Source organism: Achromobacter insolitus (genome assembly GCF_002209555.1).
Lineage (GTDB): Bacteria > Pseudomonadota > Gammaproteobacteria > Burkholderiales > Burkholderiaceae_B > Achromobacter > Achromobacter insolitus.
In genome coordinates this window covers 570,398-793,868 of record NZ_NJIF01000003.1, presented here as the reverse complement: position 1 = coordinate 793,868, position 223,471 = coordinate 570,398, and the positions used below count along the sequence as shown (strand labels likewise).

211 protein-coding genes (2 of these 211 cut by a window edge) are annotated in these 223,471 nt (G+C 65.5%); 129 read left to right on the top strand and 82 right to left on the bottom strand.

Translation table 11 applies throughout. The annotated features are described in order from the left end of the window. The 3 genes in view from CEY08_RS13850 to purF are tightly spaced (at most 30 nt apart) and all read left to right on the top strand, a layout consistent with a single transcriptional unit that may run on beyond the window. Positions 1 to 394: the final stretch of an SPOR domain-containing protein gene (locus tag CEY08_RS13850; protein ID WP_063640838.1), read on the top strand. It extends 425 nt beyond the left edge of the window; the window shows 394 of its 819 coding nt (coding positions 426-819); the start codon falls outside the window, past its left edge; it ends in the stop codon at positions 392 to 394. After that, on the top strand, positions 394 to 882 hold the full coding sequence (locus CEY08_RS13845; protein ID WP_042793315.1) for a CvpA family protein: 489 nt from the start codon (positions 394 to 396) through the stop codon (positions 880 to 882). The genes CEY08_RS13850 and CEY08_RS13845 overlap by 1 nt, the downstream gene beginning before the upstream one ends. 30 nt (positions 883 to 912) lie before the next feature. Beyond that, positions 913 to 2,433, top strand: coding sequence for an amidophosphoribosyltransferase (purF, locus tag CEY08_RS13840; RefSeq protein WP_042793316.1), 1,521 nt, complete (start codon positions 913 to 915; stop codon positions 2,431 to 2,433). Between the two features lie 76 nt (positions 2,434 to 2,509). Here purF and CEY08_RS13835 read toward each other — a convergent pair whose 3' ends face one another. The 5 genes from CEY08_RS13835 to map all read right to left on the bottom strand — a co-directional run bounded on the left by CEY08_RS13835 (position 2,510) and on the right by map (position 7,925). Next, complete coding sequence (locus tag CEY08_RS13835) at positions 2,510 to 3,031, bottom strand: M48 metallopeptidase family protein (RefSeq protein ID WP_076817631.1); 522 nt, start codon at positions 3,029 to 3,031, stop codon at positions 2,510 to 2,512. 121 nt (positions 3,032 to 3,152) lie between these two features. After that, positions 3,153 to 3,638 carry a disulfide bond formation protein B gene (locus tag CEY08_RS13830; RefSeq protein ID WP_063640836.1) on the bottom strand — a complete coding sequence of 162 codons (486 nt, stop codon included), beginning with the start codon at positions 3,636 to 3,638 and terminating at the stop codon, positions 3,153 to 3,155. Between the two features lie 51 nt (positions 3,639 to 3,689). Next, positions 3,690 to 4,403: a MarC family protein gene (locus CEY08_RS13825; RefSeq protein ID WP_059380355.1), complete on the bottom strand. Its 714-nt coding sequence runs from the start codon at positions 4,401 to 4,403 to the stop codon at positions 3,690 to 3,692. Positions 4,404 to 4,478: 75 nt separating this feature from the next. Next, positions 4,479 to 7,085, bottom strand: a complete 2,607-nt coding sequence (locus CEY08_RS13820) for a [protein-PII] uridylyltransferase (RefSeq protein WP_063640835.1) — start codon at positions 7,083 to 7,085, stop codon at positions 4,479 to 4,481. 18 nt (positions 7,086 to 7,103) lie between these two features. Beyond that, entirely contained in the window at positions 7,104 to 7,925 is an 822-nt protein-coding gene (gene map, locus CEY08_RS13815) for a type I methionyl aminopeptidase (protein WP_076813087.1), read from the bottom strand. A gap of 840 nt (positions 7,926 to 8,765) precedes the next feature. On the opposite strand from map, the gene rpsB reads away from it, so the two are divergent. From rpsB to CEY08_RS13730, 17 genes are all read left to right on the top strand, one after another. Then, positions 8,766 to 9,515 carry a 30S ribosomal protein S2 gene (rpsB, locus tag CEY08_RS13810; RefSeq protein ID WP_042793320.1) on the top strand — a complete coding sequence of 250 codons (750 nt, stop codon included), beginning with the start codon at positions 8,766 to 8,768 and terminating at the stop codon, positions 9,513 to 9,515. A gap of 179 nt (positions 9,516 to 9,694) precedes the next feature. Further along, on the top strand, positions 9,695 to 10,573 hold the full coding sequence (tsf, locus tag CEY08_RS13805) for a translation elongation factor Ts (RefSeq protein ID WP_042793321.1): 879 nt from the start codon (positions 9,695 to 9,697) through the stop codon (positions 10,571 to 10,573). Between the two features lie 98 nt (positions 10,574 to 10,671). Beyond that, positions 10,672 to 11,388, top strand: coding sequence for a UMP kinase (pyrH, locus tag CEY08_RS13800; protein WP_008167708.1), 717 nt, complete (start codon positions 10,672 to 10,674; stop codon positions 11,386 to 11,388). A 15-nt stretch (positions 11,389 to 11,403) separates the two neighbouring features. Beyond that, on the top strand, positions 11,404 to 11,964 hold the full coding sequence (frr, locus tag CEY08_RS13795) for a ribosome recycling factor (RefSeq protein WP_063640834.1): 561 nt from the start codon (positions 11,404 to 11,406) through the stop codon (positions 11,962 to 11,964). A 178-nt stretch (positions 11,965 to 12,142) separates the two neighbouring features. Next, positions 12,143 to 12,907 (top strand): polyprenyl diphosphate synthase, encoded by a 765-nt coding sequence (gene uppS, locus CEY08_RS13790; RefSeq protein ID WP_063640833.1) that lies wholly within the window; start codon positions 12,143 to 12,145, stop codon positions 12,905 to 12,907. A gap of 52 nt (positions 12,908 to 12,959) precedes the next feature. After that, positions 12,960 to 13,817: a phosphatidate cytidylyltransferase gene (locus CEY08_RS13785; RefSeq protein WP_076813090.1), complete on the top strand. Its 858-nt coding sequence runs from the start codon at positions 12,960 to 12,962 to the stop codon at positions 13,815 to 13,817. Continuing rightward, positions 13,814 to 15,013 carry a 1-deoxy-D-xylulose-5-phosphate reductoisomerase gene (locus tag CEY08_RS13780; RefSeq protein ID WP_088607694.1) on the top strand — a complete coding sequence of 400 codons (1,200 nt, stop codon included), beginning with the start codon at positions 13,814 to 13,816 and terminating at the stop codon, positions 15,011 to 15,013. The genes CEY08_RS13785 and CEY08_RS13780 overlap by 4 nt, the downstream gene beginning before the upstream one ends. Positions 15,014 to 15,071: 58 nt before the next feature. Continuing rightward, positions 15,072 to 16,403 carry an RIP metalloprotease RseP gene (gene rseP / locus CEY08_RS13775; protein WP_076813094.1) on the top strand — a complete coding sequence of 444 codons (1,332 nt, stop codon included), beginning with the start codon at positions 15,072 to 15,074 and terminating at the stop codon, positions 16,401 to 16,403. A gap of 53 nt (positions 16,404 to 16,456) precedes the next feature. After that, on the top strand, positions 16,457 to 18,790 hold the full coding sequence (bamA, locus tag CEY08_RS13770; RefSeq protein WP_042793324.1) for an outer membrane protein assembly factor BamA: 2,334 nt from the start codon (positions 16,457 to 16,459) through the stop codon (positions 18,788 to 18,790). A gap of 109 nt (positions 18,791 to 18,899) precedes the next feature. Further along, entirely contained in the window at positions 18,900 to 19,460 is a 561-nt protein-coding gene (locus CEY08_RS13765; RefSeq protein WP_042793325.1) for an OmpH/Skp family outer membrane protein, read from the top strand. A 17-nt stretch (positions 19,461 to 19,477) separates the two neighbouring features. Beyond that, positions 19,478 to 20,575, top strand: coding sequence for a UDP-3-O-(3-hydroxymyristoyl)glucosamine N-acyltransferase (lpxD, locus tag CEY08_RS13760; protein ID WP_063640830.1), 1,098 nt, complete (start codon positions 19,478 to 19,480; stop codon positions 20,573 to 20,575). 67 nt (positions 20,576 to 20,642) lie between these two features. Then, on the top strand, positions 20,643 to 21,098 hold the full coding sequence (gene fabZ, locus CEY08_RS13755) for a 3-hydroxyacyl-ACP dehydratase FabZ (RefSeq protein WP_008167730.1): 456 nt from the start codon (positions 20,643 to 20,645) through the stop codon (positions 21,096 to 21,098). Then, positions 21,099 to 21,893 (top strand): acyl-ACP--UDP-N-acetylglucosamine O-acyltransferase, encoded by a 795-nt coding sequence (gene lpxA, locus CEY08_RS13750; protein ID WP_063960976.1) that lies wholly within the window; start codon positions 21,099 to 21,101, stop codon positions 21,891 to 21,893. It abuts the gene before it with no gap. Next, a complete protein-coding gene (lpxB, locus tag CEY08_RS13745) occupies positions 21,890 to 23,086 on the top strand; it encodes a lipid-A-disaccharide synthase (RefSeq protein WP_063960978.1) in 1,197 nt (398 codons plus the stop codon). The genes lpxA and lpxB overlap by 4 nt, the downstream gene beginning before the upstream one ends. Continuing rightward, a complete protein-coding gene (gene rnhB / locus CEY08_RS13740) occupies positions 23,073 to 23,681 on the top strand; it encodes a ribonuclease HII (protein ID WP_042793327.1) in 609 nt (202 codons plus the stop codon). The genes lpxB and rnhB overlap by 14 nt, the downstream gene beginning before the upstream one ends. Continuing rightward, on the top strand, positions 23,678 to 24,466 hold the full coding sequence (locus tag CEY08_RS13735) for a TrmH family RNA methyltransferase (protein ID WP_076813097.1): 789 nt from the start codon (positions 23,678 to 23,680) through the stop codon (positions 24,464 to 24,466). Before rnhB ends, CEY08_RS13735 begins: the two co-directional genes overlap by 4 nt. A gap of 82 nt (positions 24,467 to 24,548) precedes the next feature. Next, positions 24,549 to 24,953 carry a hypothetical protein gene (locus CEY08_RS13730; RefSeq protein WP_223306461.1) on the top strand — a complete coding sequence of 135 codons (405 nt, stop codon included), beginning with the start codon at positions 24,549 to 24,551 and terminating at the stop codon, positions 24,951 to 24,953. 16 nt (positions 24,954 to 24,969) lie between these two features. Here the strand turns inward: CEY08_RS13730 and ppsR are convergent, their stop codons facing one another. Beyond that, complete coding sequence (gene ppsR, locus CEY08_RS13725) at positions 24,970 to 25,797, bottom strand: posphoenolpyruvate synthetase regulatory kinase/phosphorylase PpsR (protein WP_042793329.1); 828 nt, start codon at positions 25,795 to 25,797, stop codon at positions 24,970 to 24,972. A gap of 192 nt (positions 25,798 to 25,989) precedes the next feature. On the opposite strand from ppsR, the gene ppsA reads away from it, so the two are divergent. Continuing rightward, a complete protein-coding gene (gene ppsA / locus CEY08_RS13720) occupies positions 25,990 to 28,356 on the top strand; it encodes a phosphoenolpyruvate synthase (protein ID WP_042793330.1) in 2,367 nt (788 codons plus the stop codon). A gap of 72 nt (positions 28,357 to 28,428) precedes the next feature. Here ppsA and CEY08_RS13715 read toward each other — a convergent pair whose 3' ends face one another. Both CEY08_RS13715 and CEY08_RS13710 read right to left on the bottom strand, forming a co-directional pair. Next, positions 28,429 to 29,271 carry a bifunctional transcriptional activator/DNA repair enzyme AdaA gene (locus CEY08_RS13715; protein WP_063640826.1) on the bottom strand — a complete coding sequence of 281 codons (843 nt, stop codon included), beginning with the start codon at positions 29,269 to 29,271 and terminating at the stop codon, positions 28,429 to 28,431. A 110-nt stretch (positions 29,272 to 29,381) separates the two neighbouring features. Next, positions 29,382 to 30,119 (bottom strand): glutamine amidotransferase, encoded by a 738-nt coding sequence (locus CEY08_RS13710; RefSeq protein ID WP_042793331.1) that lies wholly within the window; start codon positions 30,117 to 30,119, stop codon positions 29,382 to 29,384. Between the two features lie 170 nt (positions 30,120 to 30,289). Here CEY08_RS13710 and CEY08_RS13705 point away from each other — a divergent pair, with 170 nt between their 5' ends. The 3 genes from CEY08_RS13705 (at position 30,290) to CEY08_RS13695 (ending at position 32,960) form a co-directional block, all read left to right on the top strand. Beyond that, on the top strand, positions 30,290 to 30,724 hold the full coding sequence (locus tag CEY08_RS13705; RefSeq protein WP_076813100.1) for an NfeD family protein: 435 nt from the start codon (positions 30,290 to 30,292) through the stop codon (positions 30,722 to 30,724). A gap of 96 nt (positions 30,725 to 30,820) precedes the next feature. Continuing rightward, positions 30,821 to 31,747 carry an SPFH domain-containing protein gene (locus CEY08_RS13700; RefSeq protein ID WP_042796984.1) on the top strand — a complete coding sequence of 309 codons (927 nt, stop codon included), beginning with the start codon at positions 30,821 to 30,823 and terminating at the stop codon, positions 31,745 to 31,747. Between the two features lie 25 nt (positions 31,748 to 31,772). Beyond that, complete coding sequence (locus tag CEY08_RS13695; RefSeq protein ID WP_042793333.1) at positions 31,773 to 32,960, top strand: GGDEF domain-containing protein; 1,188 nt, start codon at positions 31,773 to 31,775, stop codon at positions 32,958 to 32,960. Position 32,961: 1 nt separating this feature from the next. Here CEY08_RS13695 and smpB read toward each other — a convergent pair whose 3' ends face one another. Continuing rightward, on the bottom strand, positions 32,962 to 33,435 hold the full coding sequence (gene smpB, locus CEY08_RS13690; RefSeq protein WP_042793334.1) for an SsrA-binding protein SmpB: 474 nt from the start codon (positions 33,433 to 33,435) through the stop codon (positions 32,962 to 32,964). Between the two features lie 128 nt (positions 33,436 to 33,563). Here smpB and CEY08_RS13685 point away from each other — a divergent pair, with 128 nt between their 5' ends. The 7 genes from CEY08_RS13685 (at position 33,564) to CEY08_RS13655 (ending at position 39,047) form a co-directional block, all read left to right on the top strand. Further along, the gene (locus CEY08_RS13685) at positions 33,564 to 33,998 is read left to right on the top strand and encodes a type II toxin-antitoxin system RatA family toxin (RefSeq protein WP_042793335.1); all 435 of its coding nucleotides are present in this window, start codon (positions 33,564 to 33,566) and stop codon (positions 33,996 to 33,998) included. Next, positions 33,988 to 34,335 (top strand): RnfH family protein, encoded by a 348-nt coding sequence (locus tag CEY08_RS13680; RefSeq protein ID WP_063640825.1) that lies wholly within the window; start codon positions 33,988 to 33,990, stop codon positions 34,333 to 34,335. Before CEY08_RS13685 ends, CEY08_RS13680 begins: the two co-directional genes overlap by 11 nt. A 193-nt stretch (positions 34,336 to 34,528) precedes the next feature. After that, on the top strand, positions 34,529 to 35,683 hold the full coding sequence (locus CEY08_RS13675; protein ID WP_076813103.1) for an acyl-CoA dehydrogenase family protein: 1,155 nt from the start codon (positions 34,529 to 34,531) through the stop codon (positions 35,681 to 35,683). Continuing rightward, the gene (locus CEY08_RS13670) at positions 35,680 to 36,855 is read left to right on the top strand and encodes an enoyl-CoA hydratase/isomerase family protein (protein ID WP_063640823.1); all 1,176 of its coding nucleotides are present in this window, start codon (positions 35,680 to 35,682) and stop codon (positions 36,853 to 36,855) included. Before CEY08_RS13675 ends, CEY08_RS13670 begins: the two co-directional genes overlap by 4 nt. A gap of 95 nt (positions 36,856 to 36,950) precedes the next feature. Beyond that, positions 36,951 to 37,841 (top strand): 3-hydroxyisobutyrate dehydrogenase, encoded by an 891-nt coding sequence (gene mmsB, locus CEY08_RS13665; protein WP_042793338.1) that lies wholly within the window; start codon positions 36,951 to 36,953, stop codon positions 37,839 to 37,841. A 1-nt stretch (position 37,842) separates the two neighbouring features. After that, positions 37,843 to 38,280 carry a PaaI family thioesterase gene (locus CEY08_RS13660; RefSeq protein WP_042793339.1) on the top strand — a complete coding sequence of 146 codons (438 nt, stop codon included), beginning with the start codon at positions 37,843 to 37,845 and terminating at the stop codon, positions 38,278 to 38,280. Positions 38,281 to 38,357: 77 nt separating this feature from the next. Next, positions 38,358 to 39,047: a VIT1/CCC1 transporter family protein gene (locus tag CEY08_RS13655; RefSeq protein WP_063640822.1), complete on the top strand. Its 690-nt coding sequence runs from the start codon at positions 38,358 to 38,360 to the stop codon at positions 39,045 to 39,047. A gap of 74 nt (positions 39,048 to 39,121) precedes the next feature. Here the strand turns inward: CEY08_RS13655 and ygfZ are convergent, their stop codons facing one another. Then, positions 39,122 to 40,123 (bottom strand): CAF17-like 4Fe-4S cluster assembly/insertion protein YgfZ, encoded by a 1,002-nt coding sequence (ygfZ, locus tag CEY08_RS13650; RefSeq protein ID WP_076813105.1) that lies wholly within the window; start codon positions 40,121 to 40,123, stop codon positions 39,122 to 39,124. Between the two features lie 152 nt (positions 40,124 to 40,275). Here ygfZ and mltG point away from each other — a divergent pair, with 152 nt between their 5' ends. From mltG to CEY08_RS13625, 5 genes are all read left to right on the top strand, one after another. Continuing rightward, entirely contained in the window at positions 40,276 to 41,433 is a 1,158-nt protein-coding gene (gene mltG / locus CEY08_RS13645) for an endolytic transglycosylase MltG (RefSeq protein ID WP_076813108.1), read from the top strand. Further along, positions 41,430 to 42,053 carry a dTMP kinase gene (tmk, locus tag CEY08_RS13640; RefSeq protein WP_042793340.1) on the top strand — a complete coding sequence of 208 codons (624 nt, stop codon included), beginning with the start codon at positions 41,430 to 41,432 and terminating at the stop codon, positions 42,051 to 42,053. Before mltG ends, tmk begins: the two co-directional genes overlap by 4 nt. After that, positions 42,050 to 43,141: a DNA polymerase III subunit delta' gene (gene holB, locus CEY08_RS13635; RefSeq protein ID WP_076813111.1), complete on the top strand. Its 1,092-nt coding sequence runs from the start codon at positions 42,050 to 42,052 to the stop codon at positions 43,139 to 43,141. Before tmk ends, holB begins: the two co-directional genes overlap by 4 nt. 67 nt (positions 43,142 to 43,208) lie before the next feature. Next, complete coding sequence (locus tag CEY08_RS13630) at positions 43,209 to 43,979, top strand: TatD family hydrolase (protein WP_042793341.1); 771 nt, start codon at positions 43,209 to 43,211, stop codon at positions 43,977 to 43,979. A gap of 38 nt (positions 43,980 to 44,017) precedes the next feature. After that, positions 44,018 to 44,905: an ankyrin repeat domain-containing protein gene (locus CEY08_RS13625; RefSeq protein ID WP_076813113.1), complete on the top strand. Its 888-nt coding sequence runs from the start codon at positions 44,018 to 44,020 to the stop codon at positions 44,903 to 44,905. Between the two features lie 43 nt (positions 44,906 to 44,948). Here CEY08_RS13625 and CEY08_RS13620 read toward each other — a convergent pair whose 3' ends face one another. Next, the gene (locus CEY08_RS13620; RefSeq protein ID WP_063640817.1) at positions 44,949 to 45,647 is read right to left on the bottom strand and encodes a GntR family transcriptional regulator; all 699 of its coding nucleotides are present in this window, start codon (positions 45,645 to 45,647) and stop codon (positions 44,949 to 44,951) included. Positions 45,648 to 45,813: 166 nt separating this feature from the next. Between CEY08_RS13620 and gabT the strand changes: the two genes are divergently transcribed. The 18 genes from gabT (at position 45,814) to CEY08_RS13535 (ending at position 63,525) form a co-directional block, all read left to right on the top strand. Continuing rightward, positions 45,814 to 47,172, top strand: coding sequence for a 4-aminobutyrate--2-oxoglutarate transaminase (gabT, locus tag CEY08_RS13615; RefSeq protein ID WP_063961806.1), 1,359 nt, complete (start codon positions 45,814 to 45,816; stop codon positions 47,170 to 47,172). A 10-nt stretch (positions 47,173 to 47,182) separates the two neighbouring features. Further along, positions 47,183 to 48,163, top strand: a complete 981-nt coding sequence (locus CEY08_RS13610; RefSeq protein WP_076813116.1) for an aminopeptidase — start codon at positions 47,183 to 47,185, stop codon at positions 48,161 to 48,163. Continuing rightward, the gene (locus tag CEY08_RS13605) at positions 48,160 to 48,933 is read left to right on the top strand and encodes an enoyl-CoA hydratase/isomerase family protein (RefSeq protein WP_042793344.1); all 774 of its coding nucleotides are present in this window, start codon (positions 48,160 to 48,162) and stop codon (positions 48,931 to 48,933) included. Before CEY08_RS13610 ends, CEY08_RS13605 begins: the two co-directional genes overlap by 4 nt. A 28-nt stretch (positions 48,934 to 48,961) precedes the next feature. Beyond that, a complete protein-coding gene (locus CEY08_RS13600; RefSeq protein ID WP_076813119.1) occupies positions 48,962 to 50,161 on the top strand; it encodes a CaiB/BaiF CoA transferase family protein in 1,200 nt (399 codons plus the stop codon). A 119-nt stretch (positions 50,162 to 50,280) separates the two neighbouring features. After that, positions 50,281 to 51,516, top strand: a complete 1,236-nt coding sequence (locus tag CEY08_RS13595) for an ABC transporter substrate-binding protein (protein WP_223306462.1) — start codon at positions 50,281 to 50,283, stop codon at positions 51,514 to 51,516. A gap of 27 nt (positions 51,517 to 51,543) precedes the next feature. Next, complete coding sequence (locus CEY08_RS13590; RefSeq protein ID WP_042793347.1) at positions 51,544 to 52,419, top strand: branched-chain amino acid ABC transporter permease; 876 nt, start codon at positions 51,544 to 51,546, stop codon at positions 52,417 to 52,419. A gap of 4 nt (positions 52,420 to 52,423) precedes the next feature. Then, positions 52,424 to 53,320 carry a branched-chain amino acid ABC transporter permease gene (locus tag CEY08_RS13585; RefSeq protein WP_063640813.1) on the top strand — a complete coding sequence of 299 codons (897 nt, stop codon included), beginning with the start codon at positions 52,424 to 52,426 and terminating at the stop codon, positions 53,318 to 53,320. Positions 53,321 to 53,323: 3 nt separating this feature from the next. Next, positions 53,324 to 54,085, top strand: coding sequence for an ABC transporter ATP-binding protein (locus CEY08_RS13580; RefSeq protein WP_042793348.1), 762 nt, complete (start codon positions 53,324 to 53,326; stop codon positions 54,083 to 54,085). Further along, positions 54,082 to 54,825, top strand: a complete 744-nt coding sequence (locus CEY08_RS13575; RefSeq protein ID WP_042793349.1) for an ABC transporter ATP-binding protein — start codon at positions 54,082 to 54,084, stop codon at positions 54,823 to 54,825. The genes CEY08_RS13580 and CEY08_RS13575 overlap by 4 nt, the downstream gene beginning before the upstream one ends. Before the next feature lie 46 nt (positions 54,826 to 54,871). Further along, positions 54,872 to 56,224, top strand: a complete 1,353-nt coding sequence (locus tag CEY08_RS13570) for an amidase (protein ID WP_084738530.1) — start codon at positions 54,872 to 54,874, stop codon at positions 56,222 to 56,224. 200 nt (positions 56,225 to 56,424) lie between these two features. Next, entirely contained in the window at positions 56,425 to 57,171 is a 747-nt protein-coding gene (locus CEY08_RS13565) for an IclR family transcriptional regulator (protein WP_042793351.1), read from the top strand. A gap of 74 nt (positions 57,172 to 57,245) precedes the next feature. Beyond that, on the top strand, positions 57,246 to 57,989 hold the full coding sequence (locus tag CEY08_RS13560) for a transporter substrate-binding domain-containing protein (RefSeq protein ID WP_042793352.1): 744 nt from the start codon (positions 57,246 to 57,248) through the stop codon (positions 57,987 to 57,989). Beyond that, on the top strand, positions 57,986 to 58,654 hold the full coding sequence (locus CEY08_RS13555; protein WP_063640812.1) for an amino acid ABC transporter permease: 669 nt from the start codon (positions 57,986 to 57,988) through the stop codon (positions 58,652 to 58,654). The genes CEY08_RS13560 and CEY08_RS13555 overlap by 4 nt, the downstream gene beginning before the upstream one ends. Before the next feature lie 47 nt (positions 58,655 to 58,701). Next, the gene (locus tag CEY08_RS13550) at positions 58,702 to 59,460 is read left to right on the top strand and encodes an amino acid ABC transporter ATP-binding protein (RefSeq protein WP_165609294.1); all 759 of its coding nucleotides are present in this window, start codon (positions 58,702 to 58,704) and stop codon (positions 59,458 to 59,460) included. Next, entirely contained in the window at positions 59,457 to 60,404 is a 948-nt protein-coding gene (gene hutG, locus CEY08_RS13545) for a formimidoylglutamase (protein ID WP_076813122.1), read from the top strand. The genes CEY08_RS13550 and hutG overlap by 4 nt, the downstream gene beginning before the upstream one ends. Before the next feature lie 312 nt (positions 60,405 to 60,716). Beyond that, positions 60,717 to 62,006 (top strand): Glu/Leu/Phe/Val family dehydrogenase, encoded by a 1,290-nt coding sequence (locus CEY08_RS13540; RefSeq protein ID WP_042793354.1) that lies wholly within the window; start codon positions 60,717 to 60,719, stop codon positions 62,004 to 62,006. A 177-nt stretch (positions 62,007 to 62,183) separates the two neighbouring features. Next, positions 62,184 to 62,312 (top strand): hypothetical protein, encoded by a 129-nt coding sequence (locus CEY08_RS30270; RefSeq protein ID WP_269471920.1) that lies wholly within the window; start codon positions 62,184 to 62,186, stop codon positions 62,310 to 62,312. A 103-nt stretch (positions 62,313 to 62,415) separates the two neighbouring features. Further along, on the top strand, positions 62,416 to 63,525 hold the full coding sequence (locus CEY08_RS13535) for a porin (RefSeq protein WP_063640809.1): 1,110 nt from the start codon (positions 62,416 to 62,418) through the stop codon (positions 63,523 to 63,525). 197 nt (positions 63,526 to 63,722) lie between these two features. Here CEY08_RS13535 and CEY08_RS13530 read toward each other — a convergent pair whose 3' ends face one another. From CEY08_RS13530 to CEY08_RS13505, 6 genes are all read right to left on the bottom strand, one after another. After that, positions 63,723 to 64,541 carry an RsiV family protein gene (locus tag CEY08_RS13530; RefSeq protein ID WP_042793356.1) on the bottom strand — a complete coding sequence of 273 codons (819 nt, stop codon included), beginning with the start codon at positions 64,539 to 64,541 and terminating at the stop codon, positions 63,723 to 63,725. Positions 64,542 to 64,575: 34 nt separating this feature from the next. Next, positions 64,576 to 65,352, bottom strand: a complete 777-nt coding sequence (locus tag CEY08_RS13525; RefSeq protein ID WP_042793357.1) for a lipoate--protein ligase family protein — start codon at positions 65,350 to 65,352, stop codon at positions 64,576 to 64,578. After that, positions 65,349 to 65,624: a lipoate-protein ligase small subunit gene (gene lplB / locus CEY08_RS13520; protein ID WP_063640807.1), complete on the bottom strand. Its 276-nt coding sequence runs from the start codon at positions 65,622 to 65,624 to the stop codon at positions 65,349 to 65,351. The genes CEY08_RS13525 and lplB overlap by 4 nt, the downstream gene beginning before the upstream one ends. Positions 65,625 to 65,654: 30 nt before the next feature. Further along, positions 65,655 to 66,119 (bottom strand): GNAT family N-acetyltransferase, encoded by a 465-nt coding sequence (locus CEY08_RS13515; protein ID WP_076813124.1) that lies wholly within the window; start codon positions 66,117 to 66,119, stop codon positions 65,655 to 65,657. A gap of 10 nt (positions 66,120 to 66,129) precedes the next feature. Next, on the bottom strand, positions 66,130 to 66,831 hold the full coding sequence (locus tag CEY08_RS13510; RefSeq protein ID WP_076813126.1) for a glutathione S-transferase N-terminal domain-containing protein: 702 nt from the start codon (positions 66,829 to 66,831) through the stop codon (positions 66,130 to 66,132). 144 nt (positions 66,832 to 66,975) lie between these two features. Next, complete coding sequence (locus CEY08_RS13505) at positions 66,976 to 67,881, bottom strand: DMT family transporter (RefSeq protein WP_063640806.1); 906 nt, start codon at positions 67,879 to 67,881, stop codon at positions 66,976 to 66,978. Positions 67,882 to 68,003: 122 nt separating this feature from the next. On the opposite strand from CEY08_RS13505, the gene CEY08_RS13500 reads away from it, so the two are divergent. Next, the gene (locus tag CEY08_RS13500; protein ID WP_042793362.1) at positions 68,004 to 68,471 is read left to right on the top strand and encodes an Lrp/AsnC family transcriptional regulator; all 468 of its coding nucleotides are present in this window, start codon (positions 68,004 to 68,006) and stop codon (positions 68,469 to 68,471) included. Between the two features lie 19 nt (positions 68,472 to 68,490). On the opposite strand, the gene CEY08_RS13495 is transcribed toward CEY08_RS13500, so the two are convergent. The 4 genes from CEY08_RS13495 to CEY08_RS13480 form a co-directional block, all read right to left on the bottom strand. After that, the gene (locus CEY08_RS13495) at positions 68,491 to 68,982 is read right to left on the bottom strand and encodes a glutathione peroxidase (protein WP_076813128.1); all 492 of its coding nucleotides are present in this window, start codon (positions 68,980 to 68,982) and stop codon (positions 68,491 to 68,493) included. A gap of 31 nt (positions 68,983 to 69,013) precedes the next feature. Then, a complete protein-coding gene (locus tag CEY08_RS13490) occupies positions 69,014 to 70,216 on the bottom strand; it encodes an MFS transporter (protein WP_063640805.1) in 1,203 nt (400 codons plus the stop codon). A 146-nt stretch (positions 70,217 to 70,362) separates the two neighbouring features. Next, the gene (locus CEY08_RS13485) at positions 70,363 to 71,559 is read right to left on the bottom strand and encodes a DUF1501 domain-containing protein (protein WP_076813131.1); all 1,197 of its coding nucleotides are present in this window, start codon (positions 71,557 to 71,559) and stop codon (positions 70,363 to 70,365) included. A 35-nt stretch (positions 71,560 to 71,594) separates the two neighbouring features. After that, a complete protein-coding gene (locus CEY08_RS13480; protein WP_076817636.1) occupies positions 71,595 to 73,127 on the bottom strand; it encodes a DUF1800 domain-containing protein in 1,533 nt (510 codons plus the stop codon). 211 nt (positions 73,128 to 73,338) lie between these two features. Between CEY08_RS13480 and CEY08_RS13475 the strand changes: the two genes are divergently transcribed. Further along, positions 73,339 to 73,671 (top strand): hypothetical protein, encoded by a 333-nt coding sequence (locus CEY08_RS13475; RefSeq protein WP_076813134.1) that lies wholly within the window; start codon positions 73,339 to 73,341, stop codon positions 73,669 to 73,671. On the opposite strand, the gene CEY08_RS13470 is transcribed toward CEY08_RS13475, so the two are convergent. Continuing rightward, entirely contained in the window at positions 73,634 to 74,593 is a 960-nt protein-coding gene (locus CEY08_RS13470) for a methyl-accepting chemotaxis protein (protein WP_076813136.1), read from the bottom strand. The genes CEY08_RS13475 and CEY08_RS13470 overlap by 38 nt on opposite strands. 131 nt (positions 74,594 to 74,724) lie before the next feature. Then, entirely contained in the window at positions 74,725 to 76,143 is a 1,419-nt protein-coding gene (gene phrB / locus CEY08_RS13465; RefSeq protein ID WP_063961799.1) for a deoxyribodipyrimidine photo-lyase, read from the bottom strand. A gap of 304 nt (positions 76,144 to 76,447) precedes the next feature. On the opposite strand from phrB, the gene CEY08_RS13460 reads away from it, so the two are divergent. After that, a complete protein-coding gene (locus CEY08_RS13460) occupies positions 76,448 to 77,896 on the top strand; it encodes a CoA transferase (protein ID WP_063961798.1) in 1,449 nt (482 codons plus the stop codon). Positions 77,897 to 77,923: 27 nt separating this feature from the next. On the opposite strand, the gene CEY08_RS13455 is transcribed toward CEY08_RS13460, so the two are convergent. From CEY08_RS13455 to CEY08_RS13435, 6 genes are all read right to left on the bottom strand, one after another. Continuing rightward, complete coding sequence (locus CEY08_RS13455; protein WP_042793367.1) at positions 77,924 to 78,460, bottom strand: peroxiredoxin; 537 nt, start codon at positions 78,458 to 78,460, stop codon at positions 77,924 to 77,926. Positions 78,461 to 78,558: 98 nt separating this feature from the next. Next, complete coding sequence (locus CEY08_RS13450; protein WP_088607692.1) at positions 78,559 to 80,112, bottom strand: BcpO-related WXXGXW repeat protein; 1,554 nt, start codon at positions 80,110 to 80,112, stop codon at positions 78,559 to 78,561. A gap of 30 nt (positions 80,113 to 80,142) precedes the next feature. Then, complete coding sequence (locus tag CEY08_RS29970) at positions 80,143 to 80,307, bottom strand: hypothetical protein (RefSeq protein WP_164794580.1); 165 nt, start codon at positions 80,305 to 80,307, stop codon at positions 80,143 to 80,145. A 231-nt stretch (positions 80,308 to 80,538) separates the two neighbouring features. After that, complete coding sequence (locus tag CEY08_RS13445) at positions 80,539 to 80,946, bottom strand: DoxX family protein (RefSeq protein WP_042793369.1); 408 nt, start codon at positions 80,944 to 80,946, stop codon at positions 80,539 to 80,541. 166 nt (positions 80,947 to 81,112) lie between these two features. Further along, positions 81,113 to 82,501 (bottom strand): ATP-dependent RNA helicase DbpA, encoded by a 1,389-nt coding sequence (dbpA, locus tag CEY08_RS13440; protein ID WP_063640799.1) that lies wholly within the window; start codon positions 82,499 to 82,501, stop codon positions 81,113 to 81,115. Between the two features lie 150 nt (positions 82,502 to 82,651). After that, complete coding sequence (locus tag CEY08_RS13435; RefSeq protein ID WP_042793370.1) at positions 82,652 to 83,410, bottom strand: IclR family transcriptional regulator; 759 nt, start codon at positions 83,408 to 83,410, stop codon at positions 82,652 to 82,654. 160 nt (positions 83,411 to 83,570) lie between these two features. Here CEY08_RS13435 and xsc point away from each other — a divergent pair, with 160 nt between their 5' ends. The 11 genes from xsc (at position 83,571) to CEY08_RS13380 (ending at position 96,600) form a co-directional block, all read left to right on the top strand. Further along, a complete protein-coding gene (gene xsc, locus CEY08_RS13430; protein WP_042793371.1) occupies positions 83,571 to 85,382 on the top strand; it encodes a sulfoacetaldehyde acetyltransferase in 1,812 nt (603 codons plus the stop codon). After that, positions 85,319 to 86,386, top strand: coding sequence for a bifunctional enoyl-CoA hydratase/phosphate acetyltransferase (locus CEY08_RS13425; protein ID WP_313378285.1), 1,068 nt, complete (start codon positions 85,319 to 85,321; stop codon positions 86,384 to 86,386). Before xsc ends, CEY08_RS13425 begins: the two co-directional genes overlap by 64 nt. A gap of 115 nt (positions 86,387 to 86,501) precedes the next feature. Beyond that, positions 86,502 to 88,079 (top strand): ABC transporter substrate-binding protein, encoded by a 1,578-nt coding sequence (locus CEY08_RS13420; protein ID WP_076813141.1) that lies wholly within the window; start codon positions 86,502 to 86,504, stop codon positions 88,077 to 88,079. Between the two features lie 12 nt (positions 88,080 to 88,091). Then, entirely contained in the window at positions 88,092 to 89,060 is a 969-nt protein-coding gene (locus tag CEY08_RS13415; RefSeq protein WP_063640797.1) for an ABC transporter permease, read from the top strand. Beyond that, entirely contained in the window at positions 89,057 to 89,959 is a 903-nt protein-coding gene (locus CEY08_RS13410; RefSeq protein WP_076813143.1) for an ABC transporter permease, read from the top strand. Before CEY08_RS13415 ends, CEY08_RS13410 begins: the two co-directional genes overlap by 4 nt. Continuing rightward, positions 89,956 to 90,957, top strand: coding sequence for an ABC transporter ATP-binding protein (locus CEY08_RS13405; RefSeq protein WP_076813145.1), 1,002 nt, complete (start codon positions 89,956 to 89,958; stop codon positions 90,955 to 90,957). The genes CEY08_RS13410 and CEY08_RS13405 overlap by 4 nt, the downstream gene beginning before the upstream one ends. Further along, entirely contained in the window at positions 90,954 to 91,976 is a 1,023-nt protein-coding gene (locus tag CEY08_RS13400) for an ABC transporter ATP-binding protein (RefSeq protein ID WP_042793376.1), read from the top strand. The genes CEY08_RS13405 and CEY08_RS13400 overlap by 4 nt, the downstream gene beginning before the upstream one ends. Before the next feature lie 28 nt (positions 91,977 to 92,004). Then, positions 92,005 to 93,660 carry an amidohydrolase gene (locus CEY08_RS13395; protein WP_076813147.1) on the top strand — a complete coding sequence of 552 codons (1,656 nt, stop codon included), beginning with the start codon at positions 92,005 to 92,007 and terminating at the stop codon, positions 93,658 to 93,660. 1 nt (position 93,661) lies between these two features. Beyond that, the gene (locus CEY08_RS13390) at positions 93,662 to 94,633 is read left to right on the top strand and encodes a CobW family GTP-binding protein (RefSeq protein ID WP_076813149.1); all 972 of its coding nucleotides are present in this window, start codon (positions 93,662 to 93,664) and stop codon (positions 94,631 to 94,633) included. A 124-nt stretch (positions 94,634 to 94,757) separates the two neighbouring features. Beyond that, the gene (locus tag CEY08_RS13385; RefSeq protein ID WP_076813152.1) at positions 94,758 to 95,150 is read left to right on the top strand and encodes a nuclear transport factor 2 family protein; all 393 of its coding nucleotides are present in this window, start codon (positions 94,758 to 94,760) and stop codon (positions 95,148 to 95,150) included. Between the two features lie 34 nt (positions 95,151 to 95,184). Then, positions 95,185 to 96,600 (top strand): NAD(P)/FAD-dependent oxidoreductase, encoded by a 1,416-nt coding sequence (locus CEY08_RS13380; RefSeq protein ID WP_063640791.1) that lies wholly within the window; start codon positions 95,185 to 95,187, stop codon positions 96,598 to 96,600. Here CEY08_RS13380 and pdxR read toward each other — a convergent pair. The 7 genes from pdxR to CEY08_RS13345 all read right to left on the bottom strand — a co-directional run bounded on the left by pdxR (position 96,580) and on the right by CEY08_RS13345 (position 104,096). After that, complete coding sequence (gene pdxR, locus CEY08_RS13375) at positions 96,580 to 98,160, bottom strand: MocR-like pyridoxine biosynthesis transcription factor PdxR (RefSeq protein WP_063959673.1); 1,581 nt, start codon at positions 98,158 to 98,160, stop codon at positions 96,580 to 96,582. The two genes, CEY08_RS13380 and pdxR, sit on opposite strands and share 21 nt — an antisense overlap. Positions 98,161 to 98,267: 107 nt before the next feature. Continuing rightward, the gene (locus tag CEY08_RS13370) at positions 98,268 to 99,095 is read right to left on the bottom strand and encodes an ABC transporter permease subunit (protein ID WP_063640789.1); all 828 of its coding nucleotides are present in this window, start codon (positions 99,093 to 99,095) and stop codon (positions 98,268 to 98,270) included. Next, positions 99,088 to 99,921 (bottom strand): taurine ABC transporter ATP-binding protein, encoded by an 834-nt coding sequence (locus CEY08_RS13365; RefSeq protein WP_063640788.1) that lies wholly within the window; start codon positions 99,919 to 99,921, stop codon positions 99,088 to 99,090. Before CEY08_RS13365 ends, CEY08_RS13370 begins: the two co-directional genes overlap by 8 nt. Before the next feature lie 90 nt (positions 99,922 to 100,011). After that, a complete protein-coding gene (gene tauA, locus CEY08_RS13360; RefSeq protein WP_042793380.1) occupies positions 100,012 to 101,040 on the bottom strand; it encodes a taurine ABC transporter substrate-binding protein in 1,029 nt (342 codons plus the stop codon). A gap of 332 nt (positions 101,041 to 101,372) precedes the next feature. Continuing rightward, positions 101,373 to 101,918, bottom strand: coding sequence for a GTP cyclohydrolase I FolE (gene folE / locus CEY08_RS13355; protein WP_042793382.1), 546 nt, complete (start codon positions 101,916 to 101,918; stop codon positions 101,373 to 101,375). 106 nt (positions 101,919 to 102,024) lie between these two features. After that, complete coding sequence (locus CEY08_RS13350) at positions 102,025 to 102,681, bottom strand: response regulator (protein WP_042793383.1); 657 nt, start codon at positions 102,679 to 102,681, stop codon at positions 102,025 to 102,027. After that, on the bottom strand, positions 102,678 to 104,096 hold the full coding sequence (locus CEY08_RS13345) for a cache domain-containing protein (protein WP_063640786.1): 1,419 nt from the start codon (positions 104,094 to 104,096) through the stop codon (positions 102,678 to 102,680). Before CEY08_RS13345 ends, CEY08_RS13350 begins: the two co-directional genes overlap by 4 nt. Before the next feature lie 315 nt (positions 104,097 to 104,411). On the opposite strand from CEY08_RS13345, the gene CEY08_RS13340 reads away from it, so the two are divergent. Together CEY08_RS13340 and CEY08_RS13335 are read left to right on the top strand one after the other, a co-directional pair. After that, positions 104,412 to 106,493, top strand: coding sequence for a carbon starvation CstA family protein (locus CEY08_RS13340; RefSeq protein ID WP_042793385.1), 2,082 nt, complete (start codon positions 104,412 to 104,414; stop codon positions 106,491 to 106,493). Positions 106,494 to 106,512: 19 nt separating this feature from the next. Then, the gene (locus CEY08_RS13335; protein WP_088155544.1) at positions 106,513 to 106,725 is read left to right on the top strand and encodes a YbdD/YjiX family protein; all 213 of its coding nucleotides are present in this window, start codon (positions 106,513 to 106,515) and stop codon (positions 106,723 to 106,725) included. 57 nt (positions 106,726 to 106,782) lie between these two features. Here the strand turns inward: CEY08_RS13335 and CEY08_RS13330 are convergent, their stop codons facing one another. Then, on the bottom strand, positions 106,783 to 107,958 hold the full coding sequence (locus CEY08_RS13330) for an MFS transporter (protein WP_076813154.1): 1,176 nt from the start codon (positions 107,956 to 107,958) through the stop codon (positions 106,783 to 106,785). 191 nt (positions 107,959 to 108,149) lie between these two features. On the opposite strand from CEY08_RS13330, the gene CEY08_RS13325 reads away from it, so the two are divergent. Then, the gene (locus CEY08_RS13325) at positions 108,150 to 108,701 is read left to right on the top strand and encodes a Dps family protein (RefSeq protein ID WP_042793386.1); all 552 of its coding nucleotides are present in this window, start codon (positions 108,150 to 108,152) and stop codon (positions 108,699 to 108,701) included. Between the two features lie 75 nt (positions 108,702 to 108,776). Here the strand turns inward: CEY08_RS13325 and CEY08_RS13320 are convergent, their stop codons facing one another. The 3 genes from CEY08_RS13320 to CEY08_RS13310 all read right to left on the bottom strand — a co-directional run bounded on the left by CEY08_RS13320 (position 108,777) and on the right by CEY08_RS13310 (position 110,997). Further along, complete coding sequence (locus tag CEY08_RS13320) at positions 108,777 to 109,277, bottom strand: hypothetical protein (RefSeq protein WP_076813156.1); 501 nt, start codon at positions 109,275 to 109,277, stop codon at positions 108,777 to 108,779. 7 nt (positions 109,278 to 109,284) lie between these two features. Beyond that, a complete protein-coding gene (locus CEY08_RS13315; RefSeq protein ID WP_076813159.1) occupies positions 109,285 to 110,193 on the bottom strand; it encodes a LysR family transcriptional regulator in 909 nt (302 codons plus the stop codon). A gap of 66 nt (positions 110,194 to 110,259) precedes the next feature. Next, positions 110,260 to 110,997: a TrmB family transcriptional regulator gene (locus tag CEY08_RS13310; RefSeq protein WP_076813161.1), complete on the bottom strand. Its 738-nt coding sequence runs from the start codon at positions 110,995 to 110,997 to the stop codon at positions 110,260 to 110,262. Positions 110,998 to 111,367: 370 nt separating this feature from the next. Here CEY08_RS13310 and CEY08_RS13305 point away from each other — a divergent pair, with 370 nt between their 5' ends. The 6 genes from CEY08_RS13305 to CEY08_RS13280 are packed head-to-tail and all read left to right on the top strand — an operon-like array spanning position 111,368 to position 116,852. After that, positions 111,368 to 112,645, top strand: coding sequence for an ABC transporter substrate-binding protein (locus tag CEY08_RS13305; RefSeq protein WP_167380335.1), 1,278 nt, complete (start codon positions 111,368 to 111,370; stop codon positions 112,643 to 112,645). A gap of 11 nt (positions 112,646 to 112,656) precedes the next feature. Continuing rightward, the gene (locus CEY08_RS13300) at positions 112,657 to 113,556 is read left to right on the top strand and encodes a branched-chain amino acid ABC transporter permease (RefSeq protein WP_042793391.1); all 900 of its coding nucleotides are present in this window, start codon (positions 112,657 to 112,659) and stop codon (positions 113,554 to 113,556) included. A 2-nt stretch (positions 113,557 to 113,558) separates the two neighbouring features. Then, positions 113,559 to 114,509 carry a branched-chain amino acid ABC transporter permease gene (locus tag CEY08_RS13295; RefSeq protein ID WP_076813167.1) on the top strand — a complete coding sequence of 317 codons (951 nt, stop codon included), beginning with the start codon at positions 113,559 to 113,561 and terminating at the stop codon, positions 114,507 to 114,509. Continuing rightward, positions 114,506 to 115,255 carry an ABC transporter ATP-binding protein gene (locus tag CEY08_RS13290; RefSeq protein ID WP_076813170.1) on the top strand — a complete coding sequence of 250 codons (750 nt, stop codon included), beginning with the start codon at positions 114,506 to 114,508 and terminating at the stop codon, positions 115,253 to 115,255. Before CEY08_RS13295 ends, CEY08_RS13290 begins: the two co-directional genes overlap by 4 nt. After that, the gene (locus CEY08_RS13285; RefSeq protein WP_223306464.1) at positions 115,252 to 115,923 is read left to right on the top strand and encodes an ABC transporter ATP-binding protein; all 672 of its coding nucleotides are present in this window, start codon (positions 115,252 to 115,254) and stop codon (positions 115,921 to 115,923) included. Before CEY08_RS13290 ends, CEY08_RS13285 begins: the two co-directional genes overlap by 4 nt. Then, a complete protein-coding gene (locus tag CEY08_RS13280; RefSeq protein WP_042793393.1) occupies positions 115,920 to 116,852 on the top strand; it encodes a carbon-nitrogen hydrolase family protein in 933 nt (310 codons plus the stop codon). The genes CEY08_RS13285 and CEY08_RS13280 overlap by 4 nt, the downstream gene beginning before the upstream one ends. A 51-nt stretch (positions 116,853 to 116,903) precedes the next feature. On the opposite strand, the gene glaH is transcribed toward CEY08_RS13280, so the two are convergent. From glaH to CEY08_RS13250, 6 genes are all read right to left on the bottom strand, one after another. Continuing rightward, complete coding sequence (glaH, locus tag CEY08_RS13275; protein ID WP_076813172.1) at positions 116,904 to 117,827, bottom strand: glutarate dioxygenase GlaH; 924 nt, start codon at positions 117,825 to 117,827, stop codon at positions 116,904 to 116,906. Positions 117,828 to 118,038: 211 nt separating this feature from the next. Further along, positions 118,039 to 118,740 (bottom strand): peptide-methionine (S)-S-oxide reductase MsrA, encoded by a 702-nt coding sequence (gene msrA, locus CEY08_RS13270; protein ID WP_076813175.1) that lies wholly within the window; start codon positions 118,738 to 118,740, stop codon positions 118,039 to 118,041. Positions 118,741 to 118,770: 30 nt separating this feature from the next. Next, a complete protein-coding gene (gene msrB, locus CEY08_RS13265; RefSeq protein WP_076813177.1) occupies positions 118,771 to 119,271 on the bottom strand; it encodes a peptide-methionine (R)-S-oxide reductase MsrB in 501 nt (166 codons plus the stop codon). A gap of 33 nt (positions 119,272 to 119,304) precedes the next feature. Next, complete coding sequence (locus CEY08_RS13260) at positions 119,305 to 119,664, bottom strand: pentapeptide MXKDX repeat protein (RefSeq protein WP_076813180.1); 360 nt, start codon at positions 119,662 to 119,664, stop codon at positions 119,305 to 119,307. 40 nt (positions 119,665 to 119,704) lie between these two features. Further along, positions 119,705 to 120,496 (bottom strand): molybdopterin-binding protein, encoded by a 792-nt coding sequence (locus CEY08_RS13255; RefSeq protein ID WP_076813183.1) that lies wholly within the window; start codon positions 120,494 to 120,496, stop codon positions 119,705 to 119,707. Between the two features lie 10 nt (positions 120,497 to 120,506). Next, the gene (locus tag CEY08_RS13250; RefSeq protein ID WP_076813186.1) at positions 120,507 to 121,139 is read right to left on the bottom strand and encodes a cytochrome b/b6 domain-containing protein; all 633 of its coding nucleotides are present in this window, start codon (positions 121,137 to 121,139) and stop codon (positions 120,507 to 120,509) included. A gap of 148 nt (positions 121,140 to 121,287) precedes the next feature. On the opposite strand from CEY08_RS13250, the gene CEY08_RS13245 reads away from it, so the two are divergent. Further along, positions 121,288 to 122,016 (top strand): response regulator transcription factor, encoded by a 729-nt coding sequence (locus tag CEY08_RS13245; protein WP_063640780.1) that lies wholly within the window; start codon positions 121,288 to 121,290, stop codon positions 122,014 to 122,016. Then, positions 122,013 to 123,485 carry a sensor histidine kinase gene (locus tag CEY08_RS13240; RefSeq protein WP_076813189.1) on the top strand — a complete coding sequence of 491 codons (1,473 nt, stop codon included), beginning with the start codon at positions 122,013 to 122,015 and terminating at the stop codon, positions 123,483 to 123,485. The genes CEY08_RS13245 and CEY08_RS13240 overlap by 4 nt, the downstream gene beginning before the upstream one ends. Here the strand turns inward: CEY08_RS13240 and CEY08_RS13235 are convergent. From CEY08_RS13235 to CEY08_RS13200, 8 genes are all read right to left on the bottom strand, one after another. Further along, positions 123,482 to 126,040 (bottom strand): PEP/pyruvate-binding domain-containing protein, encoded by a 2,559-nt coding sequence (locus CEY08_RS13235; RefSeq protein ID WP_076813191.1) that lies wholly within the window; start codon positions 126,038 to 126,040, stop codon positions 123,482 to 123,484. The genes CEY08_RS13240 and CEY08_RS13235 overlap by 4 nt on opposite strands. Beyond that, the gene (locus CEY08_RS13230; RefSeq protein WP_076817640.1) at positions 126,037 to 126,687 is read right to left on the bottom strand and encodes a TetR/AcrR family transcriptional regulator; all 651 of its coding nucleotides are present in this window, start codon (positions 126,685 to 126,687) and stop codon (positions 126,037 to 126,039) included. The genes CEY08_RS13235 and CEY08_RS13230 overlap by 4 nt, the downstream gene beginning before the upstream one ends. 90 nt (positions 126,688 to 126,777) lie before the next feature. Then, entirely contained in the window at positions 126,778 to 127,935 is a 1,158-nt protein-coding gene (locus CEY08_RS13225) for an NAD(P)H-dependent flavin oxidoreductase (protein WP_076813193.1), read from the bottom strand. 103 nt (positions 127,936 to 128,038) lie between these two features. Then, positions 128,039 to 128,851 carry an anaerobic ribonucleoside-triphosphate reductase activating protein gene (locus tag CEY08_RS13220; protein ID WP_170946322.1) on the bottom strand — a complete coding sequence of 271 codons (813 nt, stop codon included), beginning with the start codon at positions 128,849 to 128,851 and terminating at the stop codon, positions 128,039 to 128,041. Beyond that, positions 128,817 to 128,999, bottom strand: a complete 183-nt coding sequence (gene nrdD / locus CEY08_RS13215) for an anaerobic ribonucleoside-triphosphate reductase (protein WP_042793405.1) — start codon at positions 128,997 to 128,999, stop codon at positions 128,817 to 128,819. The genes CEY08_RS13220 and nrdD overlap by 35 nt, the downstream gene beginning before the upstream one ends. A gap of 69 nt (positions 129,000 to 129,068) precedes the next feature. Further along, positions 129,069 to 131,063: a ribonucleoside triphosphate reductase gene (locus tag CEY08_RS13210; protein ID WP_063640777.1), complete on the bottom strand. Its 1,995-nt coding sequence runs from the start codon at positions 131,061 to 131,063 to the stop codon at positions 129,069 to 129,071. A gap of 111 nt (positions 131,064 to 131,174) precedes the next feature. Further along, entirely contained in the window at positions 131,175 to 131,525 is a 351-nt protein-coding gene (locus CEY08_RS13205) for a DUF3325 domain-containing protein (protein ID WP_042793406.1), read from the bottom strand. Continuing rightward, positions 131,522 to 133,129, bottom strand: a complete 1,608-nt coding sequence (locus CEY08_RS13200) for a PepSY-associated TM helix domain-containing protein (RefSeq protein ID WP_084738532.1) — start codon at positions 133,127 to 133,129, stop codon at positions 131,522 to 131,524. The genes CEY08_RS13205 and CEY08_RS13200 overlap by 4 nt, the downstream gene beginning before the upstream one ends. Positions 133,130 to 133,412: 283 nt before the next feature. Here CEY08_RS13200 and CEY08_RS13195 point away from each other — a divergent pair, with 283 nt between their 5' ends. From CEY08_RS13195 to CEY08_RS13185, 3 genes are all read left to right on the top strand, one after another. Then, complete coding sequence (locus tag CEY08_RS13195) at positions 133,413 to 134,027, top strand: ferritin-like domain-containing protein (protein ID WP_042793408.1); 615 nt, start codon at positions 133,413 to 133,415, stop codon at positions 134,025 to 134,027. A gap of 9 nt (positions 134,028 to 134,036) precedes the next feature. After that, positions 134,037 to 136,430, top strand: a complete 2,394-nt coding sequence (locus CEY08_RS13190) for a catalase (protein WP_088607691.1) — start codon at positions 134,037 to 134,039, stop codon at positions 136,428 to 136,430. A 152-nt stretch (positions 136,431 to 136,582) separates the two neighbouring features. Next, positions 136,583 to 137,137, top strand: coding sequence for a lipid-binding SYLF domain-containing protein (locus tag CEY08_RS13185; RefSeq protein WP_232033731.1), 555 nt, complete (start codon positions 136,583 to 136,585; stop codon positions 137,135 to 137,137). 23 nt (positions 137,138 to 137,160) lie between these two features. Here the strand turns inward: CEY08_RS13185 and CEY08_RS13180 are convergent, their stop codons facing one another. After that, positions 137,161 to 138,141: a Bug family tripartite tricarboxylate transporter substrate binding protein gene (locus tag CEY08_RS13180; protein WP_063640772.1), complete on the bottom strand. Its 981-nt coding sequence runs from the start codon at positions 138,139 to 138,141 to the stop codon at positions 137,161 to 137,163. After that, entirely contained in the window at positions 138,138 to 139,577 is a 1,440-nt protein-coding gene (locus CEY08_RS13175; RefSeq protein WP_076813199.1) for a M20 family metallopeptidase, read from the bottom strand. Before CEY08_RS13175 ends, CEY08_RS13180 begins: the two co-directional genes overlap by 4 nt. Before the next feature lie 113 nt (positions 139,578 to 139,690). Between CEY08_RS13175 and CEY08_RS13170 the strand changes: the two genes are divergently transcribed. Then, a complete protein-coding gene (locus CEY08_RS13170) occupies positions 139,691 to 140,608 on the top strand; it encodes a LysR family transcriptional regulator (protein WP_076813202.1) in 918 nt (305 codons plus the stop codon). Positions 140,609 to 140,641: 33 nt separating this feature from the next. On the opposite strand, the gene CEY08_RS13165 is transcribed toward CEY08_RS13170, so the two are convergent. The 6 genes from CEY08_RS13165 to CEY08_RS13140 all read right to left on the bottom strand — a co-directional run bounded on the left by CEY08_RS13165 (position 140,642) and on the right by CEY08_RS13140 (position 147,237). Further along, complete coding sequence (locus tag CEY08_RS13165) at positions 140,642 to 141,616, bottom strand: tripartite tricarboxylate transporter substrate binding protein (RefSeq protein ID WP_042793412.1); 975 nt, start codon at positions 141,614 to 141,616, stop codon at positions 140,642 to 140,644. A gap of 119 nt (positions 141,617 to 141,735) precedes the next feature. Next, complete coding sequence (locus tag CEY08_RS13160) at positions 141,736 to 142,884, bottom strand: FAD-dependent monooxygenase (protein WP_063640769.1); 1,149 nt, start codon at positions 142,882 to 142,884, stop codon at positions 141,736 to 141,738. Then, a complete protein-coding gene (locus CEY08_RS13155) occupies positions 142,881 to 143,357 on the bottom strand; it encodes an acyl-CoA thioesterase (RefSeq protein ID WP_042793413.1) in 477 nt (158 codons plus the stop codon). Before CEY08_RS13155 ends, CEY08_RS13160 begins: the two co-directional genes overlap by 4 nt. Further along, positions 143,354 to 145,033 carry an AMP-binding protein gene (locus CEY08_RS13150; RefSeq protein WP_076813206.1) on the bottom strand — a complete coding sequence of 560 codons (1,680 nt, stop codon included), beginning with the start codon at positions 145,031 to 145,033 and terminating at the stop codon, positions 143,354 to 143,356. Before CEY08_RS13150 ends, CEY08_RS13155 begins: the two co-directional genes overlap by 4 nt. Positions 145,034 to 145,057: 24 nt before the next feature. Then, positions 145,058 to 145,957, bottom strand: a complete 900-nt coding sequence (locus CEY08_RS13145; protein WP_076813208.1) for a VOC family protein — start codon at positions 145,955 to 145,957, stop codon at positions 145,058 to 145,060. Positions 145,958 to 145,980: 23 nt separating this feature from the next. Further along, a complete protein-coding gene (locus CEY08_RS13140; protein WP_088607690.1) occupies positions 145,981 to 147,237 on the bottom strand; it encodes an alpha/beta fold hydrolase in 1,257 nt (418 codons plus the stop codon). A 220-nt stretch (positions 147,238 to 147,457) separates the two neighbouring features. On the opposite strand from CEY08_RS13140, the gene CEY08_RS13135 reads away from it, so the two are divergent. Then, the gene (locus CEY08_RS13135; RefSeq protein WP_042793417.1) at positions 147,458 to 148,168 is read left to right on the top strand and encodes a TetR/AcrR family transcriptional regulator; all 711 of its coding nucleotides are present in this window, start codon (positions 147,458 to 147,460) and stop codon (positions 148,166 to 148,168) included. A gap of 505 nt (positions 148,169 to 148,673) precedes the next feature. Here CEY08_RS13135 and CEY08_RS13130 read toward each other — a convergent pair. Beyond that, entirely contained in the window at positions 148,674 to 149,402 is a 729-nt protein-coding gene (locus CEY08_RS13130; protein WP_076817647.1) for an IclR family transcriptional regulator, read from the bottom strand. Positions 149,403 to 149,603: 201 nt separating this feature from the next. On the opposite strand from CEY08_RS13130, the gene CEY08_RS13125 reads away from it, so the two are divergent. From CEY08_RS13125 to CEY08_RS13115, 3 genes are all read left to right on the top strand, one after another. Then, the gene (locus CEY08_RS13125; protein ID WP_076813210.1) at positions 149,604 to 150,542 is read left to right on the top strand and encodes a hydroxymethylglutaryl-CoA lyase; all 939 of its coding nucleotides are present in this window, start codon (positions 149,604 to 149,606) and stop codon (positions 150,540 to 150,542) included. A gap of 119 nt (positions 150,543 to 150,661) precedes the next feature. Further along, positions 150,662 to 151,849: a CaiB/BaiF CoA transferase family protein gene (locus tag CEY08_RS13120; protein ID WP_063640762.1), complete on the top strand. Its 1,188-nt coding sequence runs from the start codon at positions 150,662 to 150,664 to the stop codon at positions 151,847 to 151,849. Between the two features lie 2 nt (positions 151,850 to 151,851). Then, on the top strand, positions 151,852 to 152,838 hold the full coding sequence (locus CEY08_RS13115; protein ID WP_076813212.1) for a Bug family tripartite tricarboxylate transporter substrate binding protein: 987 nt from the start codon (positions 151,852 to 151,854) through the stop codon (positions 152,836 to 152,838). Positions 152,839 to 152,847: 9 nt separating this feature from the next. Here CEY08_RS13115 and CEY08_RS13110 read toward each other — a convergent pair whose 3' ends face one another. From CEY08_RS13110 to CEY08_RS13090, 5 genes are all read right to left on the bottom strand, one after another. After that, a complete protein-coding gene (locus CEY08_RS13110; RefSeq protein ID WP_076813214.1) occupies positions 152,848 to 155,943 on the bottom strand; it encodes an efflux RND transporter permease subunit in 3,096 nt (1,031 codons plus the stop codon). Then, positions 155,940 to 159,017 carry a multidrug efflux RND transporter permease subunit gene (locus CEY08_RS13105; RefSeq protein WP_076813216.1) on the bottom strand — a complete coding sequence of 1,026 codons (3,078 nt, stop codon included), beginning with the start codon at positions 159,015 to 159,017 and terminating at the stop codon, positions 155,940 to 155,942. Before CEY08_RS13105 ends, CEY08_RS13110 begins: the two co-directional genes overlap by 4 nt. After that, positions 159,014 to 160,186, bottom strand: coding sequence for an efflux RND transporter periplasmic adaptor subunit (locus tag CEY08_RS13100; RefSeq protein ID WP_042793422.1), 1,173 nt, complete (start codon positions 160,184 to 160,186; stop codon positions 159,014 to 159,016). The genes CEY08_RS13105 and CEY08_RS13100 overlap by 4 nt, the downstream gene beginning before the upstream one ends. 104 nt (positions 160,187 to 160,290) lie before the next feature. Beyond that, the gene (locus CEY08_RS13095; RefSeq protein ID WP_063640758.1) at positions 160,291 to 160,968 is read right to left on the bottom strand and encodes an N-acetylmuramoyl-L-alanine amidase; all 678 of its coding nucleotides are present in this window, start codon (positions 160,966 to 160,968) and stop codon (positions 160,291 to 160,293) included. A gap of 197 nt (positions 160,969 to 161,165) precedes the next feature. Further along, positions 161,166 to 161,729: a hypothetical protein gene (locus CEY08_RS13090; RefSeq protein WP_042793423.1), complete on the bottom strand. Its 564-nt coding sequence runs from the start codon at positions 161,727 to 161,729 to the stop codon at positions 161,166 to 161,168. 371 nt (positions 161,730 to 162,100) lie between these two features. Here CEY08_RS13090 and CEY08_RS13085 point away from each other — a divergent pair, with 371 nt between their 5' ends. Next, positions 162,101 to 162,949, top strand: a complete 849-nt coding sequence (locus tag CEY08_RS13085; RefSeq protein ID WP_042793424.1) for a DUF4189 domain-containing protein — start codon at positions 162,101 to 162,103, stop codon at positions 162,947 to 162,949. A gap of 8 nt (positions 162,950 to 162,957) precedes the next feature. Here the strand turns inward: CEY08_RS13085 and CEY08_RS13080 are convergent, their stop codons facing one another. Then, complete coding sequence (locus tag CEY08_RS13080; RefSeq protein WP_223306465.1) at positions 162,958 to 163,641, bottom strand: hemerythrin domain-containing protein; 684 nt, start codon at positions 163,639 to 163,641, stop codon at positions 162,958 to 162,960. Between the two features lie 290 nt (positions 163,642 to 163,931). On the opposite strand from CEY08_RS13080, the gene CEY08_RS13075 reads away from it, so the two are divergent. The 7 genes from CEY08_RS13075 (at position 163,932) to CEY08_RS13045 (ending at position 172,748) form a co-directional block, all read left to right on the top strand. Continuing rightward, complete coding sequence (locus CEY08_RS13075) at positions 163,932 to 164,423, top strand: pyridoxamine 5'-phosphate oxidase family protein (protein ID WP_126389631.1); 492 nt, start codon at positions 163,932 to 163,934, stop codon at positions 164,421 to 164,423. Next, positions 164,420 to 165,784, top strand: coding sequence for a GAF domain-containing protein (locus CEY08_RS13070; protein ID WP_076813221.1), 1,365 nt, complete (start codon positions 164,420 to 164,422; stop codon positions 165,782 to 165,784). The genes CEY08_RS13075 and CEY08_RS13070 overlap by 4 nt, the downstream gene beginning before the upstream one ends. Positions 165,785 to 165,893: 109 nt before the next feature. After that, complete coding sequence (locus CEY08_RS13065; protein WP_082884607.1) at positions 165,894 to 166,361, top strand: YMGG-like glycine zipper-containing protein; 468 nt, start codon at positions 165,894 to 165,896, stop codon at positions 166,359 to 166,361. Between the two features lie 111 nt (positions 166,362 to 166,472). Further along, positions 166,473 to 167,141: an RNA polymerase sigma factor gene (locus CEY08_RS13060; RefSeq protein ID WP_082884606.1), complete on the top strand. Its 669-nt coding sequence runs from the start codon at positions 166,473 to 166,475 to the stop codon at positions 167,139 to 167,141. Further along, positions 167,138 to 168,202, top strand: coding sequence for a FecR family protein (locus tag CEY08_RS13055; protein WP_076813224.1), 1,065 nt, complete (start codon positions 167,138 to 167,140; stop codon positions 168,200 to 168,202). The genes CEY08_RS13060 and CEY08_RS13055 overlap by 4 nt, the downstream gene beginning before the upstream one ends. A gap of 120 nt (positions 168,203 to 168,322) precedes the next feature. After that, positions 168,323 to 170,797, top strand: a complete 2,475-nt coding sequence (locus CEY08_RS13050; RefSeq protein WP_076813226.1) for a TonB-dependent siderophore receptor — start codon at positions 168,323 to 168,325, stop codon at positions 170,795 to 170,797. Between the two features lie 73 nt (positions 170,798 to 170,870). Then, entirely contained in the window at positions 170,871 to 172,748 is a 1,878-nt protein-coding gene (locus tag CEY08_RS13045) for a PepSY-associated TM helix domain-containing protein (protein ID WP_076813228.1), read from the top strand. Between the two features lie 59 nt (positions 172,749 to 172,807). Here CEY08_RS13045 and CEY08_RS13040 read toward each other — a convergent pair whose 3' ends face one another. After that, positions 172,808 to 173,725: a LysR family transcriptional regulator gene (locus tag CEY08_RS13040; protein ID WP_076817650.1), complete on the bottom strand. Its 918-nt coding sequence runs from the start codon at positions 173,723 to 173,725 to the stop codon at positions 172,808 to 172,810. 138 nt (positions 173,726 to 173,863) lie between these two features. Between CEY08_RS13040 and CEY08_RS13035 the strand changes: the two genes are divergently transcribed. Beyond that, the gene (locus tag CEY08_RS13035; RefSeq protein WP_076813230.1) at positions 173,864 to 175,087 is read left to right on the top strand and encodes an FAD-dependent monooxygenase; all 1,224 of its coding nucleotides are present in this window, start codon (positions 173,864 to 173,866) and stop codon (positions 175,085 to 175,087) included. 56 nt (positions 175,088 to 175,143) lie between these two features. Here the strand turns inward: CEY08_RS13035 and CEY08_RS13030 are convergent, their stop codons facing one another. Beyond that, positions 175,144 to 176,229 carry a calcium:cation antiporter gene (locus tag CEY08_RS13030; RefSeq protein ID WP_076813233.1) on the bottom strand — a complete coding sequence of 362 codons (1,086 nt, stop codon included), beginning with the start codon at positions 176,227 to 176,229 and terminating at the stop codon, positions 175,144 to 175,146. Between the two features lie 116 nt (positions 176,230 to 176,345). Here CEY08_RS13030 and CEY08_RS13025 point away from each other — a divergent pair, with 116 nt between their 5' ends. From CEY08_RS13025 to CEY08_RS13005, 5 genes are all read left to right on the top strand, one after another. Continuing rightward, positions 176,346 to 176,819: a low affinity iron permease family protein gene (locus tag CEY08_RS13025; RefSeq protein WP_076817653.1), complete on the top strand. Its 474-nt coding sequence runs from the start codon at positions 176,346 to 176,348 to the stop codon at positions 176,817 to 176,819. Then, positions 176,816 to 177,898, top strand: coding sequence for a flavodoxin family protein (locus tag CEY08_RS13020; protein ID WP_076813236.1), 1,083 nt, complete (start codon positions 176,816 to 176,818; stop codon positions 177,896 to 177,898). The genes CEY08_RS13025 and CEY08_RS13020 overlap by 4 nt, the downstream gene beginning before the upstream one ends. 39 nt (positions 177,899 to 177,937) lie before the next feature. Beyond that, on the top strand, positions 177,938 to 178,204 hold the full coding sequence (locus CEY08_RS13015) for a hypothetical protein (protein ID WP_042793432.1): 267 nt from the start codon (positions 177,938 to 177,940) through the stop codon (positions 178,202 to 178,204). Positions 178,205 to 178,284: 80 nt separating this feature from the next. Next, positions 178,285 to 178,491, top strand: coding sequence for a hypothetical protein (locus CEY08_RS13010; RefSeq protein ID WP_126389629.1), 207 nt, complete (start codon positions 178,285 to 178,287; stop codon positions 178,489 to 178,491). Positions 178,492 to 178,654: 163 nt separating this feature from the next. Further along, positions 178,655 to 179,395, top strand: a complete 741-nt coding sequence (locus CEY08_RS13005) for a hypothetical protein (RefSeq protein WP_232033730.1) — start codon at positions 178,655 to 178,657, stop codon at positions 179,393 to 179,395. A 93-nt stretch (positions 179,396 to 179,488) separates the two neighbouring features. On the opposite strand, the gene CEY08_RS13000 is transcribed toward CEY08_RS13005, so the two are convergent. Beyond that, positions 179,489 to 180,739, bottom strand: coding sequence for an NnrS family protein (locus CEY08_RS13000; RefSeq protein WP_076813238.1), 1,251 nt, complete (start codon positions 180,737 to 180,739; stop codon positions 179,489 to 179,491). A gap of 234 nt (positions 180,740 to 180,973) precedes the next feature. Between CEY08_RS13000 and CEY08_RS12995 the strand changes: the two genes are divergently transcribed. The 16 genes from CEY08_RS12995 to CEY08_RS12920 all read left to right on the top strand — a co-directional run bounded on the left by CEY08_RS12995 (position 180,974) and on the right by CEY08_RS12920 (position 199,353). Next, positions 180,974 to 182,251, top strand: coding sequence for an MFS transporter (locus CEY08_RS12995; protein WP_076813241.1), 1,278 nt, complete (start codon positions 180,974 to 180,976; stop codon positions 182,249 to 182,251). 9 nt (positions 182,252 to 182,260) lie between these two features. After that, a complete protein-coding gene (locus tag CEY08_RS12990; RefSeq protein WP_076813243.1) occupies positions 182,261 to 183,646 on the top strand; it encodes a NarK family nitrate/nitrite MFS transporter in 1,386 nt (461 codons plus the stop codon). A 154-nt stretch (positions 183,647 to 183,800) separates the two neighbouring features. Continuing rightward, positions 183,801 to 187,544, top strand: coding sequence for a nitrate reductase subunit alpha (locus CEY08_RS12985; protein WP_076813246.1), 3,744 nt, complete (start codon positions 183,801 to 183,803; stop codon positions 187,542 to 187,544). Then, a complete protein-coding gene (gene narH, locus CEY08_RS12980; RefSeq protein ID WP_076813248.1) occupies positions 187,541 to 189,106 on the top strand; it encodes a nitrate reductase subunit beta in 1,566 nt (521 codons plus the stop codon). The genes CEY08_RS12985 and narH overlap by 4 nt, the downstream gene beginning before the upstream one ends. Before the next feature lie 14 nt (positions 189,107 to 189,120). Then, positions 189,121 to 189,768: a nitrate reductase molybdenum cofactor assembly chaperone gene (gene narJ / locus CEY08_RS12975; RefSeq protein ID WP_076813250.1), complete on the top strand. Its 648-nt coding sequence runs from the start codon at positions 189,121 to 189,123 to the stop codon at positions 189,766 to 189,768. Between the two features lie 18 nt (positions 189,769 to 189,786). Beyond that, positions 189,787 to 190,470, top strand: a complete 684-nt coding sequence (gene narI / locus CEY08_RS12970) for a respiratory nitrate reductase subunit gamma (protein WP_076813252.1) — start codon at positions 189,787 to 189,789, stop codon at positions 190,468 to 190,470. A gap of 21 nt (positions 190,471 to 190,491) precedes the next feature. Then, positions 190,492 to 191,253 (top strand): peptidylprolyl isomerase, encoded by a 762-nt coding sequence (locus tag CEY08_RS12965; RefSeq protein WP_076813254.1) that lies wholly within the window; start codon positions 190,492 to 190,494, stop codon positions 191,251 to 191,253. Further along, a complete protein-coding gene (moaA, locus tag CEY08_RS12960) occupies positions 191,250 to 192,248 on the top strand; it encodes a GTP 3',8-cyclase MoaA (RefSeq protein WP_076813257.1) in 999 nt (332 codons plus the stop codon). Before CEY08_RS12965 ends, moaA begins: the two co-directional genes overlap by 4 nt. 1 nt (position 192,249) lies before the next feature. Beyond that, positions 192,250 to 192,909 (top strand): carbonic anhydrase, encoded by a 660-nt coding sequence (locus CEY08_RS12955; RefSeq protein WP_076813260.1) that lies wholly within the window; start codon positions 192,250 to 192,252, stop codon positions 192,907 to 192,909. Further along, complete coding sequence (gene mobB, locus CEY08_RS12950; protein ID WP_076813263.1) at positions 192,906 to 193,403, top strand: molybdopterin-guanine dinucleotide biosynthesis protein B; 498 nt, start codon at positions 192,906 to 192,908, stop codon at positions 193,401 to 193,403. The genes CEY08_RS12955 and mobB overlap by 4 nt, the downstream gene beginning before the upstream one ends. 78 nt (positions 193,404 to 193,481) lie before the next feature. Continuing rightward, entirely contained in the window at positions 193,482 to 195,419 is a 1,938-nt protein-coding gene (locus CEY08_RS12945; RefSeq protein ID WP_063640744.1) for a type IV pili methyl-accepting chemotaxis transducer N-terminal domain-containing protein, read from the top strand. Positions 195,420 to 195,430: 11 nt separating this feature from the next. Then, positions 195,431 to 196,102 (top strand): response regulator, encoded by a 672-nt coding sequence (locus CEY08_RS12940; RefSeq protein ID WP_076817655.1) that lies wholly within the window; start codon positions 195,431 to 195,433, stop codon positions 196,100 to 196,102. A 78-nt stretch (positions 196,103 to 196,180) separates the two neighbouring features. Then, on the top strand, positions 196,181 to 197,197 hold the full coding sequence (gene ubiU, locus CEY08_RS12935; RefSeq protein WP_076813265.1) for a ubiquinone anaerobic biosynthesis protein UbiU: 1,017 nt from the start codon (positions 196,181 to 196,183) through the stop codon (positions 197,195 to 197,197). After that, the gene (locus CEY08_RS12930; protein WP_076817658.1) at positions 197,194 to 198,087 is read left to right on the top strand and encodes a U32 family peptidase; all 894 of its coding nucleotides are present in this window, start codon (positions 197,194 to 197,196) and stop codon (positions 198,085 to 198,087) included. Before ubiU ends, CEY08_RS12930 begins: the two co-directional genes overlap by 4 nt. Next, a complete protein-coding gene (ubiT, locus tag CEY08_RS12925) occupies positions 198,084 to 198,512 on the top strand; it encodes a ubiquinone anaerobic biosynthesis accessory factor UbiT (protein ID WP_076813267.1) in 429 nt (142 codons plus the stop codon). The genes CEY08_RS12930 and ubiT overlap by 4 nt, the downstream gene beginning before the upstream one ends. A gap of 124 nt (positions 198,513 to 198,636) precedes the next feature. After that, positions 198,637 to 199,353 carry an SDR family NAD(P)-dependent oxidoreductase gene (locus CEY08_RS12920; RefSeq protein ID WP_076813269.1) on the top strand — a complete coding sequence of 239 codons (717 nt, stop codon included), beginning with the start codon at positions 198,637 to 198,639 and terminating at the stop codon, positions 199,351 to 199,353. Between the two features lie 54 nt (positions 199,354 to 199,407). On the opposite strand, the gene CEY08_RS12915 is transcribed toward CEY08_RS12920, so the two are convergent. Together CEY08_RS12915 and CEY08_RS12910 are read right to left on the bottom strand one after the other, a co-directional pair. Continuing rightward, entirely contained in the window at positions 199,408 to 201,570 is a 2,163-nt protein-coding gene (locus tag CEY08_RS12915) for an ABC transporter permease subunit (RefSeq protein WP_076813271.1), read from the bottom strand. Between the two features lie 70 nt (positions 201,571 to 201,640). Next, complete coding sequence (locus CEY08_RS12910; protein WP_076813274.1) at positions 201,641 to 202,663, bottom strand: amino acid ABC transporter substrate-binding protein; 1,023 nt, start codon at positions 202,661 to 202,663, stop codon at positions 201,641 to 201,643. Between the two features lie 170 nt (positions 202,664 to 202,833). On the opposite strand from CEY08_RS12910, the gene CEY08_RS12905 reads away from it, so the two are divergent. From CEY08_RS12905 to CEY08_RS12890, 4 genes are all read left to right on the top strand, one after another. Further along, positions 202,834 to 203,973 (top strand): aminotransferase class V-fold PLP-dependent enzyme, encoded by a 1,140-nt coding sequence (locus CEY08_RS12905; RefSeq protein ID WP_076813278.1) that lies wholly within the window; start codon positions 202,834 to 202,836, stop codon positions 203,971 to 203,973. A gap of 37 nt (positions 203,974 to 204,010) precedes the next feature. Then, positions 204,011 to 205,306 (top strand): O-acetylhomoserine aminocarboxypropyltransferase/cysteine synthase family protein, encoded by a 1,296-nt coding sequence (locus CEY08_RS12900; RefSeq protein WP_042793451.1) that lies wholly within the window; start codon positions 204,011 to 204,013, stop codon positions 205,304 to 205,306. A 5-nt stretch (positions 205,307 to 205,311) separates the two neighbouring features. After that, positions 205,312 to 206,139, top strand: coding sequence for an alpha/beta fold hydrolase (locus CEY08_RS12895; RefSeq protein ID WP_232033729.1), 828 nt, complete (start codon positions 205,312 to 205,314; stop codon positions 206,137 to 206,139). 123 nt (positions 206,140 to 206,262) lie between these two features. Beyond that, positions 206,263 to 207,375: an acyl-CoA dehydrogenase family protein gene (locus CEY08_RS12890; protein ID WP_076813281.1), complete on the top strand. Its 1,113-nt coding sequence runs from the start codon at positions 206,263 to 206,265 to the stop codon at positions 207,373 to 207,375. 28 nt (positions 207,376 to 207,403) lie between these two features. Here the strand turns inward: CEY08_RS12890 and CEY08_RS12885 are convergent, their stop codons facing one another. Continuing rightward, positions 207,404 to 207,958 (bottom strand): surface-adhesin E family protein, encoded by a 555-nt coding sequence (locus CEY08_RS12885; protein ID WP_042793452.1) that lies wholly within the window; start codon positions 207,956 to 207,958, stop codon positions 207,404 to 207,406. A gap of 119 nt (positions 207,959 to 208,077) precedes the next feature. Next, positions 208,078 to 208,767: a GntR family transcriptional regulator gene (locus CEY08_RS12880; protein WP_076813283.1), complete on the bottom strand. Its 690-nt coding sequence runs from the start codon at positions 208,765 to 208,767 to the stop codon at positions 208,078 to 208,080. A 128-nt stretch (positions 208,768 to 208,895) separates the two neighbouring features. On the opposite strand from CEY08_RS12880, the gene araD reads away from it, so the two are divergent. Genes araD through CEY08_RS12865 form a run of 3 tightly spaced genes read left to right on the top strand, consistent with a single transcriptional unit; the run spans position 208,896 to position 212,431 of the window. Then, on the top strand, positions 208,896 to 210,626 hold the full coding sequence (araD, locus tag CEY08_RS12875) for an L-arabinonate dehydratase (protein WP_042793454.1): 1,731 nt from the start codon (positions 208,896 to 208,898) through the stop codon (positions 210,624 to 210,626). A 46-nt stretch (positions 210,627 to 210,672) separates the two neighbouring features. Next, on the top strand, positions 210,673 to 211,383 hold the full coding sequence (locus CEY08_RS12870; protein WP_076813285.1) for a ribonuclease activity regulator RraA: 711 nt from the start codon (positions 210,673 to 210,675) through the stop codon (positions 211,381 to 211,383). Positions 211,384 to 211,441: 58 nt separating this feature from the next. Further along, positions 211,442 to 212,431: a Bug family tripartite tricarboxylate transporter substrate binding protein gene (locus CEY08_RS12865; RefSeq protein ID WP_076813288.1), complete on the top strand. Its 990-nt coding sequence runs from the start codon at positions 211,442 to 211,444 to the stop codon at positions 212,429 to 212,431. A 49-nt stretch (positions 212,432 to 212,480) separates the two neighbouring features. Here the strand turns inward: CEY08_RS12865 and CEY08_RS12860 are convergent, their stop codons facing one another. Together CEY08_RS12860 and CEY08_RS12855 are read right to left on the bottom strand one after the other, a co-directional pair. Next, positions 212,481 to 213,446 (bottom strand): Bug family tripartite tricarboxylate transporter substrate binding protein, encoded by a 966-nt coding sequence (locus CEY08_RS12860; protein ID WP_042793458.1) that lies wholly within the window; start codon positions 213,444 to 213,446, stop codon positions 212,481 to 212,483. Positions 213,447 to 213,461: 15 nt separating this feature from the next. After that, on the bottom strand, positions 213,462 to 214,364 hold the full coding sequence (locus CEY08_RS12855; RefSeq protein WP_076813290.1) for a dihydrodipicolinate synthase family protein: 903 nt from the start codon (positions 214,362 to 214,364) through the stop codon (positions 213,462 to 213,464). 280 nt (positions 214,365 to 214,644) lie between these two features. Here CEY08_RS12855 and CEY08_RS12850 point away from each other — a divergent pair, with 280 nt between their 5' ends. After that, complete coding sequence (locus tag CEY08_RS12850; RefSeq protein ID WP_232033728.1) at positions 214,645 to 215,373, top strand: GntR family transcriptional regulator; 729 nt, start codon at positions 214,645 to 214,647, stop codon at positions 215,371 to 215,373. A 3-nt stretch (positions 215,374 to 215,376) separates the two neighbouring features. Here the strand turns inward: CEY08_RS12850 and CEY08_RS12845 are convergent, their stop codons facing one another. From CEY08_RS12845 to CEY08_RS12835, 3 genes are read right to left on the bottom strand one after another with little or no spacing between them, the layout of a single operon-like run. Next, on the bottom strand, positions 215,377 to 216,327 hold the full coding sequence (locus tag CEY08_RS12845; RefSeq protein ID WP_076813294.1) for a PDR/VanB family oxidoreductase: 951 nt from the start codon (positions 216,325 to 216,327) through the stop codon (positions 215,377 to 215,379). A 1-nt stretch (position 216,328) separates the two neighbouring features. After that, positions 216,329 to 217,396 carry an aromatic ring-hydroxylating dioxygenase subunit alpha gene (locus tag CEY08_RS12840; protein ID WP_076813296.1) on the bottom strand — a complete coding sequence of 356 codons (1,068 nt, stop codon included), beginning with the start codon at positions 217,394 to 217,396 and terminating at the stop codon, positions 216,329 to 216,331. 16 nt (positions 217,397 to 217,412) lie between these two features. Further along, complete coding sequence (locus tag CEY08_RS12835) at positions 217,413 to 218,570, bottom strand: ABC transporter substrate-binding protein (protein ID WP_076813300.1); 1,158 nt, start codon at positions 218,568 to 218,570, stop codon at positions 217,413 to 217,415. 80 nt (positions 218,571 to 218,650) lie between these two features. Here CEY08_RS12835 and CEY08_RS12830 point away from each other — a divergent pair, with 80 nt between their 5' ends. After that, the gene (locus tag CEY08_RS12830) at positions 218,651 to 219,622 is read left to right on the top strand and encodes a LysR family transcriptional regulator (protein WP_232033727.1); all 972 of its coding nucleotides are present in this window, start codon (positions 218,651 to 218,653) and stop codon (positions 219,620 to 219,622) included. Between the two features lie 15 nt (positions 219,623 to 219,637). On the opposite strand, the gene CEY08_RS12825 is transcribed toward CEY08_RS12830, so the two are convergent. Next, positions 219,638 to 220,624 carry a Bug family tripartite tricarboxylate transporter substrate binding protein gene (locus tag CEY08_RS12825; protein WP_063640731.1) on the bottom strand — a complete coding sequence of 329 codons (987 nt, stop codon included), beginning with the start codon at positions 220,622 to 220,624 and terminating at the stop codon, positions 219,638 to 219,640. Between the two features lie 197 nt (positions 220,625 to 220,821). On the opposite strand from CEY08_RS12825, the gene CEY08_RS12820 reads away from it, so the two are divergent. The 3 genes from CEY08_RS12820 to CEY08_RS12810 all read left to right on the top strand — a co-directional run. After that, a complete protein-coding gene (locus CEY08_RS12820) occupies positions 220,822 to 221,703 on the top strand; it encodes a LysR family transcriptional regulator (RefSeq protein ID WP_042793463.1) in 882 nt (293 codons plus the stop codon). Positions 221,704 to 221,721: 18 nt separating this feature from the next. Then, positions 221,722 to 222,633 (top strand): LysR family transcriptional regulator, encoded by a 912-nt coding sequence (locus CEY08_RS12815; RefSeq protein ID WP_076813303.1) that lies wholly within the window; start codon positions 221,722 to 221,724, stop codon positions 222,631 to 222,633. Between the two features lie 96 nt (positions 222,634 to 222,729). Then, positions 222,730 to 223,471, top strand: the 5' portion of a protein-coding gene (locus tag CEY08_RS12810) for a CaiB/BaiF CoA transferase family protein (RefSeq protein WP_076813306.1). It continues 449 nt past the right edge of the window; only the first 742 of its 1,191 coding nucleotides appear in the window; the start codon lies at positions 222,730 to 222,732; its stop codon lies beyond the right edge, outside the window.

Sequence of the window (223,471 nt, the reverse complement as noted above, 5' to 3'; positions counted from 1 at the left end):
GCCCAAGCCCGAACCCAAGCCGGCCACGCCGCCCAAGCCCGAGCCCAAGCCCGCGACGCCGGCCAAGCCCGACAACCGTTCGGACGACGGCGCGCGCGCGCTGGCGCTGCTGGAAGGACGCCCCGCGCCCGCCACGCCCGCGCCCAAGCCGGCCGCCAAAGGGAACTTCGTATTGCAAATTGCTGCCTACACCACGTCCGAGGACGCCCAGTCGCGGCGCAGCAAGCTGCACCAGGCCGGCGTGACCAACGCGTTCGTCGAACAGGCCACCATCAACGGCAAACAGCAGTACCGTCTGCGGGTGGGGCCGTTCCCCTCTCGCGAGGCGGCGCAGGCGGCCCAGGCGCGGTTGCGCACCCTGGGCTATGACAATGGTTTCATTGCCGCCCAATAGTGACCGGCTTCGACTTCGTCGTGCTGGCCATCCTGGCGGTTTCGGGTGTGCTGGGCCTGGTGCGTGGCCTGCTCAAAGAGGTGCTGTCGCTGGTCGCCTATCTGCTGGCTTTCGTGGCCGCGATATGGTGGGGCCCCACAGTCTATGTCTGGCTGGAGCCCTATATTGAAACGACGCTGCTGCGCATGGGAGTTTCGTACGCTGCGGTGTTCATCATCGTGCTGCTTGGCGTGGGGTTGGTCAACATGACGCTTGCCGCCCTGATCCGCAGTACCGGACTGGGTCCCGCCGACCACGGCTTGGGCGGGATGTTCGGGCTGGCTCGTGGCCTGTTGATCGTGCTGGCGCTGGTCGCCGCCGCAGGTTACACGCCGCTGCCGGAAGAGCCGTGGTGGAAGGACGCCATGTTTTCGCATTCGGCCATCGAGGCCATCAAACATATCAAGACGTGGCTGCCGCCGTCCCTGGCGACGTGGCTGCCGTATTGATTAGCTTTACATCAACCAGGAAATCTCACCATGTGTGGAATCGTAGGGGTCATCGGGCGCGGGCCGGTCAACCAACTGCTCTATGACAGCTTGCTGCTGTTGCAGCATCGCGGGCAGGACGCCGCGGGCATCGCGACATCGCAGGGCAACCAATTCAATATGTACAAGGCGCACGGCCTGGTGCGCGACGTCTTCCGCACGCGCAACATGCGCGCGCTGCCGGGTACGTCGGGTGTGGGCCAGGTCCGCTATCCCACCGCCGGTTCCAGCGCCAGTGAGGAAGAGGCCCAGCCGTTCTACGTCAATGCGCCGTTCGGCATCATGTTCGCCCATAACGGCAACCTGACCAACTGGCGTGAACTGCGCGAATCGCTCTACCGGGTCGACCGCCGCCACATCAATACCAACTCCGATTCCGAAGTCCTGCTGAACGTGCTGGCTCACGAGCTGCAGTCGTCGGCCAATGGTGTGTCCCTGGACGACGACGCCATATTCCGCGCAGTGTCCGCCTTGCACAAGCGCGTGCGCGGCGCGTATGCCGTGGTGGCGCAGATCTCCGGCTATGGCTTGCTGGCTTTCCGCGATCCCAACGGTATCCGTCCGCTGTGCATCGGCCGCCAGGAAACCGAAGAGGGCGTCGAGTGGATGGTTGCTTCGGAATCCGTGGCGCTGGAAGGCAGCGGCTTTGCCTTCGTGCGTGACGTCGAGCCCGGCGAAGCGGTGTTCGTTGATCTGGACGGACGCTTCGTCAGCCGCCAATGCGCCGACAATCCGCAACTGGTGCCCTGCATTTTCGAATACGTGTACTTCGCGCGTCCGGATTCATTGATTGATGGCGTGTCGGTGTACGACGCCCGTTTGCGCATGGGTGAGTACCTGGCCGACAAGGTGGCGCGCAACATGCGTCTGGGCGACATCGACGTCGTCATGCCGATTCCGGACTCCTCGCGTCCCGCCGCCATGCAGCTGGCCGCGCGCCTGAACCTGGATTACCGCGAAGGCCTGATCAAGAACCGCTACGTCGGCCGTACCTTCATCATGCCGGGCCAGGCCGTGCGCCGTAAATCGGTGCGCCAGAAGCTCAATGCCATCGGCATGGAGTTCAAGGGCAAGAACGTGCTGCTGGTGGATGACTCCATCGTGCGCGGCACCACCAGCCGCGAGATCGTGGACATGGCCCGCGCCGCCGGCGCCAACAAGGTGTATTTCGCTTCGGCCGCGCCTCCGGTCCGTTTCCCGAACGTTTATGGCATCGACATGCCCACGCAGAGCGAACTGATCGCCACCGGCCGCAGCGACGAGGAAATCGCCCGCGCGATCGGCGCCGATTCGTTGGTCTACCAAGACCTGAATGACATGCAACAGGCCGTCCGCGACATCAATCCCAAGCTGTCCCGCTTCGAAGCCTCGTGCTTTGACGGCCAGTACGTCACGGGAGACATCACCCCCGAGTACCTGGCCCGCCTGGGCCAGTCCCGCGCCGAACCGGGCGAGGAAGGGGGCGCCAGCGGCTTGCAGTTCAACATGGGCTACGCCGCTAACGACGCCTGAGATGCCAGGCAGCAAGAAAAATGCCGTCCTTCGGGACGGCATTTTTTTGGGCCGGGCGTCTGTGCGTCTGGAGATTTCAGGCTGAGCTCTTCCATAACGCGACGCGCGTGGCGTCCAGATGCGTCAGGTACAAGCGCAGGTCGAACTCGTACTGATGATATTGCGGCTCCATGCGCAGGCACAGGTTATAGAAGGCCTTGTTGTGGTCCTTCTCCTTCAGATGGGCCAGTTCGTGCACCGTGATCATCTTCAGGAATTCGGCCGGCACCGTCTTGAACAACGTCGCCACCCGGATCTCATGTTTGGCCTTGAGCTTGCCACCCTGCACGCGCGAGATATAGGTGTGTTGCCCGAGGGCGTGCTGGATCACATGGATCTTGCTGTCGAAGGCCACCTTGTTAATTTGGTCCCCATTGCGCATGTAGGCGTTCTTCAGGTCTGTCACGTACTGGTACAGCGCCCGGTCGGTACGGATGTCGTGGGGGCCGGCGGGGTAGCGTGCCAGGAGCGCCGCGCCCAGCTTGCCGTGGTCAAGCAGTTGCCGGGCCTGGGCGAGCAAGGATTCGGGATATCCGGTCAGGTACTTCAAAGTGGTCATGGTCAAGAAAAGCGTGCCGGCACCACCGTCAGGCGTGGCCAGGTCATCAGCGCAGCATGCCCCAGGACCAGCTGGCGCAGGGCGGCGGCATTCCGATCCTCTGGCTGCGCCCGCACGGTGCTTACTGCGAACTGCCGCGCCGGAAGGCGACGGGCAAAGCCATGAAGAAAATGATGACGAAGAGGGCCAGGCTCCACAAGGCGTACTCGATACCCAGCACTGGCACCTTGGCGTCCATGCAGGTGGCATAGATGCCGAACAGCCATGGCACGGCGCTTTCCAGGCCGATGCCGGTCATGAAGCGGTCGGCGAAGGTCTGGTCGCAAGACAGCATGTTGGCCGCCACGCTGTATTGGTACCAGGCGGCGGCGATGCCGCTGAGGGACAGCAGCGCGGTCAGCGCACCGCACAAGCGGGTCAAAACGCGTCCGCCGCCAAATCCGCCCACTAGAGCGATGACGCCGATCACCAGGTAGATCAGGCGCTGCATGACGCACCACGCGCAGGGCGGCATGTCGAAGACGTGCTGCGAAACAAGGGCGACGCCGACGGCGCCAAAGCAAAAGAGGGCGATCAGGCGGAGCAGGCGTTCTGAGCGAGAGGGCATTGTTGTGCTGTAGAGGTTGAAAAAGGGGCCGGACGCTGCATCCGGCCAGGCTTAGGCCTTGGGAATCGGAATTGGTTGCATCACTTGCTGCAATACACCCAGCAGCAGTTCGCGCGAACCTTCCCAGAAGATCTGCACGCCCAGGCAAAGCATGATGAAGGCCGATAGCCGCATGAACACGGCCGTGCCATTGTCCCCCAGCCTATGCAGCATCTGCGCCGCAAAGCGCAGGCAGATGTACAGCGTCACGGAGACAACGATGATACCGGGGATGGAGCCGCCGAGCCGCAGCAGGCTCAGTACGTGGTTCTGGTCCCGCAGCGACACCCCGACGGTGATGGCTGCTGCGATGGAGCCGGGGCCGCAGCTGATGGGGAATGTCAGGGGATAGAAGGCGCGGGCCTTGGCCATTTCAGGCGTGAAGGATTCGGCCATGCGCGCCACGCGCTCGGTGTCGGCATCGGGCGAATTCACCAGTCGCCAGGCACTGGCGATGACGAGCATGCCGCCGCCGACCCGCACGATGGACAGCGAGATGCCGAAGAAGCTGAGCAGCACGTTGCCCGCGACCATGGCGACGATCAGCATCAGGCAGACGTTAATCGCCACGCGCTTGGCCAGCACCATGCGGGTGGATGACGAGGCGCCCTCGGTCAGTGACAGGAAGATCGGCGCGATCGCGGGCGGATTCAGGAAAGGCAATAGGGTGGCCAGCGCGAAAAAGAAGCTGGTACCGAAAACGCGCAGATAATCGTTTAGCTCCATGGGGACGGTATCGCCAGGCCGAAAACCGGGATTGTATGCGGTCCCAGCGGCGCTGGCGATGCCAGGCGCCGATGCTCAGGCGGCGCGCTGCTGGGCTTCCTCGCCCGCCAGGGCGTCCAGGATGTCGCGCTCGAACTGCATCTGGCTGCGCGGGCGGGCCAGCGCCGAGCCGTCCACGATGAACACGTCTTCGACGCGGTCGCCCAGCGTCATGATCTTGGCCATGAGCAGGTTTATTTCGTGGCGCGCGAAGACTCGCGCCAGGGCGTGCAGCAGGCCGGGACGGTCGGTTGCGGTTACCGACAAGCGCCACGAGGTGCTGCGTTCGTCAGGCTGGAGTTCGGCCTGCGGCATGACCGGAAACACCCGCGACACTCGCGATTGGCGGCCACGGCCGTAGTAGCCGCTGCGGGCCGGCTGCTGCTGGGCGGCCGCGTGCGGATCCCTCAGACGCTCCGCCAATTCATGCTCGACCAGGGTGGCCTGGGCGCGCAGGTCGCTCGCGCCTTCCGGCAGCAGCACGATAAAGCTATCCAGCGCCCAGCCGTGACGCGTGGTGTGGATGCGGGCGTCCTGGATGGAGAGCGACTTGGCGTCGAAATAGCCGCAAATAGCCACGAAGAGGTCGGGCGCATCCCGGGTGTACACCATGATCTGCAGGCCTTCCCCATGTTCGGTGGGGCGGGCCTTGACCACCGCCTGCGCAGGTTCGACCTGGTGGTACAGGTGGCGCGTGTGCCAGGCGATGTCCGAGGCGTCGTGGCGCAGGAAGTAGGCCACGTCGAGCTGGTTCCAGAAGGCCTCCCGGGCGTCGTCGCGCAAGCCGGCCAGGCGGGTGAGGCGGGCGGCCTCTTCCTTGCGTTCGGTCAGCACGGTGTGCGCGTCGGCGTGCGCGCCGCCCAGCGCGGCCAGGGTCAGCTTGTACAGGTCTTCCAGCAGCTTGCCCTTCCACGCGTTCCAGACCTTGGGGCTGGTGCCGCGAATATCGGCCACCGTCAGCAGGTACAGGGCCGTCAGATGGCGTTCGTCCTTCACGGTGGCGGCAAAATCCTGCACCACGGCCGGATCGGACAGGTCGCGCTTTTGCGCCACGGCCGACATCAGCAGGTGCTGGCGGACCAGGAACTCGACCAGCTTGGTGTCCTCGGGCTCCATTCCGTGGTCCTGGGCGAACTTGCGCACTTCGCGTGCGCCCAGCTCGGAGTGGTCGCCGCCGCGCCCCTTGGCAATGTCATGGAACAGCGCGGCCACGTACAGCAGCCAGTGCCGGTCCAGGCTGGCGATCAATTGGCTGGCCAACGGATACTCCTGCGCATGTTCCGGCATGGTAAAGCGGCGCAGGTTGCGCACGACCGCCAGCGTGTGCTGGTCCACCGTATAGGCGTGGAACAGGTCATGCTGCATCTGCCCCACGATGCGGCGGAACACCGGCAAGTAGCGCGGCAGGATGTTAAGCATGGTCATGCGCCGCAGTTCGTGCACGATGCCGCGCGGCTGCTGCAGGATCTGCAAGAACAGCTTGCGGTTGACCGGGTTGCGGCGGAACTGGGCATCGATGCGGTGGCGCGAATGCCAAATGGCCCGCAGCGTCCGCGCGGACATGCCGGTCAGCTCTGGATGCTGCTGCATTACCAGGAAGGCGCGCAGCAGCAGGGTGGGATTGCGCTCGAACCCATCGTCGCGAATGATGTCCAGGCGGTCGCGCAGATTGCGGAAATCGTCGTCGATATCGCGCGCGTCGCTGTCGGGACGCGGGAATAGCCGTTCTTCGATGTTCTGCACCAGGATGCCGTTCAACTGCGTCACCAGGCGCGCCGCCCAGTAGTAGCGCTGCATCAGTAGTTCGCTGCCGCGGCGGGTGGCGGTGGCGTGGATGCCGTAGACCTCGGCCAGCGCGGGTTGCAGGTCGAACAGCACGCGGTCTTCACGCCGGTTCGCCAGCAGGTGCAGCTCGATGCGCAGGCGTTTGAAGGCCTGTTCCGCGCGGCGCAGGTCGCGCGCCTCGGATGAGGTCAGCAGGCCGGCCTGGGCCACGGACCGCCAACTATTGCCAAAGCCCGCCGCCCTTGCCATCCACAGAATCACCTGCAGGTCGCGCAGCCCCCCGGGCGACTCCTTGCAATTGGGTTCCAGCGCGTAGGGCGTGTCGTGGTAGCGGGCGTGGCGCTGCTGCATTTCGACGCGCTTGGCGCGAAAGAAGGCGCGCGGGTCCAGGCGGGACCGTGTGGCAGCCTCGAACGCCTTCATCAACGTGCGGCTGCCGGCCAGCCAGCGGGATTCCAGCAAGGCGGTTTCCACGGTGATGTCGGCATCGGCCTCGCGCTCGCAATCTTCGATGGTGCGCACGCTATGCCCGGGCTCCAGGCCCAGGTCCCACAGCGAGGCCACCAGCTTCTCGATAGCCGCTTCTTCGTCCGGGGTGGGGGCGTGCGGCAGCAGGATGAGCAGGTCTACGTCGGAATGAGGGTAGAGTTCGCCCCGGCCATAACCGCCCACGGCGGCCAGGGTGGCTCCAGCGGGCAGCGGGCAGTGCTTGACCAGGTCCCGCAGTGCGGCGTCAACGATGCGGCGCAGCTCGGACAGCAGAGTGTCCGGCCGCAGGTGGGTGCGGAACTGCGCCACCGCGGTCCGCCGGGCTTCCTGGATGCGTTCGCGCAGGGCGCTGAGGGTTGCGGCGGTCATGGTGGCTATGCAGATGCTTCAGACGGCGGGGATGATGAGGGGGTCGGTGATGAAGGCGGGCGGTTGGGGCATGCCAGGCGACAGGGTCAGAACCTCGTAGCCGGTATCCGTGACGCAGACAGCATGCTCCCATTGCGCGGACAGGCTGTGGTCTCGGGTCACGACCGTCCAGCCGTCGGACAGTTGGCGGATTTCGCGGCGTCCGGCGTTGATCATGGGCTCGATGGTGAACAGCATGCCGGTCGTCAGCTTCACGCCCGTGCCGGGTTTGCCATAGTGCAGCACCTGCGGATCTTCATGGAAACGTTGGCCGATGCCGTGACCGCAGAATTCGCGCACCACCGAAAAACCGTTGGATTCCGCGTGCTTCTGGATGGCGTTGCCGATATCGCCGAGCGTGGCCCCATTTTTTACCTGCTGGATTCCCTTCCACATGCACTCGAAGGTGATCTCGGTCAGGCGGCGCGACAAGATGGACTGTTCACCCACGGCGTACATGCGGCTGGTGTCGCCGAACCAGCCATCCTTGATGATGGTGACGTCGATGTTCAGCGAATCCCCGTTCTTGAGCACCTTGTCGCCCGGGATGCCGTGGCACACTTGGTGGTTGACCGAGGTGCAGATGGCGCCGGGGAAGGGGGGGTAGCCCGGGGGCGCATAGCCCACGGTGGCGGACTTCACACCCAGTTCGTCGGTCAGGTATTCCAGGCAGAGGCGGTCCAGTTCCCCGGTCGTGACCCCGGGCTTGACGTGCGGGGTGATGAAATCGAGGACTTTGGCGGCGTCCTGGCAGGCGGCGCGCATCTTGGCCAGGTCGGCTTGGTTGGTAATAGTGCCCATGGAGTAGCTTGGCGATGTCTCGCTTGAATGTCTGCTTGAAAGAATAGTAGAATTATAGGCTTCCCTAAAATTTTGGGGAGCAATCGGGTTACGGCAAAGGCTGAACCCGGCGGGTGCAGGCCTTTGGCATTGATGCGTACCAGGCAAGCCCGGCAGGTAATTTGGCGGCGGATCGATTCTGATCGGCGGCAGGTTCTGAAGTCACCGCAAGCGAAGGTTGTGGAGCGAATTCGGGGCCGGCCGTGGGTTATGGAACGGGAACTTGCTGAAAAACTGGCCGTGCGGGCGTGGCAGCAACAATCCGACGGACTTGCGGAAGCTGGGGCGCGGCGTGCTTGTAAGCCCGGTCATGTTTTAGAGCGGCGATGCAGGCTCAGGGTCTGGACTCGGTGCGGATGTCGGATTAAGTTCTTGAAAATGTTCGCATTTTCTTAAGAAATGCCCCGACGGTCTGATGCGCGGTCGAACTGAAGCCGGGGTTCAATCCCCACGCTTGAACGCGAAGAACTGGATTTTCCAGAGCTGGATTTCGCTGCCAACAAAACAGGTCCGGGTGCGCTTTCGGGAAACCGCCGGAAACTTCCAGGAAATTCCTGGTGGGTCTGGATAAGCGCCTGCAGGCATGCGGTGTGAGGCTCTTGGTCGTGGCGGCCGTCTGGGTTTATCGCGGCAGCGTAGTAGAAGGCGCCAGAGGCGCTGTAGTTATTGCGGCAGTGATCGGTCGGCCCGGTTAAAATTTTGTCATCCCGCGTAGGCGGGAAATCGCGTGCAACACCACCCAGGGTGTCAGCCAGAGGCTGATGCTGGTGTGGCACAAGAAATCAACCCTTGGAGAAAGTTATGTCTTTGATGCGCGAAATGCTGGAAGCGGGTGTCCACTTCGGTCACCAGACCCGCTACTGGAACCCCAAGATGGCCCCCTATATCTTCGGCCATCGCAACAAGATTCACATCATCAACCTCGAAAAGACGGTTGATAAGTACCAGGAAGCCACCAAGTTCGTGAAGCAGCTGGCTGCTCGCGGTGGCAACATCCTGTTCGTCGGCACCAAGCGCGCTGCTCGCGAGCTGGTCGCTGCCGAAGCCGCGCGTTGCGGCATGCCTTTCGTCGACGCCCGCTGGCTCGGCGGCATGCTGACCAACTTCAAGACGGTGAAGACCTCGGTCAAGCGCCTGAAGGATATGGAAGCCGTGGTCGCCGAAGGCGGCGCCGAGCGCATGATCAAGAAGGAAGGCCTGCTGTTCCAACGCGAACTGGAAAAGCTGAACAAGTCGATCGGCGGCATCAAGGACATGAACGGTCTGCCCGACGCCATTTTCGTGATCGACGTCGGCTATCACAAGATTGCCATCGCCGAAGCCAAGACCCTGGGCATCCCCGTGGTCGCCGTGGTTGACACCAACCACTCGCCCGAAGGCATCGACTACGTGATCCCCGGCAACGACGACTCGGCCAAGGCCATCGCGCTGTACGCCAAGGGCATCGCCGACGCCGTGCTGGAAGGCCGCGAGCAGAACCTGAACGGTCTGGTCGAAGAGCTGGGCGAAGGCCAGGAAGAGTTCGTCGAAGTCCAGGACAACCAGGCCTAAGCCTATTGTCATGTCCGGCGGTTAGTGTCTGGGAGCGGTTCCGAATGCGGGTCCGCTCCCGCCTCGCCGGCAGTGCGAAGGTGGGCTCCCATCTTCCTGATCCGCGAATCGCGGATGTCCCATCGAATCAAACCACTGTCCCGGTGTGCCGGGGCATGTTCTAGCAAATTGGAGCAAACATGGCTGAAATTACCGCTGCCCTGGTCAAGGAACTGCGCGAAAAGACCGACGCCCCCATGATGGAGTGCAAGAAGGCCTTGACGGAAGCCGAGGGCGACCTGGCCCGCGCCGAGGAAATCCTGCGCGTCAAGCTGGGCAACAAGGCCAGCAAGGCTGCCGCCCGCGTCACCGCTGAAGGCCTGATCGGTCTGTTCATCTCCGCCGACGCCAAGAAAGGCGCCGTCATCGAAGTCAACTGCGAAACCGACTTCGTCGCCAAGAACGACGATTTCGTGGCTTTCGTGAACAAGCTGGCCGAACTGGTCGCCACGCAGAACCCGGCCGACGTGGCCGCTCTGTCGGCGCTGCCCTACGGCGACGGCACGGTCGAATCGACCCGTACCGCCCTGATCGGCAAGATCGGCGAAAACATGGCGATCCGCCGCTTCGAACGCATCGAGACCCCGAACGCGCTGGCCAGCTACGTGCACGGCGGCCGCATCGGCGTGCTGGTCGAGTACTCGGGCGCCGAGGAAGTGGGCAAGGACCTGGCGATGCACATCGCCGCCACCAAGCCCAAGGCCCTGAACGCTGACGGCGTGAACCCCGCTGACATCGCTGCCGAGCGCTCGGTTGCCGAGCAGAAGGCCGCTGAATCGGGCAAGCCCGCCGAAATCGTCGCCAAGATGGTCGAAGGCTCGGTGCAGAAGTTCCTGAAGGAAGTCACCCTGCTGTCGCAGCCGTTCGTCAAGGACGACAAGGCCACGGTCGAGCAGATGCTCAAGGCCAAGGGCGCTTCGATCAGCAAGTTCGTGCTGTTCGTTGTCGGCGAAGGTATCGAGAAGAAGACCAGCGATTTCGCCGCTGAGGTCGCCGCCGCCGCCGCTGGCCGCGCCTGACCCCAGGGTAGTGCTTAAAGGCCGGCGCTAGATTAAATTCTAGTCCGGCCTATTTCTTGTCTTACACTTTCGTCGGATTGTTCTTCGGGATATCACCTATGAGCAGCAGAGCATACAAACGGGTTCTTCTCAAACTTTCCGGCGAGGCGCTGATGGGCGACGATGCATTCGGCATCAATCGCTCCACCATCGTCCGCATGACCGATGAGATCGCCGAAGTCGCCGCCACTGGCGTAGAACTGGCCATCGTCATCGGCGGGGGCAATATTTTCCGTGGCGTCGCCCCGGGCGCGCAGGGCATGGACCGCGCGACCGCCGACTACATGGGCATGATGGCCACCATCATGAACGCGCTTGCACTGCAGGACGCGCTCAAGCACAAGGGTATCGACACCCGCGTGCAGTCGGCCTTGAACATCGATCAGGTCGTCGAACCCTACATCCGCCCGAAGGCCCTGCGTTACCTCGAAGAGGGCAAGGTCGTCATCTTCGCGGCTGGCACGGGCAATCCCTTCTTCACCACGGACACCGCTGCCGCGCTGCGCGGCGCCGAGATCGGTGCGGAAATCGTGCTGAAGGCCACCAAGGTCGACGGCATCTACAGCGCGGATCCCAACAAGGATCCCACCGCCACGCGTTACTCGCGCATCAGCTTCGACGAAGCGATTGTCCGCCGTCTGGAAGTCATGGACGCCACGGCCTTCGCGCTGTGCCGCGACCAGAAACTGCCGATCAAAGTGTTTTCGATCAATAAGTCCGGCGCCCTTAAGCGGGTGGTCAGCGGCGAAGACGAAGGCACTTTGGTACACGTCTAAAGAAAAGGAAATTCCATGAGCGTCGCAGAAATCCGCAAATCCGCCGAAGCCAGGATGGCCAAGTCGCTTGACACGCTCAAGACCAACCTGGCCAAGATCCGCACGGGCCGCGCCCATACCGGCATCCTGGACCACGTGCAGGTCGAGTATTACGGCTCGCCCGTGCCGATCAGCCAGGTCGGCAACGTGAACCTCGTCGACGCTCGCACCATCAGCGTGCAGCCCTACGAGAAGCACATGGCCTCCGTGATCGAAAAAGCCATCCGCGAATCGGACCTGGGCCTGAACCCCATGTCGATGGGCGACACCATCCGCGTGCCGATGCCCGCGCTGACCGAGGAGCGCCGTCGCGACCTGACCAAAGTGGTCCGCAGCGAAGGCGAGGACGCCAAGGTCGCCGTGCGCAACCTGCGCCGCGAAGCCAACGAAGCGCTGAAGAAGCTGGTCAAGGACAAGGAAATCTCCGAGGACGACGAACGCCGTTCGCAGGACGACGTCCAGAAGCTGACCGATCGCAACGTGGCCGACATCGACAAGATGGTCGCGCAGAAAGAAGCGGAAATCATGACCGTATAATTCCTGCATGCCTCGGGATGGTCGGCTGGCCGTATCATCCCGAGGACCAGGATTTCCTGCCTGAGCGCCGTCCTGTCCATTGTTCCGCAGCAACACTGCGTAGCCGTGGGCCGACGGCGCAGGCTTTTCTCCCTGTATTTTCCGTTTTCGCCGTTTCACCGCGCGCAGCTCCAGACCAATGGCAACCAGTTCGACCCAGGCGGTTCCCGCTACTCGCGACATTCCCGAGCACGTGGCCATCATCATGGATGGCAATGGCCGGTGGGCGACGAGACGGCTGCTGCCGCGTACTGCGGGGCACGCCAAGGGCGTGCAAGCGGTGCGGCGTGTCGTTGAGGCCTGCGGCCGCGCCGGCGTGCGTTATCTGACCCTGTTCGCCTTCAGTTCCGAGAACTGGCGCAGGCCAGCCGAGGAAGTATCGCTCTTGATGCGCTTGTTCGTGCAGGCGCTGGAGCGTGAGATCGGCAAGCTCGAAGAGCAGGGCGTGCGTCTGCACGTCATTGGCGACCTGTCCGCCTTCGAGCCCCGGCTGCAAGAGTTGATCTTCGCGGCGCAGGAACGCACCGCCCACAACGACCGCCTGCACCTGACGGTCGCCGCGAACTATGGCGGCCGCTGGGACATCTTGCAGGCCACTCGCGCCATGCTGGCCGCCGAGCCCGCGTTGGCCTCTCAGCCCCAGCTGGTGGACGAGGAGCGCCTTTCGCGCCACCTGTCCATGTCATGGGCACCCGAACCGGACCTGTTCATCCGCACCGGCGGCGAACAGCGTATTTCCAATTTCCTGATCTGGCAGATGGCCTACGCGGAGTTCTACTTCACGGACCGCTATTGGCCGGACTTTGGCGCTGCGGAGCTCGCAGCCGCCTTTGACTGGTATCGCACGCGCGAGCGCCGTTTTGGCCGCACCAGCGCGCAACTCAGCGAAGACGGCGCGCAATAAACGGACGGCGACTAGCGCGTCTTTCCAGGGCTGTACACGAGGAGACCGTCATATGTTGGGCCAGCGTATCGTTACCGCAGTCATTCTGTTGGCCGTTCTGGCTGCAGCGATGATCAGCGCGAACCCCTGGTGGTTTGTCGCGTTGTTGGCCCTGGCGGCCGCCTGCGCTAATTGGGAGTGGCTGCGTTTGACGCTGCCGCAACCGCCTTCCCCCTTGATTGCCGTCGGCGTTGCCGTCCTGCTGTTCGCGGGCATGCTGGCGCTGGCATCAGCCTGGTTGGCGGGCGAAAAGGCCGGAATCGCTGATCCCGCCTGGGTTTTGCGTTACGTCGTGCCGGCAGTGGCTGCCGTCTGGCTGTTTGGTGGCGTGGCAGCCGTGGTCCGCGGCCGTTCCGACGCTCCGCCCGCCAGTCTGGGGTGGTCGGTTTTTTCGGTGCCCGCGGCCTTTGCCGCCTGGGCCGTGTTGGCGCAGATGTTCGTTGCGCGCGGGGCCGGGTTTGTAGTGTCGCTCCTGGCTCTGGTCTGGGTTGCCGATATTGCGGCATATTTTGCCGGCCGGGCATTCGGCAAGCGTAAACTGGCGCCGCGGGTCAGCCCCGGCAAGACGATCGCGGGCGCGGTCGCCGGCGTCCTGGGTGCGGTGCTCTGGATAGGCCTTTCCAGCCTGTGGGAAGGTACTTTCGGCCACGCGCTGGTCGAACGCTGGACCTTCTGGCTGGCCTTGCCCATTGCCGCGTTATTGGGCGTGCTGTCGATTGTGGGAGACCTGTTCGAATCGCTGCTCAAGCGGCGTGCCGGCCGCAAGGACTCCAGCACGCTTCTGCCAGGCCATGGCGGGGTCTATGACCGCATCGACGCGATTCTCCCGGTCGCGCCGTTTGCGCTACTTTTGTCTGGAGTGTTGTTTTGACGGCTTTTCAACGCGTCGTCGTGCTGGGATCGACCGGTTCGATCGGTGAAAGCACGCTGGATGTGATTGCCCGCCACCCCGAGCGGCTGGCGGTTTATGCCTTGTCGGCCTACAGCCAGATGGCCCGCCTGGCGGAGCAGGCGCGGGCCAGCCGGGCGGCGGTAGTGGTGGTGCCCGACGCGGCGGCCCGCGAGAAATTCATTGCGGCCTGGGCGGGCTCCCAGCCCTTGCCGGAAATCCGCGTGGGCGCACAGGCATTGGCGGATACGGCGGCCGATGCTCAATGCGACTCGGTCATGGCGGCCATCGTCGGGGCTGCGGGCCTGCCCGCTGCGCTCGCCGCCGCCCGCAGTGGCAAGCGCGTGCTGCTGGCCAACAAGGAAGCGCTGGTGGCGGCGGGCTCGCTCTTCATGCAGGCAATACGCGACAACGGCGCCGAATTGTTGCCTATCGACAGCGAACACAACGCTATTTTCCAATGTCTTCCCCATGGCGGCCGAGCTGGCGCGCCGCAGCGCCCGGCGCCCGGTGTGCGTCGCCTCTTGTTGACCGCCTCCGGCGGGCCATTTCGCGGACGTGATCTCGAAGACCTGCACGAGGTGACTCCGGCCCAAGCCTGCGCTCACCCCAACTGGAGCATGGGCCGCAAGATTTCGGTGGATTCCGCCACCATGCTCAACAAGGGTCTGGAAGTAATCGAGGCGCATTGGTTGTTCGCCATGCCCCCCGATCGCATCGAGGTGGTCGTGCACCCCCAGAGCGTGGTGCACTCCATGGTGGAGTACGACGACGGCTCCGTGCTGGCGCAGCTGGGTCAGCCCGACATGCGCACGCCCATTGCCTACGGGCTGGGGTTTCCCGAGCGCCTGGACAGCGGCGTCGGCCCGCTGGACCTGACGCGTCTGGGGCGGCTGGACTTCGAAAAGCCCGATCTGGCTCGTTTTCCGTGTCTGGCCCTGTCCTTTGCGGCGCTGCGGGCGGGGCAGGGCGCCTGTGTGACCTTGAATGCCGCCAATGAGATTGCCGTGGAGGCTTTCCTGGGTGGCCGGCTGCCATACACCTGGATTTCCCGCGTCATCGAGGCTTCCCTGGAGTGGCAGGCTCGGCAAGCATCTGTTACGCTCAACAGTCTTGACGATGTGCTTGCGCTCGATGCCGAGGCGCGCACCTTTGCGGGCAACCTGGGCCTGGCCTGATGCAGGCATCGTCGCCGTCGCCCGCTGGCCTCTGATTTCCTAGATTTCGCCGATCCCGATGCTTTTCACCCTGCTGGCCTTTGCGGTTGCGCTTGGCACCCTGATCATCTTCCATGAACTGGGGCACTATTGGGTGGCCCGCCTGTGCGGAGTGAAGGTCCTGCGCTTCTCGGTGGGGTTTGGCAAGGTCATTCTGCGCCGTACCGACCGTCACGGCACCGAATGGGCGGTTTCGGCCCTGCCGCTGGGCGGCTACGTCAAGATGCAAGACGATCCTCCCGCGGGCGCGAGCGCCGCCGAGGCGGCAGGGGCATTCAACAGCAAGCCCGTCGGCCAGCGCATCGCCATTGTCGCGGCTGGCCCCATATTCAACCTCATCCTCGCGGTTTTCCTGTACGCCGGCCTGAACATGGCCGGCACCGAGGAGCCCGTGGCCGTCATCGCCCAGCCTGCCGCCGGCACGCCGGCCGCGCAGGCCGGCCTGATCTCGGGTGACCGGATCCTGGCCATCGATGGCGAAGAGGTGGCTTCGTGGTCCGACGCGCGCTGGCGCCTGATGGATGTCATGGCTACCGGCGGCAAGGCCCTGATCGAGGTAAAGACCCCGGCAGGCGCCGTCCAGCAACGCGAGCTCGTGCTGCCGTCCAACAGCATGGATCCGGCCGGCGGCGATCCGCTGGCGGCAGCCGGGGTCCGGCTGGCGCAGCCCAAGCCTGCCGTGCGGGTAGTCAATGACGGCGGCGAAGGGCAGGCCGCCGGCCTGCGCGCGGGTGATCTGATCCTTGCCGTGAATGGGGTGCCCACGCCGGATACCGGCGGACTGGTCCGGCAAATCCAGGAAAGCGCCGGCAAGACCCTGGCGCTCACGCTGGCGCGCGACGGCGCCAATGTTTCCGTGAACGTCACGCCGCGCGCCGAGACCGTCAACGGCCAAGTGATCGGCCGCCTGGGAGTCCAGCTGGGCGGCGACGTCCCGATGGTGACCGTGCGTTACGGTGTGTTCGAGAGCCTGTGGAAAGGCGCGGTCCGCACCTGGGACACCGCATGGTTCTCGCTGCGCATGATGGGGCGCATGGTCACGGGCGACGTTTCCTGGCGCAATGTCAGTGGTCCGGTGACCATTGCGGATTACGCCGGCCAGACCGCCCGAATCGGAATTGTTGCGTATATCGCTTATATCGCCTTGATCAGCATCAGTCTCGGCGTACTAAATTTGCTGCCTATTCCCATGCTGGACGGTGGACATCTGCTGTACTATCTCGTCGAAATTGTGCGGGGTAGCCCGCCGCCAGCAAGGTGGATCGATATCGGACAGCGCGCCGGCATAGGTTTATTGGCAAGCCTGATGGGGCTTGCGCTGTTCAATGATTTCACGCGTTTGTTCACTTGAACGCGATTTAGCATAAAATCCCCCGCCATTTGCACGACCGAGGATACTCAAGGATGTCTTTTCGCCGGATGTTTCATCACAAAAAGGGTGTACTGCCGGGTTTGATCGCCGCATTGCTGGTACCGGCCATCGCCCACGCCTTCGACCCTTTTGTCGTGCGGGATATCCGCGTAGAGGGTATTCAACGAACTGACGCCGGCACCGTCTTCGGCTATCTCCCCGTCAAGGTGGGTGAAAAGTTCACGGAAGAAGAGGCGACCGAGGCCATCCGCCGCTTGTACGGCACCGGTTTTTTCACCGATGTACAGATCCAGACGGACAACAACGTCGTAGTGGTGGTGGTGCAGGAGCGCCCGACGATCGCCTCGGTGAACTTCAACGGCATGCGTGAGTTCGATTCCAAGGCCATTACCACCTCGCTGGCGCAAGTGGGTTTTGCCGAAGGCCGCATTTTCGACCGCTCCATGCTCGAGCGCGCCGAATACGAACTGAAGCAGCAATACCTGTCCAAGGGCAAGTACGGCATCGAGGTGACGTCCACCGTGACGCCCCTGCCGCGCAACCGCGTGGGCGTGAGCTTCGACGTGTTCGAAGGCTCCGTTGCACGTATCCAGGAAATCCGCTTCGTTGGCAACAAGGCTTTCTCGGAAAGCGATCTGCTTGACGAGTTCAAGCTGACCACGCCCGGCTGGCTCACCTGGTACACCGATACGGACAAGTACTCGCGCGAAAAGCTCGAAGGCGACCTGGAGCGCCTGCGCTCGTTCTACCTGGACCGCGGCTATCTCGAATTCTCGGTCGAGCCCCCCCAGGTCACGATTTCGCCCGACCGCAAGGACATCCGCATCACGATTACCGTGCACGAAGGCGAACCCTACAAGGTGCGCAGCGTGAAACTGGCCGGCAATCTGCTGGGCCTGGACAAGGAAATCAACGCCCTGGTGGAAATCAAGCCGGAAGAGACCTTCTCGGCCGCCAAGGCGAACGGTTCGGCCAAGGCCATCACCGACTACCTGGGCGAACTGGGCTACGCGTTTGCCAACGTCAACCCGAACCCGCAGCTGGACCGCGCCAAGCACGAGGCCGACCTGACGTTCTACGTCGATCCCAGCCGCCGCGTTTACGTGCGCCGCATCCAGATCGGCGGCAACACCCGCACGCGCGACGAAGTCGTGCGCCGCGAAATGCGCCAGCAGGAAGCTGCCTGGTACGACGCCAAAGACATCAAGACCTCGCGCGACCGCGTCGACCGCCTGGGCTATTTCAGCGACGTCAACGTCAAGACCGACCCGGTTCCGGGCTCGCCCGACCAGGTCGACGTCAACGTGGACGTCAAGGAAAAGCCCACCGGCATGATCAACCTGGGCGTGGGCTACGGCTCGTCGGAAAAAGCCATTCTGTCGGCCGGTATCAGTGAAGACAACGTCTTCGGCAGCGGCACCAACCTGACGCTGCAACTGAACACCAGCAAGACCAACCGGGCCGTGGTTCTGTCGCATACCGACCCGTACTGGACCAAGGACGGCATCAGCCGCACCACGTCCGCGTACTATCGCGTGACCGAGCCGTGGAACAACAACGACGGCGACTACCGCGTCAAGGCCATGGGCCTGGGCATGAACTTCGGCGTGCCGATCTCGGAATACGACCGGATCATGCTGGGCGCGAACTTCGAACGTAACCAGATCGATCTGTTCAGCAATTCGCCGGCTGCCTACGACAAGTTCGTCGAGGACTACGGCGATTCGACCAACTCGGTGATCTTCACCACCGGCTGGACCAAGGACACGCGCGACAGCGCGCTGGCGCCGACCAAGGGCGGCTACACCCGCCTGAAGGCCGATCTGTCGACCATCGATCTGCAGTACACGATGTTGACGGCCCAGCAACAGTACTTCGTGCCGCTGGGCGGCTCCTATACGCTGGCCTTGAACGGCATGGTTGATTGGGGCCAGAGCTACGGCAGCAAGGATTACCCGGTCATCAAGAACGTCTATGCCGGCGGTATCGGCACCGTGCGCGGTTACGAAGGCTCGTCGCTGGGTCCGCGCGATACGAAGACGGGCGACTACCTGGGCGGCACGCGGCGCATTATCGCCAACGCGCAGCTGTACCTGCCGTTCCCGGGCGCGTCCAAGGATCGCACGCTGCGTTGGTTCATTTTCTCGGATGCGGGCCAGGTTTCGGCAGGCAGCGGCTTGAGCTGCACCAACGGCAAGCCCGGCAGCGAGGTCGAGGATCCTTGCGGCTGGAGGTTCTCGGCCGGTATCGGCCTGTCGTGGCAGTCGCCGATGGGACCGCTGCAACTGTCCTATGCCCGACCGCTGAATTCGAAGCCGGGCGACGACAAGCAAAGTTTCCAGTTCCAGATCGGAACGGGTTTCTAAGCGCGCCGTTACGCTTGAAAACAAGGGAGAAAGGCCCACAGCCGGCTCCCTTGCTGTTTAGTGGCACAATACACACTTTGGCTTTGCCTTACTGGAAGGTGAGATTTTCATGATGTCTGATTCCGCACTTAAAACTTCGAATTCGCTGCGCGCCAAGCGCCGCGGCAAGCTGGGCGGCTCCATTGCCCTGGTAGGTGCGCTCATTCTCGGTTCGGCTGCCGCGATTCCCGCGCAGGCGCAAGGCACGAAGATCGGTTTCGTCAATACCGAGCGGATCCTGCGCGAGTCGGGTCCGGCCAAGGCAGCGCAAAGCAAGATCGAAGCCGAATTCAAGAAGCGCGATGACGAGCTCCAGCGCCTGAACAACAGCCTGCGTTCGCAAGCCGAGAAGTTCGACAAGGACGCTCCCGTGCTGTCGGAGTCCGACCGCGTCAAGCGCCAGCGCGAGCTCTCCAACCTGGATACCGACCTGCAGCGCAAGCGCCGCGAGTTCCAGGAGGACTTCAACCGTCGCCGCAACGAAGAATTCTCCGGCATCGTGACGAAGGCCAATGACGCCATCAAGCGCATCGCCGAGCAGGAAAACTACGACCTGATCATTCAGGATGCCGTGACGGTCAACCCGCGCATCGACATCACCGACAAGGTGATCCAGAGCCTGGGCAAGTAAGCAGCACCTGTCACGTCATGCCGGTTTTACTGGATCTTGCCCGCGCTCCAACGCTGGAAGCACTGTTGAGCGCCGCCAACACCCAGGGAATGGACTGGCGTATCAGCGCAGTTCCCGGTGCGGACTCCATGCGAGTCTGTGGCATCGGAACCTTGTCATCGGCGGGTCGGCAGGAAATCGCTTTCCTCGCCAATCCCCGCTACCAGAGCCAGCTGGGCGCCACGCAGGCAGGGGCGGTCATCGTCTCGCCCGACGTGGCCCAGGCTCTGGAAGCCGAGGGCAACGCCCGGCCGCCGTTTGCGCTGGTTGTCTGTCAGCATCCCTATCTGCTTTACGCCCGAGTGGCGCAATGGTTCGACGCCGCGAGGCGGCCCGCGTTGCCTGCATCCACCCATCCTTCCGCGGTGGTCGCTGCTGACGCCACGATTGAAGAGGGCGTGCGTATCGGCCCGCACTGCGTTGTCGAATCCGGCGCGCGCATCGGTCGCGATGCCGTTCTCGGACCCGGTTGCGTGATCGGCGCAGGTTCGTCCGTAGGGCCGGGCAGCCGGCTGTACGCCCACGTTACGCTGTATGACGGGGTCACGGTTGGCGCACGCGCGATCATCCATAGTGGCGCCGTGCTGGGTGCGGATGGTTTCGGCTTTGCGCCGGATCCCACCCTGGGCAAGGGCGCCTGGGGCAAGATTCCGCAGCTCGGCGGTGTAACCGTCGGCGACGATGTCGAAATCGGCGCCAACACCACCGTCGACCGCGGCGCGCTGGAGGACACCGTCCTGGCCGATGGCGTCAAGCTGGACAACCAGATCATGGTTGCCCACAACTGCCGGATCGGCGCGCACACCGCCATTGCGGCTTGCGTGGGCGTGGCTGGCTCGACCACCATAGGCGAGCGCTGCACCATCGGCGGAGCGGCCATGCTGTCGGGTCACCTGACCCTGGGCGACGATGTGCACATTTCGGGCGGCACCGCGGTGACGTCCAGCATTTCGAAGCCTGGACGCTATACGGGCGTCTTCCCGTATGCGGAACATGGCGAATGGCAGCGCAACGCCGCCGTGATACAACAGTTGGCGCAATTGCGCCGGCGCGTGCGGACGCTGGAAAAAGACTGAGGCGCGCCGCCGCCTTTGGCGCGTCCGCGCCGCACGATTACTTTACTTCGCAGGAAAGCATAGAAAAATGGAACTCGACATCAAGGGGATCATGGAGAGGCTGCCGCATCGTTACCCGATGCTGCTGATTGACCGCGTCGTCGAAATGGTGCCCGGCAAGTCCATCGTGGCCATCAAGAACGTCTCGATCAATGAACCGTTTTTCAACGGCCATTTCCCGCACCACCCGGTCATGCCGGGCGTGCTCATTGTGGAAGCGATGGCTCAGGCCTCGGCCCTGTTCTCGTTCACCGACGAGAACGGTGGCTTGAAGTGCGAAGGATCCAAGACCGCGTATTACCTGGTCGGCATCGACGGCGCGCGTTTCCGCCGCCCGGTCGTGCCGGGCGACCAATTGCGCATCGAGGTGGAAGCCGAACGTCTGAGCCGCAGCATCTGTAAGTACCAAGCGCGCGCGACGGTGGACGGGCAGGAAGTCGCTTCCGCCAAGCTGATGTGCGCGATCCGCAGCCTGGAAGAGTAAATGGCAGGAAACATTCACCCCACCGCCGTCGTTGATCCGGCGGCAAAGCTCGACCCGACCGTGGTCGTGGGTCCGTTTGCGACTATCGGTCCCGATGTGACCATAGGCGCGGGGACCGAGATTGGCCCGTACTGCATGGTGGACGGGGTGACGACCATTGGGCGTGACAACCGCTTCTACCGCTATTGCTCGGTTGGCGGCATGCCGCAGGACAAGAAGTACAAGGGCGAGCCTACCCGCCTTGTCGTCGGCGATCGCAACACCTTCCGCGAATACGTGACGCTCAACACCGGCACCGTGCAGGATGGCGGCGTCACGACGCTGGGCGACGACAACTGGATCATGGCGTATGTGCACGTGGCGCACGATTGCCATATCGGCAGCAACACCATCCTGGCCAATTCGGTGCAACTGGGGGGGCACGTCCACGTCGGCGACTGGGCCATCGTGGGTGGCTTGACCGGCGTGCATCAGTTCTCGCGCATTGGCGCGCACAGCATGACGGGCGGCAACAGCTCTCTCATGCAGGACACGCCGCCTTTCGTGCTGGCGGCGGGCAATCCGTGCCGCCCCGTGGGCATCAACGTGGAAGGGCTGAAGCGCCGCGGTTTCACGCCCGCCGACATTTCAGCGTTGCGTGACGCCTACAAGATCATTTATCGCCGGGGGCTGTCCCTGGATGCGGCACGGGCCGAATTGCGGGCCCGCCAACAGGCGGAACCCGAGGTCGCCCCGCAGCTCCAGATCCTGCTCGATTTCCTGGACGTCGCAAGCCGCGGCATCATCCGCCCATGAGCGCACGGATCGGCATGGTGGCCGGCGAGCCCTCGGGCGATTTGCTGGCCGGTCGCATCATTGCCGGTCTGCAAGCGCGCGATGGCGACGTCCGCTGCGAAGGCATCGGCGGGCCTCAGATGCAGGCCCGTGGTTTCGACGCGTGGCATCCCATGCACGCCTTGACGGTGTTCGGCTACGTGGACGCGCTCAAGCGCCTGCCCAGCCTGCTCGGTACCTATCGGGACGTCAAGCGGCGCTGGCTGGCGGAGCCGCCCAAAGTCTTCGTCGGGATCGACGCGCCGGATTTCAACCTGCGCCTGGAGCATCAACTGCGCCAGGCCGGCACGCCGACCGTCCATTTCGTGGGGCCGTCGATTTGGGCCTGGCGCTACGAGCGCATCCACAAGATCCGCGAGTCGGTATCGCACATGCTGGTGCTGTTCCCGTTCGAGGAAGAGATTTACCGCAAGGAAGGCATTCCGGTCACTTACGTGGGGCATCCGCTGGCAGGGGCCATCCCCATGGAGCCCGACCGTGCCGCCGCGCGCGAACGCCTGGGTATCGATCAGGACGCGCGGGTGCTGGCGATTTTGCCGGGTAGCCGTTCTTCCGAGATTCGTCTGCTGGCTCCGCGCTTCCTGCAGGCCGCGCAGATCCTGCAAAAGAAGGATCCGGCGCTGCAATGCGTGGTTCCCATGGTCAATGACCAGCGCCGCGCGGAGTTCCAAGCCATTTTGGCGCAGTATCCCGTGCCGGGACTGCGGTGCATCACCGCGAACGATCTGCACGGCGAGGGGGGAGAGCGCCAGGCGCCCGTGGCCTGGTCCGTCATGGAGGCCGCCACCGCAGTGTTGGTGGCCAGTGGCACCGCCACGCTGGAGACGGCGCTGTATAAGCGCCCCATGGTGATCTCCTACGTTTTGTCGCCATGGATGCGCCGCATCATGGCCTGGAAGTCCGGCCAGCAGCGCCCCTATCTGCCCTGGGTTGGCCTGCCGAACGTGTTGCTGCGTGATTTCGCCGTGCCGGAGTTGCTGCAGGACGACGCCACGCCCGAAAAGCTCGCGGAAGCGACCTGGACTGCCTTGACCGATGACGCCGGCAGGGCGCGTATCGAGGCCCGTTTTACGGCCATGCACCAGGAGCTGCTGCGCGATACGCCCGCGCTGGCCGCCCAGGCGATCCTTGAGGTGGCCGGTGGAGCAGCCTGACCTGTTCGTGGCGCCGGAGCAGCCTGCCATGGTCACGGCGGGTGTGGACGAAGCCGGGCGCGGCCCGCTGGCCGGCGCGGTGTACGCGGCGGCCGTCATTTTGAACCCGGCGCGCCCGATAGCGGGCCTGGCGGATTCCAAGGTGCTCAAGGCCGCCACGCGAGAGGCGCTGGCGCTGGAGATCCAGGAGTGCGCGCTGGCATGGTGCATCGCCAGCGCCAGCGTGGCCGAGATCGACAGCTTGAACATCCTGCGTGCCACCATGCTGGCAATGCAGCGGGCGGTCCAGGGACTGGCTACCCTGCCGCAGTTGGCGCTGGTGGACGGCAATCAGGCGCCCAAGCTGGGCTGCACGGTGCAGACGGTCATCAAGGGCGATGCGCTGGTGCCCGCGATTTCGGCGGCGTCCATTCTTGCCAAGACGGCGCGCGACGCGGATCTGCTGCGCCTGCATGCGCTATATCCCCAGTATGCCTTTGACCAGCACAAGGGATATGGCACCCCGTTGCATCTGCAGATGCTGCGCGAGCACGGCCCTTGTGCCGAACACCGCCGCAGTTTCGCTCCTATCAAGGCCTTCGGCCTGACTTCATGAAGCACATCAGTTCACGCGACAACCCCGCGGTCAAGGCGCTGGCCAAGCTGGCCGGCACGGCGGGCAAACGCGGCGCGCCGGTGCTGCTGGATGGCGTGCACCTGTGTCAGGCCTGGCTGCAGCATCATGGCGCGCCCGACCAGGCGGTTTTCGATGTGGAGCGGCTGTCGCAGCCCGATATCGCCGCGCTGGCGGCGGCCGTGCCTGAGCGCGACTGCCTGGCCCTCGATGCGCGCTTGATGCAGTCCCTGGCGGCCGTCGAGAGCGGGCAGGGCGTCGCCTTCCTGGTGACCCCGCCGGCGCCGGAGCTGCCCGACACCGTGGATGAGAATTGCGTGTTGTTCGATCGCATCCAGGATCCCGGCAATGTCGGCACCCTGTTGCGTACCTGCGCCGCAGCGGGCGTGAAACGAGTCTTCCTGGCGACGGGCACGGCGGCCGCCTGGTCGCCCAAGGTGCTGCGCAGCGGACAGGGAGCCCATTTTGCGCTGGCCATTCACGAGCATGTCGATCTGCCCGCCTTGCTGCCCCGATTCAAGGTGCCGCTGGTCGCGACCGCGCTGGACGGTGCGCGGAACCTGTACGAGGGCGACTTGCCTGAACGATGTGCATGGGTATTCGGCCACGAAGGCCAGGGCGTGGCGGCGGAGCTGCTCGCGGCAGCCCGCCTCAAAGTCTGCATTCCGCATGATATGGCCGCCGTGGAATCGCTCAATGTAGGCGCCGCCGCCGCCATCTGCCTGTTCGAGCAACGGCGCCAGGTATTGCGCGGCGCCCGGCGCTGACGCTATTTTTGCGGCTGTGAGGGCATTTCCCGCCCCTAGTCATCCCGAAGGGAAAATGATGGCGTCGCTGCTGGCTTATGGATTGGGTCGAAGGTACGCGCTTGCAGGGCGCGTGCTGCTGCTGGCCGGCGCGTGCGCGCTGGCCCTGAGCGCCTGCGGTTCCAGCGGCCCCCAGACGGTTGGCATGGTCAGGGCCGACGTTTCAGAGTCGGCTTACGTGATCCAGTTGTCCCGGGCGGTGTCGGGAGCCTTGCCGGACAAGACTGCTGTCAACCTGCCGGCGTCGTCCAGGTGGGTGCGGATGGGGGCACTGCCACAGGGCGACGTTTACCGAGCGGCCGACGGCCCGTTTTCGCTTCCGGGCCGTCGAGGCGAGGCAGGCTTCGTGGCCTCGTCCGGCAAAGTGCTTGGCGTGTATCTGCCGGGAGAGCGCCTGTACCTGCCTCTGTCGCGGCCGGTGGCGCTGCCCGTGTCGATGCGTCAATAATGCCCTGGGCGGGCTCTCAGCCCCGGTCCAGGCCCACTTCCTGCAGCACCGTTGTGGCGATCTCCTCGATCGATTTGGTGGTGCTGGACAGCCAGGAAATCCCTTCGCGGCGCATCATGCGCTCGGCCTCGGCCACTTCGTAGCGGCATTGCTCCAATTGCGCATAACGGCTGTTGGGGCGGCGTTCGTTGCGGACTTCGGCCAGGCGTTCGGGCTGGATCGACAGGCCGAACAGCTTGCCGCGGTGCGGGGCGATGGTCGAGGGCAGGGTGCCACGTTCGAAATCGTCCGGCGTCAGGGGGAAATTGGCCGCCTTGATGGCGTACTGCATGGCCAGGTAAAGGCTGGTGGGCGTCTTGCCGCAGCGGGACACGCCGACCAGGATTACGTCCGCCTGGTCCAGCTGGTTGACGAATTGGCCATCGTCATGCGCCAGGCTGAAGTTGATGGCGTCGATGCGGTTGCGGTACTTTTCCGAATTGGCCTGCATGTGCGAGCGGCCGATCGAATGGCTGGATTTGAGGCCCAGCGCCTGCTCGATGTGGCTGACGAAGGTGCCGAACAGATCAAGGAACACCCCGTTCGCCTGTCGAACACGCGCCAGGATGTCCGGGTTGACCAAGGTGCTGAATACGATCGGGGGCACCCCCGCTTCCTGGGCGCTGCGGTCAATGCGCATGGCCACTTCGGCCGCCTTTTCCAGCGTGTCCACGAAAGGCAGGCGGACAGGCTTGAAATTGACCTCTTCAAACTGAGAAAGCACTGACTGGCTGAAGGTTTCTGCGGTGATGCCGGTACTGTCGGAAACGATGTATACCGTGCGTACGATCGGGGTAGATGTCATGTGTAAAAAATTCCAACCAGGCAGATGGCCGGATGCACTCCACCGAGTACAATCAGGCCCCTATAAGTCACCCCAAGGGCGGTCCAAGGCCAGTTTGGTCAGCGCGTAAATTGGGGCTGTGATCCGGCTCTGATCCAGCTTCCTGATGCATTGACCAAACTCGCTTTCATTCCATTGTAAAAGGTGACTTCAATGTCGTACGTTGTTTTGTTCGAGCAGCTCCGCATGACGGACGTGGACTCGGTAGGAGGCAAGAACGCATCACTAGGCGAAATGATCAGCCAGCTGTCTGGCGCGGGTGTCCGCGTGCCGGGCGGCTTCGCCACGACCGCTGACGCCTTCCGCGACTTCCTCAAGGCTTCCGGCCTGGACAAGCGCATCGCCGAACGCCTGACCACGCTGAACCCCGAAGACGTGCGCGAACTGGCCAACGCCGGCGCGCAGATCCGTCAATGGATCATCGACGCCCCGTTCTCGCCTGAGTTTGAATCGCAGATCCGCGAAGCCTTTGCCAAGCTGGACGCTGACGGCAAGGGCTCGTTCGCCGTGCGCTCTTCCGCCACCGCCGAAGACCTGCCCGACGCCTCGTTCGCCGGCCAGCAGGAAACCTTCCTGAACGTCGTCGGCATCGACGACGTGCTGGACAAGATCCGCCACGTGTTCGCGTCGCTGTACAACGACCGCGCCATTTCCTATCGCGTGCACAAGGGCTACGCCCATGCCGACGTCGCCTTGTCGGCCGGCATCCAGCGCATGGTGCGTTCCGACAAGGGCAGCGCCGGCGTCATGTTCACCATCGACACGGAATCCGGCTTCCAGGACGTGGTGTTCATCACCTCTTCCTACGGCCTGGGCGAAACGGTGGTGCAGGGCGCGGTCAACCCCGATGAATTCTACGTTTTCAAGCCGACGCTGGCCCAGGGCCATTACCCGATCGTCGGCCGCCGCATCGGCTCCAAGCTGATCAAGATGGAGTTCGATCCGGAGCGCCCCGAAGGCCGCGCCGTGCGCACGGTCGACGTGCCGGTGTCCGAACGCAACCGCTACTCGCTGACCGACGACGAGGTCAACGAACTGGCCCGCTACGCCGTCATCATTGAGAAGCACTATGGCCGCCCGATGGACATCGAGTGGGGCCGCGACGGCATCGACGGCAAGATCTACATCCTGCAGGCGCGTCCGGAAACCGTGAAGTCGCAGCAGGGCGCGAACGACGTGCAGCAGCGTTACCGCCTGAAGGCTACCGGCCAGGTCCTGATCACCGGCCGCGCGATCGGTCAGAAGATCGGCGCGGGCCCGGTGCGCGTGGTTGGCGATATTTCCGACATGGACAAGGTCCAGCCGGGCGACGTGCTGGTCACCGACATGACGGATCCCAACTGGGAGCCCGTGATGAAGCGTGCGTCCGCCATTGTCACCAACCGCGGCGGCCGTACTTGCCACGCGGCGATCATCGCGCGCGAACTGGGTATTCCTGCGGTCGTGGGCTGCGGCAACGCGACCGACGTCCTGAAGGAAGGCCAGGCAGTGACCGTGTCTTGCGCCGAGGGCGACGAAGGCCGCATCTATGATGGCCTGATCGAGACCGAAGTGGAAGAAGTGCGTCGCGGCGACATGCCCCCGATCGATCTGAAGATCATGATGAACGTGGGCAATCCGCAGCTGGCCTTCGATTTCGCCCAGATTCCCAACGGCGGCGTGGGCTTGGCCCGCCTGGAATTCATCATCAACAACAACATCGGTATCCACCCCAAGGCGGTGCTGGACTATCCGAACGTCGACGGCGAACTGAAGAAGGCCGTGGAATCGGCTGCCCGTGGCCATGCCAGCCCGCGCGCGTTCTTTGTCGAGAAGATGGCCGAAGGCGTGGCCACCATCGCTGCCGCGTTCTACCCCAAGCCCGTCATCGTGCGCATGTCGGACTTCAAGTCCAACGAGTACCGCAAGCTGGTCGGCGGTTCGCGCTACGAGCCCGAGGAAGAGAACCCCATGCTGGGCTTCCGCGGCGCGTCGCGCTACATCGCCGAGGACTTCGCCGAGTGCTTCCGCATGGAATGCGAAGCGCTCAAGAAGGTGCGCGATGAAATGGGTCTGACCAACGTCGAAATCATGGTTCCCTTCGTGCGTACCCTGGGCCAGGCGGCCAAGGTGGTGGACCTGCTGGCCAAGCACGGTCTGGCGCGTGGCGAGAACGGCCTGAAGCTCATCATGATGTGCGAAGTGCCGTCCAACGCCATTCTGGCTGATGAGTTCCTGCAGTATTTCGATGGCTTCTCGATCGGCTCGAACGACATGACCCAATTGACGCTGGGCCTGGACCGCGATTCGGGCATGGAACTGCTGGCCGCCGACTTCGATGAACGCGACGATGCGGTGAAGTTCATGCTGCGCCGCGCGATCAAGGCTTGCCTGGCCGCGAACAAGTACGTGGGCATTTGCGGCCAAGGCCCCAGCGACCACCCGGACTTCGCGCAATGGCTGAAGGAAGAGGGCATCCTGTCGATGTCGCTCAATCCGGACACCGTTGTCGATACCTGGCAGCGCCTGGCCAAGAACTGATCGTTCTGCCGATGTGAAAACCCCGCGCCTGCAAGGGCGCGGGGTTTTTTATTGCCCAGATTACGGCGCGGATTACGCTGCCAGCGCTTCTCGCGCGATCAACTCGCGCTTGCGGTCGATGCCCCAGCGGTAGCCGGCGAGGGAGCCGTCGGTACGGACCACGCGGTGGCAGGGGATGGCCAGCGCGATGTTGTTGGTGGCGCAGGCGCGGGCCACGGCGCGCACGGCTCGCGGCGATCCTATGCGTTCGGCGATGTCGGTGTAGGTGGCGGTCTCGCCCACGGGGATCTCGCGCAGGGCTTGCCACACCCGGCGCTGGAAGGCGGTGCCTCTTACGTCCAGCGGCAGGTCCAGGCCACGCGACGGGTCCTCCACGAAGCCGACCACCGCCGCCACCCAGTCTTCGAACTGTGCGTCGGCGCCGATCAGGCGGGCGGCCTTGAAGCGGTCTTGAAGATTGCGCACCAGTTGTTCCGGATCTTCGTGCAGGGCGATCTCGCAGATGCCCGTGTCGCTGGCCGCTACCAGCAGGGCGCCCAGGGAGCATTGCGCGACCGCGAAACGGATGTCCACGCCCTCGCCGTTCTTGCGGAAAGCGGTGGGCGTCATGCCCAGGATGGCGGGAGCGGCTTCATAGAAGCGGCCGCTGGAATTGAAGCCGGCGTCATACATGGCGTCCGTGACGCTGGCGCTCTGCTTGAGCTGCTGGCGGGCGCGGCTGGCACGCAGGGCGTCGGCATAGGCCTTGGGCGTGATGCCGGTGGCCGCCTTGAACACGCGGTGGAAGTGGAAGCGGCTCATGCCGGCCTGTTCGGCCAGGGTGGACAGATCGGGCGGCTGCTCGGCTTCCAGTGCGCGGCAGGCGCGTTCGACAGCGGCGGCGTGCTGTTTGCTCAGGGCGGCGGCTTGGTTCATGAAAAAGCTCCTGTTGCGCGCGGATTCACGCGCTTGGACCCATCGTCTCAAATGCCGGCCGCCGCCGCACTCCGGATGTTGCGCGGGGGCGCCGCGCGACCCACCGGACGCTATGCCGGCGCGTAGGCGTCGAGGAAGCGCCGCAACAGGCCGCCCGCCACCGGCGTGGCGCGCACGTTGGCCGACAAGCCGGGAACGTCCAGGTTTTCAGCGGCATAGCGGCGGCCGAAACGTTCCAGGTGGGCGCGGATGAAGTCGGGACCGAATTCGGGGTGGAACTGAGTCGAGAACACGTTGAGCCCGATGCGGATCATCTGGTGCTCATCCAGATCCGAGCGCGCCAGCACGGCGGCGCCAGGGGGCGGCTGCAGCACGGTCTGCGCATGCAGCATCTGGGCGGGGAAGGTGGAGGGCAATCCGGCCAGCAGCTTGTCGCCGGCTGCCGGGGGCAGCAGTTCCACCGTTTGTGTGCCGACCTCGCGTCCGGCGGGGTTGTAGCCGACCTTGCCGCCCAACGCATAGGCCAGCAGTTGATGGCCGTAGCACACGCCGAACATGGGCAGGCCCGCGGCAGCGGCTTCGCGCAGCCACGCGGCGGTGTCTTCGCTCCAGGGTTCCTTGTCGGTCACCATGGCGGGCGAGCCCGTGATCAGCGCGGCGCGGTAGCGGGACGGGGCCTGCGGGCGCTTGCCTTCGTGCACCGGCACGATTTCCATGGCCTCGGCCGTCAGGCCGGCGGCTTGCGCGAGTTGTTCGGCATAGCCGCCGAACTGGCTTTTGAGCGTATCGTCCGGATCGCCGGTGTGCAGGATCAGGACGGGGAGAACGGAAGGTATTGCAGCGGTCATTGGGGGGCTTGTGCCTAAAGGATACGGGCGCCGGGTTCCAGAGGGATTTCCACCGCCAGCGCACATCATAATCCAGTGCTCCGGTCCCTGAGGAAAGCGCCTTTACCGTTCCGTCCCGGAAATACGTACAATTCCGCTCAGATACTCATCCTTTCGGGCGAAGGAAAACTATGTGGATTTGGCTGGGACTGGCCGCGCTGGCCCTGATCGGGGAATTGGCGACCGGCACTTTCTACCTCCTGCTGGTGGCTCTCGGGCTGGCGGCGGGAGGGGTGGCCGCATGGTTCGGCGCCGCCCTGGAATGGCAGCTCGTGGCCTGCGGCATCGTGCTGCTGCTGGGCCTGCTGGTCCTGCGCAAGACCCGCGTGTTGAAAAAGCGCGAGGTCGATTCCGCCCGCAACGCGGACGTCAACCTGGACATCGGCCAAACGGTATCGGTCGAGGCGTGGTCCGACCAGGGCACTGCGCGGGTCTGGTACCGCGGCGCGCATTGGCAGGCGGAACTGGCCGAGGGCCAGGCGCCGGTGGCCGGCGAACAGACCATCACTGAAATGCGCGGCTCGATCCTGGTATTGACCCCCAAGGGCACGCCCGGCTCGGCCTGACCGCGCCGGCCCGCCGCAAGCGGGGCCGGCAGCGGGCATCCGCGCCGTTCGGGCGGTTCCCGCAAATGTATTCACTAGGAGAGGCTCCGAATCATGATGATCGACACATCCACCATCGTCCTGCTCGTCATCGTCGCACTGGCGATCCTGATAGTCATCAAGGCGATCGCCATCGTGCCGCAGCAGCACGCCTGGGTGGTCGAGCGCCTGGGCAAGTTCGACCGCGTCCTGTCGCCCGGCGCGGGCTTCGTCATTCCGTTCATCGAGCGCGTGTCGTACAAACACTCGCTCAAGGAAATTCCGCTGGACGTGCCCAGCCAGGTCTGCATCACGCGTGACAACACGCAGCTGCAGGTCGATGGCGTGCTGTATTTCCAGGTGACCGATCCCATGCGCGCGTCGTATGGCTCGTCGAACTATATTTCGGCCATCACGCAACTGGCGCAGACCACGCTGCGCTCGGTCATCGGCAAGATGGAACTGGACCGTACCTTCGAAGAGCGGGACTCCATCAACAGCAACATCGTGTCTTCGCTGGACGAGGCGGCGCTGAACTGGGGGGTGAAGGTCCTGCGCTACGAGATCAAGGATCTGACGCCGCCCAACGAAATCCTGCGCGCGATGCAGGCGCAGATCACCGCCGAACGTGAGAAGCGCGCCCTGATTGCGGCCTCCGAAGGTCGTCGCCAGGAACAGATCAATATCGCTACCGGCGAACGCGAAGCGGCGATCGCCCGTTCGGAAGGCGAGAAGCAGGCGCAGATCAACCAGGCGCAGGGCGAGGCCGCGGCTGTGCTGGCCATCGCCGAGGCCACGGCCAAGGCTATCACCCAGGTGGCCGATGCCGTGCGTCAGCCGGGCGGCATGGAGGCCGTGAACCTGAAGGTGGCGGAGCGCTACGTCGAGGCTTTCGGCAACGTCGCCAAGGAAGGCAATACACTGATCCTGCCGGCAAACCTGTCGGACGTGGGCGGCATGATTGCCTCCGCCATGACCATTGTGAAGTCCACCCGCAACAGTTGATAACCGCGCCCGGCGGCGCCAGACGATGATCGCTCCCGTTAACTTGCTTTTGATAGCAGCATTGGCGGGATTGCTTGCGCTGTGCGTGCTCGGGTCGCTCGCCCGCAGCGGCATGGCGGGCATCAAAGAGGCGATACGCGCCAATCTCCTGACGCTGACGGCCTTCGGGCTTTACGCGTTTCAGGTGACCGATGCGCCGTTATGGGTGTCGGTGATCGCGGCCAATGCCGCGGTCGCGCTGGCGCTGTGCGCGTATTACACGGGTTTGCGCCGCCTGGTGGGCCTGCCCGTGCCCAGGCGCCTGATGACGCTGGCCTCCGGAGCGGCGTTACTGGCGCTGGCATTCCATACCTATATCGAACCCCAGGTCGGGCCGCGCCTGGTGGTCATGTCGTGGCTGATGTTCGGCTTCATGGTGGCGATAGCCATCACGGTGAAGCGGGGCATGCCGCTGAACCGGTCGCGCTACAGCTACCATTTCGTGCGCGTGGTTGCCCTGGTGTCCGCCGTGGTGTGCGGGATGCGCGCCGTCGTCTACATGTTCGACATCGCGACGCCGCAGGCTTTGCTGCTGCCCACGGCGTGGAACATCGCGTTCATGACGCTGGGCGTGCTGACGATGCCGTGCCTGACCCTGGGCACCATCATGATCATCCACGATCGGATGCTGGCCGACCGCGAACAAGAAGCCAGCACGGATTTCCTGACAGGCCTGATGTCGCGCAAGGCATGGTGGCTGCAGGCGGAGCGCTATTGCGCCCAGGCCTTGCGCACGCGGCGGCCGCTGACGCTGCTGTTGCTGGATATCGACCATTTCAAGCGCATCAACGATACCCACGGCCATGCGGCCGGCGATGCGGTGCTGCGCCACTTCGGTTTGCTGGCCACCGCCACGCTGCGCACGGGCGATCACGTCGGGCGGGTGGGAGGCGAGGAGTTCGCGGTGCTGTTCCCGGACATGCGCAGCGACGCGGTCCTGGATGTGGCCGGCAGGCTGCTTGATTCGGTGCGGCGCACGCCCTGCGCGCATGGCGGCAGCACCATTTCCTATACGTTCAGCGCCGGCGTGGCGGACTGGATGCCCGGGGAAAGCCTGCAGGCTTTTTTCGAGCGGGCCGACCGCAAGCTGTATGCCTCCAAGACGGCGGGGCGCAACCGCATCACGGGCCCAGGGCAGGAGGCGGAACGCCAGTCGCTGCCCGAGGCCGCCTGAATCAGTCGTCCTTGCCGCGGCGCGGGGCGCGGGTGTCGTGCTTCATGATGCGTTCTTTCTCGCGCTGCCAGTCTTTTTCACGCGCGGTGTCGCGCTTGTCGAAGAGCTTCTTGCCGCGGCCCAGCGCGAAGTCCAGCTTGATACGCCCGTTCTTGTAATGCAGGTTGAGCGGCACCAGCGTGTACCCGCGCTGCTCGACCTTGCCGATGAGCTTGCTGATTTCCTCGGCCTTGAGCAGCAGCTTGCGCGTGCGCATGGCATCGGGATGGATATGCGTGGAGGCCGTGGGCAGGGGGCTGACGTGCATGCCCAAAAGGTAGAGCTCGCCGTCGCGCACGATGACGTAGCTTTCCTTGAGCTGCACGCGGCCATCGCGGATCGCCTTGACTTCCCAGCCTTGCAGCACCAGGCCGGCCTCGTAGCGGTCTTCGATGAAATAGTCGTGCGTGGCCTTGCGATTGTCGATAATGCTCATAAAGCCTTTGTGCCTGAGTGCCTGCTTCGGGTGCCTGGCTGAGTGCCGTGGCCTTGGCATGGCCGTTTTTGGCCCCAGGTCGTGTTGTGCCGGTAAAATCGTGCCATTCTAGCCATTTGCGATAGTCGATGCACAAAGTACAACGATCCGTCCTGGTGCCATACAGCGCCGCCCAGATGTTCGATCTGGTCGCCGACGTGGAGAAGTACCCCGAGTTCATGCCGTGGTGCGGCGGCGCCGAGGTGCAGACTCGCGATGAGCACGGCATGCAGGCCTCCATCCTTATCAGCTTCGCGGGCATGAAGCAGCGCTTCACTACCCGCAATACCCATGCCTATCCCGACCGGATCGATCTGGAACTGGTCGACGGGCCGTTTTCCAGCCTGGTCGGTCACTGGGAATTCCAGCCGCTGGCCGAGGATGCCTGCAAGGTCCTGTTCACCATGGAATACGCGTTTTCCAACCGGGCGCTGGAAATGGTGGTGGGGCCGGTGTTCAACCGTATCGCCACCAGCTTCATTGATTCCTTCACCAAGCGCGCGCAGGCCAAGTATGGTGAATGAGCCGCCCGCAGCGCCGCAGATCGGCGTCAGCGTCTGTTATGCCTTGCCTGGCCACGTCTGGCTGCGCGAACTGCGCCTGCCGGACGGCGCCACCGTTGCCGACGCATTGGCAGCCAGCGGTTTCGCCGAGGCATTTCCCGTGGTGCAGCCCTGGAGCAGGGGTGTGGGTATTTTCGGCCGGGTTACCGAGCCGCAGGCCAGATTGGCGGACGGGGATCGGGTAGAGATCTATCGTGGCCTGAGTTTCGATCCCAAGGAATCCCGGCGTCGACGCGCCGAGCACCGGCGAGCCAAGACGGCGAAGAACGGCAGGGTCCGTCCGGCCGGGTTGCTGTAGGAATCATTCCGCGAGCGGCGAGCCGCCCCGCACAATGTCGCGAACAAGACAAATTTTGCCGGCGCTTCCGGCGTAACATAAGCATCGTCACGCATTTACGTTTACGTCAACGTCATGTCAAAATCGACGGGCTGGCGTTCACGAGACGGCAGCAACGCCAACAGACAATACTCAGTACAACAGGAGACAGGCTGTGGACTTGGAACTGACCGACGAGCAACGCGCGTTTGCGCAGGCGGCGCGAGACTACGCTGAAGGTGAACTGGCGCCCAACGCCGCGCGCTGGGATGCCGAAGGCATTTTTCCGCGCGAGGCCTTCGCCCGGGCGGGCGAAATGGGCTTTTGCGCCATCTATGCCAGCGAGGACATCGGCGGCCTCGGCCTGCCGCGCCTGGACGCCACCCTGGTGTTCGAGGAGATGGCGGCGGTGGACCCTTCGACCACTGCCTTCCTGACCATACACAACATGGCAACCTGGATGGTCGGTAACTGGGGACAGCCTGCGTTGCGCGAGGCTTGGGGACCGTTGCTAGCCAGCGGCCAGAAACTGGCGTCCTACTGCCTGACCGAGCCGGGCGCGGGTTCGGATGCCGCGTCGTTGTCGACCCGGGCGCAGCGCCAGGGCGACAATTACATCATCAACGGCGCCAAGGCGTTCATTTCGGGCGGTGGCGACACGGACCTGCTGGTGGTCATGGCGCGCACGGGCGGCGAAGGCGCGGGCGGCATCAGCGCATTCGCGATTCCGGCTGACAGCGAGGGCATCGGCTACGGTCGCAAAGAAGAGAAGATGGGATGGAACAGCCAGTCCACACGCCCCATCACCTTCGAGAACGTGCGCGTGCCGGCGGCCAATATGCTGGGCCAGGAAGGCGAGGGCTTCAAGATCGCCATGAAGGGCCTGGACGGCGGGCGTATCAATATCGGCACGTGCTCGGTTGGCGCGGCGCAGGGCGCGCTGGACGCCGCCCGGCGGTACATGGATGAACGCCGCCAGTTCAACCGCCGGTTGGCGGAATTCCAGGCCCTGCAATTCAAGCTGGCCGACATGGCCACGCACCTGGTGGCGGCCCGCCAGATGGTGCGCCTGGCGGCCTGCAAACTGGATGCCGGGGCACCCGATGCGGCGACCTACTGCGCCATGGCCAAGCGCTTCGCGACTGACATGGGTTTCCAGATCTGCCTGGACGCCCAGCAAATCCACGGCGGCTACGGATACCTGAGAGACTATCCCTTGGAGCGTCTGGTGCGCGATACTCGCGTTCATCAGATTCTGGAGGGAACCAACGAGATCATGCGCGTGATCATCGCCCGCCAATTGTTGGAAAAAGGAGCCGACATAAGATGAACGCACCGGTGCTGTTCGAAGAGAAGACCGCTGCCAATGGAGTACGGTTCGGGATTGCGACGCTGAATTCGCCGCAAACCCTGAACGGCCTGTCACTGGAGATGGTGGACCTGCTGGCCGAGCGGCTGGATGCCTGGGCACGCGACCCGGGCGTGGCCCTGGTGGTCATGCAAGGCGCGGGCGAAAAGGCTTTCTGCGCGGGCGGAGACCTGCACGGGCTGTACCGCAGCATGACGGAGAATGCCGGCAAGCCGGGCTGGAACAACGCCTATGCGCGCCGTTTCTTCGAGCACGAATACCGGCTGGACTACCGGATCCACACCTATCCCAAGCCGGTGCTGTGCTGGGGCCATGGCATTGTCATGGGCGGCGGCATCGGCCTGATGATGGGCGCCAGCCACCGCGTCGTCAGCGAAAGTTCCCGCCTGGCGATGCCGGAGATCACGATAGGCCTGTTTCCGGACGTGGGCGGCAGCTGGCTGCTGAACCGCATGCCTGGCAGGATCGGCTTGTTCCTGGCGCTGACGGGCGCACAACTGGGGACGTCCGACGCTTTCTATGCTGGCCTGGCGGACTTCCGCCTGGATCATGCGGATTGGCCCAAGCTGCTGGCCTCGCTCGAGGAACAGCCCTGGGCCGGTCAGGCGGCGGGGGGCGCGGAAGACGCCATCGCGCCACGCTCGATCAACGACGGCCTGCTGCGACGCGCGTTGACCGCACTGGAGCCCCAGACGCCATTGGCGCCGGGCAATCTGCGCCAGCATGCGTTCCTGATCAACAATCTGTGCAATGGCAACCGCCTGGACGAGATCTACGAAGATCTGGCGAGGCTGAAAGATCACGAAGACCCGTGGCTGGCACGGGCCGCGACGACGATGTTGGCCGGCTCGCCGGGATCCGCGCGGCTATCGTTCGCGCTGCAGCAGCGCTTGCGCCTGCGTTCGCTGGACGATGTGTTCCGCGCCGAGTACATCGCAGCGCTGGCGTGCACCAGCCATGGCGATTTCGCCGAAGGCATCCGTGCCTTGCTGATCGACAAGGACAAGAAGCCGCGCTGGAATCCGGCCGTCATCGACATGGCGACCGACGCCTGGGTGCAGAAATTCTTTGATGAGCCCTGGCCGGAGGGCGAGCCCCATCCGCTGGAGGACCTGGGCAAGGAAGGACGCTAGGACCTTGGGGCGGCGCAGCCGCCTCGGCCGGCCGGCGCCGCAATGCAGGGCACGAGTTCCACACCTATAGCAATAGCAACAGGAGACAAGACATCATGAGCAGTATCGCGTTTATCGGTTTGGGCAATATGGGCGCGCCCATGGCATTGAACCTGGTCAAGGCCGGCCATAGTCTGACGGTCTTTGACCTGGTGCCGGCGGCGGTGAAGAGCTTGACGGACGCGGGCGCCAAGGCGGCCGCTTCCGCATCGGACGCCGTCAAGGGCGCGGAAGTGGTCATTTCGATGCTGCCGGCCAGCAAGCACGTCGAAGGGCTATACCTGGGCGAGGACCTGCTGGGCAAGATTCCCTCGAGCGCGCTGGTCATCGAGTGCAGCACCATCGCGCCGGATTCGGCGCGCAAGGTGGCGCAGGCCGCCGAGGTGCGCGGCATTGCCATGATCGACGCCCCGGTTTCCGGCGGCACCGGCGGCGCGGCGGCGGGCACGCTGACCTTCATCGTCGGCGGCCAGGGCGCGGCGCTGGAGCGCGCCCGTCCCGTCCTGGAGAAGATGGGCAAGAACATCTTCCACGCCGGTCCGGCAGGCGCGGGCCAGGTGGCCAAGATCTGCAACAACATGCTGTTGGGCATCCTGATGGCGGGCACTTCCGAGGCCCTGGCGCTGGGCGTGGCCAACGGACTGGACCCGAAAGTCCTGTCGGACATCATCGCCAAGAGTTCCGGCCGCAACTGGGCGACGGAACTCTACAACCCCTGGCCCGGCGTGATGGAGCACGCTCCTGCCTCCAAGGGTTACGCGGGCGGGTTTGGCGTGGACCTGATGCTGAAGGACCTGGGGCTGGCAGCCGAGGCCGCCTTGTCGGCGCGGGCATCCATTCCGCTGGGCGAGCTGGCGCGCAACCTGTATTCGCTGCATAGCGCCGGCGGGTCGGGCAAGCTGGACTTCTCCAGCATCGTCAACCTGGTCAAGCGCGAGCAGGACTGACATGGCGCAATCGCAAGCATCGCCGGACCCGGCCGCGCGGGTCCAGGCGAGTTTCGCCCAGCAAAGCATCATGACTTTGCTGGGCGCGGGGTTGGACGTCGTGGAGCCGGGAAGGGTGGACATCGTGCTGCCCTACCGCGCCGACCTCTGTCAGCAGAACGGTTTTCTGCACGCGGGCATTTCCACCACCATTGCCGACAGCGCCGGAGGCTATGCAGCCTATACCTTGTTCGCCCCGGGCGAGGACGTGCTGACTTCCGAGTTCAAAATGAACTTCCTGGCGCCCGCCAAGGGTAGCCGCTTTGTCGCCAGCGGCCGCGTGGTCAAGCCTGGCAAACGCCTGTCGGTCTGCCAGGTGGAGGTGCATGCCTACGATGGTGAGCAGGCCACGCTTTGCGTGATAGGCTTGCTTACCGCGGTGCGCGTGACGCCGCGTTGAATCCTGCGCGCGGCGGTGTCGCGGCCTGATGGGCGGATCCGCTGCGCGCTTATCGCGTGGTGCACGGGTATCTGGCAATGCCTTCAAAAGAACATCATCGGATTTTCCGCAGCAATTGGCTGCGAGCCGCCGTGCTGGGCGCAAACGACGGCATCGTGTCCACGGCCAGCCTGATTACCGGCGTGGCGGCGGCACAGGCCACTCATGGGGCTATCCTGACCTCCGGCATGGCCGGATTGGTGGCTGGGGCGCTCTCGATGGCGGCGGGCGAGTATGTGTCGGTGCGGTCGCAGGCCGACACCGAGGCCGCGGACCTGCGCATGGAGCAGCGCTCCCTCAAGCGCAATTCCGGCGAAGAACTGGCCGAACTTATCGATATCTACGTGGAGCGCGGCCTCACGCGCGACCTGGCGACGCAGGTGGCGCGCCAGTTGACCAGCCACAACGCATTGGATGCGCACGCGCGCGACGAACTGGGCATATCCATCCATAACCGCGCCCGTCCGGTGCAGGCAGCCGTGGCGTCCGCCGCTTCGTTCGCCGGCGGCGCGGCACTGCCGCTGGCCGTGGCGGCGGCGGCACCCTTGCCGCAATTGATCGTCTGGGTCATTGGAGCTTCGGTAGCCTGCCTGGCCGCCCTGGGCGCCCTGGCCGCGGGAGCGGGCGGCGCGCCCAAGGGACCGGCCGCGCTGCGGGTGACGATCCTGGGCGGCCTGGCGATGGCGGTCACGGCGGGCGTGGGCGCGCTGTTCGGCGTGGCGGTATAGCGCCACGCCCGCTTCGGACAGGGCTGGCTGCGCAGGCTTGGGAGCGGGCCCGCGCGCGATGGCGGGCCGCGGGTTTACGGCGTAATGGAATAGGGCAGCGGGGCCGCCGAAATGCGCGGACCGTCCGCGGCGCCCAGGCGCAGGTCGCCTTCAGGCAGGGCCGCGAGCGTGGTTTCGAACAGGACCGATACCACGCCTTGTTCGCCTGCGGCGTCCACCACACGGCCGGTGGGCTCACCAGGCTGGGTGGCGTCGTAGACGTCCACCCCGGCCAGTGCTGGAGCCTGGATGGCGGCGTCGGTAATGGTGCCGAAGGCCATGCGCCGCTTGACGGTGCCCCGGTAGTGGCTGCGCGCCACGACTTCCTGGCCCGGATAACAGCCCTTGGTGAAGCTGACGCCCTGGATCAGGTCCAGGTTCACCGTTTGCGGGATGAATACGTCTTGCGTCGCCGCCGTGATCCACGGTATGCCCGCGGCCAGGTCTGCGGCATGCCATTGCGCGGCGGGCGCCAGTCCCAGCGCGCCGGCCAGCGCGGCCGCCTGGTCCAGCTGTTCGTCCGATGCGATCCACCACCAGCGCAGGCGGGCGTCGGCCGACGGCGCGGCGATCCAGGTGCCGGATGGCAGATCGGCGCGTTGCCAGGGGGCGCGTGGCAGGGGGCCGGCTGCGGCTTCCAACGTAGCGGCTTCGGAGGCCGACGCCGACACGCCGGCCACGTGCAGCGGCGTGGCGGCAAGCTTGGCCTTGGCGCGCAGCACGAACATCGACAGGCGCTTGAGCAGCGCCTGCGCCAGGTCCTGGCGCACCATGCCGTAGAGCTGGGGCGCGTCGTCCGAGCCGTTCGCGGCGCCGCGCCACATCACCAGGGTAGCCAGCAGGCGACCCTTGGCCGTGCAGTAGCCGGCCAGGCGGGCGGCGTCCTGGGGCAGGCCGGTGACGTCCTGCGTGAGCTGGCCGTGCAGAAAGGTGAGGGCGTCCGCGCCAGACGCGGCGAAAACCAGGAAATCGTCCAGCGGCGCAATTTGTGCGCAACCTTCTGCGCGGGCGGGAATCGAAGAATGGAAAGCGTGCATGGAGGCGGAGTTATCGCGTCATCAAAGTGCTGATGATAGCCGTGTTCCCCTCCGGGCTGGGCCATGCCCCCGCCACGCGCATGGATGCGCATCGCGCTCCGCCCCTCTTTTGACGCGACAGGTCCGCGCGATCAATTAAACTTCCGACACTTATGAAGAAGCGACTCTTTTTTTACGTCCTGTGGTTTTTCCTGCTGATTGCGCTGGCCGCCGCCGCTGCCGTGGGAGGCGCCTGGTATTGGATGCACAAGCCCATGCAGCTGAAGGCCGACAGGATCGATTTCGTGGTGGATCCGGGCAGCAGCCCGCGCACGGTCGCGCGGGTGCTGAATGAGGCCGGCGTGCCGGTTTGGGAGCCCGGTTTCGTCTGGATGGCGCGCCTGTCCGAACTCGACAAGCAGATAAAGGCGGGCGGCTACCAGGCGATCAACGGCGATACGCCGTGGCGTCTGCTCGAACGTCTGGCGCGCGGCGACATGACGCAGCGGCAGATCACTTTCCTGGAAGGCTGGACCTACCGTCAGATCCGCCAGGCGCTGCGCGCCAATCCGGACGTCAAGCAGACGCTGGGCGAAACCAGCGACGAAGAATTGATGGAACGCCTGGGGTCGGATATCAAGCAGCCGGAAGGCCTGTTCTTCCCGGATACCTACATTTTCACGCCGGGCAGCACCGACTACGACCTGCTGCGCCGCGCCTATCAGGAAGGCCAGCGCATTCTGCAGGACACCTGGGCCAAGCGTCAGCCGGATCTGCCCGTGACCACGCCCTACGAAGCCCTGGTGCTGGCGTCCATCATCGAAAAGGAAACCGGCCACGGGCCGGACCGCCGCCGCGTCGCGGGCGTGTTTACCAACCGGCTCAAGATCGGCATGCTGCTGCAGACCGACCCGACGGTGATCTACGGCATGGGCGACGCCTACCAGGGGCGGATCCGCAAGCGCGATCTGCAAACGGATACGCCCTGGAATACCTACACGCGTCCGGGCCTGCCGCCCACGCCGATCGCGGCGCCAGGCCGTGCGGCGCTGTTGGCTGCAGTGCAGCCGGAGCAGCACAAGTTCCTCTTTTTTGTTTCCCGCGGCAACGGCACCAGCGAGTTCTCGGTCAACCTGTCCGAGCACAACCGCAACGTTTCCCGCTATATCCTGGGCCAGGGCCAGAATGCGGCGCCAAGCCCGGCGTCCAGCCGCGGCGCGGCCGCCAGCAGCCCGACCAATGGCGTTGCCGCGCCCACGCCGGCGCCTGCCGCCGGGGTGGACGCAGCGCCCGAGCCGGACCAGGCACAAGTACAAGGACAAGACCAATGACCACGCGCGGACGCTTTATCACGCTGGAGGGCGTGGACGGCGCGGGCAAGAGCACGCATACCGTCTGGATCGCCGACTTCCTGCGCGCGCAGGGCCTGGACGTAGTATCCACCCGTGAACCCGGCGGCACGCCGCTGGGCGAGAAGCTTCGCGCCTTGCTGCTAACCGACGCCATGGGGCTGGATACCGAGACCCTCTTGATGTTTGCGGCACGCTGCGAACATCTGCATCAGGTCATTGAGCCGGCATTGGCGCGGGGCGCCTGGGTGGTCTGTGACCGTTACACCGATGCCACCTATGCCTACCAGGGCGGCGGCCGCGGCCTGGGCGCGGCGCGCGTGGCCACGCTGGAAAGCTGGATGCAGGCGGGCCAGCCCGACCGCACCTGGCTTTTCGATGTGCCGCTGGAGGTGGCGCGCGCCCGGCTGGCCGATGCGCGCGAACCCGACCGCTTCGAGCGCGAGGGCGCGGCCTTCTTCGAGCGTACCCGCGAGGCCTACCATGCGCGTGCCGCGGCTGATCCGTCGCGCATCCGCATCGTCGATTCGACTCAGTCCATCGCCCAGGTCCGGGCTGGGCTCGAGGCAGGGCTACGCGAACTCCTGGGGCAGTCGGCATGAACGCGACCCGCGCTGCCAAAGACGAGGACGAGCAGCCCTCCCAAGCGCCCCAGTTCCTGCCCTGGCAGGCCGAGACGGCACGGAACTGGCTGGGCAACCGCGAGCGTTTCGCGCACGCCTGGCTGATCCACGGATTGGCTGGCATCGGCAAACTGGACTTTGCCGTCGCAGCAGCGGCCAGCCTGCTTTGCGAAACCCCCGCCAACGGGCTGGCCTGCGGCCATTGCGCCGCCTGTGCCTGGTTCGCCAGCGGCAACCATCCCGACCTGCGCCGCATCCGGCCCGAGGCCGTGGCCGTGGAGGAGGGCGCTGATGCCGCCGAGCCGGCGGAGGACGCCGAGCCCGCCACGGGGACGGCCAAGCGCGCGCCGTCCAAGGAAATACGCATCGACCAGATCCGCTCGCTGGAATCCTGGTTCAACACCGCCACGCATCGCGGCGGCTGGCGCGTGGCGCTGCTGTACCCGGCCCATGCGCTGAACGTGGTGTCGTCCAACGCCTTGCTCAAGGTGCTGGAAGAGCCGCCGCCGCACACGGTGTTCCTGCTGGTCGCGGATGCGCCGGACCGTCTTTTGCCCACTCTGGTGTCGCGCTGCCGCCGCTTGCCGCTGCCCGCGCCCGATCCGGACACCGCGCTGCAATGGCTGCGCGACCAGAATGTGGAGCCCGCCCGCGAATGGTTGGCCGCGGCGGGCGGCGCGCCCCTGGCGGCGCTGAGGCTGGCGCAATCGAGCGAGGCCGCGTGCCCCCCTTGGCTGACGCAATTGGTCGGGCCGCTGTCCAAGGGCCAGACGCCCGACGTGGGGACATTGGCCGAGGCCTTGGAAAAGGTGGCGGCCAGTGAGTGGATCGATACCTTGCAGCGTTTGTACACGGACCTGATGCTGGCCAGCGCGGGGGCGCCCGCACGCTATTTTCCGGCCCTGGCCAGCGCCGTCGCTCAGGTCGCTGCGCGCATGAACCCCGCCAAGGTGGCCGAGGCCGCGCGCTGGCTCACGCGGCAACGCGCGCTTGCCACCCATCCCCTGAACGCCAAGCTTTTCGCCCACGCGACCTTGCAGCGCGTGGTGCTATCCTGCCTGGCGTAAGCCTTAGATCCTGCGGCGCTGACCCGGCCATGGGCGCGGCGCCGCGGCACTTGTATCCAGACTCATCATGTACGTCGATTCCCACTGCCATTTGAACTTTCCCGAGCTGGCTGCCGACCTGCCGGCCATTCTCGACCGGATGGCCGCCAACCAGGTGACGCACGCGCTGGTCGTCAGCGTCAACATGCCGGAATGGCCTGGCCTTATGTCGCTGGTCGAACCGCATGCCAACCTGTGGGCCTCCGTGGGCGTGCATCCCGATTATGAAGACACCCCGGATCCCAGCCCTGAAGAGCTGGCGCGGCTGTCGGAACATCCGAAGGTGGTGGCCATAGGCGAGACCGGCTTGGACTATTACCGCCTGTCCGAGCCGCTGGATTGGCAGCGCGAGCGCTTTCGCAGCCATATTCGCGCGGCGCGCGACACGGGCCTGCCCCTGATCGTGCACACGCGCTCGTCCGCCGAGGACACCGTGCGCATGCTGCGCGAAGAACGTGCCGCCGAGGTCGGCGGCGTCATGCACTGTTTCACCGAAACCTGGGAAGTCGCCCAGGCCGCGCTGGACCAGAATTTCTATATTTCCCTGTCGGGCATCGTGACCTTCAAGAACGCGCAGATCGTGCACGAAGTTGCCGCCAAAGTGCCGCTGGACCGGCTGCTGATCGAGACCGATTCCCCCTATTTGGCGCCTGTGCCTTACCGGGGCAAGCTGAACGATCCTTCCAAGGTAATCCACGTCGCCGAGAAGATCGCGGATCTCCGAGGCATACCCGTGGCAGATGTGGCACGAGCTTCTACGGAAAATTTCTTTAATCTTTTCAATAAGATAAAGAAGTAATTTAAGCTGATTTATTTAAAGTAATTTATAGGATCGCCATGGCTTCCCGCAACGCCTCCGCCCAGAAGTTCGTCTTGTCGTGCTGCCGTGGGGCGCTGCTGGCGCTGGCCGTAGGGCTCGCCAGCCCGGCCGTCGCGCAAGCCGCCAACCCTGCCGACTGGTGGGTCTATGTCGCCAATGATTACCCGGACGACATCAAGGCGCTGCTGGCGCGCGGCGAGGACCCGAACGTGCGCTACAAGAATGGCCAGCCGGCGTTGATGCGCGCGGTGGTGGACGGCGCCTGGAAGGTGTTCGATGTGATCGCCGCGGATAAACGCACCGATGTGAATGCCGAGAATCCCGCGGGCGAGACGCCTTTGATGTACTTGGCCATTGCCGGCCAGATCGAGCGGGCCAAGAAGCTGATCGCGCGCGGCGCCCAGGTCAACCGCCTGGGCTGGACGCCGCTGCACTACGCGGCGTCGAAGGGGCAACTGGAGATGGCGCGCTTGCTGTTGGCGCACCAAGCCATGGCCAATGCGCCGGCTCCCAATGGTGAAACGCCCTTGATGATGGCGGCGCTGTCGGGCCGTAAACCCATGGTCGATCTGCTGCTGAAGGCGGGGGCGGACGTGGGCACCCGTGATACCAAGGGCCAGACCGCGGCCGATTGGGCCCGCACGGGCAAATCCACGGCGCTGGCCGGCGAATTGGACAAGCTGATCGCGCAGCAGGAAGAGTCCCGCCGCAGGCTGCGGGCCACGCGGCCCGCCGAGGAAGGCGCCGAGGCTGGAGCAGTGGCGGGGGCGGCCGCGGCGCCACAGGGCGCGTCGGCGCCAACGCCGGCTCCGGCCGGGGAGCAAAAGGCCCCGGCGGCGTCTTCCAGCGTCCAGGGCGTATCCGGCGTCAAGCTCAACAATTACGACGAACCTGCGGCGCCCTGAGGCGCGGGCGTGCCGGCGGCCGGCCCGCAAGGGGCCGGCCGGATCAGATTACATAGTTCTTGTAGCGCTCGATGTAGTCGCGGGCGCTGCCATTCAGTTCGCGCACGCAGCGTTCAGCCTCGTCGGCGTCGCCGCGGACCATTGCGTCCAGCAGGGCGCGGTATTGCTTGATTCCCATTTCTGAGCGGCCGGGCAGCAGGGCTACCCGGCGCATCGACACGCGGGTGCGGTCGTAGATGCGTTCGATCATGTCGCTCAAGACGGGATTGCGCGCCAGTTCCTTGATGTGGTTGCGGAACTGCTCGATCGTGGCGACGTGGGCTTCGATGTCGCCGCTCTTCAGGCTTTGCTCGAAAGGTTCGCCCAGCAGGGCCTGCATGGCTTCCCAATCGGCGGGCGTGGCATTGGCCATGGCCAGCCGCACCGCCAGACCGTCCAGCGCTTCGCGCACCTGATACAGGCGGTATGTCGTTTCCATGTCGACCAGGGCCACCACGGCACCCTTGTTGGGTACGCGTTCGACCAGTGCACGGTCTTCCAGCGTTGCCAGCACTTCGCGCGCCTTGGCGCGCGGGATGTCGTAGGCCTGGGCCAGGTCTTCTTCCGGCACGCGGGTGCCAGGCAGCAAGGCCTGCGAGGCAATGCGTTCCCGCATATCCAGTATGACTTCGTGGGTGGAAGCCGCTTTGCGTGTTTCGCGGGCGGCGGCGTCAGCAGAGGCAGTCGCGCGTTTATTGGGCATGTAGGCACCTGGGTTGAGTGGCGGAAAGCATATCATTTTTTTGAACGCAAAATTGTGCACAATTTAGGATGCGAGTTTGTAAATTAGCATTGACACAATAAAACGCACAAGAATATAGTGACTTCACTTCGTCGCCGTACCCCACTCATCCAAGGAGCCCAGGGCAATGAAAGACGCCGTGCAGTCCCCTCAACTTCCCGGTCCGCAGTGCCAGGCATACCTCGCCCGGCGCAACGCCGCCGTCGCCCTGGGCGTGGCCAACGGGCCTCCGGTGTTCGCGGCCAATGCCCGCGGCGCCACGCTGACCGATCTGGATGGGCATGACTATGTCGATTTCGCCGGCGGCATCGGCACCCTGAACGTGGGCCATGCGCACCCCGAGGTGGTGGCGGCGGTTCAGGCGCAGGCGGCGCGCTACCTGCACACCTGCTTCAACATCGTCATGTATCCCGAATACATCGAATTGGCCGAGGCGCTGGTTGAGCTCGTGCCTGGGTCCTGGCCGAAGAAAGCCATGCTGCAGACCACGGGAGCCGAAGCCGTGGAAAACGCGATCAAGGTGGCGCGCCGCGCGACCGGCAGGCAGGCGGTGGTGGCGTTCGAAAACGCCTTTCACGGCCGCACCTACATGGCGCTGTCCCTGACGGCCAAGGCGCCCGCGTACAAGACCGGTTTCGGGCCTTTCGCGTCCGAGGTCTACCGCGCGCCGTTTCCCGTGCGTTACCGGTCGGGGCTCAGCGAAGCCGATTGCGCCGAAGCCGCTTTCAATGAATTCCGCCGCCTGGTTGAAACCGAGATCACCCCGGAACAGGTGGCCGCGGTGATCATCGAGCCGGTGCAGGGCGAGGGCGGTTTCCATGACGCGCCGCCCGCCTTCCTGCGGGCGCTGCGGGCCTACTGCACCCGCCACGGCATCGTGCTGATCGCCGACGAGATCCAGTCGGGCTTTTGCCGCACCGGGGAATGGTTCGCCACGCAGCACGCCGGTATCGAGGCGGACCTGTACACCCTGGCCAAGTCGCTGGGCGGCGGCCTGCCGATAGCAGCGCTGGTGGGGAGGGCCGATCTGATGGACGCGCCTGCCGTGGGTGGCCTGGGCGGAACCTATGGCGGCAATCCGCTGGCTTGCGCCGCCGCGCTTGCCACCATCGGGGTTATGCGGCGCGAGGACTACGCGGCGCGGGCCCGAGACGTGGGCGGACGGGTGCGCGCGCGCTTTGATGATTGGGCCGGCCGGTTCGGCATCGTTGGCGATGTGCGCGGCCTGGGCGCCATGGTGGCGTTCGAGGTGGTCCGCGGCAATGGCGACGCCAGTCCCGCGGGCGATCTGGCGGCGCATATCGTGCAGGTCGCCTATCAGGGCGGACTGGTACTGGTGAAGGCGGGCTTTTACGGCAATGTGATCCGTTTCCTGGCGCCGCTTTCCATTACGGACGGGGAGTTGGCACGTGGCCTGGACATCCTCGAACGCGCGGTGGCGGATGCCCAGCGCGTCGCCGACGCCCGGGCCACGCAAGCAGCCTGAGGAGCGCACCATGCACACGCTGTTGAAACTGAAGAATGCGCGCAAGGTGGTCAGCCAGTTGGGCGCGGCCCGGCCCGGGATGGAAGTGCTGGTGCTGTATGACCTGCATACCCACCACAACGTCGAGCCCCTGGCCATCGCGGTGGACGAGGCGGGCGCCGGCCTGCACCTGTTGCAGATTGCCGGGTCGGCGCGTCACGGCCGGCAACTGTCGCCCGTGGTGGCCCAGGCCATGCAGGCAGCCGATCTGGTCATCGCTCTGACGCGCGCCAACGCCGCGCATACCGATGCGCGGCAGCAGGCCACGCGTGCCGGGGTTGGCGTGATCGTGCTGCCGGAATCGCATTTGCCCGACTTCTTTCTGGCGGAAGGCTGGGAGGCCGACTTCGACGCGCTGCGTCCGCAGATCCAGGGCCTGGCCGACGCGCTGACCCGCGCCGATACGGCCCGCGTCACCAGCGAGCTCGGCACGGACGTGACCATGAGCATCGCCGGCCGCCGGGGGCGGGCCCTGCACGGCTTCGCCAACACCACGGACATTTCGGCGGGCTACTGCCTGGAGTCCAGCCTGGCGCCAGTGGAGGGCACGGCGGAAGGCGTGATCGTGGTCAACGCCAGCATACCGGGCGTATCGTTGATCCGCGACGAGCCTGTGCGCATCCATATGGAGAAGGGCATGGCGGTGGCCATCGAGGGCGGAGCCGTGGCGCGCCAGTTCCGCGACCTGTTGGCCAGCTTCAACGACCCCCAGGTCTACAACCTGGGCGAACTGGGCGTGGGCATGAACCCGCGCTGCCAGCTGGACGGCACCATGCTGTCGGATGAATCCGTCTACGGATCCATCCAGCTGGCGCTGGGCACCAGCGCCTATATCGGCGGCACCGTCAAGGCAGCGGCGCATTACGACACCATCGTGACCGAGGCCACACTCGAACTGGACGGCAAGGTCGTGCTGCAAGGCACGGACTTGCGCCTGGAGGAGGCGGCATGAGCATAGACCTGAGCCGCGATACGGACGGCGTGGCCACCGTGCTGATGAACCGCCCGGAAAAGCGCAATGCGTTCACGCTGGACATGTACCGGGAATTCGGCCGCGTCATGCGGGAGCTGGACGCCGACGACGCGGTGCGTTGCGTGGTGCTGCGCGGCGCCGGCGGCGCTTTCTGCGCCGGCAGCGACATCGGCGGCTTCGAGGAAGACCGGGACGGAGCGGCGCAGGCGGCCGAGTATGCGCTCTTCACCTTGTCCATGACCGACACGCTCAAGCATTTGCGCCATCCCACGGTTGCCTGCATCGAAGGCGTGTGCGTCGGGGGCGGGCTGGAGCTGGCCGCCCTGTGCGATATCCGCATCGGCGGACGCAACAGCCGCTACGGCATTCCGGTGAACCGGATCGGGTTGACCGTGGACCACCAGGAACTGGCCGACCTGATCAGCGTGGTCGGCGCCGCGCGCGTGCTGGAGATCCTGCTGGAAGGGAATATCTTTGGCGCCGACGAGGCCATGTCCAAGGGGCTGTTGAGCCGCGTCGTGGACGATGAGCGCGTGGCCGAGCAAGCCTATGCCACCGCCCGCCGTATCGCCTCGTCGGCGCCGCTGGTGAACCGTTGGCACAAACGCTTCGTGAGCCAGCTGCGCGAAGGGCGCGCGCTGAGCCCGCAAGAGCGTGGCGAAGCCTACGCCTGCTTCGGCACCGAGGACTACCGGCGCGGCCGCGAGGCCTTCGCCGCCAAGCGCATCCCCGAATTCATCGGCCGCTGAAGCGGCCCCGACCCAAGACGGACTGCATATGACGCAAGCTGCACCCCCCCTTGCCGGCATTAAGATCCTGGACCTGTCGCAGATCATGGCCGGCCCATACTGCACCATGGTGCTGGCCGACCTGGGCGCCGAGGTCATCAAGGTCGAGAAGACCGGCGCTGGCGACGATTCCCGCGAAATGGGGCCGTACGTCAATGGCGAATCCACCTGTTTTGCGCAGATCAATCGCAACAAGCAGGGCATTGCGCTGAACCTGAAGGACCCCGAAGCCCGCGAGGTGTTGTACGACCTGGCCCGCTGGGCGGACGTCGTAGTGGAGAACTACCGCGTCGGCGTGACCAAGTCGCTTGGCGTGGACTACGAAACGCTCTCGCGGATCAACCCGCGCCTGGTGTATTGCTCGATTTCGGGCTACGGCCACTCCGGTCCCTATGCGGGCAAGGGCGGCTTCGACCTGGTGGCGCAGGGCATGAGCGGCATCATGAGCATGACCGGCGAGCCCGGCGGCCGGCCGCTGAAGTCGGGCATTGCCATCTATGACGTGGGCGCGGGGTTGACGGCGGTCTACGCGATCCTGGCCGCCTGCATCCACCAGATGAAGACGGGCGAAGGCCAGCACATCGACATCGCCTTGGCCGAATGCGGGCTGCCCTGGTTCGTGTGGGAAGCGGCGGCGTACTTCGCCGACGGCACCGTGCCGCAGGGCACTGGCAGCCGCCATCGCGTATCGGCGCCATACCAGGCTTTCGGCACGCGCCAAGGCTACATCATGATAGGCGCGGCCAATCAGCGCACCTGGGAACGTTTGTGCGCGGACGTGCTGGAACGTCCCGAGCTGATCACCGATCCGCGCTTCATTACCAACTCGGATCGGCTGGCCAACATCGCCGAGCTGGAACCGTTGCTGGAGGCGGAGTTCGCGCGCGCCGACGCGGCCGAATGGATCGAACGCTGCGAACGGGCGTCGGTGCCCTGCGGCCCGATCAACGATTTCGGCCAGGCGATGCAGGATCCGCACTACCTGGCGCGCGGCATGGTGCAAGAACTGGAGCACCCGGCGCTGGGCAGGATGAAGACCATCGGCATCCCGACCAAGTTTTCACGGACGCCGGGATCCTTGCGCTCGGCGGCGCCGCTGATGGGCCAGCACACTGACGAGGTGTTGCGGCGTTTCGGCGTGCCGGAGGACAGAATTGCAGGCATGCGCGCCCGAGGAGTGATCGCGTAGCAGGCAAATCGCAGCAGGCAGTACCGAAGTCGTATCCAAGCTCCAAGGGGACGCCGGCGTCGCGCACGCCGGCGGCTATTCGAAGTTGAACAAAGATGTTCACGCCGCAAGGAACCTTCATGACACAGCCCATCCATCTCTCCCGCCGCGGCTTTATCGCGGCCAGCGCAGCGCTGGCCGCCTGCGGCGCCGTTCCCTCCCTGGTCCGGGCGCAGTCGGCCCAGCCGTTCCGCCTGGGAGCGCTCAACTCCATCACCGGCGTCGGCGGCCCCTATGGGCCGGCCATGCTGGAAGCCATCAAGATCGCCATCGACGAGGTCAATGCCGCCGGCGGCGCGGCCGGCCGGAAGATCCAGCTATACGCCGAAGATGACCAGACCAAGCCCGACGCCGCCGTGCTGGCGGTCAAGAAGCTGATTGAAATCAATAAGGTCGAGGCGGTGGTCGGAATCTGGCCATCGTCAGTCGGCCTGGCCGCCATGCCCATCACCAACGCGGCGGGCCTCATCACCATGAACACCTGCGGCGCGCCGGAAATGCTGACCGAGAACAAGCTCGGCCTGGCCTGGATGTACCAGGCGTCCAATGCCGTGTTCGGCCGCGCCTTTGCCGAAGTGGCGCGCCAGCGCGGCTTCAAGCGGCCGGCGGTCATGGCCTTCAATAACTCGACCTTCGTCGGCCAGGCCAACTACTTCCGGGATGCCTGGCAGGAGAAGGGCGGGCAGGTCAGCGCCTTCACCATCTACGAACCCAACCAGACCACCTACCGCACCGAACTGACCAAGGTGCTGGCCTCCAAACCCGACGTGATCTCGCTGAGCGCATATCGGCCCGATGCCACCATCATCCTTAAAGAGTGGTTCCAGACAGGCCAGGACTGCAAGTTCATCATGCCCGGCTGGACTGCCAACGAGGACCTGGTGAAGGCGCTGGGCAAGGAGGCCACCGAGGGCATCATCTCGATTTCGAACGTCGCCGCGCACGAGCATCAGGCCTACAAGCATTTCGCGGCCGAATTCCGCAAGCGCATGAAGCGCGAACCGGACATCTTTGCTTCGCAGTCCTACGACATGGTGATCACGCTGGCGCTTGCCATCGAGGCGGCGGGGCCGACCGCGGACGTGGCCGCCATCAACGGCAAGATCCGCGCCGTGACCGCGCAGGGCGGCGGGGAAAAGGTCAGCGGCTTCGCGCAGGGCCAGGCGCTGCTGCGCGCCGGCAAGCCGGTGGACTATGACGGCGCGTCCTCGCGTCTGGACTTCGGCAAACACGGCGAGACCGTGCCGGATTTCGGCGTTTTTGACATCCGCGACGGCAAGCTGGTGCTGAAAGAAGTCATCGCCGGCCAGGTCTGACGATAAAAACACTAGGGGAACACAAGAATGGATGCAATCACCGTCATCAACGCCGCGATCAACGGCGTTGTGATCGGGATGCTGCTGGCCTTGCCGGCACTGGCGATCACGCTGGTGTTCGGCATCGCCCGCTTTCCCAATGCCGCCAGCGGCGACTACATGACGTTGGGCGCCTACGCGGCCGTCTTCACTCAGGCGCTGGCTGGCGGTTCGATGTTGGCGGGCGGCCTGGCCGCCGTCGCCGCGACCACCCTGGTCAGCCTGTTTTTCTATGCCTGGGTGTTCCGGCCGCTGGAGTCTCGCTCGAACGTGTCGCGCCTGATCGCGTCCATCGGCGTGGCGTTCGCCCTGCGCAGCACGATTACGTTCTTTGCCGGGCAGGACCAGTACACCTTCGATCTGCCGCTTACGCGCGCCTGGAATTTCGGCGGCGTGCGCATCCTGCCCACCGACTTGTACATCGTCGGCACGGCGGTGGCGGCGCTGGCGCTGGTATTCGGCCTGATGCACCTGACGCCGACCGGGCGGCGCATGCGGGCGGTGGCTGACAACCCCGAACTCGCCGCGGCCAGCGGCATACGCGGGCGGCGCGTGATGGTCACCCTCTGGACCATCGCCGGAGCCTACTGCGGCTTGGGGGGCGTGCTGCTGGGCATCAAGGCGGTGGTGATTCCCGAGCTGGGCTGGGAGCTACTGATGCCGATGTTCGCGGCGGTCATCCTGGGCGGCATCGGCAATCCGGTGGGCGCCATCGTCGGGATCATGGTGTTCAGCATTGCGCAGGAAGTGGCCAGCCTGGTGGTCGGGCCCGCCTACAAGATCGTGTTCGCCTTCGCGGTGCTGCTGTGCGTGCTGCTGCTGCGTCCTCAGGGTATCTTCGGCCGTCCGATGGCGGCGAGGTGAAATCATGGAAGCCTATCTGATTGCTATCGCCATCGGGATCCTGATCTACATGCTGCTGGCCTTCGGGCTGTCGCTGCATTACGGGTTCACCGGACTGATCAATTTCGGCCACGTCGGCTTTTTCGCCATCGGCGCCTATACCTCGGCCCTGTTGTCGCTCAAGGGGGTGCCCATCCCCTTGTCGATGGCAGCGGCGGCCGCGTTCGCGGCGCTGGCGGCATGGCCGCTGGGCATGATCGCCTTGCGGCTGGGCAGCGACTACCTGGCCATCGTGACCCTGGGCTTTTCCGAATCGGTCCGCATGATGCTGCAGACCGAGGAATGGCTGACGCGGGGGATGCACGGCCTGCCGGGAATCCCGCGGCTGTTCGCCGGCTGGGCCTCGCCGCAGACGGTGGACCTGTGGATCATGCTGTTGCTGCTGGCGGTCAATGCCGGCGCCTTGTTCCTCATCCATGTCGTCATACGCAGCCCGTTCGGGCGAGTGATCGAAGCGGTACGCGACAACGAGGTGGCGGTACGGGCGCTGGGCAAGGATCCCGCCCGCTTCAAGACCCGCTCGCTGATGCTGGGCGCGGGGCTGGCCGGCCTGGCGGGCGCCTTCCAGGCGCATTACCTGACCTTCATCAGTCCCGAACAGTTCGTGCCGCTGATCACCTTCTACATCTGGATCGCCATCATCCTGGGCGGGGTGGGGCGGCTGAGCGGCGTGGTGGCCGGCACGGTGCTGCTGGTCGGATTCCTGGAGGGGTCGCGCTTCGTGCGTGATTTCGTCGGGGGCATTTCCGAAGTGCAGATGGCCAGCGTGCGCATCGGCGTCATCGGCCTGGCGCTCATCTGCGTGGTGCTCTACCGGCCGCAGGGGATTTTCGGCAATGCAACCACCACCCGCAGGAGATAAGGCATGACGCTGCTTTCCATAAAAGGGCTCAGCGCCAGCTTTGGCGGCTTCAAGGCGCTGGACGACGTGTCGCTGGAGGTGCGCAAGGGCGAGCTGGTCGGCGTGATCGGCACCAACGGCGCGGGCAAAAGCACGCTGTTCTCGGTGGTGACGGGTTATATCCCGCCCACTGCCGGCTCGGTGCGCTTCGCGGACGAAGACATCACGGGCATCGCCGTGCACCAGCGTGTGCGTCGGGGCCTGGCGCGCACTTTCCAGGTGCCGCGCGAGTTCAGCCAGCTGACGGTCTTTGACAACATGATGGCCGCGGCGCCGGACCAGCGTGGTGAAAAACTGGCGGCGCTGGTGTTCGCGCGCCGCGAAGTGGCGCGGGAGGAAGCCCGCAACGCCGAGCGCGTGCATGAGCTGTTGGCGTTCCTGAATCTGGCGCGGGTGGCGGACGAGCCGGCCGGCAAGCTGTCGGGCGGGCAGAAAAAACTGCTGGAGCTGGGGCGGCTGCTGATGCTGGAGCCGCGCTGCATCCTGTTGGACGAACCGTTCGCGGGCGTCAACCCGGTGCTGATCGAAGAGCTGTCTGCGCGCATCGTGGAACTGAACCAGCGCGGCCTGACTGTCGCCATCATCGAGCACAACCTGGAAGAACTGGCGCGCATCGTGCCGCGCATGTACGTCATGGACCGCGGGCGCGTCATCGCCGAAGGGACGCCGGATGCAGTCCTGGCCAACGAACAGGTGCGCGAAGCGTACATGGGAGGAGTGATATGAGCCAGCTCGTCATGCAGGGCCTGTCCGGCGGCTATGCCGAGGTTGATATCGTGTCCGGCATCGACATGACCGTGGCGCCGCGCGAGATCGTCACCATCGCTGGCACCAATGGCGCCGGCAAGTCCACGCTGGTCAAGGCGGTGATGGGGCTGTTGCCGCGCATTGCCGGGACCATGACCTTTGACGGCCGGGACCTGCTTGCGCTGCCGGTAGAGGAGCGCGTGCGCATCGGCATTTCGTACGTGCCGCAGGTGCGCAATGTGTTCGGCGCGCTGACCGTGCTTGAGAACCTGCAGGTGGTCGAGCACGTGCAGGCGCGCGAAAAGCGTATCCGCGACATGTTCGACCTGTTTCCCGCGCTGGCCGGCCGGCGCAAGACGCATGCCGAGAACCTGTCCGGCGGCGAGCGCCAACAGCTGGCCTTTGCGCGCGCGCTGATGTCTTCGCCGCGCTTGATGGTGCTGGACGAGCCTTCGGCCGCCTTGTCGCCGGCATTGACCGAGCAGGTGTTCGCCGAAGTGAGGCGCCTGCCGCAGATTGGCGTGGGCGTGTTGATGGTGGAGCAGCGCGCGCGCCAGGCGCTGGCGTTCAGCGACCGCGGCTACATCCTCGATTCCGGCCGCATCGTGCTGACCGATACGGGACAGGCGCTGCTGGCCAACCAGCACATGAGCGATCTGTACATCGGCCGGGCCGGTCATCCAGCGGCAGATCGTCCGCAAGGCGGCTCCGCCGCCTGAGAGTCCGGGGCCCCTCAATTCCTAACGTTCTTCCAGGAGCTGCAACTTGCGTACTTCCGACACAATAGCTTCCGCGGCGTCCGCCGTAAGCCGCCCGGCACCCAGCGCCATCGCTGCCTTGACCGCCGTCCAGGGGCTGGCTGCCCTGGAGCAGGGCAAACTGACCTGCGAGGCCTGGGCGCGCGCCTGCCTGGACCGCATCGAGGAGCGCAATGGCGGCGTCAAGGCCTGGGTTCGGGTGGACGCCGAGGGCGCGCTGGCCCGCGCCCGCGAGTGGGACCGCCATGGCCGGCAGCGTCCGCTGGATGGCGTGCCGTTGGGCATCAAGGACACCATCGACACGGCGTCCATGCCTACCGAGCTGGGCGACCCGGAAATCTTTCCCGGCCGCCAGCCACAGGCCGACGCGCCCGTGGTGACTCAGGCGCACGACCTGGGCTTCAATCTGCTGGGCAAGAATACCGTGTCGCGCCACGCCATCATGCTGCCGGGACCGGCGCGCAACCCGCACGACCTGACCCGCACGCCGGCCGCGTCTTCCGCGGGTTCTGCGGCCGCGGTGGCCGACTTCATGACGCCATTGTCCATCGGCACGCAGACCGCGGGCTCGATCCTGCGCCCCTCGGCGTTCTGCGGTGCGGTGGGGTTCAAGCCCACACTGGACGCCATTCCCTACGTGGCGATCCGGCGCTATTCGCGGGTGCTGGACGTGATCGGACCGATCGCGCGGTCGGTGGACGACGCGGCCTTGTTCATGCGCGCCTTTACCGGGGACCCGCGTTACGACCCCGCCTCGGCGCTGCGCAGCGATTTCCGCGTGGGCGTATGGCGTCCGAAGGATTGGGCGGACACGGAACCCTGCATGCGCGATAGCTTCGAGGCCAACCTGCGCGGGCTGTCGGCCGCTGGCGTGAAGGTCACGGAGCTGGAAATGCCGGCGGCGTTCGACACCATGGGAGAGGCGCAGGACGTGATCATGGCCTACGACCTCGCGCGCGAGTACGCCGCGATCAAGCGTGACCACGCGGCGCGCTGCGATCCCGGGCTGATCGAGTACCTGACCATGGGCGAGGGGCTGTCCGCCGCCGACTACGCGGGGGCGCTGGATGCCGCCGACGCCTGCCGCCGGGCCTTCTACGACGCGGCGCGCGACGTGGACGCGGTAGCCATGCCTTCCACGCTGGGAGAGGCGCCGCCGGCCAGCACCACGGGGAGTTCGGCCTTCATACGCATTTGGTCGCTACTGCATAACCCGTCCATCACCCTGCCGGTTGCACGCGGACCCAACGGCTTGCCGCTGGGTTTCCAGATGGTCGGCTTCGTGAAAGAGGACGCCCGGCTGCTGTACTGGGCACGCTGCGCGGAGCGCATCCTGGGTTCCACGGCCCATCAGGTCTGACCGAGCCGCACCGGTCGCTACGAGGAATCATGGAATGATCCGACGCGTTCCGCCGGGGCGCGGCGGATCCTTCGGCGCCTTCGGGCGCCTTTTTTGTGTCCGCCTTTCGGGGTTTTCCCCAGTAATTCTCAGTATTCGGGAATAAAAAGCGATCTGAAAGCCATAAATTGATAATCTGCGCTCCGTTAGTTTGGAGCCAAATGTTGAAAGCGGATCAATCGGTGGGGGCGGGCGCGGACCGCGTGCTGTATGTGCTGGCGACCCTGGCCAGGCATGACGGCCCCCTCAGCATCGCTGCCCTGGCCGAGCAGACTGGCTTGGCGCAGAGCACCCTGTACCGCCAGGTCGCGCTGCTCAAGCGCTGGGGGTTCGTCGCCGAGCACGATGGCGAGTACGGCCCCGGCCCGCTGTGCGTGCAACTGGCTTGGGGTTTTGACCAGTCCTCGTTCCTGATCCATGAAGCCCAGCCCGACCTGGCTGCGCTGGCCGCCGCTTCCGGCGAAACCATAGGGCTGCTGGTGGCGGTCAAGGACCAGGCGGTGTGCCTGGACATGATCGAAAGCCAGCATCCGCTGCGCTGTTCCTTCACCAAGGGACGGGGCCTGCCGCTGGCGCGCGGAGCGTCCGCCAAATCGCTCCTGGCCTTTATGCCGTTGGCGCGCCTGCAGGCGGCGCTGGCGTACCTGGCGGCCGAGGCTGGCGTCGATGCCACCCGTCTCGGACACGAGCTTGAAACCATCCGCGCCCAGGGCTACGCCGTGACCGACAGCGAGGTCGACGCCGGCGTCTGGGGCGTCAGCGTGCCCATTTTTCAACGCGCCAACCAGGCCGTGGCTTCGATCACGCTGATGGCGCCGTCCACCCGGGCCGCCCAGCGGCCCGAGGCCTTGACCGAAATGACCGTGGCTGCGGCCCGGCGCATCTCGGCGAAGCTGCAAGCCCATTAAGACTGCCTTCTTCTTTTCCACGCCGTACCCCTAGACACCCGACCGCCGTATCCCAATTCCATAGAGGACCTACCATGACCACTCGTCGCACACTGCTGACCGCCGCCCTGACGCTGGGCTTCGCCTGGAGCGCCGGTCCGGCGTTCGCCCAGGAAACCATACGCGCCGTCACCGACGCGACCTTCCCGCCGATGGAGTTCGTCAAGGACGGCAAGCGCACCGGATTCGACATCGAACTGGTGGAAGCGCTGGCCGGCGCCATGGGCAAGAAAGTCGAATGGATCGACATCGATTTCAAGGGCCTGATTCCCGCCCTGCAGGCCGGCCGCGCCGACATCGCCGTGTCCGCGATCTACATCACGCCGGAACGGGCCAAGGTCGTGGACTTTACCGATCCCTACTACGCGGGCGGCCTGGTCGTCATGACCAAGAAGGACGGCCCGGTCAAGACGCTGAAGGATCTGGACGGCCGCAAGGTGTCGGTGCAGGTGGGCACGAAGTCGGTCAACTACCTGAAGGAACACTATCCGTCGGTGCAGCGCGTGGAAGTCGAGAAGAACCAGGAGATGTTCAATCTGGTGCAGATCGGACGCGCGGAAGCGGCCGTGACGGGTAAGCCCGCCGCCAAGCTGTTCGCCCAGAGCACGCCGGACCTGACCGTGCTGGCCGAGCAGATCACCACCGAGGATTACGGCATCGCCGTGCCCAAGAGCAAGCCTGAGCTGACTCGTGACCTGAACGCCGCGCTGCAAAAGCTGAAGGCCGACGGCAGCTACCAGGCCATCGTGAACAAGTGGTTCGAGGCGCCCGCGAAATGAACCTGGATTTTTCTCCCGTCTTTGCCGACTTCGGCGCGCTGATCAATGGCGCCGTGGTCACCGTCGAGGTGACCGCGGGCGCCTTGCTGCTGGCCTGCGTCATCGGCCTGCTGGTCGGCGTGGGGCGCCTGAACCCCAGGCGCTACGTCATTTACAACCTGTGCAGCGTCTACCTGCTGCTGTTCCGCGGCACGCCGTTGCTGGTGCAGTTGTTCATCTGGTTCTTCGGCCTGCCGCATTTCGGCATCACCCTGCCGGCGTTCGCCTGCGGCGTGCTGGGCCTGGGCATGTACTCGGGCGCCTACGTGTCCGAAATCGTGCGCGGCGCGATCCAGTCGGTGGACCGCGGCCAGACCGAAGCGGCGCGCTCGCTGGGCATGTCCTCGGGCCAGGCCATGCGCATCATCGTGCTGCCGCAGGCTGTCGTGCGCATGATCCCGCCGCTGGGCAACGAATTCATCGCGCTGATCAAGAACTCGGCCCTGGTGTCGCTCTTGACGATCCACGACCTGATGCACGAAGGCCAGAAGATCATCAGCGTGTCCTATCGCTCGCTGGAGACCTATCTGGTGGTGGCGCTGATTTATCTGATCCTGACCACGGCCACCATGCTGGTGCTGCGCAAGGTTGAACACCGCCTGCGCGCGGGGGGGATGGTGCAATGACTTCTGCAATGAATTCCGCTACGACCCAGGCCGCGGACCTGCAAGAAATGATCCGCATCCGCGGACTGTGCAAGTCCTACGGCGACCACGACGTGTTGCGCGGCATCGACTTCGACGTGCTGCCATCCCAGGTGGTGGTGGTGATCGGACCCAGCGGTTCGGGCAAGAGCACCTTGCTGCGCTGCTGCAACGGCCTGGAAGTCGCGCAGGCCGGCACCATCGACATCTGCGGCCAGACCCTGCTGGACCACGGCACGCTGTTGCCTGAAGCGGAGCTCAACCAACTGCGCATGCAGGTGGGCATGGTGTTCCAGGGCTTCAATCTGTTCCCGCACCTGTCGGTGCTGGACAACGTGACGGTTGGACCGCGCAAGCTGCGCGGCATGGGCCGCGAAGAGGCCAACGCGCTGGCGGCGGACTTGCTGGACAAGGTCGGCCTGGGTCAGAAGATGTCGGCGATGCCTGCCAGCCTGTCCGGCGGGCAAAAGCAGCGAGTGGCCATCGCTCGCGCCCTGGCCATGCAGCCCAAGGTCATGCTGTTCGACGAGCCGACCTCGGCGCTCGATCCGGAACTGGTGGGTGAAGTGCTGCAGGTCATGAAGCTGCTGGCCAAGGAAGGCATGACGATGATGGTGGTCACGCACGAAATGGGCTTTGCCCGGGATGTGGCGGACGTAGTGGCGGTGATGGACGGCGGCGTGATCCTGGAATCCGGTTCGCCCGACGTGATCTTTACCCAGCCCCGCGAGCCGCGCACGCGCGAGTTCCTGCAGGCGGTTCTCAGTGCCGGGCAGGGGGCTGCATGACGGCGCCGCAATTCGACAAAAGCCTGTGGAAGGCCCGCGACGATAGCGCTGAGCAGGGCGACACGCGTCGCTTGGCGCACATTGTCGAGGCGGCTGCAGGTCAGGCGCGCAAGGGCGAGGCGGTGCTGCTGGGCTTTGCTTGCGATGCGGGCGTGGCCCGCAACCAGGGTCGCATCGGCGCGGCTGAGGGCCCGCCGGCCATCCGCAAATTCCTTGCCGGTTTGCCCGCCCACGGCCTGACCCGCCTGCTGGACGCCGGCGACGTGGCCTGCGAGGGCGACCGGCTGGAAGACGCCCAGGAGCAGTTGGGCCTGCGTGTGGCGGAATTGATGGAGCAGGGGGCTCGTCCGGTGGTGCTGGGCGGCGGTCACGAAATCGCCTGGGGCAGCTTCCAGGGCCTGGCGCGCTGGCTGGACGCCCACGGCGACACGGAGCCTGTGCTGGTGTTGAACCTGGATGCGCACTTTGACCTGCGCACCGGACGCCCCGGGAGTTCCGGCACGCCGTTCGACCAGATCTCGCGTTATTGCGAGGAGCGCGGCCGGGCGCTGCAATACGCCTGCCTGGGCGTATCGCGGCTGGCCAACACGCCGGCGTTGTATGCGCGCGCGGCCGAGGTCGGGGCCATCTGGGTCGAGGACCGTGACATGCAGGAACGCCATCTGGCGGCGCGCCTGGCCAATGTCGACGCGTTGCTTGCCCGGGCGCGGCACGTGTACCTGACCATCGATCTGGACGTGTTGCCTGCGGCGGTCATGCCAGGCGTATCGGCGCCGGCTCCTTACGGGGTGCCGTTGACGGTGGTCGAGGAAATCGTCTTGCGGGTCAAGGCCAGCGGCAAGCTGCGCGTGGCCGACATGGCGGAGTTCAATCCGCGCTTCGACCAGGATGGGCACGGCGCGCGCGCGGCGGCCCGCCTGGCTTGGCAATTGCTGACGGATTGAGCGCGCGGCCGGCCTCATCCATTGGATGAGGCGAGACGGCTCATGGCAGGACCGGCGGGGCGGTTTTCATAACAGGAAACCGCCCCGTTTTTCATCCCCCGCATGACTGGCTGCAAGGCCTCCCGCTTATGACTGGCAGGCTGGACGCTGCCAGTTTCGCGGCTTAGGATGAGAGCAGCATCAGGCTCGGGTTTGTGACCCGTTCGGTGGCCACAACAGTAATATGTCCCTATTTAAAATATTTTCACTTTAAATGGGGACGTTATTACTTTCGTGGATAAAATGGCGCAACTTAGTCAGGAGAGCATGCTCATGTCTCAAACTCCCACCCACGCCTTGCCGTCTTATCTGAACGCCGAAGACCTCGGCCCCTGGGGCAACTACCTGCAACAAGTCGATCGGGTCACCCCGTATCTCGGTTCCCTGGCGCGGTGGGTTGAAACCCTGAAGCGTCCGAAGCGCTCGCTGATCGTCGACGTGCCTATCGAGCTCGATAACGGCAGCATTGCCCACTTCGAGGGCTACCGTGTCCAGCACAACACCTCGCGCGGCCCCGGCAAGGGCGGCGTGCGCTTTCACCAGGACGTCACGCTTTCCGAAGTGATGGCGCTCGCGGCCTGGATGTCGATCAAGAATGCCGCCGTGAACCTGCCCTATGGCGGCGCCAAGGGCGGCGTGCGGGTCGACCCGCGCAAGCTGTCGGCTTCCGAACTCGAGCGCATGACGCGCCGCTACACCTCGGAAATCGGCGTGATCATCGGACCGTCCAAGGACATCCCGGCTCCCGACGTGAACACCAACGCGCAGACCATGGCCTGGATGATGGACACGTACTCCATGAACGAAGGCGCGACCGCCACCGGCGTGGTCACCGGCAAGCCGATCGCGCTGGGCGGCAGCCTGGGCCGCGTCGAGGCCACCGGCCGCGGCGTGTTTGTGGTCGGCTGCGAAGCCGCCCGGGACCTGAACATCGACGTGTCCAAGGCCCGCGTGGTCGTGCAGGGCTTCGGCAACGTGGGCGGCACCGCCGCCCGCCTGTTCCATGAAGCCGGCGCCAAGGTCATCGCGGCGCAGGACCACACCGGCACCGTCCACAACGCCGAAGGGTTGGACGTGCACAAGTTGCTGTCCTATGTGTCGCAGCATGGCGGCGTGGGCGGCTTCTCCGGCGGCCAGGCCATGGACAAGGACGAGTTCTGGACGCTGGAAACCGAATTCCTGATCCCCGCCGCCCTGGAAAGCCAGATCACAGCGGCCAATGCTCCCAAAGTGCGCGCGAAGATTGTGGTGGAAGGCGCCAACGGCCCGACCACGCCGGAAGCCGACGACATTCTGGCCGAACATGGCGTCTACGTCGTGCCGGACGTGCTGGCCAATGCAGGCGGCGTGACGGTCAGCTACTTCGAATGGGTGCAGGATTTCTCCAGCTTCTTCTGGAGCGAGGACGAGATCAACCAGCGCCTGGAGCGCATCATGCGCGAAGCGTACGCAGCGGTGTCGCAAGTGGCCAAGGAACACAAGGTCACGTTGCGCACGGCGGCGTTCATCGTTGCTTGCACGCGCATTCTGCAAGCGCGCCAGGTGCGCGGCCTGTATCCCTGATACCCGATACGGCGGGGCGTCCGCGGACGTCGCGCCGAGGAGGGCAGGGAGACAAGAACCGCCACATGCCGTTGCCATAAGCAGGCTCTGCTTGTGGCAACGGCACGTCGGCAAAAACGGAAATCGCCCCGCAAGGGGCGATTTTCATTGCTGCGTCAGCCAGTCGGCGCCTCGCGCATGAATAGCACACCATCATTGCGTGCGTTGCGGCCGCTGCCGATGTGCGCGGCGGTGTCGGCCATCCGCGACACCGAGCGTCCGATTTCGCTGCCTAGGGATTTTCCCGGCTTGCGTAACAAGAACTGACACATTGCGTCCCTAGAATCCGTTCCTGCCATGCGCCGTGCGCGCCGCTCGCATTGCGTGCAAGCCTGTATGCGCATGTCTGTTCAATCAATGGGAATTTGCAATGAAAAAGACTTTGTTCGTCACCGCCATGCTGGCCGCGTTCGGCGCCACGGCGCAAGCGGAAACCTCGGTGACGCTCTACGGCCTGATCGACACGGGCATCGGCTACCAGCGCATCAAGGGCGATGGCTACCACGAGTCCAAAGTGGGCATGGTCAACGGCGTGTCCAGCGGCTCGCGCTGGGGCCTGCGCGGCGCCGAAGACCTCGGCGACGGCCTGAGCGCCGTGTTCACGCTGGAAAGCGGCTTCAACTCGGCCAACGGCACGTCGGGCCAGAGCGGCCGCCTGTTCGGTCGCCAGGCCACCATCGGCCTGAAGAGCACGTCTTGGGGCCTGCTGGAACTGGGCCGTCAGACCAACATCGCATCGAAATACTTTGCCGCGATCGATCCGTTTGGCGGCAGCTACGGGCAGGCCAACGTCGGCGTGGCGTTCAGCGCCGCGAACACCGTCCGCTACGACAACATGGTGCAGTACTCGACGCCGTCGTTCAGCGGCCTGCAGTTCGGCATCGGCTACTCGTTCAATGCTTCCGACACGACGGCCGCGCAAACCGGTTTCAAGACCGCCGACAATACGCGCGCCATCACGACCGGCCTGCGCTATGTCAACGGCCCGGTGAATGTGGCATTGACCTATGACCAACTGAACCCGGCCAACCAGTTGAACACGGACGCCACGCCCAAGTCTTGGATGGTGGGCGGTTCGTACGACTTCGAAGTGCTGAAGCTGGCGCTGGCCTATGGCCAGACGCGCGACGGCTGGTTCACCGGGCAGGGCGTCAATGCTTTCGGCAGCGGCAGCCCCGAGGCCAAAGGCTTCGGCACCAATGTGGCCGTGTCGGGCTTCAAAGCCAATTCCTACCTGGTGGGCCTGAGCGTGCCGATTGGCGGCGCCAGCAACATCCTGGCTTCGTGGCAGCGCGCCGATACCGACAGCGACAAGCTGACGGGCGACGACGCCACCATGAACGTCTACAGCCTGGGGTACACCTACAACCTGTCCAAGCGCACCAATCTGTACGCCTTGGGGTCGTATGCCACCAACTTCGCGTTCGTCGATGGCGTGAAGAGCACCGTGGCGATGGTGGGCGTGCGTCACCGCTTCTAGGACGCGCGGCGTGCAGGGACGGCGCGCCGGCGTCGTCCCGCCACCGCGGTTGCACTGAGCGGACTGGGCGTCTTACCCGGCCACAGACGCGAAAAAAGCGGCCACCTCCCTAGCTCCATCCTCAGTCCGCTCAACCGAACCCCGGCTTGGTGCCGTGCAAAACGCCCGCGATGGCCGCGGGCGTTCAGGCATCCCGCCTACGAAGCAGGCAGCAGTTCGGGCTTCAGGATCCCCCGCAGTTCCGAATAGGGAATGCTCAGTTCGGGTTCGCCATGCGAGTAAGGCGCGATGGAATAGGCGTCGTACTTCACCACGACGCCGTCCCGCGTCAACGCATAGTTGTCGCTTTCCTGGAACGGCCACATCTTGTTGTAGGCGGCCGGGTCCCGGCGCGCATCGGGATTGCCCGCCAGCCATTTGGCATGCGCCTGCCGCAGCGCCGCGACATATTGCGGATGGCGGCCCGGTATCAAGGCTTCTTCCAGGCTCATCACACGGCCGCGGCTGCGTTCCCAGTTCAGGTACTGGGTGGCGGGAATGCCGTGCGCCGCACCTGTCAGAAACTGTTCGGTATGCAGTTCCACGGCCACGATGTCGCCCACCGTGTCTTTCACGCTTGCCTTGAAATAGGTGGCGTCGCGGGCGCGCGCCACTGACCAGAAGTACTGCGTGTACTCGGACAGTGTGTCGTAGGGGCCGCGGCGGTTGGCGTCGGTGCCGGTCATGTAGGCCAGGACGTGGTCCACCAGAGCGGTGAGTTTGGGAATGCCGGGGAACGCGACGCTATCGATTTCGATGCGGGGGCAGTCGCCCTCGCAGCCCGGCTTGCTGGATGCCCACTTGATGCGCTCGGTGGACAGGTCGCCGACCTTTTCCGGCGTGGACGCGGAGGCCGGCGCCGGCGTGGCCAGGGTGATGTCGGCGGGCGGCGTGCTGCCGCAGCCCGCCAGGGCCAGGACGGCCGCGCCCAGGATGAGACCGCTTATCGCGCCTTGCGGCGTGAATGTGCGACGCATTGAAACTACCTCCAGAAAATCGGGGCGGGGCGGCTCAGGGCACCACGCCGGTCCACTCGGGCGTGGAGAACTTTTCGGCCGCCTGCGCTTGCGCGCGCGCCAGCGTCTCGCTGCCCACCTGCCCCGGGGTGAGACGATGCAGGCCGGCAAAAGTTTCCACCATGCGGTCGATGATGACTTCCCGCGCCAATCCGGTCTGGGTGCGCAAGGGGTCGACGCGCTTTTTGGCGCTGGTGGTGCCTTTGTCGGACAGCTTTTCGCGGCCGATGCGCAGGACCTCGACCATTTTATCCGCGTCGATGTCGTAGGACATCGTCACGTGGTGCAGTACGGCGCCACCGCGGCGCGCTTGCGCCGCGCCGCCGATCTTGCCGATGTCCGAGGCAATGTCGTTGAGCGGCTGGTACCAGGCCTTGATGCCCAGCCCCTGCAGGGCGGTGAGCACCCAGGCGTCCAGGAAGGCGTAGGACTCCTGGAAACTCATGCCATGCACCAGCGCCTGCGGAGCGCTGAGCGAATAGGTGATGGAGTTGCCGGGCTCGATGAACATGGCGCCGCCGCCGCTAACACGGCGCACGACCTGGATGCCGTGGCGGCGCGCGCCTTCGGGATCGACCTCGTTCTTGAGCGATTGGAAGCGGCCGATCACGACGGCGGGCGAGGACCATTCCCAGATGCGCAGGGTTGGCGGGCGCTGGCCCGCGCCGACCTCGTCGGTGATGACGGCGTCCAGCGCCATGTGCAGCGCGGGCTCTTGCGGTCCCTCATGGATCAGTTGCCAGTCGTAGTCGTTCCAGTCGGTGCGCGTCATGCCAGCGCCCTCCGCAGTACGACGGCGATGGCCTCGGCCGAAAAGCCGAACATTTCGGCATCCGCGGGCAGGGCGGATTGCACGGCCAGCGCCAGCTCCAGTTCGCCGGCGTCGGCCGGCAGGCCGTTCAGGCCGCGGTTGATGGCGTCCAGGGCCTCGGGCGGCTCCAGGAAAAAGTCGCCGCTGATGCGTACGTCGGCCAGCCGGCCATCGCGCACTTCCAGATCCGCGACGACCAATTTACCGCCGGGGACTTTATATTCGCCATGCATGGGCGCTCCTTGCTGAATCAGTACCAAAAACTACAGGCTGAGCTTCATGCCGTCGTGGCTGGCCTTAAAGCCCAGGCTTTCATAGAACCTGCGCGCGTCCGGACGGGCGCGGTCCGTGGTCAACTGCACCAGGCCGCAACCCTGGACACGGCATTGCTCGATCGCCCATTCGAACATCTTGCGTCCCAGGCCGGCGCCGCGCGACGACGAAGCGATGCGCACGCTCTCGATCTGCCCGCGCCATTGGCCCAAGCGGGACAGGCCGGGTATGAACGATAACTGCAAACAGCCGACCAGGTTCGAGTCCTGCTCGACCACGGCCAGGAACTGATTGGAGTCCTGGCCGATCGCGGCAAAGGCCGCAGCATAGCGCGGGTCCAGCGGCAAGGCGGGATTCTCGCGCGTGGCGCCGAGTTCATCGTCGGCCAGCAGGGCGACGATGGCCGGCAGGTCCCCCAGGCGCGCGCGGCGGAAAACCAGTTGCGGGTCGGGCATGGCGGCTCCTTCAGCGGGTGACGTTCTGGGCGGTCTGACCGAACAGGATGCGGCGCGATTCCTCGTCGCTGATGGAAGGCGCCGTATTGATGGTGTCGGCCAGGGCATAGGCGCGCTGGGTCGCGGGGCGCGCCGCGACGGCGTCGAACCAGCGCTTCAGGTGCGGAAATTCGTTCAAGTCCTGGCCCTGTTTGGCGTGCGGCACGATCCAGGGATAGGCGGCCATGTCCGCGATGGAATAGTCGCCAGCGACGAATTCGCGGTCCGCCAGCCGCTTGTTCAGCACACCGTACAGGCGGTTGGTTTCCTTGACGTAGCGCTCGATGGCATAAGGAATGCGTTCTTGCGCATATCCGGAGAAATGGTGATTCTGGCCAGCCATGGGACCCAGGCCTCCCATCTGCCAGAACAGCCATTGCGAGACCTCCGCGCGGCCGCGCAGGTCGGCGGGCAGGAAGCGGCCGGTCTTCTCGGCAAGATACAGGAGGATGGCGCCCGACTCGAAGAGCGAAATCGGCGCGCCGCCACCGGCCGGGGCCTGGTCGACGATGGCGGGAATGCGGTTGTTCGGGGCGATGGCGAGGAACTCGGGCTTGAACTGGTCGCCCTTGCTGATGTTCACCGGATGGATCTTGTAGGGCAGGCCGGTTTCTTCGAGGAACAGCGTGATCTTGTGGCCGTTGGGGGTGGTCCAGTAATAGAGGTCGATCATGGGATGTCCTGTTCATCGCGCCGGCGGCGGCCGGCGCAGGGAAAAGCCATGATAGCGGGGCTTGGTTTGCGCCGGCCCCAATAACCGGGGGGCGGGTACGGGTTTGCCCCCACCCGGGCTGGCCGCGGGTTCGCCGGCAGGCGTTCAGGCCGTGCCCGTTCGCGGCCGCCCCGGCAGGCGCCAGGTCCAGTTCAGGCTGACGCCTGCAGCCGCCACGAAGATCATGGCCACGCCAGCGATCTGCGTGGCGTCCATGCGATGGCCATAGACGACGAAGTCCAGCAGGATGGCCACGGCCGGATAGATGAAGCTCAGGGCGGCAGTGGACGTGGTCGGCAGCTTCTGGATGGCCGAGTACATGAGGATGTACATCAGGCAGGTGTGGATCAGTCCCAGCGCAACCAGATACCCCCACTGCAGCGGAGCGGCGGGCAGGGCGTTGAAATCCGCCATGGGCAGCAGCATGACGGCCCCCAGCGTCACTTGCACCAGCGCCAGCACCTGCGGGGGAATGTGCTTGAGCCGCTTGACGATGATCGCGGTGACGCCATAGAGCGCCGCCGCGCCCAGTCCCAGCATCAGCCCCGACAGGTAGGCGCGGCCGTCCGCGCCACCGGCGTCCGACAGGCGCAGCACCAGCATGAGGCCGCTGAACGCCAGCACCGACCAGGCCAACTTGCCCCGCGTGGGCCGTTCGCCCAAAAACAGCACGCCCAGGCCGATCAGGAAGAAGGGCTGCACGTTGTAGACCGCGGTGGCCAGGGATATGGAGGCCAGCCGATAGGCGGAAAACAGCAATACCCAGTTCAGCACCAGCGCGGCTCCGGCGGCCAGGGCCAGGGCCAGCGTCCGGGCGGTAAACAGGCCGGGCTTGAGCAGGCCGCGCGCCCAGCAGTACAGGAACAGGGACAGCGCGCCGAAGAGGCAACGGAAGAAAACCACGTTCCAGGCGCTCTGGCCCGACTCCAGCACAAACACGCCCAGGGTGCCGGACAAGGTCATCGCGGTGGCCATCTGGGCCAGGCCTACGCGTTCCGATGAGGGATTCATGAGGGTTCTCCACGGGCCAGTGGCCCTGATGTTCGATGGAGAAATTATCCCAGGCGGATCAAGGTGGTTATATGATCATGATGTGGTGAATCGATCGTGAAACCTTTGTTTAGGTGGAATTTATGCAAAACGACCTAAAAAGTGAAAACCCGGTCCTGGACGGCATCGATCGTCGCCTGGTAGAGACGCTGACAGCCAATGCGCGCACCACCACCGCTGACCTGGCGCGCCAGGTCGGGATGTCGGCGCCCAGCGTGGCGGACCGTTTGCGCAGGCTGGAAGAGTCTGGCGTGATCAGGGCCTATACCCTCGACGTGGACCCCGTGGCGCTGGGCTACACGTTGGAGGCCATCGTGCGCATCCGCCCCTTGCCGGGGCAGTTGCGTCACGTGGAGGGGCTGATCCAGGAGATTCCGGAGTTCGTGGAATGCGACAAGGTGACGGGCGACGATTGCTTCATCGCCCGCGTGGTGCTGCGGTCGATCTCGCACCTGGATGGCATCCTGGAGCGCGTGACCGAGTTCGCGGAAACCAACACCGCCATCGTCAAGTCGCACACAGTGCGCCGCCGGCTGCCGCCGCTGCGTTGAGGCGTACGTGGGCGGGAGCTCAGACGGGCGCGGACAGCGCCTTTTCGATGTCGTCCTTCAGGCCGGCAGGGGTGTCGGTGGGCGCGTAGCGCTTGATGACGCGGCCGTCGCGTCCGACCAGGAACTTGGTGAAATTCCACTTGATGCCTTCGGTGCCGAAGACACCGGGCTTTTCGCCTTTGAGCCAGCGATACAGTGGGTGCGCGTCATCGCCATTGACGTTGATCTTGGCGTAGAGCGGAAAAGTGATGTCGTATTGCGTGCTGCAGAATTTGCGTATCTCGGCTTCGTCGCCGGGTTCCTGGTGGCCGAACTGGTCGCAGGGAAAGCCCAGCACGGTGAAGCCATCGTCATGGAGCGAGCGGTATAGCTCTTCCAGGCCTGCGTACTGCGGCGTGAATCCGCATTTGGACGCCACGTTCACTATCAGCAGCACGCGGCCGCGGTACGTGTCCAGGGATTGCTCCGTGCCGTCGATGGCGCGGGCGGAGAAATCGTAGATCGTGCTCATGCGGGCTCCTTCCTATGTGAACAGGCCCTGGTCAGGTCTCGGAACGCGAGGGCGTCAGCGCGCCAGCTTGTCCTGCGAGTGTAGCCCCCTCGCTGCGGCCGTAGTAGCGCGTGCCCCACAGGGTCAACAGCAGGACGGTGGCGGTGATGCCTGCGGACATCCAGGGCAGGTCGGTCAGCGGCAGGCCATGGCCCAGCGCCACGCTGCCCAGCCATGCGCCGCCCGCGTTGCCGAGGTTGAACGCGCCCTGGTTCAGGGTGGACGCCAGGTTGGGCGCGTCGGCCGCCTGGTCCACGATCAGGGTCTGCAGGAGCGGCACCACGGCAAAACCCAGCACGCCCCAAATAAAGGTCGTGACGAGCATGGGCGCCAGTGCGTGCACGGCCTGGCTCAGGGCCAGGAACACCAGCAGCAGGCCGATGAAGATTCGGCGCAGCGATACCTCCAGGTTGCGGTCGCCTAGCTTGCCGCCCAGGGTGCTGCCTACGGTGAGCGCCACGCCGAAAAGCAGCAGCACGCCGGTGACGCCGCGCTCGGACACGCCGGTCACTTCGCGCAAGAGCGGCGCAATATAGGTCAGCACGCAGAATAAGGCGGCGGAGGCCAGCACGCTGGCGGCCAGGGGCCAGACCACGCGCGCGTCCCGCAGCACCTTGAATTCGCGCAGGATATTTCCGGGCTGCATGGGGATGCGCGAGGGCAGCCAGGCAGCGAGCGCGGCCACGGCCACGAGGCCGATTCCGCTGACCACCCAGAACGTCGAGCGCCATCCTGCCACCTGGCCCAGTGCGGTGCCCAGGGGCACGCCCAGCACATTGGCCAGCGTCAGCCCGGTGAACATCAGCGCGATGGCGCTGGCGCGCTGGTTGCGCGGCACCAGATCGGCGGCGACCACGGCGCCCAGACCGAAAAAGGCTCCGTGGCAGAACGCCGTGAATACGCGGGCGGCCATCAGCAGCCCATAGTTCGGCGCCAGCGCGCACAGCAGGTTGCCGATCACGAAAGTACTGGCCAGGCCGATGAGAGTGGCTTTGCGCGGCAACCGGGCGGTGATGATTGCCATGATGGGCGCGCCGATCACGACGCCCATGGCGTAACCGGTGATCAGCAGGCCCGCGACGTCGATGCTGACCCGCAGGTCGTCGGCGACGTTGGGCAACAGGCCCATGATGACGAACTCGCTGGTGCCGATGCCGAAAGCGGCGGCGGCCAGCGCGATGAGGTGCAGGGGCATGGGGAGGTGGGCGGGGACGAAAAGAAAAGTCCCGGCAACAAAGAATGGGCAAGGGCGGAATTCTAGGGCAGCGCGCCCCCGTCGGGCGGGGAAATCCCTGTTTACATTAAGGGTATACCCTTGGTTTTAGTGGGGTGCGATGCGGGCTAGACCAGCTTCAGGTCCACCGGCGAGATGCCGGGAAACACCTGCGCCAGACGCGCCTTGTCCAGGCCATACAGCCGCGAGAAGAGGCCGGCGAACAAGGCGCGGTACTCGTTCAGCACGGGATAGTCGCGGTCCTGGAATAGCGTTTCGCGCTTGACCGCCACTTGCCTGCCGGCAATGCGGCCGCCGCGCACATTGCCGCCCATGACCCAATACACCGTGCCATGGCCGTGGTCCGTGCCCTTGTTGCCATTTTCCCGGAAGGTGCGGCCAAACTCGCTGATGACCACCACGGTGGTCTGTTTCCAGGCCGGGCCCATGGCGTCCGCGTAGGCTGCCAAGGCGCGGCCAAGCTGGCCCAGGCGGTTCGCCAGCGGGCCGTTCGCGGCGCCCTGGCCGACGTGCGTGTCCCAGCCGCCGACGTCGACGAATCCCAGGTTGTAGCGGTCGGTCATGAAGCGCGCGATGCGCCGCACTTCCTGCTCCAGTTTGTCCGGGGACACGGCGCTGCCGCTGGCTGCCTGCATTTCGGCCTCGATCTCCTCGCGGGCGGCGCCCATGACGCGTTGCCCTTCCGAGACAGAAGCGTGCAAGTCCGTGTCCCGGTACATGGATTCAATGATGCGGTTGTCATCCGCGCTCAGGCGCGATTTGCGAGCGGCGCCCATCAGGTCGACGTTGGGCACGCGCTCGTCGCCTCGGAAGATTTGCGGCACTTCACTGGTGAATGCGGCGGGCTGGACCCGGCCGGCATTCAGCGCAGCCACCAGCCGGTTAAGAAAACCGGAGCGGTAATTGCCGCCCTTGCCGGCGCCTTGGCCGAGTTCGATGCCGTTCTGGGTTTCGAAATGGCTGCGGCTGGCGTCCTCGGTGCCGGCGAATGGCACGAATGCAAGCTCGCGCCGTTCGTAGAACGGCAACAGGCTTTCGCCCAGCGCGGGGTGCAGGCCCCAGCCGTCGCTCAGCGGCAGGGCTGAGCCCGGCCCGCCGCCAGGACGGCCAATGGCGATACTGGGCCTGGATTCATAGTAGAAGTCGCTCGTGACCGGCACGAGCAGATTGGTGGCGTCGTATGCCCCACGCATGAACACGACCAGCAGGCGGTTGCCGGAAGCGGCGGGAGCGGCGTACAGGCGGTGGCCTCCCAGCACCAACGGGGCGGCGGCCATCAATTGCAGCAGGCGGCGGCGGTCCATGAAGGTCTCCTTGATCTTGGCGGCGCCCGCTGATCTCAGCGGCGCATGAATTCCGGCGAGGACAGCAAATACAGATTGGCGTCCCTGGGCGATTTGGCTTGCGTGATGGCTTCGCGCGTGGCGGGTGACAGGTTTGCGAAAAGGCCATTGCCTTCGTTGGCTTTAAAAAGATTCGGGATGCGTGGCGGATCGGCCAGCGGCTCATCTTCTTCCTGATAGAGAGCCTTGGGCGCGCCAATCAACGAGCCGGCGACTTCGAAGCGCACGGACATCTGTCCGGACCCGGACCAATCCGATTTGCCCATTGGGTATCCATCCGGAGTGAGGCGCTGATTCAAGGGCTGGCCGAGCAGCTTCAACATGCCGAGACCCACCTTGGGATTCAGGATGGGCGGCAAGTCGCCATAGGCGAGCCGCATGGAAGAATAGACATAGTGCACCGGGTCCTTGAATACGCCGGTTTTCAGCGAGGCGGCGAACTCGGGCGACGCGAACAGCGCTTGCAGCGTGGCCGCGATATCGCCGTCCGTGGCAAGAAAAACCTTGCTCATCTTGTTGACCAGCGACGCCGGCGGATTGTCCCCCACGAAGTAGGTGGCCAGCTTGCCGCTGACGTGCTTGGCGGTGGCCGGGCTGCGGGCGAGCAGGTCGGCGGCTTCGTCCACTTCCCGAATGCCCGCGGCGGCGATGCGATGACCCAGGAAAGTCTTGTCCCCCTGATCGTGGCGCGCCGGATTGAAGAGGAACAAGCCTTCCTGAACGAGCTGCGCCTTCCATTCGGACCGGACTTTGGGAGGTTCCCGCGTGGCGGCGATGCCCATGCCGGTGAGAATGCGGGCCAGTTCCTGCACATCGGTTTGCGAGTAACCACCGCCGATCCCGAGCGTGTGCAGCTCCATCAGTTCGCGCGCGTAGTTTTCGTTGATCTTGCCCGCAACGTTCTGCGTGTTGTCCAGATAGATCAGCATGGCCGGCGAACGCATCGTGGCTTTCAGCAAGTCCCGAAACTTGCCCAAGGCGTGCGGACGAATCGCGCGGTCCTCGTACTGCGAAAGAAAAATGCCCGCGTCGTTCTTTTGCAGGTCGATATTGAAATGATTCATCCAGAACCAGGTCATCTGGTCCTGCAACTGGTTGCGCGAGTACAGCGCCCGCCAGACGGCGCGGTCGTTGACTTCCGCCGCCCGCCGCAGCGAGTACCGGCGGGCAGCTTGCAGCGCCTTGAGCTGTTCGGGTTGAGGCAGCTTTCTTGCTTCTTGCCGCAGCTGGAGTTGCTTGATGCGGGCGGCATCGTCGGAGTAGCGCGAGATCGTCAGGGCATCGATGCGTTGCTGGACCTCTGGCGGGAGCTTGCCTTCCGCGGCGGGATGCAGTTGTGCTTGCAGATAGCGCTCGGCGCCCATTTCCTGGATACGGGCCAGTTCGGCCGGCGTGGCGCCCCAGGTGATGCGATTGACCAGCGCGGCGTCGCGAACCTTGGCGTCGAGGTCCGGCTGCGCCATCACGCCGGCTGCCATGGGCAGGAGCAGCAAGGGTACGACGCGGAGAAAGCGGGAGCGCAAGAGCATGATGAAGCGGCACCTTCCGGAGACGAACTCGAGGTATGACAGGATAGCCGCCCGCGAATTCCGCAGGCTTGCGCCTTGAAACCAAGCGAAACGGATGTCTTCCAATTCCCGTTTTTCTCCAGCGCGTCGCGGGGCCTTTGCGTGGCCGGTGACGATGCCGTCCTATCATGTGGGCATTGGCAAATTGTCATGCGCCTGAAGGAGGCCGCTGATGGAAGGAATGATCGAACGCCTGGAAGCAATGCTGGCCAAGGGCACGGACAACATGCTGCTGCGTTTTTCCTTGGGCAAGGCCTATGCGGAGCAAGACTGCTTTCGCGAGGCCGAGACGCACCTGCGCGCTGCGCTGGCGTTCGATCCTGCCTATTCGGTGGCCTGGAAGTGGCTGGGCAAGGCCTGTCTTGGCCAGGGCGACAAGAACGGCGCGCGGGCGGCCTGGGAATCGGGCCTGCAGGCCGCGCAGGCCCGCGGCGACCAGCAAGTGGTGAAAGAATTGCAGGTGTTCATCAAGCGCCTGGATAAGGACGCGGCGCCCCGCGCCTGATCCGGAAGACCTCGATCGCATGGCGCAGATCGCTGGAACCGGAAGAGAGCGCGCTGTTATTCGCCGCTGTGTCCGCGATGCCGCTGTGTACGTCGCGCGCCAGGCCGACCAGGTTCCTGCGCGTGGCTTCCAACGAAAACCGTAGTGCTCCGATCTCGTCGACCAGGTTGCCCGGCGCCAGCGGCGTGCCCAGGTTGCCGGCCGCGATCTGCCGCGTGAACTCGGTGGCCGTGGCCAACAACCTTGATAGCGAGCGCGCATACGCCCAGCCCGACGCGAAGATTACGAACACTCCTGCGGCCAGGGCGGCGACCGCGACGGCCAGTTCCCCGGCATTCATTTCCGCGGCCATGCCACGCAGCGCGATGCCGCCTGCGGCCAGGAACAGCGCGGACGCCAGGCCAGCCCAGGCCAGCATGCGCGCGCGTATGCCCGCCGACCGCCAATCACGCAGGCGGGCCAACAGGCCTGCCGGCCGAATCCGCCCCGCGCTGAGCCGCAATCCATGGGTGATGCCGGTGCGCAGGCGCCGGTAGGCCCGGTCCGCGTCGTCGATCTGGGCACGCGTCGGCTTGACGCGCACGCAGGCATAGCAGACGGTCACGCCGCGCTCCACGACAGGGGTGATGCTGGCCAGCGACCAATAGTGGCCGCCATGTTTGCGCCGGTTCTTGATGACGCCCGTCCAGGACTGTCCCTGCTGTATGGTGCGCCACAGATCGTCATAGGCGGCCAGCGGCATGTCGGGATGGCGCATCGTGTCATGGCCGTTGCCGAGCAGGTCCTCACGGGTGTAGCCGCTGACCTCCAGGAACGCTGGATTGGCATAGATGATGCGTCCGCGCGCGTCGGTGCGGGTGATTAGGCACTGTTCGTCGTGCAGCGTGTATTCCGGGTCCAGGACCTGGGGATGGTCGCGCATGGTGGGTCGTCCCTGCGAGCGGCGTTTGGTGGGATTTGCAGACCGATCATCGGCGACGCTGGCGCAGGCAGCGTTGACTTACGTCAAAGGCGGGCGATACCGGTGCTGCCACGCGCGCAGGGAAGGAACGCTCAGGCGGCCGGCAGCCCTGAGAACGCTTCCAGCGCGCGCAGCCGGCTTTGCGCCAGGTCGACGATGGGATGCGGGTAGCCGGCGGCCGCGCGCTCCATGGGACTGGGATCGTGGATGGCGCGGTTGTCCAGGTGTGCCAGTTCCGGCAGCCATTCCCGCAGGAACGCGCCGTCTGGATCGAATTTGCGCGACTGCGACAGCGGATTGAAGATGCGGAAGTAGGGCACCGCGTCCGCGCCCGTGGACGCGCTCCATTGCCAGCCGCCGTTGTTGGCGGCGAGGTCGCCGTCCACCAGATGGGCCATGAACCAGGCTTCGCCCAGGCGCCAGTCGAGCAGCAGGTTCTTGGACAGGAACATGGCCGTCACCATGCGCAGGCGATTGTGCATCCAGCCCAGCGCCAGCAATTGGCGCATGGCCGCGTCCACGATCGGGATACCCGTACGGCCTTGTTGCCACGCGTGCAAGTCGTCAGGCGCATTTCGCCAGGGTACGGCGGCGGTCTCCGGCTTCATGGGCTGGTGCATGGACAGGGCCGGGTGGGCGGCCAGCAGATGCTGGTAGAACTCGCGCCAGAGGAGCTCATTGATCCACGTGGCCGCACCGCGTTTGCCGCCTTCCACCTCGCCGTGGTTCGCGGCCAGCGCGGCGCGCAGCGCCTGTCCGGGGGACAACACGCCTGCAGCCAGATAGGGCGAGAGGCAGCTGGTGGCGGGCAGAGAGGGAAAGTCGCGTTCTTCCTGGTAGGCATCGATGACGCCATCGGCAAACGCTTCCAGCCGTTCGCTGGCCGCATCTTCGCCGGCGGGCCACAGCGCGCGGATCGGCTCGGCTGGGGTGTCGAAACCCTCAAACCCCGCAGGCAGCGGGTCCGCCGGCCAAGGCGGCGGGGTTTGCGGGCGCGGGGCAGGCACGGCCCGTAGCGGTGCGGTGCGCAGCCGCTCGCGGCAGGCCCGGGCGTACGGCGTATAGACGCGATAGCAATCGCCCTTGCCGGTAAGCACCGTGCCGGGCCGCAGGAGCGAGGCGCCATGGTGCAGCGTCCAGTTCACTCCCTCGGCCTGCAGGCGGTCGGCGACGGCGCCGTCGCGACGGCGTTCGTTGACGGCCCATTCGGCGTTGGCATGCACATGGCCGATGGCGTGGGTCCGGCAGAAATCCGCCAGTGCGTCCGGCGCCTGGCTCCAGTCGCGCACGGTCAGCAGCCGCAATGGTATGCCCAGCTTGCCCAGGTTCCGCGCAAGCTCGCGCAGGTTGCGCAGCCAGAAGTCCACCTTGGCCGGGGAGTCTCCATGCAGGCGCCATTGGCCGGGCGCGGCCAGGAACAGGGCGGTTACGGTGCCGCCCTCGGCGGCTGCGGCCAGAGCCGGATTGTCATGCGCGCGCAAGTCGGTGCGCAGCCAGAGCAGCGTATTCATGGGCGATCCAGGGCGGGATGGGGCACGCGCCAGGCGCGGGCCGGTGAGGCAGGCATTCTATATTGGGCCCGCTGCGAGCGGCACGCCGGCAGGCCGGGCTTGGAAGATGATGTAAAAACTACGAGTAGATGTGTCCTTGTCGACAAGGGCTCGCCTGGCAGGCTCCACAGGGGAATCCGCGCGGCGCGGCCGGATCGCGGCGCTTTGCGGTCAAACCATGAAACACGCTGGCGCGCCGCGCATATTGACGCGGCCTGGGCCCCGCCATGTAATTCAAATAAACGACTAGAGCAAGATGAACGCTATGGGAAATCTGATGGACCTACGCCCGTCTTTTCTGAGGGGCCGCACACCTGCAGGCAAGTCGTCCCGCGACGTTTTGCAAAAGCTCTGGCGCTCGGTCGATTTGCCGGATGAATCGCTGGACCATGTGGTGTTGACTGGCGCCGATCCGGTACTCCCATCTTCCTTCGCCGTCGGCACGGCGGCGCAGGCCAGCATGGCTGCGGCCGCGCTGGCCGCGGCCGAAATCTGGCATTTGCGGGGCGGTGCCCGCCAACAGGTCGGCGTCGACATGTTGCATGCGGCCCAGGAATGCCGCAGCCACTACACCATCAACGGCGTCACGCCCAATCCCTGGGATCCCATTACCGGCTTGTACCGCTGCGGCGACGGCGGTTGGGTTCGCATACACGCCAACTTCGCCCATCATCGCGATGGGGCGTTGGCGCTGCTGGGCTGTCCCACGGGCGAAGGCACCACCCGCGCGGTGGTCGAACGCGCCTTGAGCCGCTGGAAGGCCTTGGACTTCGAGCAGGTGGCTGCCGATGCGGGCTTGCCGGTGGCCGCCATGCGCAGCTTCGATGAGTGGGACCGTCACCCGCAGGCGATGGCTGTGGCCGCGCAACCCTTGCTGACCATCGAGCGTATTGGCGAGGCGGACTCCCGGCCCTTGCCCAAGTACGGGCATGGGGCCAAGCCGCTCAAGGATATTCGGGTGCTGGATCTGACCCGCATCATTGCCGGGCCGGTCTGCGGCCGGGCGCTGGCGGCATACGGCGCCGACGTCATGCTGGTCAACTCCCCGCATCTGCCCAATATCGACAACATCATCGACACCAGCCGCGGCAAGCTGTCGGTACTGGCTGATCTGGACACGGCTGACGGCCGGATCGCGCTGGGCAACCTGCTGCGCAGCGCGCATGTGTTCGTGCAAGGCTACCGTCCGGGCGGCCTGGCCGCGCTGGGTTTTGGTCCGCAGGACGCCGCGCGCATTCGCCCTGGCATTGTGTATGTGTCATTGTCGGCTTATGGTGAGCAAGGCCCATGGGCGGGCCGCCGAGGCTTCGACTCTTTGGTGCAGACCGCCACGGGCTTCAACCATGCCGAGGCGCAGGCCGCGGGCCAGGACGACCCCAAGCCTATGCCCATGCAGATCCTGGATCACGCGTCCGGCTACCTGATGGCTTTTGGCGCCCAGGCCGCGCTGGCGCGGCAGGCAACGGAAGGTGGCAGCTGGCACGTGCGCGTGTCGCTGGCTCAGACCGCGCATTGGCTGCGCAATCTGGGCCGGGTCGAGGGCGGGCTGGCTTGTCCGATGCCTGGTTTCGCGGGTTTGCTGGAGACCGAGCCCTCGGGCTTTGGCGAATTGGTGGCCTTGCGCCACGCCGCGCAGTTCTCCGAAACACCGGCCCGCTGGACTCGTCCGTCCAGTCCGCCGGGCACGCACCCGCCGGTTTGGCCGTTCAACTAGTGTGCGGGGCAACCCGCCACTAGCTCCTTACTGCCTGGCCTTCCAGTCGCGCAGCGCGCGCATCGTGTTGGCCACGTGGGAATCCGGATTCATGTCGGTGTATTCGTACAGGATCTTGCCTTGCGGTGAGATCACATACGAGATTCGCTGCGCGTATTCGGGACGCTTGTCGTGTACGGCGTCATAGGACTTCATGATCTTGCCGTCGCCGTCGGCGGCAACCGCGAATTTGCCACGGCACTCGCTGACCGAGAACTTGTTGAGGGTGTCGATGTTGTCGGTCGATACGCCGATCACGGTGGCGCCCAGGGACTTGTACTCGTCCGTGGCCTCGGCGAAGTTGTGCGCTTCTATCGTGCAGCCCTGGGTGAATGCGGCGGGAAAGAAATACAGGACGACCGGGCCTTGCTTGAGCGCTTCGCTCAACGAGAAGGTATATACCTTGCCACCCAGTGATGCCTGAGTGCTGAAGTCAGGCGCCGGGGCGCCCACATCCAGCGCGGCCTGGGCCGAGGGGCCGGCCAGCAGGCCGCAGAGCAACAACCAAGGGGCAATGCGCTTCATCGGAATCTCCAGAAATCTCGGGGGCGTCGCGGGAACAGGCCTACTGTAGCCCCGCGGGCGGCGAGGGTCCAGCAAGCCGCCCGCGGACGATGTCGGTCCTAGTCTCGGCCTGGCCCACCTCGACCGTTTCCGTCGCCACGTGACTGATCCCGTCCACGGCCGTCGCCGCCGCCCTGTTGACGTGCTTGCTGGGCCTGCTGGTCGCGTTGCTGTTGCTGGCGGGCTTGCTGCTGGGCCTGCTGGTCGCGCTGCTGTTGCTGGCGGGCCTGTTGCTGGGCCTGCTGGTCGCGCTGCTGTTGCTGGCGGGCCTGTTGCTGGGCCTGCTGGTCGCGTTGCTGTTGCTGGCGTGCCTGCTGCTGGGCCTGCTGGTCGCGTTGCTGTTGCTGGCGTGCCTGCTGCTGGGCCTGCTGGTCGCGTTGCTGTTGCTGGCGTGCCTGCTGCTGGGCCTGCTGGTCGCGTTGCTGTTGCTGGCGTGCCTGCTGCTGGGCCTGCTGGTCGCGTTGCTGTTGCTGGCGCGCCTGCTGCTGGGCCTGCTGGTCGCGTTGCTGTTGCTGGCGCGCCTGTTGCTGGGCCTGCTGGTCGCGTTGCTGGCGGGCTTGCTGCTGGGCCTGCTGGTCGCGTTGCTGTTGCTGGCGTGCCTGCTGTTGGGCCTGCTGGTCGCGTTGCTGTTGCTGGCGGGCCTGTTGCTGGGCCTGCGGGTCACGTTGTTGATCGCGTGCCTGCTGGCCCTGCGCTTGAGGCGGGCGGCCTTGCTGTCCGGGCGGCGTATCGCGACCGCGTTGCGCGTCACCACGCTCGAAATTGTTCTGTTCGCCGCCGCGGTTGTCGCGCCCGTTGCCGCGAGGCGAATCACGGCCGTCGCGTCCATCGCCTGGACGCTGCCCCTCCGCTGGCCTGCCATGGTCGACGAATGCCTGCGGCGGACGCCCCTTGTTATGGTCGTAGAACTGCGCCCGGTTGTTGCCGGCATCGCGGACGTATCCGCGCTGGACATCCGTCTGCGGGGAATGGCGTTCCTTGCGCGCGGCGAGTTCGCGGGGGTCGGCATCGCGCCGGATACCCGACGGGCCGCCGTGGTAACTGACGCGGCGGTTGTCCACTTTGTTCACCACCACGGTGTGGTTATAGACGTTGGTTACGCGGGTGACGTTCACGTTCGTCACGGACCGGTTGTAGTAGAAGCGGTCGCGTTTCCAGTAGCCGCCCACGTAGCCCAGGCCGTTGTAGCCGAAACCGTAATTGATTCCGCCATAGAAGCCCACGTGGGGGCCCCAATAGCCAGGATTCCAGAGGTAGATGCCGTTGTTGAACCCCCAATAGCCCGGCGTCCAGAGCGCGCCAGGGTAGGGCGCGAGCACCCAAGCGCCGGGCACCCAGAAAAAGCCGTAGCGGTTCAGGCCCCAGTAGCCGGGCACCCACATGTAGCCGTCTGCGGGCGCGGGTGGCTGGACATACACGGGCAGCGGTGGCGGCGGTTGGGGACTGCGCTCCACCAGAGCCAGATTGGCGTTGGCCGGGTCGCCGTCGTCATAGACGGGGGCCGCGGGCGCGGGCGGCGGCGCGTAGGTCTGGGCGGCGGCGCCTGCACAGGCCGCCAGCATGGCTGCGGCGACCCAAGGGCGTGGGCGGAGGATCCGGGAGTAGGTATTCATGGTCTTTCCTTGGCGCAATCGGCGCGCGGATCAATAGCCACGATAGTAGTAATGAGGGGCTGGGTATGCCGGGTAGTAATAATGCGGGGTGTAGTACACGGGCGCGGGGCGGTAATAGGCCGGCCTTGCGGGCACGACCACGCATCCGGTCAAGGCGCTGGCCATGGCCAGCATCAGCAACAGACTCTTTTTCATTTGCGACTCCTGCCGAGCGCCTGGCGTGGCTCACGCCTTTGTTGCGCTCGTCAGGATTAGGCCACATGCGGGTCTCCAGGGTTCTGGACTGTAATCGTTCCGAAACAGCTTTCGGGTGACGGATGTTTGCGTCTGCGTGACCGTCGATGTCGTTCGTATCAATGTCCGCGCAAAAGCAAAGGGGGCCGCCTCGGCGACCCCCTTGTTCCGCGTATCGCCGTGTTACGGCTGTCAGTTCCAGCGGCCGCCGTTGCCGGCGAGGCTGAAGCGGCCGGCGCCCATGAAGGCGATGGCCAGGCCAGTGAACAGGAACATGCCTTGCAGTTCCAGCGCCCAGCCGCCGTTGTTGGTCAGGCTGCTGATCTGGCCCGAGTGAGCCAGCAGGATGGCCACGACCATGTTGATGGCGATCAGCAGGCCGCCCAGGCGGGTGTAGATGCCGACGATGATCAGGACAGGGGCGAGGATTTCGCCGACATAGGCGCCATAGGCGAGGAAGCCCGGCAGGCCATGCGAGGACAGCATGCCGGAGATGCCGCCGACGCCGCCGCCGGTCAGCTTGAACAGGCCATGCAGCAGAATCAGAATACCGAGGGTCAGGCGCAGGATCAGCTTGCCGGTGTCGTCGGATTTGATCATGGTGAGTTTCTCTTCTATTGGTTGAAAGGGGACCGCGGCCGTTGGAACAGGTTGTGAGCCTTTGGTTCCGCGCCCCGATGATCGCGGGCAAGACGGCCGCCAGGGCAGGCCGCGCCATTATTGCAAAACCCGAGCAAAATCATCAAGTTCTTGTCGCGGGCCGGGTTCAGAATTCCTCCAGGTAGCGCATGCGGAAGCGCCGGCCCTTGATGTTGCTGTTGGACAAGCGCGAGAAGGCCTGCTTGGCAATCTGGCGGTCCAGCGCGACGTAAGACGTGAATTCGGTAATGTTGATCTTGCCGACCTGTTCGAATGTCAGGCCGCCGTCGCCGGTCAGGGCGCCCAGAAGATCGCCGGGACGCAGCTTGTCTTTCTTGCCGCCCTGGATGCAGAGGGTGATCATGGGCGCGCGCAGGGGGCGGTCCGCCTTGGGCCGCAGCGCCTTGATGTCGCCCCACACCAGCGGCGCTCCCTGGTATTGCTCGATCAGGTTCGCCCAGCGCATTTCCTCTGGCGAGCACAGGCTGAGCGCCAGGCCTTTCTGTTCGCCGCGACCGCTGCGGCCGATGCGATGCACGTGGACCTCGGTGTCCTTGGTCACGTCCACATTGATGACTGCGCCGAGGTTCTGGATATCCAGGCCACGCGCGGCCACGTCGGTGGCTACCAGGACGGCACAGCTGCGGTTGGCGAACTGGATCAGGATTTCATCGCGCTCGCGCTGTTCCAGGTCGCCGTTGAGCGCCTGGGCGCTGATGCCTTCGGCTTGCAGGCGTTCGACCAGGTCGTGGCTGCGGATCTTGGTATTGCAGAAGGCCAGGGTGGATTCCGGGCGGAAATGCGCCAGCAGGCGGGCGACCGCGTCCAGGCGCTCGCGCTCGTCGATCTCGTAGAAGATCTGCTCGATGCGGCTCGCATCGTGCAAGGCTTCGACCTTGACCTCGGCCGGGTTGCGCAGGAAGCGGGCGCTGAGCTTGCGGATGTTGTCGGGATAGGTTGCCGAGAACAGCAAGGTCTGACGCTTGGTGGGGCAATGCGAGGCGATCGCCACGATGTCGTCATAAAAGCCCATGTCGACCATGCGGTCGGCCTCGTCCAGCACCAGCGTATTCAGGCCGGACAAGTCCAGGCTGCCGCGCGCCAGGTGATCCTGGATGCGCCCAGGGGTGCCCACCACCAGATGCGCGCCGCGCGCCAGCGATTCGGCCTGCGGACGGGCGGCGGCGCCGCCGCAAAGGGTCAGGATCTTGACGTTGGCAATCTGGCGCGCCAGCCGGCGCAGCTCTTGCGCGACCTGGTCCGCCAGTTCACGCGTGGGGCACAGCAGCAGCGCCTGCGGAGTCAAGCGCGTGGGATCGAGCTTTTGCAGCACGCCCAGGCCGAAGGCCGCAGTCTTGCCGCTGCCGGTCTTGGCCTGCGCGATGAGGTCGCGGCCTTCCAGGATGAGCGGCAGGCTCTGAGCCTGGATGGGCGTCATCTGCTCGAAACCCAGGCTCTTCAGATTATCGAGCAGGGCGGGGAGCAGGGGCAGGGAGGTAAAGGAAGTGTCGGTCACGGTAAGAGAGAGTCGCTTTCTGCCCGGCGTCGGCCTGGCGGCAAAAGAAAGGGGCGGTTGGGGAAACCGCATACGCCCAAGAGTGTAATGCCTGCAGTCCGCGCGGCCTGCAAAAGAATGGCGATGCCCGAGGAAACGGAGCCGGCCGGCCTAGGCCTGGGGTTCGTAGGTACCGGCCAGCGCCCTTGCGGCTTCCTGCATGCGAGGCAACCAGGCGCGCGCGCCTTCGATGGACAGCCGGGCTATCGGCGCGTGCAGGGCGACGGCGGCGATGGCGCGGGTGCCGTGCAGGATGGGTACCGCCATGCAGACGATGCCCAGCAGGAATTCCTCGCGGTCGAAGCTGGCGCCTTCTTTCTTGATGGTGCGCAATTCCTGCTCCAGCGCGGAGACGTCGCACAGCGTGTTCGGCGTATAGCGCGGGAGGGGCGCGGCCGCGAGGAGGCGCTGGCGCGCTTCGCGCCGCATGTGGGCCAGGAAGAGTTTGCCGCTGGCCGAGCAATGCAGGGGCACGCGCGAACCCGATTGCAGGTTCACCCTCAGCGGCCAGGCGGTCTCGACGCGGTCCAGGTAGATGACTTCGTCGCCGTCCAGCATGGTGCAGTTACAGGTTTCGCCGATTTCATCGACCAGGCTGTCCAGGATGCGGTGCCGCTCGCCGCGCAGCGGTGAGTTCAGCAGCGTGTCGCGCGCCAACGCGCTCAGGCGCGGGCCGCTGACGTAGCTCTTGCCGGCGGGTTCGCGCAGCAGCATGCCGGCGTCTACGAGGCGCGACAGGATGCGCAGCACGGAAGGTTTGGGCAGGCCAGTGGCGTCCGTCAACGCGGCCAGCGATACCGGCTGCCCGGAGCGGGCGACCTGTTCCAGCAGGGTCAGCGCGCGCAGCGCTGCGGAGGATTCGTCTTTCATCTTTCAATAATTGAAGATTCAGCGGCTTGCTGCGCATCCTCGCACGGATTTTGCAGAAAATGAAACGCTGTGGGCTGGGAAGCGCAAGGTTTCTGCTGCAGTATCGGATCATGCCGGCCCAGATGCAATCCGACACCGCCGGCCTGCCAGGAGAGAGACCATGAGCAGCAAGCAACACATGACCCCCAGCGAGGCGTTTGTCGAAACGCTGGTCGCCCAGGGCGTCAAGGACGTTTTCGGCATTGTCGGCTCGGCCTTCATGGACGCGCTGGACCTGTTTCCGGCGGCGGGTATCCGCTTCGTGCCCACGGTGCACGAACAAGGTGCCGCGCATATGGCCGACGGCTATTCACGCGTGACCGGCCGTCATGGCGTCTGCATTGCGCAGAATGGCCCGGGCATCACTAATTTCGTGACCGGCGTGGCCGCGGCGTACTGGGCGCACAGTCCGGTCGTGGCGATCACGCCCGAGACCGGTACCTCGGGGATGGGGCTGGGCGGATTCCAGGAGACCGAGCAGTTGCCGATCTTCTCGCGCATCACCAAGTACCAGGCTCACGTGAACCGGCCGGACCGCATGGCTGAATTCACCGCCAAGGCGTTCGACAATGCGCTGGCCGAACGCGGTCCCACGCAACTGAACATCCCGCGCGATTATTTCTATGGCGAGATCGACGTGGCCATTCCCGAGCCGCGCCGGATTCGTCGCGGTCCGGGTTCCGAGGAGGATCTCGAAGCGGCGGCGCAGATGCTGGCGCAGGCCAAGTTTCCCGTCATCGTGGCGGGCGGGGGCGTGCTGTTTTCGGACGGCCAGGCTGAGTGCGTGGCCTTGGCCGAACTGCTGGGCGCGCCGGTCGTCACCAGCTACCTGCACAACGACGCCTTCCCGGCCAGCCACCCTCTGTGGTGCGGTCCCCTGGGTTACCAGGGCGCCAAAGCCGGCATGAAACTGTTGGCGCAGGCCGACGTCGTGCTGGCGTTGGGCACGCGCCTGGGGCCGTTCGGCACGCTGCCGCAGCACGGGCTGGACTACTGGCCTCAAGGCGCGCGCATCATCCAGGTGGACGCCGATCACCGCATGCTCGGGCTGGTGCGCCCGGTGTCGGTAGGCATCTGCGGCGACGCCAAGCCCGCCGCGGCGGCGCTGACGGCCAAGCTCAAGGGACGCGAAGTGGCGTGCGCGGGCACCAAGGGCGGGCGCGGCGAGCAGATCGCGGCGCAAAAGGCCGAGTGGGAAAAAGAGCTGGACAGCTGGTCGCACGAACGCGACGACTGGAGCCTGGACATTATCGAACATGGAGGCGGCCGCATGCATCCGCGGCGCATGCTGCGCGAACTGGAACGCGCCATGCCCAAGCACGTGATGGTGTCCACGGACATCGGCAATATCTGCTCGGTGTCCAACAGCTACCTGCGCTTTGACGAGCCGAATTCCATGCTGGCCGCCATGAGCTTCGGCAACTGCGGCTATGCCTTGCCGGCGCTGATCGGCGCCAAGCTCGGACGGCCCGACCGGCCAGCCGTGGCCTATGTCGGCGACGGCGCCTGGTGCATGAGCTTCCAGGAACTGCTGACCTGCGTGCGGGAGAAGATTCCGGTGACGGCCGTGGTGTTCCACAACGGCCAATGGGGCGCCGAAAAGAAGAACCAGGTGGACTTCTATGGCCGCCGCTTCGTCGGCAGCAACCTGAAGAATCCGAACTTCTCCGAACTGGCGCGCGCCATGGGCGCGGAAGGCATACGGGTGGAACACGCCGACCAGGTCGGCGCCGCCTTGCAGGCCGCATGCAAGGCACAGTCCGAAGGCAAGACCACCGTGCTGGAAATGATGGTCAGCCAGGAACTGGGCGATCCGTTCCGCCGCGACGCCCTCAAGCAGCCGGTGCGTTTCCTGGATAAGTACAAGCAATACGTGAACCAGCCGTTCCATCCGGGCGAGGTACCGCTGTCGATCGATCCCGCCAAGCGCTGATCTCGACGCGTCCGGCGCGGCGGCGGCCGCGCCGGACTTCTCCCGCCAGGCGCCGCGCCCCTGCGCGGCAGGAGCAGACTGAAATGGAAAGCGATCGATTGTTCGAGCCGCTGCGCAATGCTGCGCTGTCGGCGGGGCGCTTGCGCACCGCGGTGGCGTACCCCTTGTGTCCGACCAGCCTGGGCGCGGCCGTGCAGGCGCGCGACGCGGGTTACATCGAACCCGTGCTGGTCGGCCCCGCGGACAGGCTGCGCGCCTTGATGTCGGACCTGGGACTGGGCCCGAGCGAATTGGAGGTGATCGATACGCCCGACGACGAGGTCCTGGCGGCGCGCGCCTCGGCCGCGCTGGCGCGTGATGGCGCCGTGCGCATGCTGATGAAGGGCAGCCTGCATACCGATCATTTCATGTCGGCCGTGGTGGCGCGCGATGCGGGCCTGCGTACCGACAGGCGCGTCAGCCATGCTTTCGTCATGGCGGTGGCGGCCTATCCGAAACTCTTCATCCTGACCGATGCGGCCGTCAACATCGCGCCGACCCTGCAAGAAAAGGCCGACATCGCGCAGAACGCCATCGATCTGGCGCGCGCGCTCGGTGTGGAACGGCCCAAGATCGCGGTGCTGTGCGCCACCGAATCCGTCAATCCATCCATGCCGGCCACGCTGGATGCGGCGGCCCTGTCGAAGATGGCGGACCGCCGCCAGATCCGTGGTGGCGATATCGACGGCCCCTTGGCCTTCGACAACGCCATCTCGCGCGAGGCGGCGGACCAGAAAGGCATTGTGTCGAAGGTTGCGGGCGAGGCCGACATCCTGCTGGTTCCCGATATCGAGGCCGGCAACATGCTCTACAAAGAACTGACCTGGCTGGCTGGCGCAGGCACGGCCGGGCTGGTGCTCGGCACGCGCGTGCCCGTGCTGTTGACCAGCCGCTCCGATTCCATGCAGGCCCGCGTCAACAGCTGCGCGGTGGCCTCGCTGTATGCGCGGGCGCTGGCGGGTTGAGGCGCTCGTGCAGGCGCTGGCTCCAATAAGTCTGGCGGTTTGGTACTAAGCCAGGACCCGCGGGCTCGCTACGCTACCCCCAAAGGCCATCCGATAGAACATCAAGGGGTAGAACATGCGCAGCGCAAAGAAATGCCTGACCACGATACTGACCGCGTTGGCCTTGGTGAATGGAGCCATGGCCGCGGACGCGCCCAAGCCCGGCGGCACGCTGGTGATAGGTTCGACGCAAGTGCCACGGCACCTGAACGGCGCGGTCCAGTCGGGCACGGCAACCGCCTTGCCCAGCGCGCAACTGTTCGCCAGCCTGCTGCGTTATGACGACGATTGGAAGCCGCAGCCGTATCTGGCGCAGTCCTGGGAATTGGCGTCGGACGGCAAGTCGCTGACCCTGCACCTGCGCCAAGACGCCGTGTTCCACGACGGCAAGCCAGTGACCTCGGCCGACGTGGCGTTTTCCGTCATGGCGGTCAAGAAGAACCATCCATTCCAGACCATGCTCGCGCCAGTGGAGGCGGTGGACACGCCGGACCCCTACACGGTGGTGCTGCGCATGAGCAAACCGCATCCAGCCATTCTGCTGGCGTTGTCGCCCGCCCTGATGCCAGTGCTGCCCAAGCATATCTACGACGACGGCCAGGACCTGAAGAACCATCCGCGCAACTCGGCCGACGTGGTTGGATCGGGGCCGTTCAAGTTCAAGGAATTCAAGCCGGGACAGGAGATCGTGCTGGAGAAGTTCGACAAGTTCTTCCTGCCCGGCAAGCCCTATCTGGACCGCATCGTGGTGAAGATCAATCCCGATGCCACCAATCTGCTGATCGGCCTGGAGCGCGGGGATATCGCCGCCTTGCCCTTCATGACCGAGCCCACCATCCTGAGGCGCGCCAAGGATAATCCGGCCATCGCCATGACCAGCAAGGGCTACGAAGGCATAGGCGCCTTGAGCTGGCTGGCTTTCAATACGGCGCGCAAGCCGCTCAACGATGTAAGGGTGCGGCAGGCCATCGCTTACGCCACCGACAAGGGCTTCATCACCAAGGCCTTGAATGCCGGTTTCGCCAAGCCCGCGGACGGCCCCATCATCGGCACCAGCCCGTTCGCCACGCCGGACGTGGTGAAGTATCCGCTGGACCTGAAGAAGTCCGAACAATTGCTCGAAGAGGCGGGTTTCAAAAAGGATGGCAAGGGCGAGCGCCTGTCGCTGACGGTGGACTACATGCCCGGTTCCGACGTACAGGGCAAGAACGTGGCGGAGTACCTGCGCAGCCAGCTGAAGAAGGTGGGCATCGCGGTGCAGGTGCGCGCGTCGCCGGACTTCCCGACCTGGGCCAAGCGCATCGCCAGCAAGGACTTCGACATGACCACCGACATCGTCTTCAACTGGGGCGATCCGGTCATAGGCGTGCACCGCACGTATCTGTCCAGCAATATCCGCGACATCATCTGGACCAACACGCAGTCCTATTCCAATCCCAAGGTGGATGAACTGCTGGAGCAGGCCGGCACGGAAACCGACGTGGACAAGCGTCGCGCGCTGTACGCCGAGTTCCAGCGCCTGGTCACGACCGACGTGCCCATCGATTTCCTGACGGTGATTCCGTACCACACCTTGTCGTCGAAGAAGGTGCACGGCTTGCCGGATGGAATATGGGGCGTCATGTCGCCCATGGACGATACCTATCTGCAGTAGGGCGGAGTTGCCATGACGCGCTATCTCTTGCGTCGCCTTGCCTACGCGCTGGTGCTGCTGCTGGCGGTGGTGACGCTGAACTTCCTGCTGATCCATGTCTCGCCGGGCGATCCCGTCGAGACCATTGCGGGTTCGATGGGCGGCATCAGCGAAGAGTTGCGGGCACAGTTGCGCGCGCAATACGGACTGGACAAGCCCTTCCTGACGCAGCTGGGCATCTACCTGATGCAGGTGCTGCGCGGCGACTTGGGCTATTCCTACTTTTTCAACGTCCCGGTGGCGCAATTGATCTGGGACCGCGTTCCCGCGACGCTGCTGCTGGTGGTGACCTCGGTGCTGAGCGCCTTCCTGGCCGGCACGTTGCTGGGCACGCTGGCCGCCCGCAAGCCCAACGGGCCGCTGTCGCAGGGCATCACGCTGCTGTCGGTGGTGGGCTATTCCGCGCCAGTATTCTGGACCGGCATCATCCTCATCATCCTGTTTGCCTCCGTGCTGCCGATATTTCCGGTGTCGGACATGCGGTCGGCAGGCGGTCCGCAGGACGGCTGGGCGGGAGTGCTGGACGTATTGCATCACCTGGTGCTGCCGGCTTTCACGCTGGCGTTCGTCTACCTGGCGCAGTACAGCCGGCTGGCTCGCGCCAGCGTCATGGAGGCGCTGTCGGCCGACTACATCCGCACGGCGCGCGCCAAGGGCCTGCCAGAACGGTCGGTGCTCTACAAGCACGCGCTGCGCAACGGCGTGCTGCCGGTCGTGACCATGCTGGGCCTGCAGTTTGGCAATGTGCTGGCGGGCGCGATCCTGGTCGAGACAGTCTTCAACTGGCCCGGGCTGGGCCGCCTGGCGTTCGACTCCGTGCTCAGGCGCGACTACCCGACGCTGCTGGGGATCCTGCTGTTTGCGTCGTTGCTGGTGGTCGTGATGAATCAGCTTACCGATCTGGCCTACCGCCTGATCGATCCCAGGATCAAGACCTCATGAGCCAGACTCCTCCCGCCATGCCGGTTGCCGCCCTGCCAGCCCAGGCGGCGCGCCCGCCGGCCCGTCCCTCATACGAGGCCTTGCGCGTCTTTGCGCGCAATCCCTCCGCGCTTGCCGGGGTGCTGCTGCTTGCCGTCATTCTGGCGGTGACGATCTTCGGGCCCATGATGATGGAGGCCGACCCCTTCGAGATCGCGGGCGCGCCGATGACCCCGCCGGGCGCGGACGCGGTGCTGGGCACCGACTATCTGGGCCGTGATGTGCTGACGGGCATGGTCTATGGGGGCCGCGCCACGCTGCTGGTCGGCGTGGTGGCGGCGGTGCTTTCCATGGCCATCGGCCTGACGGTGGGGGCGCTTGCAGGCTACTACGGCGGCTGGATCGACGAAACCCTGATGCGCATCACGGAGTTCTTCCAGGTGCTGCCAACCTTGCTGTTCGCCATGGTGCTGGTGACGTTGTTTTCGCCGTCGCTGGCGACGATATCGGTTGCGATCGGAGTGGTGAGCTGGCCCGGCACTGCCCGGCTGGCGCGGGGCGAATTCCTGCGTCTCAAGCGCCGCGAGTATGTATTGGCGGAGCGGGTGATAGGCGCAGGGGACGCGCGCATCATCTGGAGGGTCATCCTGCCCAATGCACTCGCGCCCCTGATTGTGTCCGCGACGCTCGCGATCGGCATGGCGATCCTGTTCGAGGCGGGGCTGTCGTTTCTCGGGCTGGGCGACCCCAACATCATGAGCTGGGGTTTGATGATAGGCAGCAACCGGCCTTACATCCTGACGGCGTGGTGGGCCGTGACCCTGCCAGGCGCCGCCATTTTTCTGACCGTGCTGGCCGTCAGCCTGATCGGCGATGGGCTGAACGATGCGTTGAATCCCAATTCGCGGGGGCGGGCATGAATGAAGCGGTGCAATCCCCGGTGCTGGAGGTCGATAGCCTGAGCCTGGAATTCCAGGCGCGCGGCCGCGTGGCCGAGGTGCTTAGCGCGGTGAGCTTCGACCTGAATCCCGGCGAGACCTTATGCCTGGTGGGCGAATCCGGCTGCGGCAAGAGCATGACCGCGCTGGCCATCATGCGGCTGATCCCGGCCCCCGGACGTATCGGCGCCGGCAGCGTGCGCCTGCGCGGCGACGATCTGGCGGGCCATGACGAAGAGGCCATGCGCCGCGTGCGCGGCAACAAGATCTCCATGATCTTCCAGGAGCCCATGACGGCGTTGAATCCGGTGTACACGGTGGGCGACCAGATTGCGGAGCCCCTGAGGCTGCATCAGGGGCTGAGCAAGAGCCAGGCCCGCGAGCGCGCGATCGAAATGCTGAAATCGGTGGGCATACCCCTGCCGCAACGACGCGTGGACGATTATCCGCACCAGATGTCGGGCGGCATGCGGCAGCGGGTGATGATCGCGATTGCGCTGGCCTGCGATCCGGACGTGTTGATTGCGGATGAGCCGACTACCGCGCTGGACGTCACGGTCCAGGCGCAGATCTTCGATCTGCTGCGCGAGCAACAGGCGCGGCGCGGCACCGCGGTGCTGCTGATTACGCACGACATGGGTGCCGTCTCGGAAATGGCCGACCGCGTGGTGGTGATGTATGGCGGACGGGTGGTCGAGCAGGGGGGCGTGCGCGAGATCCTGGCGCATCCCAGGCATCCCTATACGCAAGGATTGATCGCCTGCCTGCCCGAACTGGACCGGGAGCCCGACGACTTGCGGCCCGATCTGCCCGAAATCCCTGGCGTGGTGCCCTCGATCTGGGAGCGCGGCGCGGGCTGTCCATTCATGGAGCGTTGCGGGCAGGCCATGGCGCGCTGCCGCGACGAGTTTCCGCCACTGACCCGAGTGGGCGAGGGGCAGGAGGTTGCCTGTTGGCTTTATCCGGAGGCCGCGCGATGACGACACCGCAATCCCCCGCCTTGCTGTCCGTGCGCGATCTGGCTGTCCACTTTCCGATCGGCGGCCGTGGACGCGACGGCAAGCAGGCAGTCGTGAAGGCGGTCGATGGTGTTTCCTTCGATCTGCAGCGCGGGCGCACCCTGGCGATCGTGGGCGAGTCCGGGTCGGGCAAGACGACCACCGCCTTGTCGGTATTGCGCCTGGCCGATCCGACCGCGGGCTCGATCCACTTTGACGGCACCGATCTGACCGCGTTGAACGGCTCGGCCTTGCGCCGCATGCGGCGGCGGGTGCAACTGGTGTTCCAGGATCCGTACTCTTCGCTCAATCCGCGCCAGCGCGCGGGCGACATCGTGCGTTCGCCGCTGGATCTGATGGGCATCGATCCGCCCGGAGGGCGCGAGGCGCGGGTGGCCCGAATGTTCGAGCTGGTGGGCCTGCGCCCGGAACAGCGCCAACTGTTTCCACACCAGTTTTCCGGGGGGCAGCGACAGCGGCTGAACGTGGCCAGGGCGCTGGCCAGCGCGCCGGACCTGATCGTCTGCGACGAGCCGGTTTCGGCCCTGGACATTGCCATCCGCGCCCAGATCCTGAATCTGTTGCGACGGATCCAGCGAGAGCACGGGCAGTCGTTTCTGTTCATCTCGCACGACATGGCGGTGGTCGAACACATCTGCGACGACATCGCCGTAATGTACCTGGGCAAGATCATCGAGCAGGCCCCGCGCAATGCCTTCTTCACGCGTCCGCTGCACCCCTATAGCGTCGCCCTGATGTCGGCGGTGCCGACAGTGAAGGGCGGACGTGAACTTGCGGCGCGCCGCGTCCGGCTGGCGGGGGATCCGCCCAGCCCGGTCGATCCGCCGCCGGGCTGCCGCTTTGCCGGCCGTTGCCCAGCCGCGCAGCCTTTGTGCGCCACGCGCGAGCCGGCGTTGCATGAGATTGCCCCAGGCCACCGCGTGGCCTGCCATTTTGTCGAGTCCCGCAATGGCGTCGTGGTGGCGCCGCTGCAGGGATGAGCCCACTTCCTATCAGAAGGACAGCCAGATGAGCCACAGCAACGGCCGGACCACGATCTATGCGGCGCGCAGCATCCTGACCATGAATCCGATGCAGCCCCGCGCCACGCATGTGGCGGTGCGCGAGGGCCGCATCCTCGGCGTGGGCAGCCGGGAAGACCTGGCGGGCTGGGGCGCAGCCCACCTGGACGACCGCTACGCCGACAAAGTGCTGATGCCGGGCCTGGTGGAAGGGCATTGCCATCTGCCGGAAGGCGGCATGTGGAAGTTTGTCTACGTGGGTTACTACGACCGGCGCGGGCCCGATGGCCGGCTATGGGAGGGCTTGAAGAGTTTCGAGGCCGTCGCCGCCCGGCTGCGAGAGGCCGAGCGCGCCTTGCCGCAAGGCGAAACGCTGATAGGCTGGGGATTCGATCCGATCTTCTTCGACGGCACGCGCATGCGCGCGCAGGACCTGGACGCCGTGTCCGCCGAACGGCCGGTGGTGGTCATGCACGCGAGCATGCACTTGATGAACGTGAATACGACCATGCTGGCGCGCGCCGGCATAGATCGCGATACCGACATCGAGGGCGTTACGCGCATGGAGGACGGGCGGCCCAGCGGCGAGCTTTGCGAGTTCGCGGCGATGTTTCCGGTCATGCGCCTGATAGGCAGTCCGTTCCGCACGGTAGGCGTATCGGAAGAGGGCCTGCGCATGTTCGGCAAGGTGGCGCAATGGGCGGGTGTTACCACCGCCACGGATCTGGTCAATGAACTGGGCGACGAGGGACTGGCGACGTTGGCGCGCATCACCGCCGAGCCGGACTATCCCGTGCGCATCGTGCCGGCCGCATCCGCGCTGACATACGCGGGGGATCCGGCGCGGTGTCTGGCCAAGCTGGCGGATGCGCGGCGACTAAACAACGACAAGCTGCATCTGGGCATGGTCAAGCTGGTGGTGGACGGTTCGATCCAGGGCTTCACGGCCAGACTGCGCTGGCCGGGCTACTACAACGGCGCGCCCAATGGCATTTGGGTGATCGCGCCGTCTGAGCTGGACGCCCTGGTCCAGGCCTATCACGACGCCGGCGTGCAACTGCACATCCACACCAATGGCGACGAAGCGACCGAGCTCGCGATCGACGCAGTGGACCGCGCACTGCGCCGCAGCCCGCGGCGAGACCACCGCCATACGCTGCAGCACTGTCAGATGGCGGATGCGGCGCAGTTCCGGCGCATGGCCAGCCTGGGCATGTGCGCCAACCTGTTCACCAACCACATTTTCTATTGGGGCGATGCGCACCGCGCCTTGACGATGGGGCCGGATCGCGCCAACCGCATGGATGCCTGCGCCTCGGCCGCGCGCGCGGGCGTGCCGTTCTCGATCCATTCGGACGCGCCGATCACGCCGCTTGCACCCTTGTTCACCGCCTGGTGCGCGGTGAACCGCCAGACGTCCTCGGGCCGCGTGCTCGGTGAGTCCGAGCGCATCGGCGTGGAAGCTGCCCTGCATGCCGTGACGCTGGGCGCCGCCTACACCTTGCACCTGGACCATCTGGTCGGTTCCATCGAGATCGGCAAGCATGCCGATTTCTGCGTGCTGCAGGACGATCCCCTGGAAGCGCCGCCCGAAGCGTTGAAGGACGTGCGCGTGCTGGGCACCGTGATAGGCGGCAGGCCGCTGGCGCTGCGGGAGGCCTGACATGGCGCCGCAGGGCGGGGAGCGCATTGCGTTGACGGTGGTGGGCGGATTTCTCGGCGCGGGCAAGACCAGCTTGCTTAACCATGTGCTGGCCAAGAGCCGGCGCCGCGCCGCGGTCCTGGTCAATGATTTTGGCCCGATGGATATCGACGCGGGGCTGGTCGCGCAGCGCACCGACAAGGTGATCCGGCTGGCCAACGGCTGCGTCTGCTGCTCGATGGCCGGCGGTCTGGACGGCGCCCTGGCGCGCGTGCTGGCGCTGGATCCCTTGCCGGAATGGATCGTGATCGAGGCCAGCGGGGTGTCCGATCCGGGCCGCATCGCGCAGGTGGGCATGTCCGACCCCATGCTGCAGCTGGAGGGCGTGGTGGTGCTGGCCGATGCCGCGAACGTGCGCGCGCTGGCGGCGGATCCGTTGCTGGCCGATACGCTGGAACGCCAGCTCAAGGCAGCCGATCTGCTGGTGCTGAACAAGACCGATCTGGTCGCCGCCGAAGAGCTGTCCTCCGTGCGGCAGTGGCTGGCTGTGACGACGCAAGGGACGGCGATGGTCGACGCGCGGGAAGGCCGCGTGGATCTGCGGCAATTGTTTGGCGAGAGCGCCGGCCGCGTCGCGCCGCATGATTGCCTGGGAGGCGCTTGTCGCCATCCCGCGCATGTCCATGCGGCTGCGGGAGGAGACCCCGATCACCCGTTCCAGAGCTGGCTGTGGCGCGCGCCCGCCATCGTGGATGCCGACAAGCTGGCGAGCAGGCTGCGCGAACTGCCCAGGCAGCTGCTGCGCGCCAAGGGCTGGGTGCGCACCGACAGGCATGGCCTGGTGCTGGTCCAGTTTGCCGGGCGGCGGGTGCGTTACGACACGCAGGCCCGGCCGCCGGCCAATCTGGAGGCGCCGTCGTTGGTGATGATCGGGATGCGCGGCGCCATCGATCCCGATGACGTGGACGCGTGGTTGGCGCCGGCCGCGGCTTGAGCCATGGGCGGGTGTCTGGTGCAAGCGATTTTCCATTTCTGGTTCTAGACCCTGCTGGGGGCCTCACTTACCTTGGATCCTGAATGCTGGCGCATGCCGCGCCGGTATCTACCGGAGGTACGCAATGCAGAAGACCGTCACCGCGGACATGTTGGCCGAATTCGCGGCGGCCTGGAACCGCCACGATATCGATGCCCTGATGTCCTTCATGAGCGACGACTGTGTGTTCGAGACCGTGGCCGGACCAGAGCGTTGGGGCGCGCGGCACACCGGGCGCGATGCCGTGCGAGCCGCTTTTGCGGCAGCCTGGGCTAGCTTTCCCGACGCCCAGTGGAGCAACGGACGGCATTGGGTCGCGGGCGACAGGGGCGTGTCTGAATCCACCTTCAGCGGCACTGCCGCCGATGGCACCCGGGTAGAGGCGGACATGGTCGACGTCTTTACCTTCCATGACGGCAAGATCCGCGTGAAGAACGCCTACCGCAAGCAGCGCCCGGCCTTGCCGGCGCGCCCCTGAGGATGCCCTCCGCCCTTCGCAACCGGAACGCAGCATGGATACTCAAATGTCCTTCCAACCTGAAGGTCCGGCCGCTGTCGGCCGGTCGGCGATCAGCGCGTACAACCCGGCCTACGACCCATTGGTGTCTCCGCCGGGGCGAGGCCAGGACTACGCGCCCACCTATTGGGTCGCGACCGCGGGCGCGCCTCCCGAGGACGACGGTCCCGTCCATGGCGACATCGATGCCGATGTGGTGATCGTGGGCTCGGGCTTCACGGGCCTCTCGGCCGCCCTGACGCTGGCGCGCGATTTCGGCGTGAAGGCCGTGGTGCTGGAGGCGAATCGCGCGGTGTGGGGCTGCACCAGCCGCAACGGCGGGCAGGGACAGAACGCATCGGGGCGCTTGTACCGCTCGCAATGGATCGAGCGCTGGGGCCTTGCGACCGCAAAACGCCTGGACGCAGAGATCCGCGAAGGCTTCGAGTACTGGAAGAGTCTTGTGGCCCAGGTGGATTGCGACGCGCAGCCTGGCGGCCATCTGTACACCGCGCACCGGCAGAAGAAGATGGCGTTCCTGCAGAACGAGGCCCGTGTGATGCGCGAGGCGTTCGGGTACGACACCCGGATCCTCAGCCAGAGCGAGCTGCGCGAGCGCTACGTGAACGACCGCGAGGCGGTGGGCGCGATGCTGGAACCGGACGGTGTGGGCGTCCATCCGCTGAAGCTTGCCTACGGCTATATGCGCCAGGCTCGGGCGCTGGGCGTGCGCATACACCCGGGCAGCCCGGTGCTGGGCTGGCGCGCCGAGAACGGCGGCGTGCGGTTGCAGACCCCGGCCGGGTACGTGCGCGCACGGCGCGTGGCGTTCGCCACGGGAGGCTACACCGCGCAAGGCGTCAACCCCCTGCTGGACAACCGCATCATGCCCGTGCTGTCGAACTCGCTGGTGACCCGGGTGCTGACGCCGGCGGAACGCGATGCCGCCGGCTTGAAAAGCACTGTATTCATCACCGACACGCGGACCCTGCGCTTCTACTACCGGCTGCTGCCGGACGGCCGCATGCAAATAGGCAGCCGCAGCGCCTTGCGCGGCGCCGATGCGCAGCACCCCCGCCACCTGGCCTTGCTGCGCGAAGGGCTGGCGCGCAAATTTCCCACGCTGGCGGGAGTGGATGTCGACTATTCCTGGTGGGGCTGGGTGGACGTGAGCCATGACATGATGCCGCGCGTGACGCAGCCCGATCCGGCGCAGCCGGTCTACTACGCCTTTGGCTACGGCGGCAATGGCGTGGCATTTTCCGCGCATGCGGGCAAACGCCTGGCCCAGCGCATGATGGGCAAGGACGGCGTGGCCTGGGATCTGCCGATCTACGATTCACCTTTGCCGGGGCATATGTTCGCCCCGTTCCGCCGGCTGGGTCAGGGGTTGCTGTACCGTTGGTACTACCTACGAGACGAAGTGCTCTAGCGTGTGCAGATCCGGGCCTTGCGGGGCCTGTTTCGCGTCCGCCGCGCGGCGTTGGCGTTCGACGACCTTGGCCAGCCTGGCGATGCCCGGCTCGATGTGCTCGGGCCGGATGGACGTGAAGCCCACGCGCAGGAAGTTACGCGGAGCGTCGGCGCCGTTCATGAAGAACACGTCGCCCGGCTCGACGACCACGCCTTCAGCCAGGGCCGCTTCGGACAGATCCACGGCATTGAGCCAGGGCGGACCTTGCAGCCAGCATGACGAAGAACCCGTGATCGGGATGACCTTGAAGTCAGGCAGGTGCCGTGCCAGCGCGCGGGCCAGTTCGGTGCCGCGTTCCTGGTAGGCCTGGGATTGGCGGCGCAGCAGCGAATGGTGATGGCCCAGCGAAATGAACAAGGAAAACGCGCGCTGGATGTAGGCAGATGGGTGGCGCAGCATCAGGCGGCGCAGGGCGCGCAGCTCGGCGGTGAGCTCGCGCGGGGCCACGATGTAGCCGATGCGCAACCCCGGCGCGAAGGACTTGGCGAGGCTGCCCACGTAGATCACGCGGCCGTCGCGGTCCAGGCTCTTCAGTGCGGGGATGGCCCCTTCGCCCCAGCGGCTTTCGCTTTCGAAGTCGTCCTCGATGATCAGGCTGTCGGCCTGGCGGGCCAGCGTCAGCAGGCTCTGGCGGCGTTCCATGGACAGCGTGACCGTGGTGGGGCATTGATGGCCAGGCGTGACGAAGAGGTAATCGCAGCCCAGCAGATGGGTGCCGGTGCACAGCCCTTGTTCGTCGACGGGCAAGGGCAGGAGGTTGCGCGTGTGACTGGCGAAGATGTTGCGCGCGTCGGGGTAGCCCGGGTCTTCCATGCCCACCACGGTGTCTTCGTTGACAAGCAGGTCGGCCAACAAGTAGAGCGCATGCTGGGCGCCCACCGTGATGACGATTTCCTCGGCATCCGCCCAGACGCCGCGGCGCGGCAGGACCTGGGTCCGGATCTGTTCAATGAGCGCGGGGTCGTCGTGGGTGATGAGGTCGGGCGCCCAGCTGCGGATGTCCAGCACCGATAGCGCCTTGATGCAGCATTCGCGCCATTCCGCGGTGGGAAACAGGTCCTGGTCGAACTGCGCGTAGACAAAGGGGTAAGGCTGCTTCTGCCAGTCGCGCGGCTTGGTGATGTTGCGCTGGCGGGTCGGGCGAAAGCGCATTCTTTCATCCCAGCGCACGCCGGCCGCGCCGTCGCCGCCGTCGGGCGCCGGGGCGTCCGGTGCAGGGCCGGAATGGCCGCGCATGACCGTGTCGCTGACGAAATGGCCGCTGCGTTCGCGCGACACCAGGTAGCCTTCGCTGACCAGCTGCTGGTAGGCGAACACAACGGTGTTGCGCGCAATGCGCAGCTGATCGGCCAGGTGCCGGCTGGAGGGCACGGGCGTACCGGGCGGCAGGTGGCCGCTGAGGATGGCGGACACCAGCATCTGGCGCACGCACCCTTGCAGGCTGAGGTTGGGCGCGCTTTCCCGCTCAAACAGACGCTCCCACAACACAGGCTTTAGCATCGAGGCCTGGCTGGACATGACGGCTCCTTGTGTAGGCCGCGCAGCCGGTAGCCGCTGCGCAGGCGCCGTTCTTGAGGATAGAGGAGCCGGATAGGGGAGGAAATGAGGGATTGCCCGGGCGGTGTTCAGACCCGTCCCTTCCAGGGAATGGCGAACTTCTCCAGATAGCGGACCAGCAGGTCGAAGGCAAAGGCGAACACGCCGATCACGATAATGCCCATGATGACGGTGTCGCTGGCCAGGAATTGGGCGGCGTTCAGCACCATGAAGCCCAGGCCGCGGTCCGCGGCCACCATCTCGGCCGCCACCAGCGTGGTCCAGCCCACGCCGATGCCGATGCGCATGCCCGTGAAGATTTCCGGCATGGCGGCCTTCAGAATCACGTGCCAGACGATCTGCGCGCGCGTGCCGCCCATCGCGTAGGCCGCATGGATCTGCTCGATGGACACCGAACGCACGCCGGCGCGGGCGGCGATCGCCATGGGTGCGAAGATCGCCAGGTAGATCAGCAGCACCTTCGGGAATTCGCCGATGCCGAACCAGATGATGATCAGTGGCAGATAGGCCAGCGGGGGCAGCGGACGGTAGAACTCGATGGGAGGATCGAAGATGCCGCGCGCATAACGATTCACGCCCATCAGGATGCCCACGGGAATGGCGGTCACGCAGGCCAGGAAGAAGGCGCCGAACACTCGCGACAAGCTGGCCAGCGCATGTTCCGTGAGCGTGGAGTTGGCGACGCCATCGGTCATGGCCGAGACGAACTTGTCGTACACGGCAAAGGGCGAGGGCAGGAACAGCGGCCGCACCCAGCCGGCGCTGGTCACCAGGAACCAGAGTCCGATGAGCGCCAGGCTGGTGATCAGGCTGATGTGGCCGCTGTATCCCGCGCCAGGCGCGCCGTAGACTTTCCCCGGCTGGGCAGGTTTGTGTCCGGGGCGGCTGCTAGCCATGGAAGCCTTGGGGGGAGGAGGCTCGCTCGTCGCCATAGATGATGCCAAGGACTTGTTCGCGCATGGCGATGAAGTCGGGACTGGATTTGATGCTGCGGCCATCGCGGGTCTCCAGGTAGCGCCGGTTGAAGTCAGGCGTGAAGGTGTGCGTGATGCGGCCCGGGCGGGGCGACATGACGATCAGCCGCGAACCCAGAAACAGCGCTTCTTCCACGCTGTGCGTAATGAAGAAGAACATCTTGTTGGTCTGCCGCCAGATATCCAGCAGCAGCTCCTGGATGGTTTCGCGGGTCAGCGCGTCCAGCGCGGCCATGGGCTCGTCCATCAGCAACATGGCAGGGTTGCAGGTCAGCGCGCGCGCAATGCCCACGCGCTGCTGCATGCCGCCGGACAATTGGTAGATCATGTGGCGGTGGAAGTCCTGCAGGCCCACCAGCTCCAGGTTGCGGCGGGCGCGGGCGCGGCGCGTTTCCTTGTCGACTCCTTGCAGCTTCAGGCCGAACTCGGTGTTCTCCAGCACGTTCAGCCACGGCAGCAGGGCGTGTTTCTGGAACACGACGCCGCGGTCGGCGCCCGGTCCCACGATGGGGGCGCCGCCCAGCGTGATCTCACCCTCGGTGGGCGACAGGAAGCCCGCCAGCAGACTGAGCAGGGTCGTCTTGCCGCAGCCCGATGCGCCCAGCGCAACGACGAACTCGCCGGGCTGGATGGTCAGGTTGACGTTTTGCAGCGCAATGACCGGGCCGCTGTCATGCAGGCCAGGGTAGGTGACGCTGACTTTTTCCGCGCACAGGCTTTGCGTGGCGGACGTGGACTGCATGGTCATGCCGGCTCCCCTTGTGGTGGGACGGGCTATACGCAGCCCGGCGCGGCGCGGGGCAGGCGGCGCGGGACCGGCCGCCTGCCGAAGCGCCTGTTACTTCTCGGCGGCACGGGCATACTTGTCCGTGACGTGCGGGCTGTAGTCGGCCAGGGCGCGGTCGATCTGCTTCTGGTCCTTCAGGAACTTGGCGCTGGCGGCGAAGGCCCGCGCGGCGCCCGATTCCTTGCCGCCGCCCAGCCAGACGTTGGAAGCCTGTTCCTGCACGGTCGGGAAGACCAGCAGCTTGAGCGCCTCGACCATGTCCTCGGGTTTGCCGCCGATAAGCTTGACGATACCCTTGATTTGCGGGGAGTCTGCCGTCCATTTGGCGCTATTGGCGCGGTAGTCCGCGTAGGACTTGGCGAGCACGCTGGTGAAAGCGGCCATGAACTTGGGGTTCTTGGCGGCCCAGGCACGGTCGACCACGATGCCGTCGAAGGTCGGCACGCTGGCCGCGCCGATCTGTTCGGAGTCAGCGATGATCTTGCCCGTCTTGGCGATCTCGGTCAGCGCGGGCGGCCAGACGTAGGCGGCGTCGATGTCGCCGCGCTGCCATGCGGCCACGATTTGCGGCGGCTGCATGTTCAGGATGCGCACGTCGCGCGGACTGATTTTCCAGACCTGTTCCAGCCCTACCAGCAGGTGGAAGTGGGAGGTCGACACGAACGGGGTGGCGACCCGCTTGCCCTTCAGGTCGGCGGTGCTGTTGATGCCGGACCCGTTGCGTGCCACCAGCGCTTCGGACTTGCCGATGTTGTCCAGAATCCAGAACAATTCCATATCCACGCCGCGGGTGGCCGCGGCGGTGATGCCGGTGGAGCCCAGCACGCCGACCGGGACGTTGCCCGATGCCAGGGCCGTAGAGATGTCGCCGCCGGAAGTGAACTGGCGCCAGTCCACCTGGTAGCCGGCGTCCTTCAGGGCCTTGTCGAAACTGCCGTCGGCGATTGCCGACAGGAACGGCCCGACGATCAGCTGGTAGCCAACGACCAGCTTGGTCTGGGCATAGGCGGGAGCGGCCAGCAGCGCGGCGGCCAGGCCGGCCAGGGTGCAGCGGCGGATGAGGCGGAATATCGCGTTCATGGAGATCTCCGGGAAGGAACGGCCGCGCTCCGGCGCAACCGGCTGGAATCAGTTTGCCCGGATGGGGCCAGAACGCTAGGGCCAGATAACCGGATCAGTAGGAGCCAAGTGAGGACCCCCACGCTGCGCGCGCTTCGCGCGCTTGCTGCCCCCCGAGGGGGCTGCGCCGCCTTGGGGCGGCCCGGCGGCGGCGCGGCTATTTTTGCGTAGGGGTGCGCTGCGCGCGTTTGGGCGCCTGGTGTCTATCGGGCTGCGCCGCTATTTTTTTGCGCAGGGGGTGCGCTGCGCGGGTCCGCCAGGCTATCTACATCGAAAAAGTCGCGGGGGTCGGGCTAGCGGATGAGGCTGAGGAACTCGGCTCGGGTCGAGGGGTTGTCGTGGAATTCGCCCAGCATGACCGAGGTGACCATGGATGAGTTCTGCTTTTCCACGCCGCGCATCATCATGCACATGTGTTGGGCTTCGATGACTACGGCGACGCCGGCGGCGCCGGTCACGGATTGCACGGCTTCTGCCACCTGGCGGCTGAGGTTTTCCTGGATCTGCAGGCGGCGAGCGTACATCTCGACGATGCGGGCGACCTTGGATAGGCCCAGCACCTTGCCGTTGGGCAGGTAGGCCACGTGGGCCTTGCCGATGAAAGGCAGCATGTGGTGTTCACAGAGCGAATAGAGCTCGATATTCTTGACCAGCACGATCTCGCGGGTGTCGGAAGTAAACAGCGCGCCGTTGACGATTTCATCGAGGTTCTGGCCGTAGCCGCGGCACAGGTGGCGCATGGCTTTGGCCGCGCGAGCCGGCGTATCGGCCAATCCTTCGCGGGACGGATCTTCCCCGAGTTGTTCGAGAATGGCGGTGTAGTGCTTTTCCAATGACATCGGGGACTCCTGGGGGCGGCGCTGGTCGCGGCGCTTTACTGTGTGTAGCGTAGTGACGCAAGTCTACCGCAGCGCGGGGAACGGGTCAGACCGGGGGGGAAGCGAATCAGACTCCTCGGTTTTCCACCGCGTACTTGATCAGCTCCGCCTGGCCGTCTATGCCCAGCTTGCGTTTGATGTTGAGGCGGTGGGTTTCCACCGTGCGCACGGACAGGCCCAGCGCCTGGGCGATCTGTTTGTTGGCTTCGCCGCTGGCAATGTGGCGCAGCACGTCGCGTTCGCGTTGAGTCAGCAGCGTGGCTGGCGCGGTGGCTTGTGACAGGCGGACCGCCACGGCGGCGCTGAAATAGCTGCGGCCCGCCATCACGGCGTCGATGGCCGTCACGATTTCCTGCGCCGGTTCGTCCTTCAGCAGGTAGCCGCGCGCGCCCGCCTTGACGGCCTGCATCATGTATTCAGGGTTGTCATGCATGGACAGCACCAGCACGGCGATCTGGGGATAGCGCTCGTGCAGCAGCGCGGTCAGTTCCAGCCCGCCCACCCCGGGCATGTTCAGGTCCATCAGCACCAGGTGGGGCAGGGTGCCGCCCTGCGGGTCCTCGGCAAGACAGGCGGACAGGAAGGCCTGGGCGGCGGCGGCGTTGCCGGCCTCTCCCACGACCCGAAGCTGCGGCACGGTTTCCAGGCGCAGGCGCAGCCCGTCGCGCACCAGGGGATGGTCGTCTATCAGCAGCAGCCGGACGGCGTCGGGTTTGTCGTTCATGCTTCGGAGCTCGCGGGTAGAGGGGCGGCGGGCAGCGGCAGCCAGGCTTGCAGGACGGTGCCGCGGGAGGTGGAGTGGAAGCTCAGCGTGCCGGACAGCGCGTTCATGCGTTCGCGCATATTGCGCAAGCCGATGCCGCGGCGCGGATCCTGCTGCACTTCCGCATAGTCGAAGCCGCGGCCGTCATCGGCGATGGTCAGCCGCAAGTCGCGCGGAGAGTAGGCCAGCGTCATGTCGGCGCGCGAGGCACCCGCATGGCGGATGACGTTGGTCAGCGCTTCCTGGGTCACGCGGAACAGGGCGGTGGCGTAGGCCTCGGGCAGCTTTACCGGCTGCCCGCTGGTATGCAGGCGGACGGCTAGCGGCGGGGCGCCATCCTGGCTGGGAATGGCGAATTCACGGCCCAGATGCTCCAGGGCGGCCGGCAGGCCCAGGTCGTCCAGCAGGGTGGGCCGCAGATTGTGCGAAATGCGCCGGACTTCGCCCACGGCGGTGTTCAGGCGGTCCAGCGCGCCGCCCAGCGGCGTGTCGATATGGGCCAGCGCGCGCGGCTCGGCCGGCAGCGTTTGTCGCAGCCGTTCCCGCGCGGCTTCCAGCGATAGTTTGATCGATACCAGCACCTGGCTGATGCCGTCATGCAGTTCGCGGGACAGCCGGGCGCGCTCGTCCTCCTGGGAACGGACCAACTGGCGGGCCATCAGGCGCAGCTTGGCGTCGGACTGGCGGTGGTCGCTGATATTCAGGGCCAGGCCGCAGGCGGCCACGCCCAGGATGGATACGGCGGCGATGCCCGCCACCCAGGCGAACATGCTGCGGATATTGGCCTGCGCCGCGGCGTCGATGCGCTCCAGCGCCTGCTGCACGTCGTCCAGGTAGATCCCGGTGCCCAGCATCCAGCCCCAGCGGTCCAGCACGACTACATAGCCCAGCTTTTCCTCGGTCTGGTGGGTGGAGGGCTTTTCCCACAGGTAATGCACCGCCTCGCCATCCTGGCCGCCGCGCCGGGCGGCCGCCAGCAGGTTCTGGATGACCGGCTGGCCTTTGGTGTCACGCAGTTCCCAAAGCTCCTGGCCGACCAGTTCCGGCTGGCGCGGGTGCATCAGGTTGCGGCCCTTCAGGTCGTACACGAAAAAGTAGCCGTCGTGGCCGAATTCCATCTGTGCCAGCAGGTCCAGCGCGCGCTGGCGGGTGGCGTCGTCGTCGGCCGCCGCCTGCAGCGGCGCGATGGCGCTGTAGGCCAGGTTGACGTAATGGCGCAGTTCGCCTTCCTTGCTGGCCAGCCAGGCGCTCTCCACCACCTGCTTCTCGCGCTGAGCGAGCTGCAGGCCCTGCACGTAGACAGCCACCGTGATGGCGGCGACGGCCACCAGCAGGGGCACTGCGGCGAGCAGCAGGATTTTGAGGCGCAGCTTCATGGAGGATTTGTATCAGCGCGAACGCGAATATTGCATTGCAGCAAATGAGCTGCCGTAGTCGGAACAGGGAAATTTCAGCGCCGATTTTACGATTTCCGGCAAATCATGCTGCGGCGCATTGCGTAGTAACACGTAGTGGACTTGCGTAGTTTCGCGCTTGTTGCTGCGTGGTCAAAACGAAATACTAGCGTCCGCGTCGACACGGCGCTGCGTGGACGCGCGCGCGTCTGCCACCCCACAACAATGAGTCTGCCTTCCGCGGGACGATAAAAGCGTTTCACGCCAAAAGCATGGCGGGAGGCTAGAGGAGCACTTATGCAAACCAGCAGTAAGGGACTGGGTCAACACCTGGTCTGGCTGGCGGTTGCGGTACTGGGCGCGTTCGCGCTGGGTACCGTGGCGCTGGCCAGAGGGGAGACCATCAATGCGCTATGGGTGGTTATCGCCGCCGTATGCGTGTACTTGATCGCATACCGTTATTACAGCCGCTTCATTGCCAAGAACGTCTTCCAGCTGGATCCGACGCGCATGACGCCGGCATGGAAGCACAATGACGGCCTGGACTACGTGCCCACCAACAAACACGTGCTGTTCGGCCACCACTTCGCCGCCATTGCAGGCGCCGGCCCCCTGGTGGGCCCGGTGCTGGCCGCGCAGATGGGCTATCTGCCGGGCATGCTGTGGATCCTGGCCGGCGTGGTGTTTGCTGGCGCCGTGCAGGATTTCACCATCCTCTTCATCTCGACCCGCCGCGATGGCCGTTCGCTGGGTGATCTGGTCAAGTCCGAATTGGGCAAGATCCCTGGCGTGATCGCGCTGTTCGGCGCCTTCATGATCATGGTCATTATCCTGGCCGTGCTGGCGCTGATCGTCGTCAAGGCCCTGACGCATTCGCCCTGGGGCACGTTTACGGTTGCCGCGACCATTCCCATTGCATTGTTCATGGGCGTGTACTTGCGCTATATCCGTCCGGGCAAGATTGGCGAAGTGTCCATCATCGGCTTCGTCGGCCTGATGGCCGCCATCACGTTCGGCCAGGACGTGGCTGCGCACCCCGTGATCGGTCCCATGTTCGACTTCGACGGCAAGGGCCTGACCTGGATCCTGATCATCTACGGCTTCATTGCCTCGGTATTGCCGGTATGGCTGTTGCTGGCCCCGCGCGACTACCTGTCGACCTTCCTGAAGATCGGCACCATCGTGGGCCTGGCCATCGGTATCGTCGTGGTCGCGCCCGAGCTGAAGATGCCCGCGCTGACGCAGTTCGTCGACGGCTCCGGCCCGGTGTGGTCGGGCAATCTGTTCCCGTTCCTTTTCATCACCATTGCCTGCGGCGCGGTGTCGGGCTTCCATGCACTGATCTCCTCGGGCACGACGCCCAAGCTGATCGAGAACGAAACCCAGGCTCGCTATATCGGTTATGGCGGCATGCTGATGGAATCCTTCGTGGCCATCATGGCGCTGGTGGCGGCTTGCGTGATCGAGCCGGGCATCTACTACGCCATGAACAGCCCGGCTGCCGTGATCGGCACGACGCCCGACCAGGTTGCCCAGGTCGTATCCAGCTGGGGCTTTGTGGTGACGCCGGCCGATCTGGTCCAGACCGCCAAGGACGTGGGCGAAAGTACCATCATCTCCCGTGCGGGCGGCGCACCCACGCTGGCCGTGGGCATGGCCCACATCCTGCACCAGGCCATCGGCGGCCCGGGCATGATGGCCTTCTGGTACCACTTCGCCATCCTGTTCGAAGCGCTCTTCATCCTGACCGCTGTCGACGCCGGCACCCGGGCGGGCCGCTTCATGCTGCAAGACCTGCTGGGCACCTTCGCCCCGTCGCTCAAGCGCACGGACTCCTTGCCCGCCAACCTGATCGCCACCGGCTTGTGCGTGGCGGCATGGGGCTACTTCCTGTACCAGGGCGTGGTGGATCCGCTTGGAGGCATCAACACGCTGTGGCCGCTGTTCGGCATCGCCAACCAGATGCTGGCTGCGATCGCGCTGACCCTGGGCACGGTAGTGCTGTTCAAGATGAAGCGCGACCGCTACGCCTGGGTGACGGTGCTGCCGACCCTGTGGCTGCTGGCTTGCACGCTGACGGCCGGCTGGCAGAAGCTGTTCCACGCCGACCCCCGCGTCAGCTTCCTGGCGCATGCCGACAAGTACAACGCGGCCATCGCCGAAGGCAAGGTCCTGGCTCCGGCCAAGTCCCTGGGCGAAATGTCGCGCGTGGTGTTCAACGACTACATCAACGCCGGTCTTTGCGCGATCTTCATCTTCGTGGTGGTGAGCATCGTGGTGTTCGGCCTGCGTTCGGTGCAACGCGCGCGCAACGAAAACAAGCCCACCGCGCGCGAAATGCCGTACGAGACGCTGCCGGCCGCCGCCGGCGCGGACTGACGGGAAAGGGAGACGACGCATGCTGTTTTCCAACATGAGTTCCGCGGCCGGCGCCGCCGGCCGCTACCTGGGGCAGACGCTCCGGCTGATGGTCGGCGTGCCGGACTACGAAACATATGTGGCGCACATGCGGCGCACGCACCCTGACCAGGAGCCGATGACTTACGAAGCATTCTTCCGCGAGCGCCAGGACGCGCGCTACGGCGGAAAGAAACGGATCGGCTGCTGCTGATGGAAAGGCCTCGCTTGCGAGGCCTTTTTTTCGTCAGGCGTGCTTAGGGCGCCGCGGTCAGCCGGCCCTTTTGCGCTGCTTCTCGGCGTAGACCAGCAGGGGAACCGCCCCGATGGCGCAAAGCGACATGGCCAGGAACCCGCCCGGCGCATGGCTGCGATACAGCGCGCCACCCAGCTGGATACTGGCAAACATGAAGACCCCGCCCGACAACAAGGCGTAAAGGGCGATGGCCGATGTCTTGATCGCGGCGGGCACGTGGCGCGTGATGTACCACATGATGGCGGCGTTGTTGCCGGCCAGGGTGAAGCACTGCAACAGCTGCAGGGCGGCGATCAGGGTCGGATCGGTGGTGGCGGACAAGCCCGCCCAGCGGATCGCGGTCATGACGGCCGACGTCAGGATCAGCCACTGGGCGCCCGTGCGGGCCAGGATGCGGGGCGCCAGGAAAAAGAACAGGACTTCGCTTGCGACGCCCACGACCCAAAGCAGGGAAATCAGCGCGGTGGACAAGCCGCTGGCGGTCCAGTACAGCGTGGAATAGGAATAGAGAAAGCCATTGCTGGCCTGCACCAGCGAGGCTGCGGCGATGCACAACAGCAGCGGACGGTCGCGCAGGACTTCCAACATGGGCAGGCGCACCGCCAGCGCCGCAGCTTCACCGGCTGCGGGGCGCGCAGCCCGGGGCAAGAGCCGCACGCAGGCCAGACATGCGACGATGAGGAGAATCGACAGCCACATCACCCAGTCGGCGTCGAACGTTTTGATCAGGTAGCCGCCGGCCACGGTCACCACGGCGAATCCCAGAGATCCGCAGGCGCGCATGACGGTATAGGAGCTGCCCTGGCCGCGCCCGCTGGCGATGGCCATGCGGTCCATCAGCGGCAGCACCGCCGGGAAGACGGCGTTGAGCAGCAGGGTAATGGCCAGCAGCCAGGCGGGTGCGGTGCTGAACGGGTAGCAAACGAACAGCGCGAGCGAGGCCGCCAGCGCGCCGGCGATCAGCGCATGCGCGCGGCCGGTCTGATCGGCCAGGTGCGCGACCACCGGCGTGGACAGGATCTTGGGCAGGAAGGACGTGGCGACGATCAGGCCGATCAGGGCGGGATCCAGACCGCGGCTGGCGAACCACAGGGGAAGAAAAGGAATGCTGACTCCCTGCAGGCCGTAGTACAGGAAGTAAAACCCGTGCAGGGCGAGGGCGCCTTGCCTGGGATCGGGATTGCCGCGCATAGCGATGAATGGATCCGGCTGAATGGACGCGGCGTAGCATACTCCTAGCCGGGCGGGATTTCAGGACTGGTGTGGTCTTGATCCAGGACATTGGCAAAAACGCACGGGCGGATTTACGCTAAGGCAGTCGCGGCGCTTGCTCCCTCGCGCCGCGCGTGCGTTTTCACCATCATTCCTAGGAGTTGCGACCCATGGCCAAGAAACTGGATGAGAAGACCACCAAATCCCTGAAAGAGCGGCGCAAGCGTCCGCTGGCTACGCCGACTGACCTGGCGGCAGCAGCCACGCGGGATATCTCCGCCGCCCTGAACCAGATACTGGCCGACGTGTTCGCGCTGTATCTCAAGACCAAGAACTTCCATTGGCACGTCAGCGGGCCCCATTTCCGCGACTATCACCTGCTATTGGACGAGCAGAGCGACCAGCTTTTCGCCATGACGGACCCCATCGCCGAACGCATCCGCAAGATCGGCGGCACCACCCTGCGGTCCATCGGACATATCGCGCGCTCGCAGCGCATCTCGGACAACGATGCGGATTACGTACAGCCGCTGGACATGCTGGCCGAGCTGCGCGAAGACAACAAGGTCCTGGCGGCAGCGCTGCGCGAGGCGCACAACGTTACGGACGAGCATCGCGATATCGCCAGCTCCAGCTTGATCGAGAACTGGATAGATGAGACCGAACGGCGTACTTGGTTCCTGTTCGAAGCCAGCCGGGAAGGGGACTCGACGGGCCATTGACGAGGCGCGCCCTCGCTCCCGGCAGCGCCTCCGGGGCGCATGGCCGGGAGGGGGGCTTTCCCGGTTGCGGCAGTTTCAGCCGTGCTTGCCGAAGCCGCCCTGCGCCCACTCCGAGGCACGCTGCACGTTCAGCTTGTAGTTCGGCGCAACCTGGGTTTGGGCCAGTAGTTCGCCGGATTCGTCGTAGGCGCTCAACACGGCATACGGTTCGTCTTCATCGGGAACGATATCCAGCTTGATGGTCAGGCGGCCGGCGGCGGCGTCGATTCTTACGCTTTTATGCAGCGTTGCGTGCAATTGCTGCTCGTGACGGCGCAGGACTTCCTTGGCCGTCTTGACGAGGGTGATGAAGGCGGGCGAGTCGAGCGGCTTGGGTTTTTTTTTGTCGCGCCCCATGGTCCAGGGGCCGACCAGGGCCGGCTCGGCCTCTCCGTCCATGGTCATTTCCACGGCCCAGCCGTCGTCTTCCTCGTTCTTGATGATCCGGGCGGTCCAGCCGTCATCGCGCCAAAGCGTGGGCCGCTGCTCTTTCTGGTCTTCGGCGGCTTCAATATCCGGTGTGGGGGTGTCGTTCACTGCTGTACTACTCATGGATTCGTTTATTAACCTTTTCGATCAATGCTTCTACCGCCGGCGAGTTGCCCCGCGTACGGAAGGCCAAGGCAAGTTTTACGTCGCGGTCAAAGCGGGTAATGCGACGATACGTGATTCCAGGCGGCGACAGGCTAAGGATGGAATCCGGGGCGAGAACGACGCCGTAGCCTGCTGCTGCCAATGTGACCGCGGACATGAAGTCTTTGACGCGCTGGTAGGGCTTGTCGGGAAAGCCGCCCTGGCGGGCGAGATCCTCCAGGATTTCCGAGAAACCCTCCTGCTCGTCAAACTGCGGGATGATGAAGGATTCGCCCGCCAGATCCTGGGGCACTAGCTCATCCTTCAAACACAGAATGTGATTGTCGGCCATTGCGACGGCGAGATGTTCGACATGCATGACAATGGCGTTCACTCCCGGAGGATACTCCCGGCGGGCCCTGATCACGCCGATATCAATGACGCCATTCTTCAGGCCTTCCAGCTGCGTGGGCGTGTCCATAGGGGCAATCTCCAACTGAACGGCGGGATGCTCCGATCTGAATGCTCTTAACAGCCCGGGCAGGGCTCCACTGGTGACGGCCGAGGCAACAAAGCCCGCTTTCACCACGCCAACGAGGCCCCGCGCAGCGAGCAGACCTATCTGAACGGCCTGGTCGATGTGCTGGAGGGCGATGACCGCGTGAGCATGAAACGCTCTACCCGCGTCGGTCAGAGTGACAGGCTGTCTCTTGTTTCGATGGAGAAGCTTGATGCCCAGCTGAGACTCCAGCTTCTGGATCGCTACGCTCAGAACCGATTGGGAGACGTCCAGCCGATCTGCCGCCTTGGAGAAGTGCAGGCATTCGACCACGGCCACAAAGTACCGGAGCGTGCGGGTCTCAACGTGTTGATCGCTCATGCCAGGTAAGGGGTCGGTAGCGCGGGGGTTGTCAGCCAGGCAGGAGGGCGGGCCGATTCATCGCATTCATGCCGCAGGCAGGCACGATGCCCAGAAGGCATCGAAAAGCATGCCCTGGTGCTGCGCATATTCTTTGCTTTCGATGATGAGGCCATAGTTTTCGCGCTTGGACGAAATCATCGCGACGCAATTGCCGTAGATCAGCGTAGTCATCGCCACGCTGGTGTCGGCCGGTGCCCATCGCAATTCGCGCAGTTCGGACTCACTGGCAGGCCAGATGTCGTCGGTATCGCGGCTACGGGAACGGATCACGCGCATGCTGATGCCCTTGGCGATGCGCGCGTCGCGGTAGCGATTGATCTCTTCCAGGCCCGGTACTTCACGCAGTTCGGACATCGAGAAAGTGGCTCGCAGGGAAACAGATGCATTCAGGCTGTCCCACAGCACTGTGCGGATGCCCTCTGCGCCTTCGTAGAAGCGGGTCTTGGGCTTGCCTTTGGCCTGGTTATACATGGACCGGAGTTCCGGCATCATTTCCGTGACCATGACCCGCCTGGCAGCCACGTACTCGAGTAGTACGGAGGGATCGTGTGCCACCACGTGGCGTTTTCGGTCGGCGCCCTCGATCCTCAGCAAGCCTTCCTCCTCCAGCCTCAGCACGGCATCGTAGGTCGTCGTGCGCGCCAGGCCGGCGCTCGCAGCCAGTTCGGATACCGGCACGTCGCCCAGCTCAATGGCGGCCCTGTACACCCGGTAGAGATTGCCACTAATACCTAGCCGCCCGAGCTTCTCTTCCAGATCCATGCCTTACGCGTCTCCCTTCGTTGGGCCGACGGGTGCGCGGCCCGTTGGCGGTATGTGTGAAGCGGCTAGACAGTATCAAACGACGCCAGGAGTGTCCACGTTTTTTGATGTCGGAAATAACCGACATAAATTGCGAAATTGATGGTTTTATTGATTGGGTTGGTATGGGTATTCTATAAAAAATCCAATAAAAATATATAGATAGAATATCCATAGGGTTAACCCAAAGGGCAATTTTATTGACGGGAAAAACCGTTAAAAATACACTTCCTGCTCGCTGGGCCTGCTTGCGCCGGGAAGCAGCACCGCAAGGAGCGGGCGCGCGCCGACAGACGAAATTTGTGTATACGAACAAGGGGAAGCAATGAAATTGATAGGCAAGGGCTTGTTTTCAGCAGTTCTGGGTACGGTTTTCGCTTTGTGGCAACCGGCCCACGCTACTGAGCCCATACGTATTGGTGTGTCCACCTACCTGTCGGGGGCGGGCGCCGTATTTGGCGTGCCTGCGCAGCAGGCCGCCCGTCTGCAGGTGGAAAAGATCAATAGCGCGGGCGGCATCAAGGGCGCGCCTATTGAGCTGACTTTCATCGACGAGAACCACGGGGTGGATAACGTCGTCGTGGAATATCGCAGCCTGGTCGAATCGGGCAAGGTGGATGCGATGATCATCGGCTTGTCGAGCTCGATATGCCTGGCGGTCGCGCCGGTCGCTGAGCAACTGAAAATGCCCACAATGCTCTGGGACTGCGGCACCGAACGGATCTACACGGAGGCCAAGTACGAGTATGTGTACCGGACGTCCGACTACACGCCGTCGAACAATGTCGCGACGGCGCTGTACCTGCTCAAGCTTATGCCTGAGGTCAAGACCATCGCAGGCATCAATCAGGATTACGCGTTTGGCCGTGACAATTGGGCCGCGTTCCGGGGAGCGGTGCAGGCCTTGCGTCCGGACGTGAAAATCGTCGCCGAAATGTTCCCCAAGCTCGGCACCTCCGACTACTCAACCGAGATTTCCCGTCTGTCGGCCCTGCGTCCGGACGTGATCTTCACGACCCTGTGGGGCGGGGATATGAACACCTTTGTGAAGCAGGCGTCGTCACGGGCGCTGTTCCGCAATTCCCGCCTGGTGGCCGCCAACGGCGAGAGCTCCATGCAGCAACTGGGCAAGGCTTTTCCGGAAGGGGCGATCGTGGGCATGCGCGGTGATAGCTGGGCATTCAATCCCGCCATGGCCGGCAACGCCGAGCATCAGGCCTTCGTGACCGATTTCGAAAAGAGCACAGGCGCCTATCCGAGTTTCCCGTCGTACCACATGGCGCAAGCCGTGCGTTCCATTCAGCAGGCGCTTGAGACGTCCTGGGACGGCGATCGCAAGACGCTGCAAACCGCGCTGCTCAAGGGTTGGAGCGGACTGGAACTGAATGATTTCACGGGCCAGCTGAAAATTCGCGACGACCATCAGGCGATGGAAGGGCAGTTGCTGGGCGTCGCTACGGAGAAGGGCGGACAGAACTTCAAGACGCTCAAACAGCTGCTGGTGATTCCTCCCGAACTGACCTCTCCACCCGCGGGCGTGAAGAGCGACGAATGGTTCAAGACGCTTTCGCCGGAAATTCTGCGGAAAGTCGGCACCCCTACGGAATAAGCGGCGTCATCATGCAACAAACGCTATTACTGGCTACGCTGGATGGGTTGGCGCACGCCTCGGTGCTGTTCATGGTGGCGGTGGGGTTGAGCCTGATTTTCGGGATCATGCGTATCTTGAACGTCGCCCATGGCAGCTTCTACGCGCTTGGCGCCTACAGCGCCGTGACCCTCGGACTCTGGCTGGCAGGCCCCGATGGCGGCATCTGGACCTATCCGGCGCTGTTGTTTGCGGCGATAGCCGTCGGCGTGACCCTGGGGCCGCTCATCGAGCGCTTTCTGCTGCGGCGCATCTATGGCAAGGAGCACGCGCTCCAGCTCCTGCTCACCTTCGGAATCTTCATGATCCTGGAGGACGTGCAGAAGATGATGTTCGGCGTGGAGCCGCAGTTCAATGACGCGCCGCTCGCCATGCTGGGAATGGTCGAGGTGGGCGGCATCTACTACACCGCCTACCAGCTGTTCGTGCTGCCCCTGTCGGCGATCGTCGTGATGCTGGCCCTGACCTTCTATTTCAACAAGACGCGGCAGGGGAAGCTGATCGCGACGGTCATCGAGGACTACGAGGTGGCGCGCGTATTGGGCATCAATGCAAAGCGGGTCTACACGATCACGTTCATGCTGGGCACCGTGCTGGCCGCGCTCGGTGGGGCGTTGGCATCGCCCACGACCTCGCTGGTGCCGGGCATAGGCGCCGATTCCATCGTGATTTCCTTTGCCATCGTGGCCAGTGCCGGACTCGGCCATTTCCAGGGCACGGCGGTGACCGCGGTGATTGTCGGATTGGTGCAGGCCTTGTGCGTGCATCTGCTGCCTCCTTTGTCGTCCGTCGCGCCGTATCTCGTCATGACTGCGATTCTCCTTGTCAAGCCTTACGGTCTTTTCGGCAAGCCACAAGTTCGTCGGATCTGAAGATGAAAACCTATTTCAAAACGACGGCGCTTGCCTGCCTGCCGTTACTCTTGCTTGCGGCCTTGCCGCTGATCGCGCCCTCGCTGCGGCCGCTCACAACCATGGCCATGGCCATAACGTTCTGCGCTTTGGGGCTGTTGCTGCTGTTGCGCGCCGGCCAGGTCTCTTTTGGCCATGCGTTGTACTTCGCTTGCGGTGCCTACGCCACCGCCTTCGGCGCGCGCCATGTGAGCGCGGATGCACTGGCCGTCATCGCCATGGCGGTGCTGTCGAGCGCGGCATTGGGGGCCGTGCTGGGCCTGATCCTGTCGCGCTATCGCGACATCTTCTACGCCATGCTGAATCTGGCGTTTTCCATGGTGGGATTCACGCTGGTACTCAAACTGTATGGCCTGACCGGAGGGAGCGACGGCCTGCCGGTGCGGATACAGTCCTTGGCCGGCGTGCCTCTGGAGGTCGAGGTTTTCGGCTGGGCCTTGTTCTACACGGCCCTGGTCATGCTGGCCGTCGCGCTGCTGGTCGTGACGCGCTATCTGAATTCGCCGCCTGGCCAGGCGCTGGCAGCGCTCAAGACCAATGAGACCCGCCTGGAGTACTTGGGTATCTCGGGGCGTCAGGTGCTTTACGTCGGCCACGTCTTCTCCGCCGCGCTCGCGGGCCTGGGCGGCGCCATCGCGGCGATGGGAACAGGCCACGTCACCCCGGAAATGGCGTACTGGAGCCGTTCGGCAGAATTCGTCTTCATTGCGGTTCTGGGCGGTATAGGCAATGTGCTGGGGGCCTTGCTGGGAGCGGTGTCCTTCGAAGCGGTGCGCAGCACGGCGAGCGCCTATGCGGCCAATGCCTGGCAGTTGATCATGGGGGTGGTGCTGGTGGCGATCGTATTGTTTGCGCCGACCGGATTGTTCGGCCTGGGTCTGCGACTGTTCGGCCGCAAGGAGGCCCGGCAATGAAAGGCCAGATCATCATCAGTTCCAAGGACCTGCATGTTGAGTTCGGTGGCGTCAAGGCGGCCAATGGTGTGAACCTGGACATCTACCGCGGGCAGATCGCGTCCATCATCGGGCCCAATGGCTCGGGCAAGACTACATTCCTAAATCTGTGCACGGGCTATGTGCGGCCCACCGAAGGCAGCGTGCGATTCGGCGATACAGACCTTACCCGACTCAAGCCGCGCGCCATCACGCGTCTGGGCATTGCCCGGACTTTCCAGCTGCCACAGTTATTTTCCGAGCAGTCCGTGCTTGAAAACCTGCTGCTGGCGCTGGCGGCCCGCGACGGCTTCTGGACGCTTTCTTCCCTGTCCCGCAAGGCTGCGCGTGACGAGGCTGAAGAGCTGTTGAGCATTTTCGGCCTGTTGGGCCAGGCGGGGCGACAGATAGGCTCCCTGCCCGAAGGTGTGCGAAAACTGGTGGACATCGCCGTGGCCCTGGCCTTGTCGCCGAGCCTATTGTTGATGGACGAGCCTACCAGCGGCGTCAGCTCCCAGGAAAAGTTCGAGATCATGGACATGCTGATGCCGGTCCTGCGGCAGCGGAATATCGCGGCATTGCTGGTCGAACACGATATGGAATTGGTCGAGCGCTATATGGATCGCGTCATAGTATGGAATGCCGGGCAGGTCGCTGCCGATGGGCCTCCCGCCGAAATTCTCCAGAACGAAGAAGTCTTGCGCAACGTGATTGGAGGTGTCCAATGATGTTGCAGGCACGCAAACTGATCGCATACATCGAAGGCGCGAAGGTGTTGCGCGAGGTCGATCTCGATATCCGCGCCGGAGAAACCGTGGCCCTGATCGGGCGCAACGGGGCGGGTAAGACTTCGCTGTTGCGAGGCATCATGGGTACGCTGCCGCTTGCCCAGGGCAGTCTTCTGTTCCAGGGGCAGAGCCTGGCCGCGCGCGAGGCCCACACGCGCGCCAGCCTTGGGATCGGGTTTGCGCCGGAAGAGCGCCGACTTATCGGCAAGTTCACCGTCATCGAGAACATGATGGTGCCTGCCTGGGCCTGCAAGCTCAGCGCGCAGCAAATCCGGGAACGGCTGGATCTGATCTATTCCGTGGCGCCCGAGCTCGAACAGCTCAACCCTCGCCTGGGGGGCTTGTTGTCGGGTGGGCAGCAAAAGATGGTGGCGCTGGGCCGCGCGCTGATGGCGGGCGAGAACCTGGTTCTGCTGGATGAGCCTTTCCAGGGGCTGGCGCCAGCGCTGGCGTTGCGCTATGCCGACAGCCTGAAGACCCTGCGCGCGCGCAAGCCCGACCTCGCCGTCCTTATCACCGAATCCAATCCCAAACTGCTGCAACCGATGGCTGATCGCATCGTCACCATCGAGCGCGGCGAAATCATCTCTGAGGAGTCCTCGCAATGACATTCAAGGCGGCGGTTGTCCAGACCGCATCGATCCCGTTCAACAAGCAGGCCACGGTGGAGAAAGTCGTCGCCAAGATCCGCGAGGCGGCCGAACTGGGCGCCAAGCTGATCGTGTTTCCCGAAGCCACCATCTCTGGCTATCCGAAGGGCAGCGATTTTGGCGCGCGCGTGGGCGGCCGGCTGCCGCGAGGACGCGAGGAGTTTCTGCGCTATTTCAATGGCGCAATTGCGGTGCCCGGGCCCGAGGTGGACGAAATTGCCGCTGCCGCGCGCGAGGCTCAGGCTTACGTGGTGGTCGGCGTCATGGAGAAGGATATCGGCACGCTCTATTGCACCGCGCTGCATTTCTCGCCTGACGGCGCCATGATAGGCAAGCACCGCAAGCTGATGCCCACCGCCGTGGAGCGGCTGATCTGGGGCTACGGCGACGGCTCGACCATGCCCGTGTTCGACACGCCGCTCGGAAAAATGGGTACCGTGATCTGCTGGGAAAACTATATGCCGCTGCTGCGCATGGCGATGTACGGCAAAGGCATCCAGCTCTATTGCGCACCGACGGCGGACGACCGCGACGAGTGGATCACCAGCATGCGGCACATCGCCATGGAAGGGCGCTGTTTTGTTTTTTCGGCGTGCCAGTACATCACGCGGGGCGATTTTCCCGAGGACTACGATGCCATCCAGGGCAATTCACCCGATACCGTGCTGATGCGCGGCGGCAGCGCCATTATCGGTCCCGCCGGGCAATTGCTGGCAGGCCCGGACCACGAAGGCGAATGCATACTCACGGCCGATATCGACCTGGACGATGTCACGCGCGGCAAGTATGACTTCGACGTGGTCGGGCACTATGCCCGTCCGGACATCTTCAAGCTGGTCGTGGACGAAACGCCCAAGCCGCCGGTGGTGACGATAGGTCAGGCATGAGCTGGCGGGGCGGCTCCCCCGGGCGGGAGCCGCCGCGACGGCAAGGGGCGGTCAGCGCCCGAACAAGCCGCGGATACGCATCAGTTCGCGGTGCAGCGATTCATGCTTCTGGAACGGCGCGCGACCGTGCAGATAGAAATAGTTGTTGAGCACGACCAGCTCGCCCGGCGGCAGCATGACTTCCTGGACGCCCGGGCTGGCTTCCATCGACGCCGACAGGTCGTGGAGATACATGGCCTCTTCGAGCGTGGCCGGCTGCGCGAATTGATCGATGAAGCAGATCGCCAGGCCGTAGCGGTTCTGGAAGAATAGGGGCCTTTCCACCTGTTCCGCGACGTTCTTCGAGGCCGGGGACTTGTACAGCAGTGGCTTGGTCGCAAGCGGGTGATTCAGAAAACCGTCCAGATCCTGCCAGTCATCGAGGTGCAGGAAGCGCGATTCGCCGCCGACGGCATTGCGTTCGTCGAATTTCATCATCAGCAGCCAGTCGGTCGCCTCGGAGACGTAGGTGCCGTCGGTATGCATCGTGAACAGGCGATAGGCCTGGCGCAGATAGGAATCGCTGTCGTCCGTGTGCCGCACCAGGAAGCGCGCATAGTATTTTCCGGACATTGAGTCGTGGTTGGCCGGCCCGAGCAAATAGGCGACGGCCGTGCCGAACTTCACGAAATCCTCCGGATCGTCGGACAGTCCTTGCAGGCCGACCGTAAATCCACCATGGTCACGGGTTTCGACGATGGCATTGAGGGTGTCGCGCAGCCCGTCGCCGCAGGCCTTCACCAAAGCCTCGGCTACCTTGAAGCGCATGAAGGGCACGTATTCCAGGTTCTGGACCTCGATCTCCTTGACGGTAGCCAGGAAGCGCCGCAAGGCCTCCCGGTCGATAATCACCTGCTGGATCCGGGTATGCGTCAGATGATCCGTCACCTGGAAGGCGCCTGGGAACAGACGCCGGGCGTCACGTAGATTGTCCAAAATGGTCTCCTGTATTGAAAGCGTTTCTGGAAATCATTAGACGTGACGTCATCCCGGCGTTAAACGGGCCGCCGCCGATACTTTGTTTGGAGTCAGCGATCAAAACATCCGTGCGCGGCAAGCGCGCCTCGCAGCCAGGCTTGTTGGCGCGCCCGGTTCGAATGGGCGCGTCAAGCCTGGCTTCGGTATCCCTGCAACCGGTTCGCGACCTTCAGCTAGTCGGTTTCACCAGCACCGGCTTGTCCCGATACCGGTCGGGAAAGGTCTTGGCCAGGTTCTCGACCTTGGGCACATCGTTCACCATGATGTACATGCTGTACGGGTGACGCACCAGGTAATCCTGGTGGTAGTCCTCGGCGGGATAGAAAGCCTTCAGCGGTTCTATCGTCGTGGCCAGCGCCTTGGGATAGGCCCCGGCCTGATTGAGTTGCGCGATATAGGCTTCGGCCACCTTGCGCTGGCTGTCGTCCGCGGGGAAGACGGCGGACCGGTACTGCGGGCCGGTGTCCGGACCCTGGCGATTGAGCTGGGTCGGATCGTGGGCCACCGAGAAATAGATCTGCAGCAACTGGCCGTAGCTGACCTGGGTGGGGTCGTAGGTGATTTCCACGGCTTCGGCGTGGCCGCTGCGTCCGCCGCTGACGGTGTCGTAATTGGCGGTGGATGCCTGGCCGCCGGCATAGCCGGACACGGCCGAGGTTACGCCCTTGACGTGCTGGAACACAGCCTGCACGCCCCAGAAGCAGCCGCCGGCGATGACGGCCTTCTGCGGCGCCGCGGCAGCGGGCTGATCCAGGGCCGGGGGCGGAATGATGAAGGCCGATTCGGCGGCGCCGGCGGAGGCGGCCGCCAGGAGGCCGCAGGCGGCGGCCAACGCGACGCAGAGTTTGCGGGGTAGGCGGAAGGCGGACATGATGGTTCCTGATGATAGGGCGGCCGATGTTCAGGCCTGGGGAGTGAACGCGAGGGCCACGCCATTCATGCAATAGCGTAGTCCGGTCGGCGGCGGGCCGTCATCGAAGACATGGCCCAGGTGGCCGCCGCAGTTGGCGCAATGCACGGCGACGCGCGTCATGCCGAAACTGCGGTCCGTGGTCGTGCCCACGCCGCCATCGAGCGGCTTCCAGAAGCTGGGCCAGCCGGTGCCGCTATCGAACTTGGCGGACGACGAGAACAATGGGTGGGCGCAACCGGCGCACGCGTAGGCGCCTGTGCGGTGCTCTTTGTCCAACGGGCTGGAGTAGGGACGCTCGGTGCCTTCGCGGCGCAGCACCTCGTATTGCTCGCGCGTCAGGCGCTCTCGCCATTGCGCGTCGCTCAATGCATAGGGAAAGGCCTGCGGCGCGGCCGGCGGGCCGCCGCGCGCGGCCAGGACAGGGGCCAGGCTGGCGGCGATGGCCGCCGCGCCGCCCAGGCCCAGGAAATGCCTGCGGTCTAATCTCATGACATGCTCCGGATCAGGGCTGTTTGGCCAGGGTCAATGTTTCATGCCGTCCTTGGACATGGAGTCTTTTGACATGTTGTCCTTGGACATTCCAGTCTTGGACATGCCGTCCTTCGTCATGTTGTCCTTGGACATTCCGTCCTTGGACATGGAGTCCTTCGACATGTTGTCCTTGGACATTCCGCTCTTGGACATGCCGTCCTTCGACATGTTGTCCTTGGACATTCCCTCCTTGGACATGGAGTCCTTCGACATCCCGCCCTTGGACATTCCGTCCTTGGCCATCGAGCCGCCGCCCATGGCGTCCTTGCTCATGTTGTCGGCGGCTTGGGCTGCCGTCGCGCCGAAAACCAGGCACAGGGACAGCGCGGCGGTGGTAGCGATTTTCTTCATGATGCGTTCCTTTATGGAGTGGGGTAGGAAAAGAATCCACCTAGCTGCCGCCGAACCAGTTGTAGCCCTGGTCCTCCCAGTAACCGCCCGGGTAGGTGTTGGTGACGAAAATTGCCTGTATGTGCTTGGGATTCTTGTAGCCAAGCTTGGTAGGCATGCGCAGCTTCATGGGGAAGCCGTACTCTGGAGGCAGCGTCTGGCCGTCATAGGTCAGCGCCAGAATGGTCTGGGGATGCAGCGCGGTCGGCATGTCGATGCTGGTGTAGTAGTCGTCGGCGCACTTGAAGCCCACGTATTTGGCGCTCAAGTCCGCGCCTACGCGTTTGAGAAAGTCTGAAAACGGCACGCCGCCCCATTTACCGATGGCGCTCCAGCCTTCAACGCAAATGTGCCGCGTCACCTGGTCGACCTGCGCCATGGCGCGCAATTCTTCCAGCCGCCAGCGGCGTTTGTCGGCGACCAGGCCGCTTATCTCCAGCCGGAAGGATTCCTCGTCCACGTGCCTGACCTGGTCGATTCCGTAGTAAGCATTGAAGGGGAAGGGCCGGGTGATCATGGATTCCGGATAGGTGGGCGCCAGCTTGTTCGGGTCGAAGATCCAGCCCTGCACGCGGTCGTTGAAACGCGAGACGGACGTCAGCGCCTTTTCCACGCTTTCATCGTCCGACAGCGAGCAGCCCGACAGCATGGCCAGCCCGCCCAGGGTCAGGCTCGTGCGCAGGAAGGCGCGGCGCGAGGGTTGCTCTATCCGCTTTTCCAGAATCTTCCCGGCTTCCTTCAGGATGGCCGGGCCATCCAGGCCGGCAACAGCAGGGTGCTTATGCTTGCTCATGAGTGGCTCCTTATTTGCCGCGGATCATGGCGACCAGGCTGCGTGGCACCAGGGTCACCATCACCAGATGGATCGCCACGAATGCCGTCAGCAAGGCCATGGCGATGAAATGCACGCGGCGCGCGGCCTCATACCCGCCCATCAGTTCGCGCAACAAGTCGAACTGCACCGACTTCCAGAGCACCAATCCCGACAGCACCAGGACCGCGATATCGGCCATGACGAAGAGATAGGCCAAGCGCTGCACGTGGTTGTAGCGGCGGGGGTCGGCGTGGGACAGCCGGCCGCGCAGCGCCGCGCCCAGGTCGGCAGCCATGCCGCGGGCGCTCAGCGGAAAGAACTTGCGCCACAGGCGGCCGGTGGCGAGGTTCATCGCCATATACAGGAGGCCGTTGAAAAACAGCAACCACATGCCGGCGAAATGCCATTGCAGGGCGCCTCCCAGCCAGCCCCCAAGCGTGATCTCTTTGGGAAATACGAAATCGAACAAGGGCGAAGCGTTATAGATGCGCCAGCCGCTCATGACCATGACCACCACGGCCAGGGCATTGAGCCAGTGCATGACGCGCAGCCAGCCCGGGTGGATGGGAGTGTCCGCCGACAGGACGGGCGGCGCGTCAGGGCTTGCGGGGGTAGCCTGCATGGCGGGACTCCAGGGCTTGTTGTCGTTGGGGCCATTCTTCCCTGGGGCCCATACCGAAGTCCTCACGCAAACTTAAATTAATTGTGATAACTCCGGGGCGCGGATTGGCGACAATAGGCGCATCGCCCCTCTATAGAGTTTCCCTCCCATGGACACGCCACGACGCGTACTCATCGTCGAAGACGACGCCCACATCGCGGAATTGCTGCGTTTGCACCTGCGGGACGAAGGCTATGCCGTCGAGCATGCCGCGGACGGCAACGAAGGCATGCGGCGGCTGGAGGAAGGCAGCTGGGACGCGCTGGTGCTGGACCTGATGCTGCCGGGCGTCGACGGCCTTGAGATCTGCAAGCGCGCACGCGCCATGGCGCGCTATACGCCCATCATCATCACCAGCGCGCGATCCAGCGAGGTGCACCGCATCCTGGGGCTGGAGCTGGGCGCGGACGACTACCTGGCCAAGCCGTTCTCCATGTTGGAACTGGTGGCGCGGGTGCGGGCGCTTTTGCGCCGCAGCGAGGCGCTGGAACGCAATGCGCGGATCGACGCCGGCAGCCTGTCCCTGCACGGCGTGTCCATCGACCCGGTGGCCCGCACGGCCGAGGTCGACGGCCGCAGGTTGGACCTGACGCCGCGCGAGTTCGACCTGCTGCACTTCTTTGCCCGGCATCCGGACAAGGTTTTTTCGCGCATGGATTTGCTGAACCACGTATGGGGCTACCAGCACGAAGGCTATGAACACACGGTCAACACGCACATCAACCGCCTGCGCACCAAGATCGAGACGGACCCGTCCGATCCGCGGCGCATCCTGACGGTGTGGGGCAAAGGCTATAAATTCGCTGCAACGCCTGGCGCCCCGGGAGGCGCATCATGAAGCGGTTCACGCTTACCCAGCGGCTGTCGGCCGTGTTCGCCTTGCTGCTGCTGGCCTGCTGCGGCGCTTCGGCCTGGCTGCAGATCGCCGCCAATTCCCGCTACGAGCAGGAAGTGGTCCAGCGTCTGTCCAGCGGGCTGGCCCAGCATATCGCCGGCGCCAACGAATTGATGGACACCAAGGGCTGGAAGCCCGATGCGGTGCGTTCGCTGTTTGACATGCTGATGGCCGTGAACCCGGCGGTGGAGGTCTACCTGCTGTCCAACGACGGCCGCATCGTGGGCGACGCCGCCCCGCCTGGCCAGATCAAGCGGGACCGCGTCGACCTGGGGCCCGTCAAGCGTCTGCTGGCGGGCGAGATGCTGCCCATCACGGGCGACGATCCGCGCAGCCTGGACGCGCAAAAGGTGTTCAGCGCGGCGCCGGTACGCGTGGGCGGGCAGGAAAAGGGCTACGTCTACGTGGTTTTGCAAGGGCAGGCGCATGACGCGCTGGCGATGGCGGTGTCGCGCAGTTCCGTCTTGCGCACGACCCTGTGGTCCATCGCGCTGGTAGCGCTGCTGGGGCTGGTGGCGGGGCTGGCGGCCTTTGCGCTGATCACGCGCCCGCTGCGCGGCCTGACGCGGGCCGTGCGCGCCTTCGACGGCGACGATGGGCAGGCCCTGGCCGCGTTGGAGCGCCCCGGCGACGCCTCGGACCGCAATGGCGACGAAATCGCGGTGCTGAGGCGCAGCTTTGTGCAGATGGGCAAGCGCATATCGGATCAGTGGCGCGAACTGACCCGGCAGGACCAGCAGCGGCGCGACCTGGTCGCCAACATCTCGCACGATCTGCGCACCCCGTTGACCTCCCTGCATGGCTATCTGGAAACCCTGAGGCTGAAGGATGAAACGCTGGACGCCGGGGAGCGCCGCCGCTACCTGGACATCGCGCTGGCGCAAAGCCGCAAGGTGGGCCGCCTGGCGCAGGAACTCTTCGAACTGGCGCGGCTGGAGTCCGGCCTGGTGCGGCTGGAGCCCGAAACCTTCTCGCTGCCGGAACTGGTCCAGGACGTGATCCAGAAGTTCGAACTGGCGGCCGAGGCGCGCCAGCAGCGCTTGACCACCGACATTCCGCAGGAACTGCCGCCCGTGCGCGCGGACCTGGGCCTGATCGAGCGCGTGCTGACCAACCTGCTGGACAACGCCATACGCCACAGTCCGCCCGGCGGCCTGATCGAACTGCGTTTGGGCACCGCGCAGAATCTCGTGCAGGTGCAGGTCAGCGATACCGGGGAGGGGATACCGCAGGCGCTGCGCGCCGGTTTGTTCACGCGGGCCAGCGCCTTGAACCGGGGGCCGGGCGATGGCGGGGGCCTGGGGCTGGTGATCGTGCAGCGCATTTTGCAGCTGCACCATAGCGAGATCAGGCTGGTGGATCGCGCCGGGTCGGGCGCCGTCTTTCAGTTCGACCTGACAGCGGCGCGTTAGGCGTCGGATGCGCGCGCCAGCCGCCGCACCAGGCCGCGGGACGCCTCCACGTCCAGGACATCGCCCGTCGCGACCTGCCGCATGACGCCCTGCACATTGACGACGGCCGGAATGCCGAATTCGCGCGCCACGATGGCGCCATGCGACAGGTAGCCGCCTGCCTCCATGACCAGGGCGCCGGCGCGCAGGAACAGCGGTGTCCAGGCCGGGTCGGTGGATGCGGTGACGAGGATGCCGCCCGCCGGCATGGCCAAGCCCTCGGACGGCGTGCGGGCAACAAAGGCGCTTGCCCGTGCATGGCCACCTGCTGCGGGCGTGCCGCGCCAGGTTTCGGCGGCGCCGGCGTGGGCAGAGACTGGGGACGCCGGCGCGGCTGCGCTGCTTTCGGCGTATTCGGCGATCACGTCCTGGTCCGGGGTTGCAGCCCAGGACTCCAGCTGCGCGCGGCGCAGGGTGGCGCGCCGGCCCGCAGCGGCGGGCGCCAGCTTGCCGTCGGCCAGCGCGAAGAGTTCGGCGGCAGTCAGATGGAAGATGTCGTCGGCGGCAGCCAATCCGTCCGGCCGTGTGTAGCGCCGGCCCAGGGCCAGGGCGCTCTTGCGCGCCGCGGCCAGGTAGGCCACCAGCACGCTGCGCGCGGCCTCGCGTTGCGTGCCTTCGAGACGGGCAGCCGCGAGCAGCCGGGCGACCAGCGGGCGCTGCCAGAATGGCAATGCCTTGCGCAGGCGCCGCGCGGCCTGGCTGGCCGCGCTGTCCTGCCGGACGCGCAGCGCGGCAAGGTCGGTGTCCGTCAACTGAAGCACGGTGTCCAGCAGATAGCCGGGATCCTCGCGCCAGCGTGCATTGCGCAGATAGGTTTCATAAACGGCGCGGTGACCATAGTGGCGCAGAAAGTCCGCAAAGGCTGGCTTGAACGGACTGTCTTGTGGCAAGACGCTCTGCCAGGCGGCGCTGTCGCGTCCCGGATCGCGCAGCCAGTCCAGCACCCGCGCGTCGGCGGCGGCAAGCCCGGCCAGCGCCATCAAAGCGTAGCTTTGCGCCGCGGTTACGCTGGGCGTGCCGCCAGCCATCAGCGCTGCCGTGAGCGCATGGCCTTCGCCCGGGCAGGCTTTCTCCACCAGCTCAAGCAGCTTATGCAACGCGCCGCCGCCCGACCCTTGCAGGAAGAACAGTTCGTCCGCTGCCAGCACCGTGTGGAACTGTTCCCGCAAACGGGCGCCCAGCTCGGCGTTGGATGCGGGCGGGGTTGCGTCCAGCCAAGCCTGGGCGCGAGCGAACAGCCGCGGCAGATCGCGCTCCGCCCGCTTGCGCAACGGGGCCGCGCGCCGCAGGTAGCGCAGGATGCGCAAACCATGCCGCAGGCTTTGCGGAAACGTCTTGGGCGGCACCGCGATCTCGGGTTGGGGACCGCCCAGCAGGGCATTCATGGCGGATGGCGATACGCCCAGCGCGTCGTAGCCCACCCATTGGATGACGGAGGCATCCAGGTACACCCGGCCCTGGAACAACGCCGCCAGTTGCACGCCGGGCAGGGTGGAGTAGCCGCTGAGTTCGAAGCCTGTGGTCAGCATGCGCTGCGCCATGACGCGGCCCGTGTCCCATTCCAGCGCCGACATGGCCTGGGGCAGGACTTCGCGGGTATTGCCGCGTGACCAGTAGGCTGGCTGGGTGCGCAGCGCGGGATAGGTGTAGCGCGCCGCCATGGTGACGGGCCGGGCCTGCACGATCCAGAAGCGCCGTCCGTCCCAGACCCATTCGACGTCATGGCCGCCGCCGGCATAGTCCAGCGCTCGCGCCGCGTCGCGCACGATGTCGCCCAGGGCTTCGGCCTGGGCGCCGGTCAATACGGGCTGGGCCGCCCGCGCGGCCGGCGTGGGGGCGAGCAGCGTGCCTGAATCGCCGGCAGGCTGACTGGCGTGGCGCTTGGCGCCGATGCGCTGCTCGACCAGCGGCCATGCCTGGCGCAGGTAGTCTTCGCGCAGACGATACTCATCGCCTTGCGCTTCGCCGCCGACGAGCGATTCGCCCAGTCCCCAGTTGGCATGGATGACCATCTCGTCATGTCGTCCCGAGACGGGGTCGATGGTGAAGGCGATGCCCGATGCGACCGCATCGAGCAGAGGCATGATCACCACCGCCATGCCAGCGGCTTCCAGCCCCAGCTTTTCCCGGTAGGCGCAGGCCTGCGGCGTCCATTGAGAATCCCAGATCTGGCGGGCGGCGTCGATCGCGGCATCCGCGCCGCGCACGTTCAGGCAGGAAAGATGGATCCCCGCGAACGACGCGCCCGCGGAGTCTTCCTGGGGCGCGGATGAACGCAAGGCCAGCGGCCGTTCGAGCCAGCCGCGCGCGGCCAGTTCGTCGCGCAGGGCCTGGGCGGCGGCGGGCGGCAAGGGCTGCCCCGGTTCACGAGCGAGACTGAATTGGGCGGGCAACACGAAGCCGTTGGGCACCGGCACGCCCAGCTGCGCCATGCGGCCCAGTTGCCAGCCCTTGCCGCCCGCGGCCTGGGGACCCGCCTGGGCTGCGGCGGCCCAGTCCAGCACGGCGGCGTTCATGCCGCGGCTCCTGGGTCCACGCCGTGCACGAAGAGGCTGACGGCAGCGTCGAATTCCGCCTTGAGACTGGTGCGTGGCAGGTCCAGCCAGCGCAGCATCGCGCCCAAGTACAGGAACTGCAGCTGATGGGCCAGTTGATCGGCCGCCAGGTCCGTTCGCGCCTGGCCCGCGGCCTGCGCGTCCGCGATCAGGGCGGTGAACAGCGCTTGCATGCCGCTGCGCGGATAGCGGCCGTCGTCGTGCGCGCCGGGCTGCAGCGTGGTCAGCCGGTAGCGCAGATAGGGACCCAGATATGCGCGGTGAGATTCGGACCAATGGGCCGACGCATGCAGTATTCGCGTCAGGCGGCGCGCGAGTGTAGGCAGGCTTTGCAGCGCTGGCTGCAGATCGTGGATGCTGGCGGCCAGCTCGCCATGGAAGCGGTGGGCAAGCAGGGCTTCCTTGACGGGAAAGTGGTTGTACAGCGTCCCCTTGGATACGTCCGCCTGCGCGGCGATCTGTTCCATGGTGACGACGTCATATCCCAGGGTTTCGAACAGGCGCCAGGCGGTTTGCGCCAGGTGATCCAGGGTCTGCTGGCGTTTGCGTTCGCGGCGTCCGGTTTCGGGCGTCGCGGACTCGGATTGGAGGGAGGGCGAAGAATCCATGGCCATTAAATAATTGAACGATGTCCAATAATAGACGACGTGCAATTATTTGGAAAGGCCCTCTCCAAGGGCTAGAGCCGCCTGTCGTGCTCAGGCGGCGGCGGGCATCTTGCCGTGCAGCAGGTAGTCCATCAGTTCGCGCACCGAGCGCATGGCATTGCCAAAGGGCAGCTTCGAGGCGCCGCGGAAGAACAGGCCGCGGCTGACTTCACCGCGCATCGCGGCTGCAAGCTTCAGGTCGATGCAGAACTGTCCAAAGCGCGAGAGGCCATCGCGCAGACCGCATTGCGTCAGGCAGTCCATGCGCTGGCTGCAGCGCCGGGCGTCGCAGCGGGTGTTGGCTTGCAAGGTTTTTTCCTGGCGCAGGTAGCGGGTCAGCCAAGGCGTCTGCACGGCACGGGCGGGCAGGCCCGCCACGCTGGTGAATTCGGCCAGCTTGTCCGGATCTGCGTCGATCAGCACCCGCTTGAAGTTCTCATGGGCGTCGCCTTCGTTGGTGACCGCAAAGGCCGTGCCTACTTGCACGCCGTCGGCGCCGTTGGCCAGCCAATGGCGCACCTGCTCGTGGCTGCCCACGCCGCCGGCCACGATCAGGCGCGGCGCGTCGGCGCCCAGCGCCAGTTCCTGGAAGAGGGTGTGGCAATCGGCCAGCACGCGCTGAAAGTCGAAGCGTTCGCTGTGGATGTCGTCCAGCCGCGCCGCACCAAGGTGACCGCCGGCGTAGCCTGGATGTTCGATCACGACGGCGTCGGCCATGCGGCCCTTCTTCATCCACTTTTTCAGCACCACGGCCACGCCGCGCGCCTCGGACAGAATGGGCACCAGCGCCACCTTCGGGTAGTCGGCCGTCATCTCGGGCAGGTCCAGCGGCAGGCCCGCGCCCATGACGATGGCCTGGGCGCCGCTTTCGCAGGCCTGGCGTACCAGGGCGGGATGGTCGCGCACTGCTTTCATGACGTTCACGGCCACCAGGCCGCGGCCTTGCGCCGTTTCCAGCGCGGCGCGGACTTCGCGGTCGAGCGCGACCTGGTTGGCGCTGTCGATCAGGTCGCGGTCATGGCAGCGTTCGGTTTTTTCCAGCAGATCGGGGTGGTGGTGGCGCAAATCCACACTGGCGATGGTGCCCATGGCGTTCTGGCTGGCGACCGCGCCGGCCAGGCGATGGGCGGATACGCCGACGCCCATGCCGCCCTGGATGATGGGCAGCAATTCGCGTCCGGCGAGGGTGAGTGATTTGAACCACGTCATGATGAGTCTTTCCTCTTTTCAAGTGGACAGAGGCTAGAGCAAGGGGGAGGGGGTTGCCTTGCGCAGGATCAAGCGAGACAGAACCTCGGAGACAGAACCTCGCTCAGCGGTAGGCGAACTCTTCGAACCATTGCATCAGCAGTGCCAGGGCAGGCGCGCCCAGCGCGCGTACCGGCGGCGCGTCGGGCGAACGGCGCGCGCCCTGCACAGCAAAGCGGCGCACGCCACGGCGGGCGAGTTCGCGCGCGAGCGCCAGCAGCCGCGTTTCGTCCAGCCAGTCGGGATGCCAGGTGATGCGGCACTCGAAGTCGATGCCGGCCGACAACAGTTGCGCCAGGCAGGCATGCGCTGGGCGTTGGGAGTCGCGCCGGCCGGTGATGTCGTCATAGCCTTCGGCATCCGCCTTGATGTCCAGGCCGACCCAATCCAGATGGCGCAACACGTCGGCCAGGCGTAGCGGATAAATGCCCGCGGTATGCAGACCGACCCGGTAACCCATGCGCCTGACGTCGCGGATCATTTGCGGCAGGCGCGGTTCGCTCAATGGTTCGCCGCCCGAGAATACGATGGCATCGAGCAGGCCCTGGCGCGTTTCCAGGAAGGCGCGCGTTTCGCGCCAGTCGTAGCGGGCGGCGCGGGTCTGCAGTTCGACGTTGTGGCAGTAGTGGCAGCGCCAGGGGCAGCCCGCGATGAAAACCACCGCGGCCAGTTGGCCGGGCCAGTCCACCGTGGAAAAAGGCACCAGTCCACCGACCGCGGGTGAATGCCGCGGCAGGGCTTGGGCCACCGGTTGCGGTGGGGCAGGATAAGCCGGCCGCGCCGTCAGCCGCCGCGTGCCCGGGCCGAGGCCCGTGGCGGACGCGGCGGCCGGCGTGCCGTCTTCAGGCGCGGCGTTCGACGAAGAAACGGCGTTCATTGAATTCGCCTTGTTTGCCAGTGTTGAAGGAAGCGACGGGGCGGTGGTAGCCCATGACGCGAGTCCAGATCTCGCAGCGCACGCGCTGGCTGTCGTCCAGCCGCGGGGCGGGAGCCGTGGTGACTTCGGGAGCGATCAAGGTTTGCATAGCGGTTCCTCGTTGTGGATGCCGGGCGGCTGCCCGGCGGTTCAGTCTGAGGCCTGTCGTTGACTGGCCTCAGGCCGGGGTGCAGCACGCCGATTGCCTGGCCAGCAGTTCGGCATCGCATTTCGGGCAGAACTCGTGGTGCCCCGCCAGATAACCGTGGTTGGGGCAGATGGAGAACGTCGGCGTGACCGTGATGTAGGGCAGCCGGAAATTGGACAGAGCCCGGCGCACCAGTTGCTTGCACGCGCCGGCGGACGACACGGCTTCGTTCATGTACAAGTGCAGCACGGTGCCGCCGGTGTACTTGCCTTGCAGCGTCTCCTGCAGTTCCAGCGCATGGAAAGGATCGTCGGTATGGCCTACCGGAAGCTGGCTGGAGTTCGTGTAGTAGGGCTGCGCGTCGCTGCCAGCCTGAAGAATGGCGGGATAGCGCTTGCGGTCTTCGCGGGCGAAACGATAGGTGGTGCCTTCGGCGGGCGTGGCCTCCAGGTTGTACAGATGGCCCGTTTGCTCCTGGAATTCGGTCATGCGGACACGCACGCGGTCCAACAGGCGCACGGCCAGGGCATGGCCTGCCGCGGTGGTGATGTCCTCGGCATCGTCCGTGAAGTTGCGGATCATCTCGTTGATGCCGTTTACGCCCAGCGTGCTGAAATGATTGCGCAGGGTGCCGAGGTAGCGGCGGGTATAGGGATAGAGGCCCTGGTCAATGTAGCGCTGCACCACCTTGCGCTTGGTCTCCAGCACGTCGCGGCCCAGTTCCAGCAGATGGTCCAGCCGCCGCATCAGCTCCTCTTCGTCGCCGCGGCAGGTATAGCCCAGGCGCGCGCAGTTGACCGTGACCACGCCGACGGACCCCGTCTGCTCGGCCGACCCGAACAGGCCATTGCCGCGCTTGAGCAGTTCGCGCAGGTCCAGTTGCAAGCGGCAGCACATCGAACGCACCATGTGCGGTTCCAGGTCTGAATTCAGGAAGTTCTGGAAATAGGGCAGTCCATAGCGTGCGGTCATCTCGAACAAGCGCTCGGTGTTGGGGTGGTCCCAGTCGAAGTCGGGCGTGATGTTGTAGGTGGGGATGGGGAAGGTGAACACACGGCCCTTGGCGTCCCCGGCCATCATGACCTCGATGTAGGCGCGGTTGATCATGTCCATCTCGGCCTGCAGCTCGCCGTATGAAAACGGCATTTCCTCGCCGCCGATGTACGGAATCTGGTCCTTCAGGTCCGGCGGGCAGGTCCAGTCGAACGTAAGATTGGTGAAGGGCGTCTGCGTGCCCCAGCGGCTGGGCACGTTGAGGTTGTAGATGAGTTCCTGCATGGACTGCTTCACCTCCGCATACGTCATGGCGTCGCGGCGGATGAAGGGCGCCATGTAGGTGTCGAAGGAACTGAAGGCCTGCGCTCCTGCCCACTCGTTCTGCAGCGTGCCCAGGAAATTGACGATCTGGCCGATGGCCGCCGACATGTGGCGCGGCGGTGTGGCTTCCACCTTGCCGGGGATGCCGTTGAAGCCTTCGGTCAGCAACTGGCGCAGCGACCAGCCAGCGCAGTAACCGCTCAGCATGTCCAGGTCGTGGATGTGGATGTCGCCCTCGCGGTGGGCGCGGCCCGCCTCGGGCGCGAATACATTGGACAGCCAGTAGTTGGCGGTGACCTTGCCCGCCACGTTCAGGATCAGGCCGCCCAGACTGTAGCCCTGGTTGGCGTTGGCGTTGACGCGCCAGTCGCGCTGGTCCAGGTATTCCTCCATGGCGCTTTCCACGTCCACCAGCGTGTGGCGCAGCGAGCGCAGGCGGGCGTGTTGTTCGCGGTGCACGATATAGGCCCGCGCGGTGCGCCAATGGCCTGCCTGGACCAAGGCTTCCTCCACGCGGTTCTGGATGGTCTCGACACCGGGGCAGGGGTTTTCCGCCAGCGCGGCGATGACGCCGTCGGTCAGCGCCTGAGCACCCGCGAGATCCAGTTCCCCGGTGCTCTGGCCTGCTGCCGCCATGGCCTGGGCGATCTTCTCGCGGTCGAACGCCACGACGCGGCCGTCGCGCTTGAGGATGTGCTGGATATGCATGACTGACACCATATGTAGTAGGGTGTGAAAACTCTACCACCACATATGGTGCGGCATGTGCTCCCCACCGCTGGGATGTCAGCCTTGCTTGATGCGCGTCAAACGCGCCGTTCAGAAGCCGATGCCAACGCCGGCCAGGGATATCGCCACCGCCAGCGCGGCGGTTCTGGCTGCCGGGCGAGGCGCCCAGGACAGCATGCCGACCCAGAGCAGGGCGCCTGCCGAAAGCCAGCCCAGCCAGGCCACCACGCCCACCGTATTGCCCCACAGTCCCACGCAGGGCAGCAGGGCCAGCGCCAGCAACAGCACGCCAGCGCCGCGCAACACGCGGGTATGGCCGGCGGAGGGATCGCGTCCCCAGACCTGGTCGTAATGGCGCGGCATGGCCAGACTCAGGCAGGCCATGCCGGAATAGGTCAGCAGCAGCGCCATGGAAATCGCATACAGGTCGTTGGTGTTCATGCGGCTGCCTCTGCGTCGCTGCGGGGATTGCGCCGGATGGGCGCGGATGCGGGCCGTCGCCACAACAGCAGGGCCGCCCACCCCGATAGTACGCCGAATGCGACGGACGTCAGTTCGACGCCCGCGCTTTCCCAGTCCTCGCGCGCGATCTGCGCCACCGGATGATCGCCCAATGTGACGAGCGACAACACCGGCAGCAGCAGGCACAGCGCCGATAGCAAGGCAAGCTGCGAGATCCAGGCCTGGCGCGGCTTGCACAGCCAGGCGTGCGCCAACGCCAGCGCCCACACCAGGAAGAAGCAGCGCAGCTCCCACAGCGCGCGGTTTTCCAGGGCCACGGGCAGCAGACGGTTGGCCCAGAGATAGCTGATGCAGGCGATGGCCAGTCCCGCCAGCGCGGCCACATTCAAGCCTTCGATCAGCCGGTACATGCGCGCGGTCGCGCTGCCGAATTCGCCGCCATGCCTGGCGCGGCGCTTGACCATGAACAGCAGCGCGCCGGTGCCCATCATGGCTGCGCCGGCCATGCCGCAAATGAAGTAGAGCCAGCTGACGGCCAGCCCGCCGAACCTGGACATGTGCAGATCGCTCATGACCTGGAACGCGAGCGCGGGCGCGCCGCCATTCACGTCGCCCGCGGGGCGCAGGCGCAGCAATTCGCCGCTGGCCGAGAACTCGGCCATGCCCGTGGTGGCGCTGATGTTGCGGAAGGTGTCGGCGTCTTCGTTCCAACCGTAGACGCCGATGCGCATGGAACTGTCTTCGGGGTTGTTGATGACGATGGCGCGCGCCGTCTGTCCGATCAGCTGTTCGCCACGGGCCACGATGGGCTCCAGCGCCGGCATGGGAAGCGCTACGCCGGTGCGTGCGGGCCGTTCTTCGCCAGACAGTTCGGCCAGGTACTGGCGGGTGGCCTGCGGGCCGGCGCCGTAGGTCGCCGTGACAGGGGCAGGCATGAGCTGAGCGCTGGATATCACAATGCCGGTGTAGGCGATCATGAACTGGAAGGGCAAGGTCAGCACCGCCACCGCATTGTGCGCGTCCAGCCAGGAACGTTGGCCCTTCTTGGCGCGGAAGGTGAAAAAGTCCTTGAAGATGCGCTTGTGCGTGACCACGCCGGAAATCAGCGCGACCAGCATCGCCATGCTGGCGAAGGCCACGATCCACAGGCCCAGGCCGGCGTCGTGCAAGGTGTAATGGAAGTCGACGAAATGACTGCCGCCATGCGTGGCGCGGCCTTCCGCCTCGTGATGCTCCGCCAGTTCGGCGCCCGTTTCCGGGTCGAGGTCGGCGTCGGCGTACTGGCCGTTCTTATCGAACCAATAGGCCGTCAACCCGTTGTCGTGGAACCGGTTGACCGGCCAGATTTCCCACATGCCCGCGCCCGCGTGATTGCGCGCCATGTAATCCACCGCCAGTTCGAGCCGGCGCGCCCGGTCCACCGGGAGGCTTTCCGTTTGCGCGGCCCGGGCCTCTGCCTCGTGGTGCTCGGGCGTCATCCAGTGCGTGATGGGTTCGGAGAAGACGGCCAGCGATCCCGTCAGGAAGACGGCGAACAGCAGCCAGGAAAACCATAGGCCGACCCAGGTATGGAGCCAGGCCATGGATAGGCGGAAACCGGATTTCAGGGGGAGCCTCTTTCTTGTTGGAGTCGCCGCGGACCGGGCGCTCTGATTTTATTGAGAATAGTTCCGATTCTAATCTAATCGGGGACAAGGTTGGCGATGCCGACGCCTTTGTACTTTTTGCGCCGGCGGGGCCCGGCGCGGTCGTGCGCGCGGGTCACCCACGGCGCGTTGCAGGCGGGCACGGCGATTGCTGACAGGCGATCCGTTCTGCATGCCCGCCGCCGGCATGCGGCGATGTCATCCCACAAAGGAGCGCCCAATGAAACGAAAAGCCGGAAACACCTCGCAAATCGAGGAACTGCTTTACCAGGCCCTGGAAACCGAGATCGGTGGCCTGGCCGTGTACGAAACCGCTGTTTCGTGTGCGGTGAACGAGGACCTGAAGAAGGAATGGCTCGAGTACCTCGAAGAAACGCGGACGCATCGCCGGGTGCTGCTGACCGTGTTCGAGCAACTGGGTTTGGACGCCCAGGCCCAGCCGCCCGGCCGCCAGGTGGTGCGCCACATCGGCGAGTCGCTGGTCAAGGCCATGAAGATGGCCATCAACGCCGGCGACCCGGACGCCGCACAACTCGTAGCCACGGAATGCGTGGTGCTGGCCGAAACCAAGGACCACGCGAACTGGTCCCTGATCGGCATGATTGCCGAGCAGCACAGCGGCGATGAGGCGAAGGTGCTCAAGCAGGCCTACGACGCCGTGGCCAAGGACGAAGACCACCATCTTTATCACACGCAGGGCTGGTCACGCGAATTGTGGATCCAGTCGTTGGGATTTCCCGCGGTGCTGCCGCCGCCCGAGGAGGTCAAGCAGGTTGAGACAGCTATCGGTGCATCGCGCGCCGAGCAGGCGCGCGGCAAGATGCTGAGCCATTAGGAGATTTCGATGCCAGGCAAAAAACCAGCAGGCAAGAGCGGCGCGGGCGCGGCCGTGGACACTGCCTATATGAATACGGACAGCGGGCCGGCCTCCGGGCCCGCGGGCAAGCCCAGCCATCCGGCGCTCAAGCGGGCCGCGGCGGTGGGGGCCACGGCCGCGGCATTTCCCCATAATGCGGGCAAGCCCGCGGAATACGGCGAAGACGGGGCGCGCTGCCCCTATGCCGGCGCCCATGCGGCGGCGGCCGATCCGTCCGCGACCGCGAGTTCTTTGTCGGAACGCGAAGTATCGGACAAGACTGGCGCGGCCGCCGAGGCGGGTGTCAACGCCGCCGACGGACGGCTGGAGCGTGTGCGGGCGGATTCGAGCGGGCAGATGCTGACCACCAACCAGGGGGTGCGCGTCAGCGACAACCAGCACTCGCTGAAGGCGGGCCTGCGCGGCCCGGCGCTGCTCAAGGATTTCATCCTGCGCGAGAAGATCACGCATTTTGACCATGAGCGGATTCCGGAGCGCATTGTGCACGCGCGCGGCTCGGCCGCCCATGGCTACTTCGAATGCTACAAACCCTTGACCGACCTGACCGCCGCCGCGCCCTTCGCGCAGGCGGGCAAGCGCACGCCGGTGTTCGTGCGCTTTTCCACAGTGGCGGGCGAACGCGGTTCCAAGGACACGGCGCGGGATGTGCGCGGCTTTGCCGTGAAGTTCTACACGGACGAGGGCAATTGGGATCTGGTAGGCAACAATATGCCGGTGTTTTTCATCCAGGATGCCATGAAGTTTCCGGACCTGGTCCACGCCGTCAAGCCCGAGCCGCACCACGGCATGCCGCAGGCCGCGTCCGCGCACGACACTTTCTGGGATTTCGTGTCATTGATGCCGGAATCCACCCACATGCTGATGTGGCTGATGTCCGACCGCGCCATTCCCCGCAGCTATCGGATGATGCAGGGCTTCGGCGTGCACACGTTCCGCTTCGTCAACGCCGCAGGCGAATCGCGGCTGGTGAAGTTCCATTGGAATCCCGTGCTGGGCACGCACTCGCAGGTGTGGGATGAGGCCGTCAAGGTCTCGGGCGCGGATCCGGACTTCCATCGGCGCGATCTTTGGGAAGCCATCGACAGCGGCAATGGTCCGCAGTGGGAACTGGGCGTGCAGGTATTCACGGACGAGCAAGCTCAGGGCTTCAGCTTCGACGTGCTGGACGCGACCAAGATCGTGCCCGAGGAACTGGTGCCCGTGGTGCCGGTGGGGCGGATGGTGCTGGACCGCAATCCGGACAATTTCTTCGCGGAAACCGAGCAAGTCGCGTTCTGCGCCGCCCACATTGTGCCCGGTCTGGACTTCACGAACGATCCTTTGCTGGCCGGGCGCATCCATTCCTATGTGGACACGCAGATTTCAAGGCTGGGCGGCCCGAACTTTCACGAAATTCCGATCAACGCGCCGCTCGCGCCCGTGCATAACAATCAGCGCGACGGCATGCACCGCCAGGCCATACATCGCGGGCGGGTGGCCTACGAGCCCAATTCGTTGGCCGGCGGCTGTCCGTTTCAGGCGGGCATGGACGGCTTCGTGTCCTTTCCGGAGCCGGAGACGGGCGACGAACTGCGCGGACATCCCGAGAAATTCGCCGAGCACTACAACCAGGCGACCCTGTTCTATGACAGCCAGGCGGATTGGGAACAACGCCACATCGCCGCGGCCTTCGCCTTCGAGCTGAGCAAAGTGACGGTGCCCGCCATCCGCCAGCGCATGGTCGCGTCCTTGCGCAATGTTTCCGACGAACTGGCGCAGGCGGTAGCGGACCAACTGGGGATGGCCCTGCCGGACCCCTTGCCGCGCGCGACCGAGAATCCGCCCGCTCCCGAAATCGAAACCTCGCCCGCGTTGTCGCTCGAAGCTCGTCCCGGGGACGGCGGCATCGCGACGCGCAAGATCGCCATCCTGGTGGCCGAAGGGGCGGATGGCAAAGCCGTGTCCGCCGTGGCTGATGGGCTGATCGCGGCGGGCGCTGTCGTGCGGTTGGTGGGGCAGCGGATTGGGCCCGTCCAGGCCGAAGGGGGCGGCATGCTGGATGCCGACGCCTCGCTGGACAATCATCCGTCCGCGCTGTTCGATGGGGCGGTAGTGCCGGGAGGCGCAGCCGCCATGGAACGGCTGGCGTCGGACGGGCGCGCGCTGGAATTCCTGCGCGACGCGTTCCGACATGGCAAGACCTTGATGGGCATCGGCGACGGCGCGGAAGTGTTTACTGCCGCGGGTCTGGCGCCCGAGCTGGTCGACGGCGGGTTGCTGCGGGTGGATGCCGCGGCTGCGGCCAAGAGCGTGCCCGACTTGGTCGAAGCCTTGGCCCGGCATCGCCATCCGGAAAGGGAGACCATGCCGCCCAGGGTCTGAAGACGCGATGATGGCAGGGGGCGTATGCATCTTGACAAGGTACTTGCGCCTGCTAATACTGATCCGGCAAGTCGGGGCGAGCGCGTCGGGCGCTTGCCGTCCTTTTCCTTTCGAGATCAGGGGGCTGTATGCGTCGCGCGTCCGTTTTGCCTATGAATATCCGCGGCTGGCTTTGGGCCAGCCTTTTTTTGTGGGTAGCCTGTTTCCTCCTGGCGCCGCAGGCCAGGGCGGAGTCCGCGGCCGAGCTCAGGCGGCAAGCGCAGGGTGCGCTGGATCGCCTGTACCAGCAGGAGCCCAAGACGCGTGTAATCGGCAACAAGGCGGTGGGTGTGCTGGTGTTCCCCCGCATCCTGAAGGGGGGCCTGCTGGTCGGCGCGGAAACCGGCGACGGCGCGCTCATCCGGGGCGGCAAGGTCCAGGCCTACTACAACATATCGGCGGTATCGTTCGGTCTTCAGGCCGGCGCGCAGGAGTTCAGCTATGCGCTGTTCTTCATGAACGAGCCGGCGATGCGGTACCTCGACCAGAGCGACGGCTGGTCGCTCGGCGCAGGCCCCAGCCTGGTCGTGGTGGACGACAGCTATGCCGCCAGCATTACCACCACCACCCTGAGCCAGGACGTGTACGCCGTGCCATTCGGGGGGCAGGGGCTGATGGCGGGCATGGGCCTGGAAGGGTCCAAGATCACCCGTACCCAACCGGACTGAAGCCAGGCGCCAGCCCGCCGCGGCTAGTCCAGCGTGATGCCGGCGCGGGCGGCCACTTCGGAAAAGGTGCGCAGTTCCTTCGTGATCTGCGCCCTGAACGCCGGCCCGGGCAAATAGACGGGGTCCAGCGCCAGGTCCGCCACCGCTTTGCGCACCTGCGTATCTTCCATGATTTCCGCCACGGCGCGGCTCAGGGTGTCCACTACCGGGGCCGGCGTGCGCGCTGGCGCTACCAGCGCGTACCAGCCCACGAAGGAAACGTCCGCCATGCCGGCTTCCGCGAAGGTTGGCACGTCGGGCAGTTGCGGCATGCGGCGTTCGCCCGTCACGGCCAGCGCCCGGATCTTACCGGCGCGAACCTGTGGCGCGGCGGAAGACACCGTGTCCACGCCCAGGTCGACCTCGCCGCCTATCATGGCCGTGACCAACTGCGCGCTGCCTTTGTAGGGCACCGGCAACATCTTGGCGCCCGCGGCCTCGGCGTACATCTCGCCCGCCAGGTGCGGCGCGGATCCAGGGCCGAAGGTGCCGTACATCAGGCCGCCCTTGGCGCTTTGCTGCCGGGCCAGCGCGGCCGCTTCCTGCACGGTGCCGGCCGCAAGGCCGTTCTTGGCCAGCAACACCACGGGCGCCATGGCGACGATGGCGATGTGTTCATAGCTCTTTTGCGGGTCGTAGGGCAGGCCGGGCTTGAGCGCCGGAAGCACGGTGTAGGTCGTGCTGCCCGATAGCATCAAGGTGTAGCCGTCAGGTTGCGCGCGCGCCGCCGTTTCCGCGCCGATCACGGTGGATGCGCCAGGGCGGTTCTCCACGATGACAGGCTGGCCGAACTTGCCGGACAGCTTGTTGGCCAGCAGACGCGCCACGGCGTCGGTTGCGCCGCCAGGCGTGAAGGGGACGACGATCTTGATCGCTTGTTCGGGATAGGCGGCGTGGACGGCGCCCGAATGCGCGAGCGCGGCAAGGCTTGCGGCCGCCAGGGCGGCGCGGAATTTGACGGTCATGACGGAGATCCCGTTCGGGTGGAGTTGGAAGACGGGGTGGCGGCCGCCTGGCGCAGGGCGCCGCCCTGGTCGCCCAGGTCCCAGAACAGGCCGGCCATGATGGCCAGCCCCTCGCGTGCGACGCTGCCCAGCAGGTGTTCGTTCGGAGCGTGCTGCGCGCAGGCGGGATAGGAATGCGGCACCCACAGCGTGGGCAGGCCGAGCTGGTCGGCGAAGATGTCATTGGGAAGGGATCCGCCCAGATTCGGCAGCAACGCCGGGCGCTTGCCGGTACTGCGTTCCAGCGATGCGGCGGCCCAGCGCACCCAAGGATTGTCGGGCGAGAGGCGGGTGGCGCCGGCCTGCATGCCGATGCGTACCTGGATGTCCTCGAAGCCCGCGGCGCGCAGGTGTTCCCGCACGTGCGTCTGCAGCGCCTGCCAGTCCGTGCCGACCACGAAACGCAGCTGGCACCAGGCCACCGCCTCGGGCGGTATGGCGTTGACCGGCTTGGCCGGATCACCGGCGCCGAAGGTCAGGACGTCCAGGCTGTTCCAGCCGAACACTTTTTCCGGCGCGCTCAGGCCAGGCTCGCCCCACCAGGCGTTGATATCCGGATCGTCCTCGCCGCCGCCCACTTCCAGGTCGGCCAGCGCTGCGGCCACTGCGGCGGGGATGGGGGGCGGACGCAGGCCGGGCACGGTGATCCGGCCGCGCGCGTCGACCATCGAGGCGATCGCGTGTGCCAGCACGATGGCCGGGTTGGCGAGCAGGCCGCCCCAGTTGCCCGAGTGATAGCCTCGTTCGCGCGCCTTCAGTTTCAGTTCGAAGTTCACCGCGCCGCGCGAACCCATGAAAAGGGTCGGGCGCTGCGCGCTCAGGCGCGGACCGTCGCTGGCGATGAAGACGTCAGCCGCCAGCGCGTCGCGCTGCGCCTCGCAGAAGGCGGCCAGCCCGGGAGACCCGGCTTCCTCGCCTGTCTCGATCAGCCAGATCGTGTTGAAGCCCAGCGCGCCGCCGCGCGCGGCGATGACCTGGCGCAAGGCTTCCAGGTTGATGCTGTGCTGGCCCTTATTGTCCGCCGTGCCGCGCCCGTACCAGCGGTCGCCCTCGACCTGCAGGCGCCAGGGATCGCGGCCCGCTTCCCATTTGGGAGCATTGCCGCGCACCACGTCGCCGTGCCCATACATCAGCACAGTTGGCAGGCCAGCCTGTTCGATGCGGCGCGCAACCAGGATCGGCAGGTCGGCGCCGGAAGGGTTTGAATGCACCTCACAGGCAAAGCCCAGCTCCTTGAGCCGGGGCGCCAGTTCTTCGTTCAAATAGGCATGCTGCGCCGGGGCCTGGTCCGGCACCTCGCTTTCCGTCGCGTAGGCGACGCGGCGGGCCAGCGCGGCGCGCAAGTCGCCATTGTCATAGGCTTGAACGGCTTGGAGTAGGGCTTGTTCGCGTGTCACGTCGGCGCCTGCGATGCTGAGGGAGGCACAAAGTTATTACGCTTCACCACATGCCACAATTAGATAATTAGCATTGTTTCGTTGCTATAAAGGCATGGGTCAAGGGGGCGGTCATGATTTCATTGGGCTTGAGATACTTTCTGGAAGTTGCGCGCTGCGGTTCCATTGCCGGCGCGGCCGCAGAGCAGCATGTGGCGGCATCGGCCATCAGCCGACAGATCGCCAAGCTAGAGGACGGACTGGGCATTGCGCTGTTCGAGCGTCAGGCGCGCGGCATGGAATTGAGCGAGGCAGGCCGCCAGTTGGCTGCCTACGCCAATGCGGCGGCGCTTGAGGCCGAGCGCGTGACGACGGAGATCCGCCAGCGCAGCCACCTGGGCGACGTCACCATACGGCTGGCCTGCACCGAGGGCTTTGCGCATCGCTTCCTGCCCATGTGCATGGCCGAATTCAAGCAGGTCCGGCCTGAAGCCCGCTTCCATTTGCACGTGGAGAGGCCCGAAGAGGTCAGCCGCCAGATCCTGGAAGGGCTGTCGCAGCTGGCGCTGCGCTACACCACCGCGCAGGACGACCGTCTCAAGACCGAACTGCTGGTGCGCGCCCCGGTGTACGCGGTCATGTGCCGGCATCATCCGCTGGCCGGCCGGCGCAGCCTCAGCATGCGCGACCTGACGAAAGTGCCGCTGTCCTTGGGCGACCACGGCACTACGGTGCGGCAGTTGTTCGACGCCGCTTGCGCCAATGCGGGACTGCATATCGAGCCCGCGTATGTGTCCAACCATTCCGCGGCCTTCCTGCCCATGCTGCCGGGCAGCGACATCGTGGCGCTGTCGGGCTACCTGACGCTATTGGGGCAGCGGGACGGAGAGGCCCTGGTCGCGGTGCCGTTCAGCAATCCGGAGATGCGGCAGCGCAGTATCCAGGTCCTGACGCTGCAGGGCCGGACCCTGCCAGCGCTGGCCAGGGAGTTCCTGGAGTTCATGGCGCGCCGGCTGACGGCCACGCCCAAGGCGCCGGAGGCAGAGGCCTAGGGGGGCCGCGGCGGGCGGCCCCGGGGGCTGGCGTCAATCCAGCGAGATATTGGCCTGCTTGACCACAGCCGCAAAGCGCGCAGCGTCCGCGTCGCGGGCCTGCGCCAACGCGGCCGAGTCCTCCGGCCAGGCATCAAAGCCATAGGTGTCGAAGCGCTTGCGCACAGCAGGGGCGACCACGGCCTGGGAAATGGCGGCGTTGATGCGCTTGATCACGGCCTCCGGCGTGCCCTTCGGCGCGAACGCGGCGACCCAGGTCTTGAGCTCGAAATCCTTGGGGCCGCCGGCTTCGCTGACCGTCGGTACGTCCGAATACGAGCCCAGGCGCGATGGCGCGGCCAGCGCCAGCAGCTTGACCCGTTTGGCCTGGTACAGATTCTGGACCGTGGCGGCCGTGCCGAAGGCCCAGTCCACTTCGCCGTTCGCTACCGCGGTATAGAGCTGGGCCAGGTCCTTGAACGGGACATGCGTCATGCTGGTCTGCGTGGCGGTCTGGAACATGGACGTGCCCACGTGCGCCACGCTGCCCATGCCCCAGGTGCCGTAGGTCAGCTTGCCGGGTTGGGACTTGGCCGCTGCGATCAGATCGGTAACGCTGTTCCATGGGGAAGAGGCCGACACCACCATGAAGAAATGCGTGGTGTAGATCGGCGCCACGGGCACAAAGTCGGCAACGGGGTCGAAGGGAAGGTTGCGGTAGAGCTGCGGTTGCAGCGTCATGTGGGTGTTGTCCACGACGGCCAGCGAGTAGCCATCGGGCGTGGCGCGCTTGACCTCGCCGATTGCCAGCCAGCCATTGGCTCCCGGCTTGTTCTCCACAATGAGCGGCTGCTTCCATGCCGCGGTGAGCTGTTCGCCCAGCATGCGGGCGACCGCGTCGGGGCCGCTGCCGACCGAGTACGGCAGCACGATGCGCACCGGCCGTTCGGGGTATTTGTCGGATTGGGCCTGTGCCGCGGCGCAGGCCAGGGCGCCAGTCAGCGCCATGCTCCAGAGGGTTTTCTTCATGTCTCCTCCACTATCCATGGATGGTTGCGGCGCCTTGGGGCGTCGCTTATGTTTAGGCCGAAAGCGCGGGGAAATACGCGCCCGGGCCGGTCGTCACGGCAAGGTTTGTGCAAGTCGGGTCAGGTCAGGGCTGCGGCCTCCGGATGCAGTGCCTCGTAGGCCGCGGCGAAGCCCGGATCGCGCTGGCGCAGGTCTTCATGGCTGACCTGGCCGGTGCGGCGCATGTAGTCGTAGACGAAGGACACCGGATCCAGGTCCATCTTCGTCGCCACGTTCTCGTACCAGTCCAGGCTGCGCGCGGCAGCCGCCTGGAAGTTGGCGGAAGCAGGGCGGCGCTGCGTCTCGAAATGCGCGAAGGCGGCCTGCGCGTCGTCGGGATGCTGCGCAAGCCCTTGATGCAGCGCAATCGCATCTTGCATCGCCATGCGGGTGCCGGACCCGAGCGAAAAATGCACCGTGCGCAAGGCATCGCCCAGCAGCACGATATTGCGGTGCGACCAGCGTTCGTTGCGCACGATGTTCGCCTCGAACCATAGCGAACGGTTGCTGAGCAGTTCGTTTGCGCCCAGGTCGGCGCGGAACACGTCGGCGCAGTAGCGGCGGCTTTCGTCTTCGCTGGCGGTGTCCAGGCCTGCCCGTTGCCAGGTTTCGGGGTCGACTTCCACCAGGAAGGTGCTCAGATCCTTGCTGTACTGGTAGCTGTGCGCGATGAAGATGCCGTGGCCGGTATCGCGGAAGATCAGCGACACGGGATGGAAGCGCTGGCGCGTGCCGTACCAGGCGAACTTGTTGCGGCGGCGTTCGAAGCTGGGGCGGAAGTGTTCGGCGAATTGCTTGCGCACGGCGCTGTTGCTGCCGTCGGCGGCCACGACCATGTCCACTTCCGAGGCCAGCCGTTCCACGTCCTCGATCCGTTGTTCGTGCAGGATACGCACCCCGGCCTCCAGGCAGGCCTTTTCCAGGACTGCCAGCATGTCGATGCGGGCCGTGCGCGAGAAATGGTTGCCTTGCACCTGGACGCGGGCGCCCTGATGGATGATCTCCATGTAGTCACAGCGTTCATGGTGCGCGACGAAGGCCCGGAAGAAGTCCGGGTCGGCCTCGCGCAGGAAGGACAGGCCAATGTCCGAGAACACCACGCCCCAGCCGTAAGTGGCGCCGCGCGGGTTCTGTTCATACACGGTGATCTCGTGCTCCGGGGCATGCTTTTTTGCAAGCAGCGAAAAATACAGGCCCGCGGGGCCCGCTCCGATGACGGCGATCTTCATTTTTCCTGACTCCTGTTTGCTTCGGCCTGCAGGCAGGCTTCCTGATAGGACTGCAGCGCGCCGCGCAGGGCGGCGGGCACTTCGATGGCGCGGCGTTCGCCCCGCGCCACGCAGATCGGGGTCAGCCTGGCGTCGAAGGCGGGCTGGCCCCGCACGCTGCCGGCGACGTGCAAGGTGTAGGTGCGGGTGCGGATCTCCTCGACCCTGACGCACATGTCGAATTCCTCGTCGGGCCAGAGCGAGGCCTGGAAGTCGAATGACAGCGCGCGCGTAGGCGTGCCGAAGCCATGTTCGTCCTTGATGCGTTGCGGCGTGCCATTGAAAAGTTGACCGTAGAACAGCTCGGCGGCCGACAGCACGTATTCGCCGAAGGTCACGGTGTAGACGACGCCGGCAGGGTCGCAGTCTCCCCATTTGACGCGGCGGCGCACGATGAACGGCGTCTCGCTGACGACGTGCTCAGTGCTGGTCATTGCTGGTCTCCTCGGGCTCGGGCGGCCTCCTGGTTGAGCATTTCCGCAACCGTCTGGCGCAAGGCGGCCTTGTCGAGCTTGCCAACCTTGGTGACGGGGAAGGCGTCGATCTGTTCGATGCGTTCCGGGCATTTGTATTTGGCGAGTCCTTGGCTGGTGAGGAAATCCGCCAGTTCGGTCAGGCTGGGAGCGGTCTGGCCGGGCCTCACGATGATGAAGATGCAGCCTTTTTCGCCATAGAACGGGTCGGGCATGGCCACCAGGCGCGCCTCCGAAATTGCGGGATGGGCGCCCACCAGCGCCTCGACTTCCTCGCAGCCGATCTTCTCGCCGCCGCGATTGATGTTGTCGCGCAGGCGGCCTTCGAAGGCGTAGCAGGTGGCGCCATCCACCACGCGCGCCGTCATCATGTCGCCAGTGCGGTAAAAGCCGTCGGAGGTGTAAGCCGCCGCGTTGGCTGCCGGCGCGTCGAAGAAACCCGGCAGGGTGGCGGGTCCGCGAAAGCACAACTCTCCCATCTGGCCGTCCCCGACGGGCTCTTCCGTGCCGGGCGCCAGCAGGCGGATCTCGTCCTCCGGGCAGCCCGAGCGGCCCTGGGTGTGGTGGCGTTCGTACTCGGACGCGTCGGCGGGGGATCCCAGGAGTAAGCCTTCCGTGATGCCGAACAGGTTGGAGCACGGCACGTTCAGGTGGGCTTCGAGCCGGTCCGCCGCGCTCATGGTGATGAACAGACGCAGGCTGGACAGGTCATAGCGCGCCAGGTCGGCGAAGGCCATGATCTGCGGGGCTATGGGCCCGATGGACATGGCGCGCGTGACGCGATGGCGTTCGATCAGCTCCAGCATGCGCGGCACGTCGACCCGGGGCATCAGCACCGCGGACACGCCCATGGCTATTACCGGGATCAGCACGTAGACCTGGGCCGCGTTGTGCAGCAAGGGCAGCGCCCAGATGATGCGGTCGTCATCCTGCATCTTGTAGCGGCGGGCGCAGGCCAGCGAATGGCCCAGGTATTCGGCATGGAAGCGCGGGATGATCTTGGGCATGCCGGTCGTGCCGCCCGACAGCTGGAAGTTCAGCACGTCTTCGCAGCCCGGGCCCCGCTCCGCCAGGATGCGGCGGGCATCGGCCAGCGGCATGGCGTCCATCAGGTTGCGCAGGGATACGCCGTGCGGGGTGTCGCCGCGCGCCACGATCAGGTGTTCCAGCGTGTCGCTGGCGGCCAGCATGCCGGCGGCGAAGGCGGGCAGGTCGAACTTGCCGAAATCGGCTTGCACGAAGTATCCGCGAGCGCGGGTCTGGCGCGTGAGCTGGCCGATTTCCAGTTCTCGATGCTGCGGCAGCGAACAGACGGGGACGATCCCGGCCTTGTAGCAGGCAAGCAGCGCCAGCGCCGTTTCCAGCGTGGTTCCCATCTGGAAAATCGCTCGGTCCGAGGGCGCCAGGCCCAGCTTGAGCAAGGCGGCCGCCAGCCTGTCGGTCTGTTCGTCCAATTCCCGGAAGCTGAGGCTGCCTTCGTCGAAGATCAGCGCGGTGCGCTCAGGGCAGCGGCGGGCGGTGGCCTGCAGCGCCGCGCCCACGGTCGAGCGTTCCCAGGCGCCGCTGGCGAAGTACTGGCGGGCACGTTCGGGATGGTGGTAGATCACGCCCTCTATGGGGTGGCGTATATCTCGCATGATTGTCTCCTCCAGGCCCGTGTCTCAGTGGCGCGCGGACGAGATCCGGACGCGGTCGCGGTCCAGGACGTCGATCGTGCCGCTTACGCCGCCGGTGAACAAGCCATACCAGACGGCCGGCTTGAGCCCCAGGGTCTTGCGCTGGAATTCCACCGTGCCGTCGGCGACGATGCAGTCGAAATGTTCGCCCGGCACGACGGTGCAGTTTTCGCGTGCCGAGGCGTCCTGCACCAATGAAGAGAATTCCTCGACGCGCGGCACGAAGATCCGCACGCGGGATCCGCCGGCGTCATCCGTCAGTTCCAGCCGTTCCTCCAACAACGCCGCCTTGCGCGACCAGATGTCGTCGATGTGCTGGACCCGGCGGCCGGCCGATTCCGCGTCGGCTTCTGCCTGCATGGCCGCGCGCAGCGTCAGATCGGCGTCGATAGCGTCGACCTCGCCCAGCGGGCGCAATTTGCGCGTGAATTCGATGAAGTAGCCGTTGGGGTCGCGCACGTAGATGGATTCGATCACCTCATGGCGGGTCTCCACGGAGACTTCGAGCCCGGCATCCTGCAATTTCTGTTTCCAGGCCTTGAGCTCGTCCTCGCTTTCAACCAACCAGGCGGTATGCGTGGCGTCGAACACGTGGTCTTCCGGCAGTGGCCGCATGTTGCTGCGTCCGTGCAGCGCCTGGGGTTCGTCCGAACCGAGGTAATAGAAGAACGCGATCGTGCTGCCCTGGCCGCTGTCAAAAAAGAAGTGCAGGAAATCCGGATGTGTCGCGGGGCCCCAACCGCGCGCCGAGATCACATGGACCAGCGGCAGGCCGAGTATGTCGCGATAGAACGCGACCGTTTCGCGCAGGCGCCAGGTGGGCCGCGCCGTATGGTCCACGCCGTGCAGGCGCAGCGGGGCGGGGGTATTGGGGGTTGCAGTCATGGCTTGCTCCGTCGGCATTCGGATTACAGGAAACGCGCGCGCAGCCAGGCGGCCAGCTCGCGGCCAGCGGCGTAGCGTCCGGGCTCTTCGCTGTCAGCCAGGGCGCGGCCGTGATGGTCGCCCCGGATGCGCAGATGGGTCTTGTCGGGCGCGGGGATGGCGTCGTGGATGGCACGCACGTCGGAAGGGAAACAGGCCTGGTCTCCGGTGTATTCGATGATCAGGGTGGGTTGATTGATGCCGCTGGCGGTGCGCGCCATGCTGGCGTTGGAAGACAGGCCGGACCAGGTCGACAACCAGCTTTCGGGCGTGCAGAAACGGGCGAAGCCGACGGCGCCGTAGTTCGATGCGTAAGGGTCCTTGCCCCACAGAGAGCCCGGGTGGCGGTCGGAAGGATCCAGGCTCAGGTCCAGGCAACGCAGGTCGGCATCGGTGCGCCAGACCACCAGCACGGGCGTGTGCGCGGCCTGGCGCCGGCGCTCGGCGGACGCATCGGCGCCGCTCTTGACGTCGGCGCGGGCAGCCAGGCGGTCGGCGATGAGCTGCCGCGCGAGCGTATCCAGCCGGGCCACCCGGTCGCGCTGCGCCTGGCGGTAGCGCGTCACGAATGCCGGCGCGTAGCGCGCCTGGCCCTTGGGCCGGTAGCCGTTGTCCGGCGAGAGCGGATCGAGTTCCGGCATGACCGAGAGCGCATCGTTCTCGTCGGCGACGGACGGATCGATGCAGTTCAGCAGCAGCGAGCCTTGGCCGGGGTGGGGGCCAACCAGCACCAGGCCGTGTACCTCGGGCATGTCCAGTTCATCCAGGCCGCTGGACTTTCCGCCCGGCGTGCGGGCGACGCGTTCGGAGGCCGGCAGGCCGGCCTGCTGCGCATAGTAGGCATACAGGCCCGCGCCGCCGGAATTGCCCAGCAACACGATCTTCTTGAATCCCTGGTCGCGCAGGAAACGCAGGCCTGCGGCCACGTCCTGCAACGCCAGTTCATGTTCCAGCCTGAGGTCGTTGCCGACGGAACGGGCGCCTTGCGACCAGGCGGCAATACCGGCGCCGACGATGTCCGGAATCAGGTAATGGCAGGCCATGAATTCCCGCGGATGCATGACGCAGACCACGGTATCGGGGCGCGCGCCGGCCGGCTGATACAGCGATCCGGAGGTGGCGGCGCCGTCCGCCGTGCGCAGCACGACGTTGCGGGTCGAGGCGCCGGCGGGCAGGTCGCGGGGGTTCCAATCGGTGTTGAGAAAGCCGGCGGTGATCTGGCTGGAGGGGGCGGTAGTCACATTCGTCTCCTGGGGCGATGGTCCGTGGACCTCGGTTTTGACGTATTAGACGAATATTTGACTTGAGTGTCAATTAAATTTAAAAAATTGACAGTGGCGTCAAAAATGAGGGACCCAAGAGCGGGAAAGTGTGGACGGCCGCGGCCTGGGACCGAATGGCCCCATGCCATAATTTCGGGACGGGACCGTCCCGGACGGTCTATTCGAGGAACATCGCAACGTGAACGACGCAAGCACCAAGGGAGCGCTGAAGGGCGAAGCGCTGCGCACCGCCATACTCGACGCCGCGGCCACGCTTTTCATCAAGCGCGGCACGGGCGGCACCAGCATCCAGGATATTGCCGAGTCCCTGGGCCTGAGCCGCACCGCCGTCTATTACTATTTCAAGAGCAAGGACGCGATCTTGCGTTCGCTGACCGAAGACGTGCTGAGCGCGGCCAAGAAAATGGCCGGCGAGACCGCAACGCGCGAGGACCTGGACCCTGTCGAGGCGCTGCGCGCCCTGGTCACGCAACACGCCGACCTGATCCTGTCGCGCACCGCCGAATTCCGCGTGGCCGACCGGACCGAGGCCGACATGACGCCCAAGCAGCGCGCGGCCGTGCAGGCCTCGCGCCGCAACGTGCTGGAGAATTTCAGCCGGGTCATCGAAAACGGCATACGCGACGGCCAGTTCCGCATGGTCGATCCGCACGTTGCGGCATTCAGCCTCATCGGCATGTGCAACTGGTCGGCCTGGTGGTACAAGCCGGATGGCCGCCTGAGCCGAGCCGAAGTCGCGGCCATCATGGCCGACATGGCCGTGCAATCGTTGCTGCGCGACGCATCCCGGCGTCCTCGGTCGCCAGACGTGCGCGAGTCCTTGCGGCTGGTGCGCGAGGATCTGGACTACCTGGAAAAGCTGGTGCTGCCTGGCGGGCAGTTGCCTTGATTGCCGTGGGCGTGGCCGGCTGGCAGTCGCCCAATGCGGTGGCTTCAGTCCCCGTTCGCGGGCAGATGTCGTGAGCCGGTGGCCGGGCGGAGGGATCCGAAGCGCAGCCCCACCGGGGCGAGCATCGGAATCCCGCAGGCCGGGCGCCGGCGACTCAAGAACCCTGTCTCACAAAACTGAATCGTTAGGGCTTCGAGCTTGCGGATGCCGGAGTTCATTAGCCGCCGAGGCTGCCCTGCGCCATTCCGATGCTCGCCCCGGTGGGGCTGCGCTTCGTATGGCTCCGGGGTCCTCGGCTGGCAGTCGCCTGATGCATTGGCTTTGGATCCCGTTCATGGGCAGATGCCGTAAGCCGGTGGCCGGACGGAGGGATCCGAAGCGCAGCCCCACCGGGGCGAGCATCGGAATCCCGCAGGCCGGACGCCGGCGACTCAAGAACCCTGTCTCACAAAACGGGTGCTCTTGTACTGCCTGGCCGCAGCAGCGCCCGCCGCGCCCGGGTCCGCTAGCCCACTTTCCCGGTCAGACGCCGCGCCGCTTCCTGCACCGCGGCCAAGTGCGCGGCGACGTAGCGGTGGACGGGCGCGGTTAGCGTCACCGCAGCGGCAATGTCGCCGTTGAGCAGGAAGACGGGAACGGATATACCCGCCACTTCCGCCAGACGGTCGCCCATGGCGGCGAAGTAGCCATCGGCCCGGATGCGGGCATACAAGTCCTGTTCGGGCCCCGGTGCCCGGCCACGCACCGGGTCGTAGGCAGTCAGGACGCGTCCGCCGCTGCCGCGATCCAGCGGCAGCAGATCGCCGGCCCGGATATGGTCGCGCACGGGGTGCGGCGAATCCACGCGGTACAGGCACAGGCGCGCATCGCCCTGGCGGACGTGATAGGCCGCGCTTTCACCTGTGGCGGCGACCAGGTCACGCAACACCGGCACGACCACCTGCTCAAGTGAAAACGACGCTGCGTAAATGCCATGCAAGCGCGCGATTTCCCCACCCAGGGCATAGCGCCCGTCGTCCAGGCGCTGAATCCAGCGGGCGTGCTCCAGCGAGGCCAGCAGCCGCAAGACCGTGCTTTTGTACAGGCGAGTGCGGTCGGCCAGCTCGCTTAGCGACAGGGCCTTGTCGCCGGGCGCAAACACTGACATCAAGCTCAGCGCGCGGTCCACCGCGGCCACGCCGCCTTGCGCGGCGTCGGTGTCGGCGAGCGATTCCGTGGCGGCTTTACGCGGCATGCGCGCCTCCGGCAGGTCGATCCACAAGCAGGGCCATATTCCATCCTTTAGAACGAATCCGGGCATTGTAGGCGTTGCCCCGGCGGGGGGATCGTGGTTTTCCCTGGATGCTCGGCGCTTGACAGGCCTAAGTGCCGGATTTGATAATTCTATCTAAAGAAACATCATTCTATAAGATAGAATTTATGGAGGCACCCAACCATGACGACGCACCCCGCCCAAGCGCCTGAGGTCCTGATCAGCGAAGTCGGCCCGCGCGACGGCCTGCAATCGGTCAAGACAACGATGCCGACGGCGGACAAGCTGCGCTGGATCGATGCACTGGTCGCGGCCGGCGTGCGCGAGATCGAAGTCGCTTCTTTCGTGCCGGCCCGCCTGCTGCCCCAGATGGCGGACGCCGCCGAAGTGGTGCGCCATGCGCTGCGCCACGAAGGGCTGACGGTCATGGCCCTGGTGCCCAATCTGCGCGGCGCGGAGGCGGCGCTGCGGGCTGGCGTGCACAAACTCACCATGCCGGTCTCGGCCAGTCGCGAGCATTCGCTGGCCAATGTGCGCAAGACGCCCGAGGCGATGGTGGATGAGGTGCGCGCGATCGCCCGGCTTCGTGACGAGCTGGCTCCCGGGGTGAAGCTTGAGGCTGGCATTTCGACGGCCTTCGGCTGCACGCTGCAGGGCAAGGTGCTGGAGGACGACGTCATCCGCCTGGCCGCGCTATGCGTTGCCGCGGGCGCGGACGAATCCGGGCTGTCGGACACCGTGGGCTATGCCAACCCCGCGCAGGTGCGCCGGTTGTTCCGCCGCTTGCGGATTGAACTGGGAGAAAAGGCCGGCGCGGCCCACATGCACAACACGCGCGGCCTGGGCCTGGCCAATTGCCTGGCGGCATGGGAGGAAGGCGTGCGCACGTTCGACAGCTCGCTGGGCGGACTGGGCGGCTGCCCCTATGCGCCGGGCGCTTCGGGCAACGTCGTGACTGAAGACCTCGTGTTCATGTTCGAGGCCATGGGCGTGCGTACCGGCATAGACCTGGGTGACATCGTGGCCGCGCGCGCGCCGCTGGCCGCTGGCCTGCCAGGCGAGCCGCTGTATGGCATGACCCCGGACGCCGGCTTGCCCAAAGGATTCGTTCCGCAGCCTTGACGGCTCGTCGGCCCGCAGGCCTGGAAGCACAGGGCGTTCGCCAGGAGGGCGCCTTGCCCGAAACGCGCGGCTGTACCGGCTTCCCCGGGCCGGCCGTCACTTGCAGAAGAAGCACACTCATGTCCAAGCAACGCCTTCCCTACGAACACATCCGTGTCGTCGAATTCACCCACATGGTCATGGGTCCCACCTGCGGCATGTTGCTGGCCGACCTGGGCGCGGAAGTCATCAAGATCGAACCCGTGGGGGGCGACAGCACGCGCCGCTTGCTGGGGTCGGGAGCGGGCTTCTTCCCCATGTTCAACCGCAACAAGAAGAGCATCGCCCTGGACCTCAAGCAACCCGAAGGAATCGAAGCGGCGTTGCGCCTGATCGATTCCGCCGACATCGTCAGCGAGAACTTCAAGGCGGGCGTCATGGAGAAGCTGGGTCTGGACTATGCCAGGCTCAAGCAGCGCAATCCCCGCCTCATCTACGTGAGCCACAAGGGTTTCCTGCCCGGTCCTTACGAGCACCGGACGGCGCTGGACGAGGTCGTCCAGATGATGGGCGGCCTGGCCTACATGACGGGCCGGCCCGGCGATCCGTTGCGCGCGGGCGCCAGCGTCAACGACATCATGGGCGGCATGTTCGGGGCCATCGGCGCCATGGCGGCGCTGGCCCAGCGCGAGCAGACAGGCGTGGGCACGGAGGTGCAGGCCTCGCTGTTCGAGAACAACGTATTCCTGGTGGGCCAGCACATGATGCAGTACGCCGTCACCGGCCGCGCGGCCGCTCCCATGCCCAGCCGGATTTCAGCCTGGGCCATCTATGACGTGTTCACCGTCAAAGGCGGCGAGCAGATCTTCCTGGCAGTGGTGAGCGACAAGCAGTGGGGCATCTTCTGCCGCGCCTTCGGCCTGGCCGAGCTGCTGGCCGACCCCCGCCTGGCCAGCAACAACGACCGTGTGCAGGCGCGCGATTGGCTGATGCCGCAATTGCGTTCGCACCTCGCGGACCGCGGCGCGGACGAGCTCGCGGCGGTGTTCGAACGCGAAGGGCTGCCGTTCGCCCCGATCACGCGGCCCGAGCAGTTGTTCGAGGATCCGCATCTTGCGGCGACGGGCGGCCTGGCGCCCATCACCCTGGAAGACGGACGCCAATCCCGCGTGCCGCTCGCTCCTTTCACGCTGGGCGGCGTCCAGCCCGGAATACGCCTGCAGCCGCCTGCGGTGGGCGAACACACCGACGCGCTGCTGCGCGGCGTCGGCTATCGCGACGATGAAATCGCGGCCTTGAAAGCAAGGCAAATTACACAAGGAGACTAACCATGATCACGCTATCCCGCCGCGCCTTCCTGGGCGCCGCGCTTTGCGCCGCGGCCATGCCGCTGCGCGCCCAGACGGCGCGCGCCTATCCGGACGGCCGGCCCGTGCGCCTCATCGTTCCCTATACGCCTGGCGGCGGGACGGACTCGGTGGCGCGCGCCATTGCGGCCAAGGTCACGGCAATGGCCGGGTGGTCGGTCGTGGTGGAAAACCGACCGGGCGCGGGCGGCAACATCGGCATGGATTTCGTGGCCAAGGCCAAGCCTGACGGTTTCATGCTGGGTCTGGGGCAGACCGCCAACCTGGCCATCAATCCCGCCCTGATGCCGCAGATTCCCTTTGACGCCGAAAAGGACTTTGCCGCGGTGTCGTTGATCGCCTCGCTGCCGGTGGTGTTGGTGGTCAAGGCCGATGCGCGCTGGCAGACCCTGGCCGATCTGATCAAGGACGCGCGCGCCGAACCCGGCGCCATCAAGCAGGCCCTGGCGGGTTCCGGCACGGTGGGCCATCTGGCCGGCGAACTGCTCGCCTATCAAGGCAAGTTCCAGGTGCTGAACGTGCCTTATCGTGGCGCGGCGCCCGCGCTCAATGATCTTCTGGGCGGCAACACCGACTATATGTTCGCCACGCCGCAGGCCGCGCAGGAAATGCTCAAGGGCAAGGTCTTGCGGCCCTTGGCCGTCAGTTCCCGCGCGCGCCTGGCCATCCTTCCAGACGTGCCCACCGTGGCCGAATCGGGCTACGAGGGATTCGAGGCGCTGGACTGGAAGGCGCTGGTTGCGCCGGCAGGCACGCCGCCCGAAGTAGTCAAAGCAATCAATGCGGTCGTGGAAAAAGTGCTGGCCGATCCGGCCACCGTGGCCATGTTCACCGCCGAAGGCAGCACGGCCATGGGCGGATCGCCGGAGTCCGCGCAGCGCTACATCCTGGACGAGCAGAAAAAGTGGGCGCGCCTGATACGCGAAGCCGGGATCCAGACAGCGGCATGAGGCGGGCGCTCACGGCGGCGGATATCCTTCACGTCCGGGTTTCGCCGCCTTCCATTTCAGCCGCAGCCGTTCCAGCGCCAAATACACGATAGGCGTCGTGTACAGCGTCAGGAACTGGCTGATCATCAGGCCGCCGACAATAGCGACGCCCAGCGGCCGGCGCAGCTCCGAGCCTTCGCCCATGCCCAGCACCAAGGGCAGGGCGCCCAGCAGGCCGGCCAGATTGGTCATGACGATGGGCCGCAACCGCAGCATGGCGGCGCGGTGGATGGCCTGCTCGGGCGTCAACCCTTCGCGCCGTTCCAGGCTGAGCGCGAAGTCGATCATCAAGATGGCGTTTTTCATGACGATGCCCACCAGCAGGAACAAGCCCAGCAGCGCAATTAGCGTGAATTCGATTCCGGCCAGCCGCAGCGCCAGCAGCGCGCCGACGCCGGCGGACGGGAGGGTGGACAGGATCGTCAGCGGATGCAGCGGGCTTTCGTACAGAATGCCCAGCACCAGGTAGATCGCCACCAGCACCGCCAGGATCAGCCAGGGCTGGTCCTGCAGGCTCTGCTGGAAGTTGCGCGCGTCGCCGCCCAGGCGGGTCTGGATGTGCGATGGCACCATCAGCTTGGCCATGGTGGCGTCTATGGCGGCCAGGCCCTGTTCCAGCGATACGCCCTCGGCCAGGGAAAAGCCCACCCCCACGGCTGCAAACAGGCCGTCGTGGAAAACGCGGTCGTTCACCAACCCATAGTCGTAGGTGGCGAAGGCCGTCAGCGGCACGCGAGTGCCGTCCGCGGCCACTACCTGCACCTGCTCCAGCACTTCGGGATCCTCGGTGTAGCGCGGATCCAGTTCCAGGACCACGCGGTACTGGTTCATCGCGTCATAAAGCGTGGCAACCTGGCGCTGGCTGAAGGAGTTGCTGAGCACGCTGCTGATGGTGCCCATGTCCACGCCCAGGCGCTGCGCGGCGGCGCGGTCGATATCGATAACCACCTGCTGGGTCGCGCCATCGCCCTCCGCGTCCACGTCGCGCAGTTCCGGTATCTCCTGCATGGCCTTGGAGATCTTGCGGGACCATTGCCGCAGCGCCGGCACGTCGCTGGCCATGATGGCCAGTTCGTGGTCGCCGGAGTTGCCGAACCCGCCTGGCATGCGCAGATCCTGGTCGACATTCAGGAAGAACATGCCGCCGGGGACCGGGGGCGCGTTCGAGCGCAGCCAGTTGATGACTTGCGTCGATGATTCCTTGCGCTCGGCGGCGGGCTTCAGGCGGATGAGGAACAGCGAGTTGCTGATGCCCAGGCTGCCGCCGTTGTAGCCGATGACGTCCTGCACGGCGGGGTGCTTGAGCACCAGTTGGCGGTACATGTCGATCTTGGGCTGCATGACCTGGAACGAAAAGCCGTCGTCGCCACGCACGAATCCCATGAGCTGGCCGGTATCCTGCACCGGCAGGAATCCCTTGGGCGCCTGCGCGTACAGGTGGACCGTCAGCCCGACGACGCCCGCCAGCAGCAAGAGCGTCAACCGGGCATGGCCCAGCACGCGCCACAGCGTATCGCCGTACCAGGCATGGATGCGGCCGAAGACCGCCTGCATGCGCGAGGGACGCCGATCTGGCTCGGAAGCCGCGGGGCCCGGGGGTTTCAGCCATCGGGCGCACAGACTGGGAATAATGGCGACCGACACCACGAGGGAAATGACGGTCGCGGCGACCAAGGTGATCGAGAACTCGCGAAACAGCCGTTCGACCAGCCCGCCCATGAACAGGATGGACACGAAGACCACGCTAAGCGCTACGGTCATGGCCACCAGCGTGAACCCGACTTCGCGCACGCCGCGCAGCGCGGCCTTGCGTGGCGACAGGCCGCGCTCGATGTGGCGGGAAATATTCTCCAGCACCACGATGGCGTCATCGACCACCAGGCCGGCTGCAACAATCAGCGCCATCAAGGACAGGTTGTTCAGCGAAAAGCCCCACAGGTACATGACGGCGAACGTGGCGATCAGGCACACCGGGATGGCCACGCTGGGTATGGCCGCCGCCCGCGCATTGCCCAGGAACACCCACACCACCAGAATCACCAGCGCCGTGGCGAGGGCAAGCGTGATGTGCGCTTCGCGCAGCGTGGCGTTGATGCCGGGCGAGCGGTCCAGCGCCACCGTCAGGTCCACATTGGCCGGCATCAGCGCGCGCAGGCCGGGCAAGGCCTGGTTGATCGCGGCTATGGTCTCGATGATGTTCGAGCCGGGCTGGCGGCTGATGGTCAAGACCACAGCCGGGTTGCGATTGTGAAAGCCGCTGCTGTAGCGGTTTTCTACCGAGTCGCTCACCCGCGCCACCTGCGACAGCCTGATCACCGCGCCATCCTGGTGGCGCACGATCAGGCTTTCGTAGTCGCGCGCGGCGCGGGGTTGTTCGGGCGTGCCGACTTCCCAGCGCCGACTGGCGGAATCCAGCTGGCCCTGCGGCGACATCGGCGCGGCGTCGGCGATGGCGCGGCGCACGTCGTCCAGTGCCACGCCGTAGTGGGCCAGGGCATTGGAGTTGACCTGCACGCGCACGGCAGGCAGTGAACTGCCGCCCATGGTTACTTCGCCCACGCCATTGATCTGCGAAATCTTTTGCGCCAGCACGGTCGAACCCAGGTCGTAAAGTTCGCCCGCGGGCCGGGTAGCGGAGCTCAGCGCCAACGCCATGATGGGCGCCTGGGAGGGATTGACCTTGCGGTAGCCGGGATTGCCCGGCATGCCGGCAGGCAGTTCCGCGCGCGCGGCATTGATGGCCGCCTGCACGTCGCGGGCGGCCTCGTTGATGTCGCGGTCCAGATCGAATTGCAGCTGTACGCGGGTGGCGCCCTGGTTGCTGGACGAGGTCATCGAACTGACGCCTGCGATGCTGCCCAGCGCCCGCTCCAATGGCGCGGCCACGGTGCTGGCCATGCTTTCGGGACTGGCGCCTGGCAATTCTGCCCGCACTTCGATGGTGGGGAAGTCGACCTGGGGCAGCGGCGCCACGGGCAGCAGCCGCCATGCGACCGCGCCCAGCAACGTCAGCGCAATCGCCAGGAAGATGCAGGCGGTGGGACGGTGCAGCAGGGCACGGATCATGGCGCGGGGCCTTCAACCCCGGGCTTGGCGCAGCCTGCGCGCCGCTGGCCCAGGCGATGGAAGAACAGATATACGGCGGGCGTGGTGAAAAGCGTCAGCACCTGACTGACCAGCAACCCGCCCACCATGACCCAGCCTAGCGGCTGACGCAATTCCGCGCCCGAACCTGTGGCCAGCATCAGGGGCAGCGCGCCGAACAGCGCGGCGAGCGTAGTCATGAGTATGGGCCGCAGGCGCAGCAGGGCGGCTTCGCGAATAGCAGCCTGCGGCGCCAGGCCGCGCGAACGTTCGGCTTCCAGCGCAAAGTCCACCATCATGATGCCGTTCTTCTTCACCAGTCCGATCAGCAGGATGATGCCGATGACTGCAATCAGGTCCAGCGGCCGTCCCGTGAGCAGCAGCGCCAGCAGCGCGCCGACCGCGGCCGAGGGCAGGGTGGACAGGATGGTCACCGGGTGGATGGCGCTTTCATACAGCATGCCCAGCACCAGGTACATAGTGACCACGGCGGCCAGCATCAGCCACAGTGTGTTCGACAACGAGGCCTGGAAGGCCGCCGCGGCGCCTTGCAGCCGCAGCTCCACGCTGGCTGGCATGCCGATCTCCTGCCGTGCCGACTCGATGGCGGCGATGGCGGCGCCCAACGAACCGCCCGCGGGCAGGTTGAACGACAGGTTGACCGCGGGAAACTGCGACAGGTGGTTGACGGCCAGCGGCACCGCGCGTTCGCTGACGGTGGCCAGGGCGGACAGCGGGATCGCTTGCCCGTCTTCGGATTGCAGATGGATGCGTTCCAGGGCGTCGGGGTTCAGCGCCAGCTTGCGATCCACTTCCAGCACGACCCGGTACTGGTTGGACTGCGTGAACAGCGTGGCGACCTGGCGCTGGCCAAAGGCGTTGTAGAGCGTCTGCGCGACGTCGTCCATCGTTACGCCCAGCCGGGCCGCGGCGTCGCGCGAGACCTGCAGGTATGCCTGGCGTCCGTCGCCTTGCAGGTCCGTGGATATGCCGGCCAGTTCGGGCGCCTGGTCCAGCCGAGCGGTCAGTGCATTGCTCCAGCGCGTCAGAAGCTCGCTGTCTGGCGAGGTCAGCGTGAATTGATACTGGCCGCGGCTGACGCGGTCTTCGATGTTGAGCTCCTGCACCGGCTGCAGGAACAGCGAAATGCCCTGGACTTCGCGGGCGCGCGCATCCAGCCGCGCCATGATGTCCGCCAGCGGCGCGCTGCGCTCGGACCAGGGCTTCAGGTTGATCAGCAGCCGGCCCGTGTTCAGCGTGGTGTTCATGGCGTCAATCCCGATGAAGGACGACAGGCTCGCCACATCCGGGTCCGCCAGCAGCGTTTCGGCGATTGCCTGCTGGCGCCGCGACATGGCGTCGAACGAGGTGCTTTGGGAGGACTGCGTCACGCCTTGCAGCGTGCCGCCGTCCTGCGTCGGGAAAAAGCCTTTGGGTACGGCCACGTAAAGCAGAGCGGTCAGCGCCACGGTCGCCAGCATCACCGCCAGCGTCAGGCGCTGATGGCGCAAGGTCAGGTCCAGCCAGCCGGCATAGCGCGCCTGGACGCGGTCCAGCAGCCCGGGTCGCGACGGTTCGTGCGCGGGCAGCAGCCGGGCGCACATCATGGGCGTAAGCGTCAGCGACACCGCCAGCGATATCAGGATGGCGACCGCCAGCGTGACGGCGAATTCGCGGAACAGCCGGCCGACCACGTCCTCCATGAACAACAGCGGAATCAGCACCGCGATGAGCGACAGCGTCAGGGACACCAGGGTAAAGCCGATCTGGCCGGCGCCCTTGAGCGCCGCCGACATGGGACTGTGTCCCTGTTCGCGGTAGCGCGCGATGTTCTCCAGCATTACGATCGCATCGTCCACCACGAAGCCCGCGCCGATGGTCAGCGCCATCAGCGTCAGGTTGTTGGTGGAGAACCCCGCCAGATGCATGAAGCCGAAGGTGCCGATCAGCGACAGCGGCACGGCCAGGCTGGGAATCAGCGTGGCAGGCAGATTGCGCAAGAACAGGAACGTCACCAGCACGACCAGGCCCACGGCGAACGCCAGTTCCCATTGCACGCCCCGTACCGAGGCTCGAATGCTCTCGGTGCGGTCGGTCAGCACCCGGACCTGCGCGGCCGCGGGCAGGCTGGCGGTCAGTTGGGGCAACAGGGCCTTGACCTGGTCGGCCACCGCGATGACGTTGGCGCCGGGCTGGCGCTGGATGTTGACCAGCACGGCCGGCTGCCTGTCCACCCATGCGGCCAGGTAACGGTCCTCGGCGCCGTCCTCGACCGTGGCGATCTGGCCCAGCCGCACCGGCGCGCCATTGCGCCATGCCACGATCAGTTCGCGGTACTCCTCGGCGCTTTGCAACTGGTCGTTCGCATCCATGATGACCGAGCGCACCGGGCCGTCAAAGCTGCCCTTGGGCTGGTTTGAGTTGGCCTTGCTGATGGCTTCCTGCACGTCTGCCAGTTGCAGGCCGCGCGCGGCCAGTGCCATCGGATTGACCTGCACCCGCACCGCCGGCCGCTGGCCGCCGGCCAGGCTGACCATGCCCACGCCGGATAACTGGGACAGGCGTTGCGTCATGCGCGTGTCGACCAGGTCATAGACCTGCGGCAGGGGCAGGGAATCGGAAGTGACCGCCAGCGTCAGGATGGGCACGTCCGCGGGGTTGACTTTGCGGTACACGGGCGGCGTCGGCAGATCGTTGGGCAGCAAGGCCCCGCTGGCGCTGATGGCGGCCTGGACCTCCTGCTCGGCCACGCCCAGCGAGACGTCCAGCGAGAACTGGAGGGTGATCACCGAGATGCCGCTGCCACTGGTGGACGACATCTGCTTGAGGCCTGGTATCTGCCCAAAACGACGTTCCAGCGGGGCGGTGACGGTGCGCGCCGTGACATTGGGGCTGGCGCCGGGATATTGCGTCGTCACCTGGATGATGGGGTAGTCCACCTGCGGCAGCGCCGCCACGGGCAACATGCGCCATGCCAGAATCCCGGACAGCAACAGGGCGATCATCAGGAAGGACGTGGCGACGGGGCGCAGGATGAAGGGGCGCGACAGGCTCATGGATTTTGCTGCTCGACAATTTGCACATCGCGGCCGTCATGCAGGCGGTCCACGCCTTCGACCACCACGCGTTCGCCTTCGGCCAAGCCCGCCTGCACCACGATGCGGCCGGCGTTGGCGGGGCCCAGGGTCAGGACGCGGCGGCTGGCGCGCAGGTCTTCGCCGATCACGAACACGAATGCGCCTTCGGATCCGTACTGCACCGCGGCCGTGGGGATGGAAATGACCCTGTCCTGTTGCACGACGGCCAGGCGGATATTCACGAATTGGTTCGGAAACAGCGATTCGTCGGCATTGGCGAAGCGCGCGCGCAGGCGCACGGTGCCGCTGGCCGCCTGGATACGGTTGTCCAGCGCTTCCAGCGTGCCCTCGGCCAGCAACTGGCGATCGTCCGCGTCCCAGGCTTGCACGCGCAGAGCGGCATTCTTGGCCTGGGCCTGGCGCAGGATATCCAGGCGCGTCTCGGACAGGCTGAACAGGGCTGAAATCGGCCGGGTCTGGACCAGCGTGGTCAAGCCGTTGGCGTCGTCCGCGCGCACGTGGTTGCCGGCGTCGACTCGGCGCAGGCCAATGCGGCCGGCGTGGGGCGCAACGATGCGCGTATGCTCCAGCAGACGCCGGGCGTCGGCCACCTGGGCCTGGTTGCGTTGCCGCTGCGCGGCATACGCGCGCACTTGAGCTTCGGCGGTATCCAGTTGCTGGCCCGCCACCGCTTCCTGGCGCGCCAGTTTGCGGTAGCGCTGCAGATCGGCCTCGGCGTTCTCCAAGAGCGCCTGGGTGCGCGCGAGTTCGCCCTCGGCGGCGGCCAGCGCCGCAAGGTAGGGGCGCGCATCGATCTCCGCAAGCAACTGGCCGCGTGTGACGGCCTGGCCTTCGGTGAAATGCAGCTTGAGCAACTCGCCATCCACCTGGCTGCGCAGGATCACCTGTGCGAGCGGCGTGATGGTTCCGAGCGCATGCAGGTCGCGCTGTAGCGGACCAGCACTGGCCGCTGCGACCGCGACGGCTACCGGCATCTGCCCATACTCGGGCGGGCGCGCGGCGGGGGAACCCTTGGATCCGGCATACAAGAACGCCAGAACGATCAAGGCCGTCGATGCGAGGACGACGACGAGGACGATCAGGCGTTTGCGTGGAAAGTGAGGGCCCGTGGAAAGGGGCAGGGACATCGGGACTGCCAGGCTTTGGGGGTTGCGGACAGTCCGGATTCTATATGAATAATAACTATTCGCGTTTTTGCGTCAGCGAAATGTCAGGAAAGACAAGACCCCGATCAGGGGCCGCAGCAGTTCCCCGGGTATTCGACGCGCGGCGCTCCGGCATAGGCCGCGAACACCAGCGGATTCCGCTGGGCCACCGCGGTATGGGATAGCACCAGATCCTCCAGCTTGGACCAGGGAAAGTTGCTGCCCGGGTCGGAACGGCGATTCGGGTCCAGCTTGGCGTGCGAAATGACATGCTTCAGGTTGGGGTACTTGCTCCAGGCATAGGTAATGATCTGGGCAGTCGCCTCGACTTGCCAATCCGAATAGGGGTCCTTGTAGTTCTGGACGTCCTGGGTGTTGACGATCTCGATGCCCAGGCTGCGGTTATTGACGTTGGGACCCTGGCCCAGGTGCGGCCGGTAGTCGACGTCCCCGACGTGAAATGCCGCCTTGGCTTCGGCGACCACGGACCAGACGAAGTGGCCATGCTGAGGTTCGTCTTCATCCGGGACGATCCAATGGGCGCTCGCCTTTCTGGCCTTCCAATTATCGATGGCGTGCTGCGTGGCGTAACCCGCCGTGGCGTGAACCACGATTGTGTCGATCACCGCGAAGACGTCCGCCCCGCGCGACCGCGAGCGGTTCGCGGTCAGCCAGCCGAATTCAGGGTGCACCTCCTCGTTCAGCGGACTGAATGACGGGCGCTTTTCGGCCGGAAGGAGGAAATGGAAATTCTTGGGGTTCATGGAACACCTCCTGAGTCCTCATGGGTACTGCGGGGAGGGCGCCTGCGGCAGCTTGATCGACAGCACGGTGGCCCCGGAACCGCTGCCAGTGACTTTTGCAGCACTGGCCAGCCCGGGCAATACTCCAAATCGAGTATCCGCCTGCGTGGGATTCGGGCTAGGGATTCCATGCCTGCCCGGCAAAGCGTTTCTTTGCCTTACTTGCTGCGGTAGTTATTGGCTTCGCGTTCACCCGCCCACTTGCGCAGCGCGGCGATGAACTCGGGGCATACGTTGCCGTCCACCTGGCTATCGATGATGACGCTGTTCTGCATGCGCATCACCACGGTGCATTCGTAAACCTGGGTGCGGTTGTTGTAATAGCCATGGTTGGTGTTTTGGAACACGGGGGTGGCGGCGCTGGTCGATGTGGCCGGAATCATGCCCACCACCTGTTGCGAAGTCCCGGTAGAGACCCATTCGGTATAGGGCGCCGTCTGGTAGTCGGACCAGATCAGCTCCATGGTGTTGCCGACCCCGCGCTTTTTCGACGGTTCGCCCAGCGCCGTGATGGCGTCGGCGACCGGCCGGCCCTTCATGTTCTTGGCCACGTTTACGCTGGGCGAGAACGACAGCCCGGACGAGAAGATATTGGTCAGCGAGGGCAGCGTGGAACTGCCGCCCGTGGGCATCGGCGCGCAGCCGGCCAAGGCGGCCGTGGCCAGCGACACCGGCAAGGCACGGGCCAGCAACCAGGTCGAACGGAGTCGCGATTTATTCATGCTGAGCCCAAGCTCCCTCAAAGATCCGGCGTGCCGCAACATAATTCAGCGGCCGCAAGATTTTGTCTTGTTTTAGTTTCTGTCAGTAACGATACGTATCGTCGAACCTGGGGGCTGCCGAAGACGGCGGACCACCACTCGCCAGCGCATGGTGCCGAGCCGAGAGGCGGCAATGGTACCGAAAAAATCGTGGCGCATCAGCTTTTGGCCCGTGCGGAATTGGTTACGTAATACCTCGAAACGCTGAAAATCGGAGGGTGGAAGACAAACTGTAACGTGTTACGATCCGCGCGTTCTGCGCCCCGGGGGCGTCCCGGCGATAAGCCTTCGCGGGGGCGCACCGCGCCATAACCACTGGATATTGCACACCCATGATGCTCGCGCGATTGTTCGTCCAATTCCGTTCCACCGCAGCCGCACTGGCTGGCGCCGCTGCGCTGGCCCTGGGCATTGCCGCGGCGCCGTCGGCGCACGCCGACACGCTATACGGCGCGGTGGCTACCGACGAAGCGCACGCCAAGCTGTATTGGGCCATGCCCGAAACTTCCACCAAGGAAGCGCAGGAGGCCGCGCTCGCCAAGTGCAACAAGGCCGGAGGCAAGGGCTGCAAGAGCGTCACCAATTTCTCGGACAGCTGCGTGGCGTTTTCGCGCAATTCGCGCAGCGACTTGTTCTGGGGCAACAGCGTGTCGTCCGAAGTCGCCGCCAAGAAGGCCATCCGCACCTGCACCAACGACAGCGCCGACGGCAAGTGCAAGCTTGCCGTCATGCCTTTGTGCGTAGGCCCCGGCTACAGCGAAGCTGACCTCAAGGCGCCCAACACCGCCACGCCGGCCCAGCTTGAAGCCTTGTCGGCCAAGCTGGACACGCGCGGCTATTGGGGGTCGGTGGCTGAGAAGGATTCCGGTCAGTTGACCTATGCCGATGGCTACCCGAGCGAGAAGGAGGCGGTCGACGCCTTGCTCAAGTGGGAAGATTGCGTGGGCTGCCGCACGGTCCTCACCTATACCGATACCTGCGTGGGCATGGCCTGGGGCAAGGGCAGCAAGGGCCGGGGCACCAGTTTTACAGCGAAGAATCCCGATCCGGTGGCGGCGCGCAATGAAGCGCGCGCCACGTGCGATGCCAAGAGCGGCGGGCTGAGCTGCGTGGCCTTCGTGCGCTGCTCCGGACGGGCTTACATCAGCGGGTACAAGGGCGAGGACGAGAAGGCAAATTGATCGAGGCTTCAGGCCACGATCAGCACGGCGGCCTCGGCCGGCGTCAGTGCACGAGTCAGCTTGACCCAGTCCTCGCGAGCCAGATGGGGCCGCACCGCATCAAGCACGGCGGCGTAGACAGGCGCGGGCGCGGCCGCCTGGATGCCGGCCAGCAGTTCGGCGCGCTCGGCGGGCGTCATGGCCGGAACCATCCAGCGCATGATGCAGAGGTTCTCGGACGGCGGCAGCGATGCCACGATGGAGCCTTCCAGCGCGCGCAGTTCCTCGTCGCTGTAGCAGGACCACAACACTTGGTTGTGCAGCGTTTCCTCTACGTGCATATGGGCAAAGTTCTCGCCCACGAATAGCGCCAATTGCCGGTACAGCCGAAGCGCGGCTTTTGCCTGCATTGCGCCCCGGCCGGCGGCCAGCAGGTCGGAAGCCGCGGCGCGCAAGCGGGAGATCGCGGCGAGATGTTCGACGTGCTCCGCGGCGATGCGTGCGCTGGAGCCGGGGCGGCGTGCTTCCATCGCCGCATGCACAAAATCGTTTTCATGGCCGAGATGGCTGGCGCAGATGTCGGCCAGTTCCTGCACGCGCTCGCATGCCGTCCGCGTTTCGGCGGGATCGTCCACGTCGACGCGGCCCACGGCCTGCAGCGTGTCGAGCATCATGGCGCGCAACGCCTTGTGGATACCAACATAGATGTCCATGCGTGGCTCCATGCCGTCGCGGGACGTAGGGAAATTCTGGGCTTCGGTATTGCAGTTCATGATGCAGACCTTGAAAAGGGAAGTGGCGAGACGTTTGCCGGCGTCCTGGCAATGGCCGGATTCGGTTCGGGAGCCGGGCAAGGAAAGTGTAGGAACGCCGCAGGAATCGAGTTGCTAAGAGTTTGTTAAGCAAGCGCTAAAAAAACGCTAAACGGCATGCGATCCGGATGGAGGCCATGGGCTATGATTTCTGACACCGTCGAGCGTCAATCGCCCAGAGGTTTCCTGCCGTGCCCATACTGCCCGCCGAATGGAGCCTGTGCCTGCCCATGCTGCCCTCGCTGCGGTTGGGGAGCTGCGATCGGGAAGGCAATCCCCATGTCTGCAGGGCCCTGGCCGCCGACGCGCTGCCGGACGGCCGCGTGCTGGTGCTGTTGGCCGAAAATGCCGCGCCCCTGGTTGTGGCCGCCATCCGCGAAACCGCCCAGGTCGCCATGCTGGCCACCTCGCCGCGCACGAATCGCACGCTGCATCTCAAGGGCCGCGACGCCTGCGTCGAAGCCGCCTTGCCCCCCCATGTCCAGCTGCTGGCATTGCGGCGCAACACGCTGACCCAGGAGCTCGCCGAAGTCGACGGTTTTGCCGGAGCGCCTTTCCTGGACTATTGGTACGGCGTAGCGGTGCAGGAATTGGTGGCGCTGCGCTTTACCGTGGCGGGAGCCTGGAACCAGACGCCGGGTCCGCATGCCGGGCAGGCTGTGGAACTGGAGCCCGATTCATGAGCGCATTGAGCTTGCTGGCGGTCCGCCGCGTCCTGGACGGCGGCATTCCGCCCACCTTGTGCAGCGTCTCGGCCGACGGCATCCCCCATGTCAATCTCCTGTCGCATGTGGAGTACGTGGATGGCGGCCACGTGGCGTTGACCTTTCAGTTCTTCAATCACAGCCGGGAGAACATTCTCGCCACCGGGCGCGCCAGCCTCATGGTGGAAGACCCCTGCACCGGGGCAAGTCTGGCTCTGCAGTTGCGCTATCTGCGCACCGAGACTGAAGGCCCGGTGTTCGAGCGCCTGCGCGCCAAACTGGCCGGCATTGCCGCGCATACCGGTATGGAAGACGTGTTCCGCCTGCGCGGCGCCGACATCTACGAAGTGCGGGGCATCCAGGCCATGCACGGCGGCGCATCGCTGCCGACGCTGCAGCCGCGCTGCGATCTGGCGGCGGGCGCGCGGGCCGTGTCGACACGGCTTGCCGAATGCGACGAGCTAAGCCTATTGCCCCAGATCGCCATGGACGGCTTGCGCCGCGAGCTGGCCGTGAACCACGCCATCCTCTGGCTGCTTGATGAGCAGCGCCAGACGCTGTATGCCTTGGCCAGCATGGGTTATGCGCAGCAGGGCGTGGGCGCCGAAGTGCCGCTGGCTGAAGCCGGTCTGGCGGGCGTGGCCGCGCGCGAAGGCGTGGCGCTGCGCATAGGCCATATGGCGCGTATGTACCGGTATGGCCGGACCCTGCATCAGATGGCCAGTGACCTGAGGCCGATCGAAGGGCAGCCCATTGCGCTGCCTGGCTTGGCCACCCCTTGCAGCCAGTTGGCCGTCCCGCTGCGGGCGCGCGGGCGCACCGTGGGCGCGCTGCTCGTCGAAGCCGAGAGCGATCAGTTCTTCGGGTACGACGATGAGGATGCGTTGGCGGTGTTGTGCGCGCAGTTGGCACAGGCGCTGGTAGCGCTGCAAGGGGCCGAGCTGGATGCGGGCACGCCGCCGCCGGACGAAGCGCGGGCCGGTCCGGGGGCGCACCATGGCGCGCCTCTCAGCCTGCGCTACTTCCCGCGCGATGGCACGGTCTTTGTCGACGGACAGTACCTGATCAAGGGTGTGGCCGGAGCGATTCTGTGGAAACTTGCCTGCGACGCCCTGCGCCATGGCCGTTGGGGCTTTTCCACCCGGGAGCTGCGGCTTGCGGGCAGTTCTCTGGGGCTGCCCGATGTGCAGGACAATCTGGGCGTGCGCCTCCTTCTGTTGCAACGCCGCCTGGCGGACTGGGGCGGGCCCTTGCAGATCCGCAAGCTGCGCCGCGGCTGTTATGAGCTGGTGTCGGGCAGGGCGCTGACGCTGGAATCCGCTGGCGAGTCCGCGCCTTGATTTCGGGAACGGGAAAGACTTGTTTCTGGCTGACGAGTACGCGTATTGCGGCCGGGCAGGCAGAGCTACACTGAAATGCCGAGGGCTCCCAACATCAATGGAGTTTTTCATGAAAAAGTCCATACGCCCCTGTACCGCGACGCTACTTTCCCTGTTCTGCCTGTGCGCGGCCGCCCAGACAGTGACGCCGCTCAAAGGCCAGTCGCCCCAAACCACCCAGCAGGACATCAGCGCATGCCAGGCTCTGGCAGGCAGCGGCGCCAGCGCCAGCACGAACGATCCTAAATCCGGCGGCCGGGTCCGTGGCGCCGCCGCGGGCGCGGCAGCGGGTGCGGCGGTAGCTGGCGCGCGCGGCAATCAGCATGAGGAGGTCTACGACCGGATGAGCGACGACGCCAAGCAGCAGTACCGGCAGAACCAGGCGAAAGACGCGGCGGCCGCAGGCATGGTCGTGGGCGGTTCGCGGCAACGCCAGGACCGCCGCCAGGATCGCGCCGAAGCGTCGCAGCAGAATGCGGCTGCGGCCTCCGCGTATAGCAACTGCATGCAGCAGCGGGGGTATCAAGTGGCTCCTTGAGCCGCGCGGCTTGGGTGCTTGATTGATGAGCGGCAAGGGCGCTTTGCATTGAGATTGCGATTGAGAATGTATCTCAGTACAATCCGACCACTTTCAAACGACCCGCGCCGCATGAGCCGCAACCCTTTGCTGGTGTCCAGCACGACGCCCGCATCCGCCGACGACAAGAACGGAAACGCCAGCGCGATCGCCAAAGCCTATTCGCGCTGGCGCTTGCCGATCATGCGCGGCCTGGCCCGCTTCAAGGGCAGCATCGGCAGCGCGGAGGACGCGCTGCACGATGGCGTCGTCAAATGGGTGGCGGCCAATCCTGCGCTGGATTCTTCCGATGAACAGGGTGCGTACCTGCGCAGGACGGTGCTGAACGGCGTAGCGGACGAATTCCGCGAGCGCAAAGCGGGCCGGCGCCTGCAGACAGTGCCATTTGATGAGGCGGAAGAGGGTGGGCAGGCCTTGGTGGCGGACGATGCTTCTTGTCCCATGCACGCAGCGGCGCACCAGCAACGTTTGCAACGGCTGGGCGAGGCATTGAATGAACTTCCCGAACGCCAGCGCGTAGCCTTTGTGCTGAGCCGTTTCGACGGTCTCACACAGGACGAAGTGGCCGTCCGCATGCAGATCTCGCGGCGCATGGTGGTCAAGCATCTGGCGCGGGCGATCGCCTACTGCGAGGTCCGGGTGCACTATGCTACGGTTGCGCAGATGCAGCAATTGCATCGGCCCTGCGCTGGTGACGCCGGCCTGGACAATAACAACAATAGCGACTCTGCCTTGTCATGACCGACTCGTCTTCCTCCGCCTCCCCGGACACGCTCGCCTTGCATGAGGCCGCGGCCGAGTGGCTGGTGCGCCGCCAGGACGCCAGTTGGTCGGCCGCGGATGAGCAGGAACTGCATGCCTGGCTTGCCGCCAATCCGGGGCATCGGCAGGCCTACGCACGGGTGTCGCGGACTTGGCAGGATCTGGCACAGGCGCCCCGGCCCATCCTGGCCTCGGACCGGCTGGCCGCTGTCAGTCGCCCCGGGCCCCTCCTGAGAAACGCTTCGAGACAGGCGCCCGGCCGCCGCGCCGCACAGCCGGGATTCTGGGGCGCATTGCTGGGGCAACCCCTTTTCTCCAAGGCGTTCGCCACCGCCTGTGCCGCGCTGGTCGTGGGCGGCGGCTACGGCTGGTATCGCTGGGACAATACCCCCGGCTATGTGCTGAGCGTGAGCACGGCGCCGGGAGAGGTGCGTCAGCTGGACCTGCCCGACGGCTCCCATGTTGCGTTGAATTTCGGCAGTACGCTGGAAGTCCGCTACTATCCGCGGCGCCGCGAGCTGGTGCTGAACCAGGGCGAAGGGTTCTTCGATGTGGCGCCGGATGCCGGCCGTCCGTTCACCGTGGATGCGCGGCTGAGCCGGATCACCGTGGTGGGCACCGCCTTCAATGTGCGCAATACTCCCGATGACGTCATCGTCAAGGTGGCGCACGGCCGCGTGCGCGTGCAACCCGATCGCGACAGGTCCGCGTCGGAGCTGTCGCTGAATGCCGATCAAGGCGTGGCCGTGGATGCAAGAGATGCGACTTATCAGCCGGTGGCGGCGGCGGCGGACAGCGTGGGCGGATGGCGCAATGGACGCCTGGTGTTCCGACGCACGCCGCTGGGCGAGGTGGCGCAAGAGGTGGCTCAGTATCTGGGCAAGCCGGTGGCCTTGGGTAGCGCGGATCTGAAATCCCTGCCCGTCTCGGGCTTCGCCGCAACCAATGCGCCCGCCGCATTCCTGGAAGCCTTGCCGGATCTGCTGCCGGTGCAGGTCAGGCGTGCGCCTGACGGCGGCTATCTCATCGTGGGCCGCTGAGCGTTCAGGCATCTACCTGAAAATTATTTTTATTTGCGTGCGGGACGCGGGTTCCCAATCTCGTCCCGGAATCCGTTTACTCCCACAAGGCCGGTAGCGGCCAACAACGATGGAGTGGGAATGGGACGGGGATTGTTGAAGGACGCGCTTGCAGGCGGCGCGTTGGTGGCAGGCATGCGGGTGAAGGTCATGCCGGTGATGGTGGCATGCGCATTGGCCGCCCTGGCGTCGCCCGCTGCGGTGCGCGCGCAGCCACAGGCGGAGCAAGTGGATTTCAGCATTCCAGCTCAGCCGCTGGAACACGCCTTGAGGCTGTTTTCGGAGCAGTCCCGGCATCAGGTGCTGTTTGATGAAGCGGTGGTGGCGGGCAAGCATGCCCCGGCACTCAATGGCCGCTATACGCCGCGGGACGCGCTTGATCAATTGCTGGCCGGCACGAACGTGCGTGTGAACAGCGCCAGGCCGAACGTGTATACCTTGACGGTGGTCGGGCAATCCTCGGGCGCTGCGGTGACCCTGCAATCCGTGACGGTGACTGGCAGCGGCGTGGGCAATCCGACCACCGAAGGAACCGGCTCATACACGAGCGACGCCATCACGATCAGCAAGATGACGCAGTCCGTCAGGGAAACGCCGCAATCAGTCAGCGTGCTCACGCGCCAACTGCTCGACGACAAGAACCTGACCACATTGGACGAGGCGCTGGCGCAGACGACCGGCGTGACCAAGACGGCAAGAAACTTCGGCAACCACAAGTTCTCGATACGCGGCTTCACGGTGGACGACAACAACTACCTCGTCGACGGTGTGGCGGGCGTGGTCTATGCCCCGGTGGGCTGGCTGCCCATCGACACCGCTGTATTCGACCGGGTGGAAGTGCTGCGCGGCGCCGCCGGTCTGATGCTGGGCTCGGCGGATCCCAGCGGCGCGATCAACATGGTGCGCAAGCGTCCGCGCGCCGAAGGCCATTTCGAAGGTTCCACGACGGTGGGTTCCTGGGACAACTACCGCATGGAGCTCGACGGTGGCGGCCCGCTCAATGAATCCGGCACGGTGCGCGGCCGCCTGGTAACCGCTTACCAGGACCGCCATTACTTCTACGATGGCACGAAGTCTAAATCGCCTCTGGTCTACGGAGTGATCGACGCCGACATCGGGCGCGACACGACGCTTACCTTCGGCGCACGTCACCAAGCCACGGACACGGACGGCTACTGGCTGTTTGGGCTGCCGCGGTACACCGACGGCGGCGCGCTGGACGTCTCGCGCTCGACTTCGCTGATACAGGACTGGAACCGGCAGAAGGGCCAGGTGAACGAAGTGTTCGCCGAGGCTGAGCACCGCTTCGACAAAGACTGGAAAGCGCGCTTTTCGCTCAACCATACCGAGGTCGACCTGGATCAGCGCGTGGCCATTCCGATCGGCGGCGTGGATCGGGTGACCGGCGTGGGTTCGCGCTTCTACACCATCTATTTCAACAATGCGCGCGTCAAGAGCGACGGCATCGACCTGAACACCACGGGCAGTTTCCAGGCGCTGGGCGGCACGCATCAGATCCTGCTCGGCACTAGCTGGTCGCGCCAACGCGTCAATCAGAAGTCGGCCAGCCTGGACAGCGATACCCCCATCAACGTATACGACCCTGACCATTCCTCCATCCCCGAGCCGACGCGTCCGGCCTGGGACAGCAAGGAAACGTCGCGCCTGGAGCAGACCAGCCTGTATGGCAGCATGCGCCTGCAATTGGCGGACCCGCTGCACCTGCTGCTGGGCGGCAAGTTCAGCTGGCTGAAGTACCGGTCCGACGATGGGTTGACGGGCGCGAGAAGCCGGGACTATGAGCAGAGGCATGAATTCACGCCCTATGCCGGACTGGTCTACGACCTGGACCAGCAATGGTCGGTCTACACCAGCTATGCGGACACCTACCAGCCGCAGAGCACCTATGTCACCTCTTCGGGCAAGCCGCTGGACCCGTCCATCGGCGCCAACTACGAGGCGGGCGTGAAGGGCGAACTCTACGACGGACGCCTGAACGTGTCCGCGGCGGTGTTCGCGGTGAAAAAGACGGGCATTGCGGTGGAGGACATCGCCGCCACCGGAAGCTGCCCGGGATCGCTGGCCTCGCCCAATTGCTATCGCAATGGCGGCACGCTGCGCAGCAAGGGCTTCGAACTGGAAGCCAGCGGTGAACTGTCGCCGGGCTGGCAGGTGATGGCTGGCTACACCTATGTCACCAGCCGCGACGATGAAGGCGAGACCATCAGCGCGGAGACCCCGCGGCATCTGTTCCGCCTGTCCACGACGTATCAGCTGCCTGGCCGCTGGAATGCCTTCAGCGTCGGTGGCGGCGTGTCGGCGCAAAGCGGCTATTCCTACAAAGCCTACGACGACACGTCGGTGCGCATGGGCGCACCCGGTCGCGCGGTGTGGGATTTGCGCGCAGGCTATCGGATCAACAAGCACTGGTCCGCCAGCCTGAACGTGGCGAACGTATTCGACAAAGACTATTACGGCATGGTGAGCCAGATCCGCCGCGGCAACCATTATGGCGAACCGCGCAACGTCATGCTGACCTTGCGGGGCACGTTGTGATCGGCGGCAAAGCGGCGGCTCAGGCTCGCGGCCGCTGGCAGGCACTCGCGTGAAGGGGGGATTCCGCCAGAGCATGTCCTGGCTGCATACCTGGTGCGGCCTGACCTGCGGTTGGTTGCTGTGCGCGATTTTCCTGACGGGCACGCTCAGTGTCTTTCGGGAACCCATCACGCGCTGGATGGAAGCGGGCCCCCCGGAAGACACCGCGTCTGCGGGCGCGCACGCCGGTCAGTGGCTCGCCCGTGCAACGCAGGAACTGTCATCTCGCGCCGCGGCGGCTCCCTCCTGGGAAATCGTCTTGCCCGTCAGACCTGGATGGCCGGCGCAACTGTCCTGGCGCACGGGCGACGGGCCGCCCCAGGAAATCTGGTTGAACGCCCGCACGGGTGCCCTGCAGGCGCCACCACAAATACGCCATACCGAGGGCGGCCGTCATTTCATGTCCTTTCACTACACCTTGCATGGCGGCTTGCCGGGCTATTGGCTGGTGGGCTGGATATCCATGTGCATGTTGGTCGCACTGGTGTGCGGCGTGGTGGTGCACAAGCGCATCTTCAAGGACTTTTTCACCTTCCGTCCCGGCAAGGGGCTGCGCAGCTGGCTGGACGCGCACAACGCGACCGCCGTGCTGACGTTGCCGTTTCTGTTCATGATCGGCTACACCGGGCTGGCGTTTTTCTATACCAGTTATATGCCGTGGCCTTTGCACGCCGCATATGGCGGCGATGCGGGCGCCTATCGGCGTTACCAGGCCGAATTGGCGCCAGTGGCCCCGGACCCTCGCATCGCGGGACCGGGCCGCGGCGGATACCCGGATCTGGGCCCACTGCTGCTGAGAGCTCGCGAACTTACCGGACAGGAAGCAGCGCGGATAACGATCGATCGTCCGGGCGACGCGCGCAGCGTCGTGCTGGTGGCGGGGCGAAAGTCCTTGGCTGCCGGGGCGCCGCAGTTGCTCACCGGGGTCAGCCAGGTCGCTTTCGATGCGGAAAGCGGAGTGGTCGTGCGGCTACTGCCGGCGCATCACGGGCGGTTGGAAGCCAAGCAGGTCCACGAGACCATTGAAGCCTTGCATAAGGCGGACTTCGGCGGGTGGACGATCAAGTGGTTGTACTTGTTCAGCGGCTTGATGGGCACCGCCATGATCGCCACCGGCACGCTGCTCTTCTCCATCAAGCGGCGCAAGAAGAGCGAGTATGAATTCGGCGGTGCCACGGCGCGGGTCTATCGTTGTATCGAGGCCTTGAACGTGACGGCGCTGGCTGGCATTGTGCTGGCAAGCATTGCCTATTTCTATGGCAACAGGCTGATCCCGGTGGCCTGGCCGGAACGCAGCGCCTGGGAGATCCGCGTTTTCTTCGGCGTTTGGGCTGCTACATGGGTCCACGCCATGTGGCGTCCGCCTCGCCGGGCATGGATCGAGCAACTGGCAGCGGCGGCACTGTTGTGCCTGGGATTGCCGATATTGAACTGGGTGACGACGGGCCGGCATGCGTGGGTCTATGCCGCAAGCGGCGACGGTCAGCAAGCGGCAGTAGAGCTCACGGCGTTCGTGTTCGGCATGTTGCTGGCCTATATGGCCTGCACCCTGCGGCGGCACTGGAAGGACGCGCCGGCCGCTGTCGTACAGCCGTTACGCAAGCCACGGGATAGCAGCCTGCCCGTGGCAAGCGATCGATGGGAAGTCGCCAGCCGTGTGTTGGCGGCGGCCGTGGGCGGGTATGCGGTGTCCGCCCTGGCGATGTCGGCGTTGGCGCTGACCTTGCCGGCGGTGGCTGGCGCATCCTCGGCGGTAGGCGTACTGGCCAGCTCGTTGTTGAGCTTTGCCGTGTACACCGCGGTGGCGGTGGGGGTGTTCGCCACCCGTAGCGCGGGGAGGGCGTGGTGGCTGCTTGCCATGGCCTGTGTGGCGTCAGCTGCGGTGCTGCTGTGGTTGGGAACGTGGCGATGAGCTTGTTGGGGATGAGGCGCTGCATCCATCCCCCGCGGCGGTGTGTCGGAACGGGCTGGTCACGAACCGTCTCCTGCTTCGTTCAACCGCTGCTGCATCAACTCCAATAGTGCTCGCACGCGCGCAGTCACCGAGTGCCTGTGGTTGTAAGCCGCCAGCAGTTGCAATGGCGCCGGCCGCAGATCCAGCGGTACTTCCACCAGGCGTCCGGCGGCCAGCTCTTCCTGGCAGGAAAAGGCGGCCAATATCGCGAAGCCTATGCCTTGGCGCGCGCCCGCGCCTGCGAGTTCGCCGCTGTTTACACGGTAGCGGCTGCGGACCGGGACTTTGACGATGTCGCCGGCGGCGTCAATGAATTGCCAGGGTTGGCCATTCAGCGCGCTCAGCGTGGTGATGCAGGGCAGTGATTTGAGTTCGCGCGTATGGCGCGGCGTGCCGGTCCGGGCAAGCAAGCTGGGCGCGGCGACCACGATACTGGGCAGCGTGGCCAGTTCGCGGGTGATGAAAGCGCTGTCGTCCTGTCGCCCGCGATGGAAAATGATGGAGAGGTCGATGTCTTCTTCGCGCAGCGCTTCCAGCCCGCTCATGCGCGTATCGCATTCCAGTTCCACGCCGGGATGCAGGCTGCAGAATTCGGCCAGGATGGGCGCCAGCAATCGGGGCGCTTCGCCGGGCATGCACATTTTCAAGGGACCGCTCAGCTCGCGCTGGACGGCGCCGAGTTCTTCCTCGGTAGCGAGCAGCGCGTCCAGCAAGGGTTTGGCGCGTTCGTACAGGAGCCGGCCCGCCTCGGTCATGCGCAAGTGGCGGGTGCTGCGTTCCAGCAGCCGGACACCTAACCTGCGTTCCAACGAGGCGACGTGCCGGCTGACGTTGGACGCAGGCAGGTCCAGCGCGCGCGCCGCGCCTGCGAAGCTCTGTTCGTCGACGACGGCCGCATAGACGCGCACGGTATTCAGGTCCAGCGCAGCACGCATGATTATCCCATTCAAGATATTAAAGATGTTCATTTTTACACGCTAGTTATCTCAAATGGCGGAATCTAAGATGCCGTTATCGTCCGGCCGTCGTTATCGGCGGCGCGCCCGGGCGGCTTTTTACAGGAGAGGTACTAGGTGGAAATCGGAATACTGGGCGGCGGCATCGCGGGCCTGAGCGTGGCGCTGGCCTTGCGCGAACAGGGGCATATGCCCCGCGTGTACGAACGCCGCGCGGCGCCCGCGACCATGGGCGCCGGCGTAACGCTCTGGCCCAATGCGGGCTTCGTGCTGGACGAACTGGGGTTGTTGCGCGATATCGCGGCGGTGGGCGGACGGCCATCGGCGATGCGACGTCACGACGCCGCGGGCAATCCTTTGGGAGGACTGGATATCGGGCTGTTGGACAGGATGATGGGGTATCCGACCCACACGATACTGCGCCGCGACCTGCAGACGGTCCTGTTGGACCATGCGGCGCGGGCCGGCATTCCGGTCGAATACGGCCATCGCGCGATGGCGATCGATCTGGATGGCGACGGCCGGGCCGTGGCGCGATTCCAGAACGGCGCGCGCATCCGCCCGGACCTGATCATCGGCGCCGATGGCCGCATGGATTCGGTGGCGCGGCGGTTCGTCGCGGGAGACAGCGCGCCTGTCTATCAAGGCTTCGTGAACTGGATAGGCGTGGCCGAGGCAAGCGGGACATTGGTTGACGACATTGCCATCCAGGATTTTTGGGGGGCGGGCGAGCGCTTTGGCGCCGTGGCGGTGCGGCCGGGGTTGGTCTATTGGGCGGCGGCACAGGCGCGGCCTCTATCCGGGGCCACGCCCGCAACAGACCTGCGCAAGGAGATCGAGGCGCGGTTCGGGGCATGGCCTGAGCCTGTCGGCCGCATCATCCGCGCGACGCCGGCGCACGCCATCCATCTGATCGCCGTGCATGACCTGGAGCCATTGAGCACGTGGAGCCGGGCTAATGTGCTGTTGGTGGGCGACGCGGCGCATGCGCCTTTGCCCACGTCGGGGCAGGGGGCGTGCCAGGCTCTGGAAGACGCCTGGCATCTGGCTCGATGCCTGCGCGGCGCGGACCGGGAACTGGACACGGCCTTGTCGCGCTTTGCGGAAGTACGCGGCCCCAAGACTGCGCAATTGATCGAACAGGCGCGGGTGTTTGCGCGAGGCTTGTTCGCGACCGATGCGCAAACCTGCCGTATCCGCGACCAGCGCGCGAAGGCTGGGGACCCCGTGCGTGACGCGCAGGCCTTGGCAGCAGGGTGGGCGCAAGGCCTGCCGATGTCCTTGGCCGCGGACGAGATGGCAACGGCTGGCGCCGGATGCGGCAGCCTGTACCGGCTGTAAACGTATTGTGACGAGTACGAGCTGCCACGGACCTGGGCCCCGCTTGGCGGGCGAGGCTACAGGCCCAGGTTCAGCAGCATCAGGAAGGCGCCAAACAAAATGAAGTGCGTCATGCCTTCGATGGCATTGGTCTGGCCGTCGTTGAGGTTGATTGCCGCCACCAGCAGGGTAGCTAGCATCATCAGCGTCTGGAGGGGCGTCATGGCCATGTCGATGCGTTGCCCGGAGAGCAAGGACATGGCCTCCATGGCTGGCACGGTCAGGATCACCGTGGATAGCGACGCGCCAAGCGCGATGTTGACGACCGACTGCATGCGGTCGGCCAGCGCGGCGCGCAGGGCAGTCAGCATTTCCGGCGCGGCGGAAATGCCAGCCACGATCAGGGCGACCAGGCCGTGGGGCACCTCGATACCGTCGAGGCTGCGATTCAAAGAGTGCGACATCAGCTCTGCCAGCGCGCCCACGGCGATGATGCCGATCGCCATGACAGTTACGGACTGGCGCCTGTTCGGATAGCCGGAGGCGGGCAAGGGCCGGCGGGTTTTCTTGTCCGGATAGCTGTAGCTGAAGAAGTAGCTGTGCGGGCCGGTCTGCATGCGCAGGAATACACCGTACAGGAGCAGCATTGCCGCTATGGTGAAGCTGCTGTAGGCGCGCCAGCTGGGGTCGGGGACGAACTCCGGGAGTATCATGGATACGGTTACCGCGGTCAGGATCATCACGCTGTACGTGCGCGCGGAGTCGTCGTTGTAGGACTGCTCGCCGTGCTTGAAGCCGCCGATGAGGGCCGCCACGCCGAGGATGCCGTTGATGTCCAGCATGACGGCCGAATAAATGCTGTCGCGGACCAATGTGGGCGAGCCAGCCCTGGCGGACACGATAGCCAGCACGATGACTTCGACCAGCACCGCCGAAAGCGTCAGGATCATGCTGCCGTAGGGATCGCCCAGCTTTTGGGCAATGCGCTCGGCATGGCGGGCCACGCTGAGCGAGGCAGCCAGGATGGCCGCGATCAGGACGGCGGTCTCCAGCAGGCTGGCAAGCCGGCCGTGGATGCCGAGGCTGGCGTCGGCCAGATACCCGGCCGCGGCCAGCGCACAGGCCAACAGCAAGAGTTTCTCGGACTGCAGAATGGCTTTCATCTGGACTCCGCCGGCCGGAAAGCTGTCACCCTAGCATGCGCCGTGCCGGTTTGCTGTGGCGGACGCGGGCACGGAACTTGCTGAAGCGGATGTCCCGTTGCAGCAAAGAGACCACCATGTCCAGCACGCGTGTACCGAGGCGACGCCCGGCGCAGAAGCCATCTCCTGCGGCCGATGCTGCAGGCCACGCCAATCCGGTATCTCGCTTCTTCGACCATTTTGCGGCGCATGTGACCAAGTGGGTGGGGTCGCCCATCGCGTTCGGCTTGGCGCTCATTACGGTGCTGATATGGGGCGCATCCGGCCCGGTTTTCGACTATTCCGAAGTCTGGCAGCTGGTTATCAATACCGGCACCACCATCGTGACGTTCCTGATGGTGTTTTTGATCCAGCAAAGCCAGAACAAGGATAGCGAAGCGCTGCACCTGAAGCTGGACGAACTGCTCATTGCGCTGGAAGGCGCGGACGAAGGGCTGGTCGACGCTGAACGTTTGGACGAAGACAAGCTGCTGGCCCTGGCCGCGGCGTGCACGGCGCGCGCCAGGCAGGAACGGCGCCGGCGGCGGGTGCGTAAACGGAGACCGGCATGACAGCAATCAAACCCACGGTGCGCAAAGGCCAATACGCCGGGCCGCTCTCGCGCGAGGATTTCCGGCAGCGCTTCATGCGACGCTTTTACGACCCGGCCTTCCTGGCGGAGCGCGAGGCGCTGGAGCGCCTTGAGGCTATCGCCTGGAACGCCTATGAAGAGGGCCGCAAGGCGCCCGTCACTGTCAAGGCCGGGCCGGGCTATGCCGATCCCGATTACGACTTGTCGGTGGAATGGACAGACACGCGCGACCGCTTGGAACGTGCTGCGGCGAAGCAGCGGGATCCGCACGCCCCGTCGCGCGTCCTGGTGATCGTTGGCGCTTCGCGCAATGATGGCACCTGTCCTGGAGAGGTCTCCAAGAGCTGGCGCCTGGCGGACATCGTGCAGGATGAACTGCAGGCCGGCGCCATACAGACGGACATGCTGGACCTGAGCCGCCTTACCTCGGAGTACGAGTATCGGATCCATCCTTGCAAGGGTTGCGTGTCGACTGCGATGCCCTTGTGCCATTGGCCATGCAGTTGCTACCCGAACCATTCGCTGGGGCAGTCCAATGACGCCATGGCGGGGATCTATGAGCAATGGGTGGCGGCGCACGGCGTGATCCTGGTGGCCCCCACGTACTGGTACCAATCGCCCAGTCCCCTGAAGCTGATGATAGACAGGCTGGTTTGCGCCGATGGCGGCAATCCGGATCCCACGCTGACCGGCGGCAAGGATCCGCTGAAGGCCAAACAAGTCGAATTGGCAGGCTGGCCTTATCCCAAGCATCTGGCCGGCCGCGCCTACGGCTTGGTGGTGCATGGGGATGTGGCTGGCATCGAGGCGCAGCGGCGCGGGCTGGCCGATTGGCTGGACTGGATGGGGCTGGTGGACGCGGGCGCGGCGTCGCGGCTGGACCGTTACATCAGCTACTACCGTCCCTATGCCACCAGCCACGAAGACTTGGACCGGGACCACGCGGTACAGCAGGAAGTGCGCAACGTGGCGCGGGCCATGGTCAATTTCCTGCCTCGTCTGCGCAGCGGCGAGTTCGAGGGAATGGACCAGGGCATCCGCGATCCCAGGCCGAAGTAAACCGCAGTAGCATGAAGGCAGGAAACGACAGGAGGCCCTATGGAACACGCCAGATGGGATTTCCAGCTCGAGCGTCCGATCGAGGACCACGGCAGCTGGAGCATAGGATACGTGCTGGTGCCGCCCGTCGCGGGCGAGCCCGAGCAACGGATCGCCGTCGACGAGCGCTTTGCCTCGGCCCAGGTTGCGATCGACGAGGCGACGCGGCTGGCGCAGATCCACGTCGCGGACCTGAACGGCGATACGGCGTCGTTCGAGAAGCCCACGGATACGGAAGTGCCGTTCGGCAAGAATCCGCGCTTCTGAAGCTGTACCGGTTTGCGGGCATGGCGCTTGCTGATGCCAGGCTGCGGCGGATGTCGCCGCGCTTTCTGACAGGTGCCGCGATGCCCCAGATCCAATTTGAGTTGGCCTTGCAACCGATAGCGATGGCGTCCGCGCCGCCGTTCGGGACTGCGGCCCATCGCCCGCCGCCGCAGAATCCGGACGACGCCAGCGACAGCGCGCAGGGCGACGAGGTGCCCGACGAGGACATCGAGCCTGCCGACACGACGTCCGAGGACAATGCGGCCGAGGGGCCGGCCGACAGGTAGTCGCAATCGATACCCGGACCGCGCGCCTCTGGAGGGCCGGCGCGCAGGGGCGGACACTTGCCCGGGCAAAGGAGTGTTGGGCGGCCGGCAGGCGCCGCCGCGTCTAAAATGGCGCTCCCATCGTTTCAAGGCGCCCGTTGCGCCGCCTGTCCAGGTTCCCTCCATGCAAGAAAACACGCCATCCGCGCAGCCGGCATCCGGTACCTCGCAACGCCAGAGATTCGAGTCGCTCGCGAGCACGCTCGCGGCGCAGCGCGCGCGCCTGAGCCGCTGGCAAGCTGTGCTGCCGGAATATCAAAAGAAATACGAGGACGTGCTGGCGCCGCTGGAGACCGTCGAGCTCGAGCTCAAGGCCAAGCTGGTGGCCTGCTTCGACCACGCCTGCAAGCAGAAGGAGCTGACCAAGGCGGAGCGCGCCCTGGCGTCCGAGATCGCAGCGCAATTGGCGCAAGAGACTCTGGACGCCATCGTGCTGGACGGCACGCCGGCCGAGTGCGACACGGACAGGTTGAAGGCCCTGTATCTCAAGCATGCGGGCTCGGACTACGACGCCGGCGTGGAAGACGGACAGGACGAGGACGATGCCGAAGCGCCGCAGCCCAAACCGGCGGATGCGATATCCGCGCCGGTTGCCGAGGCGCTGGCGGAAATCGACGCCTTGGTGGCTGCCGGTCCGGACCGGCTGGCAGGCGTGGGTGAGGAACGCTACGCGCGATACAACCAGGCGCTGGAAGCGCAACTTGCCATGCTGGCTGGCGACATCGCGGCCGAGGAAGACGGCTTCAAGGCCAAATACCACTTCGACCCCGCGCAATCCATAGACCCTTCCGAGCTGATGGAAGACCTGGATGCGGAGATTGCCGATGCGGAGGAATATATCAGCGAACTTGAATTCGAACTATAGCAGTTCGTGGACATGCAGCAGGTCAAGGCCTGGCTCAAAGCCATGAAGCAGCAACTGGCAGCCACGCGCCGGCGCGAAGGGCGAGGCTGAGGCTCAGGCAGCCGGACGCCGCGCGACCGGCACAACCTTCATCACGGGCGCGGCGGCCTTGCCCGCATCGGCCCGCGGCCGGATCATCATGGGGAAGAAGCGCCACAGATAAAGTGCGAAGGCCAACGCCCACGCGCTTGCCGAGGCATGCAGAAAGCCGAGGGTGGCCGAGGTCGGGAGCAGGGCGGCCAGGCGCAGCAGCGCGGCCAGGATGATCAGCGCATAGCTCAGCACCATGCTGCGGTCGGTCCGGAGCGGCCGGCCCAGGTGGCCCAGCGCGGTGCGCGTCACCATGCCCAGGATCAGCACCGAGAATCCGGCGACGCCGATCACGTGCGCGGGCCAGGCGGGCCGCAGCACATAGCCGGCCAGGTGAGCCGCGCCCGCCAGCAGGCCTATGCCCAGGCCGCCATAACCCGCATAAAGAATCCACAGCAGCGGTACTTTGCGCACTACCCAGGGCTTCCAGGATACCCATTGCGCCAGGGCAATCAGCCCGGTCGCGGCCAGGGCCAGCGCGGCCGCGCGAGGTTCGCCCGCCACCAGGCAGGCGATGGCGACGATGCCTGCGCCCAGTTGCCAGTGGCCGCTGCGGGTATGCGCGGGGATGTCCAGGCCGGCCACCGCCCGCTTGGCGAAGAACGGAATGACGCGACGCGCGATCAGCAGCGTCAGGACCGCCATGCATAGCAGGCCGGCGTTGAAATAGCGCATGAGCGCAACGTAGTCGCCCTGGACAGACGCCCAGAGGTAAAGCGCATTGGCGACGGCCAGCCCCAACAGCAGGAAGGGGATGCCATAGTTGCGCTGGTTGCGCGTGACGGCCACGGCGCGGCCCAGCGCGCAGGCGGCCCAGAGAAAGAACAGCAAGTCCGCGGCGGCGGCCACGACGAACGCCGGTCGCCCGGGCACCAGGTAGCCTGCCCGCGCCACGATCCACACCGCGCACAGGACCGCCAGGGGAGTGCCTCGCAAGGGGTTCTTACCCGTCCAGTTGGCGCCCGCCGTCAGCAAAAACCCGACCGCGATGGTGGCTACAAACCCCCACAGCATTTCGTGCGCATGCCAGGGCATGCCGTTCAACACGCCTGTCAGGCGCGCCGGCGCATGCACCCAGAGCAGCACGGACGCCAGTGCCCAGAAGCAGCCCGCCAGATACAGCGGCCGGAAGCCCATTTCCGTGAAGGCGCTCCATTGAGGCTTCGCGCGGCGAGGGGCCGCGGCCGGTTCTTCGATGCTAAGCAGCGTGCTCATGAGGGTCAGCGCGGCGCCGTTTCGGCTTCGCGTTTAAAGGTGTATTTGAAATGCATATTAATGCGTCCCGCGCTCCGGCGCCAGCGCGACGGCTTGATCCAGCGCAAGCCCGCCCGGCAAGAAAGGGGTGACTAGTCACATCGGCAACGCGCTTCTGGTCGGCTGGCGAATGGCCGCGCTGGTCCGCTATCCCTAGGCTAGCCACATGTCTTCGTGAGTAAAGCGAGAGTAACCATGGCAGCACGTCAACCTTCCGCCGGCGCGCCGATGCGGGTCCTGATTTCAAGCACGTTCGCCTTCACCATCTGTTTCGCCGTGTGGATGATATTCGCGGTGTTGGGCATCCCGATAAAACAGCAGTTGGGCCTGTCCGAAACCCAGTTCGGCCTGTTGGCCGCCATGCCGGTGCTGACGGGGTCGCTGGTGCGGGTGCCGCTGGGCATCTGGACCGACCGATACGGCGGCCGCCCGGTGTTCTTCATCCTGATGCTGCTGGCCGTGGTGCCGATCTGGCTGCTGTCCTATGCCACCGAGTACTGGCAGTTCCTGGTGCTGGCGCTGTTTGTCGGCCTGACGGGCGGTTCGTTCTCGGTAGGCACGCCCTATGTGGCGCGCTGGTTCCCGCGTAACAAGCAAGGCCTGGCGATGGGGGTGTTCGGCGCCGGCAACTCGGGCTCGGCCATCACCAAGTTTGTGGCGCCCGCGCTGATCGCGGCGGCAGGCGGTGCCTGGGTCATCGTGCCCCAGGTCTACGCCGTGGCGCTGTTGGTCACCGCCATCCTGTTCTGGCTGTTCTCGGCCTCCGACCCTTCGCACCGCGTCAAGAGCGGCGCCAGCCTGTCCGCGCAGATGGCCATGCTGAAGGATCCGCGCGTTTGGCGCTATTGCCAGTACTACTCGGTGGTGTTCGGCGGCTACGTGGCACTGGCGCTGTGGATGACCAAGTACTACATCGGCGAATACGGCTTCGACATGAAGCTGGCCGCACTGCTGGCGGCGTGCTTTTCCCTGCCCGGCGGCGTGCTGCGCGCCGTCGGCGGCTGGATCTCGGACCGCTACGGCGCCTACAAGACCACCTGGTGGGTGATGTGGGTGTGCTGGGTGGCGTTCTTCCTGCTGAGCTATCCGCAGACGGAGTTCACCATCGTGACGGCCAATGGTCCGCGCAGCTTCGGCATTGCGCTCGGCCCGGTCACCTTCACCGTGCTGCTGTTCGTGGTCGGCATCGCCATGGCCATCGGCAAGGCCTCGGTCTTCAAGTTCATCTCGGACGAGTTCGGTGAAAACATCGGCGCCGTATCCGGCATCGTCGGCCTGGCCGGCGGGCTGGGCGGGTTCGTGCTGCCGATCATGTTCGGAATCCTGCTGGACCTGACCGGCATCCGCTCCAGCGCCTTCATGCTGCTGTACGGCACCGTCTGCGTCTCCCTCATTTTCATGCACTTCAGTTTCCGGCCGGAAAGCGCGGCCATCGCCCGGCAACAGCCCGCTACTCCGTCCATTACTTCCTGAGAGAATTCCATGTCCACTCAAGTCCTCGCGCGGTGGGAGCCGGATAATCCCGGCTTCTGGAAGCAGACCGGCGCCCGCGTCGCCAATCGCAATCTCTGGATCTCCATTCCGGCGCTGATGCTGGCCTTCAGCATCTGGATGCTGTGGAGCGTGGTGGTGGTCAACCTGGACCGCGCCGGCTTCATGCTGTCCAAGAACCAGATGTTCTGGCTGACGGCGCTGCCCGCGCTGTCGGGTGCCACCCTGCGCATCTTCTATTCCTTCCTGGTGCCGGTGTTCGGCGGACGCAAGTGGACGGCCATTTCCACTGCATCGCTGTTGATTCCCGCATTGGGCATGGGCTTCGCCCTGCGTGATCCGACCACCTCGTTTCCGACCTTGCTGATCCTGGCGCTGCTGTGCGGCCTGGGGGGCGGTAACTTCAGCTCCAGCATGGCCAATATCAGCTTCTTCTTCCCCAAGGAGAAAAAGGGCCTGGCCACGGGTTTGAACGCGGGCATCGGCAACCTGGGCGTGTCGCTCGTGCAGTTTGTGGTGCCCGTGGTGATTTCCATCGGCGTGTTCGGTGTTGCCGGCGGCGATCCGCAGGCCATTACCGTCAACGGCGCGCAGCAAAACCTGTGGCTGCAGAATGCCGGCTTCATCTGGGTAATCCCCATTGCGCTGGCCTCGATCGCCGCCTGGTTCGGCATGAACGACATCGCCGACGCCCGCGCCTCGTTCGCGGACCAGGCCGTCATCTTCAAGCGCAAGCACAACTGGCTGATGTGCTGGCTGTACGTGGGCACCTTCGGTTCCTTCATCGGCTTCTCGGCGGGCTTCGCCATGCTGACCAAGACGCTGTTCCCGCAGGTCGATCCCATGGCCTATGCCTTCCTCGGCCCGCTGGTGGGTTCGTTGACGCGGCCTTTCGGCGGCTGGGTGTCGGACAAGCTGGGCGGAGCAAAGGTCACGCTGTTCACCTTCGCGGCCATGATTGCGGCGGTGCTGGGCGTGGTGATGTTCCTGCCCGTGGCCGGACAGGCGGGCAATTTCAATGGCTTCCTGGCCATGTTCATCGTGCTGTTTGCACTGACCGGCGTGGGCAACGGTTCGACCTTCCGCATGATCCCCGTGATCTTCCTGCGCGAACGCACGCAGGCCGCCGAAGGCCGTGGCGCCGCGGCGCAGAAGCAGGCCCTGGCGGACGCTGCCAAGGAGTCCGCCGCGGTGCTGGGCTTTTCGGGCGCGATCGGCGCATACGGCGGCTTTTTCATCCCGCGCAGCTTCGGCACCTCGCTGGAAATGACCGGCAGCGTGCAGGCAGCCCTGTATTGCTTCATCGGCTTTTACGCCACCTGCATGGTCATCACCTGGTGGTATTACGCCCGCCGCAATGCCCCGGTGCCTTGCTAGAGCGAAACGGACGCGGCCGGAGTGACTAGTCATTCTGCCGCGTCCGGCCTGTGCCACCGGCGAATGGTCCGGCAGGCGGGCCGCGCCCACAATGGATTCAACAGCATTGATCGCAGTACGCGCCGGCGGGACCGGCGCACTTGGAGAATAGAGAATGAGCCATTTTCTGGACCGCTTGAAGTTCATGTCGCGGGTGCAGTCCACCTTCGCGGACGGTCACGGCGAAACGGTCAACGAGGACCGCAAGTGGGAAAACGCCTATCGCGCCCGCTGGCAGCATGACAAGGTGGTGCGCTCGACCCACGGCGTGAACTGCACGGGCTCCTGCTCCTGGAAGGTCTACGTCAAGAACGGCCTGATCACCTGGGAAACCCAGCAGACCGACTACCCGCGCACGCGGCCGGACCTGCCCAACCATGAGCCCCGCGGCTGTCCGCGAGGCGCGTCGTACAGCTGGTACGTGTATTCGGCGCAGCGCGTGAAGTACCCGATGATCCGCGGCCGCCTGATGGAAATGTGGCGCGAAGCCCGCAAGACCATGGACCCGATCGCGGCCTGGGAATGGATCAGCCAGGATCCCGCGCGCGCCAAGCGATACAAGGCGGTGCGCGGCCTGGGCGGCTTCGTGCGTGCCGACTGGGACACGGCGATGGAGATCATTGCTGCCGCCAATGCGTACACCATCAAGAAATTCGGCCCCGACCGCCTCATCGGCTTTTCGCCGATTCCGGCCATGTCCATGGTCAGCTACGCCGCAGGCGCCCGCTACCTGAGCCTGCTGGGAGGCGCCTGCCTGAGCTTTTACGACTGGTACTGCGACCTGCCGCCCGCCAGCCCGCAGATCTGGGGCGAACAGACCGACGTGCCGGAATCGGCCGACTGGTACAACTCGACCTACCTGATGGTGTGGGGCTCCAACGTGCCGCAGACCCGCACGCCTGACGCGCACTTCTACACCGAGGTCCGCTACAAGGGCACCAAGACGGTGGCCGTGTCCAGTGACTTCGGCGAAATGGTCAAGTTCGGCGATATCTGGCTGGCGCCCAAGCAAGGCACCGACGCCGCACTGGCCATGGCCATGGGCCACGTGATCCTGAAGGAATTCCACCTGTCCGGCGCCTCGGACTATTTCCGCGACTACGTGCGGCGCTACACCGACATGCCCATGCTGGTGCTGTTGAAGGAGCGCGACGGCTTCCACGCGCCGGACCACTTCCTGCGCGCCTCGCACCTGGACGGCGCCCTGGGCGAGCAGAACAACCCGGACTGGAAGACGCTGGTGCTGGACGCCAAGAGCGGCGACCTGGTTGCGCCCAACGGCAGCATCGGCTTTCGCTGGGGCGAGGGCGCGGTCAACGGCGGCGAGAAAGTCGGCCGTTGGAACCTGGAGTCCAAGGACGGCGGCAGCGGGCGCGAGATCGAACCCACGCTGAGCCTGCTGGACCAGTCGGATGCCGTGGTCGGCGTCGGCTTCCCGTATTTCGGCAGCGAGCATGGCGAGCTGCAGGTGCGCAATGTGCCGGCGCGCCGCATCCGGTTATCCGATGGCAGCGAGGCGCTTGTCGCCACGGTGTATGACCTGCAGATGGCCAACTACGGCCTGGACCGCGGCCTGGGCGGCGGCAATGTCGCCAGCTCCTACGACGACGACGTGCCTTACACGCCTGCCTGGCAGGAAAAGCACACCGGCGTGCCGCGTGCGCAAGTCATCCAGGTGGCGCGTGAGTTCGCGCAGAACGCCCACGACACCGAAGGCAAGTCCATGGTGATCGTCGGTGCCGGCCTGAACCACTGGTACCACATGGACATGATCTACCGCGGCATCATCAACATGCTGATGATGTGCGGCTGCGTGGGCAAAAGCGGCGGCGGCTGGGCGCACTACGTGGGCCAGGAAAAGCTGCGCCCGCAATTCGGTTGGGCCCCGCTGGCCTTTGCCGCGGACTGGGTCCGCCCGCCGCGCCAGATGAACGGCACCTCGTTCTTCTATGCGCACACCAGCCAGTGGCGCCATGAAAAGCTCAACGTCCAGGAGATCCTCGGCCCCACGGCGGACCGCGGCCGTTATGGCGACCTCAGCATGATCGACCTGAACGCCCGCGCCGAGCGCATGGGCTGGCTGCCGTCGGCGCCGCAATTGCGCACCAATCCGCTGGACGTGGTGGCGCAGGCCGAAAGCCAGGGCAAGGATCCAGTGGCCTACGTGGCCGAACAGCTCAAGTCGGGCGACCTGCGCATGTCCTGCGAAAACCCGGACGACCCTGCCAACTTTCCGCGCAACATGTTCGTGTGGCGCTCCAACATCCTGGGTTCCAGCGGCAAGGGCCATGAGTATTTCCTGAAGTACCTGCTGGGCACGCAGAACGCGGTGTTCGGCGACGAAGCCGACGCGATCAAGCCCACCGAGGTGACCTACCAGGACGATGCGGCCGAAGGCAAGCTGGACCTGCTGACGGTGTTGGACTTCCGCATGAGCACTACCTGCCTGTATGGCGACATCGTGCTGCCCACGGCCACCTGGTACGAAAAGGACGATCTCAACACCTCGGACATGCACCCGTTCATCCATCCGTTGAGCGAGGCGGTGCAGCCGCTGTGGGAAAGCAAGACGGACTGGGAAATCTACAAACTCCTGGCCAGGAAGTTCAGCGATATCGGCGGCCCCTACCTGGGCAAGCGCCGTGACGTGGTGCTGACCCCGCTCATGCACGACACCCCGGGAGAACTGGGCCAGGCTTTCGAGCCCAAGGACTGGAAGCTGGGCGAATGCGACCTGGTGCCCGGCAAGACCGCGCCCAACATGACCGTGGTCGAGCGCGACTACAACGACATCTACCGCAAGTTCACCTCGGTGGGCCCGCTGCTGGACAAGCTGGGCAACGGCGGCAAGGGCATCAACTGGAACACCGAGCACGAGGTGCACGAGCTGGCCGGCATCAACGAGGCCGTGACCGAGCCGGGCGTGAGCCAGGGTCGGCCGAAGCTCGACACCGCCATCGATGCGGCCGAGATGATCCTGACCTTCGCGCCTGAGACCAACGGCCACGTGTCGGTCAAGGCCTGGGAAGCATTGAGCAAGATCACCGGACGCGACCATGCGCACCTGGCCGTCGGCCGCGAACACGACAAGATCCGCTTCCGCGACATCCAGGCGCAGCCGCGCAAGATCATTTCCGCGCCCACCTGGTCGGGCCTGGAAAGCGAGGAGGTCAGCTACAACGCCGGCTATACCAACGTGCACGAGCTGATTCCATGGCGCACGCTGACCGGCCGCCAGCAGTTTTACCAGGACCACCGCTGGATGCTGGACTTCGGCGAAGGCTCCTGCGTGTACAAGCCGGCCATCGACACCAAGACGGTCGCGCCCATGCTGGGCCGCTACTCGAATGGTGAAAAGGAACTGGTGCTGAACTGGCTGACGCCGCACCAGAAGTGGGGCATCCACAGCACGTACTCGGACAACCTGCGCATGCTCACGCTGAGCCGCGGCGGTCCTCACGTGTGGATATCGGAAACCGAAGCCAGGCAGGCCGGGCTGGTCGATAACGACTGGGTTGAAGTCTTCAACGTGAACGGCACGCTGACGGCGCGGGTGGTGGTCAGCCAGCGCGTGCCCGTGGGCATGTGCCTGATGTACCACGCCCAGGAAAAGATCGTGAACGTGCCCGGCGCGGAAACCAGCGGCAAGCGCGGGGGGATCCACAACTCGGTCACGCGCACGGTGCTCAAGCCTACGCACATGATCGGCGGCTACGCCCAGCAGGCCTACGGCTTCAACTACTACGGCACCGTGGGCGCCAACCGCGATGAGTTCGTGGTGCTGCGCAAGATGAAGAAGGTGGACTGGCTGGAAGGTCCGCTGGTCGAAGCAACGCAACAAGAAGAGAAGCAATCATGAGGATACGCGCCCAAATCGGCATGGTGCTGAACCTGGACAAGTGCATCGGCTGCCACACTTGCTCGGTCACCTGCAAGAACGTCTGGACCAGCCGCGACGGCGTCGAGTACGCCTGGTTCAACAACGTGGAAACCAAGCCCGGCATTGGCTATCCCAAGGAATGGGAGAACCAGGAAAAGTGGAAGGGCGGCTGGAAGCGTACCGCCGCCGGCAAGCTGGAGCCGCGCCAGGGCGGCAAGCTGCGCATCCTGGCCAACCTCTTCGCCAACCCGAACCTGCCGCAGATCGACGACTACTACGAACCGTTCACCTTCGACTACGAGCACCTGCAGAAGGCGCCGCTGTCGCAAACACCGCCCACCGCGCGCCCGGTGTCGGTGTTGACGGGCAAGAAGATGGAAAAGATCCATTGGGGCCCGAACTGGGAAGACGACCTGGGCGGCGAATTCAGCGCGCGCAGCCGCGACGCCTTGTTCGAGGGCGTGCAGAAGGAGATGTATTCGACCTTCGAGAACACCTTCATGATGTACCTGCCTCGCCTGTGCGAACACTGCCTGAACCCGGCCTGTGTCGCCAGCTGCCCGTCCGGTTCCATCTACAAGCGCGAAGACGACGGCATCGTGCTGGTCGACCAGGACAAGTGCCGCGGCTGGCGCATGTGCATCTCGGGCTGCCCGTACAAGAAGATCTACTACAACTGGAACAGCGGCAAGGCCGAGAAGTGCACCTTCTGCTACCCGCGTATCGAAGCCGGCCAGCCCACGGTGTGCTCGGAAACCTGCGTGGGCCGCATCCGCTACCTGGGGGTGATGCTGTATGACGCCGACCAGATCGAGCAGGCGGCGTCCACCGCCAGCGAGCAGGACCTGTACCAGTCGCAGCTCGACCTGTTCCTGGATCCGCATTCTCCCGAGGTGATCGCCGCCGCGCGCGAGCAGGGCATCCCGGAATCGTGGCTGGAAGCCGCGCGTAAATCGCCGGTCTACAAGATGGCGGTGGAGTGGCGCGTCGCCTTCCCGCTGCATCCCGAATACCGCACCTTGCCCATGGTCTGGTACATCCCGCCGCTGTCGCCCATACAGACGGCGGCCGAGTCCGGCCAGATGCCCCGGCGCACGGTGGGCAAGAGCGGCATGATCCCCGACGTGTCCAGCCTGCGCATTCCGGTGCGTTACCTGGCCAACTTGCTGACGGCGGGCAAGGAGGCGCCGGTGGTGCACGCGCTGGAGCGCATGCTGGCCATGCGAGCCTACAAGCGCTCCGAGACCGTGCACGGCGAACGCGACACGGCCTTGCTGGACCAGGTGGGCTTGACGGAAGCGACCGTGCAGGACATGTACAAGATCATGGCGATTGCGGACTACGAGGACCGCTTTGTCGTGCCCAGCAGCCACAAGGAAGTGGTCGAGGACAGCTTCAACGAGAAGGGCAGCTGCGGCTTTACCTTCGGCAACGGCTGCTCGGGCGGGGTGTCGGAAGGCACCTTGTTCGGACGCAAGCCCCAGGGCAGCGAGATCTTCATCGAGATGCCGAAATCCCGCAAGAAGGCCGCTTCGGTCTAGGAAAGGAGAAAATCATGAGTCTGTATCGCCTGCTTTCCGCCTTGCTGTGCTACCCCGAACCCGAGCTGCTGGAGGCGCTGGGCGAAATCGAAACCGCCTTGGCCGATTATCCCGACGCAGAGGAAACCTTGCAGCCGCTGGTCGGCTACCTGGCCACCAACGACCTGATCGCGCTGCAGGAGAACTACGTCGCGACCTTCGATCGCAACCGCTCGCATTCGCTGCATCTGTTTGAGCACGTGCACGGCGAAAGCCGCGATCGGGGCCAGGCGATGGTGGACCTGCTGGACACCTACCGCGGGCACGGCTTTGAACCCGCGGTGTCGGAGCTTCCGGACCATGTGCCCCTGTTCCTGGAGTTCCTGGGCGTGATCGACCCGGCACAGGCGCAGGACCTGCTCGATGATGCCATCCACGTCCTGGCCGCCATCGGCGCGCGCCTGGCCAAGGGCGAAAGCCCCTACGCCGGCATCTTTGCGGTGCTGCGCTCGCAGTCCCGCGTGATTCCCCGCGAACAGACCGAGGCGCCCGTGCGCGACATGGACGAGGCGATGGAAACCTTCGGGGCCGGACCGGACGGCGTAGAACCGCTGCTGCGCCCGTTCTCGGGCGATGGCGCACAGGCCGTGCGCTTCTATCCCCGCGCGCCCGCGGCTCATTAACCTTCAGGACGACGCATCATGAACTCCCTGAATCAGTTCTTCTTCGGCATCTATCCCTACATCGCGCTCACCGTCTTCCTGCTGGGAAGCCTGGTGCGCTTCGAACGCGAGCAATACACCTGGAAGTCGGACAGTTCGCAGCTGTTGCATCGCGGGCAATTGCGCCTGGGCAATATCCTGTTCCATATCGGCATCCTCGGCCTGTTCTTCGGGCACCTGGCGGGGCTGCTGACGCCGGTCGTGGTGTGGGACACCCTGGGCGTGTCGCACAGCCTGAAGCAGACTGTGGCCATGGTGGCCGGCGGCGTCATGGGCGGCCTGTGCCTGATCGGCCTGCTCATCCTGATCCATCGCCGCCTGAGCGACCCTCGCATCCGCGCGACCACGCGGCCCGGCGACAAGTTGCTGCTGTTGTGGATCCTCGTGACCCTGTTGCTGGGCCTGTCCACCATCGCGCTGTCGGCCGGCCACATGGATGGCGAGATGATGGTGCGACTGATGACCTGGGCTCAGCACATCGTGACTTTCCAGGGCGATGCGGCCAGCCATATCGCCGACGTGCCGGCGCTGTTCAAGGCGCATCTGTTCATGGGCCTGACGCTCTTCGTGATCTTCCCGTTCACGCGCCTCGTCCATGTATGGAGCGGCTTCGCCTCGCTCGGTTACCTGGGCCGGGCCTGGCAACTGGTGCGCCCGCGCTGATCCCCGTCCCAGGAGCCGACCATGCCTGTCATCGTCAATGGCGTCGAACTGAACGACGCGGATCTCGAACGTGAACTGCCGTTGCATGCCGACGCCGACAATCCCATGCGCGAGGCGATCACCGCCCTGGTGCTGCGCCGAGTGCTGCTGGACGAGGCCGGCCGGCTGGGCCTGGACGCCTCGGACGAGGAGGGCGTCATCGGCGCCTTGCTGGCCCGCGAGGCGCCGGCGCCCGAGGCCGACGAAGCTGCCTGCCGCCGCTTCTACCAGATGCACCCGCAGCGCTTCATGGCGGGCGAACTGGTCGAGGCGGACCACATCCTGTTTCAGGTTACGCCCGGCGTGAACCTGGACATGCTGCGGGCGCACGGCAACGCTGTGCTGGCTGAACTGATGGAGGATCCCTCACGCTTTGCCGAGGTGGCGCGGCAGCAATCGAACTGCCCGTCGGCGGCGGTCGGCGGCAGCCTGGGGCAGTTGGGGCGGGGCGACACCGTGCCGGAATTCGAGCGCGCGGTGTTCGCGCTGCCCGCCGGCGGCCTGTTGCCTCAGCTTTTGGAGACCCGCCATGGCCTGCACATCGTGCGGGTGACGCGGCGCATCGAGGGCCGCATGCAGCCCTATGAGCACGTGGCGGGCCAGATCGCCGCGGCACTGTCCTCCATGAGCCGCGACACCGCGTGGCGTCAGTATGCCAGGCTACTGGTCGAACGCGCCGACATCCAGGGCATAGACCTTCAGGGCGCCGAGCCCGAGCGCGTCTATGGCGGGAGCGCCGCATGATGGACGAGCCGGCTGCGGGACCTCTGGTCGACGGCCACGGCCGTCGCATCGACTATCTGCGGGTGTCGGTCACGGACCGCTGCGATCTGCGTTGCAGCTATTGCCTGCCCAAGGACTTCAAGGGGTTTGAAACCCCCGCCAACTGGTTGCGCCACGAGGAAATGACGCGGCTGGTGCGGCTGTTCGTCGAGCTGGGCGTCAGCAAAGTCCGGCTTACTGGCGGCGAGCCGTTGCTGCGCCGCGGGCTGGCCGGATTGGCCGGGGTGATCGCTGCCATGCCCGGTTTGCGCGATCTGTCGGTGTCCACCAACGGCACGCAACTGGCGCGCCACGCGCGGGAACTGCGCGCCGCAGGGGTGGACCGCCTGAACATCAGCCTGGATACGCTGGACGCCGCCGCGTTTAGCCAGATCACCGGCCGGGATTGCCTGGATTCCGTGCTGGCGGGCCTGGCCGCGGCCCGGGACGCGGGGTTTGCGCCCATCAAGCTCAACAGCGTGGTCCACGCGCAAACGCCCGAAGCCGAGGTGCGCCGGTTGCTGGATTACGCGGTGGAGCAGGGTTTCGTGCTGCGCCTGATCGAGCCCATGCCCATGGGCAGTTGCGGCCGCGGCCATGCGCACACCGATTTGAATGCGATGGGCGCGCGGCTGGCAGCCGGCGCGGGCCTGGTGCCATCGGTGGGCGGAACGGGCGCGGGCCCCGCGCGCTACTGGACCACGGGTCGCGGCATGCCCGTGCTGGGGGTGATCACCCCGATGTCACGCCATTTCTGCGCCGCCTGCAACCGCGTCAGGCTGGGCGTGGACGGTACTCTGTACCTGTGCCTGGGACAGGAAGACCAGGTGCCGCTCGGACGCATGTTGCGCTCGGGCGCCGACGACGCCGCGCTGATCCAGGCGATCCGGGCCGGCATCGCAGCCAAGCCGGAGCGCCACGATTTCGTGGCGCGTCCGGAACGTATCGTGCGCTTCATGGCACAGACGGGAGGCTGACATGCGCGATATCGAACGCCTGGTCGACGGCTTCCAGCGGTTTCAGCAGCAGTACTACGAGGATGCGCCGACGCTCTACCGCAATCTCTGCGAGGGCCAGCACCCCAGCACGCTGCTGGTCGGGTGCTGCGATTCCCGGGTGGACCCGGCTATGCTGCTGGGTTGCGACCCGGGCGACATTTTCACGGTGCGCAATGTGGCCAACCTGGTGCCGCCGGCCAGCACCGACCGGGGCCTGCAGGGCGTGCTGGCCGCGATACAGTTTGCCGTCGAGCAGTTGCAGGTCAGCCGAATCATCGTGTTGGGCCATGCGCAATGCGGCGGCATCCGCGCGCTGATGGACCGGCGTACCCGGGGCGATGGCGAGACCGATTATCTGGAACGCTGGATGGACATCGCCGAACCCGCCCGCAGGCAGGTGCTGCTGCAGATGCCCCAGGCGACGGCCGCCGAACGCCGGCGCGCCTGCGAGCAGGCGTCCATCCTGATTTCGCTGCGCAACCTCGAGGACCTGCCTTTCGTGCGGCGCGCGGTGGACGCGGGTAGCCTGACCCTGCACGGCTGGTATTTCGATCTGGTGGCGGGAGCTTTACTGGCATACTCGGCGCGGGCGGACGCATTCCTGCCCATCGTATGTCCTTCGTTAACGGAGCTTGCATGACCCCAGTTTTCGGCATTGCCGGCCGTTCCGGCAGCGGCAAGACCACTTTGATCGAGGCGATGCTGCCCTTGCTCGCCGCGCGCGGCCTGCGGGTCAGCGTCATCAAGCACAGCCATCACGATTTCCAGATGGAGCCGCCCGGCAAGGACAGCGCGCGCTTCAGGCAGGCGGGCGCGCAGGAGGTGATGGTGGCATCGCCTTTCCGTTACGCCATCGTCCACGAGTTGCGCGGCGCGCCCGAACCCACGCTGCAAGAGCAACTGGCGCGGCTGGCGCCGGCCGACCTGGTGCTGGTCGAAGGCTTCAAGCAGGCCGCGATTCCGCGCATCGAGGTGTATCGGCCGGCGCTGGGCAAGCCGCCGCTGCATGAGGACGACGGCAGCTTCCTCGCGGTGGCCACCGACACGCCGCTCCAGACTGCCTTGCCCTGCCTGCCGGTCAATGAGCCGGCGCGGGTTGCGGACTTCATTTGCCGCACCCTCGGATTTGCCTGACGGCCAGAGGCCGGGCAGGAGCCCCAGCGGCTACACTGGAGCCCGCAGTATTCCTCGAGCACGACCGCGTTGAAAGACATGAAGCCCATCGATACCGCCGCTGAAACCGATGGCCTGCCGTCGCCCTGGCATCGCCTGTCCACGCGTATCGTCATCAGCTCCCTGGTGGCGCTGGTTGTCGTGCTGTCCATGGTCAGCTGGACGCTGTGGCTGTCCTGGCAGCTGGAAGGCGCGGGCGCGGCCATCAACGATACGGGCAGCCTGCGGATGCGGGCAAACCGCGTCGCGGTGGAGCTCATGCGTCCCCAGGCCGGGCGTGAATTCCGCACCAACGAGCAGGTCCTGCTCATGGACGACACGATTGCCCGTTTGGCGCGTGGCAATCCGGCCCGCCCGCTGTTCATTCCCAATGACGAGGCCATCCGCAGGCAATGGCATGACGTGGCGGCCTATTGGTACGACGTCATGAAACCGGCGGCCACGCGTGCGCTGCAGCAACCGGACGCCGCCACCTATCTGGAAACCTTGCCGGAATTTGTTGCCCGCGCGGATACCTTGGTGCGCATGATCGAACAGGACAACGCCGGCAAGACCACCTCGCTGCGCCTGTCCCAGGGCGTGCTGGCCGCCATTGCCAGCGCCGGCACGCTGGCAATGATCTACCTGCTGTATCTCTGGATCATTTCGCCCGTGCTGCGCCTGCGCGACGGCCTGCAGCGCATGGCCGCGCGGGAATTCAGCACGCGGCTGCCCGTTGAGAGCAAGGATGAGTTCGGCGTGCTGGCGCGCGGCTACAACCGCATGGCCGACGAACTGCAGGATCTGTACACGGGCCTGGAGCGGCGCGTCGAGGAAAAGACCGCGCAGCTGGCCGCGCAGAACCGCGACATCGGCGCGCTCTACGATATGGCCGCCTTCCTCAACCAGCCCAACGAGATCGAGGCGCTGTGCGACGGCTTTTTACGGCGCGTGATGCTGCAGTTCGATGCCGAGGGCGGCAGCATTCGCGCCCTCGATCCCAATAACGAGAAGCTCAACCTGATGGTGGCGGTGGGGCTGTCCGACGAATTGGTCGAATCCGAGCATTGCATGCAGGTCAACGATTGCTATTGCGGCGTCGCTACCCGGCAGGCCGGCGTCATCGTCATCCAGGACTTCCGCCAGTCGCCACCCTCGATGGAACTGAATTGCCAGCGCGAGGGGTTCGCCAGCGTGGCGGTGTTTCGCATCGTCACGCGGGACGAGGTGCTGGGTTCGTATTCCTTGCATTTCCGCCAGCAGCGCCGTCTGGCGCCTGCGGAATCCCAGCTGCTGGAAACGTTGGGGCAGCATCTGGGCGTGGCGCTGGACAACCGCCGCCTGAGCGCCCAGGCGCGCCAGCTCGCGGTGGAGCGCGAGCGCGGGCTGGTGGCGCAGGGGCTGCACGACAGCCTGGCCCAGGGCCTGAACTTTCTGAACCTGCAGCTGCAGATGCTGGACGCCGCGGTCAGGCGCGGCGATCAGGCTGAAATCGACGAGATCCTGCCACTGTTGCGCACGGGGGTGGACGAAAGCTACCAGGACGTGCGCGAGCTGCTGACCAACTTCCGTACCAAGCTGTCGCAGGGCGACTTGCAGGCGGCCATCGAAGACACCGTGGCGCGTTTCCGCCGCCAGACCGGTATCGAAACCGAATTGCGGTTCGGACCGGGCGTCGGCGCGCCGCTGCCGCCCGATGAGCAACTACAGGTGCTGTTCATCCTGCAAGAGGCCTTGTCCAATGTGCGCAAGCATTCCGAAGCCAGCCATGTGCGCATCGATGTCGCCAATGATCGCGACTTTACGCTGGTCATCGCGGACGACGGCCAGGGCTACGACCCCGCCGAGGTCGCCGAACGCGGCGAGTCGCACGTCGGCCTGCACATTATGCGGGAGCGCGCCGCGCGCATGCGCGCCGTGATAAAACTTGAATCGCAACCCGGCGCCGGCACGCGCGTCGCGCTGACCTTGCCCGGCAGTGAACGCCAGGCTGCCTGATGATCCCGACCATGCCCATCCGTATTCTCCTTGTAGATGACCACACCCTGTTTCGCTCGGGCGTGCGCCTGTTGCTGCAACGCCAGTCCGATTTCGAGGTAGTGGCCGAAGCGGGCGACGGCGTCGAAGGTCTGAAGCGCGCCAAGGAACTCAAGCCCGACGTGGTTCTGCTGGATCTCAACCTGCCGGGCCTGTCGGGGCTGGAAACCTTGCAGCTCCTCACGCAGGAGCTGCCGTCCTGCGCCGTCATCATCCTGACCGTGTCCGAGGAAGCCGACGAACTGGGACAGGCGCTGCGCGACGGCGCACGTGGCTATCTGGTCAAGAACATCGACGCCGATGCGCTGACCGCTGCGATCCGCCGCGCGGCGGGCGGTGAGCCGGTCATCGCCGAGAGCATGACCGCCAAGCTGGTGGAACAGTTCCGCGGGCAGGCCAGCCTGGCGGCGCAGGCGCCGCAGTCCGTTGGTGGCGCCGAGCGCCATCGGCTGACCGCGCGCGAGACGCAGATCGTGCAGTGGCTTGCGCGGGGCGCGAGCAACAAGGTCATTGCGCGTGAACTGGACGTAAGCGAAAGCACGGTCAAGATCCACGTGCAGAACGTGCTCAAGAAACTGAACCTGACCAGCCGTGTGCAGGTTGCGGTGTATGCGGTGGAGCACGGGCTGTACACGGAAGAATAGGGCGGCGCGCAGCGTTCGGCGTATGCCGTTTGATCTGCGACAAGGCCGGGGGCACGGCGGGCCCATAGACTGGCCGGCATGGAAACTCGAACCTCTCCCCTGGAGCTCGTGGCCCCCGCCGGCAGCCTGGCCGCGCTGAAAGCCGCAATCGATGCCGGCGCGGACACCGTCTACCTCGGGCTCAAGAACGCCACCAACGCCCGCAATTTTGCCGGGCTCAACTTCACCGAAAGCGATATCCGCGCGGGCGTCGACCTGGCGCACAGCCGCGGACGACAGGTGCTGTTCGCCATCAATACCTTCGTGCAGGCGGGCAGGGCGCCGGAGTGGCGCGCTGCCGTGGATGCCGCCTACGGCTTGGGCGCGGATGCTGTCATCATGGCCGACGCGGGGCTCCTGGCTTATGCCAGCGACCGCTATCCCGGGCTGCGCCTGCACCTTTCCGTGCAAGGCTCCGCCACCCACGCCGACGCCATTGAACTCATGAAGGAACAGTTTGGCATCCGCCGCGTGGTATTGCCGCGGGTACTGACGCTGGCGGAGATCGCGCGCATTTGCGCCAATGTCAGCGTTGAGGTGGAAGTCTTCGGTTTCGGCAGCCTGTGCGTCATGGCCGAAGGCCGCTGCCTGCTGTCGTCCTACGCGACAGGCGATTCTCCCAACAACAAGGGCGTCTGTTCGCCCGCGCACGCGGTGCGCTGGTCCGAAGAGAACGGCCGCATGGACGCGCGCCTGAATGGCATTCTGATCGACCGCTACGAGCCGGGCGAGCCGGCCGCCTATCCCACCCTGTGCAAGGGCCGCTTCGAAGTGGACGGGCAGGCCGACCATGCGCTGGAGGAACCCACCAGCCTGAACGCCATCGGTCTTTTGCCCCGCCTGGCGGAGATGGGCGTATCGGCCATCAAGATCGAAGGACGGCAACGCAGCCCGGCCTATGTCACGCAGGTGGTGTCGACTTTGCGCGCCGCATTGGACAGCGCGCACGCGGATGGCACCCGCTTTTCTCCCCGCCCCGAATGGAATGCCATGCTGGCGCGCCATTCCGAAGGTTCCCAAGTCACGCAAGGCGCATTCGAACGGCCATGGAAATGAAAACCAGCGCAAATCAGATATCGGTCGGGCCGCTGCAATACTATTGGCCGCGCCAGCACACGCTGGATTTCTACGCGGCGTTGGCGGACAGCGCCGCCGACATCATCTACCTGGGCGAAACCGTCTGCAGCCGCAGGCATGAGCTGCGCGCCGACGACTGGCTGGAGCTGGCGCGCGACCTGCGCGACGCGGGCAAGGCGGTGGTGCTGTCGGGTCGCACCTTGATCGAGACCGGCGCCGAGGCCAGCGCGCTGAAGAAGCTCTGCGGACAGGACGACTTCATGGTCGAAGCTGGCGAGCTGGGCGCGGTGCGGCATCTGAACGGCCGTGCCTTCGTGGCCGGGCCTCACATCAATGCCTATCACGGCGGCACCCTGGAATGGCTGGCCGAGCGCGGCGCCACGCGCTTTGTCGCGCCGCTGGAAATGGACGGCAGGACATTGGCCGTCTTGATGGCCGAGAGGCCCGCTCGCCTGGAGGCGGAAGTCATGGTCTGGGGCCGCATGGCGCTGGCGTTTTCCGCGCGCTGTTTCACGGCGCGGCATTTCCGGCTGAAGAAGGACGACTGCGGCTTTCGCTGCATTGAACATCCGGATGGGCTGGACATGCGTACGCAGGAATCGAGCGAGTTCCTCGCGATCAACGGCATCCAGGTGCAGTCGGCAGCCTGCCTGGACTTGTTGTCGCAGGCGCCGGCCTTGGCGGCAATGGGCGTGGAGGTGCTGCGAGTCAGTCCGCAATCGGCGGGCACCCTGGAAGCGATCGCCGCGCTGGATGCGATGCGCCGCGGTCTCGCGCCTAGGGACGCGCATCCGCCAGCGGGCATGGTCCGATGCAATGGCTATTTCCACAGCAAGCCCGGAATCGACTTGTTGGAGGCAGCGGCATGAGCCCGGCAATCCAGGTGCCCGGCGTCGTCGCCAAACTGGGCCGGCGTTTGCCCGCAACTTTCGTGTCGCTGCATTTCGCGGCCGGGCTGGAACTGGCGCGTCGGCTGAAATGGCTGACGCCGCCGTCGGAGCTGGAAGGGCGCAGCTTTGCCATCACAGTCGAGGACTTGGGCCTACGCAGCAGTTTCGTCCTGCGGCAAGGCACGTTTCGGCCGGTATGGAGCGGCGCGGCCGCCGACCTGGAACTGGGTGCGAAGCTGGCGGATTTATTGGCCTTGATGCGTTCGGAAACAGACGCCGATACCTTGTTCTTCCAGCGTCGGCTGCGTATCTCGGGCGACACGGAACTGGGGCTGATCGTCAAGAACTGGCTGGACGCGGCGCCGCGTCCAGCCTGGCTGCAAGGCGCGGGCGCGGTGCGTTGACGGCGCGCAATGTCCGTCGGCGCTTGTGGGCATTGCGGGCTTGCTCCACGGGCCGTGCTATACCGGGCGACTTTGCAGCGGGAAGCCTTGCCGCTTTCCCGGGCTTGATCGGACGGAGGTAACAATGCGGGTCATGGTGGTGGGCGCCAGCAAGGGGCTGGGCAGGGCATTCGTGGAGGGGCTGGGCCAGGATGCCTCGCTCATCGTGGGCGTGGCGCGCCGCGCGCCGCCGGACATCACAGTCCCTCCTGGCTGCGAATTGCGCTGGATCGCAGCCGACCTGTCGCGGCCCGAGGCTGCCGTCCAGCAGATCGCCGCGCAGGCGCCGGATGCGCTCGACGCCATTCTCTACAACCTGGGGGTGTGGGAAGAACACGCATTCAGCGAGGACTACGATTTCCTGACGGACTCGCCCGCGGAGATCGCGCGCATGGTGGACATCAACGTCACCGCTACCATCCTGTTGCTCCAGCGCTTGATCCCGCGCGTGCTGGGCGCGCGCAAGCCGCAAGTCATCCTGACTGGCTCTACCTCCGCGTTGGCCGGCAGCGGTCGCCCCGAGGTGACGTTCGGCGCTTCCAAGCATGCGCTGCGAGGCATCGCGGACGCCCTGCGCGAGAGCTTCAGGGAGCGTCGCCTGGCGGTGACTTGCCTGCAATTAGGCTACCTGAACACGCAAGATGGCCTGGACGTGCCGCGCGACGCGGCCAGCCTGCGGGGAGCGGGCGGCCTGATACCGGTGCATGACGTGGTGGCGATGACGCGCGCGCTACTGACTCTGTCCGACGCGTCGTTCGTGCGGGAAATCGTGATGCCGGCGCTGATGGATGAGCGCTTCTGAAGGCGGCCAGGCGCCTGGCGCCAGCAGCGGGTCGCGTCGTCTTCCAATGCAGCCTCAAACGCGGCCGGTCTTGCCTTCCATGGCGCGGGCGACGCGCGACAGGGCCAGGCTGGCCACAAAATACAAGGCGGCCACGGCCAGGTAGATCTCGACGTGGTAGGGCCGCCAATCCGTGCCGGCGACCACGGCCTTAGCCGCGCCGAGCACGTCGAAAACGCCGATGATGCTGACCAAAGACGTGTCCTTGACGGCGCCCACGAACACGCCCAGGGCGGCAGGTGCGGCGATGCGGCGGGCTTGCGGCCAGATCACCGAACCATAGGCCATGGCGGCAGGCATGCCCAGCGCGCGCGCCGCCATCATCTGGCCGGGCGGTATGGCCTGCAGCGCGCCGCGCAGCACCTCCGCCAGGAGGCAGGCGGTGTGTAGCGTCAGCGCGGCCAACGCCATGGCGAATTTGGATGCGCCACCGCCCAGCAGCATGGGCAGCACGAAGGACGCGAACAATAGCTGCGTCACCAGCGGTACCCCACGCACGGCTTCGATCAGGCCGGCCGCAACCCGCGAGGTGGCATAGGTGCCGTTGCGGCGCAACAGTGCAAGCACGAATGCCAGCGGCACGGCGGCCAGCAGGGCGGCGATGGCCAGGATCAATGTGACGAGCAGCCCGCCCCAGCGCTGCGGACCTATGGCGGCCCCGCCCCAAGGCCAGCCGGACAGCGCGCTGACGGCAACGCCCAGCAGAATGGCGAGCAGCACCGCGCAAGCCGTGGCGCGTATGCGGGCTGTAGTCAGCGTCAGCGCTACTCCAGCCAACAGGGCTGCGCAAGCGGCCAGCGCGGGGGCGCGGTCGGCCTGGGCCATGGTGCCGAAGAGCAACAAGGGCAGGTTTTCGCCCACAGCGGCCCAGCACGCGCCAGCCGAGGCTGAGCATGCCACCGGATCGCCACGCCACACCGCGCCGAGCAGCGCCCATTCCAGCAGGCGCCACAGGATCCAGCCCAGGGGGGCTGCCAAGGCGGCCGATAACAGCCACCCGCGCCAGCCACGGCGTTCGTCCGCGGCATTCCACGACGGCCGCTCGCCCAGGCGCGCGCCGTGCGTGTCGCCGGGACCGTGACGTGTGTTGCGCGCGTTCCATGCGGATAATCCGCCACCCAGCGCCAGCGCCAGGCCAAGATAGACCATGACGGCCAGCGCGATGCCTTCGAGCGCAAGGCCCGTCTGCGTGATTGCCGTGTTGATCACCGCCATCAGTTCCTGATAGCCGATCGCGATCGCCAGGGTGCTGTTCTTCACCAGCGCCAGGCACTGGTTGGCATAAGGGGGTAGCGCCACGCGCGCGGCATAAGGGGCGATGACCAGCCGCAACACCTGCCAGGGCTTCAGGCCCAGGGCCTGGCCCGCTTCCACCAGCCCCACCGGAACGGCGCTTACCGCAGCGCGAGCGACGTCGGCGATATAAGCCGCGTGGAAAACGACGAGCCCTATCGTCAGCGCCGCGAATTCGATGCTCGGCTGCCAGCCGCCCTGCAAACCCAGTCCGCGCCTGATCGGTATGTCGATCTGGACCGCGGGCAACAGAATCCACGCCAGCAGCGCAGCGGCCAACACCGCATATCGCGCAGGCTTGCCCCAGCGACGGCCAGCGTACCAGCCTGACGCGAGCGCTGCCGCAGCCACGGCCGCATACGGCAGCCAGCCATGCAGGGCAGGCAGGGCCAAGCCGCGATTGGACAGCAGCACGTGCGGCAGCGGCGACCATGCCTGGCGCATATCGGGCAGGCGCAACAGCAAACCGTACCAGACGAACAACTGCAGCAGCACGGGCGTATTGCGTAGAGGCGCGATGATGGCGGCGGCGCAACGCGCCGCCAACGGATTGCGCGACATGCGCAGCAGGCCCAGGCCAAGCCCCAGGGCCGTGGCCAGCGGGATCGCCAACGCCGCGACAGTCAGAGTGTTGACCAGGCCCGCGGCGATCGACATCCAGTAGGGGTCTTCCGGCGTGACGTCGAGCAGGCTTTCGGAGATCCGGAAGCCGGCAGGCTGGAACAGGAAGCCGAAGCCGCCCTGGATGCCACGTGCGGCCTGCACCGATTCGATGTGCCAAAGCAGAACGGCCGCCATGCCGCCAAGCGCCAGTGTCCAGGCCAGCGTGGATAGCCACCGCGGCCAAGGGCCGGTAGAGGGAAAGTAAAGAGAGTTCGCGGCCATGGTCAGCGGGATGTGCGCAAAAGAAAAACAGGCGGGCCTGCGCCCGCCCTTGGCATTCAGGCGGCCAGAATCATTGGAACGGCGGCGAATACAGCAGTCCGCCCTGGTTCCATTGCGCGTTCAATCCCCGGTCCAGCTTCAGCGGCGTTGCGGCGCCCAGATTGCGATTCCAGACTTCGCCGTAGTTGCCGACGGCCTTGATGGCATTCTTGGCCCAACTTTCGTCCAGGCCGAAACTCTTGCCTATGCCAGGGTCCATGCCCAGCAGGCGGCGCACTTGCGCGTCAGCGCTTTGCGTCTGGCTATCGGCGTTTTGCGCGGTGATGCCGAGTTCCTCGGCCGCTACCAGCGCATTGATGGTCCAGCGCACAATGGCCGTCCAGTTGGCATCGTCCTGCCGCACGAAGGGGCCCAGCGGCGATTTGTTGATGCGTTCTGGCAGGATGACGAAGTCGTCGGGCCGGCCGGCGCGGGCGGCCCGGCTGGCTGCCAGGGTCGACGCATCCGACAGGTAAACGTCGCAGCGTCCCGCGTAAAAGGCCTGCTCCAGTTCCACCAGGTTTTCGATAACGACCGGACGGTAGCTCAGTTTGTGCTTCTTGAAGTAGTCGACCAGGTTCTGCTCGTTGACGGTGCCGGGCTGCACGCAGACCTGCGCGCCATCGAGTTCCGTGGCGCTTTTCACGCCAAGCTTGCGCGGCACCAGAAAGCCCTGGCCGTCATAAAAAACGATGCCCGCGGAGACGATGCCCAGCCCGGCATCGCGGCTGGAAGTGATGGTGGTGTTGCGGTTCAACACGTCGATTTCACCGGACTGGAGCGCGGGAAAGCGTTGCTGCGAACTCAGCGGGACGAAACGCGTCTTCTCCGGGTCGCCTAGCACGGCCGCGGCGAGCGCGCGGCACAGGTCGGCGTCCAGGCCGGTCCAGCGGCCTTGCTTGTCGGCGATGGACAGACCCGCCGATCCTTGGCTCACGCCGCAGACAAGTTCGCCCCGCTTCTTGATGGTATCGACCGTGCCGGCGTGAGCCGCGCCGGCCAGCGCCAGCGCCGCGGCCACGCCCGCAGCCTTGAATCGTTGAGTCAAACGCATGCCATTCCCTTATTCGATGCAGTCCGGAAAGGCAGGAATTCTATGGTTGTGCGGGCGTTCAGCGAGCGACTATATGGTCATATGGATATAAAAACTAAGCCTTACTCAAATGCGCGTCATATACCTAGAATCCCCTTCATACCAAGTTGAAATCACGGAGCGGGTGGCGCATGAGCTGGCAGGACGAATTCAGGCAGTTGTTTCCCATCACGCAAGACAAGGCCTACGCCAACATCGCCTACACCAGCCCGTTGTCGCCCAAGGTGGCCGAGGCGGTCGGCGCCTTTTTCGATGACATCACCCATGCGCGCAGCGACAAGCCTCGGTGGTTGCGCGATGCAGACGTGCTGCGTCAGCGGCTGGCCCGCCTGATCGGGGGCGAAGCCAGGCGCCTGGCCTTCACCAAGAACACGACCGAAGGGCTGAACATCGTCGCCCAGGGCCTGGCCTGGCAGGACGGCGACAACCTGGTCGTGGATGACCAAGAGCATCCCACCAACGCCTTGCCCTGGCTGAACCTGCGCCGTCGCGGCGTGCAGGTGCGCGTGGCGCAGGCGAGCGCGCATCGCTATACCGTGGATGACCTTTGGCGGCATGTGGATGCGCGCACACGTCTGATCGCCGTGTCCTGGGTGCAATATGGCACCGGCCTGCGCACGGACATCGCCGAACTGGGCCGACGTTGCGCCGAGCGTGGCATCTGGCTGGTCGTCGACGGCATTCAGGGCGCAGGACTGTTGCGTGTCGAAGTCGATGCATGGGGCGTGGATGCTTTTGCCTGCGGCGCGCACAAAGGCATGCTCGGACCGTTGGGCGTGGGCTTGCTGCACGTGTCGCCCCGGCTGCTGGAGGCTCTGGATCCGCTGTATATCGGGCCGTCCGGCGTCAACACGCTGGACAAGTCCGGATTGCAATGGCAGGTGGGCATCGCCGATGCGGCCGATGCTCGCAGGCTTGAATCCGGCAACCTGAACTATCCCGGCATCGCGGGCTGGGCGGGCGCGCTGGACCTGATCGAAAGCGCCCGGCCCGAGCGTATCGAACCGTGGGTGCTGGAACTGTCGGAAGCGCTGGCCAAAGGCCTGCGCGGCTCGGGGCTGCAGGTGGTGTCACCGGCCGAGCCCGAGTTTCGCAGTACGACGACAGCGCTGCGCGTGCCGGACCCTGCCGCCGCGCTGGCGCATCTGACACAATCCGGGGTCGTGGCCAGCGTAGTGGAGTATGGTTACGTGCGCTTGTCTGTCGGCGCCTATAACAATCATGCGGACGTGGAACGCATCCTGCGCGCGGCGCGAACGCTTCCCGTCTGAAAAGAATCATTGATAAGCAACCCTCTAGGAGATACTGATGACCGAAGCGAAGAAGCCCCAGTGGCGGCTTGAAACCGTGGCCGTGCATGGCGGCTATCGCCCCGATCCGACCACGCGCGCCGTGGCCGTGCCCATCTACCAGACCGTGGCCTATGCGTTCGACGACACGCAGCACGGCGCCGACCTGTTCGACCTGAAGGTGCCGGGCAACATCTATACCCGCATCATGAACCCGACCACGGACGTACTGGAGCAACGCGTGGCGGCCCTGGAAGGCGGCATTGCGGCGCTGGCGCTGGCCTCGGGCCAGGCGGCGGTCACCTACGCCATTCTGACCATCGCCGAAGCGGGCGACAATATCGTGTCGTCCAGCACGCTGTACGGCGGCACCTACAACCTGTTCGCGCACACGTTGCCGCAATACGGCATCAGCACGCGTTTCGCCAATCCGTCCGACCTGGCGGCTTTCGAGGCGCAGATCGATGACCGCACCAAGGCCATTTTTGCCGAGTCCGTCGGTAATCCGCTGGGCAACATCACCGACATTGCTGCGCTGGCCGAACTTGCGCACCGTCACGGTCTGCCGCTGATCGTCGACAACACCGTGCCGTCGCCTTACCTGCTGCGCCCCATCGAACATGGCGCGGACATCGTGGTGCAGTCGCTGACCAAGTACCTGGGCGGACACGGCACCAGCCTGGGCGGCGCCATCATCGATTCGGGCAAGTTCCCCTGGGCAGAGCACAAGGCACGCTTCAAGCGCCTGAACGAACCGGACGTCAGCTATCACGGCGTGGTCTACACCGAAGCCTTCGGCCCGGCCGCCTACATCGGCCGCGCCCGTGTGGTGCCGCTGCGCAACACCGGCGCGGCGATTTCGCCCTTCAACTCCTTCCAGATCTTGCAAGGCATCGAGACCCTGGCGCTGCGCGTGGACCGCATTGTCGAAAACACCGTGAAGATCGCCAACTACCTGCGCGAGCATCCCAAGGTCGAATGGGTCAACTATGCCGGCTTGCCGGACCATCCCGACCACGCGCTGGCGCAGAAGTACCTGGGAGGCAAGGCGCCGGGCCTGTTCACCTTCGGCGTGAAGGGCGGCCGTGAGGCCGGCGCGCGCTTCCAGGACGCGCTGCAGCTGTTCACGCGCCTGGTCAATATCGGCGACTCCAAGTCCCTGGCTACCCACCCCGCATCCACCACGCACCGCCAGCTCAATCCGGAAGAGCTGCAAAAGGCCGGCGTGCGCGAGGAAACCGTGCGCCTGTCCATCGGCATCGAGCATATCGACGATCTGCTGGCCGATCTGGACCAGGCGCTGGCGCAGGTGTAATCGCCATGACGATGCTTCCGCGCAGAACCTTGTTGAAGCTTGCCGCGGGCCTGCCCGCGCTAGCCGCCGCGGGAGCGGCCGGGGCGGCGGCTCCGGCTGCCCCGGCCGCAAAAGCCAGGAACTATGTCCTGGCCCACGGCTCCTGGCATGGCGGCTGGTGCTGGCGTCCGGTCGCGGACCGCCTGCTGGCGGCCGGCCACCGGGTGTATGCGCCCAGCTACACCGGCATGGGCGACCGCGCCCACCTGCTCAGCAAGAACATCACCATCGATACCTTTGTCGAGGACCTGGTCCAGGTCATCGAGACCGAGGAACTCAGGGACGTGATCCTGGTGGGCCACAGCTTCGGCGGCATCCCCATTACAGGCGTGGCGGACCGGATTCCGGAGCGCCTGGGGCACCTGGTGTATTTCGATGCGATCGTGCTGCAAAGCGGCCAGAACGCGTTTTCGGTCTATCCCAAGGCGGATGCCGACGCGCGGATCGCGGCAGCATCCAAGGCCACCGACGGATTGGCTGTGCCGATTCCCGATCCGCTGCCCGCCGCCTGGGGCTTCGCTGCCGGCAGTGCGGACTACGATTGGGTCAAGCGCCGCCTGACTGCGCATCCGCTGGCTAGCTACACCACGCCGCTGAACCTGAGGCACCCCATCGGCAACGGGGTTGCGCGCACCTACATCCATTGCACGCAGCCCGAGCTGGCGGTGCTGGATGACTCGCGCAAGCTGGTGCAGTCCCAGTCGGGCTGGAACTGGGTCGACATTGCCGCGCCCCACGAAGCCCACATCACGCATCCGGCCTTGCTGGCCGACCTGCTGCTGGGCCTGGGCTGAAGCCTGGGGACGCAGGCCCGGGGCTGATATGGTCGACCGGGCATCGCAGTTTGCGGGCATCATGCGGGATTGCATCGGCCGGTCAGCGCCGGTGCGCCCCTTGATGATCCGCAGGAGACCGCCATGGCCCATTTGTCTGCCCACGCCGAGTTGCCGGCCGATCTGAATGCCTGGCTGCAGCAGCATGCCGAAGCCCTGGACGACGGCAGCCTGGACGCGGCAACGGTGCTGCCGAGGCTGGCTGCCGCCGATATGTTGCGCCATGGCGTGCCGGCTGCGCGTGGCGGCCTGCCCGGCACCGACATCGGCGATGCCATCGAAGCGGTCGCGCGGCTGGCGGAACTATCCGTTGCCGCCGCCTTCGTGGCCTGGAGCCAGCGCGTCTTTATCGAATACCTGTTGCGCAGTCCGAATACGGAGCTGGCCGATGCATGGTTGACGCCGTTGCTGAACGGCGAGCAGGCCGGCGCGACCGCGCTGTCGAATGCGATGAAATTCCTGAGCGGCATCGAGTCGCTGCAGATCGCTGCGCGCGCCGCGGGTGACGAATGGGTGCTGGACGGCCATATGCCCTGGGTCACGAATCTGCGGCCGCAGGGCTTTCTCGTCGCCGCCGCGGTTTCCGCGCCCGATGGCACGCCGGCGGTGGTGGCGCTGCCGGATAGCATTGCGGGACTGACGCGCAGTCCGGACCTGCCCTTGCTGGGCCTGCAGTCGAGCAATACCGCGGCGCTCGACGTACGCGATGTGCGCATCGGCCGGGAGTGGCTGATCCACGCCGATGCGCGGCAGTACCTGCCCCAAGCCAGGCCGGCTTTCGCTGGCATGCAGTGCGGCTTGTCGATCGGCCTGGCGCGAGGCGCCTTGCGCGCTGCGGATCAAGCTGGCCAGGGCCAGCCGGCGCGCGGCATCCTGGGCCAGCCGCTGGAGGCGCTACGCGCGCGGTTGGACGCGTTGACCGCCGGCTTGATCGAAGGCGTGCGCAACGAGAGCTTTGTGGCTGAACCCTGGCGTCTCTTCGAGATCCGCATCGCACTGGCTGAAGCCGCCCAGCAGGCGGTGCAGCTGGAACTGCAGGCCAGCGGTGGCGCGGCCTATCTGCTGCCTGCGGGCGCGGACTTTGGCCGGCGCTGGCGCGAAGCGGCTTTCCTGCCTATCGTCACGCCTAGCCTGGTGCAGTTGAAGACCGAACTGGCCAAGCGTCAGGCTCGGCTGGCGGCCCAGGCGGCGGGCTAAGTCCGGGCGAGCGGCCGGGCTGGATGGCTTATTTTCGCGGGGTCTTGCCGTGGGCCGGGCAAACGACCTCACGCAGCTTGAGCTGCACCGGGTCCTGCGCGATGGGCGCATTACGGATGCCGGGCGGGGGCAGGGAGTCGACGATGGGGCCGGTGGCATTCTCGCCTGCGTGGTGCAGGACCTCGCTTACGCTGTAGGTGCCGGCGGCGCAGTTCATGGTGACCGGCTGGGTCACGGAACGGTAGAGTTGCCCGTTGGCGGCGGAGATCCTGGGTTGGGCATAGAACCAGGCCACGTTCACGCTCATGACGGCCGGGCGTTCCGAGACTACCTTGATCGAGGCGCTGTCGTAGAACACGCCAGGCATGGCTTGCGGGTCCACGGGCAGCCAGTCAGGCGCGCCGGGCAACATGCCGCCGGGGCCGGGATCGCGCGGCACGACGGTCACCGCGCAGGCATTGACGGGGACCGGATCGCCTTCGCGGACCGTGATGGTTTCACACGAGCCGGGCGGCGCGGCCTGCGCGGGATGGGTCCAGGCCGCTGCGGCCAGGGCGATCAAGGATGCGTGCCTTGCGGTCATTGGTGTTTTCCGGTGGTGGCGCTGCGCGCCGTCGCCCGGCTTGTGGCCGAGGTGTGTCCCTGATCATACCGGGCAGGGCGCGCGCCCGCGGCGCGAATATGCCCTAGGGGCAATAGACCCTAAGCCGTCAACACATAATCCGGATAGCGCTTGCAGATCTCGGCCACCTGGCTGAGGGTGCCGGACAGGTGTTCGCGCAGCACCTGCTGGGCGCGCTGCGGGTCCTGGGCGACGATGGCGTCCAGCAGGCGCTGGTGATCGTCGAGTATGCGTTCGGCCTTGCCGGCTTCGGGCAGATGCAGGCGGCGCAGGCGGTCCAAGTGGCCGCTGTAGCGTTGCTCCAGTTCCCATAACCGGGTGACGCCGGCGGCTTCGTGCATGTCGCGGTGGAAGGCCTGGTCGGCGTCGATGAAGCGCTGGTACTGGCCGTGGGCGTGACTGACGCGCTGCAGGTCGATGCTGGCCTGCAGCCGTTGGAACAACGGCGGATCGGGGCGCTGCGCCAGCAGCTGCACGATCTCGAGCTCCAGGGAGCGGCGCAGGAAATGCGCCTCGCGGGCGGCGGCGATGTCGATGCGGCTGACCACCGTGGTGTGCTGCGGATAGATTTCGACCAGCGCCTCTTCGGCCAGCCGCATCAGGGCGTCGCGGATCGGTGTCTGGCTGAGTCCGTAGGCCTCTGCCAGTGTCACGCGTGACAACGGCGCGCCGGGCGCGAGTTCCAGGGACACGATCTGTTCGCGTAGATGTTCGAAGACCTGGGGCGCTGCATGGCGAGAACGGTCCAGTCTGAGCTTTGTGCTGTGCATCGGGGCGGGTGGAGGCTGGGCGCGAGAATCGCGAAAAGCGCAGTGTAGCGGGTTTTTACCTAGCTGACGCACTAATGTATTAGTGTTTAAATGGCCCGGTCGACGTCACGGAACACTGTCTCTTTCCTATGAAACGCTCCTACGAAAGCCTGCGCAGCGCCGCCTGGATGGCCAAGGACGATCTGCGCTCCTTCGGCCACCGTTCCCGCATGATGCAGATGGGCTACGGCCCGGACGATTGGCAGGGCCGCCCGATCATCGCCATCATCAACACCTGGTCGGACCTGAACCCCTGCCATAGCCATTTCAAGCAACGCGTCGAAGACGTGAAGCGAGGCGTGTTCCAGGCAGGCGGCTTTCCGGTGGAGTTGCCCGCGATTTCGGTGTCGGAATCCTTCGTCAAGCCGACCACCATGCTGTACCGCAATTTCCTGGCCATGGAGACCGAGGAATTGCTGCGCAGCCATCCGGTCGACGGCGCCGTGCTCATGGGCGGATGCGACAAGACCACGCCGGGCCTGCTCATGGGCGCGGTCAGCGCCGGACTGCCCTGTGTCTACGTGCCGGCCGGCCCGATGCTGCGGGGTAACTGGAAGGGCAAGATCCTGGGCTCCGGCTCCGATGCCTGGAAGCTCTGGGACGAGCGCCGTGCCGGCAAGATCACGCAGGAGCAATGGACCGAGGTCGAGGGCGGCATTGCGCGCAGCTACGGCACTTGCATGACCATGGGTACGGCCAGCACCATGACCGCCATCGCGGAAGCCATCGGCATGACGCTGCCCGGGGCATCCTCGATCCCGGCGGCGGACGTGAACCATATGCGTATGTCGGCCGAATGCGGCCGGCGCGTGGTGGAGATGGTCTGGGAAGACTTGTCTCCGCAGCGCATCCTGAGCCTGGCGTCCTTCAAGAATGCCATCAATGTGGCCATGGCCATGGGCTGCTCGACCAACGCCATCGTGCACCTGGTTGCGATGTCGCGCCGCGCCGGGTGCGCCGTGAGCCTGGACGACTTCGACGACGCCAGCCGCAAGGTGCCGGTGATCGCCAACATCCGGCCCAGCGGCGACACCTATCTGATGGAAGATTTCTTCTATGCGGGCGGCCTGCCGGCACTGATGTCTCGGCTGCGGGATCATCTCGATATGTCCGCCATGACGGTCACCGGCAGGACGCTGGGCGAGAACATCGCCGGCGCCGAGGTCTACAACGACGACGTGATCCGTCCGCTGGACCGGGCCATATACGACGAAGGCGCACTGGCTGTGTTGCGAGGCAACATAGCTCCCGACGGCTGCGTCATCAAGCCCAGCGCCTGCGCGCCGCAGTACCTGCGCCACACCGGGCCGGCCCTGGTGTTCGACGACTATCCCAGCATGAAGGCGGCCGTGGAAGACGAGAACCTGGACGTCACCCCCGACCACATCATGATTCTGCGCAATGCCGGCCCGCAAGGCGGACCCGGCATGCCCGAATGGGGCATGCTGCCTATCCCGACCAAGCTGGTGAAGCAGGGCGTGCGCGACATGCTGCGCCTGTCGGATGCCCGCATGAGCGGCACCAGCTACGGCGCCTGCATCCTGCACGTGGCGCCTGAAAGCTACATCGGCGGCCCGCTGGCCCTGGTGCGGACGGGCGATCTGATTACGGTGGACGTGCCCGCGCGCAGCATCCATCTGAACGTCAGCGACGAAGAGCTGGCTGCGCGCCGCGCGGCCTGGACGCCGCCGCCCAAACGCTACGAACGCGGCTATGGCTGGATGTATTCCAGGCACATTTTGCAGGCCAACGACGGCTGCGATTTCGATTTCCTGGAAACCAGCTTCGGCGCGCCCGTGCCTGAACCCGAGATCTTCTAGGGCCCATGCCCACAGTCTTCCTATCCCCGGAGCCATCGTGTCCACAATGAATCCCGAAACCCGCGCGCGCCTGGCCGGCGTCAGCACCGCCACCCTGTGCACCGCCTTGTTCAAGCGCGGCCTGCGCAACCAATTCATCCAGGACGTGCGTCCGCTGAACGTCACGCTGCCCAATATGGTCGGCCCGGCCTACACCCTGCGCTATATCCCCGCGCGCGAAGACCTGAACACCATCAAAGTGTTCGAAGACCGGGCGCATCCTCAGCGCGTCGCGGTGGAAACCTGCCCGGAAGGCGCAGTGCTGGTCATGGACAGCCGCAAGGACGCGCGCGCCGCGTCGGCAGGTTCCATCCTGGTCACGCGGCTGATGAAGCGCGGCGTGGCCGGCGTGGTGACGGATGGGGGCTTTCGCGATTCACCCGAAATCGCCGAACTGGGCTACGCCGCCTATCACCAGCGTCCCTCGGCACCGACCAACCTGACCCTGCACCAGGCCCTGGACATCAATGCGCCCATCGGCTGCGGCGACGTGGCCGTGTGGCCCGGCGACATCGTGGTGGGCGACCGCGAGGGCGTGGTGGTGATACCCGCCAATATCGCCGACGAGATCGCCGTCGAGGCCGTGGAAATGACCGCCTTCGAGGATTTCGTGACCAGCGAAGTGCAGCAGGGCGCATCCATACTTGGCCTGTATCCGCCCACCGACCCGGCAACCAAGGAAAAATTCGCGGCCTGGCGCAAGCAACAGGGCCGCTAAGCCTTGCCGCCGGCTGGACCGGCACCCCAACAAGCCAAACAATAGGCAGGAGACAATCATGAATATGCAACGACGCGGTGCGCTGGCCGCGCTGCTGGCGGCCGCCGCGCTGGGCTCGCTGGCATCGCCCGTGCTGGCCGCCGACTGGCCGGCCCAGAAGCCGATTTCCTATGTGGTGCCTTTCACCGTTGGCGGTTCGACCGACGTGGTGGGACGGGTGCTCGCGCAGAAGCTGGGCGACCGCCTGCACCAGAACGTCATTGTCGAGAACAAGCCCGGCGCGGCGGGCGGAATCGGCGCGACCTACGTCGCCAAAGCGCCGCCCGATGGCTACACCCTGTTCGGTGGCACCATCAGCACCCACGCCATCAACGCCAGCCTGTACAAGAACCTAAAGTACGACCCCGTCAAGGATTTCGAGCCGGTCTCGCTGATTGCCTACCTGCCCAACGTGCTGCTGGTGGATCCCAATCTGGGCGTGAATTCCGTGGCCGACCTGATCGCGTTGTTGAAGCGCGACCCCACCAAGCGCACCTTTGCGTCCTCGGGTGCGGGAACTTCCACGCACCTGGCCGGGGAACTCTTCGCCAGCATGATAGGCGTGCCGCTGACGCACGTGCCCTACAAGGGCACGCCGCCCGCCATGGTGGACGTATCCTCCGGCGCGGTGACCTTCATGTTCGATCAGATGACTGCGGCCTTGCCTTTGCTGCAGACCGGCAAACTCAAGCTTCTGGCCGTGACGACCAAGGACCGCATCGCATTGGCGCCCGAGGTGCCGACCATGCAGGAGGCCGGCGTGCCGGGCTTCCAGATGGCATCCTGGCAGGCGGTGTACGCGCCCAAGGGCACGCCCAAGCCCATCCTGGACAAGCTGGCGCGGGAGATCGCGGTGATCGTAAAGGAGCCGGACGTGCAGGAGAAACTGGGCAAGACCATGGGGATGGAACTGGTCGGCAGTACGCCCGAGCAACTGCGCGACCTGATGGCGGCTGAAATTCCGCGTTGGGCTGAAGTCGTGAAGACGTCGGGCGCGACGGTCGAGTAGCCCGCGGGCGATCTCGGGCGTGGCGTTTCGGCGCCGCGCCTGTTGCCGTTCAGGGCTTCAGATTCAGCTTGGGTACCAGCGCCTTGAACGCTTCTTCCTGGCGCGCGACGTCGGCCGCGAACTGCGGCAGGTCCGCATAGGAGGGGGTCAGGTTCTGCTTGCGCATCAACGCCTGGAAATCCTGGGATTGCGCCACCTGGCGGGCTGCCGCCCGCCATTTTTCCACCGCGTCCGCGGGTGTTGCCTTGGGCAGTCCGATGCCGCGCCAGACGCTGAATTGCAGGTCCGCGCCTTTTTCCTTCATGGTGGGTACGGCAGGCAGATTGTCCAGCCGTTTCGGCGCCATGACGGCCAGGGTGCGCAGCTTGCCGGTTTCGACATGCTGCTGCAGCTCGGCATAGGCTACCGTGGTTGCCTGCACGTCGCCCGCCAGCAAGCCCATGATGGCCGGGGCCGACCCCTGATACGGAACGTGCACGAACTTCACGCCGGCTTGCTCGCCCAGCGCCGCGGCCGCCATGTGCGGCACGGTGCCGATGCCTGCGTTGGAGACCGCGATGCGCTCGGGATTCTTCCTGGCGTCGGCGAGGAACTCCTCCACCGTTTTCCAGGGTGCGTCGGCCCGCACCGTGACCGACGACGGATCGTCGGTGAAGCGGGCGATGGGCTGGAAGTCGCCGACCGTGGTCTTGCCTATGCCCATCAGGGGCACCACCAGCATTTCGGGAGTCATCAACACGAGCCGGTAGCCGTCGGGCTGTGCATTGGCGACATAGGCCCAGCCAATCGAACCGCTCGCGCCGGGCTTGTTGATCACCACCGTGGGTTGCGCCAGCAGCGGAGGGCGCACCGCTTCGGCGATGGCGCGGGCGGTGTTGTCGCTGCCGCCGCCGGGCTGGTAGGCGACCACCAGTTCCATCGAGCGGGCAGGGTAGTCCGCGGCATGCGCGGCGGACAGGACGGAAACTGCGGACAGGGCGCTGACGGCCAGCGCGGACAGGCGGATGGGGCGCATGGAGTGGCTCCGGTATCAGTAGCCCAGGGCGGAAAGATCCGCGAGCGTCTGTTTGGTGATGGCAATGGTGCGCTCGCGTTCGGCGCCCGCCAGGTCCAGGCGCGGCGGCTTGACGGTTTCGGCGCTGCCGGTAATCAGGTTTTCGGCCAGCTTGATGTGCTGCACCAGCTTGACCACCGTGTCCAGGTGGAATAGCGGGGTCAGTGCGGCGTAGAGCTTGCGGGCGCGGACGAAGTCGCCCTCGACTGCCAGCTTCAACAGATCCACCGAAGCCTTGGGCACGGCGTTTGCCATGCCGGACACCCAGGCGGTCACGCCCAGCGCCGCGCTTTCGAGGATCAGGTCGTCCACGCCGCAGACCACGGCAAGCCGGTCGCCAAAGCGGGTGATCAGGTCGGTGACGCGGGTGGTGTCGTAGGATTCTTCCTTGATGGCGACGATGGTCGGCTCTTCCAGCAATTCCGCCACCAGGTCGGGCGTCAAGTCCACCCCGTAGCCCCGGGGGTTGTTGTAGAGCAGGATGGGCAAGGCGCTGGCGCGCGCTACGCTGCGATAGAAAGCCACGGTTTCGCGGGCGTCGGATTTGTAGGTCAGGCCCGGGAACACCATCAGGCCGTTTACCCCGATGCGGGCGGCTTCCTGCGCGAAAGCGGCGGCGCGCGCGGTGCCGGTTTCGGCGACGCCCGATATCACCGGCACGCGTCCGCGCACCGTGTCCACGGCGGTGCGCAGGACCTCCAGCTTTTCTTCGGGCGAGAGCTGCGCGTTTTCGCCCACCATGCCCATCATCACGACGCCGCCCACGCCGTTTTCGATCAGGCGTTCCAGCCCGAGGCGGATGGCTTCCAGGTCCAGCGAAAAATCGGGTTTCAGCTTCGTAGTGACGGCGGGAAATACCCCATGCCATTGAATGCTCATGCTGCGGCTCCTGTGGTGTGGTTTGTCCGGCCTGCGGCCGGGGTTAGCTGCGACTATTGGATATTGGATCCAAAAATATGGGACTTAAAAAAACGAGGCACGGGCCTCGGACCGCCGCTGGGCCAGCGGTGGCTTGAACTGGATCATGGATCCAATATACTCACATTAAAAGGGCTGCGGGTGCCGGCTGTCTCTCGGGGTTTTCCTGGGCATGGCGATTCCGGTTCCCGCATGCCCACACCGTTCGGCGGCCGCCGGACGGCACAACCAGGCAGGTCCCATGTCCCAGAATTCGTCGCTTTCCGCTGCAACCCCGCCCCGTCCCCAAGCCGGTTCGCCCGGCCGCCTCGTGCGCAAGACCGCCGTTGAGCTGGTGGTGGATGAACTGCGCGACCGCATCCTGTCTGGCGCCATTCCGCCCGGCTCGGCCTTGCGCCAGGAGTTGTTCGCAGAGGAACTGGGCGTGAGCCGGCTCCCGGTGCGCGAGGCCATACGCCAACTCAGCGCCGAAGGCTTGATCGATATGATTCCCCATCGGGGCGCCTACGTCTCCATGTTGTCGCGTGCCGAGGTGCAGGAGTTCTTCGACATCCGCCTGCGGCTGGAGCCATGGCTGCTGCGCCTGGCGGTGCAGCAGCGCAATGTCCAGGACCTGGAGCTGGCCAGCCAGGTGGTGGCGCAGATGGACACGGCGGAACCGGAGCAGTGGGGCCGCTTGAACTGGCAATTGCACGAGCTGCTGTACCGCTCGGCGCAACGGCCCGCCGCGCTTGCCATGGTGCGCGCGCTGCATGAAAAGTCCGAACGCTACTTTCGCTTTCAGATCGTCAACGCCCCGATCCGCCAACAGGCGCATGACGAACATAGCGCCCTGATCGCCCTCGCGCGGCATGGCCAGGCCGAACAGGCCGAGGTCGCGCTTGAACGGCACATCGCCGAGGCCGCCGACCAGATCCTGGCCATCGTCGACCATCTGCTGGATGCGTCGGCGTTGCAGGAACCCGCGTAGCGTCTACACATCCAGCTCCAGCGTGCCGCAGCCGCGTGACACGCAGACCATCATGCTGCGTCCCGCCGCGCGCTCGTCGTCGCTGAGCACGTAGTCGCGGTGATCGACGTCGCCGGACAGCACGGTAGCCTCGCAACTGCGGCACAGGCCTTCGCGGCATGAGTGCGGCCAGGCGACGCCGGCGGCTTCCAGCACGTCCAGCACGGACTTGTCCGCGGGAACCTCGTAGCTGCCGCCGCTGCGCACGAGCCTGATCTGGAAGGTCTCAGCCGTTTGTGCGGCGGCGTCCGCGCCTGCGGTGAAACGCTCGAAATGGACGCGGTCCGCGGCGATGCCCCGCCGTTCGCATGCGGCAGCCACCGCGTCCATAAGCGGCGCCGGCCCGCAGCAATAGACATGCAGGCCGGGGTCTTGCTGGACTTGAAGGTAGGCGTCCAGGTCGCAACGGGCGCCTTGGCGCTCGCTGTCCACGTGCAGGTCCACGCGCTCGCCATAGGCTGCAAGCTCCGACAGGTAGGCTGCCGCGTCGCGTTCGCGTACGCAGTACAGCAGCCTCCATGGTTCACCGCGTGTTTCGCACGCAAGAATCATGCTGAGGATGGGCGTGATGCCGATGCCTCCGGCGATGAAGACGTGGCCGGTGGCCTGCGCATGCAGCCCGAACAATTGCCGGGGTTCGCTGATGTGCACGCGGTCGCCTTCGCGCAGTTGTTGGTGGATGTAGCGCGAGCCGCCTCGCGATTCCGGAGCCAGGCCTACGCCCAGGCGGTAGACGCTCAGTTCCGCCGGATCGCCGCACAGGGAATACTGCCGGAGTTGGCCATTGCCGAGCGCCACGTCCACGTGCGCTCCGGCCTCGAAGGCGGGCAGCATGGCGCCGTCGGGGCTGCGCAAGTGCACGCCAACGATGCCGCGTGCTTCACGCGCGATACGGCTGACGACGAGTTGCCGCATCTCAGGCCACCGCCTGCGCGGGACGGACATCCACGCCGGTGGCCGCCGCTTCTTGTTCTTCCTCGATGCGGCGCGCCACCACCCAGCGGAATTGGGACAGCGCAGCGTCGATGGATAGCGGCACCATTTTGAAATCCGGCGCCAGCGATAAGGACCGCTGCTGCGCGGTGATGATGTCCCGGTCTTCATCGAAGGCCTCCACCACGCTTTGGTGTATTGACGCCGTAATCTCGGGCCTGTCGATGGAGAAGTTGTGGGGATGCGCGAAGAAATAGTGCGTCGATGTGGCGGTTTCGGGAGTCAGCGCCTGGCAGCCGCGAAACTCGATGGCGCCTTGGCGGTTGCCTTCCTGCGCGCCGTTCCCCGCCGGCGCCATGCCCGAGTCCATCAGCAGGATGCCGGGCAGCGTGAAGTTGTAGATGTTCCAGCGGTCGACCAGGCCTGGCCATTCCCGGACCTTCTTGGCGAAGGCTGGCGCTTCGGTGTTCAGCGTCCAGCGGGTGATGCGCACGCCATCGGGCAGCCTGTCGACCTTGGGAGAAACGGACGCGTAGTCTTCGCTGCCGCCCAGCGTGGTCGGATGCACGAAGGGCAGGTGCGAGAAGTCCAGCAGATTGTCGGCGATCAGCAGATAGTTGACGTCATAGTGGATGTAGCCGTCCTGGCTGCGCCAGTCGGGATGGTCGAGCCATTGCGTATCGGGAATGAGAGCCGGATCGGCGCGTTCCGGATCGCCCATCCAGATCCAGATCCAGCGGTGCTGCTCGACCACCGGGAAGGTCCGGACCCGGGCCTTCGGCGGAATATGTGCTTGCGCCGGCGCGTCGACACAGGCGCCGCTGGGATCGAATTTCAGGCCGTGGTACATGCAGCGCACGCAATCGCCCTCGCGCCGTCCCACGGACAGCGGCGCGCCGCGGTGACAGCAGCGGTCTTCCAACGCGACCAGCCGGCCGCCGCCGTCGCGGTACATCAGCACCGGCACGCCGGTGATGGTGCGGGAGAACAAGCCGTCGGCGCTGACTTCATGGTCCCAGGCGGCGACATACCAGGTGTTTTTGATGAACATGGGTTTGCTCCAGTGTTTACTTGACGTAGCGCCAGGCGCCGTCCTTGATCTGCACCATGACAGCGGCGCGCTCGTCATAGCCGACGTGGTCGGCGGGGGACATGGTGGACACGCCCTGCGAGGTCACGGCGTCGCGGGTGGCTTCCAGCGCATCGCGCAGGCCTGCCCTGAATTCAGGGGTGCCCGGCTTCGCTTGGGGCAACGTGGTCTTCAGCGCCTGTTGCAGCACGATGCCGGCGTCCCAGGCGTTGGCGGCGAACACCGACATGGAATCCTTGCCGTGAGCGGCTTCGTAGCGCTGGGTCAGGTCCATGGCCACCGCGCGGATGGGATTGGATTGATCCAATTGGCTGGCGACCACGACCGGGCCGACGGCAAACAGCGCGCCTTCCGCGTCTTTGCCGGCGATGCGCAGAAATTCGCGGTTGGCGATGCCGTAGGTCTGGTAGATGCGGCCGCCATAGCCGCGCTCGCGCAGCGACTTTTGCGGCAGCGCGCCCGGTGTGCCGGATGCCGCCACGATCACCGCGTCCGGTTTGGCGGCCAACAGTTTCAGGGTCTGCGCCGTGACGCTGGTGTCGGTCTTGACGTAGCGCTCGGTGGCGGTCAGCTTGATGCCGGCGCGCGCAGCCTGCGCGGAGACTTCAGCCAGCCAGCTATCGCCGTAGGCGTCGGCAAAGCCGATGTAACCCAGCGTCTTCACGCCGCTGGCTTTCATGTGCGCGACCGTGCTGGCCACCATCAGGTTCTCGTTCTGCACGACCTTGAACACCCAGTGGCGCTGCGCGTCCATGGGTTCGACCAGTTTGGCTCCGGCCGCCAGGCTCATCAAGGGCACTTTCTTCTCGTGAGCGATGGGCAGCAGGGTCAGCGTGGCGGGCGTGACCGAGGTGCCCAGCACCACGTCCACGTTGTGCTCGTCGACGAGCCTGCGGAAGGCACGGGCGGCTCCCGTGGCGTCGGAGGCGTCATCCAGGACGATGTAGCGGACCGTCTCTCCCGCGACTTCGCGCGGCAACAGGTCTATGGCATTTTTGGCCGGGCCTCCCAGCGATGCGGCAGGGCCGGTCAGGGACAGGATGACGCCGACGCCGACATCGGCCGAGGCGGTGCTACAGGACAGCAGGGCGCACGAAACCAGCACCGCGCCAAGGGGGTGTTGTAGGGCCTTCAAGATGTTGTCTCCTTGTAGAAACGCCGATCTGCGCGGCGTTTGACAACAAGATAGATAGCGGCGGAATATGCGTCAATGTCATGAGCCCGATTCTAGAAATGCACGCTATGCATAACGAGAAACTAGATCTCAACTTATTGGCGGTGTTCGATAGCCTGATGCGGGAGCGCAGTGTGACCCGGGCCGGCGAACAGCTGGGCCTGTCGCAAAGCGCCATGAGCCACGCGGTGAACCGGCTGCGCGTCTTCTTCGATGATCCGCTATTCGTAAAGACCGGGCAGGGCATGCAGCCCACCCCGAAATCCGAGAGCCTGGCGCCGACCATCCTGGCGCTGATGGCAACCATCCGCGGCCAGGTGCTGTCGCAGGCGCAGTTCGATCCGGCCTCGGCCATGCGCATGTTCACCCTGTGCATGACCGACATGGGTGAACTGGTGTTCCTGCCGCCCCTGATCAAGCGCCTGCGAGAATTGGCTCCGCATTGCACCCTGCGCACACGGCAGGTGCCGCTACCGCAGGTAGAGCCCCTGCTGGCTTCCGGCGAGGTGGATCTGGTACTGGGGTCGCTGCGCGCAGCGCCGCAAGGCCTGTTTCAGCAGCAGCTGTTCATGCACCGATTCGTGACGCTGGTCAGCGTGAAGAACAAGGACGTGGGGGACGAGCTGACGCTCGAGCAGTTCCAGCGCATGCCGCAGATTGTGGTGACGCTGGCCGGGCGCTCGTCCGAAGCCTATGACAGCGCGCTTGAAGAGCAGGGCGTCAAGCGCAACATTTTCCTGTCCACGCCACACTTCCTGGTGGTGCCGCTGTTGCTGGACCAGCATCCGGACCTGATCGCCACCGTGCCGCAGGAACTGGGCAACGTGTTCGGGGGCTATGGCCTGGTCAGGGTGCTGGAGCCGCCGCTGCCGCTGCCGTCCTTTGCGCTGCGCCAGCATTGGCACCCGCGCTTTCACCAGGATCCGGCGATCATCTGGCTGCGGGAATTGGTGAAAGACACTTTTGATGGTTATCCCTGGGACCCCGTGCCTGCCGCGCGGCGTGGCGCTTGAAGCGCAGCGCTGGGCTCAGTTGATCTTGATGTTGCGTTCCTTCACCAGCGTTTTCCACTGCGCGGTCTCGTGCGCCAGGTGGTCACGCAGTTCGTCCGGGGTGCCGCCGATGGGCTCGGCGCCGATGGAGTCCAGCGTGGCGCGCACTTTGGTGTCGTTCAGTGCGGCGCGCATCGCAGCGTTCAGCTTGGCGACCACTTCGGGCGGCGTGCCGGCGGGGGCGAAGGCCGCGAACCAGGGCATCAGCTCGTAGCCGGGCAGGCCGCTTTCGGCCACGGTAGGGACATTGGGCAGGGCGGCTGAACGCTTGCTGGTCGTTACCGCCAGCGCGCGCAGCTTGCCGGCTTCGATGTGCGGCTTGGCGGATGTGATGCTGTCGAACATGTAATCGACCTGTCCGCCAAGCAGGTCGGCGACGGCGGGGCCGCTGCCCTTGTAAGGCACGTGCAGCATGTCCACCTGGGCCATGGACAGGAACAGCTCGCCGGCCAGATGGATGGACGTGCCCACGCCGGCCGAGGCGTAGGTGTAATGGTTGGGCTGCGCCTTTGCCTTGGCGATCACATCCTGCACGCTGGTGGCGCCGGTGCGTGCGGGATTGGTGACCAGCACGTTGGGCACGACGGCCAGCAGCGAAATCGGCGCGAAATCCTTGATGGGGTCATAGTTCAGGTCGGTGTACAGCGCCGGATTGACCGCCATGCCGTTGGCGACGATCAGGATCGTGTATCCGTCCGGTTTGGCGCGGGCCACGCTGGCCGCCCCGATGTTGCCGCCGGCGCCCGCGCGGTTCTCCACGATGAATGAGGTATTGAGTTGCTTGCCCATGGATTCGCCCAGGGTGCGGGCGATGCTGTCCATGGCGCCGCCCGGCGGGAAGGGCACGATCCACTTGACCGGGTGGTCCGGGTAGGCGTCGGCCAGCGCCGTGGCCGCGCCGCCCAGCAACGTCAGGCCCACACAGGCCAGGGCGAATCGTTTGAATGCATGGCGCATGCGCATGATGGTCTCCGTAATGCTCGAATTATTGTGCCGCCGCGCGCCGAGAGTCCGGCGACCCATCAAGATGAAATCCTGCGGGGATTCATACTTTTACGATCAGGTTTGTGCGGTGGCTCAGTATGGCTTGCGTTTTCCCTGCGAGTCCAAGACTATATGGGTTCCGATTAATACCTTTCTGGTATGTATAGAGCCATGCGATGCAATTGAGGCAACTGCGTTATTTCCAGGCCGTGGCGGAAGAAGGCAGCTTCACCCGCGCGGCCGCGCGGCTGCACATGGCCCAGCCGCCGCTCAGCCGCCAGATCCGTCTGTTCGAGGAAGAACTCGGCGTGCAGCTGTTCGAGCGCACCACGCGCGCGCTGCGCCTGACGGAAGCGGGCCGCTTCCTGCTGGAGCAGTCGCGCCTGCTGACCGCGCGCCTGGAAGAGGTGCTGGAAGGCACGCGCCGGCTGGGGCAAACCCAGCGGCGCTGGTTCGGCATCGGCTTCGTGCCGTCCTCTCTTTACGGTTTCGTGCCGGAGCTGATCCGGCAGCTGCGCAACGCCGACCCGCAGGTCGAAGTGGGGCTCACGGAAATGACCACCTTGCCGCAGCTGGAGGCGCTCAAGGCCGGGCGCATCGATCTGGGCATAGGCCGCATCCTGTTCGACGATCCCGCCATCGAGCGGCGCGTGCTGATGACCGAAGCGCTGATGGCCGCGGTGCCGCTGGGCCATCCGATAGCGCGGCTGCGGCGGGTATCCGTCGAACGCCTGGCCCGCGAGCCCTTCGTGCTGTATCCGGCGCGGCCGCGGCCGAACTTCTCCGATCATGTGCTTGGGTTGTTCCGCGCGGCCGGCCACGCGCCCCAGGTCGTGCAGGAATCCAATGAACTGCAGACTGCCATCGGCCTCGTCGCGGCCGGGCTGGGCGTAACGGTGGTGCCCGCGTCGGTGCAGCGCCTGCAGCGGCAGGACGTCGCGCATGTGCCGATCGATGCGGACACCTTTGTGTCGCCGGTGATCGTCAGCTATCGCAAAGACGATGCATCGCCGTTCCTGGCGCGGGCATTGATGCTGGCGCAGGCGCTGGCGGATTGACATCGAGGAGCCATATCCATGCCGGATCAGGCAGCGAAATCCCTTTCCCTCAGGCAGCTGGAGCTGCTGCTCGCCCTGGCCTCCGCCGACAGCATCGCGGGCGCCGGCGCGCGGCTGGGGATGACGCCCTCGGCCACCAGCCACGCATTGCGCACGCTAGAGGCCACGCTGGGGGCGCCTCTGCTCGACCGCAATGCATCGGGCGTGCACTTTACCTATGCCGGGCAGCAGATCCTGCCGCACGTCAGGGACGTATTTGCCTCGTTGCAGATCGTGCGGGCAACGGCCAGCGCCAGCGCTGGGCTGCGTTCGGGCTTGCTGAACCTGGGTTCGCTGGGGGCCAGTTCCTCGTTGAACATACTGCCCCAGCTGCTGGAGATGTTCAAAGCCCGCTATCCGGGCGTCGATGTCTTCGTGACTGAAAAGCCGGATACTGAATTGGAGCGCGCGCTGATCGAACGCCGCATCGAGATCGGCGTGGTGGCCTTGCCCAAACCCGATTTCGACACCCTGGCGCTGGTGACGGACGAACTGATGGCAGTGCTACCGGCGGGCCATCCGCTGGCCGAGCGCAAGACCATCGCCGTGAAAGACCTCATCGACTATCCCCTCATCATGACGCGCGCCGGCTCGCAGCCGGTGATCACGCGGATGTTCGAACGCGCCGGCGCCAAGCCGCATATTGCGCACGACCTTTCGCAGATCATGTCCATTCTGGAGTTCGTCCGGCGCGGCCAGGGGATTTCCGTATTGGCATCGCTAGTGCTGCCGCAGGTGTACGACGGGCTGGTCTACCGGAAAATCAGTCCGGCTTCAAAACGCAGGCTGGGGCTGGCTTGCCTCAATGAACGCAAGCTGTCGCCAGCGGCACATGCCTTTTGGGCCATGGTCCGGGAGGCCGCGCCCAAACTGAAATTCCCCGTCAAGTAGGGCCGCGCGGCCCGCCTTCATATTGAAAAAAAACTCAATTGAAGGTGAAGATTGCGAAATCTAGACTGCATCGATCGACTCTGATGGAGAAGACGTATGCAGGCAGTGCAAGCTTCCGCGCTCAGTGGCGTGCGGGTCCTGGATCTCTCGCGCATCCTGGCGGGTCCGAGCGCGACGCAGCTGCTGGGCGACCTGGGCGCGGATGTGGTCAAGGTGGAAAAGCCGGGTGAGGGCGATGACACGCGGAAATGGGGGCCGCCTTACATCAAGGACAACGAAGGGCGGCCGACAGGGGAAAGCGCCTACTACCTGAGCGCCAATCGCAACAAGCGATCCATCGCGCTTGATATCGCCACCGACGCGGGACGCGAGGCGCTGCACCAGCTGCTAAGCCAGGCCGACGTCCTGGTCGAGAACTACAAGGTGGGCGGCCTTGCCCAGTACGGCCTGGACTACGCGCAACTCAAGCACCGGTATCCGCGCCTGGTCTATTGCTCCATTACCGGCTTCGGCCAGACCGGCCCGTATGCGAAGCGCGCGGGGTATGACTTCCTGATCCAGGGCATGGGCGGGATCATGAGCCTGACCGGCGAGCCCGAGGGTACGCCCATGAAAGTGGGGGTAGGCATTGCCGACGTCATGACCGGCATGTATGCCGCCGTCGGCATCCTGGCGGCGCTGCGCCACCGGGACCTGACCGGCATGGGGCAGCACATCGACATTTCGTTGCTGGACAGCCAGATCGCCTGGCTGGTGAACGCAGGGACCAACTATCTGGCCGCGCAGGAGCCGCCCGTGCGTCTGGGCAATGGCCATCCCAACATCGTGCCCTACCAAG

What these genes read in the sequence shown, in the direction of transcription:
- purF (WP_042793316.1), top strand. Translation starts at nt 913, where the DNA reads ATGTGTGGAATCGTAGGGGTCATCGGGCGCGGGCCGGTCAACCAACTG.
- CEY08_RS13835 (WP_076817631.1), bottom strand. Translation starts at nt 3,031, where the DNA reads ATGACCACTTTGAAGTACCTGACCGGATATCCCGAATCCTTGCTCGCC.
- CEY08_RS13830 (WP_063640836.1), bottom strand. Translation starts at nt 3,638, where the DNA reads ATGCCCTCTCGCTCAGAACGCCTGCTCCGCCTGATCGCCCTCTTTTGC.
- CEY08_RS13825 (WP_059380355.1), bottom strand. Translation starts at nt 4,403, where the DNA reads ATGGAGCTAAACGATTATCTGCGCGTTTTCGGTACCAGCTTCTTTTTC.
- CEY08_RS13820 (WP_063640835.1), bottom strand. Translation starts at nt 7,085, where the DNA reads ATGACCGCCGCAACCCTCAGCGCCCTGCGCGAACGCATCCAGGAAGCC.
- map (WP_076813087.1), bottom strand. Translation starts at nt 7,925, where the DNA reads ATGGGCACTATTACCAACCAAGCCGACCTGGCCAAGATGCGCGCCGCC.
- rpsB (WP_042793320.1), top strand. Translation starts at nt 8,766, where the DNA reads ATGTCTTTGATGCGCGAAATGCTGGAAGCGGGTGTCCACTTCGGTCAC.
- tsf (WP_042793321.1), top strand. Translation starts at nt 9,695, where the DNA reads ATGGCTGAAATTACCGCTGCCCTGGTCAAGGAACTGCGCGAAAAGACC.
- pyrH (WP_008167708.1), top strand. Translation starts at nt 10,672, where the DNA reads ATGAGCAGCAGAGCATACAAACGGGTTCTTCTCAAACTTTCCGGCGAG.
- frr (WP_063640834.1), top strand. Translation starts at nt 11,404, where the DNA reads ATGAGCGTCGCAGAAATCCGCAAATCCGCCGAAGCCAGGATGGCCAAG.
- uppS (WP_063640833.1), top strand. Translation starts at nt 12,143, where the DNA reads ATGGCAACCAGTTCGACCCAGGCGGTTCCCGCTACTCGCGACATTCCC.
- CEY08_RS13785 (WP_076813090.1), top strand. Translation starts at nt 12,960, where the DNA reads ATGTTGGGCCAGCGTATCGTTACCGCAGTCATTCTGTTGGCCGTTCTG.
- rseP (WP_076813094.1), top strand. Translation starts at nt 15,072, where the DNA reads ATGCTTTTCACCCTGCTGGCCTTTGCGGTTGCGCTTGGCACCCTGATC.
- bamA (WP_042793324.1), top strand. Translation starts at nt 16,457, where the DNA reads ATGTCTTTTCGCCGGATGTTTCATCACAAAAAGGGTGTACTGCCGGGT.
- CEY08_RS13765 (WP_042793325.1), top strand. Translation starts at nt 18,900, where the DNA reads ATGATGTCTGATTCCGCACTTAAAACTTCGAATTCGCTGCGCGCCAAG.
- lpxD (WP_063640830.1), top strand. Translation starts at nt 19,478, where the DNA reads ATGCCGGTTTTACTGGATCTTGCCCGCGCTCCAACGCTGGAAGCACTG.
- fabZ (WP_008167730.1), top strand. Translation starts at nt 20,643, where the DNA reads ATGGAACTCGACATCAAGGGGATCATGGAGAGGCTGCCGCATCGTTAC.
- lpxA (WP_063960976.1), top strand. Translation starts at nt 21,099, where the DNA reads ATGGCAGGAAACATTCACCCCACCGCCGTCGTTGATCCGGCGGCAAAG.
- lpxB (WP_063960978.1), top strand. Translation starts at nt 21,890, where the DNA reads ATGAGCGCACGGATCGGCATGGTGGCCGGCGAGCCCTCGGGCGATTTG.
- CEY08_RS13735 (WP_076813097.1), top strand. Translation starts at nt 23,678, where the DNA reads ATGAAGCACATCAGTTCACGCGACAACCCCGCGGTCAAGGCGCTGGCC.
- ppsR (WP_042793329.1), bottom strand. Translation starts at nt 25,797, where the DNA reads ATGACATCTACCCCGATCGTACGCACGGTATACATCGTTTCCGACAGT.
- ppsA (WP_042793330.1), top strand. Translation starts at nt 25,990, where the DNA reads ATGTCGTACGTTGTTTTGTTCGAGCAGCTCCGCATGACGGACGTGGAC.
- CEY08_RS13715 (WP_063640826.1), bottom strand. Translation starts at nt 29,271, where the DNA reads ATGAACCAAGCCGCCGCCCTGAGCAAACAGCACGCCGCCGCTGTCGAA.
- CEY08_RS13710 (WP_042793331.1), bottom strand. Translation starts at nt 30,119, where the DNA reads ATGACCGCTGCAATACCTTCCGTTCTCCCCGTCCTGATCCTGCACACC.
- CEY08_RS13705 (WP_076813100.1), top strand. Translation starts at nt 30,290, where the DNA reads ATGTGGATTTGGCTGGGACTGGCCGCGCTGGCCCTGATCGGGGAATTG.
- CEY08_RS13700 (WP_042796984.1), top strand. Translation starts at nt 30,821, where the DNA reads ATGATCGACACATCCACCATCGTCCTGCTCGTCATCGTCGCACTGGCG.
- CEY08_RS13695 (WP_042793333.1), top strand. Translation starts at nt 31,773, where the DNA reads ATGATCGCTCCCGTTAACTTGCTTTTGATAGCAGCATTGGCGGGATTG.
- smpB (WP_042793334.1), bottom strand. Translation starts at nt 33,435, where the DNA reads ATGAGCATTATCGACAATCGCAAGGCCACGCACGACTATTTCATCGAA.
- CEY08_RS13685 (WP_042793335.1), top strand. Translation starts at nt 33,564, where the DNA reads ATGCACAAAGTACAACGATCCGTCCTGGTGCCATACAGCGCCGCCCAG.
- CEY08_RS13680 (WP_063640825.1), top strand. Translation starts at nt 33,988, where the DNA reads ATGGTGAATGAGCCGCCCGCAGCGCCGCAGATCGGCGTCAGCGTCTGT.
- CEY08_RS13670 (WP_063640823.1), top strand. Translation starts at nt 35,680, where the DNA reads ATGAACGCACCGGTGCTGTTCGAAGAGAAGACCGCTGCCAATGGAGTA.
- mmsB (WP_042793338.1), top strand. Translation starts at nt 36,951, where the DNA reads ATGAGCAGTATCGCGTTTATCGGTTTGGGCAATATGGGCGCGCCCATG.
- CEY08_RS13660 (WP_042793339.1), top strand. Translation starts at nt 37,843, where the DNA reads ATGGCGCAATCGCAAGCATCGCCGGACCCGGCCGCGCGGGTCCAGGCG.
- CEY08_RS13655 (WP_063640822.1), top strand. Translation starts at nt 38,358, where the DNA reads ATGCCTTCAAAAGAACATCATCGGATTTTCCGCAGCAATTGGCTGCGA.
- ygfZ (WP_076813105.1), bottom strand. Translation starts at nt 40,123, where the DNA reads ATGCACGCTTTCCATTCTTCGATTCCCGCCCGCGCAGAAGGTTGCGCA.
- mltG (WP_076813108.1), top strand. Translation starts at nt 40,276, where the DNA reads ATGAAGAAGCGACTCTTTTTTTACGTCCTGTGGTTTTTCCTGCTGATT.
- tmk (WP_042793340.1), top strand. Translation starts at nt 41,430, where the DNA reads ATGACCACGCGCGGACGCTTTATCACGCTGGAGGGCGTGGACGGCGCG.
- holB (WP_076813111.1), top strand. Translation starts at nt 42,050, where the DNA reads ATGAACGCGACCCGCGCTGCCAAAGACGAGGACGAGCAGCCCTCCCAA.
- CEY08_RS13630 (WP_042793341.1), top strand. Translation starts at nt 43,209, where the DNA reads ATGTACGTCGATTCCCACTGCCATTTGAACTTTCCCGAGCTGGCTGCC.
- CEY08_RS13625 (WP_076813113.1), top strand. Translation starts at nt 44,018, where the DNA reads ATGGCTTCCCGCAACGCCTCCGCCCAGAAGTTCGTCTTGTCGTGCTGC.
- CEY08_RS13620 (WP_063640817.1), bottom strand. Translation starts at nt 45,647, where the DNA reads ATGCCCAATAAACGCGCGACTGCCTCTGCTGACGCCGCCGCCCGCGAA.
- gabT (WP_063961806.1), top strand. Translation starts at nt 45,814, where the DNA reads ATGAAAGACGCCGTGCAGTCCCCTCAACTTCCCGGTCCGCAGTGCCAG.
- CEY08_RS13610 (WP_076813116.1), top strand. Translation starts at nt 47,183, where the DNA reads ATGCACACGCTGTTGAAACTGAAGAATGCGCGCAAGGTGGTCAGCCAG.
- CEY08_RS13605 (WP_042793344.1), top strand. Translation starts at nt 48,160, where the DNA reads ATGAGCATAGACCTGAGCCGCGATACGGACGGCGTGGCCACCGTGCTG.
- CEY08_RS13600 (WP_076813119.1), top strand. Translation starts at nt 48,962, where the DNA reads ATGACGCAAGCTGCACCCCCCCTTGCCGGCATTAAGATCCTGGACCTG.
- CEY08_RS13595 (WP_223306462.1), top strand. Translation starts at nt 50,281, where the DNA reads ATGACACAGCCCATCCATCTCTCCCGCCGCGGCTTTATCGCGGCCAGC.
- CEY08_RS13590 (WP_042793347.1), top strand. Translation starts at nt 51,544, where the DNA reads ATGGATGCAATCACCGTCATCAACGCCGCGATCAACGGCGTTGTGATC.
- CEY08_RS13585 (WP_063640813.1), top strand. Translation starts at nt 52,424, where the DNA reads ATGGAAGCCTATCTGATTGCTATCGCCATCGGGATCCTGATCTACATG.
- CEY08_RS13580 (WP_042793348.1), top strand. Translation starts at nt 53,324, where the DNA reads ATGACGCTGCTTTCCATAAAAGGGCTCAGCGCCAGCTTTGGCGGCTTC.
- CEY08_RS13575 (WP_042793349.1), top strand. Translation starts at nt 54,082, where the DNA reads ATGAGCCAGCTCGTCATGCAGGGCCTGTCCGGCGGCTATGCCGAGGTT.
- CEY08_RS13565 (WP_042793351.1), top strand. Translation starts at nt 56,425, where the DNA reads ATGTTGAAAGCGGATCAATCGGTGGGGGCGGGCGCGGACCGCGTGCTG.
- CEY08_RS13560 (WP_042793352.1), top strand. Translation starts at nt 57,246, where the DNA reads ATGACCACTCGTCGCACACTGCTGACCGCCGCCCTGACGCTGGGCTTC.
- CEY08_RS13555 (WP_063640812.1), top strand. Translation starts at nt 57,986, where the DNA reads ATGAACCTGGATTTTTCTCCCGTCTTTGCCGACTTCGGCGCGCTGATC.
- CEY08_RS13550 (WP_165609294.1), top strand. Translation starts at nt 58,702, where the DNA reads ATGATCCGCATCCGCGGACTGTGCAAGTCCTACGGCGACCACGACGTG.
- hutG (WP_076813122.1), top strand. Translation starts at nt 59,457, where the DNA reads ATGACGGCGCCGCAATTCGACAAAAGCCTGTGGAAGGCCCGCGACGAT.
- CEY08_RS13540 (WP_042793354.1), top strand. Translation starts at nt 60,717, where the DNA reads ATGTCTCAAACTCCCACCCACGCCTTGCCGTCTTATCTGAACGCCGAA.
- CEY08_RS30270 (WP_269471920.1), top strand. Translation starts at nt 62,184, where the DNA reads ATGAATAGCACACCATCATTGCGTGCGTTGCGGCCGCTGCCGATGTGC.
- CEY08_RS13535 (WP_063640809.1), top strand. Translation starts at nt 62,416, where the DNA reads ATGAAAAAGACTTTGTTCGTCACCGCCATGCTGGCCGCGTTCGGCGCC.
- CEY08_RS13530 (WP_042793356.1), bottom strand. Translation starts at nt 64,541, where the DNA reads ATGCGTCGCACATTCACGCCGCAAGGCGCGATAAGCGGTCTCATCCTG.
- CEY08_RS13525 (WP_042793357.1), bottom strand. Translation starts at nt 65,352, where the DNA reads ATGACGCGCACCGACTGGAACGACTACGACTGGCAACTGATCCATGAG.
- lplB (WP_063640807.1), bottom strand. Translation starts at nt 65,624, where the DNA reads ATGCATGGCGAATATAAAGTCCCCGGCGGTAAATTGGTCGTCGCGGAT.
- CEY08_RS13515 (WP_076813124.1), bottom strand. Translation starts at nt 66,119, where the DNA reads ATGCCCGACCCGCAACTGGTTTTCCGCCGCGCGCGCCTGGGGGACCTG.
- CEY08_RS13510 (WP_076813126.1), bottom strand. Translation starts at nt 66,831, where the DNA reads ATGATCGACCTCTATTACTGGACCACCCCCAACGGCCACAAGATCACG.
- CEY08_RS13505 (WP_063640806.1), bottom strand. Translation starts at nt 67,881, where the DNA reads ATGAATCCCTCATCGGAACGCGTAGGCCTGGCCCAGATGGCCACCGCG.
- CEY08_RS13500 (WP_042793362.1), top strand. Translation starts at nt 68,004, where the DNA reads ATGCAAAACGACCTAAAAAGTGAAAACCCGGTCCTGGACGGCATCGAT.
- CEY08_RS13495 (WP_076813128.1), bottom strand. Translation starts at nt 68,982, where the DNA reads ATGAGCACGATCTACGATTTCTCCGCCCGCGCCATCGACGGCACGGAG.
- CEY08_RS13490 (WP_063640805.1), bottom strand. Translation starts at nt 70,216, where the DNA reads ATGCCCCTGCACCTCATCGCGCTGGCCGCCGCCGCTTTCGGCATCGGC.
- CEY08_RS13485 (WP_076813131.1), bottom strand. Translation starts at nt 71,559, where the DNA reads ATGGACCGCCGCCGCCTGCTGCAATTGATGGCCGCCGCCCCGTTGGTG.
- CEY08_RS13480 (WP_076817636.1), bottom strand. Translation starts at nt 73,127, where the DNA reads ATGCTCTTGCGCTCCCGCTTTCTCCGCGTCGTACCCTTGCTGCTCCTG.
- CEY08_RS13475 (WP_076813134.1), top strand. Translation starts at nt 73,339, where the DNA reads ATGGAAGGAATGATCGAACGCCTGGAAGCAATGCTGGCCAAGGGCACG.
- CEY08_RS13470 (WP_076813136.1), bottom strand. Translation starts at nt 74,593, where the DNA reads ATGCGCGACCATCCCCAGGTCCTGGACCCGGAATACACGCTGCACGAC.
- phrB (WP_063961799.1), bottom strand. Translation starts at nt 76,143, where the DNA reads ATGAATACGCTGCTCTGGCTGCGCACCGACTTGCGCGCGCATGACAAT.
- CEY08_RS13460 (WP_063961798.1), top strand. Translation starts at nt 76,448, where the DNA reads ATGGGAAATCTGATGGACCTACGCCCGTCTTTTCTGAGGGGCCGCACA.
- CEY08_RS13455 (WP_042793367.1), bottom strand. Translation starts at nt 78,460, where the DNA reads ATGAAGCGCATTGCCCCTTGGTTGTTGCTCTGCGGCCTGCTGGCCGGC.
- CEY08_RS13450 (WP_088607692.1), bottom strand. Translation starts at nt 80,112, where the DNA reads ATGAATACCTACTCCCGGATCCTCCGCCCACGCCCTTGGGTCGCCGCA.
- CEY08_RS29970 (WP_164794580.1), bottom strand. Translation starts at nt 80,307, where the DNA reads ATGAAAAAGAGTCTGTTGCTGATGCTGGCCATGGCCAGCGCCTTGACC.
- CEY08_RS13445 (WP_042793369.1), bottom strand. Translation starts at nt 80,946, where the DNA reads ATGATCAAATCCGACGACACCGGCAAGCTGATCCTGCGCCTGACCCTC.
- CEY08_RS13435 (WP_042793370.1), bottom strand. Translation starts at nt 83,410, where the DNA reads ATGAAAGACGAATCCTCCGCAGCGCTGCGCGCGCTGACCCTGCTGGAA.
- xsc (WP_042793371.1), top strand. Translation starts at nt 83,571, where the DNA reads ATGAGCAGCAAGCAACACATGACCCCCAGCGAGGCGTTTGTCGAAACG.
- CEY08_RS13420 (WP_076813141.1), top strand. Translation starts at nt 86,502, where the DNA reads ATGCGCAGCGCAAAGAAATGCCTGACCACGATACTGACCGCGTTGGCC.
- CEY08_RS13415 (WP_063640797.1), top strand. Translation starts at nt 88,092, where the DNA reads ATGACGCGCTATCTCTTGCGTCGCCTTGCCTACGCGCTGGTGCTGCTG.
- CEY08_RS13410 (WP_076813143.1), top strand. Translation starts at nt 89,057, where the DNA reads ATGAGCCAGACTCCTCCCGCCATGCCGGTTGCCGCCCTGCCAGCCCAG.
- CEY08_RS13405 (WP_076813145.1), top strand. Translation starts at nt 89,956, where the DNA reads ATGAATGAAGCGGTGCAATCCCCGGTGCTGGAGGTCGATAGCCTGAGC.
- CEY08_RS13400 (WP_042793376.1), top strand. Translation starts at nt 90,954, where the DNA reads ATGACGACACCGCAATCCCCCGCCTTGCTGTCCGTGCGCGATCTGGCT.
- CEY08_RS13395 (WP_076813147.1), top strand. Translation starts at nt 92,005, where the DNA reads ATGAGCCACAGCAACGGCCGGACCACGATCTATGCGGCGCGCAGCATC.
- CEY08_RS13390 (WP_076813149.1), top strand. Translation starts at nt 93,662, where the DNA reads ATGGCGCCGCAGGGCGGGGAGCGCATTGCGTTGACGGTGGTGGGCGGA.
- CEY08_RS13385 (WP_076813152.1), top strand. Translation starts at nt 94,758, where the DNA reads ATGCAGAAGACCGTCACCGCGGACATGTTGGCCGAATTCGCGGCGGCC.
- CEY08_RS13380 (WP_063640791.1), top strand. Translation starts at nt 95,185, where the DNA reads ATGGATACTCAAATGTCCTTCCAACCTGAAGGTCCGGCCGCTGTCGGC.
- pdxR (WP_063959673.1), bottom strand. Translation starts at nt 98,160, where the DNA reads ATGTCCAGCCAGGCCTCGATGCTAAAGCCTGTGTTGTGGGAGCGTCTG.
- CEY08_RS13370 (WP_063640789.1), bottom strand. Translation starts at nt 99,095, where the DNA reads ATGGCTAGCAGCCGCCCCGGACACAAACCTGCCCAGCCGGGGAAAGTC.
- CEY08_RS13365 (WP_063640788.1), bottom strand. Translation starts at nt 99,921, where the DNA reads ATGACCATGCAGTCCACGTCCGCCACGCAAAGCCTGTGCGCGGAAAAA.
- tauA (WP_042793380.1), bottom strand. Translation starts at nt 101,040, where the DNA reads ATGAACGCGATATTCCGCCTCATCCGCCGCTGCACCCTGGCCGGCCTG.
- folE (WP_042793382.1), bottom strand. Translation starts at nt 101,918, where the DNA reads ATGTCATTGGAAAAGCACTACACCGCCATTCTCGAACAACTCGGGGAA.
- CEY08_RS13350 (WP_042793383.1), bottom strand. Translation starts at nt 102,681, where the DNA reads ATGAACGACAAACCCGACGCCGTCCGGCTGCTGCTGATAGACGACCAT.
- CEY08_RS13345 (WP_063640786.1), bottom strand. Translation starts at nt 104,096, where the DNA reads ATGAAGCTGCGCCTCAAAATCCTGCTGCTCGCCGCAGTGCCCCTGCTG.
- CEY08_RS13340 (WP_042793385.1), top strand. Translation starts at nt 104,412, where the DNA reads ATGCAAACCAGCAGTAAGGGACTGGGTCAACACCTGGTCTGGCTGGCG.
- CEY08_RS13335 (WP_088155544.1), top strand. Translation starts at nt 106,513, where the DNA reads ATGCTGTTTTCCAACATGAGTTCCGCGGCCGGCGCCGCCGGCCGCTAC.
- CEY08_RS13330 (WP_076813154.1), bottom strand. Translation starts at nt 107,958, where the DNA reads ATGCGCGGCAATCCCGATCCCAGGCAAGGCGCCCTCGCCCTGCACGGG.
- CEY08_RS13325 (WP_042793386.1), top strand. Translation starts at nt 108,150, where the DNA reads ATGGCCAAGAAACTGGATGAGAAGACCACCAAATCCCTGAAAGAGCGG.
- CEY08_RS13315 (WP_076813159.1), bottom strand. Translation starts at nt 110,193, where the DNA reads ATGAGCGATCAACACGTTGAGACCCGCACGCTCCGGTACTTTGTGGCC.
- CEY08_RS13310 (WP_076813161.1), bottom strand. Translation starts at nt 110,997, where the DNA reads ATGGATCTGGAAGAGAAGCTCGGGCGGCTAGGTATTAGTGGCAATCTC.
- CEY08_RS13300 (WP_042793391.1), top strand. Translation starts at nt 112,657, where the DNA reads ATGCAACAAACGCTATTACTGGCTACGCTGGATGGGTTGGCGCACGCC.
- CEY08_RS13295 (WP_076813167.1), top strand. Translation starts at nt 113,559, where the DNA reads ATGAAAACCTATTTCAAAACGACGGCGCTTGCCTGCCTGCCGTTACTC.
- CEY08_RS13290 (WP_076813170.1), top strand. Translation starts at nt 114,506, where the DNA reads ATGAAAGGCCAGATCATCATCAGTTCCAAGGACCTGCATGTTGAGTTC.
- CEY08_RS13285 (WP_223306464.1), top strand. Translation starts at nt 115,252, where the DNA reads ATGATGTTGCAGGCACGCAAACTGATCGCATACATCGAAGGCGCGAAG.
- CEY08_RS13280 (WP_042793393.1), top strand. Translation starts at nt 115,920, where the DNA reads ATGACATTCAAGGCGGCGGTTGTCCAGACCGCATCGATCCCGTTCAAC.
- msrA (WP_076813175.1), bottom strand. Translation starts at nt 118,740, where the DNA reads ATGTCCGCCTTCCGCCTACCCCGCAAACTCTGCGTCGCGTTGGCCGCC.
- msrB (WP_076813177.1), bottom strand. Translation starts at nt 119,271, where the DNA reads ATGAGATTAGACCGCAGGCATTTCCTGGGCCTGGGCGGCGCGGCGGCC.
- CEY08_RS13260 (WP_076813180.1), bottom strand. Translation starts at nt 119,664, where the DNA reads ATGAAGAAAATCGCTACCACCGCCGCGCTGTCCCTGTGCCTGGTTTTC.
- CEY08_RS13255 (WP_076813183.1), bottom strand. Translation starts at nt 120,496, where the DNA reads ATGAGCAAGCATAAGCACCCTGCTGTTGCCGGCCTGGATGGCCCGGCC.
- CEY08_RS13250 (WP_076813186.1), bottom strand. Translation starts at nt 121,139, where the DNA reads ATGCAGGCTACCCCCGCAAGCCCTGACGCGCCGCCCGTCCTGTCGGCG.
- CEY08_RS13245 (WP_063640780.1), top strand. Translation starts at nt 121,288, where the DNA reads ATGGACACGCCACGACGCGTACTCATCGTCGAAGACGACGCCCACATC.
- CEY08_RS13240 (WP_076813189.1), top strand. Translation starts at nt 122,013, where the DNA reads ATGAAGCGGTTCACGCTTACCCAGCGGCTGTCGGCCGTGTTCGCCTTG.
- CEY08_RS13235 (WP_076813191.1), bottom strand. Translation starts at nt 126,040, where the DNA reads ATGAACGCCGCCGTGCTGGACTGGGCCGCCGCAGCCCAGGCGGGTCCC.
- CEY08_RS13230 (WP_076817640.1), bottom strand. Translation starts at nt 126,687, where the DNA reads ATGGATTCTTCGCCCTCCCTCCAATCCGAGTCCGCGACGCCCGAAACC.
- CEY08_RS13225 (WP_076813193.1), bottom strand. Translation starts at nt 127,935, where the DNA reads ATGACGTGGTTCAAATCACTCACCCTCGCCGGACGCGAATTGCTGCCC.
- CEY08_RS13220 (WP_170946322.1), bottom strand. Translation starts at nt 128,851, where the DNA reads ATGAACGCCGTTTCTTCGTCGAACGCCGCGCCTGAAGACGGCACGCCG.
- nrdD (WP_042793405.1), bottom strand. Translation starts at nt 128,999, where the DNA reads ATGCAAACCTTGATCGCTCCCGAAGTCACCACGGCTCCCGCCCCGCGG.
- CEY08_RS13210 (WP_063640777.1), bottom strand. Translation starts at nt 131,063, where the DNA reads ATGCATATCCAGCACATCCTCAAGCGCGACGGCCGCGTCGTGGCGTTC.
- CEY08_RS13205 (WP_042793406.1), bottom strand. Translation starts at nt 131,525, where the DNA reads ATGAACACCAACGACCTGTATGCGATTTCCATGGCGCTGCTGCTGACC.
- CEY08_RS13200 (WP_084738532.1), bottom strand. Translation starts at nt 133,129, where the DNA reads ATGGCCTGGCTCCATACCTGGGTCGGCCTATGGTTTTCCTGGCTGCTG.
- CEY08_RS13195 (WP_042793408.1), top strand. Translation starts at nt 133,413, where the DNA reads ATGAAACGAAAAGCCGGAAACACCTCGCAAATCGAGGAACTGCTTTAC.
- CEY08_RS13190 (WP_088607691.1), top strand. Translation starts at nt 134,037, where the DNA reads ATGCCAGGCAAAAAACCAGCAGGCAAGAGCGGCGCGGGCGCGGCCGTG.
- CEY08_RS13185 (WP_232033731.1), top strand. Translation starts at nt 136,583, where the DNA reads ATGAATATCCGCGGCTGGCTTTGGGCCAGCCTTTTTTTGTGGGTAGCC.
- CEY08_RS13180 (WP_063640772.1), bottom strand. Translation starts at nt 138,141, where the DNA reads ATGACCGTCAAATTCCGCGCCGCCCTGGCGGCCGCAAGCCTTGCCGCG.
- CEY08_RS13170 (WP_076813202.1), top strand. Translation starts at nt 139,691, where the DNA reads ATGATTTCATTGGGCTTGAGATACTTTCTGGAAGTTGCGCGCTGCGGT.
- CEY08_RS13165 (WP_042793412.1), bottom strand. Translation starts at nt 141,616, where the DNA reads ATGAAGAAAACCCTCTGGAGCATGGCGCTGACTGGCGCCCTGGCCTGC.
- CEY08_RS13160 (WP_063640769.1), bottom strand. Translation starts at nt 142,884, where the DNA reads ATGAAGATCGCCGTCATCGGAGCGGGCCCCGCGGGCCTGTATTTTTCG.
- CEY08_RS13155 (WP_042793413.1), bottom strand. Translation starts at nt 143,357, where the DNA reads ATGACCAGCACTGAGCACGTCGTCAGCGAGACGCCGTTCATCGTGCGC.
- CEY08_RS13150 (WP_076813206.1), bottom strand. Translation starts at nt 145,033, where the DNA reads ATGCGAGATATACGCCACCCCATAGAGGGCGTGATCTACCACCATCCC.
- CEY08_RS13145 (WP_076813208.1), bottom strand. Translation starts at nt 145,957, where the DNA reads ATGACTGCAACCCCCAATACCCCCGCCCCGCTGCGCCTGCACGGCGTG.
- CEY08_RS13130 (WP_076817647.1), bottom strand. Translation starts at nt 149,402, where the DNA reads ATGCCGCGTAAAGCCGCCACGGAATCGCTCGCCGACACCGACGCCGCG.
- CEY08_RS13125 (WP_076813210.1), top strand. Translation starts at nt 149,604, where the DNA reads ATGACGACGCACCCCGCCCAAGCGCCTGAGGTCCTGATCAGCGAAGTC.
- CEY08_RS13120 (WP_063640762.1), top strand. Translation starts at nt 150,662, where the DNA reads ATGTCCAAGCAACGCCTTCCCTACGAACACATCCGTGTCGTCGAATTC.
- CEY08_RS13115 (WP_076813212.1), top strand. Translation starts at nt 151,852, where the DNA reads ATGATCACGCTATCCCGCCGCGCCTTCCTGGGCGCCGCGCTTTGCGCC.
- CEY08_RS13110 (WP_076813214.1), bottom strand. Translation starts at nt 155,943, where the DNA reads ATGATCCGTGCCCTGCTGCACCGTCCCACCGCCTGCATCTTCCTGGCG.
- CEY08_RS13105 (WP_076813216.1), bottom strand. Translation starts at nt 159,017, where the DNA reads ATGAGCCTGTCGCGCCCCTTCATCCTGCGCCCCGTCGCCACGTCCTTC.
- CEY08_RS13100 (WP_042793422.1), bottom strand. Translation starts at nt 160,186, where the DNA reads ATGTCCCTGCCCCTTTCCACGGGCCCTCACTTTCCACGCAAACGCCTG.
- CEY08_RS13095 (WP_063640758.1), bottom strand. Translation starts at nt 160,968, where the DNA reads ATGAACCCCAAGAATTTCCATTTCCTCCTTCCGGCCGAAAAGCGCCCG.
- CEY08_RS13090 (WP_042793423.1), bottom strand. Translation starts at nt 161,729, where the DNA reads ATGAATAAATCGCGACTCCGTTCGACCTGGTTGCTGGCCCGTGCCTTG.
- CEY08_RS13085 (WP_042793424.1), top strand. Translation starts at nt 162,101, where the DNA reads ATGATGCTCGCGCGATTGTTCGTCCAATTCCGTTCCACCGCAGCCGCA.
- CEY08_RS13080 (WP_223306465.1), bottom strand. Translation starts at nt 163,641, where the DNA reads ATGGACATCTATGTTGGTATCCACAAGGCGTTGCGCGCCATGATGCTC.
- CEY08_RS13070 (WP_076813221.1), top strand. Translation starts at nt 164,420, where the DNA reads ATGAGCGCATTGAGCTTGCTGGCGGTCCGCCGCGTCCTGGACGGCGGC.
- CEY08_RS13065 (WP_082884607.1), top strand. Translation starts at nt 165,894, where the DNA reads ATGAAAAAGTCCATACGCCCCTGTACCGCGACGCTACTTTCCCTGTTC.
- CEY08_RS13060 (WP_082884606.1), top strand. Translation starts at nt 166,473, where the DNA reads ATGAGCCGCAACCCTTTGCTGGTGTCCAGCACGACGCCCGCATCCGCC.
- CEY08_RS13055 (WP_076813224.1), top strand. Translation starts at nt 167,138, where the DNA reads ATGACCGACTCGTCTTCCTCCGCCTCCCCGGACACGCTCGCCTTGCAT.
- CEY08_RS13050 (WP_076813226.1), top strand. Translation starts at nt 168,323, where the DNA reads ATGGGACGGGGATTGTTGAAGGACGCGCTTGCAGGCGGCGCGTTGGTG.
- CEY08_RS13045 (WP_076813228.1), top strand. Translation starts at nt 170,871, where the DNA reads ATGTCCTGGCTGCATACCTGGTGCGGCCTGACCTGCGGTTGGTTGCTG.
- CEY08_RS13040 (WP_076817650.1), bottom strand. Translation starts at nt 173,725, where the DNA reads ATGCGTGCTGCGCTGGACCTGAATACCGTGCGCGTCTATGCGGCCGTC.
- CEY08_RS13030 (WP_076813233.1), bottom strand. Translation starts at nt 176,229, where the DNA reads ATGAAAGCCATTCTGCAGTCCGAGAAACTCTTGCTGTTGGCCTGTGCG.
- CEY08_RS13025 (WP_076817653.1), top strand. Translation starts at nt 176,346, where the DNA reads ATGTCCAGCACGCGTGTACCGAGGCGACGCCCGGCGCAGAAGCCATCT.
- CEY08_RS13020 (WP_076813236.1), top strand. Translation starts at nt 176,816, where the DNA reads ATGACAGCAATCAAACCCACGGTGCGCAAAGGCCAATACGCCGGGCCG.
- CEY08_RS13015 (WP_042793432.1), top strand. Translation starts at nt 177,938, where the DNA reads ATGGAACACGCCAGATGGGATTTCCAGCTCGAGCGTCCGATCGAGGAC.
- CEY08_RS13010 (WP_126389629.1), top strand. Translation starts at nt 178,285, where the DNA reads ATGCCCCAGATCCAATTTGAGTTGGCCTTGCAACCGATAGCGATGGCG.
- CEY08_RS13005 (WP_232033730.1), top strand. Translation starts at nt 178,655, where the DNA reads ATGCAAGAAAACACGCCATCCGCGCAGCCGGCATCCGGTACCTCGCAA.
- CEY08_RS13000 (WP_076813238.1), bottom strand. Translation starts at nt 180,739, where the DNA reads ATGAGCACGCTGCTTAGCATCGAAGAACCGGCCGCGGCCCCTCGCCGC.
- CEY08_RS12995 (WP_076813241.1), top strand. Translation starts at nt 180,974, where the DNA reads ATGGCAGCACGTCAACCTTCCGCCGGCGCGCCGATGCGGGTCCTGATT.
- CEY08_RS12990 (WP_076813243.1), top strand. Translation starts at nt 182,261, where the DNA reads ATGTCCACTCAAGTCCTCGCGCGGTGGGAGCCGGATAATCCCGGCTTC.
- CEY08_RS12985 (WP_076813246.1), top strand. Translation starts at nt 183,801, where the DNA reads ATGAGCCATTTTCTGGACCGCTTGAAGTTCATGTCGCGGGTGCAGTCC.
- narH (WP_076813248.1), top strand. Translation starts at nt 187,541, where the DNA reads ATGAGGATACGCGCCCAAATCGGCATGGTGCTGAACCTGGACAAGTGC.
- narJ (WP_076813250.1), top strand. Translation starts at nt 189,121, where the DNA reads ATGAGTCTGTATCGCCTGCTTTCCGCCTTGCTGTGCTACCCCGAACCC.
- narI (WP_076813252.1), top strand. Translation starts at nt 189,787, where the DNA reads ATGAACTCCCTGAATCAGTTCTTCTTCGGCATCTATCCCTACATCGCG.
- CEY08_RS12965 (WP_076813254.1), top strand. Translation starts at nt 190,492, where the DNA reads ATGCCTGTCATCGTCAATGGCGTCGAACTGAACGACGCGGATCTCGAA.
- moaA (WP_076813257.1), top strand. Translation starts at nt 191,250, where the DNA reads ATGATGGACGAGCCGGCTGCGGGACCTCTGGTCGACGGCCACGGCCGT.
- CEY08_RS12955 (WP_076813260.1), top strand. Translation starts at nt 192,250, where the DNA reads ATGCGCGATATCGAACGCCTGGTCGACGGCTTCCAGCGGTTTCAGCAG.
- mobB (WP_076813263.1), top strand. Translation starts at nt 192,906, where the DNA reads ATGACCCCAGTTTTCGGCATTGCCGGCCGTTCCGGCAGCGGCAAGACC.
- CEY08_RS12945 (WP_063640744.1), top strand. Translation starts at nt 193,482, where the DNA reads ATGAAGCCCATCGATACCGCCGCTGAAACCGATGGCCTGCCGTCGCCC.
- CEY08_RS12940 (WP_076817655.1), top strand. Translation starts at nt 195,431, where the DNA reads ATGCCCATCCGTATTCTCCTTGTAGATGACCACACCCTGTTTCGCTCG.
- ubiU (WP_076813265.1), top strand. Translation starts at nt 196,181, where the DNA reads ATGGAAACTCGAACCTCTCCCCTGGAGCTCGTGGCCCCCGCCGGCAGC.
- CEY08_RS12930 (WP_076817658.1), top strand. Translation starts at nt 197,194, where the DNA reads ATGAAAACCAGCGCAAATCAGATATCGGTCGGGCCGCTGCAATACTAT.
- ubiT (WP_076813267.1), top strand. Translation starts at nt 198,084, where the DNA reads ATGAGCCCGGCAATCCAGGTGCCCGGCGTCGTCGCCAAACTGGGCCGG.
- CEY08_RS12920 (WP_076813269.1), top strand. Translation starts at nt 198,637, where the DNA reads ATGCGGGTCATGGTGGTGGGCGCCAGCAAGGGGCTGGGCAGGGCATTC.
- CEY08_RS12915 (WP_076813271.1), bottom strand. Translation starts at nt 201,570, where the DNA reads ATGGCCGCGAACTCTCTTTACTTTCCCTCTACCGGCCCTTGGCCGCGG.
- CEY08_RS12910 (WP_076813274.1), bottom strand. Translation starts at nt 202,663, where the DNA reads ATGCGTTTGACTCAACGATTCAAGGCTGCGGGCGTGGCCGCGGCGCTG.
- CEY08_RS12905 (WP_076813278.1), top strand. Translation starts at nt 202,834, where the DNA reads ATGAGCTGGCAGGACGAATTCAGGCAGTTGTTTCCCATCACGCAAGAC.
- CEY08_RS12900 (WP_042793451.1), top strand. Translation starts at nt 204,011, where the DNA reads ATGACCGAAGCGAAGAAGCCCCAGTGGCGGCTTGAAACCGTGGCCGTG.
- CEY08_RS12895 (WP_232033729.1), top strand. Translation starts at nt 205,312, where the DNA reads ATGACGATGCTTCCGCGCAGAACCTTGTTGAAGCTTGCCGCGGGCCTG.
- CEY08_RS12890 (WP_076813281.1), top strand. Translation starts at nt 206,263, where the DNA reads ATGGCCCATTTGTCTGCCCACGCCGAGTTGCCGGCCGATCTGAATGCC.
- CEY08_RS12885 (WP_042793452.1), bottom strand. Translation starts at nt 207,958, where the DNA reads ATGACCGCAAGGCACGCATCCTTGATCGCCCTGGCCGCAGCGGCCTGG.
- CEY08_RS12880 (WP_076813283.1), bottom strand. Translation starts at nt 208,767, where the DNA reads ATGCACAGCACAAAGCTCAGACTGGACCGTTCTCGCCATGCAGCGCCC.
- araD (WP_042793454.1), top strand. Translation starts at nt 208,896, where the DNA reads ATGAAACGCTCCTACGAAAGCCTGCGCAGCGCCGCCTGGATGGCCAAG.
- CEY08_RS12870 (WP_076813285.1), top strand. Translation starts at nt 210,673, where the DNA reads ATGAATCCCGAAACCCGCGCGCGCCTGGCCGGCGTCAGCACCGCCACC.
- CEY08_RS12865 (WP_076813288.1), top strand. Translation starts at nt 211,442, where the DNA reads ATGAATATGCAACGACGCGGTGCGCTGGCCGCGCTGCTGGCGGCCGCC.
- CEY08_RS12860 (WP_042793458.1), bottom strand. Translation starts at nt 213,446, where the DNA reads ATGCGCCCCATCCGCCTGTCCGCGCTGGCCGTCAGCGCCCTGTCCGCA.
- CEY08_RS12855 (WP_076813290.1), bottom strand. Translation starts at nt 214,364, where the DNA reads ATGAGCATTCAATGGCATGGGGTATTTCCCGCCGTCACTACGAAGCTG.
- CEY08_RS12850 (WP_232033728.1), top strand. Translation starts at nt 214,645, where the DNA reads ATGTCCCAGAATTCGTCGCTTTCCGCTGCAACCCCGCCCCGTCCCCAA.
- CEY08_RS12845 (WP_076813294.1), bottom strand. Translation starts at nt 216,327, where the DNA reads ATGCGGCAACTCGTCGTCAGCCGTATCGCGCGTGAAGCACGCGGCATC.
- CEY08_RS12840 (WP_076813296.1), bottom strand. Translation starts at nt 217,396, where the DNA reads ATGTTCATCAAAAACACCTGGTATGTCGCCGCCTGGGACCATGAAGTC.
- CEY08_RS12830 (WP_232033727.1), top strand. Translation starts at nt 218,651, where the DNA reads ATGAGCCCGATTCTAGAAATGCACGCTATGCATAACGAGAAACTAGAT.
- CEY08_RS12825 (WP_063640731.1), bottom strand. Translation starts at nt 220,624, where the DNA reads ATGCGCATGCGCCATGCATTCAAACGATTCGCCCTGGCCTGTGTGGGC.
- CEY08_RS12820 (WP_042793463.1), top strand. Translation starts at nt 220,822, where the DNA reads ATGCAATTGAGGCAACTGCGTTATTTCCAGGCCGTGGCGGAAGAAGGC.
- CEY08_RS12815 (WP_076813303.1), top strand. Translation starts at nt 221,722, where the DNA reads ATGCCGGATCAGGCAGCGAAATCCCTTTCCCTCAGGCAGCTGGAGCTG.